At 64.2% G+C, this 179,435-nt stretch carries 156 protein-coding genes, 5 pseudogenes and 3 riboswitches; of the genes and pseudogenes, 76 read left to right on the top strand and 85 right to left on the bottom strand.

Translation table 11 applies throughout. The annotated features are described in order from the left end of the window. The 5 genes from gcvH (JYA52_RS09835) to JYA52_RS09855 form a co-directional block, all read right to left on the bottom strand. The coding region (gene gcvH / locus JYA52_RS09835; protein ID WP_205653005.1) for a glycine cleavage system protein GcvH at positions 1-355 on the bottom strand (355 nt) is incomplete at its 3' end. Between the two features lie 59 nt (positions 356-414). Then, the gene (gcvT, locus tag JYA52_RS09840) at positions 415-1,563 is read right to left on the bottom strand and encodes a glycine cleavage system aminomethyltransferase GcvT (RefSeq protein WP_205653006.1); all 1,149 of its coding nucleotides are present in this window, start codon (positions 1,561-1,563) and stop codon (positions 415-417) included. Between the two features lie 34 nt (positions 1,564-1,597). Next, a complete protein-coding gene (gcvP, locus tag JYA52_RS09845) occupies positions 1,598-4,474 on the bottom strand; it encodes an aminomethyl-transferring glycine dehydrogenase (RefSeq protein ID WP_205653007.1) in 2,877 nt (958 codons plus the stop codon). 51 nt (positions 4,475-4,525) lie between these two features. Continuing rightward, positions 4,526-4,633: riboswitch (glycine riboswitch) on the bottom strand. Position 4,634: 1 nt separating this feature from the next. Then, a riboswitch (glycine riboswitch) is annotated at positions 4,635-4,732 on the bottom strand. Positions 4,733-4,956: 224 nt separating this feature from the next. Next, positions 4,957-5,820 carry an SDR family oxidoreductase gene (locus JYA52_RS09850; protein ID WP_205653008.1) on the bottom strand — a complete coding sequence of 288 codons (864 nt, stop codon included), beginning with the start codon at positions 5,818-5,820 and terminating at the stop codon, positions 4,957-4,959. Further along, complete coding sequence (locus JYA52_RS09855; RefSeq protein WP_372433787.1) at positions 5,813-6,796, bottom strand: helix-turn-helix transcriptional regulator; 984 nt, start codon at positions 6,794-6,796, stop codon at positions 5,813-5,815. Before JYA52_RS09855 ends, JYA52_RS09850 begins: the two co-directional genes overlap by 8 nt. A 193-nt stretch (positions 6,797-6,989) precedes the next feature. Between JYA52_RS09855 and JYA52_RS09860 the strand changes: the two genes are divergently transcribed. After that, the gene (locus tag JYA52_RS09860) at positions 6,990-8,066 is read left to right on the top strand and encodes a TRAP transporter substrate-binding protein (RefSeq protein WP_205653009.1); all 1,077 of its coding nucleotides are present in this window, start codon (positions 6,990-6,992) and stop codon (positions 8,064-8,066) included. Positions 8,067-8,086: 20 nt separating this feature from the next. Here the strand turns inward: JYA52_RS09860 and JYA52_RS09865 are convergent, their stop codons facing one another. The 5 genes from JYA52_RS09865 to JYA52_RS09885 form a co-directional block, all read right to left on the bottom strand. Then, the gene (locus JYA52_RS09865) at positions 8,087-8,458 is read right to left on the bottom strand and encodes a VOC family protein (protein ID WP_205653010.1); all 372 of its coding nucleotides are present in this window, start codon (positions 8,456-8,458) and stop codon (positions 8,087-8,089) included. Positions 8,459-8,562: 104 nt separating this feature from the next. Further along, positions 8,563-9,138, bottom strand: a complete 576-nt coding sequence (locus JYA52_RS09870) for a DM13 domain-containing protein (RefSeq protein ID WP_205653011.1) — start codon at positions 9,136-9,138, stop codon at positions 8,563-8,565. An 81-nt stretch (positions 9,139-9,219) separates the two neighbouring features. Further along, a complete protein-coding gene (locus JYA52_RS09875) occupies positions 9,220-10,110 on the bottom strand; it encodes an ABC transporter permease (protein WP_205653012.1) in 891 nt (296 codons plus the stop codon). Continuing rightward, positions 10,107-11,036, bottom strand: coding sequence for an ABC transporter ATP-binding protein (locus JYA52_RS09880; RefSeq protein ID WP_205653013.1), 930 nt, complete (start codon positions 11,034-11,036; stop codon positions 10,107-10,109). The genes JYA52_RS09875 and JYA52_RS09880 overlap by 4 nt, the downstream gene beginning before the upstream one ends. 279 nt (positions 11,037-11,315) lie before the next feature. Next, entirely contained in the window at positions 11,316-11,708 is a 393-nt protein-coding gene (locus tag JYA52_RS09885; protein ID WP_205653014.1) for a VOC family protein, read from the bottom strand. A 275-nt stretch (positions 11,709-11,983) separates the two neighbouring features. Here JYA52_RS09885 and JYA52_RS09890 point away from each other — a divergent pair, with 275 nt between their 5' ends. Beyond that, a complete protein-coding gene (locus JYA52_RS09890) occupies positions 11,984-12,250 on the top strand; it encodes a hypothetical protein (RefSeq protein WP_205653015.1) in 267 nt (88 codons plus the stop codon). A 26-nt stretch (positions 12,251-12,276) separates the two neighbouring features. Here the strand turns inward: JYA52_RS09890 and JYA52_RS09895 are convergent, their stop codons facing one another. The 3 genes from JYA52_RS09895 to JYA52_RS09905 all read right to left on the bottom strand — a co-directional run bounded on the left by JYA52_RS09895 (position 12,277) and on the right by JYA52_RS09905 (position 15,311). After that, a complete protein-coding gene (locus JYA52_RS09895; protein WP_307869347.1) occupies positions 12,277-13,062 on the bottom strand; it encodes an alpha/beta fold hydrolase in 786 nt (261 codons plus the stop codon). A 106-nt stretch (positions 13,063-13,168) separates the two neighbouring features. Next, positions 13,169-14,089 carry an NAD(P)-dependent oxidoreductase gene (locus JYA52_RS09900; RefSeq protein WP_205653016.1) on the bottom strand — a complete coding sequence of 307 codons (921 nt, stop codon included), beginning with the start codon at positions 14,087-14,089 and terminating at the stop codon, positions 13,169-13,171. 193 nt (positions 14,090-14,282) lie between these two features. After that, positions 14,283-15,311 carry a substrate-binding domain-containing protein gene (locus JYA52_RS09905; protein ID WP_205653017.1) on the bottom strand — a complete coding sequence of 343 codons (1,029 nt, stop codon included), beginning with the start codon at positions 15,309-15,311 and terminating at the stop codon, positions 14,283-14,285. 213 nt (positions 15,312-15,524) lie between these two features. Between JYA52_RS09905 and JYA52_RS09910 the strand changes: the two genes are divergently transcribed. The 7 genes from JYA52_RS09910 (at position 15,525) to JYA52_RS09940 (ending at position 22,143) form a co-directional block, all read left to right on the top strand. Then, positions 15,525-16,877, top strand: a complete 1,353-nt coding sequence (locus JYA52_RS09910) for an NAD(P)H-dependent oxidoreductase (protein WP_205653018.1) — start codon at positions 15,525-15,527, stop codon at positions 16,875-16,877. After that, the gene (locus JYA52_RS09915) at positions 16,874-18,148 is read left to right on the top strand and encodes an ABC transporter substrate-binding protein (RefSeq protein WP_205653019.1); all 1,275 of its coding nucleotides are present in this window, start codon (positions 16,874-16,876) and stop codon (positions 18,146-18,148) included. The genes JYA52_RS09910 and JYA52_RS09915 overlap by 4 nt, the downstream gene beginning before the upstream one ends. A 26-nt stretch (positions 18,149-18,174) precedes the next feature. Continuing rightward, complete coding sequence (locus JYA52_RS09920; protein ID WP_205653020.1) at positions 18,175-19,122, top strand: carbohydrate ABC transporter permease; 948 nt, start codon at positions 18,175-18,177, stop codon at positions 19,120-19,122. Between the two features lie 4 nt (positions 19,123-19,126). Beyond that, positions 19,127-20,020, top strand: a complete 894-nt coding sequence (locus JYA52_RS09925; RefSeq protein ID WP_205653021.1) for a carbohydrate ABC transporter permease — start codon at positions 19,127-19,129, stop codon at positions 20,018-20,020. A 2-nt stretch (positions 20,021-20,022) separates the two neighbouring features. Next, positions 20,023-21,219, top strand: a complete 1,197-nt coding sequence (locus JYA52_RS09930; protein ID WP_205653022.1) for an ABC transporter ATP-binding protein — start codon at positions 20,023-20,025, stop codon at positions 21,217-21,219. Between the two features lie 82 nt (positions 21,220-21,301). After that, a complete protein-coding gene (locus JYA52_RS09935; protein ID WP_205653023.1) occupies positions 21,302-21,613 on the top strand; it encodes a putative quinol monooxygenase in 312 nt (103 codons plus the stop codon). Further along, on the top strand, positions 21,613-22,143 hold the full coding sequence (locus tag JYA52_RS09940; RefSeq protein ID WP_307869348.1) for a gluconokinase: 531 nt from the start codon (positions 21,613-21,615) through the stop codon (positions 22,141-22,143). Before JYA52_RS09935 ends, JYA52_RS09940 begins: the two co-directional genes overlap by 1 nt. Before the next feature lie 24 nt (positions 22,144-22,167). Here the strand turns inward: JYA52_RS09940 and JYA52_RS09945 are convergent, their stop codons facing one another. Further along, positions 22,168-22,923, bottom strand: a complete 756-nt coding sequence (locus tag JYA52_RS09945; RefSeq protein ID WP_205653024.1) for a lytic transglycosylase domain-containing protein — start codon at positions 22,921-22,923, stop codon at positions 22,168-22,170. A gap of 46 nt (positions 22,924-22,969) precedes the next feature. Further along, the gene (locus JYA52_RS09950; RefSeq protein WP_205653025.1) at positions 22,970-23,272 is read right to left on the bottom strand and encodes a DUF4193 domain-containing protein; all 303 of its coding nucleotides are present in this window, start codon (positions 23,270-23,272) and stop codon (positions 22,970-22,972) included. A gap of 195 nt (positions 23,273-23,467) precedes the next feature. Here JYA52_RS09950 and JYA52_RS09955 point away from each other — a divergent pair, with 195 nt between their 5' ends. Further along, the gene (locus tag JYA52_RS09955; RefSeq protein ID WP_205653026.1) at positions 23,468-23,935 is read left to right on the top strand and encodes a DapH/DapD/GlmU-related protein; all 468 of its coding nucleotides are present in this window, start codon (positions 23,468-23,470) and stop codon (positions 23,933-23,935) included. Between the two features lie 35 nt (positions 23,936-23,970). On the opposite strand, the gene JYA52_RS09960 is transcribed toward JYA52_RS09955, so the two are convergent. The 4 genes from JYA52_RS09960 to JYA52_RS09975 form a co-directional block, all read right to left on the bottom strand. Next, positions 23,971-24,552 carry a TetR/AcrR family transcriptional regulator gene (locus JYA52_RS09960; RefSeq protein WP_307869349.1) on the bottom strand — a complete coding sequence of 194 codons (582 nt, stop codon included), beginning with the start codon at positions 24,550-24,552 and terminating at the stop codon, positions 23,971-23,973. 154 nt (positions 24,553-24,706) lie between these two features. Then, positions 24,707-25,291 carry a histidine phosphatase family protein gene (locus JYA52_RS09965; protein ID WP_205653027.1) on the bottom strand — a complete coding sequence of 195 codons (585 nt, stop codon included), beginning with the start codon at positions 25,289-25,291 and terminating at the stop codon, positions 24,707-24,709. Positions 25,292-25,337: 46 nt separating this feature from the next. Further along, a complete protein-coding gene (locus JYA52_RS09970) occupies positions 25,338-26,642 on the bottom strand; it encodes an MFS transporter (protein WP_240460172.1) in 1,305 nt (434 codons plus the stop codon). A gap of 7 nt (positions 26,643-26,649) precedes the next feature. Then, positions 26,650-27,543 (bottom strand): dihydrodipicolinate synthase family protein, encoded by an 894-nt coding sequence (locus tag JYA52_RS09975; protein WP_240460173.1) that lies wholly within the window; start codon positions 27,541-27,543, stop codon positions 26,650-26,652. A gap of 126 nt (positions 27,544-27,669) precedes the next feature. Here JYA52_RS09975 and pdxR point away from each other — a divergent pair, with 126 nt between their 5' ends. Both pdxR and JYA52_RS09985 read left to right on the top strand, forming a co-directional pair. After that, the gene (gene pdxR, locus JYA52_RS09980; RefSeq protein WP_307869350.1) at positions 27,670-29,064 is read left to right on the top strand and encodes a MocR-like pyridoxine biosynthesis transcription factor PdxR; all 1,395 of its coding nucleotides are present in this window, start codon (positions 27,670-27,672) and stop codon (positions 29,062-29,064) included. Positions 29,065-29,130: 66 nt separating this feature from the next. Then, a pseudogene (locus JYA52_RS09985) lies at positions 29,131-29,544 on the top strand (5-formyltetrahydrofolate cyclo-ligase); the annotation flags it as partial. A 190-nt stretch (positions 29,545-29,734) separates the two neighbouring features. On the opposite strand, the gene JYA52_RS09990 reads toward JYA52_RS09985, so the two are convergent. From JYA52_RS09990 to JYA52_RS10000, 3 genes are all read right to left on the bottom strand, one after another. After that, positions 29,735-30,394 (bottom strand): cyclodeaminase/cyclohydrolase family protein, encoded by a 660-nt coding sequence (locus JYA52_RS09990; RefSeq protein WP_205653029.1) that lies wholly within the window; start codon positions 30,392-30,394, stop codon positions 29,735-29,737. 63 nt (positions 30,395-30,457) lie between these two features. Then, positions 30,458-30,688 (bottom strand): zinc-ribbon domain-containing protein, encoded by a 231-nt coding sequence (locus tag JYA52_RS09995; RefSeq protein ID WP_205653030.1) that lies wholly within the window; start codon positions 30,686-30,688, stop codon positions 30,458-30,460. A gap of 32 nt (positions 30,689-30,720) precedes the next feature. Further along, positions 30,721-31,434, bottom strand: a complete 714-nt coding sequence (locus JYA52_RS10000; RefSeq protein WP_205653031.1) for a TetR/AcrR family transcriptional regulator C-terminal domain-containing protein — start codon at positions 31,432-31,434, stop codon at positions 30,721-30,723. 323 nt (positions 31,435-31,757) lie between these two features. Between JYA52_RS10000 and JYA52_RS10005 the strand changes: the two genes are divergently transcribed. The 4 genes from JYA52_RS10005 (at position 31,758) to JYA52_RS10020 (ending at position 33,718) form a co-directional block, all read left to right on the top strand. After that, positions 31,758-32,012 (top strand): hypothetical protein, encoded by a 255-nt coding sequence (locus tag JYA52_RS10005; RefSeq protein WP_205653032.1) that lies wholly within the window; start codon positions 31,758-31,760, stop codon positions 32,010-32,012. Between the two features lie 3 nt (positions 32,013-32,015). Continuing rightward, complete coding sequence (locus JYA52_RS10010) at positions 32,016-32,255, top strand: hypothetical protein (RefSeq protein WP_205653033.1); 240 nt, start codon at positions 32,016-32,018, stop codon at positions 32,253-32,255. Between the two features lie 73 nt (positions 32,256-32,328). Beyond that, a complete protein-coding gene (locus tag JYA52_RS10015) occupies positions 32,329-33,384 on the top strand; it encodes an iron-containing redox enzyme family protein (protein ID WP_205653034.1) in 1,056 nt (351 codons plus the stop codon). A 55-nt stretch (positions 33,385-33,439) separates the two neighbouring features. Further along, on the top strand, positions 33,440-33,718 hold the full coding sequence (locus JYA52_RS10020; protein WP_205653035.1) for a CDGSH iron-sulfur domain-containing protein: 279 nt from the start codon (positions 33,440-33,442) through the stop codon (positions 33,716-33,718). Between the two features lie 15 nt (positions 33,719-33,733). On the opposite strand, the gene JYA52_RS10025 is transcribed toward JYA52_RS10020, so the two are convergent. Both JYA52_RS10025 and JYA52_RS10030 read right to left on the bottom strand, forming a co-directional pair. Next, positions 33,734-34,594 carry a GOLPH3/VPS74 family protein gene (locus JYA52_RS10025; protein ID WP_205653036.1) on the bottom strand — a complete coding sequence of 287 codons (861 nt, stop codon included), beginning with the start codon at positions 34,592-34,594 and terminating at the stop codon, positions 33,734-33,736. A 93-nt stretch (positions 34,595-34,687) separates the two neighbouring features. Next, positions 34,688-35,032 carry a CBU_0592 family membrane protein gene (locus tag JYA52_RS10030; protein ID WP_205653037.1) on the bottom strand — a complete coding sequence of 115 codons (345 nt, stop codon included), beginning with the start codon at positions 35,030-35,032 and terminating at the stop codon, positions 34,688-34,690. 219 nt (positions 35,033-35,251) lie between these two features. On the opposite strand from JYA52_RS10030, the gene JYA52_RS10035 reads away from it, so the two are divergent. From JYA52_RS10035 to JYA52_RS10055, 5 genes are all read left to right on the top strand, one after another. Next, positions 35,252-36,172 carry a LysR family transcriptional regulator gene (locus JYA52_RS10035; protein WP_205653038.1) on the top strand — a complete coding sequence of 307 codons (921 nt, stop codon included), beginning with the start codon at positions 35,252-35,254 and terminating at the stop codon, positions 36,170-36,172. 102 nt (positions 36,173-36,274) lie between these two features. Then, positions 36,275-36,424, top strand: a complete 150-nt coding sequence (locus JYA52_RS10040) for a lmo0937 family membrane protein (protein WP_205653039.1) — start codon at positions 36,275-36,277, stop codon at positions 36,422-36,424. Positions 36,425-36,555: 131 nt separating this feature from the next. Further along, complete coding sequence (locus JYA52_RS10045; RefSeq protein WP_205653040.1) at positions 36,556-37,113, top strand: hypothetical protein; 558 nt, start codon at positions 36,556-36,558, stop codon at positions 37,111-37,113. Next, positions 37,110-39,980: an ATP-binding cassette domain-containing protein gene (locus JYA52_RS10050; protein WP_205653041.1), complete on the top strand. Its 2,871-nt coding sequence runs from the start codon at positions 37,110-37,112 to the stop codon at positions 39,978-39,980. Before JYA52_RS10045 ends, JYA52_RS10050 begins: the two co-directional genes overlap by 4 nt. A gap of 133 nt (positions 39,981-40,113) precedes the next feature. Continuing rightward, positions 40,114-41,319: a serine hydrolase domain-containing protein gene (locus tag JYA52_RS10055; RefSeq protein WP_205653042.1), complete on the top strand. Its 1,206-nt coding sequence runs from the start codon at positions 40,114-40,116 to the stop codon at positions 41,317-41,319. Positions 41,320-41,364: 45 nt separating this feature from the next. On the opposite strand, the gene metH is transcribed toward JYA52_RS10055, so the two are convergent. Beyond that, the gene (metH, locus tag JYA52_RS10060) at positions 41,365-45,015 is read right to left on the bottom strand and encodes a methionine synthase (protein ID WP_205653043.1); all 3,651 of its coding nucleotides are present in this window, start codon (positions 45,013-45,015) and stop codon (positions 41,365-41,367) included. A gap of 923 nt (positions 45,016-45,938) precedes the next feature. Here metH and JYA52_RS10065 point away from each other — a divergent pair. Both JYA52_RS10065 and JYA52_RS10070 read left to right on the top strand, forming a co-directional pair. Then, entirely contained in the window at positions 45,939-46,124 is a 186-nt protein-coding gene (locus JYA52_RS10065; protein WP_205653044.1) for a hypothetical protein, read from the top strand. Continuing rightward, complete coding sequence (locus JYA52_RS10070) at positions 46,121-46,894, top strand: hypothetical protein (protein ID WP_205653045.1); 774 nt, start codon at positions 46,121-46,123, stop codon at positions 46,892-46,894. Before JYA52_RS10065 ends, JYA52_RS10070 begins: the two co-directional genes overlap by 4 nt. A 154-nt stretch (positions 46,895-47,048) precedes the next feature. Here JYA52_RS10070 and JYA52_RS10075 read toward each other — a convergent pair whose 3' ends face one another. Then, positions 47,049-47,867 (bottom strand): hypothetical protein, encoded by an 819-nt coding sequence (locus JYA52_RS10075; protein WP_205653046.1) that lies wholly within the window; start codon positions 47,865-47,867, stop codon positions 47,049-47,051. 394 nt (positions 47,868-48,261) lie between these two features. Between JYA52_RS10075 and JYA52_RS10080 the strand changes: the two genes are divergently transcribed. The 7 genes from JYA52_RS10080 (at position 48,262) to JYA52_RS10105 (ending at position 53,817) form a co-directional block, all read left to right on the top strand. Then, the gene (locus JYA52_RS10080) at positions 48,262-48,495 is read left to right on the top strand and encodes a hypothetical protein (protein ID WP_205653047.1); all 234 of its coding nucleotides are present in this window, start codon (positions 48,262-48,264) and stop codon (positions 48,493-48,495) included. Between the two features lie 191 nt (positions 48,496-48,686). After that, positions 48,687-49,016 carry a hypothetical protein gene (locus JYA52_RS22450; RefSeq protein ID WP_240460174.1) on the top strand — a complete coding sequence of 110 codons (330 nt, stop codon included), beginning with the start codon at positions 48,687-48,689 and terminating at the stop codon, positions 49,014-49,016. 70 nt (positions 49,017-49,086) lie between these two features. Then, positions 49,087-49,251, top strand: coding sequence for a BRCT domain-containing protein (locus JYA52_RS22455; RefSeq protein ID WP_307869358.1), 165 nt, complete (start codon positions 49,087-49,089; stop codon positions 49,249-49,251). Positions 49,252-49,368: 117 nt separating this feature from the next. Continuing rightward, entirely contained in the window at positions 49,369-49,824 is a 456-nt protein-coding gene (locus JYA52_RS10090) for a hypothetical protein (RefSeq protein WP_205653048.1), read from the top strand. Continuing rightward, positions 49,821-50,567, top strand: a complete 747-nt coding sequence (locus JYA52_RS10095) for an HNH endonuclease (RefSeq protein ID WP_205653049.1) — start codon at positions 49,821-49,823, stop codon at positions 50,565-50,567. Before JYA52_RS10090 ends, JYA52_RS10095 begins: the two co-directional genes overlap by 4 nt. A gap of 528 nt (positions 50,568-51,095) precedes the next feature. Next, entirely contained in the window at positions 51,096-52,409 is a 1,314-nt protein-coding gene (gene hisD, locus JYA52_RS10100; RefSeq protein ID WP_240460175.1) for a histidinol dehydrogenase, read from the top strand. A 4-nt stretch (positions 52,410-52,413) separates the two neighbouring features. Continuing rightward, the gene (locus JYA52_RS10105) at positions 52,414-53,817 is read left to right on the top strand and encodes an aspartate ammonia-lyase (RefSeq protein WP_307869351.1); all 1,404 of its coding nucleotides are present in this window, start codon (positions 52,414-52,416) and stop codon (positions 53,815-53,817) included. 460 nt (positions 53,818-54,277) lie between these two features. Here the strand turns inward: JYA52_RS10105 and JYA52_RS10110 are convergent, their stop codons facing one another. Then, the gene (locus JYA52_RS10110; protein WP_205653051.1) at positions 54,278-55,240 is read right to left on the bottom strand and encodes a LysR family transcriptional regulator; all 963 of its coding nucleotides are present in this window, start codon (positions 55,238-55,240) and stop codon (positions 54,278-54,280) included. A 236-nt stretch (positions 55,241-55,476) separates the two neighbouring features. Here JYA52_RS10110 and JYA52_RS10115 point away from each other — a divergent pair, with 236 nt between their 5' ends. The 6 genes and pseudogenes from JYA52_RS10115 (at position 55,477) to JYA52_RS22470 (ending at position 61,235) form a co-directional block, all read left to right on the top strand. Beyond that, positions 55,477-57,015: an APC family permease gene (locus JYA52_RS10115; protein ID WP_205653052.1), complete on the top strand. Its 1,539-nt coding sequence runs from the start codon at positions 55,477-55,479 to the stop codon at positions 57,013-57,015. A gap of 109 nt (positions 57,016-57,124) precedes the next feature. Beyond that, positions 57,125-58,225, top strand: coding sequence for a Zn-dependent alcohol dehydrogenase (locus JYA52_RS10120; protein WP_205653053.1), 1,101 nt, complete (start codon positions 57,125-57,127; stop codon positions 58,223-58,225). A 12-nt stretch (positions 58,226-58,237) separates the two neighbouring features. Next, positions 58,238-59,665 (top strand): aminobutyraldehyde dehydrogenase, encoded by a 1,428-nt coding sequence (locus tag JYA52_RS10125; protein WP_205653054.1) that lies wholly within the window; start codon positions 58,238-58,240, stop codon positions 59,663-59,665. Between the two features lie 206 nt (positions 59,666-59,871). After that, positions 59,872-60,216, top strand: coding sequence for a hypothetical protein (locus JYA52_RS22460; protein ID WP_240460176.1), 345 nt, complete (start codon positions 59,872-59,874; stop codon positions 60,214-60,216). Positions 60,217-60,465: 249 nt separating this feature from the next. Further along, a pseudogene (locus JYA52_RS22465) lies at positions 60,466-60,893 on the top strand (NAD(P)-binding domain-containing protein); the annotation flags it as partial. After that, a complete protein-coding gene (locus tag JYA52_RS22470; protein ID WP_240460190.1) occupies positions 60,873-61,235 on the top strand; it encodes an NAD-binding protein in 363 nt (120 codons plus the stop codon). The pseudogene JYA52_RS22465 and the gene JYA52_RS22470, both read left to right, overlap by 21 nt. A gap of 145 nt (positions 61,236-61,380) precedes the next feature. Here JYA52_RS22470 and JYA52_RS10145 read toward each other — a convergent pair whose 3' ends face one another. The 4 genes from JYA52_RS10145 to JYA52_RS10160 all read right to left on the bottom strand — a co-directional run bounded on the left by JYA52_RS10145 (position 61,381) and on the right by JYA52_RS10160 (position 67,500). After that, complete coding sequence (locus JYA52_RS10145; protein WP_205653057.1) at positions 61,381-62,232, bottom strand: pyruvate, water dikinase regulatory protein; 852 nt, start codon at positions 62,230-62,232, stop codon at positions 61,381-61,383. Beyond that, a complete protein-coding gene (gene ppsA / locus JYA52_RS10150) occupies positions 62,233-64,635 on the bottom strand; it encodes a phosphoenolpyruvate synthase (RefSeq protein WP_205653058.1) in 2,403 nt (800 codons plus the stop codon). Positions 64,636-64,976: 341 nt separating this feature from the next. Next, the gene (locus JYA52_RS10155) at positions 64,977-66,737 is read right to left on the bottom strand and encodes a dihydroxy-acid dehydratase (RefSeq protein WP_205653059.1); all 1,761 of its coding nucleotides are present in this window, start codon (positions 66,735-66,737) and stop codon (positions 64,977-64,979) included. Positions 66,738-66,744: 7 nt separating this feature from the next. After that, positions 66,745-67,500 (bottom strand): GntR family transcriptional regulator, encoded by a 756-nt coding sequence (locus tag JYA52_RS10160; protein WP_205653060.1) that lies wholly within the window; start codon positions 67,498-67,500, stop codon positions 66,745-66,747. A 542-nt stretch (positions 67,501-68,042) separates the two neighbouring features. Here JYA52_RS10160 and JYA52_RS10165 point away from each other — a divergent pair. Beyond that, positions 68,043-69,419: an NAD-dependent succinate-semialdehyde dehydrogenase gene (locus tag JYA52_RS10165; RefSeq protein ID WP_205653061.1), complete on the top strand. Its 1,377-nt coding sequence runs from the start codon at positions 68,043-68,045 to the stop codon at positions 69,417-69,419. An 815-nt stretch (positions 69,420-70,234) separates the two neighbouring features. Here the strand turns inward: JYA52_RS10165 and aroA are convergent. The 6 genes from aroA to JYA52_RS10195 form a co-directional block, all read right to left on the bottom strand. After that, positions 70,235-71,485 (bottom strand): 3-phosphoshikimate 1-carboxyvinyltransferase, encoded by a 1,251-nt coding sequence (gene aroA / locus JYA52_RS10170; protein ID WP_205653062.1) that lies wholly within the window; start codon positions 71,483-71,485, stop codon positions 70,235-70,237. Between the two features lie 422 nt (positions 71,486-71,907). Further along, on the bottom strand, positions 71,908-72,627 hold the full coding sequence (locus JYA52_RS10175; protein WP_205653063.1) for a GntR family transcriptional regulator: 720 nt from the start codon (positions 72,625-72,627) through the stop codon (positions 71,908-71,910). Between the two features lie 143 nt (positions 72,628-72,770). Beyond that, positions 72,771-73,673 (bottom strand): dihydrodipicolinate synthase family protein, encoded by a 903-nt coding sequence (locus JYA52_RS10180; RefSeq protein ID WP_205653064.1) that lies wholly within the window; start codon positions 73,671-73,673, stop codon positions 72,771-72,773. 74 nt (positions 73,674-73,747) lie between these two features. Beyond that, entirely contained in the window at positions 73,748-74,557 is an 810-nt protein-coding gene (locus JYA52_RS10185; RefSeq protein ID WP_205653065.1) for an amino acid ABC transporter ATP-binding protein, read from the bottom strand. Then, positions 74,557-75,291: an amino acid ABC transporter permease gene (locus tag JYA52_RS10190; RefSeq protein ID WP_205653066.1), complete on the bottom strand. Its 735-nt coding sequence runs from the start codon at positions 75,289-75,291 to the stop codon at positions 74,557-74,559. Before JYA52_RS10190 ends, JYA52_RS10185 begins: the two co-directional genes overlap by 1 nt. A 10-nt stretch (positions 75,292-75,301) precedes the next feature. After that, on the bottom strand, positions 75,302-76,141 hold the full coding sequence (locus JYA52_RS10195) for a substrate-binding periplasmic protein (RefSeq protein WP_205653067.1): 840 nt from the start codon (positions 76,139-76,141) through the stop codon (positions 75,302-75,304). A 404-nt stretch (positions 76,142-76,545) separates the two neighbouring features. Between JYA52_RS10195 and JYA52_RS10200 the strand changes: the two genes are divergently transcribed. Further along, positions 76,546-77,154 carry a short chain dehydrogenase gene (locus JYA52_RS10200; protein WP_205653068.1) on the top strand — a complete coding sequence of 203 codons (609 nt, stop codon included), beginning with the start codon at positions 76,546-76,548 and terminating at the stop codon, positions 77,152-77,154. Positions 77,155-77,319: 165 nt separating this feature from the next. Then, the gene (locus JYA52_RS10205; RefSeq protein WP_205653069.1) at positions 77,320-78,513 is read left to right on the top strand and encodes an MFS transporter; all 1,194 of its coding nucleotides are present in this window, start codon (positions 77,320-77,322) and stop codon (positions 78,511-78,513) included. Positions 78,514-78,791: 278 nt separating this feature from the next. On the opposite strand, the gene JYA52_RS10210 is transcribed toward JYA52_RS10205, so the two are convergent. The 4 genes from JYA52_RS10210 to JYA52_RS10225 all read right to left on the bottom strand — a co-directional run bounded on the left by JYA52_RS10210 (position 78,792) and on the right by JYA52_RS10225 (position 82,362). Continuing rightward, the gene (locus JYA52_RS10210; RefSeq protein ID WP_205653070.1) at positions 78,792-78,920 is read right to left on the bottom strand and encodes a proline racemase family protein; all 129 of its coding nucleotides are present in this window, start codon (positions 78,918-78,920) and stop codon (positions 78,792-78,794) included. Between the two features lie 265 nt (positions 78,921-79,185). Beyond that, positions 79,186-80,550: an aspartate aminotransferase family protein gene (locus JYA52_RS10215; RefSeq protein ID WP_240460177.1), complete on the bottom strand. Its 1,365-nt coding sequence runs from the start codon at positions 80,548-80,550 to the stop codon at positions 79,186-79,188. A 22-nt stretch (positions 80,551-80,572) separates the two neighbouring features. Continuing rightward, the gene (locus JYA52_RS10220) at positions 80,573-81,577 is read right to left on the bottom strand and encodes a phosphotransferase (RefSeq protein ID WP_205653071.1); all 1,005 of its coding nucleotides are present in this window, start codon (positions 81,575-81,577) and stop codon (positions 80,573-80,575) included. Positions 81,578-81,654: 77 nt separating this feature from the next. Continuing rightward, positions 81,655-82,362 carry a GntR family transcriptional regulator gene (locus JYA52_RS10225; protein ID WP_205653072.1) on the bottom strand — a complete coding sequence of 236 codons (708 nt, stop codon included), beginning with the start codon at positions 82,360-82,362 and terminating at the stop codon, positions 81,655-81,657. 123 nt (positions 82,363-82,485) lie between these two features. On the opposite strand from JYA52_RS10225, the gene JYA52_RS10230 reads away from it, so the two are divergent. Beyond that, positions 82,486-84,003, top strand: a complete 1,518-nt coding sequence (locus tag JYA52_RS10230; protein ID WP_205653073.1) for a CoA-acylating methylmalonate-semialdehyde dehydrogenase — start codon at positions 82,486-82,488, stop codon at positions 84,001-84,003. Positions 84,004-84,161: 158 nt separating this feature from the next. Further along, on the top strand, positions 84,162-85,298 hold the full coding sequence (locus tag JYA52_RS10235) for an MFS transporter (RefSeq protein WP_205653074.1): 1,137 nt from the start codon (positions 84,162-84,164) through the stop codon (positions 85,296-85,298). A 496-nt stretch (positions 85,299-85,794) separates the two neighbouring features. On the opposite strand, the gene JYA52_RS10240 is transcribed toward JYA52_RS10235, so the two are convergent. Beyond that, on the bottom strand, positions 85,795-87,246 hold the full coding sequence (locus JYA52_RS10240; RefSeq protein WP_205653075.1) for an MFS transporter: 1,452 nt from the start codon (positions 87,244-87,246) through the stop codon (positions 85,795-85,797). Between the two features lie 438 nt (positions 87,247-87,684). Between JYA52_RS10240 and JYA52_RS10245 the strand changes: the two genes are divergently transcribed. The 3 genes from JYA52_RS10245 to JYA52_RS10255 are packed head-to-tail and all read left to right on the top strand — an operon-like array spanning position 87,685 to position 90,931. Beyond that, positions 87,685-89,085, top strand: coding sequence for a DUF6421 family protein (locus JYA52_RS10245; RefSeq protein ID WP_205653076.1), 1,401 nt, complete (start codon positions 87,685-87,687; stop codon positions 89,083-89,085). Then, complete coding sequence (locus tag JYA52_RS10250; protein WP_205653077.1) at positions 89,082-89,843, top strand: SDR family NAD(P)-dependent oxidoreductase; 762 nt, start codon at positions 89,082-89,084, stop codon at positions 89,841-89,843. Before JYA52_RS10245 ends, JYA52_RS10250 begins: the two co-directional genes overlap by 4 nt. Then, positions 89,840-90,931: a threonine aldolase family protein gene (locus JYA52_RS10255; protein WP_205653078.1), complete on the top strand. Its 1,092-nt coding sequence runs from the start codon at positions 89,840-89,842 to the stop codon at positions 90,929-90,931. The genes JYA52_RS10250 and JYA52_RS10255 overlap by 4 nt, the downstream gene beginning before the upstream one ends. A 35-nt stretch (positions 90,932-90,966) precedes the next feature. Here JYA52_RS10255 and JYA52_RS22940 read toward each other — a convergent pair. The 8 genes and pseudogenes from JYA52_RS22940 to JYA52_RS23085 form a co-directional block, all read right to left on the bottom strand. Next, positions 90,967-91,212 (bottom strand): annotated as a pseudogene (locus JYA52_RS22940) (glycogen debranching N-terminal domain-containing protein); the annotation flags it as partial. Positions 91,213-91,453: 241 nt separating this feature from the next. After that, positions 91,454-92,434, bottom strand: a complete 981-nt coding sequence (locus tag JYA52_RS10265; RefSeq protein ID WP_205653079.1) for a LysR family transcriptional regulator — start codon at positions 92,432-92,434, stop codon at positions 91,454-91,456. A gap of 66 nt (positions 92,435-92,500) precedes the next feature. After that, positions 92,501-93,580: a succinyl-diaminopimelate desuccinylase gene (gene dapE, locus JYA52_RS10270; RefSeq protein WP_205653080.1), complete on the bottom strand. Its 1,080-nt coding sequence runs from the start codon at positions 93,578-93,580 to the stop codon at positions 92,501-92,503. Positions 93,581-93,590: 10 nt separating this feature from the next. Further along, the gene (locus JYA52_RS10275; protein WP_205653081.1) at positions 93,591-95,021 is read right to left on the bottom strand and encodes an aminobutyraldehyde dehydrogenase; all 1,431 of its coding nucleotides are present in this window, start codon (positions 95,019-95,021) and stop codon (positions 93,591-93,593) included. Positions 95,022-95,150: 129 nt separating this feature from the next. Continuing rightward, positions 95,151-96,380 (bottom strand): NAD(P)/FAD-dependent oxidoreductase, encoded by a 1,230-nt coding sequence (locus JYA52_RS10280; protein ID WP_205653082.1) that lies wholly within the window; start codon positions 96,378-96,380, stop codon positions 95,151-95,153. Continuing rightward, entirely contained in the window at positions 96,377-97,600 is a 1,224-nt protein-coding gene (locus tag JYA52_RS10285; protein ID WP_205653083.1) for an NAD(P)/FAD-dependent oxidoreductase, read from the bottom strand. Before JYA52_RS10285 ends, JYA52_RS10280 begins: the two co-directional genes overlap by 4 nt. Next, the gene (locus JYA52_RS10290; RefSeq protein ID WP_307869352.1) at positions 97,590-97,913 is read right to left on the bottom strand and encodes a (2Fe-2S)-binding protein; all 324 of its coding nucleotides are present in this window, start codon (positions 97,911-97,913) and stop codon (positions 97,590-97,592) included. Before JYA52_RS10290 ends, JYA52_RS10285 begins: the two co-directional genes overlap by 11 nt. After that, positions 97,894-98,220 carry a (2Fe-2S)-binding protein gene (locus JYA52_RS23085; protein ID WP_372433790.1) on the bottom strand — a complete coding sequence of 109 codons (327 nt, stop codon included), beginning with the start codon at positions 98,218-98,220 and terminating at the stop codon, positions 97,894-97,896. The genes JYA52_RS10290 and JYA52_RS23085 overlap by 20 nt, the downstream gene beginning before the upstream one ends. Positions 98,221-98,389: 169 nt before the next feature. Here JYA52_RS23085 and dapD point away from each other — a divergent pair, with 169 nt between their 5' ends. After that, positions 98,390-99,376, top strand: a complete 987-nt coding sequence (dapD, locus tag JYA52_RS10300; protein WP_205653086.1) for a 2,3,4,5-tetrahydropyridine-2,6-dicarboxylate N-succinyltransferase — start codon at positions 98,390-98,392, stop codon at positions 99,374-99,376. A gap of 332 nt (positions 99,377-99,708) precedes the next feature. On the opposite strand, the gene dapC is transcribed toward dapD, so the two are convergent. Genes dapC through lysA form a run of 3 tightly spaced genes read right to left on the bottom strand, consistent with a single transcriptional unit; the run spans position 99,709 to position 103,409 of the window. After that, positions 99,709-100,896, bottom strand: a complete 1,188-nt coding sequence (gene dapC, locus JYA52_RS10305; RefSeq protein ID WP_205653087.1) for a succinyldiaminopimelate transaminase — start codon at positions 100,894-100,896, stop codon at positions 99,709-99,711. Continuing rightward, a complete protein-coding gene (gene dapF / locus JYA52_RS10310) occupies positions 100,893-101,906 on the bottom strand; it encodes a diaminopimelate epimerase (protein WP_205653088.1) in 1,014 nt (337 codons plus the stop codon). Before dapF ends, dapC begins: the two co-directional genes overlap by 4 nt. Before the next feature lie 60 nt (positions 101,907-101,966). Beyond that, on the bottom strand, positions 101,967-103,409 hold the full coding sequence (gene lysA, locus JYA52_RS10315; RefSeq protein WP_205653089.1) for a diaminopimelate decarboxylase: 1,443 nt from the start codon (positions 103,407-103,409) through the stop codon (positions 101,967-101,969). A 239-nt stretch (positions 103,410-103,648) separates the two neighbouring features. After that, positions 103,649-103,748: riboswitch (glycine riboswitch) on the top strand. Between the two features lie 147 nt (positions 103,749-103,895). Between lysA and gcvP (JYA52_RS10320) the strand changes: the two genes are divergently transcribed. From gcvP (JYA52_RS10320) to JYA52_RS10360, 9 genes are all read left to right on the top strand, one after another. Next, positions 103,896-106,748 (top strand): aminomethyl-transferring glycine dehydrogenase, encoded by a 2,853-nt coding sequence (gene gcvP / locus JYA52_RS10320; protein ID WP_205653090.1) that lies wholly within the window; start codon positions 103,896-103,898, stop codon positions 106,746-106,748. 9 nt (positions 106,749-106,757) lie between these two features. After that, entirely contained in the window at positions 106,758-107,870 is a 1,113-nt protein-coding gene (gcvT, locus tag JYA52_RS10325; RefSeq protein ID WP_205653091.1) for a glycine cleavage system aminomethyltransferase GcvT, read from the top strand. A 45-nt stretch (positions 107,871-107,915) separates the two neighbouring features. Further along, on the top strand, positions 107,916-108,299 hold the full coding sequence (gene gcvH / locus JYA52_RS10330) for a glycine cleavage system protein GcvH (protein WP_205653092.1): 384 nt from the start codon (positions 107,916-107,918) through the stop codon (positions 108,297-108,299). Beyond that, positions 108,296-109,639 carry a serine hydroxymethyltransferase gene (glyA, locus tag JYA52_RS10335; protein WP_307869354.1) on the top strand — a complete coding sequence of 448 codons (1,344 nt, stop codon included), beginning with the start codon at positions 108,296-108,298 and terminating at the stop codon, positions 109,637-109,639. The genes gcvH (JYA52_RS10330) and glyA (JYA52_RS10335) overlap by 4 nt, the downstream gene beginning before the upstream one ends. 120 nt (positions 109,640-109,759) lie before the next feature. Beyond that, positions 109,760-110,551, top strand: a complete 792-nt coding sequence (locus JYA52_RS10340; RefSeq protein WP_205653093.1) for a methylenetetrahydrofolate reductase — start codon at positions 109,760-109,762, stop codon at positions 110,549-110,551. Beyond that, positions 110,548-111,450, top strand: a complete 903-nt coding sequence (pdxS, locus tag JYA52_RS10345; RefSeq protein ID WP_205653094.1) for a pyridoxal 5'-phosphate synthase lyase subunit PdxS — start codon at positions 110,548-110,550, stop codon at positions 111,448-111,450. The genes JYA52_RS10340 and pdxS overlap by 4 nt, the downstream gene beginning before the upstream one ends. Positions 111,451-111,484: 34 nt before the next feature. Then, positions 111,485-112,684, top strand: coding sequence for a pyridoxal phosphate-dependent aminotransferase (locus tag JYA52_RS10350; RefSeq protein WP_205653095.1), 1,200 nt, complete (start codon positions 111,485-111,487; stop codon positions 112,682-112,684). Then, on the top strand, positions 112,681-113,640 hold the full coding sequence (locus JYA52_RS10355) for a 2-hydroxyacid dehydrogenase (RefSeq protein ID WP_205653096.1): 960 nt from the start codon (positions 112,681-112,683) through the stop codon (positions 113,638-113,640). Before JYA52_RS10350 ends, JYA52_RS10355 begins: the two co-directional genes overlap by 4 nt. A 69-nt stretch (positions 113,641-113,709) precedes the next feature. Then, on the top strand, positions 113,710-115,215 hold the full coding sequence (locus JYA52_RS10360) for an NAD-dependent succinate-semialdehyde dehydrogenase (protein ID WP_205653097.1): 1,506 nt from the start codon (positions 113,710-113,712) through the stop codon (positions 115,213-115,215). 82 nt (positions 115,216-115,297) lie between these two features. On the opposite strand, the gene JYA52_RS10365 is transcribed toward JYA52_RS10360, so the two are convergent. From JYA52_RS10365 to JYA52_RS10405, 9 genes and pseudogenes are all read right to left on the bottom strand, one after another. After that, complete coding sequence (locus JYA52_RS10365; RefSeq protein WP_205653151.1) at positions 115,298-115,906, bottom strand: MarC family protein; 609 nt, start codon at positions 115,904-115,906, stop codon at positions 115,298-115,300. 96 nt (positions 115,907-116,002) lie between these two features. Beyond that, a complete protein-coding gene (locus JYA52_RS10370) occupies positions 116,003-116,779 on the bottom strand; it encodes an SDR family NAD(P)-dependent oxidoreductase (RefSeq protein WP_205653098.1) in 777 nt (258 codons plus the stop codon). Beyond that, positions 116,776-118,164, bottom strand: coding sequence for a DUF6421 family protein (locus JYA52_RS10375; protein ID WP_240460196.1), 1,389 nt, complete (start codon positions 118,162-118,164; stop codon positions 116,776-116,778). Before JYA52_RS10375 ends, JYA52_RS10370 begins: the two co-directional genes overlap by 4 nt. 390 nt (positions 118,165-118,554) lie before the next feature. Further along, a pseudogene (locus tag JYA52_RS10380) lies at positions 118,555-118,803 on the bottom strand (ATP-binding cassette domain-containing protein); the annotation flags it as partial. 432 nt (positions 118,804-119,235) lie between these two features. After that, a complete protein-coding gene (locus tag JYA52_RS10385) occupies positions 119,236-122,418 on the bottom strand; it encodes an RICIN domain-containing protein (RefSeq protein WP_205653100.1) in 3,183 nt (1,060 codons plus the stop codon). 50 nt (positions 122,419-122,468) lie between these two features. Further along, on the bottom strand, positions 122,469-124,496 hold the full coding sequence (locus tag JYA52_RS10390; protein ID WP_205653101.1) for a beta-galactosidase: 2,028 nt from the start codon (positions 124,494-124,496) through the stop codon (positions 122,469-122,471). Between the two features lie 92 nt (positions 124,497-124,588). Then, on the bottom strand, positions 124,589-125,935 hold the full coding sequence (locus JYA52_RS10395) for an ABC transporter substrate-binding protein (protein ID WP_205653102.1): 1,347 nt from the start codon (positions 125,933-125,935) through the stop codon (positions 124,589-124,591). 42 nt (positions 125,936-125,977) lie between these two features. Further along, positions 125,978-126,928 carry a carbohydrate ABC transporter permease gene (locus JYA52_RS10400; protein WP_205653103.1) on the bottom strand — a complete coding sequence of 317 codons (951 nt, stop codon included), beginning with the start codon at positions 126,926-126,928 and terminating at the stop codon, positions 125,978-125,980. A gap of 2 nt (positions 126,929-126,930) precedes the next feature. Further along, positions 126,931-127,863: a carbohydrate ABC transporter permease gene (locus JYA52_RS10405; protein ID WP_205653152.1), complete on the bottom strand. Its 933-nt coding sequence runs from the start codon at positions 127,861-127,863 to the stop codon at positions 126,931-126,933. 125 nt (positions 127,864-127,988) lie between these two features. Between JYA52_RS10405 and JYA52_RS10410 the strand changes: the two genes are divergently transcribed. After that, positions 127,989-129,068, top strand: a complete 1,080-nt coding sequence (locus JYA52_RS10410) for a LacI family DNA-binding transcriptional regulator (protein ID WP_307869355.1) — start codon at positions 127,989-127,991, stop codon at positions 129,066-129,068. A gap of 36 nt (positions 129,069-129,104) precedes the next feature. Here JYA52_RS10410 and JYA52_RS10415 read toward each other — a convergent pair whose 3' ends face one another. Both JYA52_RS10415 and JYA52_RS10420 read right to left on the bottom strand, forming a co-directional pair. Further along, positions 129,105-131,027 carry an ABC transporter ATP-binding protein gene (locus JYA52_RS10415; protein WP_205653154.1) on the bottom strand — a complete coding sequence of 641 codons (1,923 nt, stop codon included), beginning with the start codon at positions 131,025-131,027 and terminating at the stop codon, positions 129,105-129,107. An 80-nt stretch (positions 131,028-131,107) separates the two neighbouring features. Continuing rightward, the gene (locus JYA52_RS10420) at positions 131,108-132,850 is read right to left on the bottom strand and encodes an ABC transporter ATP-binding protein (RefSeq protein ID WP_205653104.1); all 1,743 of its coding nucleotides are present in this window, start codon (positions 132,848-132,850) and stop codon (positions 131,108-131,110) included. A gap of 239 nt (positions 132,851-133,089) precedes the next feature. Here JYA52_RS10420 and JYA52_RS10425 point away from each other — a divergent pair, with 239 nt between their 5' ends. Together JYA52_RS10425 and JYA52_RS10430 are read left to right on the top strand one after the other, a co-directional pair. Next, positions 133,090-133,467 carry a hypothetical protein gene (locus JYA52_RS10425; RefSeq protein WP_307869357.1) on the top strand — a complete coding sequence of 126 codons (378 nt, stop codon included), beginning with the start codon at positions 133,090-133,092 and terminating at the stop codon, positions 133,465-133,467. A 46-nt stretch (positions 133,468-133,513) separates the two neighbouring features. Further along, complete coding sequence (locus JYA52_RS10430) at positions 133,514-134,032, top strand: YbaK/EbsC family protein (protein WP_205653106.1); 519 nt, start codon at positions 133,514-133,516, stop codon at positions 134,030-134,032. 8 nt (positions 134,033-134,040) lie between these two features. Here the strand turns inward: JYA52_RS10430 and JYA52_RS10435 are convergent, their stop codons facing one another. After that, a complete protein-coding gene (locus tag JYA52_RS10435) occupies positions 134,041-134,961 on the bottom strand; it encodes a 2-hydroxyacid dehydrogenase (protein WP_205653107.1) in 921 nt (306 codons plus the stop codon). Positions 134,962-134,993: 32 nt separating this feature from the next. Beyond that, positions 134,994-136,504: pseudogene (locus JYA52_RS10440) on the bottom strand (cation:dicarboxylate symporter family transporter). A 498-nt stretch (positions 136,505-137,002) separates the two neighbouring features. Here JYA52_RS10440 and JYA52_RS10445 point away from each other — a divergent pair. The 4 genes from JYA52_RS10445 to JYA52_RS10460 all read left to right on the top strand — a co-directional run bounded on the left by JYA52_RS10445 (position 137,003) and on the right by JYA52_RS10460 (position 140,703). Next, positions 137,003-137,254: a hypothetical protein gene (locus JYA52_RS10445; protein ID WP_205653108.1), complete on the top strand. Its 252-nt coding sequence runs from the start codon at positions 137,003-137,005 to the stop codon at positions 137,252-137,254. A gap of 177 nt (positions 137,255-137,431) precedes the next feature. Further along, positions 137,432-138,034: an AAA family ATPase gene (locus JYA52_RS10450; RefSeq protein WP_205653109.1), complete on the top strand. Its 603-nt coding sequence runs from the start codon at positions 137,432-137,434 to the stop codon at positions 138,032-138,034. 299 nt (positions 138,035-138,333) lie between these two features. Further along, positions 138,334-139,284, top strand: coding sequence for an SRPBCC family protein (locus tag JYA52_RS10455; RefSeq protein ID WP_205653110.1), 951 nt, complete (start codon positions 138,334-138,336; stop codon positions 139,282-139,284). Positions 139,285-139,431: 147 nt separating this feature from the next. Beyond that, positions 139,432-140,703 carry a phosphotransferase family protein gene (locus JYA52_RS10460; RefSeq protein ID WP_205653111.1) on the top strand — a complete coding sequence of 424 codons (1,272 nt, stop codon included), beginning with the start codon at positions 139,432-139,434 and terminating at the stop codon, positions 140,701-140,703. Between the two features lie 145 nt (positions 140,704-140,848). Here the strand turns inward: JYA52_RS10460 and JYA52_RS10465 are convergent, their stop codons facing one another. Beyond that, positions 140,849-141,055: a hypothetical protein gene (locus JYA52_RS10465; RefSeq protein WP_205653112.1), complete on the bottom strand. Its 207-nt coding sequence runs from the start codon at positions 141,053-141,055 to the stop codon at positions 140,849-140,851. Between the two features lie 550 nt (positions 141,056-141,605). Here JYA52_RS10465 and JYA52_RS10470 point away from each other — a divergent pair. The 7 genes from JYA52_RS10470 (at position 141,606) to bcp (ending at position 149,165) form a co-directional block, all read left to right on the top strand. Continuing rightward, the gene (locus JYA52_RS10470; protein ID WP_205653113.1) at positions 141,606-142,406 is read left to right on the top strand and encodes a hydroxypyruvate isomerase family protein; all 801 of its coding nucleotides are present in this window, start codon (positions 141,606-141,608) and stop codon (positions 142,404-142,406) included. A 62-nt stretch (positions 142,407-142,468) separates the two neighbouring features. After that, on the top strand, positions 142,469-143,347 hold the full coding sequence (locus JYA52_RS10475; protein WP_205653114.1) for a 2-hydroxy-3-oxopropionate reductase: 879 nt from the start codon (positions 142,469-142,471) through the stop codon (positions 143,345-143,347). A 181-nt stretch (positions 143,348-143,528) separates the two neighbouring features. Next, a complete protein-coding gene (gcl, locus tag JYA52_RS10480; protein WP_205653115.1) occupies positions 143,529-145,307 on the top strand; it encodes a glyoxylate carboligase in 1,779 nt (592 codons plus the stop codon). Between the two features lie 30 nt (positions 145,308-145,337). Then, positions 145,338-146,519, top strand: a complete 1,182-nt coding sequence (locus JYA52_RS10485) for a glycerate kinase (RefSeq protein ID WP_205653116.1) — start codon at positions 145,338-145,340, stop codon at positions 146,517-146,519. After that, positions 146,512-147,855: an allantoinase AllB gene (gene allB, locus JYA52_RS10490; RefSeq protein ID WP_205653117.1), complete on the top strand. Its 1,344-nt coding sequence runs from the start codon at positions 146,512-146,514 to the stop codon at positions 147,853-147,855. The genes JYA52_RS10485 and allB overlap by 8 nt, the downstream gene beginning before the upstream one ends. Positions 147,856-147,866: 11 nt before the next feature. Next, positions 147,867-148,568 carry a winged helix-turn-helix domain-containing protein gene (locus JYA52_RS10495; protein WP_205653118.1) on the top strand — a complete coding sequence of 234 codons (702 nt, stop codon included), beginning with the start codon at positions 147,867-147,869 and terminating at the stop codon, positions 148,566-148,568. A gap of 117 nt (positions 148,569-148,685) precedes the next feature. After that, a complete protein-coding gene (gene bcp, locus JYA52_RS10500; protein ID WP_205653119.1) occupies positions 148,686-149,165 on the top strand; it encodes a thioredoxin-dependent thiol peroxidase in 480 nt (159 codons plus the stop codon). A gap of 172 nt (positions 149,166-149,337) precedes the next feature. Here the strand turns inward: bcp and JYA52_RS10505 are convergent, their stop codons facing one another. Beyond that, positions 149,338-150,318, bottom strand: coding sequence for a polysaccharide deacetylase family protein (locus JYA52_RS10505; RefSeq protein ID WP_205653120.1), 981 nt, complete (start codon positions 150,316-150,318; stop codon positions 149,338-149,340). Positions 150,319-150,333: 15 nt separating this feature from the next. Further along, the gene (locus JYA52_RS10510; RefSeq protein WP_240460179.1) at positions 150,334-151,851 is read right to left on the bottom strand and encodes a purine-cytosine permease family protein; all 1,518 of its coding nucleotides are present in this window, start codon (positions 151,849-151,851) and stop codon (positions 150,334-150,336) included. Between the two features lie 106 nt (positions 151,852-151,957). Here JYA52_RS10510 and JYA52_RS10515 point away from each other — a divergent pair, with 106 nt between their 5' ends. Then, on the top strand, positions 151,958-153,541 hold the full coding sequence (locus JYA52_RS10515; protein WP_205653121.1) for a PucR family transcriptional regulator: 1,584 nt from the start codon (positions 151,958-151,960) through the stop codon (positions 153,539-153,541). A 183-nt stretch (positions 153,542-153,724) separates the two neighbouring features. Here the strand turns inward: JYA52_RS10515 and purU are convergent, their stop codons facing one another. Genes purU through glyA (JYA52_RS10550) form a run of 7 tightly spaced genes read right to left on the bottom strand, consistent with a single transcriptional unit; the run spans position 153,725 to position 162,605 of the window. Continuing rightward, positions 153,725-154,621 (bottom strand): formyltetrahydrofolate deformylase, encoded by an 897-nt coding sequence (gene purU / locus JYA52_RS10520; protein WP_205653122.1) that lies wholly within the window; start codon positions 154,619-154,621, stop codon positions 153,725-153,727. A gap of 3 nt (positions 154,622-154,624) precedes the next feature. Further along, positions 154,625-155,998: an L-serine ammonia-lyase gene (locus JYA52_RS10525; protein ID WP_205653123.1), complete on the bottom strand. Its 1,374-nt coding sequence runs from the start codon at positions 155,996-155,998 to the stop codon at positions 154,625-154,627. After that, entirely contained in the window at positions 155,998-156,633 is a 636-nt protein-coding gene (locus JYA52_RS10530) for a sarcosine oxidase subunit gamma (protein WP_205653124.1), read from the bottom strand. The genes JYA52_RS10525 and JYA52_RS10530 overlap by 1 nt, the downstream gene beginning before the upstream one ends. Next, on the bottom strand, positions 156,626-159,598 hold the full coding sequence (locus JYA52_RS10535) for a 2Fe-2S iron-sulfur cluster-binding protein (RefSeq protein ID WP_205653125.1): 2,973 nt from the start codon (positions 159,596-159,598) through the stop codon (positions 156,626-156,628). Before JYA52_RS10535 ends, JYA52_RS10530 begins: the two co-directional genes overlap by 8 nt. After that, positions 159,595-159,996 (bottom strand): sarcosine oxidase subunit delta, encoded by a 402-nt coding sequence (locus tag JYA52_RS10540; protein ID WP_205653126.1) that lies wholly within the window; start codon positions 159,994-159,996, stop codon positions 159,595-159,597. The genes JYA52_RS10535 and JYA52_RS10540 overlap by 4 nt, the downstream gene beginning before the upstream one ends. 27 nt (positions 159,997-160,023) lie before the next feature. Then, a complete protein-coding gene (locus JYA52_RS10545; protein WP_205653127.1) occupies positions 160,024-161,244 on the bottom strand; it encodes a sarcosine oxidase subunit beta family protein in 1,221 nt (406 codons plus the stop codon). Continuing rightward, entirely contained in the window at positions 161,241-162,605 is a 1,365-nt protein-coding gene (gene glyA, locus JYA52_RS10550; protein ID WP_205653128.1) for a serine hydroxymethyltransferase, read from the bottom strand. The genes JYA52_RS10545 and glyA (JYA52_RS10550) overlap by 4 nt, the downstream gene beginning before the upstream one ends. A 142-nt stretch (positions 162,606-162,747) precedes the next feature. Between glyA (JYA52_RS10550) and JYA52_RS10555 the strand changes: the two genes are divergently transcribed. Continuing rightward, positions 162,748-163,419, top strand: coding sequence for a GntR family transcriptional regulator (locus JYA52_RS10555; RefSeq protein WP_205653129.1), 672 nt, complete (start codon positions 162,748-162,750; stop codon positions 163,417-163,419). 207 nt (positions 163,420-163,626) lie between these two features. Here JYA52_RS10555 and JYA52_RS10560 read toward each other — a convergent pair whose 3' ends face one another. The 6 genes from JYA52_RS10560 to JYA52_RS10585 form a co-directional block, all read right to left on the bottom strand. After that, positions 163,627-164,175 carry a hypothetical protein gene (locus JYA52_RS10560; protein ID WP_205653130.1) on the bottom strand — a complete coding sequence of 183 codons (549 nt, stop codon included), beginning with the start codon at positions 164,173-164,175 and terminating at the stop codon, positions 163,627-163,629. Between the two features lie 490 nt (positions 164,176-164,665). Beyond that, positions 164,666-166,204 carry an arabinosylfuranosidase ArfA gene (gene arfA / locus JYA52_RS10565; RefSeq protein WP_205653131.1) on the bottom strand — a complete coding sequence of 513 codons (1,539 nt, stop codon included), beginning with the start codon at positions 166,202-166,204 and terminating at the stop codon, positions 164,666-164,668. A 55-nt stretch (positions 166,205-166,259) separates the two neighbouring features. After that, positions 166,260-167,156 (bottom strand): carbohydrate ABC transporter permease, encoded by an 897-nt coding sequence (locus JYA52_RS10570; RefSeq protein WP_205653132.1) that lies wholly within the window; start codon positions 167,154-167,156, stop codon positions 166,260-166,262. Between the two features lie 2 nt (positions 167,157-167,158). Continuing rightward, on the bottom strand, positions 167,159-168,127 hold the full coding sequence (locus tag JYA52_RS10575) for a carbohydrate ABC transporter permease (protein WP_240460180.1): 969 nt from the start codon (positions 168,125-168,127) through the stop codon (positions 167,159-167,161). Between the two features lie 27 nt (positions 168,128-168,154). Continuing rightward, positions 168,155-169,486, bottom strand: coding sequence for an extracellular solute-binding protein (locus JYA52_RS10580; protein WP_205653133.1), 1,332 nt, complete (start codon positions 169,484-169,486; stop codon positions 168,155-168,157). Between the two features lie 182 nt (positions 169,487-169,668). Beyond that, positions 169,669-170,670: a LacI family DNA-binding transcriptional regulator gene (locus JYA52_RS10585; RefSeq protein WP_205653156.1), complete on the bottom strand. Its 1,002-nt coding sequence runs from the start codon at positions 170,668-170,670 to the stop codon at positions 169,669-169,671. 171 nt (positions 170,671-170,841) lie between these two features. Between JYA52_RS10585 and JYA52_RS10590 the strand changes: the two genes are divergently transcribed. Further along, positions 170,842-172,098, top strand: coding sequence for a D-arabinono-1,4-lactone oxidase (locus tag JYA52_RS10590; protein WP_205653134.1), 1,257 nt, complete (start codon positions 170,842-170,844; stop codon positions 172,096-172,098). 72 nt (positions 172,099-172,170) lie between these two features. On the opposite strand, the gene hxlA is transcribed toward JYA52_RS10590, so the two are convergent. Further along, on the bottom strand, positions 172,171-172,794 hold the full coding sequence (gene hxlA / locus JYA52_RS10595; protein WP_205653135.1) for a 3-hexulose-6-phosphate synthase: 624 nt from the start codon (positions 172,792-172,794) through the stop codon (positions 172,171-172,173). A gap of 65 nt (positions 172,795-172,859) precedes the next feature. After that, positions 172,860-173,462 (bottom strand): 6-phospho-3-hexuloisomerase, encoded by a 603-nt coding sequence (gene hxlB / locus JYA52_RS10600; protein ID WP_205653136.1) that lies wholly within the window; start codon positions 173,460-173,462, stop codon positions 172,860-172,862. 195 nt (positions 173,463-173,657) lie between these two features. On the opposite strand from hxlB, the gene JYA52_RS10605 reads away from it, so the two are divergent. The 3 genes from JYA52_RS10605 to JYA52_RS10615 all read left to right on the top strand — a co-directional run bounded on the left by JYA52_RS10605 (position 173,658) and on the right by JYA52_RS10615 (position 176,539). Next, positions 173,658-174,968, top strand: coding sequence for a helix-turn-helix transcriptional regulator (locus JYA52_RS10605; protein WP_372433794.1), 1,311 nt, complete (start codon positions 173,658-173,660; stop codon positions 174,966-174,968). A 37-nt stretch (positions 174,969-175,005) separates the two neighbouring features. After that, positions 175,006-175,578, top strand: a complete 573-nt coding sequence (locus tag JYA52_RS10610) for a GNAT family N-acetyltransferase (RefSeq protein ID WP_205653137.1) — start codon at positions 175,006-175,008, stop codon at positions 175,576-175,578. Between the two features lie 151 nt (positions 175,579-175,729). After that, positions 175,730-176,539, top strand: a complete 810-nt coding sequence (locus tag JYA52_RS10615) for an IclR family transcriptional regulator (protein WP_205653138.1) — start codon at positions 175,730-175,732, stop codon at positions 176,537-176,539. 35 nt (positions 176,540-176,574) lie between these two features. Here JYA52_RS10615 and JYA52_RS10620 read toward each other — a convergent pair whose 3' ends face one another. Next, a complete protein-coding gene (locus tag JYA52_RS10620) occupies positions 176,575-177,780 on the bottom strand; it encodes an NAD(P)/FAD-dependent oxidoreductase (RefSeq protein ID WP_205653139.1) in 1,206 nt (401 codons plus the stop codon). Between the two features lie 255 nt (positions 177,781-178,035). On the opposite strand from JYA52_RS10620, the gene JYA52_RS10625 reads away from it, so the two are divergent. Both JYA52_RS10625 and JYA52_RS10630 read left to right on the top strand, forming a co-directional pair. Then, complete coding sequence (locus tag JYA52_RS10625) at positions 178,036-178,386, top strand: bifunctional 3-phenylpropionate/cinnamic acid dioxygenase ferredoxin subunit (RefSeq protein WP_205653140.1); 351 nt, start codon at positions 178,036-178,038, stop codon at positions 178,384-178,386. A 38-nt stretch (positions 178,387-178,424) separates the two neighbouring features. Next, positions 178,425-179,435 (top strand): BCCT family transporter (locus JYA52_RS10630; protein WP_205653141.1); only part of this gene is annotated, 1,011 nt, incomplete at its 3' end.

The raw sequence follows: 179,435 nt of genomic DNA on the forward strand, positions 1-179,435 counted from the left end.
ACTCCTCGGCAGAGAGCAGCGGACCCTCTTCGGTCACGGCGACCTTGAACAGCCAGCCGGCACCGTACGGATCGCTGTTGATCAGCGCCGGATCGGACACGACGTCGCCATTGATCTCGACAACCTCGCCCGTCACCGGGGAGTACAGGTCAGAGACGGACTTGGTGGACTCCACCTCGCCGCAGGTCTCCCCGGCGGTCACAGCCGAACCGACCTCGGGCAGGTCCACGTAGACGATGTCACCCAAGGCATCGGCAGCCACGGCCGAAATTCCAATCCCCGCAGGGCCCGACCCGTCAGCAGCAACCCACTCGTGCTCTGCGGAGTACTTCAGTTCAGCAACTACTTTGCTCATGTTTTTCAATCCTTAAAGTTTGTTTTGGGTTTCGCCAGGCTCACCCAGCGGGACGGGACCTACTTTTGGCGCTTGTAGAAAGGCAGCGCGACGACTTCGAACGGCTCTGCCTTGCCGCGCAGGTCGATGTCGAGGGCGGTGCCCGGTGCGGCGTGTTCGACGTCTACGTACGCCATGGCGATCGGGTAACCCAGGGTGGGGCTCGGTTGGCCGGAGGTCACTTCGCCAGCAACGTTGCCGTCCTTGAGGACGGGGTAGAGGCCGCGGCCGGCACGGCGTCCCAGGCCCTTGAGGCCGACCAGCTTGCGGCCGGTTGTTGAGCCGGCGCCGGCTGCCTTGAGCTCGCTCAGGGCCGCCTTGCCGATGAAGTCCGATTCCTTGGCGAGCGAGACAACCGGGCCCAGGCCTGCGGCGTAGGGGTTGCCTTCGCGGGAGAGCTCATTGCCGTAGAGCGGCATGCCGGCTTCCAGGCGCAGCGAGTCGCGGCAGGCCAGGCCGGCGGGGATGAGCCCGTGGCCGGCACCGGTTTCCAGCAATGCCTCCCACATGCCCGCGGCGTCCTCATTGGGAATGTAGATCTCGAAGCCGTCCTCGCCGGTATACCCGGTGCGGGCCAGCAGCAGCTCCTGAGCAGTGCCGTTGACGGTTATAGCTACCTCGACGGCAGCGTAGTACTTCAGCTCCGTGACGAGCGAGTGCTGCTCGGCCGGGACCAGCGTCAGCAGGATGGCCTCGGCGTTCGGGCCCTGGATTGCGATCAGGGACGTCTCGGCGGACACGTCCTCGACGGTGACGTCGAAGCCGCCTTCTTTGCCGGACCTTGCCCTTTCGGCCAGTGCTGCGGCGACCACCACGGCGTTGCCGGCGTTGGGGACCACGAGGTACGTGTCGTCTGCCCGGCGGTAGGAAATCAGATCATCGATGATGCCACCGTCTTCCTGGCAGATCAGAGAGTACTTAGCCTTGCCCACGGCCACGGCTGACAGCTTGCCGGCCAGGGCGTAGTCCAGGAACGCTGCGGCGTCCGGGCCGGTGACCCAGACTTCGCCCATGTGGGAGAGGTCGAAGATGCCGGCGGCGTTGCGCACGGCGTGGTGTTCGGCCAGCTCGGAGGCGTATTTCAGGGGCATCTGCCATCCGCCGAAGTCGGTGAAGGAGGCGCCGGCCTTTTTGTGCTCTTCGTAAAGGGCGGTGTAATTCTCAGTCATGTGAAAACCTTCCGGTGATCGAGCTTGTCGAGATCTAGTTTTCAAACTCGGAAAGAGGCGGGCAGGAGCAGACCAGGTTGCGGTCTCCGGCGGCGCCGTCGATGCGGCCGACGGGCGGGAAGTACTTGTCCTGCCGCAGCGAGTGCACCGGGAAGGCGGCCTGCTCGCGCGGGTAGGCACGGTCCCAGTCGGAGGAGACGACGGCGGCGGCCGTGTGGGGTGCGTTGCGCAACGGGGACTTCTCCACGGTGAACTCGCCGTTGGCCACTTGGTCGATCTCCTGGCGGATGGTGATCATCGCGTCGATGAAACGGTCGATTTCGCCGAGGTCCTCGGATTCAGTGGGCTCCACCATCAGGGTGCCCGCCACCGGGAAGGACAGCGTGGGTGCGTGGAAGCCGAAGTCGATGAGGCGCTTGGCCACGTCCTCCGCCGTGACGCCGGTTTTGGCGGTCAGGTCGCGCAGGTCCAGGATGCATTCGTGCGCCACCAGCCCGCTCTCCCCCGTGTAGAGGACCGGGAAGTACTCGTCCAGCCGCGCGGCAACGTAGTTCGCCGCGAGCAAGGCCGATTTGGTGGCTTCGGTCAGGCCCTGCCCGCCCATCAGCTTCACGTAGGCCCAGGAAATCGGCAGCACGCCGGCAGAGCCGAAGCGCGAAGCACTGATCGCAACCCCTGTTGATCCGGCAGGGCCGGAATCATCCGCGGCCTTGTTGGCATCGCCCGGCATGAACGGCGCCAGGTGCGCTTTAGCAGCAACCGGACCGACGCCGGGTCCGCCGCCGCCGTGCGGGATGCAGAAGGTCTTGTGCAGGTTCAGGTGGGACACGTCCCCGCCGAACTTGCCCGGCTGCGCCAGGCCGACCAGGGCGTTGAGGTTGGCGCCGTCGACGTAGACCTGTCCGCCCGCGGCGTGGATCGCGTCGCAGACCTCGCGGACATCGGCGTCGTACACACCGTGCGTGGAGGGGTAGGTGATCATGATCGCCGAGAGGACGTCCTTGTGGGCTTCGATCTTGGCCTGCAGGTCCGCGTGGTCGATGGTGCCGTCAGCAGCGGTGGCCACGACAACGACTTTCATGCCCGCGAGGACGGCGGAGGCGGCATTGGTGCCGTGCGCCGAGGCCGGGATGAGGCAGACGGTCCGCTGCTCGTCGCCGCGGGACAGGTGGTAGCCCCGGATCGCCAGGAGGCCTGCGAGCTCGCCCTGGGAGCCGGCGTTCGGCTGGATGGACACCTGGTCATAGCCGGTGATTTCGGCGAGGTCAGCTTCCAGGCCGTCGATCAGTTCGCGCCAGCCCTCGGTCTGCGAGTCCGGGGCGAAGGGGTGGATGGAGGCGAATTCGGGCCAGGAGATGGCTTCCATCTCTGCGGTGGCGTTGAGCTTCATGGTGCAAGAGCCCAGCGGGATCATGGTGCGGTCCAGGGCGAGGTCGCGGTCTGAGAGCTTGCGGATGTAGCGCAGCAGCTGGGTCTCGGAGCGGTGGGTGTTGAACACCGGGTGCTGCAGGTAGGAGGAGGTGCGCAGCACCGACTCCGGCAACTCGAACCCGGCAGCCTGCACCACCGGACCGGCGCCAAAGGCGACGACCACCGCGGAGAGGACCTCCGCCGTCGTCGTCTCATCGACTGACACGCCAACCGTGTCCGCATCGATGAAACGCAGGTTGATGCCCCGGGCCTCGGCGGCGGTAATGACCTTCCGTGCCTTGCCGGGCACGCGGACTGTGACGGTGTCGAAGAAGGACTCGTTCACCAGCTCCCGGCCGGCGACCTTGAGCGTGGCGGCAAGGGCCCGGGCGTTGTTGTGGACGGTCTCGGCGATGGCCTTCAGTCCGTCGGGGCCGTGGTAGACGGCGTACATCGAGGAGACGATGGCCAGCAGGGCCTGCGCGGTGCAGATGTTGGAGGTGGCCTTTTCGCGGCGGATGTGCTGCTCGCGGGTCTGCAGGGCCAGGCGGTAGGCAGGGACGCCGGCGTTGTCCTTGGAGACGCCGACAATGCGGCCGGGCAGTGTGCGTTCCATGCCTTCGCGCACGGCCATGTAGGCCGCGTGCGGGCCGCCGAAGAACAGCGGCACGCCCAGGCGCTGCGTGGAGCCGACAGCGACGTCTGCGCCCTGCTCGCCCGGCGGGGTAATCAGCGTCAGGGCCAGGAGGTCCGCGGCCACGGTCACGAGCGCGCCCCGGTCTTTAGCCTCTGCGATCACGGCGGACTGGTCCCAGACCCGGCCGGAAACGCCCGGCTGCTGGAGGACGACGCCGTTGATGTCGCCGTCGGGCAGTCCCTTGGACAGGTCGGCAACCTCCACTTCGAAGCCGAGGGCTTCGGCGCGGCCCCGGACGATGGCGATGGTCTGCGGGAGGCAGTCGGCGTCGAGGACGGTCTTGCCGTCGCGGGCGCCTGCGTTCTGTCCTACGGACTTATTGGCACGGCGCATCAAGAGCACGGCCTCGGCGACGGCGCTGGCTTCGTCGAGGAGGGACGCATTGGCGACCGGAAGGGCCGTCAGGTCCTGGACCATGGTCTGGAAGTTCAGCAGCGCCTCGAGCCGGCCTTGGGAAATCTCGGGCTGGTAGGGAGTGTAGGCCGTGTACCAGGCGGGGGCTTCGAGGATGTTGCGGCGGATCACCGGCGGCGTGACGGTGTCGTAGTAGCCCTGGCCGATCATCTGCACGGCCGTGCGGTTCTTGGAGGCCAGCCTGCGCAGCTCGGCGAGCACCTCAACTTCGCTGAGAGCGCTGTCCAGGCTGAGCGGCTTTTCCTGGCGGATGGAAGCGGGGACCGCGTTGTCAACGAGGCCATCGACGCTGTCGTAGCCAACGGCCTTGAGCATGGTGTCGATGTCTGTTTGGCGGCGGGCACCGATGTGGCGGTCTGCAAATGTGGACGGGGACGACTGGATCGTCATTGAGGAACTCCATAATTCAGGTGGCACCGAGGTGCCACGATGATTCGGGTTCCTCCCCGCTCTGTATTGGACCTGAGAGTTTCCGCTTTGCCCGCTCTTTAGCAGGGCGCCACTTGCACCGTCGGTGAGCCCGGTTTCCCGGACTGCTTTCCAGAGTTGCCTTGCCGCGGCGGTACGTGGGCCTGAGAGATTCCTGGGGAGGGTTTGCTCCTACGGCGCCTGCTGAACGTACCGGCAGGACTCTCCCGCCGCAGATCATAAGCCGTGCCACTGGTGGGTGACACGGCTCACACTCTATAGGCTCGCAGGCCGGATGCAAAATATGCGTCACATGCGCCGTTGTTTCTTGCCGGCAGGCGAGGCGGCATTTCTCCGCTGGCGTGGCGGCAAACCGGTCAAATACGTGCGGAATGTTGACCTGGTGGTGGTAGGGATTAGCGGACGACGGCGGGACCTCCCGCCGTCGTCCGTTGCGTTTGGTGTTAGGCGTCCTCGTGGGCGAGGTTGCTGGAGAGTTCGCGGCGGGCGTCGGCCTGTTCCTGGAGTTCCTTGGCCCGGGCTTCGAATACCCCCACGGCATCCGCGCCGGCAGCGAAGCGCAGAGGCGGTTCGTTCAACTCGGCCAGTTGGAGCAGCGCTTTGGCGAGCTTGGCGGGGTCCCCGCCCTGCTGTCCGTTCATACCCTGCCACGCCGTGACCGTCTGCGCGGTCCTCTCGGCATAGTCCTCGATGGTGGATTCGGCGTACTGGGTGGATTCCGGAGTGAGCAGCTCGGTGCGGAAGAACCCCGGTTCCACGATCATGGTGCGGATGCCGAACGGGGCCACCTCGGGGGCCAGCGACTCAGCCCAACCCTCAACGCCGAACTTCGATGCGGCGTACGCGGTGAGGAATTCCCCGCCCGCGATGCCTGCCGTGGAGGAGATCGTGACGAGGAGGCCGGAGCGCTGCGCCCGCAGGACGGGCAGGGCCGCGCGGGTGACGTTCATGGGCCCGAACATGGTGGTTTCAATCTGCGTCCGGAAGTCCTCCGGGGTGATCTCCTCGAAGAAGCCGGCGTAAAAGTTGCCTGCGTTGTTCACGAGGACGTCGATCCGGCCGAACCGTTCAACGGCGGCCTGGATGGCGGCCGCCGCGTCGGCGGGGTCGGTGACGTCGAGCTTAAGGGCCAGCAGGTCCTCGCTCGCGCCTACGGCCTGGGTGACCTTTTCCGGATTGCGGCCGGTGGCGACGACGGCGTGGCCGGCTGCGAGGGCTGCCTTCGCGATGTCGGTGCCCATGCCGCGGCCGGCGCCGGTGATGAACCAGACCTTTTTCTCGGTCATGGTGTCTTTTTGTTCAGTCATGTGAGGGTTTCGTCTTTCCTGTGGTGTGTGTTCCGGGCTGCGCAAGGGTGCGCGTCTCCGGGCCAGCGGATCCATCGGCAGGACCAGCGGCGGTGGTTGTTTCGGGAGGTGATGCCGCCCAGCTGGCGAGGAATGCCAGCGCATTTTCGGACGCGGAGCCGGGCTCAGCGGTGAAGGTGAACAAGGTCTGGCCCTCATCACCGGGAAGGTGCAGCGTCTCGTACTGCAAAGACAAGTCCCCGGCGACCGGGTGATGGAAACGTTTGCTTCCCGTCGTGTGGATCCGCACATCGTGCCCGGCCCACAACTCAGCAAACAGCCCGCTGCGTGTGGTCAGCTCCCCGACGAGCTCGTTCAGCTCGCGGTCGTGCGGGTTTCTCCCTGCTTCCGAGCGCAGCATCGCAACCGTGGTGGCCGCGACCGCCCGCCAATCGGGGTAAAAGTCACCGGCGCGCGGATCGAGGAAGATGAAGCGCGCCTGGTTCGGCAGGCGGCCTTGAGTGTCCTGCCCCGGCTGGGCGGCCGAGTTGAACACTGGTCCGTACAGCGCCCGGCCCAGCAGGTTTGCGGCCAGCACGTCCGAACGGCCGTTCTGCACCATGGCGACCACTCCGGTCATCCCGTCCAGCAGGCGGAGCACCCCGGGACGGACCCTTTGCCGGGGTGGCCGGCTCGGCGCCCGGCGTGACGACGTGTTGGCCGTCCGTGCCAGATCCAACAGGTGCGCCCGCTCGGCCTCGTCCAGTTGAAGGGCAGAAGCCACAGCCTCGAGCACCGAGTCTGAGACGCCGCGTATGCTGCCGCGTTCCAGCCGTGTGTAGTAGTCCGTGCTCACCCCGGCGAGCTGCGCCACTTCCTCACGGCGCAGGCCCGGCACCCGGCGCAGCGCCCCGAAGCTGGGGATGCCAGCCCGCTCCGGGCTGATCTTCGCACGGCGCGAGATCAGGAACTCACGGATGTCATCTTTTCTGTCCACAACCATCACGCTACGCAGCCTGATCGGTCGGTGGCAGTGTCTATCAGACACCCCCAGCATGGGCCGACCCGCCCGCTATTGCCCGGCTGGCGGTCGGGGCGTAAGTTGCGGATACGCGCGCTTCTTCCTGGCGCTGCTTCACCTGTATCCCGACATCTGCGTTAGTGGTTCATCGTCCGGAAGGCGCGTGGCTATGAGGACTCCGTCCAAGCTTCTGACCTCGGCGGGCGTGGGCCTGCTGGCACTTCTGGCGGCGTCAGGATGCACTGCCCCGGCCGCCGGTCCTCCTGCCACCGAACAAGCCAAAACGCTGCAGATTGCCACCGATGACGAGCCAGGCCGTCCGGCCGCGGCCCAGGTTGAGGAATTCGCCCGCCAGGTCAAGGAAGCCTCCGGCGGCAAGATCCTGATCGAACCGCTGTGGAAGGCCGTGGGCCACGACAAGGACGACTGGGACCAGGCGGTGGCACGCGGAGTGGTGGCCGGCGATTTTGACATGGGGCTTGTTCCGGCTCGGGCCTGGGACACCGAGGGCGTGGGTTCGTTTGCAGCATTGCACGCGCCGTTTCTGGTGACATCGAATTCACTGCTGGCCAAGGTGACGGAGCCGGCCATCGCGGACGAAATGCTGGCCGGTCTGGACAAGGTCGGCGTGTCCGGGCTGGCTCTTTTTCCCGAAGGTACGCGGATGCTCTTTTCGTTCGGCAAACCGGCGCTGAAACCTGGTGACCTGGCCGGAAAGAAGGTGCGGGCTCCGCGTTCAGAGACCACCTACGCGTTGCTGAAAGCACTCGGTGCCACTCCGGACGATCTGGTGGGCGAGCTGTTTCCCGAAGGCCTTGCCGCCGGAACTGTGGTGGCGGCGGAATCGTCGTTCGCGTTCGCCGGGACATTGCCGGAACCCACGACCGTGACCGGCAACCTGGTCCTCTACCCCAAGGTGAACTCCCTTGTGGTCAATGCCAAGGCCCTTCAGACACTGAGCGACGCCGAACAGCAATTGCTCAGAACAGCTGCAGCAGCCACGCGCACGTGGGCTGCCGAAAACATGACGACGGCGACTGATGACGCGGCCAAATTCTGCAAGGACGGCGGGACCGTTGTCACGGCCACCGAGGCCGAGGCCGCCCTCTTCAAAGCGGCCGGCGCCCCTGTCTACGCGAAGATCGAGGCCGACCCGGAAGCGAAGGCCCGCATAGCCAAGATCAGGGATCTGGCCGCCGCCGAACCTGCCCCTGACGCCATCAAGCCCTGCAGCCCCGGCGGTTAGGCCGAGCTCGCCCCCTGCAGTCAGACGTGCTGGTCTACAAGAACAGGGTTGCCGTCCGGATCCACCACAATGAAGCTCGCCGGGCCCGTGGTTCCCTCATCTGCCTCCGAAACGAACTGCGTGCCCCGCGCTTTCAGTTCCCGCTGCAGCTCACGGACATCGGTGAATGAGTCGAGCGCCTCCGCGTCCTGGTTCCAGCCCGGGTTGAACGTCAGCATGTTTTTCTCAAACATCCCCTGGAAGAGGCCTATGACAGTGTCGCCGTTCCTCAGAATCAACCAGTTCTGGGCGATGTCGCCACCAAACCTTGTGAATCCAAGCTTCTCGTAGAAAGCAGCCGAGGCCGCGATGTCCTTGACAGTGAGACTGAGCGAGAAAGCGCCGAGTTGCATGTGTTACTCCACTCTCGAGAATGCCGGAATCCAACCGATGCTACTCTCGGCCCGCCTCCGCCCAGGGAACCGCCAGCGGCGGGTTGCCCCACCGACGTGCTGTTTCAGAACCTGAGTTGTGCCGCTCCGAATGACACCGCGAATTGAACGCACCAGAGATCAACGGACCTGTACTTCGAAAGATCAACGCCGTCGGGGATTCTGTACACCTGATTGCCCTGGTTTCCCTTGATCAGGCCGAGGTCAAGATGAGCAGCGGAGCCCGCCGTGAACCACCCGCCGGTGCCCTCCACCACGTCTGCGGCGCTCAGCCAGACGTGCACGTCCGGGCCGTTTGAGGTGTCGAGATTCTCCAGGGTCAGAACCCGCGTGCCGTCCGGCTGCTCAATAATCCGCACGGTTCCCGACGTCGCGTGTTCATGGCTGATCAGGGAACCTTCGGCGAGCTGGACCGCTCTGGCAGGCACATCCTCGGTACGTGCTCCGGACGGCGAAGGGACGGCTGGTGAGGCGGAAGGAGACGATGTTGCGTGCTCCGGTGAGGCAGCGACCGTCGGAATGGCTTCATCCACCCTGACGTCGACAAACAGAAGCCACGGCTTGAACAGCGCCAGTCCGATGGCCAGCACGACGGCGGCACCCGCCGCCGCGGCGATGACCCAGGCCCGCTTGCGTCCCATGAAACCATCGTCCGCGTGCCGGTCGCATCCGGCAATGGTTGAACACCGCATCACACACGTTCAGTCACCGCCGGAGGGTGGTCACGCGTCCCGTCGCTTCACAGTCACGATCGCGCCAGCCAGCGCCGCGGCCGCCCATGCGAGCATGGCAAGGCCGCCTTCCGTCTGCGTCAGGGCCTCCGGCTGAGTCCGGATTGCGACCATCTGGGTGCCTGCCGAGGAGGGCAGGTAGCGGCTGATGTCCATGAAGAGTTCGTTCTGGCCGGACAGGATCGCAAGCACTATCGGCGCGACGATCAGCAGGCCGAGGGTCGCCATGATGCCGCCGGCACTGTTGCGCAGGAGTGCACCGATGCCCAGGCCGAGGATCGCGACCAGTGCAAGGTAGGTGCCGGCGTTGAGGATGCTCGGGATGACGCCGTCGGCGGTGACCTCGTAATTCAGGCCCTGAGGTTCCAGCATCGGCTGGGCCACCACATAGGAGATGAGGGCGGCGACGGTGCCCACGACGAACGAGGTTCCGGCGATGACGAGCGTCTTCGCCAGGATTGCAGTGCCCCGGCGCGGCACGGCGGTGAGCGTCGTGGTGATCATGCGGGTGCCGTATTCGGAGCCGACCTGCATGACGGCGAGGGAAGCGATGAGGAACTGCGCGATGGCAATGCCGGAGGCCGGGATGTCGCGTGCCATCATGCCAAACTCCGCCACCATGCCTTGCTGTTCGGCGCCGCCCTCCACCGCGCCGCTATGCGCCGCAAAGCCGGACGCCATGTCGACCACGGCCAACGTGCTGAGCAGTCCCACCCCGATCATGCCCAGCAACGTGATGCTGAGGATGACATAGCTGGAGCGCAGTGAGGTCAGTTTGATCCATTCGGCGTGCACAGCCCGGAGAAAGGTCAGCCCGGTTTCCTGGTCGCGGCGGTTTGCGGCTGCGGCGCGGCGGCCGGTGGGCGCGGTGGTCGTGCTCATCGGGTTCCCTCTCCTGCGCCGGCCAGCACGGCGGAGCGGTATTCAACGTCATCTCGCGTCAGTTCCATGTACGCCTCCTCGAGCGTCGCCCTTACCGGGACCAGCTCGTGGATCAGGGCGTCCTGCTCCCGTGCGATCCAGGCGATGCGCCGCGGCTCGGCGCCAGTGACCTCCAGCTGGCCCGGCTCGACTTCCCGGAAGGCAATGCCTTCAGCTGCGAGTCCTGCCTGGATCAGGTCGGTCCGGTCGCTGCGGAGCAGGGTCCTGTCCTGCCCTTGGGCGAGGATCTCGGACACGGGCGCGTCGGCGATGATCCTGCCCCGGCCGATGACGATGAGGTGATCGGCGGTCTGCGACATCTCGCTCATCAGGTGCGAGGAGAGGAAGACCGCCCGTCCTTCGGACGCGAGGTGCCGGGCCAGGTTACGCACCCATTGGACGCCTTCAGGGTCCAGTCCGTTCACCGGCTCGTCGAAGATGAAGGTCTTCGGGTCGCCGAGCAGTGCGGCGGCGATGCTGAGGCGCTGGCCCATGCCAAGCGAGAAGCCTTTGACGCGCTTGCGGGCGACTTCCGTGATGCCGGTCATCGCCATGACTTCCTGCACCCGGCTGCGTCGGATGCCGTGGGTGGCGGCCAGGACGGACAGGTGCTTGGCAGCACTGCGGGCCGGGTGGACGGCCTTGGCATCCAGCAGGGCGCCGACTTCCCGCAGCGGTGCGCGGTGCTGGTCGTATGGACGGCCGTTGACCAGAACCTGGCCGGCGGTGGGCCGGTCCAGCCCGAGGATCATCCTCATGGTCGTGGATTTGCCGGCGCCGTTGGGTCCAAGGAAGCCAGTGACCTGGCCTGGCTGGACGGTGAAAGTAATTCCGTCGACGGCGGTACGTTTTCCATACCTCTTGGTCAGGCCGTGAGCCTCGATCATGGTCCAGCTTTCTTTCGGGAACGGGTGGACGTTCAGTCCATGCGTGCGGAGCCGGACACAGCACTCCCCGCCCCCACACCCAGTAAACATGCGTAGTCCCGTTCGGGGCGGGAATTGAGCCGCAGTTCATCGGCAATTCGTGATTGTGTCCGATATTTGAGCCGTCGCCGGCCACAGGCGGTCGTTTCGGCCTTGGGGCCGGCCAGTCCTACCTCACTGAGCACACGGAAGCACTTCGCGCGAGTGTGAAAAGCTACCTGTGAGCAAGCGTGGGGCGTGTTATTTGCGGGTGGACTGGAACAGCTCGACGACGTTGCCGGACGGATCTTCCAGCAAGATTTGCTGACCGCCGGGACCGGTGACAATGTCGTTCCGGAATGTGATGCCTGCGGCTCGCAGCCGGTCCACCTCGGCAGCGATGTCGTCCACTATGAGGTGGACGCGGTTCCACCCCCCGGGCGCCGGCACGGTGCCGTCCGGCATCGGCCGGCCTGCCGAGCTAGTTGGCCCGCTCAGTAGGAGGCGGAGCCGGCCGCGTACGACGTCGGCGAACGCCGGTGCGGCGCTCATCCTGAGGGTGAATCCGAGGTGCTTCGTGTAGAAGTCGATGGCCGCGTCGACGTCGTCGACCATGTACCGGACGCTGACCAGGTCCGCAAGGGCATCGGGCATTTTTGGATCCTCTCCGAATTCCTTCCGCCGGATGGTCCTGCCCTGCAGCCGGGCCCGGGCGGCTCATCTCATGGTCGCACAGGGCGCGCCCCCACGCACCGCGGAAGCAGGGTCAGGCGCAGCGGGAGAAGCATCGAAAAAGCCAATGAATAACCGTTAAAACTGATCGCTTTTCTTGGCTCATCTGCGAGCACATACTGGTGAAACACCCGATCTGGTCACGGACCCGGGACCGTAACCGACCAGTGGCCTGCCGGACCTCCGAAGGATTGACCATGAGAAAACGCATCCCCAAAACCAGGACCGCAGCGAACAAGTACAAGGCTTCGAAAACGGGTCCGCAGACAGGTGACCACTGCCCCTTCAACGGATGGTGGGCGCCCGCTACCCATCCCACCGACGGCCGCTTCATCAGTGAAGGAAGCCTCATGCCCTCCGACGGCGGCGCGTCCGTGAACTGGGTGCTGCTCCCCGGCCAGATGGCCGCCAGACAGGAGCCCAAGTACCACTATCCCAAGCCGGGACTCCTGGACGAGGACTAACCGTCCAGGCACCGGTAGCCCCCGGCCTACTCGCCCAGGAACCTCAGCAGGAACGGGACCGTGGCGTGCATTGTCCGCAGATCCCCGCCGCTGGCGGCCTGCTCGCCGAGGTAGTCGCCGTGGCCGCCGGGGACGATCAGCAGGCGGGCACCCGGGATGACGCCGGCCATCCGGGCGGCGTATTCGGCGGTGACGACGTCGCGGTCGGCACTCACCACCAGGGTGGCGGCGGTGATGGTGCCCAGCTGTTCGTCGGACCATCCAGGGAAGTCCAGGATCCGCCGGCGGTCCAGTTCGAAGAGCCGCTCCAGGTGGCCCGGCTCCGGGTTGAGACGGCGGTCGGCGTCCTTGTACGTGTCCGGCATGTCGGCCAGGGTGGCCTTCGCCATGCCGTCCCAGAACTCGTCCGGCACGGCATCACGGCTCACAAAGGTGGAGGCGGCGATGAGGCGCCGGACGACGGCGGGACTCCCGAGTGCGAGCGCGATGGCGGTGTGGCCGCCGGCGCTGAATCCCAGCACATCCACAGTTTTTACGTCGAGCCGGTGCAAAACCGCGCGGAGGTCGCCGGCGGAGGTCTCGGCCGTGAGCGGGCGGCTGGTGGGCTGGGTGCGGCCGTGGCCCTCCTCCTCAACGGCAATCACCTGGCGGCGTTCGGCCAGCAGCGGGATGAGCTCTGCGAAGTTGGTGCCGATCGTGGAGCCGCCGCCCGGGATGAGGAGCAGCGGCGGCTGGCCGGGCACCGCCGGGCCGTGGACCTCGTAGTACATGCGGATGCCGTCGTTGTCCGCGTAGCCGTGGGTGAACGTCACACGGCATCCTAACGCCGGGCGCTTCCGGCGCACAGGGCCCAGGTCCTGTATCCCCGCAAAGCAGACGACGGCGGGGCCTCCCTCCCGCCGCCGTCCGCGTTACCGGTCACACTATGGCAGGTCCGGCTGGGACCTGAGAGCGGCGGGCGAGGGTGCGCTGGATGCCCGTGTGGTCGAGGGCTCCGTCGCCTTGAGCGACCATCTCGTCGAACAGGCCCCTCACGGTGCTGCTCAGCGGCAGTTCAAGGCCTTCCGTGGCTGCCGCATCCAGGATGAACCCGAGGTCTTTGAGCTGGTTCTGGGCGCTGCCGCCTCCGGCGAAGTCGGTGTTGATCCACCGCTGGCCCTTTTGCCGGAGGACAGCGGAATCGGCCAGCCCGCCCTGCAGCAGCTCGAGCATCACGGCCAGGTCCAGGCCTCCGCCGCGGGCCAGGAGCATGGCTTCGGAGACTGCTGTCACGGTTGCAGCGACAACAATTTGGTTGCACGCCTTGGCGAGAGCCCCTGAGCCACTCGGGCCCATATACCGGACGGTGGTGCCCATGGCCCGGAGGGCGGGCTCAATGGACAGCGCCGCGTCCTCGTCACCGCCGACCATGATGCTGAGGGTTCCCTGCTCCGCACCGATGGTGCCGCCGCTGACCGGCGCGTCAAGGACCGTCACCCCGTGCGCGCGGAGCAAACGCTCTGCAAAGGCCGCGACGGCGATCGGTGACACCGTCCCGTGAACCACGAGGATGGGCCGGGTAATGCCCTTGGCCTCCCAGCCGGACAGCAGTCCGTCCTGTCCCGGCAGGAGCGATTCGACCTGCTTGAGATCGGGCAGCACTGTGAAAACGACGTCGGACGCGGCATCGGCCGGTGATGTCGCTGCGCGCGCACCCAGCGCAACCAGGGGTTCCGCTTTCGCGGACGTCCGATTCCAGACGACGAGGCCGCCGTCGAAGTCCAAAAGCCGGCGGGCCATGGGCCCGCCCATGGGGCCGAGCCCCAGAACGGCGAGCGAGCGTCGCGTGGTTTCCGTCATGATCAAGTCCTTAAGTTCGAGGCGGCCGGCGGCCGGGGAGGAGCCCGCACGCAACCAGACGGCCACCACTCTGTGCGAGTGGAAACAAAGTGGAACCGGTACACTTTTTGTACCACACGGGGTTGTCGGGTGTAAATCAGTCTGCTGCAAATGCACGCACGGGCCGAGGCAGTCGCGGGGACGACTGAGAAACCTACGGGCGCGGCTTCGGCCTGCTAACGCTGGACCGCTCGATGAGTTCGGCATCGACACGGACCACCGTCGGCTTTCCGGAGGTCTTGCCGCTCGGGTTGGACAGGGCCAGCCGCACGGAGTGCCGGGCCAGCAGATCAATGGGCTGCCGGACGATGGTCAGGGGCGGAGTCATGAGTTCCGTCCACGGGGAATCTTCGAACACGATGACCGACAGTTCCTCCGGAATCGAAATCCCGGCATGCGCAAGGCGCCGGAGCACGGCCGTCACCTGGGCGGTGTTGGCCACCACCAGGGCAGTGGGCGGGTCCTCCAGGCTGAGCAACGCCGTCGTGGCATCGCCGCCGGCGGCTCCCCGGAAGGCGGCGGAGCGGATGAGAAGTTCGTCCTGCTCCAGTCCGGCTGCATCCAGGGCTTCGCGATAGCCTGCGATCCTGTCCCGCCCGGTCGTCGAGGACGCCGGGCCCGAGATTATGGCGATGCGGCGGTGCCCATGCGCAGCCATCAGCGCCGTGGCCGACCGCGCCGACTCGGTGTTGTTGATAGTGACGACGTCGACCGCCGGCAGCGCCGGGATCGAGCGGTCCACAAAGACCACGTCGGTCCCCATGTCCTGGAGCTTTTTCCACGTATCCAGGTTGTTCCCGGTGGGAGTGGCGATGATCCCGCTGACCCGGCGCTCGATGAGCGTGGCGAGACGCTCCGATTCCAGCTGGTCGTCCTCCTGCGTCGTCATGAGCAGCACCTGGATGCCGCGCGAGTGCGCCTCCTGGACCACCTGGTCCGCCAGCCGCGCAAAGAAGGGGTTGGAGACGTCGGCCAGGAGCAGCCCCAGCGTGGTGGGCGGCCCGTGCTTCAGTTCCCTGGCTGCCGTGCGGGGGTGGTAACCGAGGGTTTCCATGACGTCGCTGACCCGCCCTCGGGTCGCCGCCGCTACCGGTCCGGAGCCCGGGTTGAGGACGCGGGAAACGACGGCGACGGACACCCCCGCAGCCGCGGCAACATCGCGAATGGTCGGCTGCTTCTGCACGTGTACTCCTCAATCGGCTACTGCGGCTCCCCGGAACCTCCGGCAGGAACTTTTTCAGACTAGGGTATTGACCTCGCCGAGCAGGTATGACATAAAAGTGTAACCGGTTCCATTATGTTTACTTCGGAGCCGGTTGTCTACCGCAACGCTGCGGCGGACCCCAAGTTTTCCGGCCGTCCACCCGGGATGGAGCCGCACCACTGAAAGGTAGTTATGAACCTGCACAAACTTCTGACCCAACGCGAGGCCGAGGGCCGCCCGATCCGCGTGGGGCTGATCGGTGCCGGACGGTTCGGCACGATGTACCTGGCACAGGCCCGCAACATCCCCGGCATCCACGTCGTCGCCATCGCCGATATCAACGCCGAACGCGCCAAGGGCGCCCTGAAGCTGGTCGACTGGCCCGAGGAAGCCTTCGTCGACGACATCGAGACGGCTGTCGCCACGCGGGCCACCACCGTCGTGACCGACGCGTCCGTTCTGTTCGACGCCGAACTGGACGTCATCGTTGAGGCCACCGGCAACCCGATCGTGGGCATCAACCACGCGCTCCGCGCCATCGAGACGGGCAAACACATCATCATGGTCACCGTCGAGGCGGACGCCCTCGCCGGCCCGGCCCTGGCCAAGCGGGCCAGGGAGGCCGGCGTCGTATATTCACTGGCCTACGGCGACCAGCCCGCGCTGATCTGGGAACTCGTCGACTGGGCGAGGACGTCCGGCTTTGACGTCGTCTGCGCAGGCAAGGGGGCCAAGTACCTGTCCCACTACCACCAGATGAACCCGGACAACGTGTGGGAGAACTGGGAATTCTCCAAGGAACTGACCGACTCCGGCCAGCTCAACCCCTACATGCACACCTCCTTCCGTGACGGCACCAAAGCCGCCATTGAAATGGCGGCCGTGGCCAACGCGGCGGGCCTGCGCCCGTCCGATGAAGGACTGACGTTCACTCCCGGAGACGTGGAAGAGATCGCCACGATCTGCCGTCCCGCGGCCGACGGCGGCGTGCTCGCCAACGCCGGAAGCGTCGACGTCATGTCCAGCGTGACCCGGGACGGGGACTGGATCCCCCACAACACCCAGGAAGGCGTCTTCGTCGTCGTCAAGGCCACCAACAAGTACGTCTCCGGCTGCTTCCAGGAATACCCCTGGCACCCGGACCCCACCGGCCAGTACGCCGCCCTCTACCGCCCGTACCACTACGTCGGGCTGGAGCTCAACGTCTCCATCGCCAACGCCGTGCTTCGCGGTGTCGCCACCGGCGCGCCGGAAGGCTTCCACGCCGACGTCGTCGCCTGCGCCAAGAAGGACCTGCACGCCGGGGAAATCCTGGACGGCGAGGGCGGCTTCACGGTCTGGGGCAAACTGATCTCCGCCGAAAAGTCGGTCCGGGACCGCGCCCTTCCCGTCGCCATGGCCCACCACGTCAAGCTCGTCAACGACGTACCCGAGGGCGGCATCGTCGGCTGGGACGACGTCGAAATCGACACCTCCCTGGAAGAGGCCCTGAAGTTGCGGCGTGAGACGGAGGCCCTCGCACTCGAAGTGGTGCCCGCGACATGATGGACCGGCGCAATTTTCTCGGGTTTGCCGGGGCTGCCGCCGCCAGCATGGCCCTGGCCGGCTGCGGCGCCGGCCCGGGAATCGACCCGAACCGTGCCGCATCGGCCGGAGGCACCCTGAAGTTTGGCAGCTGGCAGTGGCTCGAGCCGGGCCGCGGCGAGGCGATGTGGCAGGCCATCCAGGCCTACAAGCAAGCCAACCCCTCCGCGAGCCTGGCCCAGAGCACCACCCCCTTCCTTTCGTTCGCGGACAAGCTCAACACCGAGCTCGGCGGCAAGGGCGGTCCCGACGTCTTCGTCGTTCAGGACGTGAACTTCTACCCCCTGGCCGACGCCGGAATTCTGGCCCCGCTCACCTCCGTCATCTCCTCGCACAAGGGCAGGCCGTTCAACCACACGAACGAGTCCGGACTGGTCAACGGGGTGCAGTACGGCATCACCTGGGAACGGCTGAACTGGAACTTCTTCTGGAACCGCAACATCCTGGAGAAGGCCAAGGTAACCCCGCCCACCAACGTCCCGGAGCTGATCTCGGCCGCCACCCAGATCCGTTCCGCCACGGGACTGGACGGGTTCGGAGTCCGCCACCAGATGACGGAATTCGATTCCTGGTTCATGGACTTCGATGTATGGACCTACGGGCACGGCGGATCCTGGTCGGACGGGTCACGCCCGACCATCGACTCCGCTGAGAACATCGCCGGCGTTGAGGCGTTCGGCGAAATCTACCGCTCGGGTGCCATGCCGATCGGCGACGACGCGTCAACGATGCGCACGAAGTTCCGCGAGGGCCGCCTCGGTATGATGATCGACGTCTCGTCGACAGTGGCCGGCATCCTGCGGTCCTCGAAGACCCTCAAATCGGCCGACATCGGATTTGCCGACCGCATCCCCCTCCCCAAGCCGTCCGCACACCAGGAGATTGTGCTGGCGGTCAACGGTTACGGCAAGAACAAGAACCTGGCCGTCGACTTCGTCGGCTGGGTCGGCTCCGACGCCGGCCAGGCGGCACTCCGGAAGGCCATGGGCCCCTCCACGCTGGCCACCGACGTCCCGCTGGCGCCCGACTACGCCGCAGCCAACCCGTGGGCGAAATCGTTCATCGACCTGGCCGCGGAATCGAGGAGCCCGCTCATCAAGGGCTATGAGGCCCAGACCAAAGCCATCATGCGCGAAGTCATGACGCAGGTGGAACGCTACCTCGTAGACGGTGGTGACGCCGCGGCGGCGCTCGCCACTGCACAGAAACAAGTAACTCAGCTCCTTGGCTGAGTGAACCAATGCAAAGGACCCGGGCAATGACGCTCCGAACTTCGATCTCCCCGCCCGCCGTGGCACCGACCCAGATCCTGGATGCTCCCTCCAAACACCACATGTGGCAGAGGATCTCGCCGTACATCTACATCGGCCCGGCGGTCATCTACCTGATCATCTTCATGATCATCCCGGTGGTGCAGGGTATTCAGCTCAGTTTCACCAAGACCCCGCTCGTCAGGCCCGACGGCGGAACCGGGGTGGGACTGGAGAATTACTCCCGGCTGCTCAGCAGTCCCCAGTTCTACAATTCGCTCGGCGCCACCATCCTGTACACGGCCGCGACGGTCATCTTCGCGGTGGCCATCGGCGCAGGTTCGGCCCTGCTTCTGAACCAGGCCTTCAAGGGGCGCACCATCGTCCGGGCCATCATCACCCTGCCTTGGGCGGTCCCCACGGTGGCCACCGCCCTCATCTTCAGCTGGATCTTCAACCGCTCCGACGGTGTCCTGAACGAAGTGGTCGGAGTCCTTGGCGTCGGCCAGCAGGGCTGGCTCGTCGATCCAAAGTACGGCATGGCCGCCGTCGTCCTCACCTCCGTCTGGAAGGTGATGCCCCTCGTCATGCTCGTGGTGCTGGCCTCGCTCCAGTCAATCCCGAGCGAACTCTACGAAGCCACCCGCATGGATGGCGCCGGAGCGCTGGAAACCTTCAAGGCCGTCACCTGGCCGCACATCGCCCCCACCGTCAGGGTCGTCACGCTGCTCATGACGATCTGGTCCATCCGCCGCTTCGAGATCATCTACCTCCTGACCGGCGGCGGCCCCGTGGACAGCACCAACACCCTGGTGGTCAACGTATACCGGCAGGCCTTCAGCAACCAGGAGCTGGGACGCGCGGCAGCAATCGGGGCCCTCGGCCTGGTCCTGTCGCTGCTCGTCACGGTCGTCTACTTCATGATGGAACGGCGCAACGCCGCCAAGGAGGCATAGAACAATGACCACGAAAGAAGCACCCCCAGTCCTCCGCACGGCCGCTCACAAGCGGCGGCTGAAGGCACCGGGCACGCGGAATTTCAGCAAGCCCGTCCGCTACCTCATGCTGGCCGCCCTGGTCCTGTTCTCAGGCTTCCCGCTCTACTGGATGCTGAACACGGCGCTCAGCCAGGACTCCGAACTGTACGGCCAGGCCCAGGGCTGGTGGCCGCACTGGGAAAGGCTTGCGGATCTCGGCGACGTCATCGGCAGCGTCCCCATCTTCAAGTGGCTCACCAACTCCATGGTCATCGCCGGCGGTACCACGCTGCTCTCCCTCATCTTTGCGGTGCTGGCCGGCTATGCACTGTCCAGATTCAAGTTCCATGGCAAGGGCGCCGCAGGGTTCCTGCTCTTCGCCACCCAGATGCTGCCCGAGGCACTGCTGGTGGTCCCCATCTACGCCCTCTTCGCGTCGTTGGGCCTGCTCAACGGAATGGGCGGCCTGATCCTCGCCAACGTTGCCTTCACCATGCCTGTGAGCGTCTGGATCATCAAGGGAGCCATCGATGCGATCCCGTACGAAATCGAGGAGGCCGCCGCGGTCGACGGGTGCCCCCGCGTCACCATTCTGTCGCTGGTCCTCACTCCCCTGATTCTTCCCAGCATCGCCGCGGCCGCCGTCATCAACTTCTTCGACGGGTGGAACGAATTCCTCCTCGCCAAGACGTTCATCGCCGAACGCGACCTCTGGCCGGCGTCCGTGGGCCTGGCCTCCTTCATCGGCCAGTACCTGACCTCGCTGAACTCCGTCATGGCCGCAGCCCTGCTGTTCACCCTCCCGGCACTGGTCTTCTTCCTCCTCGTCCAACGTCGTATCGTCTCGGGCCTCACGGCCGGCTCAGTCAAAGGTTGATCATGGCAAAGCTCTCACTACGCAACATCAGCAAGCGCTTCGGGGACACCCAGGTCATCCACGACTTCAGCGCCGACGTCGACAACGGGGAGTTCCTCGTCCTGCTCGGCGCGTCGGGATCCGGAAAATCGACCCTGCTCCGCATCATCGCCGGGCTCACCGACGCCAGCGCCGGCGACGTCATCTTCGACAACCTCCGCGTGAACCGCCAAAGCCCGCGCGAACGCGACGTCGCCTTCGTCTTCCAGTCCTACGCGCTCTACCCGCACCTGACCGTCCGCGAAAATATTGCCTTCCCCCTGGCCCTGGACAAATTCAAGGCATGGCACCACATCCCGGGCGTCAGCGCGATCGCACGCCGCATCTTCGGCTCGTCCAAGGACATCGCCGAGCAGGTGGCCGGTGTCTCGTCAATGCTGGAATTGGACGATTACGCGAACCGCAAGCCCGGAGGACTCTCCGGTGGCCAGCGCCAGCGCGTGGCCCTGGCACGCGCCCTGATCCGCAACCCTTCAATGTTCCTGCTGGACGAACCACTGTCCAACCTCGACGCCAAGCTCCGCGCGGAGCTCCGCGGCGAAATCGTCCGGCTCCACAAGCTGACCGGGAAGACCTTCGTCTACGTCACCCACGACCAGGTCGAGGCCATGACCATGGCCACCCAAATCGTCATTCTCCACAACGGCATCGTGCAGCAGCACGCCACACCGCAGGAGATCTACACCCGCCCCGCCAACACGTACGTCGCCCGGTTCATCGGCAGCCCGCCCATGAACCTCATGACGGCGGCTGTGGCCGACGGGTACGCCACACTCGGCGGGCTGCGGCTCCCGGCGCCCGAAGGACTTGTACTCAGGACCGGCACCGTAACCCTGGGCCTGCGGCCGGAACACCTCACGGTCTCCGCCGACGTCGGCCGGCCCGGTCTCGCGGGAACGGTCCGGAGAATCGAAGACCTCGGCGCGGACACCCTGATCGGTGTCCAGCCGGACCCGGCGCTGGACCTGAAACTGTGGGAACTCAACCAGGACGACCTCATCTGGATCCGGCAGACGGGACAGACCCGCCTAATGGCGGGTGACCAGTGCACCGTATCCCTCGAGGCCAGAATGGCCAGCTACTTCGACAGCGATACCGGCGTGAACCTCGCCTCTTCCGACCAGATCTCAGATGCCGGAATGCTGCCCCTGCGTGGCTAACCTGCGACACCTCGGAAGCCAGCCGTACTCTGGCACTTCAACCCGCGCCTGATCCCATTTCACACACAAGGAAAAGACACCGATGACCATCATTGTCACCGCAGAATTCACGCCCAAAGACGGCAGCTACGACCAGGTCGTCGCCGCGCTCTCCCCCGCCATTGCCGAAGTACACGAAGAGCCCGGCTGCCAGCTGTACGCCATCCATGAATCGCCCGGCGGCCAGATCATGATGATTGAAAAATGGGAATCCACGGAACTGCTGGACGCCCACGGCGAGGGCGACGCCGTCAAGCGGCTCAACGCCTCGCTCGAGGGACTCCTGGAAAAGCCAGTGGAAGTCACCCGCCTGGTGCCGATCCCCGCCGGCACGTCGCACCAGGGCGCGCTGTAGTGAGCCACCACCCGATCGTGGTCATGGGCGTCTCGGGCGCCGGCAAGTCCGCCGTCGGGGAAGCGCTGGCCGCCCGCCTGGGTGCCACGTTCACGGACGCGGATTCCCTGCACCCGCCAGCCAACGTCGAAAAAATGACTGCAGGCATTCCACTGACTGACGAGGACCGGTGGCCCTGGCTCCATCTCGTTGGCGCCGAGCTCGCGGCCACGCGGCAAAATGGCGCCGTCGTTGCGTGCTCCGCCCTCAAGCGGGTGTACCGGGACGCCATCCGCGCGACGGAACCCTCAACCCGATTCATCCTCCTGATCGCGGACCCCGCCGTGCTGCGGGAACGACTGACCAAGCGCCCAGGACACTTCATGCCTGCGTCCCTCCTGGCCTCGCAACTCGAAACCCTCGAACCCCTGGAAAAAGACGAAGCCGGCCTGTGCCTCACCTCGGAAGGAGGCATCGGATCAATCGTCGACAGAATATGCGCCCACCTGGCAAGTGAGGGCACCGGTGCCCGGCACTACGCAGACCGGTAGCTCGTCAGGGCAAGCACTCTGAAGTTATCCGACCGGGCCTGACTGCGCGGCGTAGTGGTTGGCCTGCTCCCGCACTTGGTCCACGTAGGAATCAGACTGGTTGTAGGAGTAGACGGCCGCGGTCCAGCCCCGGGCGGTGGTGAGGTCACGGCCGCCGCCGCACAGGTACGAGGCGGCGCTCAGGGCGGCGTCGTCGATGTTGAGCGGGTCGGCTTGTCCGTCACCGTTCCCGTCCCGCCCGGCCAACTGCCAGGTGGAGGGAATGAACTGCATCGGTCCGACGGCATGGTCCCAGTGGGCGTCGCCGTCCAGGGCGCCGTCGTCTGTGTCAGGGATGGCGGCGAAACCGTCGCCGTTGAGGCTGGGGCCGATGATCGGCCGGCTCGCCTGCCCTGCGGCAGTCAGGCTTCCGCCACCGTGGGTTCCGTGGGCAGATTCGACGAAGCCAACGGCCGCCACCGTGTTCCAGCCGATCCGGCACGTGGGGGCCGCCGCGTTTGCCGCGCCGGCCGCGGCCGCGTAGGCCCGCAGGGCGCGGACCGGTATCTCGGTCCGCTCCGCAGTCCGGCCCAGCCACTGGGCGTCAAAGATGCCCCGGGTGATGTTCACGGCAGGGGTGCTGCCTGTTGAGAGCACCTCGAGTTTCGCCTCCGACCGGGGCGGTGGCGGTGTGGACCCGCCGGTCTCCGCGCCGGACAAGCGGAGTGCCCAGAACGTGAAACCGGTGACGACGCAGAACGCGAAAATGGCGAGGACCGCGAGGCGTTTCAGCCGGAGCACGGACTAGCCGAGCCAGCCCGCGGACATCCCGGTCCGCAGCAAGGCCTTAGCCTTCGCAGTCAACGCAGAATGCGTGACCGTTCTTTTCCTTGGCGATCTGGGAGCGGTGCCGGACCAGGAAGCAGGAGTAACAGGTGAATTCGTCCACTGCCTGGGGAATGACCTGAACCACCAGTTCCTCGGCGACGAACTCTCCGCCCGGGACGGCCCCGTCGTCCAGGCCATCGGCTTCATCAAGCTCACGGACAACACTGCGGGCGTCGGGGGCATTGGCGGAGTGCAGGGCCTGCAGGGAGTTATCCTGCGATTCCCGGACGTCGGATCGGACTTCGTCGTAATCGGTTGCCACGTAAGTGTTCTCATTTCAAGGTTTGTTGTCTGACAGGAATGCAACTTACACCATTGCACGGCATTCCCCGCCACCATGAACCGGAGTCCCGGTTGTCGCCGGAACAGAGAGCCCTACTAGAGCGTTAACTTCAACGACGTAGTTTCGTCGACGGCCCGGTCAGGAACGGCGGGCACGCTGAGGAACAGGAAGGGAATGCGCAACACCATAGAATCCGTGGAGGACGACGCCGGCAACGTCGTCACCTACCGCCGCCACACGAACGGCGGCGGCCTCGTTGGCCGGGGCGCCAGGGTGGGCACCACATCGGCCATCGGGTCCGCCACCTATGTAGAGGCCGGCGCCCGGATTGGCGCAGGATGCCGGATCGGCTCCGGCAGCTGGATCGACCGAAAGGCGCACATCGGCGACCATGCCGTTATCGGCGACGCCGTGTACGTGGGTCCCGGGGCGGTGCTCGGCAACCGGGTCCGCATCGGGAGCCACTCGCGCATCGGGGCCCGCGCCCAGATCGGGGACGGCGTCCGACTGCACGCCGACAGCACGGTCCCTGAAGACGGCAACATCTCGGCAGTAAACTCGCCGTCTCCACCCCCTTCGGCAAACGTCTCTTCGGCAAACGCACTGCCCGGCCACAAACGGCCGAAGCGCAGCGCGGCGTAAGCCGGGTCCAAAGCCACGTCGAGTGTGACCGAGGCCTACGAAACGGCCTCATGAACAATTTGGCGGGCGGCAGCCTGAGCCAGGCGCGGGGTATCGGGATCCAGGGTGTCGATGCCGAGTGCCAGCGCCCCTTCGAGAAGGAGGGTCAGCATTCTGGCAAGCGCGTCCGGGTCGGCGGCGCATGTCTGCCGGGATACGCGACGGATCCACTCCAGGACTCCGGCCCTGTGCTCAGAGACTCTGAGTTGCACGACGCTTCCGGTACCGGCCTCGGCAGAGGCCTTCAGGAACGCGGCACCCCGGTAATCCTCGGGATGCCCGTCCCAGAGCAACGCGTCAAACATGCCCACCAGGCGTTCGGCCGAGGGCATGGGATCCGGTCCCGCCGCCTGCCGCAGCGCCATGGTCCATAGTCTGTCCATCTCGTCGAGGTAGGCCAGGACGAGAAGCTCTTTCGTGGGGAAGTACTTGTAGAAGGTCGATTTGGCGACCTCAGCCTCCTCGATGATCCTGTTGACGCCGACGCCGCGCAGGCCGTCGACATAGAAGAGGTCCGAAGCCGTCTGAAGGATGCGGTCCCGTATGCCGCTGTTCCGGGCGTCACTCACGTTGCTCACTTTCACCCCTGCCGGGTGGTGCGCAGGTCCGACCGCCGCGTCCGCTGCGTTCTGATGGAATGCGATGCGTTGCGTTCGCGGTCACCGCATGAAACTAAGCCTGCTTATGGCTCTGCACTCCACCCTACGCTCATCGCCGCCGGAACGGTGCCGGTCAGCTCTGGACGGCAGCTACTACCCGCTGGCCGTTGAAGTACTCCAGCTGCCAGCCCTCGACGGCATGGTGGTGTGCCAGGTTGAGGACGGCGTTGTCGATGCTCTGCAGGGTGCGGCCGATGGCGCGGCTGAGGCTTACACGGATGAGTGTGCCGTGCGCGACGACCAGGACGCGGCGGCCGCGGAACTCCTCTGCCAGAGCTTCCAGCGAGGCCAGCCCGCGGCTGGCCGCCGCGTCCTCGCTTTCGGCTCCGCGGAAACCACCGGGGATGCGCAGTGCGTCCAGTTCGGGGCCGTCCTGCAGTCCCTCCGCCGGCCCGAAGCTACGCTCGGCGAGCTCGGGCACCCGCCGCGCCACGCCGACTCCGAGCCCGGCAGCAATCAGATCGGCGGTTTCCGCCGCACGGCTCAGCGGTGAGGACACGATCGCGTCCCACTCGTAGCCGGACAGGACGTTGACGGCGTCGCGCGCCTGGCCGCGGCCGACGTCGTTAAGCGGAATGTCGGTGGATCCCTGCAGTCGGCGCTGCGCATTCCAGTCGGTCTGGCCATGGCGGACAAGGGCGAACGTCGTAAGGGTCATGCTTTCCATTCTCCGCTACAGCCGCGGCCCGTTCGGCCAGCGCCACTCAGCGGGCAACTCCTGCGGCGTCGAGTCGGTGCTGCCCGGATGCCCCGGCTGGGCCTTGCTCATGCCCTTGCTCATGCAAGGCGCGCTCCCGGCCGCGATCCAGAACCGACGCTCCGACGGCGGCCATGATGGCGGCCACGGCCACGAACAGAGGCAGATGAGTGGCGAGCGAGACTGCAGCGCCGCCCAGGGCAGTTCCTGCTGAGCCGGCGGTGATCTTGAGGGCTCCAACCCAAACGAATACCTGGCCCCGGGCCTCCAGCGGTGCGTACTCGCTGCGTGCGGCCAGGGTCGCGGCGAAAAAGTACGAGTTCAGGATCCCGGCGATCGCATAGGTCACGACGGCGGCAGGGAAGCTTCCTGCCAAGGCCGCCCCGACCAGCGCGGCACCTACCCCCGCAGCAAGCCATGTCATCAGGCGGTCGGCGTCCGCACGTAGCGGCCGGATCATCACCCCCGCTGAACCGGCCAGGCCACCCAGTCCATAGGCCGCCGTGATGGCCCCGGCCGCAGCCGGTGCAATGCCAAGTTCGCCCGTGGAGGCAACGGCGGTGATGGGCAGCACCGCGACAGACAAGGCGACAATGACCGTCATGTAGAGCGTTCGGCGCAAGGGACCGGTCGAGAACATCATCCCCAGTGTCTGCGCGGGGCGCGGAACGTCCGACGCGACAGCCGCGGGCGGGGAAAACGGGAGGAGCCTGATGACGGCTGCCGCGGCAAAAGTAGCTCCGGCCAGGAGCAGGGCCGCTACCGCCGGACCCGCCCATGCCGAGGCCGCTGCAACGACGGAGGGTCCGATCGTGCCGCCAATGCCGTAGGTGGCCACATCCCAGCCCTGGGCCCGGCGCTGGCTGGATCGCTCCGGCCCCGCTATCGCCGGCAGCCTGCTGCTGATTCCGCCGGTCAGCAGCGGGCCGACCAGCCCGGAGGCCACCAGCAGTATCCCCGTGACGGCGGGCCAGGCCACCGGGTAGACGAGCACCGCCGCGGCGAGGGTCACGCCATGAGCCATGCACGCCAGAGAAATCACGGTTCGGCCGTCCCGGGCAGTATCCAGGCATCGGGCAACAAACGGGCCGAACAGGTGGGGAGCCGTGATGCAGGCGCCCAGAAGGCCTGCCATCCATCCTGGCGAACCGCTGGTGGTCACAAGCAGGATGATGGCAACAACCGCACCCCCGTCCGCGCTCCGGGCCAGGGTGGCTGCGACCACGTAACGGGCCAGTCCGCCACGTACCTGCGGGACTCCCGCTGCGCCCGCCGGGGCGGTTTGGGGAGAATCGATCCGTGGGGAGCGCATGGGGAGTTCATGCCTCCAATCCGCAGCGGCGAAGCGCCTCGGCCACTTTCAGGCGGCCTTCTCTGTCCAGGCCCTGAAGGGGCAACGGCAGGCTCGGCGATGAGATCAGTCCAAGGTCCTCAGCGATTGCCGCGGTGACGCGCAGGCTGGCGTAGGCGCGGTAGAGCGACCACACCGGCTCGAGGCTCGCTGATGCTTCCAGCGCCTGAGCCCCACGGCCCGCCAAGGCGTGGTCCAGAATCATCTTCGCTGCCTCGGGAAGCACTCCTGCAATCACCGAGTACCAAACGTCACAGCCGGCAAGCAGGGATTCAGCAGCGGACCAGTCGCCGCTGACGCCCACGGACGTTCCCTCCGGCAGCACCGAACGCAGCGCCCGGAGCCTTTCAAAAGCCTGGCCCGGCTGGGGAGGCTGGATCTTGATCGAAGCGATCGCCGGAATCTCGGCAATGCGTGCCTGCAGCTCGTCGGTGAAGGCAAATCCGGTGGTGGCAGGGTTGTCGTAGACAACGATGGGCACGGAGGATGCCTCTGCGATGTCCTTGTACAAGCCGAAGACCTCGTTCTCCGTCAATCGTTGGTAGGAGACCGGAGCCAGGAGCAGGGCCGAGGCCCCCGCTGTCTGCGCGTCGTCGACGTGCGCAAGCACATCCCTTGTGCGCACGGCGCCCACACCGGCGAGAATGGGAACACCGTCGGCGGCGTCAACAGATGCCTCAAGGACGCTGCGCCGCTCCTCCCGCGACAAATAGGCATAGTTCCCCGTGGAGCCGAGCACTCCAAGGGAGTCCACGCCTGCCCGCGCTGCACGCGATACCAGCAGGGCAACAGCCTTCAAATCGATGTGGTCCTCACGAATCGGTGTGAGGGGGAACGCGCAAAGCCCGCTGAACACGACCATCCTTCTTTCTTCTGGGGGCGCGCCAAACCTCGCGGGTGTGCGGCCTCTGCATTTGCTTACCCGTTCATCGTGCCAAGGCCTTTGGTCCTACAGTAGATCCAAGAAGAATCAATTCAGGAGGTCCAAGTGGGAGAAGCTGAAATTCCCCTCATGCTTGACCGGGACAGTCCGTCTCCCCTTGCTGCGCAACTGGCAGGCCAGCTGCGCAGCGCCATCCTCAATGGGGTTCTTCGGCCAGACCACACCCTTCCGGCGACACGCAGGTTGGCTTCCGAACTCGGGATTTCGCGGGGCGTCGTGGTCCGTGCCTTTGAGCAGTTGGCAGGGGAAGGCTTCCTCGAAAGCCAGGGGGCGGGGGGCACGCGGGTGGTGATCCGTCCCGACGTTCAAAGCGCCGCACCCAAGGAACGTCCTGCATCCGGCGGCCATGATGCCAGGCCCGTTATTGATCTCACGCCCGGACGGCCTTCCGGCACGCCTTTCAAGGACCGGGAGTGGCGGCACGCATGGCGCAGGGCGGTATCCGAACCGGGCACCACACACTTGCCGCCGCCGCTGGGAACAGCTGCCTTGCGGGAGGCCGTCGCCGGGCACCTGGCAGTGTCCAGGGGCCTTGCGGTCGACGCGGAGAACGTCATCATCACGGCCGGGACCAGCGATGCATTGCAGCTCGCTGTGGCCACGCTTCGGGGCGGGGGTGACCGCCCGCGGATCCTGGTTGAGGACCCCGGGTATCCAACCGCAAGGAGAGTCATGTCCGCTGCCGGCGCGGCGGTGGAAACCGTGCCGGTCGACGGCGACGGACTGCGGGCAGCGCAGCTGGCATCGCTTTCGCGGCTGCCGGACGCCGTGCTGATCACGCCCAGCCATCAGTATCCCCTTGGCGGCCGAATGCCTGTACAGGAACGGCTGGGGCTCCTGAAGTGGGCGGCTGATCACAACGTGCTCGTCCTCGAAGACGACTATGACAGCGAATTTCGTCACCGCAGAATGCCCCTGCCGGCCGTCGCCTCGCTTCCGTCGAGGGCGGACGTTGCCCTGCTGGGGAGTTTCTCCAAGACCCTCAGCCCGTGGCTGCGGTGCGGCTACCTCGTGGTCCGGGGCGAATCAGGGCGCAGGCTGAAGGCCATGCGCGAAGACCTGGGCACCCCGGTCCCCGGCATACTCCAGTCGGCGCTTGCCCACTACATCCGGGGCGGAGGGCTGTCGCGGCACATTACGCGGGCCCGCCGCGAGTACGCACACCGCAGGGCCCTGCTTATTGAGCGGCTCGGGAGCCGGGCAGACCTCGAACTTGGAGCTCTCGACGGCGGTCTTCACGCAGTCATCCGCTTTCAGGGCAAGGACGCCGCCACACTCTCGGCCGAGGCCCTTCAGCGGGGTGTCCGCGTTGTCCCCCTTGCTGACTACTATGCAGACCGCCCGCCCGTGAATGGACTCGTGATCGGATACGGCGCACCGACCGACCTGCAGCTCACCAAAGCCCTTGATGTCATCACCGGCCTGCTCGACGAGGCTTGAGAGGGATCCCGTCCAGCGGACCCTGACAACGGTGCACGCCGAGGGAACTAAAGCTAGTGTCGTGGAATGGAGTCGGACGCTTTAGTGAGGGATGCGAAAGGTACTTTGCGCGCCGAGGTTCGCCGCCGCCGTCGGACTCGCCCGGTGAGTGAACGGGAGACTGCGACCGCAGGCCTGACGGAGAATCTGTCCGCCCTGGTGCGTCACCGTGCCCCCGCCTTGGTGGCGTGCTACCTGTCGGGTGCGGACGAACCGAACACGCGGCCGTTCCTGAGCTGGGCCGCCGCCAACGGCGTCGAGGTTCTCGTTCCGCTGAGCAGGCCGGACGGGCTGCTGGACTGGGTGCATGCCCGCGGCGGGACCGAAGAGGTCGGCCTGTTCGGCATCTCCGAGATGGTCGGGGACGTTGTGGATCCCAGCGTGTTCCAGAGTGTTGACCTGCTGCTGATCCCCGCGGCCGCGGTCGACCGCTCGGGGATGAGGATGGGGTGGGGGCGCGGGTACTTTGACCGGGCCCTGGCGTCGCTGCAGGAACAGCCTCCGTGTTCGCGGTGGTCTTCGACGACGAGCTGCGAGAATCGGTCCCGGCTGAGAGCCACGACCGGCCCGTGGACGGGGTTGTCACTCCACGCCAGATCCTCGAATTCTGAGCAGCGGACACCGCCCCGCGCTAGTCGACGTCGGTTGGGGCGGCGCGGTGGTCTATCTCTGCCGTCAGTTCGTCGATCCGGTCAAGCGCGGCGCTGAGGTGCTCGACGGTCGTCCACAAGGCTGGATGCTCTTCCCGGATGCGTTCGAGGGTGGTGCCCGCTGAGGTAAGAGCCGCGAGATCGAAACTCACGTTGGTGCGCGCCCCTGTCACCGCTGCCCTGAGGGCACCGAACGCGACGACGACATCGGCAATGAGCGCCGGGTTGCCGTTGGACGCAAGCCACCCCAGGTCTCCAATGGCACCGATAGCCCGCTCGCCCAGCACCGCGGATGCCTTGGCAGCGTCGACGGATGCCTGGTGTATCGCGTCCTCGCGTTCCGGCCCGGGCTCCAGCCGGAACGCGGCGCCGAACGCCTTGGATGCTGACGCGTCGTCATCGGCGAGCCGAAGGGCCTCTTCCCGGAGCGCCCTCGCCCGCGCGTGAACATCGGCGAGTTCCCCGCGCTGGTGCTCCTCCGGTTCCGTGTATCCGGCGACCATTGATGTCAATGACGCGGCGACGGCGAGCATCAGCCCCGCCCCGGCCCCTCCGCCTGGCGAACCGATGGACTCAGCCAGGGCCCGCGTCCAATCCTCAACCGTCGAGCTCTGGGTTGTTACCGCCTCAGAATCAGCCATGACACCCAGTGTGCCTGTTAGTTGGCCCGCCCGCTGAACAGTTCGCCGATGAGTGGTTCATGTTCACCGGGCCAGCGCGTTTTTCTGACGGGAGCTGATCGTCGACATCTGCCCGCAGTTCGAGCAGGTGATGCGGTAGGACCGGGAGGTGGTGAAGACGGGAATGAAGAACAGCGTGAACTTGGTGGAACGCTCTTCGAGGTGGTGATGGAAGAACAGCCCGCAGGACTGGCATGTGGCCGACCGGCCCGGCAAGGGGCGCAGCACGGTCTTTAGACCAAAGAGCAGAATCATGGGTGGTGCCTTTCAAACGTAAGAGTGGCCGCTCACGCGGTGGTTGGGTGGCCCGGGGACGGGAGGCGCGCGGCCAGGCCGGAGAGCAGGATACTCAGGCCCTGGTCCAGTTCGGCCGCTCCGTCGTAGTCGGCGAGAACGGGAGCCAGGGCGCGGAGGCGCGGAAACTCCCTCGCCGACAGGCGGTGCAGGCCAAGACGGAGCAAAGCCTCGTTTTCTTCGGGATCGACAATGAATTCCTGCAGTTCGTTGAGGATGTGACCGTACAGGAACCCGTAATAGGCCCTGTACACGTGCAGCGCATCGCGGGCATTGAACCCGGCGTCGATCAGCAAGGACAGGATTTGCTCCAGCGGACGCAGTGTCCCCAGAGGGCGCAGGCCCAAGGGCGTGGATAGCGGCCGGGTGACCAGCAGCGGTACGACGTTCGGATGCCGCAAGGCCAGCAGGCGCAAATCGTGGGCAATCCGCCGCAGCTGCGCCTGCCAGTCCGGGTCATCGGGAATGATCGCCAGCTCGTTCAGGACGAGTTCCGAGACTCCGTCCAGCAGCGCGGCGCGGCTGGCCGCATAGCGGTACAGGCTCATCGGGTCCCGGCCGAGTTCCTGCCCCAGCCGGCGCATGGTCAGTGCATCGAGCCCTTCCGCATCCACCAGCTCCAACGCAGCAGAGAGCACCACGTCCCGGCTGAGGCGCTTCTTCTGGCCGGGCGCCGGGGTGGCCACCGGGTTCTCTACGGGCACCATGGGGTTCCCTCCTTAGGGCCGAGCGGGCCTGCCACTCGTCAAAATAAGCATGCTTGCTTACTCCGTAGTCTACGGGTAACGTCTACGTTGTAGAGAAACTCGTTATCACCGGTTTTAGCAGCGGGCACGAAGCTGCCGGACCTCGGAGGTCCCCAGCCGCCCGCCGCGGCAGCTGTGCCGGGACTGCCTTCACGATGCTCCATCCCCGGACCCGCAGACTTGCGGCAGTCCGGAACTGCTTTAGCGCCCAGTGCAGGCGTTGAAGCCTCAGCCGCTGCAGCCTCACGGCGGCACAGAACGCACCCCGCGGAAAAGAGCCACTCATGGCAACTTCGCAGTACGACCAATTTCTGAACGAAGCCACCGCCGACGACGGTACCGACTCGACGCTAGGACGGGACTGCCTCTACGGCCTCTATACAAGCTGGTGTTTCCTGCAGCAGCGGGCGCCCCGGCCGGAAGGCGCCTTCTGGGCGGCCATGAGGAAGAAGCACGTCGATCCCGGACACAACGGGCTCCGCATGAAGGGGCCGGCCGCCGCCGACTACATCCTGGCCAGCTACCCGGGCCTAGTCTGACCGGTGAGCACCTTCGCCAGCAGCTACGTCCCCCGGGACGCCCACCAGCCCAAGGGAAAGCAGCCCTGGTGCGCGACATGTGATACCGACTTGCACCTCGCCGTGGACTCCATCGCCGTCATGGACCGCCGACGGGAAATCCTCGCCGTGGCCTTCGATTGTGCGCAATGCGGCGGCGCCCGGGTGCTGTCCACCACCGTGGGCTTCGTCGCTGCCGTCCTGGCGCGAGTTGAGGCTACTTAGCAGTTAAATGCTAACCATGCTTACTATATTCACCGGTATACGATGCCGCCCCCGGTCACCGCCTAGGAGAAATATGAAGATCCCTGAACCGCGCGGATCCGTCAGCGCCGGGCTGCTGAGCTTCCTTTCCGGCCAGCCCGGGGCCGACCCGGCAGGACAGGAGCACCTGCACGAGCTGGTAACCGCGCAGCTGCGCCTCGTCGGCGACATCATCGACGATGACGACCTCCAGCTGGCACTGTTCTGCCTCTACGAGCTTCATTACGGCGGCCTCGACGGCGTGGATGACTGCTGGGAATGGAACCCGGACCTGATCCGGGTCCGGCAATTGCTGGAATCGCCGTTCGAAAAGGCGCTGCGCACGGCGGCCCACGAGTGCGCCCCGCTGGCAAGCCTGCCTCCGGCCGAAACCCTGAGCAGCGATGACGTGGCGGACATCCTGTTCGAGCTCGCCGCCCGGGACAGCGGCCCAAGCATGTCCCGCCACGTCGCCAGGAAGGCGACCCTTGAACAGCTCCATGAGTTCCTGATCCACAAGTCCGTGTATCAGCTCAAGGAAGCCGACCCGCACACCTGGGCGATACCGCGCCTGACTGGGCGGGCAAAGGCAGCACTCGTGGAGATCCAGGCTGACGAGTACGGCGGCGGCCGCCCGGACCGGATGCACAGTGCCCTCTTTGCACGGACCATGCGCGGCCTGGGCCTCGAGGACGACTTTGGCGCTTATGTGGATACCGTTCCCGCGATCTCCCTGGCCTCCGTGAACATGATGTCCCTGTTCGGCCTGAACCGGAGACTCCGCGGAGCCATCGCCGGGCACCTGGCGATTTACGAAATGACGTCTTCCCGGCCCAACCAGCTGTACGGCCAAGGGTTCCGTCGCCACGGATTCGGTGCAGAGGTGACCGGGTACTTCGACGAGCATGTGGAAGCGGACGCGGTCCACGAGCAAATCGCGGGACGGGATCTCGCCGGCGGCCTGGTGGAGGCGGAACCTGGCCTCCTCGGGGACGTTCTCTTCGGTGCCACGGCTTCCCTTGCGATCGACGCTCGGCTCTCCGCCCTGATTATGGACGCCTGGGACAACGGCAGGTCCTCCCTGCGGACCGCCGTTATGGCCGACCGGTGACGCCTCCCGGACCTGCCCCCGGCCTTCATTCCTCGCCGCACCAGATCGGAGCCCCATGAATCAGGACCAGCAGAAGCCACCCGGCAACGGCTCGATCGTCCTCTGTCCCGACGGCCCCATCCTGGTCCGCGGCGACTTCGACATCGTCACGCCGTCAGGAGAACCGGTGCCGCGGCAGCGGCAGACCGTAGCTCTGTGCCGCTGCGGGGCCTCCGCCATCAAGCCTTACTGCGACGGCACCCACAAAATGATCAAGTTCCGGACCGAATACCCGGCCGCTCCGGAGGATTCAGGGGTCCCGGAGTCCCCGCAGACCGACCATTCCCGCGCCTAGCGATGTCAGGCAGCATCACAAAGTTGCAGCTTCTTCCTCAGCCAGTCTGATCAGACGCAGTTCGTCCTCAACCGCGCGCGACGGCCAATAGCCCCTCGCCAACTCACTTGCCCGGCTCCGGTCAGCTTCCGGGAAGAGCTTGCCGAACAGCCCGGCCGCCTGAAGCAGGGCGATCAGCGCTGTAGTCCTGGCATCAGGCGTCTGAGCACCAGGCTTGGCGGGAGCTGGCGTCTCGGCAGCAGGCGTCGTGGCGTCGGGTGCCGCGGCCTCGGGTGTCGTGGCGTCAGCCGTCCCGGCATCAAACGCCCCGACATCAGCCCACCTCGCATCAGACACCCCTACATCAGCCGCCCCCGCTTCGGTCGCCACCGCCTCGGTCGCCTCGGCCGCCTTGGACGCAGCCGCCTCGGGATCGGACAGCGCACTGCCGAGTGCGGCCTGGATCCTTTTCAGGAGCGCTTCCTCCGAAGCGTGATCCTTCTTCGGGTACCGCACGGCCCGGAACCGGCCCAGGTGCTTTTCGCCGACATGTTCCACGATGCCCTGTGACGCCATCGCCTCGTAGACACGCCGCACTTCGGCACGGCCCTCCAAAATGGCGACCCACGCCTTGGGAGTGTGGGGCCGCGACTTGCCACGGATGAGTTCCAGCTCGTGCTGGAAGTCCGTTTGCGGGACGGTCCCGGTCGCCCTGACGTGCTTCCCCTGTAGCTCTATCGCACCGAGCATCGCCAGTTCGGCCAGTATTGCACCTGCCAGAGTGGTCCTGAGTGCGAACACCGGCACTTCAGGTTTGCCGTCTTTGTCGTTCGTTGCCAGAAGGAGGAAGGCCTGGGGAAGGCTCAGTTCCACCGCTTTAGGTGTTTCCGCATCCATAGGATCATGGTGGCCCTCTTGGGCGACCATCACAATGAGGATTTACTAGCGGGGGGTGAGCGGACGACGGCGGTACCTCCCGCCGTCGTCAGCTTAAGTAAAGCGAGCGGCTCGAGGCGCTTCAACGATGGCCATTTGGCCGGTTTCGGGGACACCAGGAAACTGCACCGGCGGGGCCTCAGCGGCGGGCGCCGGCGACTCCTGTGTGGACCGCATGCGAACGAGTGCGACAGCGGAAATCAGGAACCACGCGATGTTCGTGACCACGGACGGCCATGCTTCGTGGAAGGCGCCATTGACAATGAAGGCACAGGAACCGAGGAGGTTCGCGGTCTGGAAGCCCTTGCCGGCTTTCAGCCACCCCATGGAGACAGCCAGGTATGCAGTGAGGATCGCAGCCGCGCCTGCCCAGCCGGAAATTTCAAACAGCAGTTCCATGATGTCCTTTCAGGGGTGATGCCCAGCTCCCAGCCGCCGGTCGGAGTGGGGATGGCGGGCTATAGGTATGTGTTTTGGAAGAGGCCATTGTCGAAGGGATCAGTCATCGCGGGACCAGCGTTTTGCTCAGCTGGGTTTGGCTTTCAACTGCAATTATGAGGACGACACTCCTGTAGTGCAATTGCATTCCTCTGAAGATGTGGTTTAGAACTACTTAACATGGATATCGATCCGCGCCGCCTGCGAGTTCTCCTTGCCGTTGCCCGCACAGGCGGGGTGCTCGCGGCCGCTGATGAACTGGGGATTACGCCGTCGGCCGTGTCCCAGCAGCTCAACAAGCTGGAGGACGAAACGGGCCATGCGCTGGTGGTGCGCACGCCCAAGGGCTCGGTTTTGACACCCGCCGGCCTGGCCGTTGCGGAAGCCGGCGAGGAGATCGAACGCGCACTCAGCGTCGCCCGCGCCCGGATAGAGGGCGGGGCCACGGTCGCAGGGGTGGTGCGGGTGGGCGGATTCACCAGCTTTGTCCGCACGGTGGTGATCCCGCGTCTGCCCGAGTGGCGCATCCGGTACCCGCAACTGCAGATCCGGATAGTTGAAGACGACTTCCCTGCCTTGGTCCGGATGCTCCGGCAGCGCGCGCTCGACGCCGTTGTTGTCGAACTCGATTCCACGGCTGTCCAACATTCACTTTCCGCCGGAATGATCGAGGAGCCCCTGCTGGACGAGCCCTGGAAACTGGTGGTTCCCGCGGGTGCCCTGCTCTCCACGGAGAACATCGACCTTGGCCATCTGCCACTTCCGTGGATCGGCGTCGAATCCTCAGCCGCCAATGCTGCGGTCCTCGGCCGGCTCCGTCAGTCAACCGGTGCCCGCATAGAGACTGTGCATCAGTACCAGGAGACGCTGACCGCACTGGCACTCGTCGCGGCGGGCGAGGGTGTCGCCATCATCCCCACCTTGGCGTTGAGCGGCGTCAGCCACGACGGGGTGGATGTTCTGGACGTCCCCGGACTGGGCACGCGGCGCATCGTCCTGCGACGGTTCGACCGGCGGCGGGCAGCCAGCATGCCCGTGGACACAGTCGCGCGCCTTCTGCGGGAATCGGCGGCGGCGTTCGACACGCGGTCGGCAACCTGACTGGCTTCACCCAACGACGTCCCCCAATTGTCCAAAGTTCTCTGGACAATTAGGCCAGATGGGGCTATTTTCTGCTATCTGATCCTTACGAAGGAGACTCACATGTTGCTTTGGATAGCCGTCATCATCGCCGTTCTCTGGCTACTCGGCCTGCTCGGCAACATCGGCGGCGGGTTGATTCACCTGCTTTTGGTTATTGCAGTGGTCGTCCTGGTCTTCCACTTCATCCGTGGCAGGTCGTCCCGCGTGTAGTACGAAACCTTGTCCCGCGGCCGCAGACCGCCGAGTGGAATAGGCGGCCCTCTACGGACGCAGATGGCTGAATATCGTCACACAACGCGACGGCATCCGGATCCGGACAAGCCACGCCCTACCCTTGAAGCGTGACTTTGACTACGATCCGCACCGCCGCCGCGAGCTCCCTCGCCGCCGCAGGTCTCCTGTTTACCCTCGCCGCCTGTTCCACGCCGGCCGCCACCCAGCCAACCACCTCTGCCCCGGCGCCTACGGCAACGGCTTCATCCAGCGCCGCCTCCGAACCCTGCGCCGGCGTGAAGGTCATCGTCGATTCGGGCGCCTTGAAACAGGCTGCCGCTGACACGTCCGTTTGCGTGCCCGTGGACGCGCCGACGCCCGCGTCCAAGGTGCTCGACGAGGCAAAGGTGAAGACCGAGGGCACGGCCGAATATCCCAAGGAACTGGTGTGCCGTGTGAACGGTGTGCCTGCCGCTGACCTCGACATCGCCCACAAGGGCGGCACGTACCAGGAAAAATGCAGCAAGATGCCCGCCGCCTTTGCCTACTGGGCGCTCTGGGTGAAGCCGGCCTCCGGTGACTGGGCCTACGCGCAGGAAGGCCTCTCCACCCTGAAGGTGAGCCCGGGACAGAGCCTCGAACTGCTCTACACGGTCGACGGCGCACCGGCCGCACCCGCGGCATGACCTTTCGGCCCGCGCCGCTGCGCGCCGGGGCGGCTCTCGCCGTCGTCTTCATCGCGGCGCGGGTCATCTACCGCATCCTTTTCAACGGGGCGGGCATTGGCGGCCCCGTCCTGCTCAACCTGGCGGCGGTGCCGCTGCCTGCCCCGTATGCCCATGTGGTCCTCCTCGGTCCGGTAACGGCGCCTGGCCTGTGGGAGGCGGTCCTGTCCGCCCTGCCGATTGCCGGGATGATCCTCGGTTTCGGCCTGCTCAACGCGTTTGTGGACGTGGCGCGCGGCTTCGTTCACCTGGCCCGCGGCGGCCCCATGCAGGGCTTGGCCCGGACGCTTGTGGTCGCCTGGGCGGCGCTCCCGGCCCTCGCCGATGCCGTGACCTCCGTACGCCTGGCGTTCCGGCTGCGGGGCGAACGCTTCGGAGCCCGCGCCCTGGTGCCCGTGCTCGAGCGCACTCTTGAGCACGCGAGCCGGGTTGCCGCGGCCCTGGAGCTGCGCGGCTTCGGGAGCCGGGCAGCACACCAGCCCGGCCAACACAGCGAAGCACCGGTCCTCGTCCGGGACGCGCAGTTCCGCATTGGTGACGCCCGGGTGCGCGCCGCAGCGTTCGCGCCGTCGAGCGGGTCCATAACGGTCATTACCGGGCCGACGGGCTCCGGCAAGTCCACCATCCTGCGAGGCATCGCGGGCCTCCTCTCACACGTTGATGGCGGCGAGATTTCCGGCACCGTGCGCGTCGCCGGAACGGACCGTGCCACCACGCCGCCGCGCGATACCGCCCGCCTCATCGGCGTCGTCCTGCAGAATCCCCGCGCCGCATTCGCCTCTACCCGGGTCCGGGACGAAATCGCCCTCGCACTTGAGCTGCGCGGCATGGCATCCGCCACCGCCAAGGCCCGCGTGCTGGAGGTCGCGGAGCGGATCGGTGTGTCGGCACTGCTGGACCGGAATGTCAGCACCCTCTCGGCGGGTGAAGCAACGCTCGTGGCCATCGCCTCCGCAGTGGTGGACTATCCCGCCCTGCTCCTGGTAGATGAACCCCTGGCCGACCTCGATACCGCAGCCCGCGCACGCGTCATCGCCGTGCTCAACGCCCTCGCCCGCGATGACGGTGTCTGTGTCATCGTGGCGGAGCACCGGGCGCAGCCGCTCGTGCCGGTTGCCGATTCGTGGTGGACCATCGACGACGGCGCCCTGGTACCGGGCGCTGCGCCGACCGCCTCCCCGACGGTTGCGCATCCAGCCCCGGCACAGCCGGCGGAGCACGTGCCCGTCCTGACGGCGACAAAGCTTGCGGTGCACCGTAAGGGTACGCCGCTGGTGCACGACGCCTCCCTGACCCTGCACCGCGGTGAAGTGGTGGCCCTGGTGGGGCCGAACGGGGCCGGGAAGTCGTCCCTCCTCGTGGCGCTCGCCCTCGGTGAAGGAACGGTTGGTGAAAGAACGGTCGACGGCGGCCGCGTCGCCCTCGTCCCGGACGCCTCGGACGACCTCTTCACCAGGGATACCGTCGCGGCAGAACTCCGCGCGGCCGATCGGCGCCAGGCGCGCGCTGAGCGTCAGGCTCGCGCCGGGCGTCAGTCAGGCCGGAGCCGCCCGGGCAGTGACCGGCTTTCCGCAAGGCCCGCGGAGTCACACCTGGCCCGGTTGCGGGGAGACGTCCGGATTCCCATTGGACACGAGCATCCCCGGGACCTCTCTGCAGGGGAGCGCAGGATCCTTGCCATCGCGCTGCAGACCATGGACGACCCCCAGGTACTCCTGATCGATGAGCCCACCCGCGGACTCGATCCCGCGGCGCGCACAGCAGTCTCGGCGGCGCTGCGGGCCGCAGCGGACGCCGGTGCCGCCGTCCTGATCGCCACACACGACCTCGACTTTGCCCACGGCCTCGGCGCCCGGATCCTCCCGATGCTTGACGGCGTCGCTCCCTCCTCCGCACCGGCCAACGCGCCGGAACCGCCCCTTCCGCTTCCCCGGCAGGCGGGTGCCGGACCAAGTCCACGGGTCATCGAACCAACAGACAACCAGGGTGCGGCAAGAAAGCGCCGCATCCGGATGCCGCGGGGGGTCGAGCTTGCCGTTCTCGCAGCGGCAAACGTTCTGGCCCTCGGCGCCTTCTGCTGGCCGCTGCTCGCCGCGGCCTTCCCGGAGGACGCCGCCGCGGCCCTCCCCTACGCGGCGCTGGCCATTGCGCCGCTCGCGGCCGTCGCCATCGTCGTGTCCATGGACGGCTCGGTCCGTTCCGCACACACGGTGGCGCTGCTCGGCGTCCTGGCCGCCGTCGGTTCGGCGATCCGGGTGGCGAGCACCGGCGTCGGGGGCGTGGAGGCGGTCTTTATCCTGCTGATCCTGGCGGGCCGGGCCTTCGGCGCCCGTTTCGGCATGCTCCTCGGCGCCGCCACCATCGCCCTCTCAAGCGCCTTGTGGGGCGGCATCGGGCCCTGGACACCGTTCCAGATCTTCGCCTGCGCGTGGGTGGGCGCGGGGGCCGGCCTGCTCCCCCGCCGGGTGCGGGGCAAGGCCGAACTGTGGATGCTGGGCGGCTACGGCATTTTGGCGTCCTACGTGTTCGGCCTGCTGACCAACCTGTGGTTCTGGCCCTTCGCGGTGGGCGCCGGCACGGGCATCTCCTACGTTCCCGGCGCGCCGCTGGGCACCAACCTCAGCAGCTTCCTGCTCTACTCGCTCGTGACATCGACAGCGGGCTGGGACACCCTGCGTGGCATCACCACGGTCACCGGAATCGCTGTGGTGGGGCGGGCCATCCTCGCCGCACTCCGGCGGGTGAAGCCGGTCTCCAGCCTGGGTGGGAAGGCCGCGGAGGCTCGATCCGCCGCCCAGGCCAGGGACCGGCTTCAGCTCACACCTTGAAGTTACTTGGCCCTCCGGCCTGAGTTGGTTCACCTTAGCTTGACGCTAGCTGATGCTCCGAGGAACATCAGAAGGGCCGGCGCAGCTGGCCGTCTCTCAGAAGTCCAGATGGGGACCGGCCTGCCGAAGGGCCATGAAAATGCAGACAGCTTTCAACAGTCTGATCTCGATCCGCTTTGCGATCGTCGCCACTGTGGCGATCTTCTTGTCCGCAATCGGAGGTTGCACGGCCGCGCCGGATCCGCCTGACCGGCAGTCCCCCGCAGAACAAGCCCCGACAGCGCCGGCATTCGCCTCCATTCTGGAGAAGTACACGGACGATGTGGTTGCTCTCGGAGCCCCGTCGGTCCACATCCAGATGAATTCGCAGCTGGGGGAATGGTCCAAAGCGGTCGGCGTCCGAAGCCTTGAGAACCAGGAGCCGGCGCAGTTGACGGACCAGGTCCATATCGGCGACGTCACTATGTCCATGGTGGCAGTTTCGGTCCTTAAGCTGGTCGATGAGGGTAAGGTCCGGCTGGACGATCCGATTACTCAGTATCTGCCGGAACTAGGCGACCTCATCAACGCCCCCGGCGCAGTGAGCGTGCGCAGCCTGCTGAGCCATCGGTCTGGAATGCCCAGTTATTGGGAAGTCCTGCTGAAGTCAACACCGATGCGCGACGTTCTGGCCAAACGTATGTCCTATGAGGAGCGCTTGGCGGTCGCGGCGACCGTCCCTTGGGGAACACGGGCGGACACGCCCGCCGGAGAGCCAGTCAGCGAGTTCAGCTACTCAAATTCGAATTATGCTGTCTTGGGCCTCTTGGTAGAGCGGCTACGAGGCCGGGGTATCGGAGATATCCTCGCTCGCGACGTTGCAGAACCACTGGGGTTGCAGGCCACCCTCATGTCGCGCGAAGAGTCTGCTCCAGAGAAGATGGCCCACGGATACGTTCTCCTGGGTGGCGAACGTGTTGACACAACACTCCCCGCACACGACATCGGTAACGCTGACAGCGGCGTGATTTCTACCGTCGCAGACCTCAACACTTTTACGGCCGGACTTGTGCAGGGGAAATTACTGAAAGCGGAAACCGTTAAAGAAATGCACTCTTCGACGTACGAGGGTTATGGCTTAGGCCTGACGCTTTTCGATGATGCCTGCTCCGATAGCAACTATCTTGGCCATGTGGGGGATGTTCCGGGATACGGGACCGTTGCCCTGACCAGCGCCGACGGCTCCCGGCAAGTAGCGATTGCGGTGGCGCTACCGCCCGGATCGCCACGCGAGGAGTTCGACCCGCGTGTGAACCAGATGGTAAACGTAGCCCTCGAAGCGCTCAACATGGCTTGTTGACCGGCTAGCCAACGCAGAAATCTGAAGCCAAGGACCAGCACCAACTCACACCTTGAAGTACTTCGCCTCCGGGTGGTGGAACACGAACGCGTCGGTGGACTGTTCGGGGTGCAGCATCAGCTCATCGCTCAGGACCACGCCCATCCGCTCGGGATGCAGCAGTTCCACCACCTTGCGGCGGTCCTCCATGTCCGGGCACGCGGGGTATCCGAGCGAGAACCGCGCACCGCGGTAGTCGAGCTTGAACAGGCCAGCCTTGTCCTTCGGTTCCTCGGCCGCGAAACCGAGCTCCGAGCGGATGCGTGCATGCCAGAACTCCGCGAGCGCCTCGGTGAGCTGCATGACCAGGCCGTTGAGCTCGTAGTAGTCGCGGTAGTGGTCACCGGCGAAGAGCTTGGCAGTCACCTCATCGACATTGCCGCCGGCGGTGACCAGCTGCACCGGCAGGACGTCGATCTGCCCCGATTCGCGCGAGCGCACGAAGTCGGCGAGGCACAGGTGCCGGTCACGGCGCTGGCGCGGGAAGTCGAAGCGCAGCCGCTCGGTGCCGATCGGACCACCTGATCCGCCGTCGGGGGCGAGCAGGCCCGCGGTGCCGAGGACGCCGTCGCGATCCTCCCCGTGGTGCAAGACCACCACCTGTTCCCCCTCGGAGACCACCGGGAAATAGCCGTACGCGACGGACGCGTCGAGCATTCCCTCGCCCAGGATGCGGTCCATCCAGTAGCGCAGGCGCGGCCGGCCCTCGCGTTCCACCAGTTCCTCATAGGAGGCGCCGTCCTCGCCGCGGCCGGGCTTGAGCCCCCACTGCCCCATGAAGGTGGCGCGTTCGTCGAGGAAGGCACCGAAGTCGTGGAGGGAGACGCCGCGCACGATGCGCGTGCCCCAGAACGGCGGCGAAGGCACGTGATTGTCGGCGGCGACGTCGGACCGGCCGGGCATTGCCTCCGGCTCGGTCAGGGTGAGCTTGGCGCCCCTCTGGTGTTTCCGCTTCTTCAGCGCGGGAAGGCCGACCTCCGCCGGGTCAGCGCCACGGGCGACCTGCACCAGGGGCTCCATGAGGTCCAGGCCCTCGAAGGCGTCCTTCGCGTAGCGGACTTCGCCCCCAAACTGCCCAGCCAGGTCCTGCTCCACGTAGGCGCGGGTCAGCGCCGCACCGCCGAGGATGATCGGCCATCGCTTGGCGAGCCCGCGGGACTGCAGTTCCGCAAGGTTCTCCTTCATCACCACGGTGGACTTTACGAGCAGGCCGGACATGCCGATCACGTCGGCGTTGTGTTCCTCGGCCGCGGCGATGATGTCGGCGATCGGCTGCTTGATGCCGAGGTTGATCACCTTGTAGCCGTTGTTGGTGAGGATGATGTCCACCAGGTTCTTGCCGATGTCGTGCACATCGCCGCGCACGGTGGCGATCACCATGGTGCCCTTGCCCGACGCATCCGACTTCTCCATGTGCGGCTCGAGCAGGGCGACCGCGGTCTTCATCACCTCGGCGGACTGCAGCACGAACGGCAGCTGCATCTCGCCGGCGCCGAAGCGCTCGCCCACCACCTTCATGCCCTCGAGCAGGTAGTCGTTGATGATGCCGAGCGGGGTCATGCCCTCGGCGCGCGCCAGGTCGAGGTCCTCTTCAAGGCCCTTGCCTTCGCCGTCGATGATGCGACGCTCCAGGCGCGCGCCGGTGGGCAGCGCCGCAAGTTCCGCGGCGCGCTGGTCCTTCAGCGCTGCCGTGTCGACGCCGGCGAACAGGTCCAGCATGCTGGCGAGCGGGTCGTACGTGAGGTTGCCGTCGGCGTCGTATTCGCGGCGGTCCCAGACGAGGTCCAAGGCCACCTTGCGCTGTTCCTCCGGCAGTGAAGCGAGCGGCACGATTTTGGCCGCGTCGATGATGCCGCTGGTCAGGCCCGCCTGCACGGCCTCGTGCAGGAACACCGAGTTCAGGGCGATGCGCGCTGCCGGGTTCAGGCCGAAGGACACGTTCGAGACGCCGAGGGTGGTTTGGATGCCGGGGTACTTCGCGGTGATCTGCCGGATGGCCTCGATCGTTTCGATGGCATCCCGGCGGGTCTCTTCCTGGCCGGTGGCGATGGGGAAGGTGAGGCAGTCGACGATGATGTCTTCCACGCGCATCCCCCATTCGCCAACCAGGGCGTCGACGAGGCGCGAGGCGATGGCCACCTTGCCCTCGGTGGTGCGTGCCTGGCCGTGTTCGTCGATGGTCAGGGCGATGACGGCGGTGCCGTGTTCCTTCACGAGCGGCATGATGCGCGCGAAGCGGCTGTCCGGGCCGTCGCCGTCCTCATAGTTGACGGAGTTGATCACCGGGCGCCCGCCGATGTGTTCGAGTCCTGCCTGCAGCACCTGCGGTTCGGTGGAGTCGATGACGAGCGGGAGTGTGGAGGCCGAGGCGAACCGTGAGACGACCTCCTTGATGTCGGCCACGCCGTCGCGCCCCACATAGTCGATGCAGACGTCGAGCAGGTGCGCGCCATCACGGACCTGCTCGCGGGCGATGTCGACGCAGTCGTCCCAGCGCTCCTCCAGCATCGCCTGGCGGAACGCCTTCGAACCGTTCGCGTTGGTGCGTTCGCCAATGGCGAGGTACGCAGACTCCTGGTCGAAGTTCACATGGTGGTAGAGGGAAGCGATGCCTGCTTCACGCTCGGTGGGGAGGCGCTCGCCGTCGGCACCCCTCCCGCCGCTGGTGACGGCGGCGCTCGCGCGGAGGGGCGCAAGACGCTCGACGACGGCGGCCATGTGCTCCGGCGTCGTACCGCAACATCCGCCCACCAGGCCCAGGCCGAATTCCCGGATGAACTGCTCGTGCGCGGTGGCGAGTTCGGAGGGCGATAGCGGATAGTGCGCGCCGTCGGCGGTGAGGATCGGCAGGCCGGCGTTGGGCATGCAGGCGATCGCCACGGTGGACTGCTTGGAAAGGTGGCGCAGGTGCTCGCTCATCTCATCCGGGCCGGTGGCACAGTTCAGGCCGATGGCGTCGACGCCGAGCGGCTCGAGCGCGGTGAGCGCCGCGCCGATTTCGGAGCCCATCAGCATGGTTCCGGTGGTTTCGACGGTCACCTCGACGAAGATCGGCAGGCGGATACCGCGGGCCACGATGGCCTGCTTGCAGCCGTTGACCGCGGCTTTGGTCTGCAGGAGGTCCTGGCTGGTCTCGATGAGGAAGGCGTCCGCTCCCCCGTCGATGAGGCCCTCGGCCTGCAGGGCGAAGGTCTGCTTGAGGTAGTCGTAGCTGGTGTGTCCGAGGCTGGGGAGCTTGGTGCCCGGCCCCATCGAGCCCAGGACCCACCGCATCCGTCCGTCTGTTTTTTCTGCCGCTTCTGCGCGCTCGCGGGCGATCGCCGCACCCGCCCGGGCGAGCTCTTCGATACGGTCGTCGATGCCGTAGTCGGAGAGGTTTGACCAGTTCGCGCCGAAGGTGTTGGTTTCCACCGCGTCGATTCCCACCGCGAAGTACGCATCGTGAATGTCCGCGAGGACATCCGGACGCGTGACGTTGAGGATCTCGTTACAGCCTTCCAGGCCCAGGAAGTCGGCCTCGAGCGACAGCTCCCGCCCCTGCAGCATGGTGCCCATCGCCCCATCGGCAATGACGACCCGGTGGTTCACTGCGTCCAGCAGCTCCTGGGAGCGGACGGGGCGGGGGACGGACTCAATATCAAGAGCAAAACGAGGCATATGAACAGCCTACGGGCGAGGTCCGAACATTGGGCTGTGTTTCTGTGTACTACGACGGCGGGTGGTGGCACGGAGGGTGCTGCTGCCGTTCCCACGCATCTGCGTTCACGGCGTGATTTCGATACCCAAGCATGAGCACGCGCGACACGCCTGCACAGATCGGGGAGGAATCCCGCGAGGCGCCGATAACCGGCCTTTCGTCAAGTAACGCGAGATGGCGAACATCGTGGCCTCGCAGCCCTGTCGGCTCTGGAGATGGTGCTCGGGCGTTGACTGCACTGGCAAAACTCGTTCCGGCCTATCCTGGCTAGTCTTTTCTCACACCGGCGCGACGACGATCATTGAGTTGCGGGCGTTAGCCGGGGACTCCACAGATTGGAGAGGGACAATGCTTCAGGCTTTGTTATGCAAGCTGAACATCCGCCATGAATGGCATATCGAACACACCGAAGACGGCAGCCTATACAAGCGCTGTATCCGTTGTGGCAAAGACGACGACCGTGGTGGCGGCGGTACCGGCGCGCCGGGCGCGTGGGCTGGGCCGGCAGGTATGGGTTAGCAGCTTCTCGGCGTATCCAAAGCCGGTCAACTGCCGGGCAGCTAGGCCCTGCGCCACGACTCCCCGCCGTACTCTCGGACGCCATTCCAAAACGCCGATAACGGACGTTACGTAAAGTAGTACTCTGCGTATCTCATCAGATGAATCAATCTGGCCCCCTCCCGCGGTGTACCCGGATCGGCAACCTGGTCTGCGCCTGCGCCTGAACCTCCTCCCTCTGTGAACAGTTCTGAACTCATCCACGATGCATCACGACCGTGATCTAACTCGCGGGGATTCCAACGTGTGGTTGTTTCGTTTTGTCGTAGGGACGTGTAAAGATCGATGTCAAGGACGTGTCCCCAGGGACCGGAGGGAGAATGCGATGAGTGCGCCATTTATAGAATATGTAAGCCAGTCAGTCTTAGAGGCGCGCAAAGATGAGCTCCTCCGGCGTGGGGGACTCTCTCTGGCCGATCTGCGCAGCCGGGCTGAGACCTATGCCGTCACCCCTGAACAGCGCGACATTTTGGATGCTGTCGAAGACATCGATTATCTACTTGCAAGGTGAGCAGGGCGAGCGTTGACCAACTACCTGCAGAACTTCGTGCCACAGTAGATGAGAAGCTTCTGGATCAGGTCGTGGGGTTCGTCGCGCAGCTTGAAGACACACTCCAATCCAGCTTGAACGGGGTGGAGCGACCACTTAAGACTGTAATTGCGGACAATAGCAAGATTGTGGTCACGACCAGGGACGAAGCAGGCATACCCCTTTCGGTCAACGGCGAGCATGTCCTAAGCCTCAAGCTTGACTACCACTGTGTATGGGATTCAAATGGAGAATTTCTGGCCGTCGAGCGTTCCACTTTTTATCTTGTTATGCCTAGCATTACCGAACCGTTGCTTCATTACGACTATTTGAGATCCCCCCGTGGCGACATCCCATGTGCGCACTTCAATGTCCACGGACATAGGGATGAACTGATCTATTCGATGATGGCGGCCGAGTTCAAACACCAGGCCAAGAGCAGAGCGCGACGCGTTTTGAAGGGGAAAGCGCCTCGTCTGTCGCAACTGCACATACCGACCAGGGGGCACCGCTTCCGCCCATGTTTGGAAGACCTCGTGCAGATGGTGATTTTCGAGTTTGGTGTGGACACGCGGGAAAATTGGAGCGAAGCCATCGAATACGGGCGCATGTTATGGAAGGATAATCAGCTGGCCTCTGCCGTTCGTGATAATCCCGGAAAAGCCGCCGAGCAACTGCAGCGAATGGGTTTTTCGGTCACTCCCCCATCGGATTGGCCGGTTCTCAACGAGAAAAAACTCGCAGCATATTGACCCAACAAATGGACGGTCACCGTGGGAGACCCATGACACCCCATTACCGTCCCTCCTCAACATACGAAGCCCAGATACCGTCATACAACCCGGCGCTCATGGCTTCAGGTCTGCCGTTTGCTGGCCAGAGCTACGGACAGAAGCGGTTCTTTGCTTAGCCGGCGGTCTCCGTTGTTGCCCTAAGCTCTTCAAGGCGGTCCAAACCTCGGCCAAGTGTCACCAAGGAACGCTCGGCAATATCAACCATCATTGAAATGCCACCAGAGCGGTCCGTATCCGCTTTCCTGCGCGCCTCCGAGCCCCAGCCCTCTTTCGGCCTGAGCGTCAAGAGCCCGGACCAGGACTTTCCATGAGCCGCCCCTGACGCAATTTGCCAGTCGAGAAATACCTGAGGGGACTCGCCGGACTCTTGGGCGGCCTCCTTGATGATCGAGGTGATGGTGGGAGGCCGCTCTATCTCGGCACTGGACAATTCCAGCCTTTCGGCCGCAGCCATTACGGCAGCGCGTCTCCCTGCAACGAACTCATCAGGAGCATCAGGAGCGACCGAGTATCCCATGAACGTGCCGACTTCGTTTTGGCTCTGCATCATCTTGCGGGCTGCATTTACGTTGGCTACCTCTAAACGTAGGTGCCGCATCAAGCGGGTGCGCCTGTCATAAGGTGCCATCACCCACAACATTGTGCTGGCAGTCTCAATGGTCGATCGAGCCAGCGTGAAGGCACCGAAAACGGGGAAATTCCTTGTACCGCTGATCGAACTGGTTAGGTACCAGATGTGATCGATCGCTGAGGGGACCAGATGGTGGCCAATGTGTGAGGAAAGTTCAACTCCCGGGCAGACTCGGTCATCTGCCGCAATCAACGAGTCAGGAACGGGGTCTGGAAGTGTGCTTATACGCTTGACGGTTGCCATAACTGCTTCATTAAGAGTGATCACTCGAACGAGCACGTTGTCTGCGTCAACCCCCATGTCATGAGCATATCGTCGGGAGCGCACGTCGCTGGCGCGCTAGGAGTCACCATGAACCGCCGCAAAGAAGCAAGCGCCGTCAGCCCACTACCTTATTCTCGCCAGAACGGCATTATCGGTCACGGGTCCGCTCCTTGTCGACTACTCGGGGCGCCGCATGCAAAGCTGACGCTTCAGAATAGTTGACGGAATACCGGGTATCGGCGTTCGAGCATGAATCCAAGGATCATCAGGCCCCCACCGAGCTCATCGGGAACCAGATGAGCATTCGAGCAAGGAGACCGACCCTGGGCATTCCTCAGGACGTGCGGCGGTAACAGTAGGCATGACTTTGCTTTCCAAAATCATGGCAATCATGAGCGCAGGAAAGACTTGAGCCGGGTGGTTGTACTCGGTGCTGGAACAAGAGGAGCAGGAGTTCTGCGTTGCGGAAGAGGACGTTCCGCGGTATCGGCGGTTGCGCTTACTGGCACTTGAGAAGTGGCAAGAGGCCTACCAGTCATTCGAGGCGGACCACACGGACGAAGCTGAAGCTGCGTCCAGCTGGGTCGGCTTCTTCGCAGCATTGGCTCAGGACATGGGATACATGGACGAAGACATCTTTCTGGACCTCGTCAGGGACACCTGATTCTGCGGGCAGGATTGTCGGTGGGTCCGCATCCATTGTGGTCATGGAGACCACGACCGATTTCATCGTCACAAGCACCAGGACCTTCCGGCCGCACCGCATTCCGCCGCGTTGCCGGAAGCCCCGTCCGGTACAGGAAACGTTCAGACGAGTTCCGCATCCCCTCCGTCGCCTCCGAGGAAGCGCGGTTAGTGGCCCTGGCCCAGGATGACCGCGGATACTACGGAGCCCGGACCGGCGAAGACGCCCCTCTGCGCGCCTACGACGGCAAGCTCTACACAGGTGAGATGCGCGCGGACCTGGACATGGGCGAGTCCTCCACCGTCGGCACCCGCATTCAGGGCCAGAAGAACGCGGCCAAGATCATGGCCGCGATCGAGAAGGCCAAGACCCAGCCGCTGAACCGGGTCGTCGGCACTGTCGATGCGTCTCACCGGCCGCACCTTCGGTCGCCGGCTCGCCGCCCAGTTCGAGACAATGGAAGGCACCCAAGCTGGCCAAGGCCGACAGTAAGCCTTTGAACGTCGTGGTCACCGGACCAGTCAAGGGCAGCCCCCCGGCTCCCTGTCCCGCGGCGGAGCCCAGGAACTCATCGAGGCAAAGGGCGGCAATGCCTCCGGCTGGGTTTCGAAGACCACCGACCTGTTGGTCTGTGGCGAACCCGGGTCCTCGAATTTCCTCAAGACCCAGGAGCTCGGCATCCGCATCGTCACCCCAGAAGAGCCAACCCAGAGGATCGAGGACGGCGTGGCGTAGCACTGTCTCGTCACAATCCGGGTCTTTCCGTGTCAGCGGGAAGACCGATTGTTGTCTGCCCGACGCACTGTAGTCTCTGACAGACGCGCACCAGACGACAAAGAACCAGAGACTCACTTGATCAAAAAGCTCATCCCCGCCATCCTGGCCGTAGCCCTGCTGTGTGGCTGCTCCACCCCAACACGGTCGGCCACTGCATCCCCCTCGCCGACCGAGTCAGCGGAGGCCGAGACTGCAGCACCGGAAGCGATTGCAGCGCCGGAAACGACGGAAGCGTCCTCGGTAGACCTCCCGCCGGCAGCAACAACACTGGCCGAATCACTTGAGACAGCCAAGCAGGATCATGAGTCCAAGCTTCTGGCCCTTGCTGCAATGATCGATCTCCAGATTCAAGCGAAAAGTGAACTCAAACCTGCAATGCCTGAGGATAAGTGGATCGACCTTGAACTCCTGAGAATCAACACTATCCTCGGCGCCAAGAATGACAGCATGACTGAGCGCGAAGTCTTCCTAGCAGTCAGGCAGTACACAGCCGCAATCGAGCTGGAAGCCATCAGCCAGGGTAAAGCGTGACCCAGTCCTTCCGCTTCGAGCCGGACCGGTGCGCGAACTGCTTCCAACCCCTGCCAGACGACGAAAAGCACAAGCCCGCCCTGTTCTGCACCGAGCTATGCAACAGCATTGCCAAGGACGTCAGATACTGGCGCAAGGCGCTTCGGAACGGGAGCCTGCAAGACGATGCCGAGACCAGGCTCGTGCTGCACACCAGGATCGCCCACCTCCTCGGCGGCGGCTACAACGCCGTGGCCCGCACCATCCCGGCCGGGGTCAGGGCGTTCGTCTTCGGCCGTGATGAAGTCTGCGTACAGTGCGGCGCGCCCGGCCAGGAGATCGACCACATCGAAGGCGACTCGAACGATCCGGAGAACCTGCAGCTGCTGTGCACCGATTGCCACCGTGCCAAGACGGCGACCCATTTCGTCCCTGCCACCGAGGAGCAGAACGCCTTCGTTGACCGGCTGGAGCAGGAGAGGGTCATGCCGGACGAACCGTCCCAGCTGTGCGACGACGAAATGTTCTGGCAGCAGGTGGAGCGAATCCTGCGGCCGGAACGGATCAACCGCATCCGCTACGCCGCAACGGGCTTCAACCCGGACACTTCCGTCCAGCTCGTGGACCAAATCCGGGCCCTCAAGTACCGTCGTCCCGGCTTCGACGATTCCCTTGAAGACGACCATTCTGCCCGAGGTCTGGACGACGATTCGGGCTATGGTCCAGACAGCTACTTCGCCAAGGCCATGGCTAGAGACGACTGACCGCGGGGAGCAAGTGCGGACTTCCGCACACATACCACTCCCCCAGCTTTACGAAATCACGGTTATCGGCGTTTAGAAAATGGCCGGCGGCCGGCTTCAGAAGGGGCTATTTTTCCTCCTGGGCTCGGAGGCGGCGAGTGCTGGCCGGGGCGGCTTTGGAAGCGCCGGATGGCAAGGACGCCAGTGTTAGCTATCTCGGCTTGGAGAACTCACGCACTCTTGAAAGTCGGCCATGAGCTGGTTGGATCGGCAGGGCACGAGGCGGTTGCTGGACATCGAGCAAAAGCAAGGCTCCCCGCCGATCTCTCTCCCTCCCCAGGTTTATAGCCAGCGCGTGCGTCCCTTGTGCAAGAACGCCTGCAAAGCCCGACTCTGCGCCCGGATGATCTCCTAGCGCGGCGGACCGTAGCAAAAGTGAATGCTATGCCAATTACAAGAAATTTGGCCGTTGTCTTATGTTTCGGCTCCTTCTACGCTGATTTCAAACGTCTGCAAGGTGACGAAAGACTTTAGACAAGGAGCAACACTTTGGCCATCTACATCAAGCAAGCCGCGAAGCCGTCCATTGCGGGGCAGTCCAGCGCCTCGGTCCGGGAAACTGTGGAATCGGTTATTGCCGATATTCGAGATCGGGGTGACGAGGCGGTGCGGGAATATTCGGAGAAGTTTGACCGCTGGTCTCCTTCATCGTTCAGGCTCAACGCGCAGCAGATCCAAGAGGCAATCGCGAGGGTGCCTGCCCAAACCATCGCTGATATTCGGACTGCTCAGGAAAACGTGCGGCGGTTTGCCGAACTACAGCGTGATTCCCTTAAGGACTTTGAGGCAGAAGTTCAGCCCGGGGTTTTCCTCGGTCAGAAAAATATCCCAGTGAATGCGGTCGGTGCCTATATCCCTGGCGGCAGATATCCCCTGTTGGCGTCGGCGCACATGACAATCGTGACTGCCAAGGTTGCCGGCGTGAAGCGTGTCGCGGCCGCGACGCCTGCGCCTAACGGAGTGATTCCGGATGCTTCGATCGCCGCCATTCATCTTGCCGGTGCGGATGAAATCTATCTTCTTGGAGGAGTGCAGGCCATTGCTTCGCTGGCGGTTGGTACGGAGTCCGTTCCCGCCGTTGACGTCATTGTCGGCCCGGGAAATGCATATGTGGCTGAAGCCAAACGCCAACTCTTTGGCGAAGTAGGCATCGACCTCTTTGCTGGTCCAACAGAGGTTCTGATTCTTACAGATGAGACGGCTGATCCATTTCTCACTGTCGTGGACCTTCTTAGCCAGGCCGAGCACGGGCCTGACTCCCCGGCAGTTCTCGTGACTACATCGTCTGCTGTGGCCGAAGCGGTGATTGATGAGGTTGATCGTCAGCTGGTACACCTTCCCACCCGAGACGTTGCAGGTGTAGCGTGGCGCGACCACGGCGAGGTTATCCTCGCTGACTCCCTCGAAGAGGCCTACGAGATCTCTGACAAGTACGCCAGCGAACATGTCCAGGTGTTCACAAGGGACGTGCGGCACGCCCTGGAAAACCTGACAAACTACGGGGCTCTCTTCCTTGGCGAGAACACGTGCGTGTCATACGGGGACAAGATCATCGGCACGAACCACGTATTGCCGACACGTCTGGCATCGCGATACACAGGCGGACTCTGGGTGGGGAAATTCCTCAAAACGGTCACGTACCAAGAAGTCACTAACCCGGAGGCATCAGCTGAGCTCGGAGTCCTTCTGGGGCGCGCAGCACGGGCAGAGAACTTCGAAGGGCATGCCCGCTCCGGAGATGCCCGAGCTGCCCGCGTCAGCGGAGTATGGCCCGAGTGGGCGCTTTCCAACCAGACTGCTTAGCAAGGTGAGTACGGTAACGAGGCGGGAGCACGACCTGCTCGGGGGCCGCGATGTCCCCGGGCAGGTCCTATGGGGCATCCACACGCTCAGAGCCATTGAAAACTTTCCGCTCCCTGCAGAGCCGGTCGGTTCCTATAGGGATCTGGTCAGAGCATTAGGAATGGTCAAGAAGGCTGCTGCGATCAGCAATGCTGAACTCGGGCTACTGCCTCAGCGGCTGGCCGCTGCCATCGAATCTGCCTGCGACCTGGTGATCGCCGGTGCCCTGGACGACCAGTTCCCGGTCAGCATGATCCAGGGTGGGGCCGGCACTTCGACGAACATGAACGCCAACGAAGTGATTGCTAACGCCGCCCTCGAGATTCTGGGACACCCCCGCGGGGCCTACGATGTGCTTAACCCTAATGAGCACGTGAACCTGGGTCAGTCCACGAATGACGTCTACCCCACAGCGGTGAAACTGGCCGCCATCATGGCAAGCAGGTCACTATTGGCGGCATTGTTGGAACTGCAGGAGGAGTTTGCAGAGAAGGCGCGCGAGTTCGACCACATCATCAAAATTGGTCGAACCCAACTCCAGGACGCGGTTCCCATGACTCTTGGCCAGGAGTTCCGCTCGTACGAAGTCATGGTTGGAGAAGACATCGCACGTCTTCGCGAAGCATTGGTTCACCTTCACGAGATAAATCTTGGTGCAACGGCAATCGGAACCGGATTGAACGCACACCCTGCTTATGCCGCCTTGGCGCGGGAAAAGCTCGAAAAATTAACCGGTCTGCCCCTGACAACGGCTCCGAATCTGGTTGAGGCAACCCAGGATTGCGGCTCGTTTGTGCTGTTGTCAGGGACACTAAAGCGCACAGCAATCAAGCTCTCGAAAATTTGCAATGACTTGCGCCTGCTCTCCTCGGGCCCGCGGGCTGGCCTGGCTGAGATCTCTCTGCCACCCCGGCAAGCTGGCTCCAGCATCATGCCCGGCAAAGTCAACCCGGTCATACCGGAATTCGTCAACCAGGTCGCCTTCGAGATCATCGGCAATGACATGACCATCTCTATGGCTGCCGAAGCCGGGCAGTTGCAGCTGAACGCGTTCGAACCCATAATCGCGAGCAGCCTTTTCCGAGGGATAGCCCACCTAACGGTGGCTGTCGGTTCACTATCGGAGCACTGCATCGCAGGTATAACAGCACACGAGCAGCATCTGCGCTCGATGGCTGAGAGCAGCATAGGGCTCGTGACAGTCTTCAGCCCGATCATCGGATACACGGAAGCCTCACGGATTGCTGCTGAAGCAATGACGTCAGGTCGCTTCGTCACTGATCTCATTGTCAGTCATGGATTCTTATCCCTGGAAGAAACACACCGCATCCTCGCGAATTGCCTATTAAGGGAATCTGAGCATGCCTGACACAGCAGCGCCGGGACGCTTCAGGCGCCAACCCGCGCCCAGTTAATCGCCCGTTCGGGTGGGACGACTTACGCTCAATGTCTGAAGGAGTAGCCCCATGTCCTCGATTGAACACTCCGTACTGTTTCATGACCCACTGTCGGCTCCGCCGCCTCAGGAGCGGCCCGCCAGATCCTTCCCAAGAAGACATCGAAGCACGCCAGCAGCGGATGGGCCTGCGCCGTCGGGCGTGTCCAGGAGGCCGCAAGCTGTGGCCGAGGTGCTGAGAGACCTCAGGGCTCTGCAAAGCAGTTGTTTGATCCAGGGCCGGTCGGCTCCTCCCGAGGCCTCTGGAGAGTCCCCCGCTGCAGGACAGGTGCCCAGTTCAGGACGCGTGGCGCAGTCTGCTTCGATCAGGCGTTGATTTTCGGGTCTGAGATTGTGCGGTCAGTGTGCGTGGTCTGCCTGATCAGGGCTGAGGCTACCCCAGAAACCGCTGGAGATGGCCATCAATGGGAATCAGTTCGACGGTGCCCGCATTTGTTTTTGCGTGCGCAACCAGGGCTGAGAACGCCAGCTTGGCCATCTCCCTGGTTGCCGGTGACAGGCTCATTCCACGACGTTTCACGAGTGCCAGGGTGTCGTACATCGGTTCAGCCATAGAGACGACCTTCAGTCCTCGTGGTTCAACTTCAGAGGCAACTGCCGAACGACAGACGATGGTGTCCCCGAAACCTTCTGCCACAAGAGCCAAGGCCGTTGACAAGTATTCGACTTCTATTTTTGGCTCCAGAGTCAACCCGCCAAGTTGTGCCCGGTCATTGAGCTGACGGCGCGCGGGGTCCGTTTTGGCGTAATGGGCATCGTATAAAACCAGCGGCGCTGCCGCGATATCGGCAATCGAAGGTGTCTTTTGGGCGCGGAGCTCGTCGGCGGTTACATAGACGATCTCGTCTCGTGCCAAGGGTAAGACGTCCAGTTCCTCGTCATCTATGGGGAGGGTCACCAAGCCTGCGTCGAGCTGTCCGCTGGTAACGTCGCGGGCTGTCTCCCAGCTGTTTTGTCCGACGAGACGGATTCGAACTTTTGGGTGAGCCAGGTGAAAGTTCTTGGCCAGATCGGTACGAAGGTAGAACTCGGCATTGCGCAGCAAGCCGAACGTTGCAGTGCCTCCACCGAGTGATTGAACGGCGCGCACGGCACTTGCACCCATCTGCGAAGCCAAGACGGATTGGCGCGCGAAGGGAAGGAGCTCCTCCCCCTCGGCAGTAAGGACGAGTTTCCTGGCTCCCCGCTGAAAGAGCTTGGCATCGAGTTCTGCTTCCAGCCGCCTTATCAGATCTGAAATGGCCGGCTGGCTCATCTTGAGGTCCGCTGCCGCGCCGGTGAAGGTGCCGGTGGCAACTGCTGCCACGAATGCTTCCAGTTGATTAAGAGTGGCCATGAAGCTCTCCCGAAGTACTTGGCATAAGTAAAGCATATGGCAAGTACGAGATATCTGGTACTTGAGCTATGGAAGTGATGCTGACAACATTTCTAAAAGGCTGATGTTGCTGCTGTGCCGCTATCCCTTCGGCGGCGAGCCCGTATGAACACAAGAAGTCGGATTCGGAGCCAGCATCCAGTCGCATTGGGCGACAGGCGACAACGGCTCTGACTTTCGTCTCACAGGAGAAAAGTATGAAAAAGGAACTAACCCCCGACCAGGGACCGGCTGTCCTGCCGGCTCCGGATAGCGACGCAGATGAAAATCAGCGCCTCCGGGAATTTGGCTACACGCCCCAGCTCGATCGCTCAATCGGTCGGCTCTCATCGTTTGCTATTGGCTTCGCTTGCATCAGTGCGACGACTGCTGTGTTCTCGAGCTTCCAGGCCGGCTACTTCGCCGCGGGCGGCCCGTTCGTGTGGACCATGCTTCTGGCCTTGTTTGTCTTCGGCCTGTGGGCACTCATTGCCGCAGACCTGGCGGCCAAAATGCCCCTGGCCGGCTACGCATACCAGTGGACAAGCCGTATCAATGGATCGAATCTCGGCTGGTTTACCGGCTTCATTGCCATCATCGGATGGATCTCTGCTACGACAAGCGTTGCCTACACGTTTGCGGGATACATCGGATATGTCTTTGGATGGGAGCAGTCCCCAACTCAGCAGGTTCTAACCACTGTTGTCGTGATCACCGTCTGTACCCTGGTTGTGGCGTACGGCGTGCGTCTGACGACCTTCCTAAACAACATCGGCGTCAGTCTGGAAATCGTCGTCACAGTCGGTGCCACGCTGGTTGTGGCTGCCGTTGCCCTGCTGGTCCCGGAGAACCATCAGCCATTCAGCGTCCTCTTCACGGAACCCGGCACGGACGACCCGACTCCTTTCATCATCATCTGGTTGGTCGCGGCTCTAGGTCCCTTCTTCGGGATGATCGGCGTCGAGGCAAGCGCGGATGTGGCTGAAGAGACAAAGAACGCCCGGCGTGTGATTCCAAAGACCATGTTCTACGCCCTGCTGGCCTCCTTCGTCATTGAGCTGACGATGTATATCGTCTACGTCCTCGCCATCAAAGACCCCGAAGCAGTAGCAAACGCCACAGGCTTCCCTATCGGTGAAATCCTCTCGGGTCAACTCGGGCCCGTATTCGCGAAGATCATCATTGCCATTGCTCTGACCAACATCTTCGCGTGCCTTCTCACTGATGTGCTGCTGGCGACCCGCCTCATCTATTCGCTCTCCCGCGACAACATGCTGCCGTTCTCCCGCAGCCTCCGGCACGTGGCACCCCGCAGGAAATCCCCCACAGCTGCTGTTTTGACCGTGGGAGCGGTGGCGATTCTCCTGACAATGTCGGCCCTGCTCAGCACCCAGACCTTCTTCTACTTCCTGGGGGTCTGCAATTTGTCCTTCTTCGCCGTTTACATCCTCCAGACGGGCGGTCTGATCGTCGGCCTGAAACGCAACCGCATCCCTGCGCCCGAAAAGGGGACGTTCGATCTCGGCCGGTGGCGCTTGCCGCTCTACATCCTCGGGCTCATCTGCTTCCTGATCATCGAGGCGGGCCTCATCCTCCTCCCGCAATTCGCCGGCAACGGATGGGTATTCCTGGGCGTCGTCGCCGTAGCAGGGCTGTGGTGGCTGCTTGTCCTTCGCGGGCGGCTCGCTACGGGTGAGGCCGGACCAATGTACGCCGCAAACCACCCCGAGGAATTCGCCGAGAAAACCTTGGCATAACTCGAGCTTATGTAATCAACAAGAAAACCTTGTACTTACTTTTTCCCCGTGAGGCTTTATGCTCTACGTGCGCGGGAAAGAAGAACACCCAAATTGAATTGGAGAAGTAGTGCGCGCTGCAGTATGGCGGGACCCCTCGCAAGCGGTCACCGTCGAAGATGTCCAACTGGACGACATGCGAGAAAATGAGGTGCGGGTTCGAGTAGCGGCGGCAGGAGTTTGCCACTCGGATTTGCATATCGTCAAGGGTGACTGGGATGGCATTGCTACTCCCCTAGTCCTTGGTCACGAGGGAAGTGGCGTGGTTACAGCTGTTGGCAGCGACGTAACCAACTTGGAGGTTGGCGACCACGTCGTCCTCTCATGGATAGCACCTTGCGGCAAATGCCGCCCCTGTCTGGCGGGCAAGCCCGTTCAGTGTCTGCTGCATGCCGAGCATGTCTCGGCCGGCGGCGTGCTTCATGATGGGACCTCCCGCCTGAGCTTGAACGGTGAACCGATTTTTCACTACTCGGGTGTGTCGTCCTTCGCTGAAGAGGTCATCGTTCCAGCCGCCGGCGCCATCAAGGTCCGGAAGGACGCGCCCCTGGATGTCATCGCCTTGGTGGGTTGCGGCGTTGCGACCGGAGTCGGGGCCGTTTTGAACACGGCAAAGGTTGAACCCGGGGCGTCAGTGGTCGTTATCGGTTGCGGTGGCGTTGGGCTCTCGGTCGTCCAGGGAGCAAGAATCGCTGGCGCTTCGATCATTATCGCCGTTGATCTTCAGGATGAGAAGCTGGAGATCGCGTCGGTCGTTGGTGCCACGCACACCATCAATGCACGGGAAACTGATGCGTTGGAAATGATCCGCAGCATCGCTCCGGACGGAGTTGATTACGCGTTCGACGCCATCGGAGGAACCGTCACCGCCGGGCAGTGCATAGCGGCAATCGGGGTGGGTGGAACGGCCGTCATGGTTGGAATCCCGCGGCAGGGAACAGAAGCAACGTTTGAGCCCCAGAAGCTCGTGGACTTCGACCAGAGGATTCTCGGAGCCAACTACGGAGGGATTGTGCCCTCAGTTGACATTCCGCTGCTCGTGGACCGCTACATGAACGGTGAACTCCTCCTAGACCAGATGATCAGTGCCCGTCGTCCCCTTGAAGAGGCAGGTGCCGCTATCAAAGATCTTTCGAGCGGTTCCCCCCTGCGTCAGCTTCTCGTGCCCTAAAGGAACAAGACTATGAAAACGAATGCAAACTTCATCGATGGCTCTTGGATCGAGCCGCAGGCAGACGAAGAAATCAGCCTCGTTGATCCGGCCACCGAAAAAACATACGGGTCGATCCCCAACTCCACTGCTGCGGACGTGGACCGGGCTTTTGCGGCCGCCGAGCGGGGCTTCGAAACCTGGCAGAACACAACTCCCGGTGAGCGCCAGCTGGCGTTGCTCCGCATCGCCGACGCCATCGAGGCGCGAGCCGAGGAATTCGCAGACGCTGAAAGCCAGGACACGGGTAAGCCTCGGGCGAACCTCGCCGAAGAAGAGATCATGCTCTCAGTTGATCAAATCCGGTTCTTCGCCGGGGCGGCACGAAACCTTCAAGGCCTGTCTGCCGGTGAATACCTGCCGCACCATACCTCCATCATTCGACGCGAACCCATCGGCGTTGTCGCCCAGATCGCACCGTGGAACTTCCCCCTGAACATGGCGGTTTGGAAGATAGCGCCGGCTATCGCCGCGGGCAACTCAACAGTGCTGAAGCCGGCCGCAACAACCCCCTCCACCGCGATTCTTTTGGCGGAGGTTGCGGCGGAGTTCCTTCCTCCGGGTGTCTTCAACCTGCTCCTCGGAGATCGAGGAACCGGACGGGCCATGGTTAAGCACCCGACTCCCCAGCTCGTGTCAATCACAGGATCAACGAGGGCTGGAATGGAGGTTGCGCGTGATGCAGCGGACGATCTCAAGCGCGTACATCTTGAGCTGGGGGGCAATGCACCAGTCGTTGTCTTCAACGATGCCGACGTTCAGGCGGCCGCAAAGACGATAGTCATGGCCGGATACGTCAACGCCGGGCAAGATTGCACAGCGGCAACCCGTATCCTTGCGCAGGATGGGGTTTACAACGACCTCGTCGCGGCTGTCACCAAAGAAGCCAGGGACTCTGCCAGGACCGGAATCCCCAACGATCCCAACGCGACCTTCGGCCCGGTCAATAATCCCAACCAGCTGGCACACGTAACAAGGCTCGTCGATGAGCTCGCTCCATACGCCGAAGTTACAACCGGCGGCAAACGCTGGGGCAAACACGGGTACTTCTACGAGGCAACCGTCGTGGCCGGAGTCGAACAGGGCGACGCCATCGTTCAGGAAGAAATCTTCGGCCCGGTCGTAACCATCCAGCGATTCTCGGATGAGGCCGACGCAGTCAAGAAAGCCAATGGCGTTGCCTACGGGCTGTCCTCATCGGTATGGACAACTGACCACGGCACGGCGATGCGCATGTCGAAAGCACTCGACTTTGGCTGTGTCTGGATCAACACGCACATCCCGGTGGTAGCAGAAATGCCTCATGGAGGATTCAAACACTCCGGCTACGGCAAGGACCTGTCAATGTACGGCTTTGAGGACTACACGCGCATCAAGCACGTCATGTCCTTCACCGGATAACTTACAACAAATTCCAATCGATAAGTGCTGATGGGCTCCTGACACAACGGCACAGTCCACAGACACATCCGGGGCAAGTAGCGTCACGGCAATATGGCGACGAAAACGACTTATTGCCGTGACGACTAGTCGTGTGAAGCCCTTGGCGGAGACGACATCCCTTGCAGTCAGCCGGTCAGGTAATTGCTGTTTGATTCATTCAGTCGTTGGGCAAGCAGAAAGCCGGATTGCCGCCATGGACCATCCCGATGCCGCCAATCCAACCGCTCAACAAGACCCCAAGCTTCTGGTCTCCCAGAACCCAGCCCAATGCGGAGAAACGAGAAATGATTTCAGTCGTAGATCCCGGTCGCTACTTTCATGTGACCGTACAAAACGGCAAACACAAGGATGCAGAACTGACTGCCGCAGTAACAATGGCACAGGAAAGCGCTCAGCATCACGGATGGATGGGCGTGATGGTGACCCGCCACAGTCCCACTGTCTTCACAGTTGCCCTAAGCGAGCACGTGCCTTACGGCACAACTGCCGAGCGCGACGCAAGCCTATAAGCGAGAGACACCCCCTCGTAACCAGATACCGCAGTCTCCCTAACAAAGAGCTGAACTCAGCACCGCAGCGCCGATCCATATACGGATACTAGAACCCTTCGACCCCCGGCTTCGAAGCTGTTCGGCTCTGAGGCTGCAACTCAAGGCAAGACCCCGCTCAGCGATTCCTGCAAACGAGCCGTACCGAAGCAGGCACCATCCTCCCGTCATGCGACACATCTCTGCAATTGTTTATTTGGGAAAGAAGAAATGACTGAAGTTTTGGGCTTCGTAGGTCTGGGCCACATCGGCAGCCGGGTTATCCCCCACTTGCTTAAAGCCGGTCACGACGTCGCCGTCTTCGATTTAGATAAAGACGCCGTTGCCTGCCTTGCCGCGCAGGGAGCACGGGCAGTGCTATCGCCGCAGAAGCAGCCAAAGGAGCATCAATAATCTTTCTTTGCTTGCCAACGCCACAGCTCGTTCGCACGGCTTTCGCGGCAGAAGACGGCGTTCTTGAAGGGGCGCCTCCAGGTGCTGTCATCGTTGACCACAGTATTAGTGACCCACAAACGGCTCGCGATTTGGCGGCCGCAGCAAGGGCCGGCTGCTTCTCCTACCTTGACGCTCCAATCATCGGCGAACCGCAGCGATCAGTCGCTGAGCCCCTAACCGTCATGATCGGGGGCGAAGCCAGGATCTTCGCCAAGGTGCGTCCCGTGATCGGAGCTTTCGCTGACAACATTTTTCACCTAGGCCCCAACGGGTCCGGCCAGGCTCTCAAACTAGCTGACAATAATATCTCCGCACCTAAGATCATCGCCCTAAGGGAAGGCCTTCCGGCTACGGCCGGCGCCAGAGACGACCTGCATACAGCCGTGGACGTGCTTGCCAAACGTTCTGCCGCTGGAGTCATGTTGACCAGCTACTTAGGCCGCACGTTCTTCATCGAGGATCGGGCGACGGGCTTCACTCCGGATCTCATGCTCAAAGACATCGAACTTTTCCTTGAGTTTTCGCTAAAACACACTTCCCCCTAAGGTCAGCACGCTCTTCATGGGCGCCGCACATTAAATACGCCAACCTGTGATCCCCCTGAACTGTGAGTCACCTCTGCCGCTGTCTCACTCTCACAGAATGAAGATTGGTAATGACTGGGCGCGCAGTCTTGCTGTTGAGGGAACCTCAGTGGTGCAACTGCATGCGTTGAAGCACTGTGGCCGAGATTTCCTCAACGGACATGGACGCGGAGTTCACGAACGGTACGCGGTTAGCCCGGTACATGTCTTCGGCGTTGCGCAGCTCGTACGTGCATTGGGGCAATGATGCGTAGCTGCTGCCGGGGCGGCGTTCCTGTCGGATCTGGCTCAGCCGGACGGGCAGGGACGTCAGCCCGAAACACTTGTGCGCGAACGGCAGCAGGGGTTTGGGCAACGACAGGCTGTCGAAGTCTTCTTCCACCAAGGGGAAGTTGGCGGCGAGAATGCCGTGCTGCAGTGCCAGGTACATGGTGGTGGGGGTCTTGCCGCACCGGGACGGGGCGATCAGGATCAGTTCGGCGTGTTCCAGCGCGCGCAGCGACTGGCCGTCGTCATGCTCGATCGCGTACTCGACGGCCGCCATGCGCGACCGGTACCGCACGGCATCGCCCACCCCGTGAGCCTGGCCCGGCTGGCCGCTGGCGGAGGCGTGGAGGGCCCGCTCCAGCTGGCCGATATGTGCCCCGATCAGGTCGAAGAAGTGCCCGCGGCTCCGGGCCAGGATTGCGCGGATATCGAGACCGACTGTGGTGGAGAAGACGATCGGCCGGGGGCCCGTGGCGGCCACCTGGTCAATGACTGCCACCACCTCCTGCGCCTGCTCCACTGTGGTGATGAAGGGGATGGTCCGGCGTTCCGGGTGCTGGGCGGGAAACTGCGTGAGCAGGGTGTTGCCCAGCGTCTCGGCGGTAATGCCGGTGCTGTCGGAAAGGAAGAACACCGTGGGGGCGGACGTGCTGCCCGCCCCCACGGTGTCCCGCCATGGGGCGTCGGGCATTTAGACCGCTGTGCGGTCGCTGGTGGCGGCCAGTCGCAGCCAGGTTTCGGTCACGGCGTCAGGGTTCAGCGAAATGGAACTGATCCCCTGAGCCAGCAGCCACTCGGCAAAGTCCGGGTGGTCGCTGGGGCCTTGGCCGCAAATGCCCACGTACCGGCCTTTGGCGCGGCAAGCGGAGATGGCCATCTCCAGGAGCTTGGTAACCGCAGGGTTTCGCTCATCGAAGCCTTCCGCTACCAGTGCCGAGTCACGGTCCAAGCCCAGGGTGAGTTGGGTGAGATCGTTGGAACCGATGGAGAAGCCGTCAAAGTATTCCAGGAACTCATCGGCGAGCAGTGCGTTGGCGGGCAGCTCGCACATCATCACGATTTCCAGGCCGTTTTCGCCCCGGCTGAGACCTTTGGCGGCGAGTAGTTCGGTCACGCCGTAGGCCTCATCCAGGGTCCGCACGAACGGAACCATGATCTTGATGTTGGTCAGGCCCATTTCGTTCCGCACGAACTTCAGGGCTTCGCACTCGAGCTCGAAAGCCTGGCGGAACGACTCCGAGAGATACCGGGACGCGCCCCGGTAGCCGATCATCGGGTTTTCTTCGGACGGCTCGAAGGCCGGACCACCCAGCAGGTTGGCGTACTCGTTGGACTTAAAGTCCGAGAGCCGGATGATTACAGGCTCAGGGGCGAAGGCTGCAGCGATGGTGGAGATGCCCTCGGCCAGGCGCCGGACGTAGTAGTCCCGCGGACCGTCGTACGCGGCGGTCTTTTCACGGATCTCCCGCACCGTGTAGTCCGAGAGGCTGGCAGGGCGTTCCATCTCTCCCGCCACCGCCAGCAAGGCATTGGGGTGGATGCCGATCTGCCGGTTAATGATGAACTCCAAGCGGGCCAGGCCCACGCCGTGGTTCGGAAGCCGGGAGAAGCTGAAGGCCTGCTCGGGGGTGCCCACGTTCATCATGATTTTGACCGGTGCCGGCGGCATGGTGTCCAGACTGGTCTCCTGCAGCGTGTAGTCGAGGATTCCCTCGTACACAAAGCCTGCCTCGCCTTCGGCGCAGGAAACGGTGACAGGTGAGCCGTCGCCAAGGACGCGGGAGGCGTTTCCGGTACCTACGACGGCGGGGATGCCAAGTTCGCGGGCGATGATCGCTGCGTGGCAGGTGCGTCCGCCACGGTCCGTGACGATGGCGGCAGCCTTCTTCATGATCGGTTCCCAGTCCGGGTCCGTCATGTTGGCCACCAGGACGTCCCCGGCCTGGAACGAGGCCATCTGGTCGATCGAGGTGAGCACCCGCACTTGTCCTGCGCCGATTCGCTGGCCGATCGCCCGCCCCTCCACCAGGACATCCGAGCGCTCCACCAGCGTGTAGCGGGAGATGGTGCCCGAGGCCTTACGGGACTCGACCGTCTCGGGGCGGGCCTGCAGGATGTAGAGCTCCCCGTTCACACCGTCCTTGCCCCACTCGATGTCCATGGGCCGGCCGTAGTGCGCCTCGATGGCAAGCGCGTGGCGGGCGAGTTGCTCAACTTCTGCATCGGTGAGGCTGAAGCGGCGACGGAGGTCCTGGCTCACGGGGACGAAGTCCACGGTCTTTCCGACTTCGCGGGAGTCGGTGTAGACCATCTGGACGGCTTTTTCGCCGAGGCCGCGCTTAAGGACCGCCGGCCGTCCCGCAGTGAGGGTGGGCTTGTGGACGTAGAACTCGTCGGGGTTCACAGCGCCCTGGACCACTGCTTCGCCCAGGCCATACGACGAAGTGATGAAGACGGCGTCATCGAAGCCCGATTCGGTGTCCATTGTGAACATCACGCCGGACGCCCCAACGTCGGAGCGGACCATGCGCTGGACGCCCGCCGAAAGCGCTACATCTGAGTGCGTGAAGCCGTGGTGCACCCGGTAGGCGATGGCCCGGTCGTTGTACAGGGAGGCAAAAACGTCCTTGATGGCGAGCAGGACATTGTCCACGCCCCGAATGTTCAGGAAGGTCTCCTGCTGCCCCGCGAAGGAAGCATCCGGCAGGTCCTCGGCCGTGGCACTGGAGCGCACCGCCCAGGACACATCCCCCATGTGCTGTTCTGTCAGGCGGTCGTGGGCGGCACGGATCTGCTCCTCGAAACCGGCGGGGAACGGGGCGCTGCGGATCAGGTCACGGATCTGCTTTCCGGTCAGGGCCAGGGCGGCCACATCGCCGCTGTCCAGACCCTCAAGGATGTCCTCGATCCGGCTATCCAGGCCGGACTCGCCCAGGAAACGCCTGTAAGCGTCAGCTGTGGTGGCGAAACCGCCCGGAACCTTGACTCCGGCAGAATCGAGGTTCCGGACCATTTCTCCGAGCGATGCGTTCTTACCGCCGACCTGGTCGAGGTCGGTCAGGCCAAGGTCTGAAAACCAGAGAACGTCAGTCATGGGTGGTGCTCCTTCGGTGGGCACGCGCTGACAAGCGCTAAAAGTTGTGATGCAGGGTTTGTCGGGAGAGCACGGCAAAAGCAAGTAGATGAGACCGGCGCAACAGAATGGGAGGTAATGAAAAGTTCTAGCTCGGGGCGGGAGGCCCCGAACTATAAGAGAGGACTTATGGGCAGGAACGGGCTAAGCCGGCTCTCGACTGCTGTTGAAGAGGTATACCAGCACAGGCAAAGGGGGATTTTTGGGACTGTCGGTCCCTGCGGACCTTGGCATGGGCGCTGAGTTGGCGTTGGTGGGTGGACTGAGTCCGACTCACCAGGGGCCATGTCAAGGCCGACCGGTCAGTACGGGCGGCGAAGCATTGGAGGCGCACCGGATGAGCCGCGGAGGAAATCGAAGTCGAAGCCTTCGTCTGCCTGGAGCACGTGGTCGATGTAGAGCCGGCGGAAACCGCGCTGGGTTGTGTCCTTCGGCGGGCTCCATTCGCGGCGCCGTTGTTCTAGCTCGTCCTCACTTACTTCTACGTCGAGCCGGCGGTTCGCAACGTCGAGATGGATGACGTCCCCGTCGCGGATCAGCGCTAACGGGCCGCCTGCTGCTGCTTCAGGGGTAACTTGGAGCACTACCGTGCCGAACGCAGTACCGCTCATCCTCCCGTCTGAGATGCGGATGATGTCGGTAATGCCTTGTTCGAGCAGCTTTCGTGGGATCTTGATGTTGCCGAGCTCCGGTGCGCCCGGGTATGATGTTGGGCCGATGCCCCGCAGCACGAGGACGGAGTCAGCGTCGACTTCGAGGTCGTCGCTGTCCAATCGGGCATCCAGGTCTTCGATTGACTCGAAGACGACTGCCTTTCCTCGGTGGTCGAGCAGGCGGGGATCTGCTGCAGTCGCTTTGATGATCGCGCCTCGGGGCGCGAGGCTGCCGCGCAGGACTGCAAGTGCTGGCACGGTACTGAATGGCTTGTCCGGTGTTGTGATGATTTTGGGGTCCCAGATGCGTGCAGACGCGATTTCGTCGCCGATGGTCTTGCCGGATACCGTGAGGGCGCTCGTGTCGAGGAGTTCGGCCATTCCGTTCATCAGCGCGGCTTGTCCGCCGGCATTGTAGAAGTCTTCCATGAGGTACTCGCCCGATGGCTTGACGTTCGCGAGCAGAGGCACGTCCCTGCTGTACTTCTCCATGTCGTCGATGGTGAAAGGCACGCCCAGACGGCCGGCGATTGCGACCAGGTGGGCAGTTGTATTGGTGCCCCCGCCCATCGCGGCATTCGTCCGAGCGCCGTTGTAGAACGCGGCGGGCGTGAGTATGTCGGCAATGCCTATTTGGTCGCGGACGAGATCGACAATCCGTCGTCCCGTGCGCTGGGCAGCAGCCTTCTTGCGGGCATCCACAGCGGGAATATTGGCCGTTCCCATGAGTGAAAGGCCCATGGCTTCGAGCACGGCGCCCATTGTGCAGGCAGTGCCCATAGTGTTGCAGGTGCCGACGCTTCTGGAGATACCGTACTCAGCCTGATCAAGGTCCGACGCGTCGAGATCACCCATCCGCGCTTGATCGTTGAGGCGGTAGACATCCGTACCCGATGCAAGTGTCTGCGCACGCCAGTTGCCACTGAGCATCGGGCCGGCGTGGATCATCATGGTGGGCAGGCCGGTGCTGGCTGCTCCCATAACGTAGGCGGGAGCCGTGTTGTCGCATCCGGTCAGCAGGATCAGTCCGTCTATCGGGTTGCTCCGCGCGAGCTCCTCCAGTTCCATACTCATCAGGTTGCGGTACATCATGCCGCTGGGCCGCATGATGGAGTCGCCAATAGACATGGTGGGGAAGACTAGAGGGAAACCGCCTGCTTCCAAGACGCCGCGTACTGCCCACTCGGCCAGTTCAGTGAGCCCGGAGTTGCAGGGAACCAGGTCGGATGCTGAGTTGGCGATGCCTATGACAGGGCGTCCATCGAACATCTCCCCCAGGTGCCCACCGGCCTTGAGGTTCGCCCTGTGGTTGAAGCCGGCAGTCCCGTTGCCTGCGAACCACACGCGGCTGCGCAGTCCGCAATCGTCGCAGGCGTTCGTAACCTCTTGTGGGTTCGAATTCTCCTTCATAGCGAAATCATCCTATTCCCATGGTTTTCTTAGGCGTCGTTGCCGTGTTCTGTTTGTCGTGCACGAGCACGACTTCCTCTGCGCTCTCGATCACATGCCGGCGTATCTCTTCTACGATGCCGGCTTCGTCACCGTCTTCGATGACCTCCACCAATCGGGTATGAAGTTCTTTGTCCCGGTAAGGATCATGCCTGGCGGCATAGTCCGTCATGATGGCCATCTGAATCCGCGCTGCGATCAGCGGCCAGATGCGCGCAAGCAACGGGCTGTCCGACGCCTCGTACATAACGCGATGGAATTCGAGATGCGCCAGATCGGCCTCGACTTCGTCACCGGTTTCCAGGGCAACGATGTGATGCTGCAGGGCTTGGCGCAATGCCGCCAGTCCGTGCCCGTTGTCCTGCTTGGCGATGCGGATCGCGGCTCGGGATTCGAGTGCGAACCGGGTTTCGGCGACGTCGAGAATCTCCTCGTGACTGAATTCAGCCACGCTCACGCCTTTGTAAGGGATCTGAAGGAGGATGCCCTCGTGGATGAGCTTGCCCATCGCGTCACGCAGGGTTGGGCGGGTGACGTTCAGCGCGGCGCACAGTTCGACTTCCTTGAGTCGCTGTCCCGGCACGAGATCCCCTCGCAGGAACGCGCGCCTGAGCAGTTCCGTGGTCTCGTTGCATCGGGTGGTCGTCTGAACCGCAGGGAGGTTGAGCGTTCCGGTATCTGGATCCAGCGTCCCCGTTGGGCGGCCCGGACGAGCACTTGTCATCTTTCCCAACCTTTCTCGAGGACAACAGAACGCGATTGCATGTGATACCGGCGCTCCAGGCAACAGGACCGCCGAAAGCAGCACCGTCCAATCGCGGGATTGTATATTGACTGACAATCGCCAATAGCAGATTATGACAGTGCGAGCGATGGCGTCAACGGCTTGCGGACACTTTCTACCATTATTGCTGATTGACGACAATCAGCAATATCGCTAAGCTGATGCCAAGACGTGGACAGATAGGGGTATCCCTCATGAGCAGATGCTGACGGTGCAGCTCAAGAAGCGTTCAAAGGCGGAGGTCGAGTTATGCGGTTCAAGCCTCAATGCGTTTGCGCTTCTAGGCCCGAGGGCTGGCAGGCTCGAGGGGCATGCGGGAGGAAGGCGTCCTTGCCGGGTGCTGACCTCTATGAAGAAGCTGCACTGAAACTACATCCACACTGCCGACGTGCGACCCTCCAGGGGTCGTTTTCCAATCGCCATACACGCTGCTGTTGAAAAGCAGTGACCTCCTACATCACACCAATAGCAGAAGGAGCACCATGTCTGTGTACCACGTTCAGAACCCGGCAACGGGCGAAGTCGTCGAGACGTTCGAGACCGCCACCGATGGCCAGATCGAGCAGGCCCTCAAGAATGCCGACGCCGCTTACCGGGAGTGGCGCAACAGGAGCATCCAAGACCGTGCAGCCATCGTCCGTCGAGTCGCCGAAATTTTTGAAGAGCGTAAGGACGAGCTGGCGAAGATCGTCGCGCAGGAAATGGGCAAGCCTTTGTCGGAGGGAGTCGAGGAGATTGAGTTCGCGACTTCAATCATCAGCTACTACGGGGTTCACGGCCCGAGCCTTGCCGTCGATCAGGAAATTCCGAGCACGATTCCAGGCAAAGCAATCGTTGAAAACCGACCCGTAGGCGTGCTGCTGGGCGTAATGCCTTGGAACTTCCCCTATTACCAGGTTGCCCGCTTTGCTGCCCCTAACCTTGTGCTCGGTAACACCATTTTGCTCAAGCACGCGGAAATCTGCCCCCGCTCGGCCTTGGTAATGCAAGAAATCATGGAAGAGGCCGGGGTCCCTGTCGGCGCTTACACGAACCTCTTTGCATCACATGATCAGATTGCGGATATCATTGCTGATCCCCGCGTGCAGGGCGTCTCGCTTACCGGATCCGAACGCGCAGGTGCCATCATTGGCGAGCACGCAGGTCGACACCTCAAGAAGGCCGTACTTGAACTCGGTGGCACGGATCCGATGATTGTCCTTGACTCCGACGACGTGGCCGCGGTCGCCGCTGAAGCATGGAATTTCCGGGTCTACAACGCAGGCCAGGTGTGCAATGCCAACAAGCGCATCATCGTCATGGACGACATCTACGACGAGTTTGTCGCCGAACTCAAGAAGCTCGCGGACGGGCTTGTGCCGGGAGACCCGCTGAACATGCCGGAACAATCTTACGGCCCCCTCTCCAGCCGGGCTGCCGCCGAACAAGTGAATGAGCAAGTGCAGCGCGCAGTGGCCGACGGCGCAACTCTTGAGATCGGAGGCGAGCTCGTTGAAGGGCAGAGCGCCTACTTCTCCCCGGCAGTCCTTACAGGAGTGAAGCGTGAGTCGGCGTCCTTCCGTGAAGAAATTTTTGGTCCTGTCGCCACTGTCTTCAAGGTGTCCAGTGACGAAGAAGCGCTGGAGCTCGCGAACGACTGCGATTTCGGTCTCGGCGGTTCGGTATTCTCCCGTGACGACGCGCGTGCAGCCAAAATCGCGTCGCAGCTCGAGGTGGGAATGACGCACGTCAACATCATCGCCGCCGAGGCCGCGGAGCTCCCCTTCGGCGGAGTGAAGCGCTCCGGCTTTGGCCGTGAAATGGGCCCCCTGGGAATGGGCGAATTTGTTAATAAGCGCTTCTACTTCAAGGCCCAGTAAGGGGCATATTTCCCATCCGCGTTGGAAAAGTTCCTGAGGTTAGACGTTGTGACCCCCAAGCAGTCTCGGGGGTCACAACGTCTCGTCGTATCTGGCGGTTGAAGCTGGCCTCAACCGAGACGGCCGCAAGAAAACCCCGGATCTCCAGCCTTTACGCCGGGATCGCGTTCGTCCACATGCTTCCACCATGGTCCCATCGTTTGTAATGTTGTCGGGCAATCATGATCGACGAGACGGACGGTGGCACGTTGCAGGAAGCTAATCTTCTTCTCGGAGGCGCTCCGGGTCTCTTCCCCGCATCGGTCTCCAGACGGGACGCCATCATGAACGAAATTCGCCGCGGCATCGTTGCCGGGTCCATGCGGCCGGGCGACACGCTGACGGAGGCCAAGCTCTCCATAATGCTCAGTGTTAGGAGACCAGACCATTCCTAAGGCTCTGACGCAACTGGGTCAGGAGGGCTTGTTAATCCAGGAGCTGGCGGCCTGATGGTGGGCAAGGCAATGGTCAAGTGGGCTTTGATCGCCGGGCCTCAGCCCGCGATACGGCAGAGCCAATCCCGAGCGGGCCAACGACGCACATCTGTGTGTTGTCCTGGCCCTGAGGACCGGCGATAGAATCGCCATTGAAAGGGCATTGAGGGCCCATACTATCGATAGCGTTGAGCAGTTGATTTCTCTGCTTAGTGTCCCGAAAAAAGGGCATGACGTCTGACAACTAGAGCCTGATGCGGAAACTTGCCCGACAGCCCGAAACCTTTGATGTTTCGCCCAGCGCGCAGGATGGTTGCCGACATTACTTTGCCAGCATGGAAGCTACATGTTGACGTTGGGGAGCGTTGGCTTCTTTTCGGGGAAAAGGTTTCCGAGGTAGTCGAAGAACCCAGGAAATGTCTTCCCCACACATTGTGGGTCATCCAGGGTGATTCCCTCGGAACGAAGACCAAGGATCGAGAAAGCCATAGCGATTCTGTGGTCCCGGTGGCAGTTTATTCTTCCCTCACGTGGGTTAGAAGGATGGATCCGCATCCAGTCCTTCCCGCTCTCGGTTCGCACGCCAAGCATCTGCAGGTTGGTGTTCATAGCCTCGATACGGTCGGATTCCTTCAGCCGGGCATGCCCGATGTTCGTAATGGTGATGGGTCCGTCAGCCAGCGGTGCGATTGCAGCCAGTGTCATGAAGGTGTCCGAAATTTCGCCCATATCGACCTCAAGGTCCCCGCGCAGCTTGTCCGGCCCCGCGATCGTGACTGAGTTTGCTGTCCACTCGACCACTGCGCCCAGCCGCCCCAGCACGTTGAAGAACGACGTGTCACCCTGGAGGCTTTCAGTACCAAGCCCCAGGAACTCGAAACGCCGTCCTGAAACGGCTGAAGCAGCGGCAAAATAAGAAGCGGTTGATGCGTCCGGCTCTATGACGTAGCGGCGGGCCATGTAGCGTCCGGGCGCGACGGCAACAGTGTCCGAATCCGTCGCCGTTTCAACGCCAAAGTCCCGCATCATCTGGAAAGTCATTGCGAGATAGGGCTGGCTGACGGGATTGGGTATCCGGATCCGCAATCCCTGCTGCGCGTACGGCGCGGCCATGACCAAACCGGAAGCGAACTGGCTACTCTGATGAGCCTCGATTTCATATTCGCCGCCGGCAAGGCCGGTGGCCTCGATTGTGAGTGGCAACCGGTCTGAGGAAACGCGAGCTCCAAGATGCCGGATCCCGTCCACGACAGGTCCAAGCGGACGCCGGCGCAGCTGATCGGTTCCGTCAATGGTGAATGTACCGCGCCCCGCCGCCACGAAGGGTGGAACGAAGCGGGCAACGGTGCCGGCGTCTTCACACCATATGTTCGCATCAGTCTGCGGTGCCTGCCCCAGGCCATGAACGATCCAGTCGTCACCGTCCACGGAGATCCTGGCGCCGAGCGCCTCAACTGCCGCTCTAAAGGCCAATGTATCGGCGCTCTCCAGCGGCTTGACAAGGACTGAGGTTCCTTCGGCAGCAGCAGCCAGAAGCAGGGCCCGATTTGTGATGCTCTTAGAGCCCGGGATCACGAGTCGATCAGTTTCCAAAGCGATCCTTTCGAGCGAAGCTCCAAAAGAGTTTACGTGATTCGTCCGGCTCAACTTGCACCCGTGAAGGGGCTGCCGCAAAGGTGACACGTGGCAATTGCGGACTACTTATTAGTGCTTACCCTGGTCCAGTCTGGAAGGACGCCCGATGCCAGGATCATCCAGTGATCCCTTTCGTCGAGGCGGACGTCGTCGTCCAGGGACTTGTCGATTAGGACGCGACCGTATTCCGTGGTGCTTACCCAAGCGATCGTTGAGTCCTCAGTTGCCGCGTCCAAAACCCCCCATAGGGTCTCCCTGCCGGGGCGGCACACCATGACCTGGAGTCCCACTAGCCTGGACCACTCTATACAGCGGATGTTGTAGTCCTCGTATCGGCGGGAACCTTTCAATGAGTCCTCCGTCTCCTGGGAGTGATGAATTTACTTGGGTCGACCAGGCGTCTTCCGCTGGTTTATCGTTGGGGCAATCTCCCTGGCTGCATCCTGCACGTGGTACTTGACCTCCGCGCTGATTGCCCCCGGGTCGCCTGCAGCAATGGTGTCGTAAAGGCGCTGGTGTAGTTCACGGTCACGCTCGGGGTCCTGCCGGACGGACTGGTCCAGGGATATCGCCATCTGGATCCTGGCGGCCACCAGCGGCCAGATCTTGACCAGCAGCGGATTTCCTGCCGCCTCATACATGGTCCGGTGAAAATCCAGGTGGGTGAGGTCGGCGGTGACAACGTCGCCGCTGTCCAGCGCGGCCAGGTGCACCTCCAGAGCTTCCTTTAGCCTTTGCAGCCCTGACCTGTCGGTCTGAGCCGCAATACGCAGGGCGGCGAGGGTTTCAAGGTACAGGCGGATCTCAGATACATCCAGAACGTCCTGCGGCGTAATCTCGGCAACCCGTACGCCCTTGTAGGGCTCTCGCACGAGGGTGCCTTCGTGGATGAGCTCACCCATGGCCTCACGCGCTGTTTGCCGGCTTACGTTCAGGACTGCCGCCAGGTCGACTTCTTTGACCCTTTGCCCGGGCACAAGTTTGCCGGTCAGCAACGCGTGCCTGATGGTTCGAGTTGCTTCATCGCTTCTCGTTGACGTTGTTACCGGGATCAGGCCGCTAAGTTTCGTGCCTTCAGCTACCCGAAATGGCTCAGTCATGTCCTCAGTCCCCTTGCCTGCATCTGTCATCGGCATTCCCGCCGAGTATCCATATGTTTTTGAGCGATGCGGCGGTCCTGTGGGTCTATTCTCCCCCATCAGGACCGCCGCGCCGGGACTTTCCAGCCGCTCGGTTCGTCAGATTAGACGACCGACAAACCTGCCTGCTTGAGCAGTTCGGCAAGAGGCTTGAGGTCATTCTCGCCCAGCGGCTTGAACGGCGCCCGGACCGGTCCGGCCGGCCGGCCGACAAGGTTCATTCCGGCCTTGATTCCGGCCGCGTAGTTGAAGTTGTCGATGTAATCGACAATCGGCCACAGCTTGGCCCAGATTGCCCGGCCTTCATCCAGATCCTTGCGCACTGCAATGGCGTTCCACAGGTCCACAGCGAGTTCCGGGAAAATGTTGATGGCGCCCCAGACTGAGCCCTTGGCTCCACTCGCGATACCGACGAAGGTCAGCGTGTCCCAGCCATTGAAGGTAGTGATGCGGTCGGAATGCTTCACCAGGAGCTCGGTCAGGGCATCGGCATTGCCGGACGTGTCCTTGATGTACTCGACACCGGGGACCTCGGAAAGGTCCGCCAACTCCTGGGCGGTAAGGGTCAGTCCGCTTGCAGAAGGAATGTTGTAGTACATGATGGGCAGCCCGCTGACCTCGTGAACTTCCTTCAGAAGGCCACGAAGTTCGTCAACGTTCACGGAGTCGTAGAACGGGGGGACGATCATTACGCCGGCGGCGCCCACTTCGGCGGCGTGCTTGCTGTACTCAAGGGTTTCCTTGGTTGTGAGTGCCCCGGTTCCGGCGATTACCGGTACCCGGCCGTCGGCTGCCTTGACGCAGGCTTCAACGACGGCGAGGCGCTCGTCGAAGGTCAGGGCGGTGAATTCGCCGGTGCTTCCGTTGGGGACGAGGCCGTGGACGCCGGCGTCGATGAGGTTGTTGATGTGGGTCGTCAGTGCTGCGTAGTCGACTTCAGATGCGTCCGGGGTGAAGGGGGTGACGAGCGCAACGAGCATTCCTCGCAGTTTGGTCGTGGTGGTCATGTGTGTGTTCTCCCTTTTGTTGAACCGTGTTTGGGTTGGTTGGTTTGAATTGATGGCTTGTGGGTCTTGTCGGTCTATCCGAACCGCACGGCGTCCACGAAGGACTTGAGCTCGGCGTTGCCGCATTCTTCGAAGGCTTCATGGGGGCTGGCGTTGACCTTGATGACTCCTTCGGAAAAGAAGACGACGCGGTCCGCTGCCTTGGCGGCGAAGGCCATGTCGTGTGTGACGAGGCAGATGGCCAGGCCTTCTTCGTGCTTAAGCCGGGTGAGGACACCGAGAACTTCCGCGGCAACTGGTGGGTCGAGCGCCGAGGTGATTTCGTCACACAGGATCAGTCGGGGGCGCATCATGAGGGCGCGGGCGATTGCGACGCGCTGGCGCTGGCCGCCTGACAGTTGACTTACGTTGGCCTTGATGAATTCCTCCATGCCGACTTCTTTGAGTGCAATTGCGGCACGGTCCGAGGCTTCGGATTTGGACATATGGAGTACCTTGCGGGGTGCAAGGGTGAGGTTGTCGTAAACATTCATGTGCGGCCAGAGCGTGTAACTCTGGAAAACCATGCCAACCAGGGAAGCTCCGGCGTTCCATTCGTCGGTCCGCTGTCCCTTGCTGCGTACGAGCCGTCCGTCGAGGCAGACGTCGCCATCTTCGGGTTCAGTGAGGCCGGCAATGACTCGAAGCAGCGTGGATTTACCGGAACCGCTTCGGCCGATGATGGTCACCACTTCCCCGGAGTCCACATCGAAGTCGACGTTGTCGAGAACCTTGTTCTCGTGGAAGGTCTTACGCAGCCCCCTGGCCGAGACCAGGTGGTGCTGACCGGCGGCCTGGGCTTCGCAGATGTTGACCGTGGATTGTTGGCCTGCCGTGGCAGTCATCAGCGGACTCCTTCTGGGACGATCGGGTTAGCGGGCGAAGCATCGGCCCGCTTGAAGGGCTTTGGCTTCGGTGGTTGCAGGGACCGGCGCTCGATGTGGCTGGTGATCAAGGAAACTGGGAAGGCGATCACGAAGTAAATGACTGCTGCCGTCGTGAACACTTCAAGGGCCTTGTAGGACTGGGTCGCGATCACGTTGGAACGGAACATCAAGTCCGCCACTGCGATGGTGGAAACGAGAGCGGTGTCTTTGAACATTGAGATGTTCAGGGACAGGATCACCGGTGTCTGCTGGCGCAGGGCCTGCGGAACGATGATGTAGCGAAGTTGCTGCATGCGGCTCAGTCGGAGCATCTGGCCGGCCTCGACCTGTTCGACGGGAACCGATTGGAAACCGCTGCGGTAGGCCTCAGCCATAAAGGCTGTCAGGTTGGCGGTAAGTGCGATCAGAGCGGACCAGAATCCCGGGATCGTGATTCCGGTCAACGCCGGCAGCGCGTAGAAGATCCAAAAGAGCTGGACGAGCATCGGGGTACACCGGAAGATTTCGATATAGCCCTGGGCGGCCCATCTCACGATTTCGATCTTTGCCATGCGGGCCAGTGCGAGCGGGATGGCCAGGATCATCGCCAGGACGATCGTGAGGATCGCCAACTGAATCGTAGTTGCCAACCCTCCCATAAGGTCGGGCAACGACCCCCACACAAGCGCCCAGTCGAAGTTGTAGTTGTTCACGGCTGCTCCGTTACTTCTTGAGTTCCCCGAGTTTGTCGACGGTCACGTAGCCGACTTCCTCGTATGCCCGGTCCAGGTCGCCGCTGATTTGGGCGTTGTAGATAGCCAGATTGACCAGGTCCTTGGAGCGGGGGTCGATGTTAGCCGGGAGCCCGTAGGCTGCAGCACCCTGATAGATGGGATGTTCGGGAACGATGATCTTGAATGACTTGTCCTGCTGGGCCTGTACCTCTGCTGTGGCAAGGTCTGCGAAAATCGCGGCGACGCGTCCGGCCTGCAGCGACTGGAAGGCGTTGGTCCAGTCAGGAACCTCGAGTACTTCGGCGCCGGCTTTCTTCGCTGCTGCCCCTTCAGCGGTTCCTGCAGGGCTCGCCACAGGCTGCTTCGATGCAAGCACATCTTCAGCCGTCTTGAACGGTGAGCGGGCGGGTACCAGGAAAACCGCAGGGTAGTCATAGACCGTGTCACTGAACTGGATGGCGACTGCCCTCTGCAACGTCGAGTTCAGGTTGGCTGCTACGTCGTAACGATTCGCCTGGAGACCGGAAACGATGTTGCCCCATGAGGCGGGCACGGTCGTGAGTTTTACGCCGAGTTCGTCGGCGAGGCGCTGCAGCGGGATCAGGTTCGGGCCACCGAGCTGGCCGTCCTTTTCCACTGTCATCGGCGGCGACGTTGCAACACCGACGCGCAGCTCCCCGTTTTTCTTGATCGTGTCTATCCAGGCACCTTCAGCGGTGCCGTTGGCCGAGGCGCCCTGACCTCGAAGTCCGGCGCCGAAATAGCCGCCGAGCAGGGCGATAACTACCAAAGCAATGGCAGCTAGGGAATATTTGGTCGGTTTGGTCATTGCCATTCTTCCTCCAAAATCAGGTCGCTGCATGAGAACCATGAGCCGTGGAATCCCTGATTGCTGATTGTCGATTGTTTGACAAAAAGCGTCTGTGGATCTAAGTTAGGACTGAAGCCGGGGGTATGTCAAGGGTCACACCAAAAAACATTTGACGGCTTGCTTCGCCTCTCCCGGACGGGGAGAAAGTCTCATCCTGCGGGTTGCCAATGCGACCGCAGCACCGAAGAAAGGAGCCCATGCATGTCTCACGTCGATAATCGCGGCCAGCGTCTGGTCAAGGATTGCCTCAAGGGAGGGACTCCCCCGGCTGCATTGCTCAGCATGGACATTTCCTCGTTGAAACTGCCTGAGGTAGCGCCTCGCTGCAGCCGTGAGAGCTTTCCGGAAGCTGGAGGGCTCCGATGAGGGTTCTTCTTATTGGAGATAAGGGAACAATCGGATCGACTGTTAGGGCGACGCTTGAGGCTCGCGGTCACGAAGTGGTGGGCGCGAGCCGAAAGGATCACACACACCCGGTGGACATAACAGACGCAGAATCCGTAGAACGGCTGTTCCACAGTGTCGGCGCCGTGGATGCCGTGGCGTGCGCGGGAGGGCATGTCAAGTACGGAACCATCAGTTCCCTTTCCTACAGCGACTACCGCTCCAGCCTGGGTGACAAGGCTTTGGGGCAGATCGAGCTGGTCCGGAGGGGCTTGCAATATCTCAACGGGCGGGGGTCCTTCACGCTCATCACAGGCGTCCTCGCCACATATCCCGTGGTCACCGCGTCCGCGGCCGCAGCGGCAAACGGAGCGGTGGAGGCATTCGTACGCGCCGCCGCACTGGAGGTCCCTCCCTTGCGGATAAATGCTGTCAGTCCGACGTTGCTTGCGGAGTCTGTTGGCAAGGCCGGCCACATGTTTCCTGGAGTAGAGCCCGTAACGGCCAAGCAGGTAGCCAATGCTTACGTGCGGTCCATTGAAGGGGCCGAGACGGGCATGATTTATCGGCTCTTTGACGGGAGCTGAAAGCCTCCGCACAGTCCTCATCCCTTCGGCCCTTGTGGTGTCCCTGTAGTCGCATCAGGTTGCCATGAGCGGGGCCTGGCGCCAGGACTCTCTTCCCGCCACGGCCACAGGGGCGTGTGAAAGCAGTGAAATGACGAAACCTTCCCGATTCCTCTCTGTTGCCCTGTGAGTGGGCGGATATTACCTCGATTCCCCGCCAGCTGGATCCTGCTCGCCTGCATTGGCCTGCTGGCGCTGAATCTGCGCGGCCCCTTCGTTGCCGTGGCCCCGGTGGTGGGGCCGATGCAGGCGGAGTTGTCCTTCTCCCCGGTCCTGCTGGGCCTGCTCACGAGCATCCCGGTGTTGTGCTTTTCGCTGGCTGCGCCTTTGGCATCCCTGGCCGCCCGAAAATTCGGGGCTGAGTTCGCGGTGACCCTCACTATCCTTGGGGTGCTGGCAGGGGTTCTGCTGCGGTCCGCCGCCGGCCCGGCCCTGGTTGTGGTGGGCACCGTGATGATCGGGTTAGCCATCACGGTGGGAAACATCGCCGTGCCGCTGATCATCCGCCGGGACTTCTCCCCATGGCGGCAGGGAACAGCCATGGGGATCTACACCGCCGCGCTGAATATCGGGTCTTTCCTGACTTCGGTCACCATGGCGCCGCTGGCCGGTTGGGCGGGATGGCGGGCGGCCCTCGCTTCGGTTGCCGTCCTCGCCGTGGCTGCCATCGTGGCCTGGACTCTTGCCGTGGGGCCGCGCAACGCGTTCCTGGCTTGTGCCGGGGAAGCCGGCGGGGCCGAGCTCACGCCCGCGGAGGGTTCCCGATGGATCACCTTTGGGCTTACGGCGGGATTCGGCGGTCAGGCGTTCTCCTACTATGGCGTGACCGCGTGGCTGCCCACGTACCTGCATGATGAGCTCGGCATGTCCGCCGCGGAAGCGGGTGCGGCGTCGTCCATTTTCCAGATCCTGGCCATCGTGGGGGGCCTTGGAGTGCCGCTGGCAGCGAAATACAGAAGTACGACGACGGTCGCAGTCACCCTCGGCCTTCTGTGGACCGCCGTTCCGGTCGGGCTGCTGCTGCTGCCGCAGCTGTGGTGGCTATGGTCCGTGTGTGGAGGTATTGCCCAAGGCGGCGGCATCACGGTCATCTTCATCGCTGTCATCAAGCTCGCGCAGAACCAGGCCTCAGCCGGACGAATGTCGGCCACCGTGCAGGGGCTGGGATACTGCCTTGCGGCGGCTGCTCCGCCTCTTGTGGGGTTCGTCCACGACGTATCAGGATCATGGACGCCGGCGCTGCTGGTCATCCTCGCCTCGGTGTTAACCTTCTTCGTCAGCACGACCCTCTCGGTCCGCAAGGTATCGCGGAGTCGCTGAAGCAAGTGCCCCAGACAGGCCAGGCTACCCGGCTGCGGACGCTTCCCCAGATTGCGCGGTTGTGGGCACGCCTGAGCCAGGCAAAGGGCTTCTCCACTTGTGAAGATCGTCCCAAGCGGAGAAGCCCTAGAACCATGGGCTAACCGCCCAGCGGGTTCAGATGTCGGCTGCAGTTAGTACAGAAATCGTCTGCAAGGCCGAGCCAGGTGTCACCAGGGGGAATCCCTTGAGGGAAAGGGATTGGACGGGTCCATGCCCCTCTGCTAAGCCCCGGTGATTCAGGCAGCGCCGGCTACGGCCGGGATTACCGGCTCGTAGTCGCCTACCTTTGCCGTCTCGACAACAAAGCTACTGAACTTGCTGCCGATGATGGACTCATGGGTGAACTCCTCCCCTGGCTTGGTCACCCCCCTGGGGCTGCAGGACAGCCAGGCGGGCAGACGTTCCGGTACGACAGGGTGAGAAGACGACCCCCCTCAGGGAAGTGAGGGAGTTCCCGTTCCTTTCCAGTGGGGCCGGTGAACTGGGGTTGCGTGATACGGGGTAGGTCAGGGTTTCTGGATGTGCGACGGGAAGTTGCCCGGCGGCGACCCGCTTAGGTATTTATTCCGAGGGTGTAGCGGCGTGGCAATCAGCAACGGTGAGTGACTCGTGCCAGCGCATTTACCAGGCTCATCTGGTGCTGTGGCCGGAGGAGCTGTCGGCCAGGACATCTTCGAGCGTTGACAGCAGCCGGGCTGCATCGTCGCTGGAAAAGACCAGCGGGGGCCGGATTTTGAGCACATTGGCGTTCACGCCTGTCGCGGAAATGAGGACTTTGCGGGCCCTTAGACCGTTGACGATCGCGGTGGCAGTGGGACCATCGGGGGTTTTGGTGTCGCGGTTGCTGACAATTTCTGCTCCGAGATACAGGCCGGCTCCGCGCACATCGCCGATGCACTCGTAGCGTTCCGCCAGATCTTCCAGGCCTTCCCGGATGATGTCACCTATGCGGAGGCTGTTGCCGACGAGGCCTTCATCCTGAATAACGTCCAAGGTCGCTTGCGCTGCCGCCATCGCAACGTTGTTCCCACCAAACGTGTTGAAGTAGCGCATGTCGTAACCGAAGGTGCTGACCACGTTGTGATCCACCGCGATTCCGGCAACTGGGTAACCGTTTCCCATGGGCTTGCCGAGCGTGATGATGTCAGGCTCGAAGCCATGGCGCTGGTAGCCCCACATCGCCTCTCCCGTCCGCCCGAAGCCGCACTGAACTTCGTCTGCGATGAAAAGCCCTCCGGCTTCGCGCACGACCTCGGCGACCTTTGCCAGGAAGTTTGTGGGTTGCGAATAGATTCCGTCCGACGTGAAGAGGGAATCGACGACAAACGCTGCCAGGCCCTGACCATGCCGTTGCAGGTCCTTGATCTGTTCGCGGACGTGTTCAACGAATTCGTTCCCGAGTTCCTCCTGCGGGATGCGGTAGGAATCGGGAGTCGGCACGGTGCGGACCCATTGGCCGAGGGGCGAATACTCGCCCAGAGAAGGAGAAAATCCTGCTGTCAGGTGGGAGTTTCCGTGATAAGCCTCGGAGGTGACGATGATGCCGAGGTTTCCCGTGTGGTGCTGGGCGATCCGGAGAGCCAGGTCATTGGCCTCGGATCCGGTGCAGGTGAACATCATGTGGCGCCCATGACCGCCCATTGTTCCGAGGAGGTTCTCGGCGTAGTTGAGGACTCCCTCGGACAGGTAGCGGGTGTGAGTGCAAAGGGTTTCCATTTGTTCCGCTACAGCAGCGTTGACCCGCGGGTTGGCGTGGCCTACCGAGACTACGTTGTTGTACGCGTCCAGGTACTCCGCGCCGTCGGCATCCCACAGCCGCGCGCCCTTGCCCCTGCTGAAATGTACCGGCTCGTTGTAGAAAAGCCGGTACGCCGGGCCAAGCAGCCGTTCCCGGCGCTCAACCAGTTCACGTGAATCCTGCGGCAGACTCATGAGGCCTTCGGGACTGAACGAGTTGTTCATCTTGCCCCGTGGCCGGGTAGGTGACGTTGTCATGCTGGTCCTTACTGATTGTCGGTTAGACGTTTTGCATAAGTGTTTGCGAGACCTCTTCCTCGGATCTCGCCAGGAACCATTTGAGCTGATTCCAACCCTGCTCGGTGTTCCGGAGGATGTATGTGGAGTTTGAGGGGAAAAGCGCCGCACGGTGAATTGTGATCAAGGCCCTGGAAACGACGCGGCTCATAACAAGATGCGGGATGAGGCTTAGTTCCTCGTCGGTCAGGTCGGCGTATCGAAGATAGCCGCGAAGCAAGTCCCTGCCGGCGCCAAAAATGTCACCACCAGCATCGTCCCGAGTATTTCGGGGCAGTTGGTTGAGAAGGGCGGTGGATACATCCACCGCGATGGCCGTGTGCACGGCATCACCGAAGTCGATAATGGAGCGGACAAAGTCCGGGTGGCCGTGCTCGACGAAGATGTTTGATTTGCTGAAGTCGTTGTGCAGCACATGGCTCCGGAGGCCTTCCAACCGCCCTTTAATACCTTCGAACCGGCTAAGTCCTTCCTCCAGTAGGTCCCTTTGCCACAGCGTGGGGACCTCGTCCAGGAGTGGGTGAAGTGCGCTTAGATGCCGGACGTCCCAGACCAGGAGCCGGTGCTCGGCTGGGTGGCTGAAGGACGCCGTTGCCCCGCGGAGGCGGGCCAGGACTTCTCCGACTTTTTCCCGTTCTGCCGGGTTGGAGCCGGTGGAGTCGAGTGGGATCCCGGGAGCGAGGTTCATGATGCGCGCGCGGCGCAACTGGGCCGCCTCATCCACGAAGGTTACGAGAGTTTCTCCATCCCACGATGGCAGCAACGCCGGCACCGGGACCGATCCATCTGCAGCAACATGCTGGAGAAGACTGACTTCGAAATCTATCTCGTTTTCATCCTCGGACGGGTTTGAGACCTTTAGGACAAACGTCGCCCCCGCTTCGTCTTCGAGGGCGAAGGTGTCGTCTTTTTCAGTCGCGAGCCGCCTGGCCTTGGTGTGCAGGCCCCAGAACTTTCGGACGTGGCGCACAGCTTCGTGCTCGTCCATGCTGATGTAGTCCGCAGCCAGGCCGCCTGACTCCGTACTGAGCCCAAGCTGCTCCAACGTTACGTTTGCAGGGTGCATTAGGGTACCTTTCTGCCGTCGGTCGGCGCTTCTGCATTCTGACTCGCCATCCAGTCCAGAAGCCGCTGACCCTCGCTGGCGTTGTGCAGCCACGCCTGATGCGCCGCTTCGGCAGGACTTCCTGACATAAGCGACTCATAAATAGGGGCATGCTGATCCAGGATGTCCTGCGGACCTGTGGCCACGCTGGCGTTGCTGGTCCGGATATAAAGCCGCACCTGTTGAGCTACCAGAGCATAATGACGCTTCAGGCGGGAATGACCGGTCGCCTCGATGACTGTGACGTGAAACTTGAAGTCACTTTCACTCATCCGGTCCACGTCGCCGCTTTTGCACGCATCCACCAGGCCCTCGTAGGCCTGGGTAATGAGCTGTTTGGCTGCCGGATCACTCGTTTCGGCGACAAGTCGGGCCGCCACACTCTCGAGCCCGCCGCGAAGGGTCCAGAGCTCCCGCACATCATCAGATGTCAGTTCTGCCACATGCCATCCGCTGTAAGGGGTCTTGACCACCAATCCTTCATCCGCAAGTCGGGTCAACCCCGTCCGCAAGGTCGCCCTGGCGACGCCAATGCTTTCGGCCAGCGCCACTTCCGTGAGGCGGGTTCCCGGAGCCGCGGCCCCCGAAAGGATGTACTCGCGAAGGGTGTGGAGCGTTTGGCCTTCCAGCGATTGCTGGGCAACTGGCTGAATCAGCATCTTGCTCATTAGGGGGTAGCCCTTTCTGCTTGTCTACGCCTACACTAACGGTGTTGCTGATTGTCGTCAATCAGCAATCCAGTAGGAGGAACGTCAGTAAACCTCCCGAAATCCAACGAAAGAAGCGCAGAAATGGCAAAGCACCTCACCCACTGGATCGGCGGACGGCCCTGGTCAGGCGCCTCGGAGCGGCAGGGGGAAATTACGGACCCGTCTACCGGACAGGTCTCAGGAAAGGTTGATTTCGCGTCCGTCGCAGAAGTTGACCTTGCCGTGCAGACGGCTGTGACCGCCTTCGCGGGGTGGCGGGACGTTTCCATCTCCCGGCGGGTAAGGATACTTTTCGCCTTCCGGGAGCTCCTCGAAGCCCACCGTGACGAGTTGGCCGCCATGATCGTCTCCGAGCACGGAAAGGTTCACTCCGACGCACTCGGCGAGGTAGCACGTGGCATTGAAGTCGTGGAATATGCCTGCGGTATCCCCCAGGCCTTGAAGGGCGGCTACAGCAACCAGGTCTCCACGGGCATAGACGTCTACTCTCTTCGCCAGCCGCTTGGCCCTGTGGCGATCATTTCACCCTTTAACTTTCCCGCGATGGTTCCGCTGTGGTTCTTCCCTATAGCGATTGCAACCGGCAACACGGTGGTACTTAAGCCCAGCGAAAAGGACCCATCAGCTGCCATCTTCATGGCTGAGCTGTGGAAAAAGGCAGGGTTGCCGGATGGCGTTTTCAACGTCGTTCAGGGCGACAAAGTGGCTGTTGACAGGCTCCTGGAACACCCCGAGATAAAGTCAGTGTCCTTCGTAGGCTCCACCCCAATCGCCCAGTACGTCTACGAGACCGGGACAAAGCACGGTAAGCGGGTTCAAGCCCTTGGCGGTGCGAAAAACCACATGCTGGTCCTCCCGGATGCCGATCTTGATCTGGCCGCGGACGCGGCAATCAATGCCGGCTTCGGTTCGGCCGGTGAGCGGTGCATGGCAATCTCCGCCCTCGTGGCAGTAGAGCCTGTCGGTGATGAACTCAGCAAGAAAATTCAGCAGCGCATGGCGGACATTTCCGTAGGCCCCGGAAGCTCTCCGACTTCCGATATGGGCCCGCTGGTCACGGGCGCTCACCGCGACAAGGTCACGTCCTACATTCCCGCAGGAGTTGCCGCCGGCGCTGACCTGGCTGTCGACGGCCGTGAGCATCCGATTGCTCAGCAGACGCCGGACGGTGAGAGCACCGAAAACGGCTTCTGGCTCGGTCCCACCCTCTTTGACCGTGTCCTGCCTGGCATGCCCGTCTACGACGACGAGGTCTTTGGTCCCATCCTCTCGATCGTGCGTGTAGAAAGCTACGAGGAAGGCCTGGAACTGATCAACTCGAACCCCTACGGCAACGGAACCGCCATCTTCACCAATGATGGTGGTGCCGCCCGCCGATTCCAGCAGGAGGTGGAGGTCGGCATGGTCGGTATCAACGTGCCCATCCCGGTGCCGGTGGCTTATCACTCCTTCGGAGGGTGGAAGGCATCGCTGTTTGGTGACACCCACGCGTACGGCGAAGAAGGCGTTCGGTTCTTTACACGCGCCAAAGCCGTCACGCAGCGGTGGCTGGATCCTTCCCACGGCGGAATCAACCTGGGCTTCCCGACAAACCACTAAACGTGGCGGAGTCAGGAGAGGCAACCAAGGTTAAGGAGCCGGACGCAGCAACGGCACGTGGCCGCACCCGGGACCAAGTACCCACGGGAGTCGGAGCAGCAATTCTCGGGGCCGCCATTCTGGGAACTGCTTTCAATCTGAGACCAGGCGCCGTTGCCTTGGGCCCCGAACTGGGGGCGGTCAGGGCCGCACTGCACCTTCCAGACGTCGTCGCGAGCCTCCTGACAACCCTGCCATTACTTTGTTTTGCCCTCGTTGGCTTAGCGTCGCCGTGGGCGGCAAAAACGTTCGGGTTGCACAAAACGGTCGTTGCCAGTCTTTTCCTCATGGCAGTCGGTCAGGGCATGCGTGCCCTGACCGACTCCGGCATTGTTTTCGTGATTGCAAGTGTGGGAGCCCTGGGCGGTATCGCGGCGGCCAATGTTCTGCTCCCGACACTGGTGAAGTACCACTTCCCGCAACGGCTGGGGTTACTCAACGCGGCCTACGGAATATCCCTCACGCTGGGAGTCGCCGCCGCCGGTGTATTGACCGCGCCGGTTGGCGGCTTCTTCGGCAGCGAGGAAGGCTGGCGTTACGGGCTTGGCCTGTGGGGAGTCACAGCGGCCGTGGCAATCATTCCGTGGGTATTCGTCCCACGCGCCATATCGAACCATTCTGCCCCGGGAGACGCTCGATCACTGACCGGCAAAGGGGGCCAGTATGGAGTAAAGCAAGTAGTCCGGACGCGCCTCGGGTGGATCATGGCCGTGTTCCTGGGACTACAGTCCCTGCATGCCTACGCGATTTTTGGATGGCTGCCCAGTATTTTCACCGGGGCAGGTATATCTACAGTTAACAGCGGATTGTTGCTTGGCCTGACGACGGCCGTGGGCATCCCCTTGGCCTTCATCTTCCCAGCGCTTGCCGCACGCAGCCAACGACCCATCGGAATCATGGTCGTCACCGGCGCTGGCATGCTGGCCGGCTATCTCGGGCTATTGCTGGTTCCAGAGACACTCCCCTGGCTCTGGGCAATACTTCTCTCCCTTAGCACCGTAAATTTCCCTCTGATCATGACTCTAATTTCATACAGGTGCCGAACGGCAGCCGGGGTGTCGGTCCTTTCCGGCTTCGCCCAAGGCGCCGGGTACCTGCTGGCCATACCCGGACCCTTCTTTGTTGGGGCTTTGCATGACATCTCGGGGAGCTGGGATGCGGCGCTGCTATTCCTTATCCTCTTAGTTCCGCCCATGACCGTCATGGCAATTATCTCGACAGGCCCCCACGCGATTGAAGATGAGTTGGGTGTATAGGTCCATCCGATCTGGCTACACCCCAACCTGACACCGGGGCGATGTTGGCCCAGATATAGGGGACTTTCATCCGGGTCCAATGAAAGGCTTGGGTCCCACCGCCGCGTCCACAGCCAGGGACAATTCTCATGGGTTATGGAACAGAGCCACCAGGCGCAGCTTGTCCGAGCCTCGCCAGGTTGACGGAAGGTTCGTTATCGGCGCTTGAGTGGGACGAGTAGAAGTAGATGAGAGGACTCGTCTCGATCTGCTTTTCGGAAGTTTCCGCAGGTTAAACTAATCCTTCGATGACCTGATACCGATCATCCATAGCGGACGATTGGGCGTCACGGTGCGGCGTAGCGACGTAATCTCTCATTAAAGTGATAGCGCTTCCTGCTGCTGCACAAACAAATAAGCAGGTGCTCCAGCCAGCCCAGCGGCGATGCTGTGCAGGCTGGAGCACCCTTGTGTCTTCGGTTGTGGTTAGTCCGACTCTTTGCGTGGAACCGCTTGCTCAGACAGCGGTAGTTGTCTGAACAACTCCGTCCTTGGCTTCACGCGCTGGCGGCTCCTCCACCAAGGAGCGGCCGCCGGTTTCGGGTGCCACCTTCCAGGAAACGAATGCCCCGAGTGCCAGCAGGACTACGGTGCCGATCATTAGGGTTTGTGCGCCGTAGGTAGCGACAATGATGGGCAGCACGAAGGTGCCGATTGCGGCACCAATCCGGCTCAGTGCCGCCGCCATGCCGACCCCGGCGGCACGCATCGAGGTGGGGAACAGTTCGGCGGGATAGATGAACTGCAGGTTGCCGGCGATGGCTTCGATGAATGCGTAAATGCAAAGGCAAATGATGACCAGCATGGCGTCGGGCTTCGGGAGGATGGCCAGTGCCAACACGGATACGGCCATCATCCAGAAGGTGGTAATCAGCATTCCCCGACGGGTGAACTTGTTCACAATCAGCATGCCGATGACTCCGCCGGCGGCGAAGAAGGCGTTCTGAATCAGCGTGGGTGTGAATCCGTTCGCGACGCCAAGGGCTACGAACAGTGTCGGGAGGAAGGTGAAGATTGCAGTCTGCGGCGTTGCCTGGGCGATCCAGAAGAAGCCTGCAAAAAGCGTCCGCGAACGCCACTTGCGGCTAAACAGCAGCCTGAAGGTTTCGCCGGCAGATCGACGCTTTTCATTAGCGTGGGCGAGTGCTTCGACGAGGTCTTCCACGCCCGTGTTGGGGTTGATGTGCTTTTTGACGACTGCGTCTGCCTCAGCGACGCGGCCCTGTGCCACCAGCCACCGCGGCGACTCGGGGGAACCCAGCCGCAGAAGCATCACGATTGCCGACGGAACGGCGCTGGTGACCAGGATCCACTTCCAGGCGTCGGCGCCGAGATTGAGGCTGTTCAACAAGACGCCGACCCCGATGGAGGCAAGGAAGCCGAACCGCCACACTGCGGCCAGGCTGCCCAGCAGCGGTCCCCGAAGTTTCAGAGGCATCATCTCGGAAAGATAGGTCGGGCCGACCGCGTAGTCGATACCGATCGCAATGCCCAGTACCAGTCTCACGAGGAAGAGTTGCGTCGGGTCTGTCACGAAGAACTGCGCGATCGAGGCGACCAGGAAGATCATCAGGTCGATTTGATAGAGCTTTCGCCGCCCGATCCGGTCTGCGACCTGACCGAAGCAGATGCTGCCCAGGAAGAGGCCGATCAGTGCTGCCGATCCGACAAGTCCGGATAACAGCGGTGTCATTCCGAAATTGGCTGGGAGGACAGCGAGAGCGATCGACAGCACACCCAGGGTGTAGCCGTCGACGAACTTTCCGCCGCCCGTGAAGATTGCAAGACGGTAGTGAAAACCCACCGCCGGGGAGTTATCAATGGTGAACTGTGGCGTAGAAGCCATCGCAGTGTCCTTTCTGGGGCCGTAGACGGCCGCGCTTAAGGGGGGATGAATCGCGGATTGCAACTAAACGAGATCCGCAAGAACATCTGCTGCCTGTGATAGTACTCACGGTCACAACCAGGAAAGAACAGGTCCACCTTAAGGATGAGTGGACGAAGTAGAAGAGGAACTGTAGCTCACTTCAATCCTCTGATTCGGAACGGTGTGGACTGGGCCCAGGCCGTCCCAATACAGGCTTTTAGCCTTGATTATGGTGTTGTCCAGCTTACTCGGACCTCTGTAAGCGGGGGACTTTTCTTGAGAGACTTTCGGGTCGGCTCGTGCCGTATGACATAGGGCCGGCCGATTTTGACGGCGAAGACTGTTTCCCCGCTGAACGGGAACCAGGGCAGTGAAAACTTTGCTAAATGAAGTATCAGAAACGCCACTGCTCTTACCCTGTCGCTGACATCGGAGGCCTTTGTAGTCTCGTGGCACCCACCCACTGGAAGGACATACCTAATGTCAGTTAAAGCGCAAGAGGAAGTGCAGCTTCTGGCTGCAGACATCAGGTCGCTGCCTGCATGGAAGAACCTGAAAGAGTCAGTCATTGATCTGCAGCAGGTTCAGGTCAAGGACGGCTCTGTCCCCGACAGCGCGAACCATGCCCGCGCCAACGCGGACATCGACAGCATCATTGCCTCGATCCAGCAGATTCAGCCTCACCTGCCGCACGACCACGAATACCTTGAACGTGTAGTGCAGGATTTCCAGAAGTGGCAGGCTGCCGGCCTGGTCGAGCCGGACTTCCTGGATTCTCTGCTTGCCTTCCAGCCGCAGCAGTGGCGTATCAACGGTCTGCCCCACCTGGTGGTCTTCCCCATGTACACCCAGAACGGCAGTACCAACCGGTTCGTTGAGGCCGTGCTGCTCGATGTCATCTGGCCTGAGTTCATTGATGAGCTGGAGGTCACCAGGTACTCGAACAAACTCTTCGTGCCCGTGCACTTCTGGGACTTTACCCCCGGCTACGACACCAACTCGGCAGTCCTGTTCCCGGAGAGCGTGGCCGTCCGTTCCACACCGACATTCACCTGGGGAGCCATCTTTGCCGATCGCGAGGCAGCCCGCTTCCGGCGCGTTCTGAAGGCTGCAGCGGAAATCACGTCCCTGGACCTTCCTGCCGATGCTGCTGCGCTCATTGATGACCAGAAGCTGTGCCAGGAAACGTTCGTGATGTGGGACCTGATCCACGACCGCACCCACATGCGCGGCGACCTGCCGTTCGATCCCTTCATGATCAAACAGCGCATGCCGTACTTCCTGTACTCGCTGGAAGAGCTGCGCTGCGACCTCACTGCGTTCAAGGAATCCGTCCGTATCGAAAAGGACGAAACGTCGTCTGAGCAGGCACGCAAGCACGCGAAACTCGTACAGTACTCCGTTATTTTCGACCGCATCTTCCGCTTCGCCATCACAGGCAGCCGAGTGCGCAACTACGACGCTGTAGGCGGCCAATTGCTGTTCGCCTGGATGCATCAGCACCGGGTCCTGCACTGGACCGATGGAAAGCTGAGCATCGACTGGAAAGATGCAGCCAAAGTTGTCGTCGAGCTGGCGCTGAGGGTTGAAGAACTCTACTGGCGGTCCATCGACCGGCCGAAGATGGCCCATTGGCTGGCGGCCTACACGATGATTTCCGAGACTTTGACCCCCCACCCTGCTTCCGTGTGGGCAAAGGGGCCGGAGGCCCTCCCCCTCGACGGACCCCCTCGTGGACTCACCGATCAGGTCCTCGACGACGAATTTCCGCTCTCAATGTTCTACGAGGCGCTCGAGAAGAAGATGCGGCCGGTCATTGAATCGACCGCCGGCATCACCGGGGACGCATCGGCACAATTCCAGGAAGAGGCATCAGAATGACCGAGAACCTGTCCGGTCGAACCGTAGTCGTGGCCGGGTCCACGAGTGCCGCAGGAGCGGCAGTGGTCAGCGCACTCTCGAAGGCTGGTGCGAAGGTGGCGGCAGTCGACATTCTTGAGGACCGGGTCCGCGAGCTGGCCGCCGCCCACAGCAATGTCACCGGCTACACCTGCAACCTTGCGGACATGGACTCGGTGAACGAACTGGCCGCCGCCGTCCGGAGCGAACTCGGTCCTGTCGACGGACTTATCCACCTCGTCGGAGGCTGGCGAGGTGGCAAGGGCGTTAAGGACCAGGCGGATGACGACTGGGATTTCCTCCAGACCGGCATCATGACGACCCTGCGGAATACCAGCCGCGCGTTTTTCGATGATTTGATCCAGTCGCCGGCAGGACGGCTTGCGATTGTGTCGGCGGAGTCGGTGGCCAGCCCCACGGCCGACAATGCCGCCTACGCTGCCGTGAAGTCCGCGGCGGAAGCCTGGACGCTGGCAGTTGCAGACGGTTTCGAAAAGAACTCGGAAGGGCCGCTCTCGTCGGCAAGCCTGGTGTTTGTCGTCAAGGCACTGCTCGACGAACGCATGCGTGCAGCCCAGCCGGAGCGAAAGTTCCCTGGCTTCACGCATGTTGATGTACTCGCCGAGGCTGTCGTCGACGTTTTTGACGCGGACGCCGGTGAACTGAACGGCAAGCGGATCCGTCTGGGTACATCATCGAAGGCCACCGCTGACGCTGCTCTCAGCGGAGCACAGCGATGACTGGCCCCCTCCACAACCCTGCGGTGAGGGGATTTGCCTCGGATAACTACGCCGGTGCACATCCGGAGGTTATCGAGGCAATCAGCGTGGCGAATCTTGGTCACGTGGTGGCCTACGGCGAAGACGAGTACACAGAACGGCTGCAGGACGTCATTAAGGCGCACTTCGGGCCTGGGGCAGACGCCTACCCTGTTTTCAATGGCACCGGCGCCAACGTGCTGTCGCTGCAGACACTGCTCCCCCGCTGGGGAGCAGTGATCTGCGCCGACACCGCCCACATCAATACCGACGAGAATGCGGCGCCGGAACGGGTTGCCGGCATCAAGCTTCTTCCGGTCGCCACTACGGACGGCAAACTGACTCCGGAGCTAATCGACAAAGAAGCCTGGGGCTGGGGTGATGAGCACAGGGCTCAGCCGCTGGCTGTGTCGATCACCCAGACAACTGAGGTAGGAACCTGCTACACACCCGAAGAAGTGCAGCGCATAGCTGAGCATGTGCACTCCCGGGGAATGAAACTGCATATGGACGGCGCCCGTCTCGCCAATGCCGCGGCCCATCTTGGAGTCCCGTTCAAGGCCTTCACTGCGGATGCCGGCGTGGACATTGTCTCCTTTGGAGGCACGAAGAACGGACTTCTCTATGGAGAAGCCGTCATCGTCCTGGATCCTGAGACAGGCACAGGCATGAAGCACCTCCGCAAGATGGACATGCAGCTCGCCTCAAAGATGCGCTTTGTCTCTGCCCAATTGATCGCGCTCCTCGAGTCCGACCTCTGGCTGCGTTCAGCTTCACACGCAAACGAGATGGCTTCGCGTCTCCGCAGGGGCATCGAGACCATCGACGGTGTCCAGGTCACCCGGGAAACGCAGTCAAATGGCGTCTTTGCGGCGCTGCCGCCGGAGGCGGCGGATAGCGTGCGGCGTTCCTTCCGGTTCTACGACTGGGACAGGGCCATCGGCGAGGTGCGGTGGATGTGTTCGTTCGACACCACTGACGAAGACGTTGACGGCCTGGTTTCCGCAGTCAGGGACGCTGTGGCAGGCGTCAGGACCTCTCTCCCCCTGGAGACCGCCGGACGGCTGTAGTTAGTCAAGGGGGTTCGCCGACGCCAGGCGGTGAACCCCCTCTCAGCATGTCCTGGACGTATCAACCTCTTTGGTGAAGAAGAATTGAATGCCCCTGCCGACCCATTCACGGTAAGAAACCAGCCGGACAGGACACGGCTGTCCTGGACGAACAGTCCGTGCGGATATTCCGCGTGCATGTCTCCGTTCTGCAAAGAAATGCAGAACGACGTTCCTTCCACCAGAGTGACTGTACCGGCACCTACAGGGCCAGCAGCAGTGTCAGCATTCCATCCAGCCATCGTTCTGGTCCCCTCAAAACCGGCGCCGGCCTTTTTTGATGAGGAATCGTATGCCGCCGCCTACTGCTTTTTCGCTGACGCTACGCTCGCTGGACTTGGAATTCCAGACTTCAGAAGCACGAAGCATGACCGACACAAACCAGTTTGTTGCGGGTTCCGGGCAGGCGCATGTCACCGGAACTCGGGCACGATTGCAGGCTCAATGCCCATGTGGCATGAGACGCCAACAGGAATGTACGGGTCAGTCACGAACAATGGACGCCACGGGGCTATCCAAGTGAACCTCGAAAGCATCGGTCGTCCAATCGATGAAGTCCTCGGCCGCTTCGCACAGTGCAGCCATGGTTACCGCGAGGAGAGGGTTCATATCTGAAGCGCGGTGCGCGACATGGACCATCCGCCGCGGCGGGTCCATCAGCCGATGAAACGCGATGCCCCGGTCGATACCCAACGCCAACGCCGGCACGAGGGCCACACCAATGGTTTCTTTGACCAGGCCCCTGATGACGTCAAAATCGTTGCTGTGGAACCCGATGTTCGGCTCGAAGCCGGCCAATTGGCACATCTCCCAAAAATTTTCCGCGCCTGCAGACCCAACCTCGTTCGTGATCCAATTCTCGTTCGCGAAATCCTCAAGCGGGACCTTGTCACCCGTTTTTCCTGCGGTATGTGCAGCGCTGATGACCACCAACTCTTCATCGAGAATTGGTTGAATGACCAAGCCTTCCGGGCGTGGTATCGGCACCCTGGCGTACTCATAAATGATTCCCAGGTCCGTCAGGCCCTCCAGGACGGAGTTGGCCAGGCCCTTTTGGAGGCTGATGTCTTCCAAGGATATGTCGGCAGATGCGTAGCGCATTGAAAGCCGTGACAAGGTCCGGGGCACCAGCTGCGCAGCCGCTGTTCCGGAAGCGCCAATACGGAGACTGCCTTGGGAACCCGAGGCGTAGGCCTGCATTTCATCCTCGGCCCTGGCCACCTGCCGGAGGACTATGTCGGCGTGCGCGCTCATTGCAAGGCCGGCAGGCGTTGGCCAGAGGCTTCTGGGCCCCCGTTCGAAGAGGTCAACGCCAAGGGCTTTTTCCAAGGCAGCTATTTGCTGTGATACTGCAGAAGTGGTGTAGCCCAGCTTCTTCGCCGCTGCCGTGTGAGATCCGGTTTCTATCACCATCTGCAGGGTTCGCAGATTGATGATGTTCAGGTTTCCCTTGACCAACCGCATGTCTTCTCCTTGCGCTAATCCGGCATAGCCAGCGGGGCCTGCTCATTCTATTCGGGCAGAAGCCCCTTACGTCAGCCAATCCAGCAACGCTCCCAGGCATTTCCTGACGTCTGATGCGAGGACATGCTCGTCGTCGGTGTGTGCAAGGAGCGCGTCCCCCGGCCCAAAATTGACAGCAGGGATCCCCAGTTCGGCGAACCTGGCGACGTCGGTCCAGCCGTACTTCGGTTGGGGGGTGCCCCCGACAGCACTGACCAGGCTCTGGACGGCAGTATTTCCCAACCCCGGCCGGGCGCCGCCGGCAGCGTCAGTGCGAACCAGCTGGTAACCGTTCAGGAGATGTCGAACGTGCTCTTCGGCCTGATCCACCGACTTGTCGGGTGCAAATCTGTAGTTGATGTCAACGTAGGCGGCATCGGGGATGACGTTACCGGCGATTCCTCCGCCAATACCCACGGCGTTCAGCCCCTCACGGTATTCCAGGCCGTCCACGTATACGGAGGCCGGCTGGTAGTCACGCAGGGTTGAAAGCAGGTCAGCGAGCTTGTGGACGGCGTTGTCACCCATCCATGCCCGAGCTGAGTGTGCGGCTGTTCCTTCCGTTGCGGCACGTAGACGCAGTGTTCCGTTGCAGCCGGCTTCTACCAGGCCGTTTGTCGGTTCCAGAAGTACCGCCAGATCTGCATTCAGCAGTGCTCTCGCCTGTGTTGCCACCCGGAGGAGGCCGCTCTTGGCCGCCTCCACTTCTTCATGGTCATAGAAGACGAATGTAAGGTCCTTCTCGGGACGGGCGAGGTGATGGGCCAGGGCAAGCTGAACAGCTACTCCCCCCTTCATGTCCGTTGCTCCGCGGCCGTAAAGGGTCTCCCCTAGCCATCGGCTCGGAACTGATCCGCGCGCTTCTGCTGCGCTTGGAAGCGGAACAGTATCAAGATGCCCTGCCAGGAGGACCCGTTCAGCTCGTCCAAGTTCAGTTCGGGCCACGACGGTATCTCCGAAACGGGTGACGTTCAGATGCGGCTGCCGCTTCAACGACTCTTCAACGACATCTGCGATGGTCTTTTCGTAGCCGGAAACACTGGGGATATCGATGAGGTCAGCGGTTAACTCTGCGACGTCCTTGCTCAGGTCCAGAAATTTACTCATGGGCTTACTTTCAGGCGTCGAGTGCACTCATGACGTGCTTGATGCGGGTGTAGTCCTCCACGCCGTACATGGAGAGGTCTTTGCCGTAGCCGGACTGCTTGAAGCCGCCGTGGGGCATTTCGGCGGTGAGGAGGATGTGCGTGTTAATCCAGACGGCGCCGAAGTCCAGGTCGCGGCTGAGGCGCATAGCGGTGCCGTGGTTGGACGTCCAGACGCTCGAGGCCAAGGCGTATTCCACGCCGTTGGCCAGTTCAACGGCTTCTTCCTCGGTGCTGAACTTCTGCACCGTGATCACGGGGCCGAAGGTCTCCTTCTGGACCACGTCGTCGGTCTGCTTGGCGCCGGTGATGATGGTGGGCTCGAAGAAGTAGCCCTTCTCCCCCGCCTGACGGCCACCCGTTTCGATTTTGCAGTGGAGGGGCAGATGATCGACCACCGACCTGACCGCGTTGAAGTGGTTGACGTTGTTCAGCGGGCCGAAATAGTTGTCTTCGTCGTTCTGCGAACCGGTGTGCAGGGTCCGGGTGTGCTCCACCATTGCTGTGACCAGATCCTCGTGCACCGAATCCTCCACCAGCACGCGGGTGATAGCAGTGCAGTCCTGGCCGGCATTGAAGAACGCGAACTCGGCGATTGCCGCGGCGCTCTTCTTGATATCGGCGTCCTTGAAGACGATGGCCGGAGCCTTGCCGCCGAGCTCCAAGTGGGCGCGCTTGAGGCCCCTTGCGGCACCGGACGCCACGGCGATACCGGCCCGGACGGAACCGGTAATGGACACCAGGCCGGGGACCTCGTGGTCCACCATCATCGCGCCGGTTTCGCCCGTGCCCAGCACAACGTTCAGGACGCCCGCCGGCAGGATCTCACCGGCTAGCCGGGCAAGCACCAGGGTGGACTCCGGGGTGGTGTCGGAGGGCTTGAGGACAACTGTGTTGCCCGCGGCCAGCGCGGGCCCGATCTTCCAGATGGCCATCAGGAACGGGTAGTTCCACGGTGCCACCTGTGCTACCACGCCGATGGGTTCGCGGCGGACGTAGGAGGTGTGCCCCTCGAAGTACTCCCCGGCGGACTTGCCCTCCAGGATGCGGGCGGCCCCGGCGAAGAAGCGCAGCTGGTCGGCGCCGGCGGCCACTTCCTCGGAGGCGATCAGGGAGCGCACCTGGCCGGTGTTGCGGTGCTGGGCTTCAACCAGTTCATCGCTGTTGGCCTCCACGGCGTCGGCGAGCTTGAGCAGCATGAGCTGGCGCTGGCCCGGGGTGACGTGCTTCCAGGTCTTGAAGGCGTCCTGCGCCGCGGCCATGGCGGCATCCACATCCGCCTGAACCGAAATGGGCGACTGGGCCACCACGTCCCCATTGGTGGGGTTGATGATGTCCAGCCGGCCGGTGCCGGCCGGGGTGACGAACTCCCCGTTGATGAAGTTCTGGAGGGTCTGATGCATGTTGAAGTCGTCCAATCTGCGCGCCGGAATTGCGACGCTGGGCCGTGCTGCTGTACGAGCGTTTTTTCTACTGGGATTTAGTGGAGCCTAACGCGAAAGCCTTTTCTCCAGTGGTGCCGAGCCAGCTGCCTATGCGGGGACATGTACCTCGGTCGCGGGGTTGGCGGTAGTTCCCGGTGTAGCAGCCGGTGCGTCCTGCTTCGAGCCCGCGAACCTGTCGACCCGCAAACCCGACAGGAAATGATGCGTTGGTCCAGAGCCTTTGATGAGGTCAACCACGAGCTGACCAGTCAGGGGAGCAAGGGCCAGGCCGTCTCCTTCGTGCCCAGCGGCGATGATGTAGCCATCCACCTCAGCTGCCCGGTCAATGATGGGAAGTCCGTCCCCCGTGTACGGCCGGAAACCGGTCATGGTGCGGATGATCCGCGTCTTTGCCAGTTCCGGAGCGATTCGGGCGGCATGCGCAGCGATGGTGGCGATGACGTCCTGGTTGGGCCGCTTGTCGAAGCCGGCGAATTCGCGGCTCCCGCCGATAAGAAGGTTGCCGGACACGGTTTGGCCGAGCGAAAGTCCGACACCATAGGGCGGCGCGTCATCGTTATCTGAGCGCAGGTGCTTCGATGCGATGTATTGGGCGTCGAGTAGGCATCCGGTCACCTTCTTGGGGATGGACTCGGAGATGAGTATGGTTCCGCGGCGGGGCTGCACCGGGATGTCGATGTTGGACAATGCCCCCACACTCTTTGCATAGGGACCCGCAGCGTTGATGACGAGTCCGGTAGAAATGCTTCCGCGGGTCGTCTCGACCGACGTCACCTTACCTCGCTCGGTATTCACTGCGATTACTTCGCTGTGAGTTAGGTGCACGGCTCCATGACGTTTGGCGGCCCGGAAGAAGGCGGCGTTCAGGGCAAGCGGGTTCACGTCCGCGTCGTCGGGGCTGAAAGAGGCACCCAAAATGTGGGGGGCCAGGAACGGTTGGGCTGCGCGGGCCGCGTCCCCGTCAATCAAGGAAACGGAGATGCCCGCCTTGCGCTGTTTTTCGATGAAGTCCTTCATGAACTCCATGTGGCGTGGGGTTTCGATGACGACCATGCCGCCATCACTCTCAAACTCCACGCTCTGTTCCAGTTCGGCCTCAAGCGTGTCATACATTCGCCGGCTGGCCATGGCCAGTTCCATATGTAGACCAGGCCGTTTGGACTGCATGAAGATGGCCTTGTCACAGGAGCCTGATGCTCCGGATCCCGGGCCGTTCTTGTCCACGATGACTACCTTGAGGCCTTGCTGTGCAAGGCGGAAGGCGATGGAACTGCCGGATACTCCTGCGCCGATAACGACGGCATCTGCCGTTTTCATGCGTAACTCTCATCCTTTTGAGCCAGTGAATTTTCCCTCACGCGTTCAAGCCATAGATCGTCAGCGATCCGCCGGCCCTCCTCGATATCGGGCATGAAGGTGATGGCGCTTGATTTCCGGGCGAACCGTACCGCTGCTGCCGCCCGGTCTATGGCTTCCTTGCCCTCGAGCAGACCCAGTCGGGACGCGATAACGGTACCGGCCAGGTTGCCTTGGGCCATGGCAATTTTTGCTCCCTCGATTCCGGTGACGTTCCCGGCAACGAAGAGGTTGTCTTGGGTGGTTTCCATTTCCGGGCTGTAGAGGGGAATGGTCCCGCCGAGTTGGTCGATCCGCACCAGACCGCAGTCGCGGGTGAGTTCCTGGACAGGATAAAGCCCGCCGGAGATGCAGACACAGTCCACCTTGACCGTCCGGGTCTTTCCGGGGTTTCCCTGACTATCGATCGTTGCTACTTCAACATGCTCTACGCGTTCATTCCCGCCTATTGAAACAAGGCTTTTCCTCAGGTTTAGACGGGTCCCCATCAACGGGAGGCCACTCTTGGGGAAAAACGTCAGTGCGAGTTTTCTGAGGGTCTTGTTCGCTGCCAGCTTCCCGCCCCATCGAAGAAACGCGTTCGGGGCGAGGTCGGACATTCCGGCCAGATACTCCAGGTTGGTGTCAGGATCGGCTTGAGTGCCGGCAAAAATGCTCTTACCGGGCAGGTAGATTCCCACGACATCCGCACCGGCCATGCTCAGTTCATGTGCGACTGTGAGGGAAAGGGGGTCCACCCCTACGATCGCAATCCGGTCCCCGGGCCTCACCCGGTAGTAGTTGGTCAGCGTCTGGGCAGCTCCGATGGCCATGACACCAGGCAGGGACCATCCAGGAACAGGCAGCGGGCGTTCGGCAGCGCCAGTGGCAACAACCGCGTAGTCGGCCTTCACGCATTCGCCGGTGTCCAGTGCAACCTCCCATTTTTGAGAGATGTTCCAGACCTGCCGGTTGGTCAGGATACGCACACCTGCGTTTACAGCCCGCTCAGCCAGCTTCTTTGAGATCTCGGCCCCTATCCACCAGCCTGTGCCGGGTTCTTCATGGAGCTGGCCAAGTAGCTTTCCGCCGGCCCTGGGATTCTCGTCAATCACGACAACGTCCGCACCGGCTTCGGCGGCGGTTACTGCTGCGCTCAGGCCGGCCGGTCCGGCGCCGATTACGACTACATCAGAAATCATCATGACGCTCCCCGCGGTTTTCACCCTGGGATTCAAGAACGTCTCCATCGCAGGCCTGCGTGATGCAGGCCCTGACGCTCTGGACACCGTTCACGGTCATCCTGCATTCGAAGCAGTGGCCGATACCGCAGTAGATCCCCCGGGGTTCTCCGTCACGGTTCGAGAACCTGAGTGTCCTGACACCATTTGCCAGCAGGGCAGAAGCGATGGAATCGCCTTTGATGCCTTGATAGGACTTGCCATCAAATTCGAACTCAATTTCTTCTTGGCTCAATGGCCCTAGGACCGGATGGTCACTTATTCGCTTCAACACACTCACTCCTTGCTTCCGCGTCACTGCGGGATGCGGCAAGATCCAAAAGGGTCATCGGACGGGCCGGTGCATTGCTGCCTGGCCCAAGCTGGGCATCCGCGAGCAGTTCCGAATGCCCCCGCAGCAACGAGCGGATCAGCGGGCCGCACGTGCGACCCTGGCAGACTCCCATGCCCGCCCTGGTCTGCAGCTTCAGCTCGTGCGCAGATATGGGCCCGTCGGAGTCGGCGAGGGAAGTTTCGACATCGTCGAGGTACACGTCCTCGCATCTACAAACAATTACTCTTTCCATCTTTCCTTCGCCCATAGTTGGTTGACCCCGGCGTGGTGATCTGAGACACCCTTGACCCAATCAATCAACCGCAGTAACGACTGACGTACAACCCTTGCAGAGCCAGAAGGTGAGCAACCCGGTTCCAGAAATTCTTTACCTCGATCAGGGACGGCCTCACCCCCGCGCACCTAGAGTCTTTCCCATGACACAGACCCTCCCTCAAGACACCCCCACTGGGGCAGCCTCCAGGCTGGCCCACGCCTGGGGAATAGCGACGGTGTCCAGCAACGGAACCGTGTTGGACACCTGGTATCCAAGCCCTCAGCTCGGGCAGCCTGAGCCCTCGGCTGCCCCTCCGAGCGAACTGCCACGGCTGGCCGCGACCGGAGACGACACCGACGGACGCGTGCACCTGAAAGTCGTCCTGACAGAGCTAGATCTCGATGAGCCGCCGCGGGACACTGCAGATGCCTACCTGCGTCTTCACTTGCTTTCCCATCGTCTCGTCCGCCCTAATGAGTTGAACCTGGACGGTATTTTTGCCGTCCTGCCCAACGTGGTCTGGACGAATTTCGGCCCGTGTGAAGTCTCGAACTTCGAGGAGACAAGGGCCCGCCTTAGGACCCGCGGCACCGTCACTGTGTATGGGGTGGACAAGTTCCCCCGCATGGTGGACTACGTGGTTCCCGCGGGCGTCCGGATCGCCGACGCTGACCGGGTCCGTCTCGGGGCTCACCTGGCCGAAGGCACTACCGTCATGCACGAGGGGTTCGTAAACTTCAACGCCGGAACCCTGGGAGTTTCAATGGTCGAAGGCCGCGTCTCGGCTGGCGTAGTCGTCGGAAACGGCTCGGACGTTGGTGGCGGCGCCTCCGTGATGGGTACGCTCTCGGGCGGCGGAAAGGAACGTGTATCGCTGGGTGAGCGCGTCCTCCTGGGAGCCAATTCGGGCGTAGGGATTTCCATCGGCGACGACAGCATTGTTGAGGCCGGGCTTTACGTCACAGCCGGCACGAAGGTACGTATCGTCAGCCGGGAGAACGGCGGACAGGACAAGCACGTGAAAGCCGTCGAGCTTTCCGGTAAGCCGAACCTGTTGTTCCGCCGGAACTCCACCTCGGGCGAGGTCGAGGTTCTCCATCGCGGCGGACGTACTGTAGAGCTGAACGATTCGCTGCACGCCAACTGATAAAGCCAGCCATACAAAAACAACGCCTCCAAGGCCATTCACGGGCCGTCAGTATCCTTCAGCAACGCAAAGCGGGCCGGAGTCCCCTCGGGAAGGGGACTCCGGTCCGCTTTGCTTTCGGAAGCGATATCCGGGCGCAGGCTATCCCGCTTCCACCTGGTGCACGCTGGAGACGCTTGTCGGAGTAGGTGGGAAGCCCTTAGGACGAGGATTTGCCTCCAGCGTCTTGCATTTCTGTTACAGATCCTTGCCGAAACACAAAAACGGACTGGAGAACGCAGCTATGGTGCGTTCTCCAGTCCGTTTACTTGGTCCTAAGCGGCCAGCCTCGCCTAGCTAGGGGCTTTTCGGGGCAGTTCGGCTGCCGTCAGTCTCTCTGCGGCGGCGGCGATGCGTTCGTCGGACCCGGTGATTGAGAACCGAACATACCCCTCACCGGCGCGGCCGTAGAAGCTTCCCGGCCCGACGATGATGCCCTGTTCAGCCAAAAACTGCACCGTGTGCCAAGTGTCTTGTCCAGCGGTCGCCCAAAGATACAGACCTGCCTCCGAGTGCTCGACGTTGAAGCCGATACTCTGTAGGGCCGGCAGCAGGATCTCCCGCCGCCGCCGGTAGGCCGCCTTCTGGATGCGCACATGCTCCTCGTCGTTCAGTGCCGCCTCCATCGCCGCCATTATCGGCGACGGGACGATCATGCCGGCGTGTTTTCGGGTATTAACCAGACTGGCCATGATCTTTTCATCGCCGGCCACAAACGCAGCACGGTAGCCGGCGAGATTCGATTGTTTGCTGAGCGAATACAGGGAGAGCAGCCCTTTAGTGGAACCGCCGGAGACTTCGGACTCCAGGACGCAGGGAATGCGCTCCCCACCGGTTCCCATGTCCCAGGAATCCCAGCCCAGCTCGGCGTAGCACTCGTCTGAGGCAACAACGGCCCCTATCTCACGCGCCTGCGAGACGAGGGTCTTCATGGATTGTGCGTCACGGACCTGGCCTGTGGGGTTCCCCGGGGAGTTGATCCATACCATGCGGACCCTTCGCAGCGTCGCCGGGTCCAGTTCCTCCAGGGAGTCGCAGGCCACTGATGTAGCCCCGCATAGCTTCGCGCCGATGTCGTAAGTGGGGTAGGCGATTTTTGGTCGGACGACCACGTCCATTGGCCCCAGGCCGAGCATGAACGGCAGCCATGCAATGAGCTCTTTGGATCCGACTGTGGGCATGATGCTTTGTGGATCGAGGTTGTCGATGCCGCGGCGACGGGTGAACCACTGCGCAATCGCCTCCCGCAGGGAAGCGGTACCGTGCGCACCAGGATATCCCGGAGCGTTGGCTGATCGGATCAATGCTTCGCGGACGACATCCGGGGTCGAGTCCACAGGAGTGCCCAACGAGAGGTCTACCGGCCCGTCCCCGTGCCTGGCTGCTATGGCTTTGTACGGTGCCATCGCGTCCCAGGGGTAGTCGGGAAGACTCAGGCCGAACGGACTGGCCGGAGCCAGCGAATCAGGTTGCGCGCTCATCGTGCCACCTCAAGAAGTTTGGAAGCGTCTGAGGTTTCCCGTGGAAAGTCCCACATCTCAGGATCGATGGCGCCCTTTGAGACCATCCGGGCAGGTCCGCGCAGAAAGACGTGCTCGCGCACAGCTGCTCCCATCCCTCGTTCCTTTTGAAAGCGCACCAGGACTGGGCCGCCTGGCATCTGCACTGTCCATTCGGCATCGTGAAGCCCTGATTGCAGACGGACGGCGACCGCTGTGGCGCAGGCTCCTGTTCCGCATGCCTGGGTCTCTCCAACCGAACGCTCGTAAACCCGCATAGTGATGACGCGGGGCAGTTGGGGGTTTTCCGGCTCTTTGAGCGAAGCGAATTCGACGTTGGTACCCCGCCGGGGACGGGGGCTGACGTGAGGTGCGGTGAACAGGTTGAGAGGTGACAAGGGCGTGCCAGGGGGCAGGATCACGACTGTGTGCGGGTTGCCCATGTCAATGGAAACACCGCGCTGTACCTCAACACCCGGCACCGAAACAACAGCGTCGGTGCCATCCTCGGCGCTGCGTTCCGGAAAGGCTTTCCGCCAGGGACCCATGTCGATCTCATAATCGCTGCCGATCAGGGTGACCTTCTTCGCTCCTGCCCGGGTTCCGATGGTCAGCGTAGAACCGGCAGGAAGGTCAGCCAGTCCGGTTGAGACCAGGAAGTGAACAAACACGCGGACGCCGTTACCGCACATCTCGGCGATTGTGCCGTCGGCATTGCGGTAGTCCATGAACCATTCGGCCTGCGGCGCGAAGGTCAGGACCTCCCGCCCTTCGGGAAGGCGCTCCGAACGGACTGCGCGGATCAGGCCGTCTGCTCCGATGCCCTTGTGCCGGTCACAGATCTGGGAGGTCATGGTCGAGCTGATCTCCAGATTGCCGTCCGGGTCTGCTATCAGGACGAAGTCGTTGCCGGTGCCGTGACCTTTCCAGTAGGGCACCCCCTGGAGAGGAGTGGATGTCAGAGCTTCAGATTCGGTCAAAGAGTCTGTCATATCAGGATTCGCCCTTTCGGACCAGCTGGGTAATGGGGACGACAACGGCGTGGTGTGGGATCAGCATGAGACATCACGGAGAAAAAGGTCCTCCTCGGTTTCACCGCGGACGATGAGACGCGCCTCGCCCCGGGAAACAGCGACGACAGGCGGCCGCGGCGTGTAGTTGTAGTTACTTCCCAGGACCCAGCAGTACGCGCCGGTTGCCGGCACTGCAAGGAGGTCCCCAGGCTCAACGTCGGAGGGCAGATAGGTGTCTTTGACGACGATGTCGCCGCTCTCACAATGCCTGCCCACGACCCGTGACAGGGCCAATGGCGCCTCTGAACTGCGGGAGGCAAGGGCCGCCGAGTAGTCCGCACCGTACAGTACGGGCCGCGGGTTATCACTCATGCCGCCGTCCACGGATACGTAGCGGCGCTCGAACACATCCGTGCCGTGCTCCACATGGATAGTCTTCAGGGTGCCGACCTTGTAAAGAGTGAAAGTTGAACTGCCCACAATGGCCCGACCCGGCTCGATCGAGATGCGCGGCACATCAATGCCGAGCCGCTGACAGGCTTCACCTACGACCGCCGCCATCGCCTTTGCCAAATGCTTCGGCTCCTGGGGATGGTCAACTTCTGTATAGGCGATGCCGTACCCGCCGCCAAGGTCCAGTTCTTTTAGGGACACCCCATGACGGTCACGGATCGAAGCAATGAAGCCGAGGAGCTTCTCCGCGGCCAAGGCAAAGCCGTCAGGCGAAAAGATCTGTGAACCGATGTGGCAGTGGAGACCGAGGAGTTCGAGACTGGGGTGTGCCAACGCTGCATCAACTGCTTGTTCAGCAGCGGATGGATTGCCGTTGACGGAGGCCATGGAGAGACCGAACTTCTGGTCCTCGTGGGCGGTAGCAATGAATTCGTGCGTTTCGGCATGAACGCCTGGGGTAAGCCGCAACAGAATCGGAGCCGTGAGACCACGGCCACGCGCAATTTCTGCCACGCGTTCCAGCTCTTGAAGGCTGTCCACAACGATCCTGCCAATGCCCATATCGAGCGCGCGGTTGATCTCATTGTCCGACTTATTGTTGCCGTGAAGACCCAGCTTCACGCCATCGATACCAGCCCGTGCTGCCAACGCGAGTTCCCCTCCGGAACACGTATCCAGGCGCAGTCCTTCCTCCGCTACCCACCTGGCTACCTCGGTGCACAGGAAAGACTTGCCCGCATAGTAGACATCCACTCCGCCACACAGGGGTGCAAAGGCTTCATTAAAGGCATCACGGAAGGCCCGTGCGCGGCTGCGGAAGTGGTCCTCGGAGATGATATATGCGGGTGTCCCGAACCGTTGAGCCAGCTCAGAGACAGGCAGTCCGGCGATAGTGATTTCACCCGCCTCGGATCGAGACACTCCCTCGGCCCAGATCACCGGATTGAGCTCGTTCGGCTCAGTGGGGAGCGTAAGCCACTCAGGGGCGATTGGAGACTTTAACTGTTGGGTTTTCTCTGTCGTCGACATAACTCGATTGAGGCCTCGTTCTGGTTTTTACCGCTGGACGTCTTTGGAAGCGGCCAGGGGACCTTGGGGATTCGTGTGAGTGTCAGTACAACAGGGCAGGCGAACGCGATCAATGAGCATAGGTTAAAGGGATTATGTACAAGGTACAGAAGAGCTTAAGGTGACTCTCTTTCAGGTTGCAGACCAACATCTGACTCATCTACGGTGTGAAGCGAATCACCTACATCTCAATAGCCTTTCGAGCCGTGGCGGGAGAGTTCTCCCCGTCATCACCGGGCAGGCGCCGTAGGAGCAAATCCTCCCCAGGAATCTCTCAGGCCCAAGCACCGCCGCGGCGAGGCAACTCTGGAAAGCAGCCGGGCAAGCCTGGCTCACCGACGGTGCAAGCGGACTACCACTTCCGCGGAATCTCTCAGGTCCAATACAGAGCGGGGAGGAACCCAACCATGCCGCGCCACCCGTGGCCGGCCAGACCTGGAGTTCCTCATGACGATCGCATCCCATTCATCATCCTTTGCTGACCGCCATATCGGCGCGCGTCGCCAGGCCGATGTGAACAGCATGCTCAAAGCCATTGGCTACGACAGCGTTGATGGCCTGGTGGACGTTGCTGTTCCTGATGCGATCCGCCAGTCCAAGCCGCTTGCGCTCAGAGATGCACTGAGCGAGGTTGAGGTGCTTGCAGAACTGCGCCGCCTTGCAGCCAAGAACAAGACCGCCGTTCAGATGATCGGGCAGGGCTACTACGACACCGTTACGCCGCCGGTGATCCGCCGCAACATCCTGGAGGCCCCGGCCTGGTACACCGCCTACACGCCGTATCAGCCGGAGATTTCCCAGGGTCGGCTGGAGGCGTTGCTGAACTTCCAGACCATGGTCCAGGACCTGACCGCGCTGCCTATCGCCAACGCCTCACTGCTCGATGAAGCAACGGCTGTCGCTGAAGCCGTCCTCATGATGCGCCGCGCCAACAAGAACAAGGACGCTCGCGACGGCAAAACTGTCCTGGACGCCGATGTCCTTCCCCAGACCATCGCCGTCGTCAAGGGCCGCGCCGAGGCGCTCGGCTTCGAGGTTGAGGTCGCCGACCTGTCCAAGGGCCTGCCTGACGGCACCATCAACGGCATCGTGCTCCAGCAGCCCGGCGTCTCCGGCCGCGTTTTCAATCAGGCCGGAGTCATTGCCCAAGCCAAGGAACGCGGCGCGCTGGTGACGGTGGCCGCCGACCTGCTGGCATTGACCCTGATCACCCCTCCGGGTGAGCAGGGTGCCGATATCGCCGTCGGCTCCACGCAGCGTTTCGGTGTCCCGCTGTTCTTCGGCGGCCCGCACGCCGCGTACATGGCAGTGGCCAAGGGCCTAGAGCGTTCCATGCCCGGCCGACTGGTAGGCGTATCCAAGGACGACGCCGGCCTCCCGGCTTACCGCCTGGCGCTGCAGACCCGCGAGCAGCACATCCGCCGCGAGAAGGCCACGTCCAACATTTGCACCGCGCAGGCCCTGCTGGCGATCGTCTCCTCGTTCTACGCCGTCTACCACGGACCCGACGGACTGAAGGCCATCGCCGAGCGCGTCCACAACAACGCCCGCGCCCTCGCCACCACGCTCAAGGCCGCAGGCCGGGAACTGTCCAAAGAGACCTTCTTCGACACGGTTACGGTCTCCGTTCCCGGCAACGCCGCCAAGGTCATCACCGCTGCCGAAGCTCGCGGCATCAACCTGCGCCACATCGACGCCGACACCATCGGGGTGTCCGTGGATGAAACCACGACGCCGGAAATCCTCTCCGCGATTGCAGTTGCCTTCGGGGCCGGACCCGTTGCGGACGCCAAGGATTTCGAACTACCTTCGGAGGTGCTCCGCACCTCTGAGTTCATGCAGCACCCGGTATTCAACACCCACCGGTCCGAAACACAGCTCCTGCGCTACATCCGCCGGCTCTCCGACCGTGACCTGGCCCTGGACCGCACCATGATCCCGCTGGGTTCGTGCACCATGAAGCTGAACGCCACCGCCGAGATGGAAGCCATCTCCTGGCCGGAGTTCGCCTCCATCCACCCCTTCGCCCCCGAGTCCCAGACCAAGGGCTGGCGTGAACTCATAGCCGGACTGGAATCAGACCTGGCAGAAATCACCGGCTACGACCAGGTGTCGCTGCAGCCGAACGCCGGATCCCAGGGCGAGCTCGCCGGCCTGCTGGCCATCCGCGGCTACCACCGTGCCAACGGCGACACCCAGCGCAACGTATGCCTGATTCCGGCATCGGCCCACGGCACCAACGCCGCTTCAGCGGTACTGGCCGGCATGAAGGTTGTCGTGGTGGCCACGGCCGCGGACGGCACAATCGACCACGAGGACCTGTACGCAAAGATCGAGGCGAACAAGGACGCCCTGTCAGCGATCATGATCACCTACCCGTCCACCCACGGGGTCTATGACGCGGACGTGACTGAGATCTGCGAGGCTGTCCACGCTGCCGGCGGACAAGTCTACGTTGACGGTGCCAACCTCAACGCCCTGGTGGGCCTGGCCCAGCCCGGCAAGTTCGGCGGCGACGTGTCCCACCTGAACCTGCACAAGACCTTCTGCATCCCGCACGGCGGCGGCGGCCCCGGCGTCGGACCGGTTGCCGCCAAGGCCCACCTGGCACCTTTCATGCCGGGCGACGCCAACAAGGCAGCGCATGAGGAAGGCCACGGCGTGGCCATCAGTGCCTCGAACTTCGGTTCCGCCGGTGTCCTGCCGATTTCCTGGGCCTACGTGAAACTCATGGGCGGCGAGGGCCTGACCGCGGCCACAAAGGCAGCCCTGCTCGCAGCGAACTATGTTGCCGTGCGCCTGAACGAGTACTTCCCCGTCCTCTACACGGGGGAGGGAGGTCTCGTGGCGCACGAATGCATCCTGGACCTGCGAGAGCTCACAGCCAAGACGGGCGTCACCGCGGAGGATGTGGCCAAGCGCCTCATGGACTTCGGCTTCCACGCACCGACCCTGGCCTTCCCGGTGGCCGGCACCCTGATGGTGGAGCCCACCGAATCCGAGGACCTCGCCGAAATCGATCGCTTCATCGACGCCATGATCACCATCCATGGCGAGATCCAGCAGGTGGCCAACGGGGACTTCACCCTCGAGGAATCGCCGGTGCGGAACGCACCCCACACCGCGGCCGCTGTCGTGAATTCCGATTGGACCCGCCAGTACAGCCGCGAGCAGGCTGTCTTCCCGGTCCACCATCTCAAGCAGGATAAGTACTTCCCGCCGGTGGGCCGGATCGACGGCGCCGGTGGAGACCGGAACCTGATCTGCTCCTGCCCGCCGCTGTCCGAGTTCGAAAACTAAGGATCCCCCATGACTGAGAACTACACGGCCCTCTACGAAGAGCACAAGAAGCTTGGCGCCTCCTTCACCGACTTCGGTGGCTGGCAGATGCCGCTCAAATACAGCTCCGAACTGGCCGAACACCACGCCGTCCGGAACGCAGCCGGCCTGTTCGACCTCTCCCACATGGGCGAAGTCTGGGTCACCGGGCCCGAGGCCGGTGCTTTCCTGGACTACGCCCTGGTGGGCAAGTTGTCAGCCATCGCGGACGGCAAAGCCAAGTACTCGCTGATCTGCAATGAGAACGGCGGCATCATCGACGACCTCATCACCTACCGTTTCGGCGACGAGAAGTACCTGGTGGTCCCCAACGCCGGCAACGCCCCCACCGTGGCCGCCGCCCTTGCCGAACGCGCCGCCAGCTTCAATGTGACGGTGGAGGATGCCTCGGCAGAAACCTCGCTCGTCGCAGCCCAGGGACCCAAGGCCGAGGCCATCCTGCTCAAGCTCACGGATGAGTCCCAGCACGCCCTGGTCACCGGCCTGAAGTACTACGCGTTCAACGAAGTCACCGTGGCCGGCCACGAAGTCATCCTTGCCCGTACCGGCTACACCGGTGAAGACGGCTTTGAGCTCTTCCTCCCGAATGAGGGTGCAGCTTCCCTGTGGGAGTCCGTGGCCCAGGCCGGAGAAGAGTTCGGTATTGTCCCCTGCGGCCTCGCATCCCGCGACTCGCTCCGCCTTGAGGCAGGCATGCCCCTGTACGGGAACGAGCTTTCGCTCGAGCGTTCACCGTTCGATGCTGGCCTGGGCCCTGTGGTGGCGCTTAAGTCCAAGGAGGGCGACTTCGTCGGCCGGGCAGCGCTGGAGGCAGCAAAAGATGCCCTCCCCAAGCGCAAGCTGGTGGGCCTCAAGGGCCACGGCCGCCGGGCCGGCCGTGGGGGCTACCCCGTCCTCAAAGACGGAAACGTGGTGGGCGAGGTGACCTCGGGCCAGCCGAGCCCCACCCTTGGCTACCCGGTGGCGCTGGCCTACGTGGACATCGAGCACGCCGAACTGGGCACCGCGCTGGACGTGGACCTGCGTGGCAAGGCTGAGCCCTTCGAAGTCGTCGCACTGCCCTTTTACAAGCGCCAAAAATAACCCGGGCCCTCACACTCTCGAACTCCAAACTTAAGGAAAGACGTTATGGCTAAAGTTGCCGCTGAACTGAAGTACTCCGCCGAGCACGAGTGGATCGCTGCTGACGGCTCGGGCCCCTCTGTAGTGGGCGTGTCCGCTGTTGCCGCAGAGGCGCTGGGCGACATTGTGTACGTTGACCTGCCCGAGGTTGGTTCCACGGTGACCGCAGGCGAGTCCTGTGGCGAGATCGAATCCACCAAGTCCGTCTCCGACCTGTACTCCCCCGTGACGGGCGAGGTCACCGAAGTCAATGATGAAGTTGTCAGCGATCCTGCCGTGATCAACACCGATCCCTATGGCGCAGGCTGGCTCTTCAAGGTCACCGTCACCGAAGAAGGCCCGTTGATGTCCGCCCAGGAATACGCCGAAGCAAATGGCGGCGAACTGTGAGCGGCGCTTCGTCCGCGGCGGGCACCGTGGCCTTTGAGCAAGTGGTCTCCCCCAGCCTGAACGCCGACCTGTCCGTCCTGGACCCCGAGGTCGCGGCGAAGATCGACGACGAACTGGGCCGCCAGCGCGACGGCCTGGAGATGATCGCCTCGGAGAACCACACCGCGGCGGCTGTGATGCAGGCCCAGGGTTCGGTGCTGACCAACAAGTACGCCGAAGGCTACCCCGGCAAGCGTTACTACGGCGGCTGCGAGCACGTGGACGTCATCGAACAGCTCGCCATCGACCGGATCAAGGCCCTGTTCGGCGCGGACTTCGCCAACGTACAGCCGCACTCCGGCGCCCAGGCCAACGCCTCGGTGATGCACGCGCTGATCAAGCCCGGCGACACCATCATGGGCCTGAACCTGGCCCACGGCGGGCACCTGACCCACGGCATGAAGATCAACTTCTCCGGCAAGCTCTATAACGTGGTCCCGTACCAGGTCCGCGAAGACACTCACACCATAGACATGGCCGAGGTGGAGCGCCTGGCGCAGGAGCACAAGCCGCAGCTCATCGTGGCCGGCTGGTCGGCTTACGCCCGGCAGCTCGACTTCGCCGAGTTCCGCCGGATCGCCGACTCCGTGGGCGCCTACCTGATGGTGGATATGGCCCACTTCGCCGGGCTGGTCGCTGCCGGACTGCACCCCTCCCCCGTTCCGCACGCGCACGTCACCACGTCCACCACGCACAAGACCATGGCCGGTCCGCGCGGCGGGATCATCCTCAGCAATGACGCCGAAATTGCCAAGAAGATCAACTCCGCCGTGTTCCCGGGCCAGCAGGGCGGGCCGCTGGAGCACGTCATCGCCGGCAAGGCCGTGGCCTTCAAGATTGCCGCCTCAGAGGAGTTCAAGGAGCGCCAGGAACGAGTCCTCGCCGGCGCCCGGATCCTGGCTGAACGCCTGGTCCAGCCCGACGTCACCGCCAAGGGCATCAACGTGATCTCAGGCGGCACTGACGTGCACCTGGTCCTGGTTGACCTGCGGAACTGCAACCTCGACGGACAACAGGCCGAAGACCGGCTCGCGGCAATCGACATCACCGTCAACCGCAACGCCGTCCCCTTCGATCCCCGCCCGCCGATGGTCACTTCAGGCCTGCGCATCGGCACCCCCGCGCTGGCCACCCGCGGCTTCGGCGAGGACGCCTTCCGCGAGGTCGCGGACATCATCGCCGAAGCACTAACGGCCGACGCCGGCTCGGACCTGTCTGGCCTCCGTCACCGCGTCGAGGTCCTGGCTTCGGCGCATCCGCTCTACCCGTCCCTGACCGCGGTTGGCACTGACGCCAGGTGACGGGTAGCGAGGCCCGGACCGGGCCTCAAATCTGGGGCCGGTGCATGTTCCCTGCAGGCACCGGCCCCACCCATTTTTTCGCTCCGTCACTTCAGTCGGGTGCTATACGAGAGGACTCTCTTGGAGAACCTGCGTTTCAAGATCACGCCCTCACCCGAGGTCGAAGATATGGTGAGACGTTTTCTGCCCCCACACGCAGAAGTCGCAATTTCCTGCCTGCCTGCCACCGGCGGAATCAGCGCGACGCTGGCGACCGCGACGAGATTGTCCGAGCAAGGGTACCGGGTCATCCCTCATCTCCCCGCCCGAATGATTCCCAGCACGAGTTTTCTCCGGAAGAGGTTGACCGACCTGACGCGCTCCGGCATCGGGCGCATCATCGTTATGGCCGGTGACGGGCCGCAGGAAGGACCGTACGGACAGAGCCTCCAGATAATGGAGGACATCACGGAGTTCAGCAGCAGATCATTCAAGCTCGGAATCGTCGGCCACCCAGAAAACCACCCCTCTGTCGCGGACTCAACCCTGTATGACGCACTGTTGGCCAAACAATATCTGGCTGCCGATCTCACTACTCAGCTCTGCTTCGACCCCAAAATACTTCGGCGCTATCTTCAGCGCCTCCGCAACGACGGCGTACAAATCCCGGTTTGGGCGAGTGCTCCCTGTCCGCTTGGGCGGGACGAACTGATCCAGGCTGCATCCCGTCCAGGAGTGGGCGTCTCCCTCCACAAGATCAGTCGTCCGGGCCCACTCAGCAGGCGGTCCTTCACAAACGGCAAATTCAATCTGACGCGGTTCAGCGTCGAAATCGGACCGGGCATCGCAGGATTACATGTCAATACCTTCAACAGACTCAACGACCTCCAGCCATCTCTCGCGGCTTTCAACCTGACAGGAGCAACCCCATGACTCAAACTTTAGAATCTCCAACTACAGGCAGCAGCCGCGTAAAGCGCGGCATGGCTGAGATGCTCAAGGGCGGCGTCATCATGGACGTCGTCAACGTCGAACAGGCCCGCATCGCCGAAGACGCCGGTGCCGTTGCTGTGATGGCGCTGGAACGCGTTCCGGCCGACATCCGTGCCCAGGGCGGCGTGTCCCGCATGTCCGATCCGGACATGATCGACCAGATCATCGATGCCGTGTCCATCCCGGTGATGGCCAAGGCCCGGATCGGCCACTTCGTCGAGGCCCAGGTCCTGCAGTCCCTCGGCGTGGACTACATCGACGAGTCCGAGGTCCTCACCCCGGCCGACTACGTGAACCATATCGACAAGTGGAACTTCATGGTTCCCTTCGTCTGCGGCGCTACCAACCTCGGTGAGGCGCTTCGCCGCATCAACGAGGGCGCTGCGATGATCCGGTCCAAGGGTGAAGCCGGTACCGGTGATGTTTCCAACGCAACCGGGCACATGCGCCAGATCCGCTCGGAGATCGCCAAGCTTGCCGCACTGCCTGAGGACGAGCTGTACGTTGCGGCCAAGGAACTGCAGGCCCCGTACGAACTGGTCAAGGAAGTCGCCGCTGCCGGCAAGCTTCCCGTGGTGCTGTTCACCGCCGGCGGCATCGCCACCCCGGCCGACGCGGCAATGATGATGCAGCTCGGTGCCGACGGCGTGTTCGTCGGCTCGGGCATCTTCAAGTCCGGCAACCCCGCCCAGCGCGCGGCCGCCGTCGTGAAGGCAACCGCGTACTTCGATGACCCCGACGTCATCACCAAGGCCTCCCGCGGCCTGGGTGAAGCCATGGTGGGCATCAACGTCGACGAGATCCCCCAGCCGCACCGCCTGGCCGAGCGCGGCTGGTAACGGTTGCATCTACGTAAATCAGAAAAGGAATAGCATGCAGACACTTGCACACCGGCTCGAACGTCTGGGCACCGAAACCGCCTTTAGCGTCGCGCAAGCCGCCGCCGCCTGGAAGGCGAAGGGGAACCTGGTGTACCCCTTCCATCTCGGCGATATCAACATCCCCACCGCCCCAAACATCGTGGAGGCGATGAACCGGGCGATCGCAGACGGTTACACGGGCTACTGCCCCGGCCCGGGCATCCCGGCGCTGCGTGAAGCCCTCGCCGAGGACATCGGTTCGCGCCGCGGCATCCAGTTCTCGCCGGACAACGTGGTGGTCATGACCGGCGGCAAGCCCGTCATCACCAAGTTCCTCCAGGCGGTCATGAACCCCGGCCAGGAAGTGCTCTACCCCAACCCCGGCTTCCCGATCTATGAATCGCAGATCGAATACCTCGGCGGCACGTCCGTTGCCTACCGCTACGTGCCCACCTCCACGGGCTTCGCGATCGACCTGGACCAGATCCGTGCATCGATCACCCCCAACACGGTGGCCATCATTTACAACGACCTGCAGAACCCGATCTCCGCGGAGTCCACCGCGGCAGAGCGGGAGGCCATCGCACAGCTCGCGATCGAACACGACCTCTGGGTCCTCTCCGACGAGGCCTATTTTGAAACCCGCTATGAAGGAATCTCGAGCTCGATCACGTCGATTCCGGGCATGGCCGAGCGTACTGTCATCCTCTACACGTTCAGCAAGAAGTTCGCGATGACCGGCTCGCGCCTCGGCTGCGCCGTCGCCCCGGTCGAGATCGCCAAGGTGCTCAGCACGCTCAACACCAACGATGAATCCTGCACCACGCACTACGTGCAGTGGGCCGGCATCGAAGCACTCCGCGGCCCCCAGGAGCCGGTACAGCAGATGCTGGACGTCCTCAAGACACGACGGGACGCGGCCTGCGAGCTCCTGAATGGAATCCCCGGCATGCACGTCGCCGTCCCGCAGTCGACCTTCTACCTGTTCCCCGACGTCACCGAGGCCATGGATCGCCTGGGCTACACGGCAGTCGGCGACTTCGCCTCTGACGCCCTGTACAAGACCGGCGTTTCCTTCTGCACGCGGGAGCACTTCGGCCGGCGGCTGCCCGGTGAGGACCGGCGGTACATCCGGCTCGCCTACTCGGGTATCGAAGCGGAATCCATCCACGAGGGCCTCGGACGCCTGCGCGAATGGATCGTGACCGCATGAGCCGGGTAGTCGTTACGGGCAGGGTTCCCGAGGCAGCGCTCGAAAAGCTTCGTGCTGAGCACGAGGTCGATGCATGGACCGGGCCGGAGTCGATTGGCCGCGAGGAGCTGCTGCGCCGCGTGGCCGGTGCCGATGCGATCCTGAGCCTGCTCACCGAACGCGTCGACGGCGAGTTGCTCGACGCCGCCGGCCCGCAGCTCAAAGTGGTCTCCAACGTCGCCGTCGGCTACGACAACATCGATGTACGGGCCTGCACCGCGCGGGGCATCGTGGCCACCAACACGCCCGGTGTGCTCACCGAGGCTACGGCCGACATCGCGTTCGGGCTCATCCTCATGGCAACCCGCCGGCTCGGTGAGGGCGAACGGCTCATCCGTGCCGGCCAGCCGTGGAAGTGGGGCATGTTCTTCCTGCTCGGGTCCAGCCTGCAGGGCAAGACCCTCGGCGTCGTCGGCATGGGCGGCATCGGCCAGGCCACAGCACGTCGGGCCAAGGCCTTCGGCATGGACATCGTTTACCAGTCCCGCAGCGAGATCGATTCCGCGATCGCCGCGGAACTGGGCGCCCGCCGCGTCGACCTCGACGAGCTGCTGACGGTTTCCGACGTCATTTCGCTGCACTGCCCGTACGGACCCAACACCCACCACCTGATCGGCGCGGAGCAGCTCTCAGCGATGAAGAGCTCCACCTACCTCGTCAACACCGCGCGCGGGCCGATCGTCAACGAAGCGGCCCTCGCCGCTGCGCTACGCGAGGGCGTCATCGCCGGTGCCGGGCTGGACGTCTTCGAAAAAGAGCCCACGGTCCACCCCGACCTGCTGGACCTGGAGAATGTGACACTCGTACCGCACCTCGGCTCGGCCACCATCGAGACGCGCACGGCCATGGCAGTACTCGCCGCCGACAATACACTCGCAGTGCTCCGCGGCGAACAGCCGCCCACGCCCATCGGCTAAGGCACTCAGGCGCCATCACAGGACCCGGTTGTATGACCATGAAATCCGAATTTCCTCTTTAGGAGCAGCATGACTATCGCCCCTGCATTTACCCCTGCTATTTCGCCTGCGAGTGAAGCGTCCCTGCTCGCATCCGTCCCGACCGGCCTGCTGATCGCCGGGCAGTGGCGGGACGCGTCAGACGGTGGCACGTTCAGCGTCCATGATCCCGCCACCGGGGAGGTGCTCGCCACCCTCGCATCCGCGACCAGCGAGGACGCTATTGCTGCTTTGGATGCAGCCGACGCTGCGCAGGCCTCTTGGGCGCGCACCGCACCCCGTACCCGGGCCGAGATCCTGCGCCGGGCATTCGACCTGGTCACCGAACGCGCTGAGAACTTCGCGCTGCTGATGACCTTGGAGATGGGCAAGCCCCTGGCCGAGGCCCGCGGCGAGGTCACCTACGGGGCGGAGTTCCTGCGCTGGTTCTCCGAGGAAACCGTCCGGAACTACGGCCGCTACCTCACCACCCCCGAGGGCAAGAACAAGATCCTGGTCCAGCACAAACCCGTCGGTCCCTGTCTTTTGATCACGCCATGGAATTTTCCGCTCGCGATGGCCACCCGCAAGGTCGCTCCCGCGGTCGCCGCCGGCTGCACCATGGTCCTCAAACCCGCCAAGCTCACCCCGCTCACAGCGCAGTACTTCGCGCAGACCATGCTCGACGCCGGCCTCCCGCCCGGGGTCCTGAACGTGGTGTCCTCCTCCTCGGCCTCCGGGATCTCCGGGCCGCTGCTGCAGGACTCCCGCCTGCGGAAGGTCTCGTTCACCGGATCCACCCCGGTCGGCAAGCGCCTCATGGCAGACGCTGCGCAGAACGTGCTGCGCACGTCCATGGAGCTCGGCGGGAACGCACCGTTCATCGTGTTCGAGGACGCTGACGTGGACGCTGCTGTCGAAGGGGCCATGGCTGCGAAGATGCGGAACATGGGCGAGGCCTGCACCGCCGCCAACCGGTTCCTCGTCCACGATGCCGTCGCCCAGGAATTCACCCGGAAGTTCGCCGCCGCGATGGGCGCCCTGACCGCCGGCCGCGGCACCGACCCGGACACCAAAGTCGGCCCGCTCATTGATGGCGGGGCCCGCGACGACGTCCACGCCCTGGTGACCGCTGCGGTCGATGCCGGAGCCGTTGCTGTTACCGGCGGTGCGCCGGTGGACGGTCCCGGGTACTTCTACCAGCCCACCGTTCTGGCCGACGTGCCAAACGACGCCGCGATCCTGGGCCAGGAAATCTTCGGCCCGGTCGCCCCGGTCACCACCTTCACCACCGAGGACGAAGCCATCGAACTGGCCAACGCCAGCGAGTACGGGCTCGCGTCCTACCTATATAGCAAGGATTTCAACCGACTTCTGCGGGTTGCGGAGCAGATCGAGTTCGGCATGGTCGGGTTCAACGCCGGCGTCATCTCCAACGCCGCAGCTCCCTTCGGTGGCGTGAAGCAATCAGGACTCGGCCGCGAAGGCGGGTCGGAAGGCATCGCCGAATACACAACCACCCAATACATCGGCATCGCCGACCCCTACGCTGACTAACAACACGAGAAGCGCCTGCCGCCCCCCATGGAGAGGACGGCAGGCGCTTTGCTGTTTGGAAGAATTGTTGATGTTGGCTGCATCAGCTCCAGGTGCCAACAAAATCCTGTACCGAGTCAGCGATCATCTGAACGGCGATGGCCGAGAGCAGCAGGCCCGCTATGCGTGTCACCAGTTCGACGCCGTCCTCCCCCAAAATCTTCTGGATCAAAGACGCGAAGCGCATTGCCAGATACAGAGATATGAAGGTCAGGAGCACACCCGCGATGACTGCGGCAACACGAGCCGGACTGTCCGCCTGCTGAGCGAAGACCATGACAGCGACAATGGCACCCGGCCCGGCCATGAGCGGCGTGCCCAAGGGAACGAACGCCACGTTCTTGTATCTGTTTGCGTTCTCAGTTCCATTATTTGTCCCGGTTAGCAGCTGCAGCGCGATGAGAATGAGAAGAAGGCCGCCAGCCCCTTGGAGGGCCGCAAGACTTATGTGCATGTAGGAAAGGATGTTCTGGCCAAAAACGGCGAACGCCGTGATGACACCTGCGGCAACCGCCAAAGCCTGCAAGGCAGAGCGGTTTCGAAGCTTTGAGGTCATGTCTGCTGTTAGGGACAGGAACAGCGGCACCGTTCCAGGCGGGTCCATGATGACGAAGAGCGTGACCAGAACAGAAATAAAAAGCTGAGTATCAATCCACTCCATGTGACTCCTCTCGTGGCCCCATTCAAGAACCAATGCGTCGGCCGTGGCCAACCGTCGTCACGGCCTGGAATTTCCAGTCCATAGGCCTCACCCGACGGATAAGACTCCTGCTGGCACGCCTAGAAGCCGCCCTGAGGTGAGCGACAGTCGTTGGCCGCTGATGTCGGCAGCGTCCATACCAAAGATCCGCTCCACGGCTTCCGCGAGAACAGTGACGTCCGTAAAACCCGTGAACTTGCGCTCGGGCTGCGCTGCACGCATCCGATCATCCACCAGCGCCTTGACCACGAAGACCACGGCCGCCGGGCTCTGCTTATTGGGTAGGCTGCAGCCCGCCTCTTGATGGAGCCGGAATCCGTCGGCAACAGCGAGGGTCCATGCCTCTGCAGCTGACTTTGCTGCAGCGTATGCGGCGCCATCTGCCGTGGGAGAGGACGCCGCCTGTGCGGAGACAATGGCCAGACGGCCAGCTGGGGATGTAGCGAGGTCCTCATAGAATGCACGGGTGGTGTTCCTGAGCGTCGTGAAGACACTGGTGTGCAGGAATTCCCAGTCTTCGTCTGTCTGCTCCTGGATTCCTCCGCCGCCGCGCCACCCTCCTACGAGGTGAATGAGGCCATCCGCCGGTCCAAGGTCGAATCGGATGGCCGTTGCTAACCGTTGAACGGCCTCAGGGTCGGCAAGATCGCAGACGTAGCCCACGACATTCTCATGGGCTCTGGTAAGCTCCTGGACGCCATCTTCGCTTATGTCCACTGCAGCAACTCTTGCCCCTGCTTGAGTGAGCATGCGGATCACCGCGGCGCCGGCGGCGCTGGTTGAGCCGGCGACGACGACGGTGCGTCCTGCAAGAGGCTGATTCACTGACCGGTGTCCGCGTTGGCCTTCACGGGACTCGGGCCCGTAATGCCGACGGTCGATTCAATGACCGGCCGCATTTTCTTCTCGAACGCTTCGTAGAACATGAACAGCGGGAACTCATCATCCAGCACCTGGTCGGTCAGACCCCGCGGCGGCCCATCCAAGGGAAGAGCCTCCGGCCCCTTTGCCCATACCGATGCGGGGTGCGGTGCTACGGTTCCGGAAATCAGTTCGTAGGCCGCCAGCCAGTGTGCCGTCTTGGGACGGTCAATGGAACGCCAGTAGAGCTCCTCAATGCGGGCCCCCAGTTGCACAACAACGTCGGCGGCGTGCCTCCAGTCAATGTTTAGCTTTCCGTCGGTCCAATCAAGAACCTGGTGCTGGTGCATCCAGGCGAAGAGCAGCTGACCACCGAGCCCGTCGTAGTTGCGCACTCGGCTGCCTGTGATGGCGAAGCGGAAGATGCGGTCGAAGATAACGGCGTACTGGACCAACTTGGCGTGCCTGCGTGCATCTTCAGAGGCCTTTTCGTCCTGCTCAATTAGGACGGATTCCTTGAAGGCTGTGAGGTCGCAGCGCAGCTCTTCCAGCGAGTACAGGAAGTACGGCATGCGCTGCTTGATCATGAACGGATCGAACGGCAGGTCCCCACGCATGTGTGTCCGGTCATGAATCAGGTCCCACATCACAAAGGTCTTCTCCGTCAGGTGCTGGTCCTCGAGCAAGGCCGCAGCATCGGCCGGCAGGTCCAGCGAGGTGGTGTCGGCAGCAGCCTTTAGGACCCTCCGGAAACGGGCCGCCTCACGGTCCGCGAAAATGCCGCCCCAGGTGAACGATGGCGTGCTCCTGACCGCCACGCTTTCGGGGAACAGTACTGCCGAGTTCGTGTCATAGCCGGGCGTGAAGTCTACGAAGCTGATCGGCACAAAAAGTTTGTTGGAATAGGAGCCGGCCTCGAGGTCCGCGACGAACTCCGGCCAGATGACCTCAATCAGCACCGCTTCAACGTAGCGGTTGGTGCTGCCGTTCTGGGTATACATCGGGAAGACCACCAGGTGCGGCAGTCCATTAATACGGGGCTGCTCAGGATGGAAAGCCATCAACGAGTCCAGGAAGTCCGGCACACCCAGACCCTCAGATGCCCACTTCTGGAAGTCGGTCACCAATGCCTCAAGGTATTCCGCATCATGGGGCAGATACGCGGACAGCTCTTCAACGGCGGCAACGATTACGCCAATGCTGTCACGAGCCTGCTGATGGTCTCCGCCATCAGGGACGGAGCCGTCCTGCGCCTGCACCTTTTGCAGATCTATGACTGCAGCCTTTAACGCGGTCCAGGCAGGCAGGAGTCTGAGGTCTTGGGCGCGGGTGGCGACTTCTTCCTTCATGAGGACAGACATGGAAGTTCCCTTCGTTAATGAGGAGGTTCTGGAGCTGAGTCGAACCTAACAAAGGGCAAATGATGCTAACAGGAAAACACAAAATGGATAAGCAATACTTGGTCTCCGGGGGTGTCTCAGTATTCATGCCCACGCATCGATTACCGAAGCGGCGTAACAGTAGTACTCACTGCCATTTCAGTAAGTGTGGAAGCGTCTCCCGCTTTCCCAAACGACGAAGACCATGGTCGGGCTGCACTACACCCCAACCTGACGTCAGGTAAGAAGCCGGAGGGGCGTCAGCATAGGGTCTGTCTCCCCCTATTTCTGACAAAGCTCAAGAGGCTCTTAGATCTCAACCTGACAATACTGATACTGGCCAGTACCGATGGGCGTTTGTCCCTGCTCCACGATCTGTCCGGCCTCCATTACCAGGATGAGGTCAGCACCGCGGATCGGGGATAGCCTGTGCGCGATCACGAAGCTCGTCCGGTCGGACCGCAGCGCACTCATCGCCTTCTGCACCAGCACCTCGGTCCGGGTATCCACCGAGCTCGTCGTCTCATCCAAAATCAGCACCGACGGCCTCGCCAGGAATGCCCGGGCGATCGTCAGCAGCTGCTTCTCGCCCGCAGAAACCTTGAAACCGCGGGTTGCGCCGCGGTGGCGGGCGCGGTGGCGGTGGCGGTGACCTGCATCCGCGGGCCGAGGCGCTCGGCCGCGAGCTGGGATCCCCAGTTGACCACGATGTTGGTGATGGTGGGACCGGGGCCACGGCGTTGAAGCGCAGCCCCTTGGGCGCGTACATCACGACCGAGTATTTGGTGATGCCGACGACGGCGTGCTTGGACGCGGTATCGACGGCGCGGGTGAGGCGCATGAGGGCGGTGACGTTGATCCGGAAGGCGCGGTCCCAGACGTCTTCGTCAACCTCGTAGATGGGGGGCGAAGTTGCCCATGATGCCGGCGAAGACGCGGTATGAGATGGCCAAAAGGGCGCCGGGTGCGTCCCTCGGGGACGCACCCGGCGCCCTTTTGCCGTCCTTCCGCCAGTGCCGCTGCGCTCCGGGCGGCTAGCGACTAGCGGCCGAACACGACCTCGTAGGTCCGGGTCTGGCTTCCGTCCTCGCTCCGGATTGTCACCACGGCCGTACCCGTCGGCTGGTCCGCCTGCTGCACCGTGACCGTTGCGTAGGGGTCCGTCGCGATGGCCGTGACCTCCAGGCGTGACCCTTGGGCTTCGGCCCGGTACGAGGTTACGTTCGGGTCGAAGCCTGCCACCGGCTGGCCGTTGATGGAGATCCCGGCGGCCGTGGCGTCAGCGGACTTGCCCGGAGCCAGCGCCAGCACCTGCACTTCGCTGACCGTCATGTGGGTGTTCGGCCGGGCGGTGAGCACCACGCGGACGTCGCTGGTGTCCACATTGGCTACCGGGACCGTGACCACGGGTGCGGGGCTGCCGCCGGGGACCTGGACCGGCGCGCCAGCGTTCCGCCAAATGCCGTCGGCAGCTTTGGTCTGCGCCTGGAGGCTTTGGGCGTAGCTGTCGGTGGATCCGTCGCGGTAGAAGTGGACCTTCACTCCGGTCACTGTTTTCTGGCCCGCAAGCGCCACGGACAGGGTGTCGGTGGTGTTCTTGGTGCCCCACTTCCAGTTGGACCAGGCCTTGTCCGTCAGGTTGCCGTTGCCCAGCCCTGCCGTGCCGTAGCCCGGCTCGGTGAAGGTGGCGCTGAACGTGGTGCCGGGGTCATCGGCCACGTTGTCGGCTGTTCCCGCTGTGACCTGGACGCGCACGGTGGCGGGCAGCGTCCGCCCGTCGGCGGCGTCGGCGGTGCCCGCCACCGTGGCAACGCCAGTTGCGGTGAACGGTCCGGCGGCATCCCAGACAACCGGCCGCTCCACTTTGCTGCCGCCGGCAGTCACCGCTGTCACGGTGGCGGGCAGCGCGGGCGTTCCGCCGGCATAGGTTTTGGCCCGGGTCGGAAGCGTCGAGACGAGCTTGTCCACCGTGACTTTGGCCGTCACCGGATGCGCAGCACCCAGGACGTCGGTCGCCGTTCCGCGCACGTCAACGGTTCCGGGTGCGCCCCACCGGTTCTCCGGCGGCATCGTCCAGGTCACCGGAAGTTCGCCCCGGGCGCGGTCGCGATAGACGGGGACCACTGTGGCGGGCAGCTGCGGAGCGGTCCCGGGCACGGTGAAAGCCGTGACGTTCTGGAATCCCTGGACAGTTTCATCGATGACCCGCCAGCGCTGGTTCTCGCCGGAGTTGGCAGTCCACAGGGTCACTGCAGATCCGTCCGCGGTGGCGTGCCCGTCCACCTCGAGGAGCCTGCCGGTTGCCGCGTTGACGAACGTGTAGGTGCCGTCGCCGGTGGTGGACATGGTCCACTGGGAGGCTTCGGATGGCTCTGCTTCCGCGTTCGCCAGCTGGGGTGTTCCGTCGACGACGGCGAGCTGCCGCCCGCCGTCGGGCGTTTCAATCGCGTAGCGGGCACGGTTGCTGTTCTCACCGCTGAGGCGGCGGATGTGCCATTGCTGGTCGGCGCCGGCGCCGGAACGGATGACGGCGGTGCTGCCGGTTCCCTGCGTAAGGGACTTGCCGCTTTCGACGCCCTGCAGGCTGTAGACGTGGTCCGCCTGCACCAGTGCGGCGTCCTTGGCCACGCCGTGCACACCATTGACGAGGAAGGTTGTGACGGATTCGGCGGCTACCGTGAGGACCGCGCTGCGGTCCTTTCCGACGGCGACCGGCTCGCCCTGCACCAGCGCTCCGGAGGCGTCGCTGGTCACCGGCGTCACGGTGGCGTTCCCCTGGATCGCACCGAACCCGGAGAGGTCCAGGGCAACCTGGCGCTGCTGTTTGCTGTCGTTCACGTGCACCACGGTGGCTCCGGAGTCGGAGACGGCGGCCGCGCTGTTCGTGTCGTCCACCTTGACCAGGCGGTCCCCGGGCTTGATGTAGTGCGTGAAGTTCCGCGCGGTGTTGTATTTAGTGTTCGTGTAGATCGGGCAGCTTTTGAGGTTGTCTCCGGCATCGCAGTCGAAAGGCAACTGGATCTCTCCCCAGTTGGAGCCGATGGCGCTTTCGCCGCCGGGCTTCATGTTGTTGTAGTCCTCAACGGGCTGCCAGAACACCCAGGCCTCGGGCTCGAGCTCGCGGAGGTCGTTGACCATGTGCTGGGCGAGGCCGAGGCCGGGCTGCATGCTGGTGAAGTTCTGCCCGTCCATCCACGAACCGCCAGTTTCGCTCATCCAGAGGGGCTTGCCCTCGCCCTTGGCGATATCCCGGACGGCGGTCCGCTGCCCGGTGCCGTAGGTGTGGACGTTGAGCTGCCCGACGTTTGCCTTGGCGTCGGCGGAATAGCTGTTCCAGTTGTTGGCGAAGGTCGAGGGGTTGGTCTCGTCCATGGCGCTTATAACAGCGTCGGTGTCCGCACTGGCCAGCGCCTTGGCCAGGGACTGGATCACCTTCTGCTGCAGTTCGGGACCCATGTGGGCGCCTTCCTGCCGGCCGCCGACGGGCTGGCCAGCCGAATTCAGGCTGGTTCCCCAGTACGGGGTGTTCGGTTCGTTCATGGGATCGAGCGTGTCAACCTTGATGCCGTGGGTCTTCTCGAGCTGCTCGACGACCCGGACCAGATACGAGGAGAAGTCGTCCACGCTCTCCGTCCGCAGCTGGTCCTGGGAGGAGTTGAAGCCTCCCGACACGTACCCGCTGACCGTCTGGAACCAAGGCGGGGAGTTGCTGAAGGCCTCCCAGTGTGTGATGTCGTTCTTGATCCGGTCCACCCACCAGCGCTGCGTCTGGTCGGCGTCGAGGTTCCAGTGATCCGGATTCTCCGGATCCCACCAGTCCTTATCCTCCCGGGTGGTGCCCTCGGGGGCCTTCCACCAGCCCTCCACGGCACCGCCTGCCCGGAGGTAGTCCTTCACGTCGGGCGCGTTCCCGCCGCCAATGTTGTACCGGGCGATATTGAGGTTCAGCCCTTCGTCACCGAAAACCATCTCAGCCAGCTTCTCGCGGACCTCATCCGGATAATCGCCGGTGGCGTTGGCGAACCACACCAGGCTGGTGCCCCATCCTTCGAAGGCGTCGCCCTGGTAGGAGGGGTCGGGCCGCACGGTCACGGCGCCGGCCGGCACAGGTTCGTCGGCTGCCGGGGCGGCGAGCGCGGGTCCGGCCACGATCCCTGCGGAGAAGACCGCCGCGGTGACGCCGGCGGCGGTCGCGGCCCAGGGCCATCTGGATCTGTTCGTCATTGAATTCCCTTCGGTGCGGTGATGCTGCTGATCTTGTGGGGACTGCTGGTCTATTTGGGGCCTTTGAGAACGGCCACGCCGCGGGCGGCGAGCTTGGCTTGCCCGGTGCCCGCGAGGACGGCGCCGGGGACCGCCGAGATGTCGACGGCCTGGTCCGTTCGGTTGATCAGGAAAAGGAAGCGTCCGTCCTCCCCTGTGCGGACGGCGAGTTCGACGGCGCCACACAGTTCCGCGGGCAGTTCAGACCCGACGCCGGCCAGGCCGGCGAATTCCCGCAGGACAGGGACCAGACCGGCGGGTCCGAGCCGCGTCGCCACGTAGCCGGCGGATCCGCTGCCCACGCTGCGCCGGGTTACGGCCGGTTCGCCGGCGTTGTCACCGGAGGTGAACCGGCGCAGGACCTTCGTGCCGCCGGAGGTGGTGGCCACCGAGTCCGCCCACAGCGTGCCGGCTGACCCGTCGTCGAGCGTGGCTTCCTCCCCGGGGGCCAGCGGCCCGAACTCTTCCACCCGGATCCCCAGCAGATCGCTGAGTGCGCCCGGATATCCGCCGAGCCACACGTGGTCGTTCTGGTCCACGACGCCCGAGAAGTAGGTGGTCACCAGGTGCCCGCCCGCTTCGACGAACGCGGTCAGGCGTGAGCGCAGCTCCGCCGGCACCACGTGCAGGACCGGTGCGATGACCAGCTGGTAGCCCTCAAGGGAGCCTGCCGCCGGGAGGACATCGGCGCGGATGCCGGTGGCCAGGAACGCCGAGTACCAGTCGAGTGCCTCCTGCCGGTAGCGGAGCCGGTCGGTGGGATGGGAGTCCAGCTCGCTGGCCCACCAGGAATCCCAGTCGAAGAGGATCGCGGCCCGTGCCGGCTCGCGCCGGCTGCCGGTGATCGGTGCGAGTTCGCCCAGCGTGCGTCCCAGCGCGGTGACGTCGCGGAAGAGCCTGCTGTTGCTGCCGGCGTGCGAAACCATCGCGGAATGGTATTTCTCTGCCCCCGCGCGCGACTGCCGCCACTGGAAGAAGCAGACCGCGTCTGCGCCGTGGGCCACGTGGGTGAGCGAGTCCCGGGCGAGGGCGCCGGGCTTCTTGGGCGTGTTCACCGGCTGCCAGTTGACGGCGCTGGTGGAGTGCTCCATCAGGAACCAGGGGTTGCCGCCGGCGATGTTGCCGGTCAGGTTCGCGGAGAAGGACAGTTCGTCATGGTCCTGCGGCCCGGGGGCCACGTAGTGGTCGTTGGAGACGAAGTCGACGTCGGCGGCCCAGGCGGCGTAATCCATCCCCTTTGTCTCCCCCATCACCATGAAATTGGTGGTGACGGGGATATCCGGGGTGACGCTGTTCAGGATGTCGCGTTCGGCACGGAGGTAGTCCCGCAGCGAGTCCGAGGAGAAGCGCTTGAAGTCCAGCTGCTGCGTGGGGTTCGGGTAGGAGGCAGCCTTGCGCGGCGGGAGGATGTGGTTCCAGTCCGCGTAGCGCTGGGACCAGAAGTCGGTCCCCCAGGCGGTGTTCAGCTCCTCAAGTGTGCCGTAGCGGTCCTGGAGCCAGCGGCGGAAGGCGGCCGCGGCGTCGTCGGAATAGTCATAGATGTTGTGGCAGCCGAGCTCATTGGAAACGTGCCAGGCGCAAACGGCGGGGTGGTCCTTGTAGCGTTCGGCCATGGCGCGCACGAGCGTCAGCGCGTGCTCGCGGAACACCGGCGACGTGGGCCGCCAGTGCTGCCGGCCGCCCGGCCAAAGGGTTTCGCCGTTCTGGGTGACCGGCAGGATCTCCGGGTGTTCGGCCGCGAGCCACGGCGGCGGGGACGCGGTGGCGGTGGCGAGGTCCACGGCAATGCCGTTGGCGTGGAGCAGGCCGATGATGTCGTCGAGCCAGGCAAAGTCCCAGCTATCCCGCGTGGGCTGGATGCGTGCCCACGAGAAGATGGCCAGGGAGACGATGTTGACCCCGGCCTCCCGCATGAGCCGCACGTCCTCTGCCCAAACCTCGCGGGGCCACTGCTCGGGGTTGTAGTCGGCACCGTAGGCCAGCCTCTTGGTGTCCGGAGACGGCCAGCGCAGCCAGCGGTGTTGGGTGGTGTACGTCATGGAGTTCCTCTTTTTGGGCGCGTTTGGGTGGCCGCGGACGCGCCGGGCTGGCGGGCGCGTCCGCGGAGATGGGTGGGGTTGCCTGCGGGCTGTTATTCCTTGACCGTGAACCCCTGCTCGGTGCCGTACTTGACCGAGGCTTTCTGCCACGCGGTCAGGCCGTCCTTGAGCTTGGCGCCGGAGACGTAGGCCTGGCCGGCGGTGTCGTTGAAGATGCTGTTGGCGTAGACCTGGAACGGCAGGTAGGACCAGCCGGCGGGAACATTCTTCGCTGATTCGGCGAAGATCTGGTTGGCCTTTTGGCCGCCGAAGTACTTGAACTCGGTGTTCTGGAATTTCTCGGACGCGAGGTCCTTTGAGGTGGCGGGGAACGCGCCGCCGTCGATCCTCGCCTGGACGCCTTCCTCATCAACGTTGGAGTACTTCAGGAAGCCGTAGGCCAGCGCTGCCTGGCTGCTGGCCGCCGGAATGGCCAGCGAGCTGCCGCCGTTTTCGGCGCTGCTGTTGGCGCCCTTCTCCCACTGCGGCAAGGGTGCGACCCGCCATTTGCCGGCCCCGTCGGCAACGCCGGAGACCAGGTTCCCGGGCATCCAGGCGCCGGTGGAAAGGGTGGCGATGGTGCCGTTGCCCAGGCCCTTGTACCACTCGTCGCTCCAGGAGCTGATGGGGGCCAGAAGGTCCTCGTCAATGAGCTTTTGCCAGGTCTCGGCGAACTTGGTGGACCCTTCGTCGGAGAAGTTCACGCCGACGTTGGTGCCGTCCACCTGGTAGGGCTTGCCGCCGGCCTGCCAGATCAGGCTGGTGGTGAACCCAGCGTCGCCGGTGTCGTTGGCGATGTATGCCTTGGGGTCAGCCTTCTTCAGCGCACGTCCGGCCTCGAGGAACTCATCCCAGGTGGTGGGCACTGCGATGCCGTGCTTGTCGAAGAGCTGCTTGTTGTAGAACAGGGCCATGGGGCCGGAGTCCATGGGAAGGCCGTAGACGCCGCCCTGCGCCTGCACCGAGGACCACGGACCGGCCGTGAAGGTACCGTCGAGGTCTGCAGCTCCGAACTGGCCGAGGTCCGCCAGTGACTTGCTGAGCGCAAACTGCGGAAGGGCGTAGTACTCGATCTGCGCCACATCGGGCACGCCGGAGCCGGCGGATATTGCGTTCTGCAGGGCGGTGTATTGGTCGTTGCCGGTGCCTGCGTTGACCAGGTTGACGTCCACGTTGGGGTACTTGGCCTCGAAGCCCTCGGCGACTTTCTTCAGCGACTGGTCCCAGGCCCACACCGTCAGCTTGCCTCCTTTTTGGAGGGCGGCTTCGACGGCGTCGCTGTTGACCGTTTGCTGCGGCGCCGCGTTGCCGCCGCCTCCGCAAGCAGTGAGCCCCAGGGCGAGTGCGGCGGCGACGGCGGAAGTCTGCAGCAGGCCGCGGCGGGTCAGGGTCTTGATCATGTCTTCCTTCTAACTGCGTTGTTGGTGAGGGTGGGACGGGCGTTATTCTTTGACGCTTCCGGCGGAAAGGCCGGACTGCCAGTAGCGCTGGAGCAGCAGGAACGCTGCGATCAGCGGAAGGATTGTGAGCAGGGAACCTGTGATGACCAGGTTGAAGATGGCTTCCCCGCCTGCGGTGCCGGCCTGCGCGTTCCAGGCGTTCAGGCCCAGGGTGAGCGGGTACCAGTCCGGGTTCTTCAGCATGATCAGCGGCAGGAAGTAGTTGTTCCAGGTGGCCACCATGGTGAAGAGCAGCACGGTGACAATGCCCGGGGTCAGCAGCGGAAGGCAGACCTGGAAGAAGGTGCGTGCCTCGCTGGCGCCGTCGATCCGGGCGGACTCCATGATTTCGGTGGGGATGGCCTCGGTGGCGAAGGTCCACATGAGGTATAGGCCGAAGGGCGAGATGAGCGAGGGGATGATTACGGCCCAGGGGGTGTTGGTGAGGCCCATCTGGCTGAACATAAGGAACGTGGGGACCGCGAGTGCCGTGCCCGGAATGGCCACCGCTCCGATGACGACGGCGAACACGGCCTTCCGGCCGGGGAAATCGAACTTGGCCAGCGCGTAGCCACCGAGGACGGCGAGGAAAGTGGCACCGCCGGCGCCGAGCACGACGTAGAGGACTGTGTTGGCGAACCAGCGAAGGAAGATCCCGCCGTCGTAAGTTGCTGTCCGGGCGATGTTGTCCCAGAGGGCAAAATCGCCGTCGAACCACAGGCCGAAGGAGTTGAGCAGGCCGTCCTGCGTTTTGGTGGCGTTGACCAGCAGCCAGAACAGCGGGGCCAGGCTGTAGAGCAGGACAAGGCCCATCAGGAGAGTCAATGCCAGGCTGCGGCGGGAGCGCCGGGAGCCGGCTGTGCGCGGGGTCCGCAGGCGCGGGGTGCGGAGTTTCAGCGGCGCCGACGTTCCTGCGCCGGCACTGCCGGGGCGGGCGGCTGTCTGAACGCTCATGGTCAGCGCTCCTTTCGCATGCCGCGGACCTGGACGGCGTAGGCAATGGCCATGGTGATCAGCCCCATGATGATCGCCACCGTGGCGGAGTAGTTGTACTGCTGCCCCGAGAACGACAGGGAGAAGGCGTACAGGTTGGGCGTGAAGTAGGTCGAGATGGTGTTGGGTGAGAGGCTCTTGAGGATGCTGGGCTCGTTGAAGAGCTGGAAACTGCCGATCACCGAGAAGATGGTGGCCACCACGATGGCGCCGCGGATGGCCGGCAGCTTGATCGCGGCGATGACCCTCAGCTGGCCGGCGCCGTCGATCTCGGCGGCCTCATACAGGGACTTGGGGATAACGGTCAGCGCGGAGTAGAAGATCAGCATGTTGTAGCCGATGAACTCCCACGTGACGATGTTTCCGATTGAGGCGAGCACCAGTTCGGAGGAGAGCGGGCTGGGCAGGTTCAGACCGAAGGCCTGGTTGATGTTTCCCACCAGCCCGAAGCGGGTGCCGTACATGAAGCCCCACATGAGCGTTGCGACGACGGCGGGCACGGCATAGGGCAGGAAGATCGAGATCCGGAAGAACGACTTCCCGTAGAGCCTGCCGCTGTCCAGGGCGAGGGCCACAACTAGGGCGATCGTCAGCATGACCGGCACCTGGACTGCCAGGAACAGCGAAACCCGTCCCAGCGCGGACCAGAACTGCTGGTCCCCCAACGCCCGTGCGTAGTTGTCCAGGCCCACGAAGGCGGTGCCGCCGATGAGCTGGTTGCGGAAGACGCTCAGGTAGATGGAATACGCGATCGGGGCGAGGAAAACCAAGGCGAAAACGGCCATGAAGGGGCCGATGAACCACCAGCCGGCCCACGAACGGCGGCTGGCGCGGCGGCTCGTGCGGGCCTGCGGGGCAGCCGCTCCTGCTCGCGCTGCGACTTGCGGGGACGTCATTGTCATGAAAGGTCCTCTTCAGGGCTGTGTCACCTGGCTGGTGACAGAAAACGTGGCCTGTTTGCGTAAACATCAATGTGGGGTTTTGTGTATGTTTGCGCAAACATGATTGGTACGATGGTGACATGGAGCACGAACCCGGTCAACCCCCGGTCCGCAATTTGCCCCCCGCGAAGGAGGCGGCCGGCGCCGCGCCGCGGCGCAAGCAGCAGGTGTCCATGGCCGACGTCGCCAAGCTCGCCGGAGTCTCATCCCAAACGGTTTCCCGCGTGTCCAACGGGAGCCCGGACGTCATCGAAAGCACGCGGCGCCAGGTCATTGCGGCCATGAACGAACTCGGATACCGGCCGAACAGTGCCGCCCGGGCGCTCAAGCGGGGCAGCTTCCGGACCATTGGGGTGATCACGTTCTCGCTGTCCTCGCTGGGAAACATGCGCACGCTTGAGGCCATTGCACTGCACGCAGCCCGGCAGGACTTCGCCATCACGCTGATCCCGGTGACGGCACCAACGCAGGCCGGGATCCAGGGTGCTTTCTCGAGGATGGGCGAACTCGCCGTTGACGCGGTGATAGCGATCATGGAGGTCCACCTCCTGGATGCGGCGACCGTGACACTGCCTCCTGGAGTTAAGGTGGTCGTCGTCGATTCCGACGCCGGCGAGCAGTACAGCGTGGTGGACACAGACCAGGCCGACGGCGCCCGCAAGGCCGTCAGACACCTCCTGGACCTCGGCCACGAGACCGTCTGGCACGTCGCCGGCCCCGAAGAATCCTTCGCCAGCGAACGCCGTGCCGCCGCCTGGCGCACCACCCTTACCGACGCCGGAAAGGCCGTCCCGCCGGTGCTCCGCGGCGACTGGTCGGCGGACTCCGGCTACGAGGCCGGACTCCGGCTCGCTGACGAACCCGGCTGCACGGCCGTGTTCGCCGCGAACGACCACATGGCCCTCGGCCTGCTCCGGGCCTTCCGCGAAAAGGGGAAAGCAGTCCCCGAAGACGTCAGCCTGGTCGGCTTCGACGACGTCCCCGAAGCCTCCTCCTACGCTCCCCCGCTGACCACGGTCCACCAGAACTTCGCCGACGTCGGCAACCAGTGCGTCGACAACGTCCTCCAACAGATCCGCACCAACACCACCGAACCCGGCATCACTCTCGTCCCCACCCAACTGGTTGTACGCAACAGCACCGCCCCGCCAAAGCACTGAACATCTCGCAATCCTCGGCTTGCGGGACTCGCCCCGCTAAACCTCCGCCACCGGGGCCGCGAACTGCGCCTCATACAGTCGCGCGTAAGCCCCACCCGCGGCCAACAACGACGTATGCGTCCCCTGCTCCACGATCTGGCCGGACTCCATCACCAGGATGAGGTCGGCGTCCCGGATCGTGGACAGGCGGTGCGCAATGACGAAGCTCGTCCGGTCGGACCGCAGCGCGCTCATCGCCTGCTGCACCAACACCTCGGTCCGCGTATCCACCGAGCTCGTCGCCTCATCGAGAATCAAAACAGAAGGCCGGGCCAGGAACGCCCGCGCAATCGTCAGCAGCTGCTTCTCACCCGCCGAAACGTTCCCACCCTCGTCCTCCAGCACGGTGTCGTACCCCTCGGGCAGCGAGTGCACGAACCGGTCCACGTACGTCGCCTGCGCCGCCTCCAGGATCTCGTCTTCAGTTGCAGTAGGCCGGCCGTACGCGATGTTGTCCCTGATGGTCCCGCCGAAAAGCCACGTATCCTGCAGCACCATGCCCATCCGCGAGCGCAGCTCGCGCCGGGAAACAGCGGTGACGTCCACGCCGTCGAGCGTTATCCGCCCGGCATCCAGCTCGTAGAACCGCATCATCAGGTTCACCAGCGTCGTCTTGCCGGCGCCGGTGGGGCCGACGATCGCCACCGTCTGCCCCGGCTCCGCCACCAACGAAAGGGAAGAGATCAGCGGCTTGTCCGGCGAATAGGAGAACGAGACATTCTCGAACACCAGCCGCCCCCGCCCGCCGGCAGGAACAGAACCAACAGCTTCCGGCGACTCCTCCGGCTCATCCAGCAACGAGAACACCCGCTCCGCCGACGCCACCCCGGACTGCAGCAGGTTCGCCATCGATCCCAGCTGGGCCAGCGGCATGGTGAACTGCCGCGAGTACTGGATGAACGCCTGCACGTCGCCCAGCTGCATCGCCCCGGAGGCCACCTGCAGCCCGCCCACCACGGCGATCCCCACGTACACCAGGTTCCCGATGAACGTCATGGCCGGCATGATCAGCCCGGAAATGAACTGCGCGCCGAAGCTCGCCTGGTACAGCTCCCCGTTCTTCTGCCGGAACCGCTCCCCCACCTCCTGCTGCCGGCCGAACACCTTCACCAGCGCATGCCCTGTGTACGTCTCCTCGATCTGCCCGTTCAGCTCCCCGGTGTGCTTCCACTGCGCCACGAACAGCTTCTGCGAGCGCTTGGCGATCACCGCCGTCGTCACCAGCGTCAGCGGAACGGTCACCAGCGCAATCACCGCCAGCGTGGGCGAGAGCAGGAACATCATCAGCAGCACGCCGAAAACGGTGAGCAGCGACGTGACCGCCTGGGAGATCGACTGCTGCAGGCTCTGCGAAATGTTGTCGACGTCGTTGGTCACCCGGCTGAGCAGCTCGCCGCGCTGGATCGAATCGAAGTACCGCAGCGGCAGCCGGTTGATCTTCGCCTCGATCCGCTCGCGCAGCCGGTACACCGTCCGCTGCACGACGCCGTTGAGCACATACGCCTGCACCCACATGAACGCCGAGGCCAGCACATACAGCGCCAGCGCCCACAGCAGCACGCTGGCCAGCGCCGTGAAGTCGATGCCCGTCCCCGGCGTCAGCGTCATGGCCCCGAGCATGTCCGCCTGCGAATCCTGGCCGGCGGCCCGCAGCCCCGCGATCACCTCGTCCTTGCTCGCCCCGGCCGGCAGGTCCCGGGACACCACGCCGGCGAAAATGATGTTGGTGCCCTCGCCCAGCAGCCGCGGGCCGATCACGGACAGCGCCACCGCAGCCACGCTCAGCACAATCACCAGCACCAGCCACGCCCGCTCCGGCCGCAGCGTGCCCAGCAGCCGCCTGGCGGAGGGCCAGAAGTTCAGCGCCTTCTCCGCGGGGACGTTCATCCCCGCGAACGGCCCGCCGCGGCCGGGCCCCATCGGCGGGCGCGGCGGGCGTCCGACGGCGGTGGTCCCGGTTTCCGCGGGCGGTCCCGTCCGGCTGGGGGTGCTACGCCCGCTCACGCCGCCTCCTCCGCTGCCAGCTGTGAGGACACGATCTCGCGGTACGTCTCGGAGGTCTCCAGCAGCCCATCGTGCGTTCCGCGCCCCACGATCCTGCCGTCGTCGAGCACCAGGATCTGGTCCGCGTCGGCGATGCTGGAGACCCGCTGGGCGATGATCACCAGGGTGGCCCCGGCGGTGTCGTGCTTGAGCGCCTGCCGGAGCCGCGCGTCGGTGGCGGTGTCCAGCGACGAGAACGAATCGTCGAAGATGTAGAGCTCGGGCCGTTTCACCAGCGCCCGGGCGATCGCGATCCGCTGCCGCTGCCCGCCGGAGACGTTGGTGCCGCCCTGCGAAATGGGCGCATCCAGCCCGCCCTCCATCTCCCGGACGAAGTCCTGCGCCTGCGCCGTGGCCAGCGCCCGCCACAGCTCATCCTCCGTGGCGTCCGGCTTGCCGTAGAGCAGATTGCTGCGCACCGTGCCGGAGAACAGGTACGGCCGCTGCGGCACCAGCCCGATGTGACCCCACAGCTGGTCCGGGTGCAGCTCGCGGACGTCCACGCCGTCGAACTTCACCGAGCCGCTGGTCGCGTCGAAAAGCCGCGGCAGCAGGTTCACGAGCGTGGTCTTGCCGGACCCGGTGCTGCCGATGATCGCCGTCGTCCGCCCCGACCGGGCGGTGAAACTGATGCCGGACAGCACCGGCTGCTCGGCACCCGGGTAGGAGAACCCGACGTCGTGCATCTCCAGCTCGCCGCGCCCCAGCTGGCCTGCGGCGACCGCCACCGGTGCCAGCGGCGGCCGCACGCTCGACTCCGTCCCCAGCACCTCGCCGATCCGGTCCGCAGAGACCGCGGCGCGCGGGATCATCACCGCCATGAACGTGGCCATCATGACGGACATCAGGATCTGCAGCAGGTAGCTGAGGAACGCGATGAGCGTGCCCACCTGCATGGAACCGTCCTCGATCCGGAACGAGCCGAACCAGATCACCGCCACGCTGGAGACGTTCAGCACCAGCATCACCACGGGAAACGCGAGCGCCATGAGCCGGCCGGCCCGCAGGGCCGTGTCCGTGACGTCCTCGTTGGCCCGCGCGAACCGGGCGGTTTCGATGTCCTCGCGCACGAACGCCCGCACCACCCGGACGCCGGTGAGCTGCTCGCGGAGCACCCGGTTGACCGTGTCGATCCGCACCTGCATCTTGCGGAACAGCGGCACCATCCGGCTGATGATCACGCCCACCCCGGCCAGCAGCACCGGCACGCTGACCGCGATGAGCCAGGACAGCTGGGCATCCTGCCGCACCGCCATCACCACGCCGCCGATGCTGAGCATGGGCGCGGCCACCATCATCGTGGCGGACATCAGCACCAGCTGCTGGACCTGCTGGACGTCGTTGGTGGAGCGGGTGATGAGGCTCGGCGCCCCGAACCGGGTGACCTCCTGCTCGGAGAACTCCCCCACCCGGGTGAAGATGGCCCCACGCAGGTCCCGGCCCAGGCCCATGGCCGCCTTCGCCCCGAAGTACACGGCCACCACCGCGCACGCGATCTGCAGCAAGGTGATGACCAGCATGAGGCTGCCCAGGCTGAGAATGACGCCAGTGTCCCCCTTGGCCACGCCCTCATCGATGATGTCGGCGTTCAGCGTGGGCAGGTAGAGCGAGGCGATGGACTGCGCCAGCTGGAAAACGACGACGGCGATCAGCAGCCGCCGCTGCGGCCGCAGGTATTCAACGAGCAGCTTCCAGAGCATCCGGACTCCACTTCACGCCGCGAGGGTTCCTCCGGAGCCCGCGCAATCAGATTCGAAGGCCAGTTTACGACCGGAGCCTTGGAACGGACCGGACCTCGTTCCCTACCCTTGGCCGGTCCCGGAACGCGGGCCGGTCCCGGATCGCGGGCCTGTAGGCTGAGAACCACCGCCGGATAACCGCGGTGAGAGCATGTTGAAGATTGGGGACTTCATTGGGGGAACAGAGCTTGGATTCCGGCGTGCCGGAAAACATACCGGTAACCGTACGAGCAGCGACAGCATTCTGGCTTGTCAGTGCGGCGGCCGGCATCCTGCCGGTCATTCTGGAGGCGGCCGGGATCAACTACGGCCAGTCCACGCCCGCCTGGGCGGTGCCCTACCTGGTGGTGTCCGCCGTGCCAGTGGCTGCACTGCAGGTCTGGGCCGCACTCGAACTGCTGCGCGGCGCACGCTGGTCCCGCATTTTGCTGACCGTCGTGGCCGCCCTGTCTGCCATCGTGACGCCGCTGCACCTGTCCGGCCTCATCCTGGCCGGGCTGTCACTGACGCTGGCCGGGGCAATACTCATGTGGCTGCCTGCGACCAGCCCGTTCTTCCGGCAGGACAGCCCAGGGTAACGTCCCCGCCGGTGGCGGTATTTTTGAACTGACGAGAGGAACGCCCGTGACCGACACGATCCTGATGGCCGAGGTGGCCGACGCCCTGGAACTCCACGGCGTCCGCCACGACGTACTCGAGTGCTCCCCGGAGCTCGCCGACACCGCGGCGTTCTGCGAGCACTATGGCTTCACCCTCGAGGAGGCGGCCAACACGATCGTCGTGACGTCAAAGAAGGTTGACCCGCCCAGGTACGCGGTGTGCGTGGTGCTCGGCACCACCCGCCTCGACGTGAACCGCGCCGTCCGCGGGCTGCTCGGCGTCAAGCGCGCCTCCTTTGCCGACGCCGACACCACCACCGCCCTGACCGGCATGCTGGTGGGCGGCGTCACCGCGCCCGGCATTCAGGGGCTCCCGATCTACGTGGACCGGGCCGTGATGGACGCGGACCGGGTGGTCATGGGCGGCGGCAACAGGTCCAACAAGATCGTCCTGGCCCCGGCCGAACTCCGCAAGCTGCCCGGCATCGAGGTGGTGGACGGCCTGGCCACACCGCGTGAGCCCGCCGACGTGCTGCGGGACTGACGCCGCTTTCAGCCGCCCAGCACCACGTTGGCCGGCGGCTGCCCTGCCAGCATGAGGTCGATCTGCCGCTGCAGCAGCCGTCCCATCCGCGGGCGCATCGCGGAGCTGGCGCCGCCCACGTGCGGGGTGATGATGACGCCCGGCGTCGACCACAGCGGGTGGTCCCGCGGCAGCGGCTCCGGGTCGGTGACGTCCAGGGCGGCACGGATCCGGCCGGAGGACGTGTGGCGGACCAGAGCGTCGGTGTCCGCCACCGGCCCGCGCGCCACGTTGACCAGCAGCGCGCCGTCGGGCATGGCCGCGAGGAAGGCGTCGTCGACGAGGTGCCGCGTGGCGTCGCTCAGCGGGACGCCCACCACCACGATGTCGTGCTCCGGCAGCAGCGCGGGCAGTTCGCCGATGCCGTGGACTTCGCCGCTTTCATCGGTCCGGGCCCGGCTGGCCACCCTGGTGACACTGGTTTCGAACGGGATAAGCCGCTGCTCGATCGCCTTGCCCACTCCGCCGTAGCCCACGATCAGGACCCGCCGGTCGGCCAGGCTGGCGGTCGGCTTGGTCTCCCAGAAGCCCTCCTGCTGGTTGCGCAGGAGGCGCGGGAACTCCCGCTGGCTCGCCAGGACCATGGCCAGGACAAGTTCCGCGGTGGAGGTCTCGTGGACGCCGGCCGCATTGGCGAAAACGCGGCCCGCGGGCAGCGCCTCCGCCACGCCGTCGTACCCGATCGACTGGCTCTGCACCAGGGCCGTTTCCACGCCTTCGAGCCTGCGCAGCACCTGTGCCCCGCCCATGTAGGGCGGCACCACGATGTCGATGCGCGGCTGCGGCGGCTCGCCGGCGAAGTCCCATTCGAGCACCGTGACGTCCGCATGCGGGTTCAGGTACTCGCGCAGTGCCGCATCCGGCAGGCTCACACTTATCTTCCGGGTCATGGGTCCCAGCCTAATGGAGCGACCGGCTGCAGCTAGCGGGCACCTGCCGGCTGCACGCCGTCCGGGACGGGTGCGCCAGCTGCGCCCGGGCCGCTGCTGCCCGCCGCACCATCGTCAGCGGCACCATCGTCCGCTGCACCGGAACGTCCGACGGCGGCAGGAGACTCCGGCGGGCCGCCCGCCGTCGGGCTTTCCCCGCGGAAAGCGGCCAGCATGGCCTCGCGGTCGAACTGGCCCTCCCATTTCGCCACCACGAAAGTGGCCACGCAGTTGCCCAGCAGGTTCACCGCGACCCGCATGGAATCCATGACACGGTCGGCTCCGAGCAGCAGGGCGACGCCGGCCACCGGGAAGATGCCCAGCGCCCCGGCGGTGGCCGAGAGCGCCAGGAACGCGGAGCCCGGGACGCCGGCCATTCCCTTGGAGGTCAGCATCAGGATGCCCAGGGCGGCGAGCTGCTGCCCGAGGTCCAGGTTGTGGCCGAAGGCCTGGGCGAGGAACAGCAGGGAGATCGAGAGGTAGAGGGCAGCGCCGTCCAGGTTGAACGAATACCCGGTGGGCACCACCAGCCCCGTAGTGGCGCGCGAGCAGCCGGCGTTGGTCAGCTTGGTCATGATGCGCGGCAGCACGGACTCGGTGGAGGCGGTGCCCAGCGCCAGCAGGAATTCCTCCCGCGAGTACCGGACGAACTGCCACAGCGGGACCCGCGGATAGACCCAGGCCACGGCGAACAGCAGGGCGATGAACACGATCGCCGCGCCGTAGCAGGCGGCGATCAGCACCGCATAGGTGCCCAGCGAACCCAGGCCGTACTGGCCGATGATGAAAGCCATCGCCCCGAACGCGCCGATGGGTGCCACGCGCATCACCCACCCCATGATTTTGAAGAAGAGCTCCAGCACGGTCTCCAGCAGGTTCACCACCGGCAGGCACCGTTCGCGGCCCACCACCACGATCGCGGCTCCGAAGAAGACCGAGAAGCACAGCACCTGAAGCAGGCTGTTGGACGCGAAGGCGCCCACCACGCTGGTGGGGATGACGCCGAGCAGGAACTGGCCGGCGTCCTTCGGCGGCGCCGTGCCGGTCTTGGCGTCCAGCGCGTCCTGCGAGAGCGTCGCCGGATCGATGTTCAGGCCCGCCCCGGGCTGGACCACGTTGCCCACGATGAGCCCGAAGACCAGGGCAAACAGGGTGGCGCCCGTGAAGTACAGCAGGGCCTTCACGCCCACCCGGCCCACCGCTTTGACGTCGCCCACTGCCGAGATGCCGTGACGATGACCAGGAAGATCAGCGGCGCGATGATCATCTTGATCAGCTGGATGAAGCCGTCCCCCAGCGGCCGCAGGCCGGAGCCTAGGCCCGGCCAGAAGTGCCCGACCAGAATGCCCAGGCACACCGCCACGAGGATCTGGAAGAACAGCTGGCGGTAGAAGGGCTTGCTGGCGGGTTTCTCGGCCGGGTTCTTGGCTGGGTTCTTGGCTGGGGGGTTCGCGCCGGAGGGCGTCTGGTCCGGCGGAGGAGCCGCTGCGTGGGAGAGATTCATCGTGGAAGCCTGTCGGTCAGGGGCGGCACGCGTTATGCCGTTGAGGTCACAGGCAACGCTAGGGAGCGGATGTTTCCGGAAGGCTAAATCCACACTGCGGAATTGTTTAACCGCTCAATGGAACGGAACGGCATCGCGGACGGCGACTGCGCGGTGCAGGGAACCGGCCCTCCCCCGTGAGATCGCCCACCTTATTTTGAACCAATCAAAATAGCCGCTAGCGTTAATGGCAGGCCACCGAAGCCCTTTGAGTGCCGCACGGGAGCAGAACCCCCACAGTGCAGGCAAGGCGGTGGCCGACGGGACGCCGCATTGCCGCAGAACCCAGCCCCGCCCGAACCCACCGACGGCGTGAACGCACCGTTCCGAGATGCCGTTCATGTACCACCGCCCAGGGGACCACCATCAGAGGTCCACCACCCAGGATCTGCGCAGCCCGCCGCCCCGGCACCGAAACGGCACGGCCGCACCCATCCCGCGACCCACCAGGAGAACTCCATGACTTTGCAGACCGAACGATTCACGGCCCACAACGCCGCCACAACCGCTACGCCCAGCCGCACCGCACCCCGGGGCGGCAGCTACGTGACCCTGCCCGCCAGCCGCCACGAACTCCCCCACACTGAGGGAACCTACATCACGACGCCGGGCGGCCATCCCGGCAACGGCGAGAAGGTCCAGGGCCGCTACGTCACGCTGCACACCGCACACCCGGACGAAACCGAAGGCAGCTACACCCGCCGCGGCTAGTCCTGCGGTCCTGCCCGCAGGATCGACGGAGGGCGGCAGCGGCGCCTGGAGCGCCGCCGTCGTCCTCTTCTTTTTTGGCCGGCAGAGCATAGGCTCGAGTGACGTCCGCCTCAACCCCGGGACGATCCAAAGGCGCCTGTCGTTGGAACTGGTAACGAAAAACGGAAGGAGGACTACTTGCTGATTGTACTGACGGGCATCGACGGCTCCGGAAAGACGACGGCCGCCCGCGCCCTGGTATCTGCCGCGCTGGCCGAAGGCAGGGATGCCCTGCTTCTGAGCAACTACGCCGGCCGGCGCAGGATGTCGCTGCTCTCCGCCCGGTTCGGGGTGCAGCTTCCCCCGCGGCTGGCCGACGCCGTGGAATCCACCATCCGCGTGGCCAACGTGCTGATCTCGCACGCCCGGGCCCGCCGGTTCCGGGGACTGGTGGTGATGGACCGGCACCTTCACTGCCAGCTGGCACTCCGCGAGGCCAAAGGACTGCCGCGGGGACGCGTCCTCCCCTGGCTGCTGCGAAAACTGCCGACTCCCGACCTTGTCGTCCACCTCGACGTCGACCCCCAGCTTGCCCACGACAGAATCATGGCGCGCGGCACGGACGAGGAATCCCTGGCGGACCTCACCGCACTCCACGACGCCTACCGCGCCCTTCCGGAATTCGCCGGCTTCACGGTTCTCGACGCCGGCGCGACGGAACAGCAGGTCCTCGCCGAGCTGAGGCACACCCTCGCTGAAGCGGAAAATGCCCGCGCCAGCGCGGCAAGACTCAAGGTTTAATCAAGAACTTCCGAAGAGCGCCGATTCAGCTATTCGCGGCTGTACATTGATTCCAAGCTCTCCGATTTCCCCCCAGAACGGAGAGCCTAGGGAGCCCCCGCGCTGGAGCCAACAGACTCGCGCTGGGGTTCCCGCCCATCCTCCCCGCCCTCCCCTGCACCTTCTTCTGCACCCTGGCAGTCGGCGTCCGGGCGCTGCCCCGACACTGGCCATCCTGTGGCACAACCCGATATGGTAAGCATGCTGACGAATTAGGTTTTGTTCGTCATGGCCTGTTCCAAGTCGACAAAGGAGACACTGTGAGCACGAGGGTAGAAAAACGAATTCTGGTCAACGTACCGGTAAGCACGGCCTACAACCAGTGGACGCAGTTCGAGGAATTTCCGCACTTCATGGGCGGAGTGAAGAGCGTGACGCAGCTCAGTGACGACCGCCTTGAATGGGTCGCCGAGATCGCCGGCGTCAAGAGGAAGTGGGAAGCCAGAATCCTGGAGCAAATCCCCGACCGCAAGGTTGCCTGGGCCGCCACCGAGGGCGCCACAAACGCCGGATCGGTCGAATTCGAAGACGTGGGCGGCGGGCAGACCTCCGTCCGGCTCTTTATCGACTACGAGCCCGAGGGCCTGGTGGAGAAGATCGGCGACAAGCTCAACGTGGTGGAACGCCAGGCCGAGTCCGACCTGCAGAAGTTCAAGGAATTCATCGAGGACGAACGGTATGCCAGCGGAGCCTGGCGCGGTTCCGTCAACGAGGGCGCCGCGGTAGGCACACCAGGCGTCGATCAGGCGGCCGAGTCGCGCGGAGACAGCGGCAAGGCCGGCGTATCCGGCAAGCTCGCCGCCGGCGTCGGGGTAGCCGCCGCAGCAGCGGCCGGAGCCGTCGCCGCCAGCCGCAGCGGGGCGGACACCGACACCACAGTGCCGGTGGCCGGGGACACCGCCACACCGGCGGTGACACCGGCCTATGCGGACCCGGCATACCCGACAGACACCACCGGGACAACGGGTACTGCAGGGGCAGCCGGCACTCTTGGGGCAACAGGGGCAGCCGGTGCCGCTGCCAGCGGCTCGGCCCTGTCAGACGAGACCATCGCCCATCCCTTTGACCAGACCAATGGCCTCATTGACGACGAAGGCGACTCGGACGAAACCGCAGCCAGCGACACGCTGAGCGACGCCGATCGCGACGAGGCCGCAGACCGCGGCCCCGGCACCCTCCCGCCCGCTGGCGGGACGCTGGGACAGCACTAGCAGCCCCACCTGACAGAAGAGGACGACGGCGGAACCTCCGCCGTCGTCCTCTTGCTTTCCGCCCCGCCGGGCTCCTTAATGGTTGTCACCCAACGGTCTCCGTTGAACGCTGGCCCCCATCAGTACGTCCCGGAAGGCTTGAAGCCCATGACAGCGGAGTCCCGGATTAAGCACCCCGACCGGTCCCTTGCCATCCGTGACGCCGCCCTCCCGGGCCTGCCGTACCTGCTGGACAACCAGCGACTCTCCGAACTGCTCGGTGAATCCGTGCACATCACGCGGGTCCGCTACAGTCCGCGAACGTCGCTGCAGGTGGCTTACCGCCGGACGAGGAACGGAAGCTTCGACTACGGCTGGGCGCTGACCCGGGCCGCCAAGGCGAACGGCAAGCTCCTCAGGCGCGAAGAGACATCCAGGGCGCGCGGCGGGGACGTCCGCATCCTGCATCCGGACCCGCGGCTTCCGGACACGCTGGTGGCCGTGGGCGGCGTCGAGGACGACTGGGCGCTGCGGGAAAACCTCGCCTGGCTCCGCGAGCACGGCCCGGAACGGCTGGGCCTCCGCCGCGCGCCCGGAAGCAGCCTGCTCGGCGGGTCAACCACCACCCTGCGCTACAAGCCCGGGCGGTGCCTCGTCCTGCTGCTTCAGAACGCCGGGGCGCCCTTGGTGGTCAAGGCTGCCGCCAAGCCGCTCGGCACCAGGCACCGGCACTTCCACGAAACCCTGCACCTGAACGGCGTGCCGGTCCTGCCCCAGCTGGGCGACGCCGAATGCGCGGAGCACGGAATCAGCGCCTGCGCAGCCTGGGGCGGGGGTGATCTGGCCGGACTCAACGAGAGCGAAGGAGCACGGCGCGCGGGTGAAGCCCTGGCCCGGGTCCACGGCCTGCCCCCGGTGGATTCCGGCGCCGGCGGACCGTGCCGGCCATCGGGTCTTGCCGACCGGCTGGCCGAAACGCGGTCCCTGGTGGCCTCACTGGTCCCGGCGCTGGAGGAGCCGGCACGGCGCCTGGAGGCCGCGCTGCGGACGTTGCCCGCGGCGCGCCGATCCGGCGAGCACGTCCTGATCCACGGGGATTTCTCCCCCGAACAGGTGCTCGTCAACGGGGCCGAGGTCCGCATCCTCGACTTCGGCCAGGCCCACGCCGGCGCACCCGAAGCCGATCTGGGGTCATTCGCAGCAGCGGAAGAAGCGGGCCAGCCGCTCGCCGCCGGACGGTCCGCAGGCGGCCCCACCACCGCCAGCCTGGCCGAAGGTTATGCCGGGGCCGGCGGCAGGTTCAGCCAGGGCGGCGTAAATGCCTGGGCGGCCTTTCGGCTGTTTACGGGCTGCCTGGAGCCCTTCAACGACCGCGCACCGGACTGGGCAGCGGACATGGCTTGGCACCTGCGGAGGGCGCAGGATCTGATCGTTTCCTGAAGGTCGCTTTTTGAAGGTCGGCTTCTGAAAGGCCGATTCCCTGAAGGCGGGTTCCAGAAGGCCGCTTTTTGACCGAAACAGCGGCCACCCAGGCTCCTCGTTGCGCCTGGATGACCGCTGTTCCGGTGGCCTGCTGTGTTGATCTTTAGAGAACGGGGTCTGGAGATTCGGTGTGCTTGTTGTGGGTTTGCATCAGGTGCAGCTGCAGTTTCGCCTCTGCTTCCCGCCGCCTCCGAGCCTGTTCGCGCATCTGCCGCGTGGCTTCGGAGCCTTCGGGATGGAATATTCCGGCCGTTCGATTTCGGGGAGTGCCACCGCCGGAGGGTGGAGCCGCCATCATCTCTTCGCTCATGCGGGTATCCTCACACGCCCGTGACGCGGCGGGAAGGGCTGCAGCTGTAGTGTGACCGGATCGGAATGTGGCGTCTGCGCTGAATCTTGCGCTGGCGCTGCAGAGAATAAGGGCCGGCGGCGCTTGGGAAGGCACCCCGGCTCCCGGGGCTCTGCCGTCGGCCCCACACCAATTCTACGGAGGATGCGGCCCCGCGGACAGGGCAGTTTTCCGGCAATTCCCGGGGCCGGCCCGGGGCCGCAGGGTTGTCCCCCCGCCACCCAGGGTTGTCCCCCCGCCGCCCCGGCAAATCTGCACCTCTTTGGCCCGTTGCCTGCCGTGCCTTCCTCTGAAAACCGCGGCCTCGGGAGCCCGGGTTCCGCGAAAGTGGTGCAGAAATGCGCGCCGGACCGCCTCGCGGCCTCCTCTTCGCCTTCAGCCCCTTGACTCGCGGACCACCCCTTCTCTACACTTTTCATAAAGCAGAATCTAAATTCCACAAAGCGGAAACGGTAAAGATGCCGGGATGCACGGGAAGATAGATCAAAGCCCCTCCTCGGAAGGACCTACGATGACGTACACAGTGAACTGCTCCATCCTGCTGACGGAACTGCCGCTCCTCGAGCGGCCCGCCGCAGCGAAGGCTGCCGGCTTTGACGCCGTCGAATTCTGGTGGCCGTTCGAAACCTCCGTCCCCGCCGACGCCCAGATCACCGAGTTCGAGAACGCCATCACCGACGCCGGCGTCCAGCTCACGGGCCTGAACTTCAATGCCGGCAACATGCCCGGCGGCGACCGCGGCCTCACCTCCTGGCCGGCACGCTCCACCGAATTCCAGGACAACATCGACGTTGTCGCCGGCATCGGCGAGCGCCTCGGCTGCAAGGCCTTCAACGCCCTCTACGGCAACCGCATCGACGGCGAATCGGCCGAGAAGCAGGACGCCATCGGCGCCGAGAACCTGGCCGCCGCAGCCAAGGGCGTCGCCCGCATCGGCGGCACCGTCCTCCTCGAACCCGTCAGCGGCGCACCCAAGTACCCGCTCCTCACGGCTGAAGACGCACTCAAGGTGATCGCCCGCGTCAAGGCGGAGTCCGGCGTCGACAACATCAAGCTCCTCGCGGACTTCTACCACCTGGCCGTCAACGGCGACGACGTCGAATCCGTCATCGAGAACCACGCCAAGGACTTCGGCCACATCCAGATCGCCGACAACCCCGGCCGCGGGGCTCCCGGAACCGGCACACTCCCCCTCGGCGAGTGGATCGCCCGCAGCCGCGAACTCGGCTACCAGGGCTACATCGGCCTCGAATACAAGGAACCGCAGGAAACGGCCTTCAGCTGGGCCATCCGGGAACACGCCTCCCGGTAACCGGGTTTCGACAGGCTCAACCACCGGGCACAACCACCACAGACTTCAGTAAAGGAACCATCATGAGCAACGTTGCAGTCATCGGACTCGGAATCATGGGCCTGCCCATGGCCATCAACCTGGTCAAGGCCGGCCACACCGTCACCGGCTTCAACCGCAGCCAGGACAAGATCGACAAGCTCGTCTCCGAGGGCGGCAAAGGCGCCACGAGCATCGCGGACGCCGTCAAGGACGCCGACGTCGTCATCACCATGGTCCCGGACTCCCCCGATGTTGAGGGTGTCGTCAGCGGCCCCGACGGCGTCTTCGCCCACGCCAAGCAGGGCACCCTGTGGATCGACGCTTCCAGCATCCGCCCGGACGTCGCCAAGCGCCTCTCCGATGACGCCCGCGCAGCAGGCATCCGCCCCCTCGACGCCCCCGTCTCAGGCGGCGAGCAGGGCGCCATCGACGCCGTCCTCTCCATCATGGTCGGCGGCGACGCGGCCGACTTCGAGGCAGCGCAGGACGTCCTGAACGCCGTCGGCAAGACCATCGTCCACGTCGGCCCCTCCGGCTCCGGCCAGACCGTCAAGGCCGCCAACCAGCTGATCGTCGCGGTCAACATTGAGGTCCTCGGCGAGGCCATCGCCTTCCTCGAGGCCTACGGCGTGGACACCGACGCAGCCCTCAAGGTCCTCGGCGGCGGCCTCGCCGGCTCCAAGGTCCTGGACCAGAAGGGCCAGAAGATGCTCGACCGCAACTTCGACCCCGGCTTCCGCCTGGCCCTCCACCACAAGGACCTCGGCATCGTCACCTCGGCAGCCCGCGAAGCCAACGTCGCCGTCCCGCTCGGCGCCGTCGTCGCACAGCTTGTCGCCGCCACCGTCAACCAGGGCGACGGCGGACTCGACCACTCCGGACTCTTCAAGCAGGTCCTCCAGCTCAGCGGCCGCAAGTAACCGGTGATTGAGCTTGTCGAAATCCAGGTTTCGACACGCTCAACCACCGGCTCGGTTTCGACAAGCTCAACCAACACACTTTCAGGACCCCGACCACGGGGCCTTCCTTCAGCACACCCTGTTTCAGGGTTTCGACAAGCTCAACCACCGAGCACAACCACAGACTTTCAAGGAGCACACCATGACGAAGATGCGCACTGTTGACGCAGCCGTCGCCATCCTGGAAAAGGAGGGCGCCACCGAGGCGTTCGGCCTGCCAGGCGCGGCAATCAACCCCTTCTATTCCGCAATGCGGGCCCACGGCGGCATCCGCCACACGCTGGCCCGCCACGTTGAAGGCGCCAGCCACATGGCGGACGGCTACTCCCGTGCCGCCGACGGCAACATCGGCATCTGCATCGGCACGTCCGGTCCTGCCGGCACCGACATGATCACCGGCCTATACGCCGCGTGGGCCGATTCCATCCCGATGCTCTGCATCACCGGCCAGGCCCCCGTGGCCAAGCTGCACAAGGAAGACTTCCAGGCCGTGGACATCGAGTCCATCGCCAAGCCGGTCACCAAGATGGCCATGACTATCCTGGAGCCCGGCCAGGTTCCGGGCGCCTTCCAGAAGGCGTTCCAGCTGATGCGCTCCGGCCGCCCGGGCCCCGTGCTGCTGGACCTGCCCATCGACGTGCAGATGGCCGAGATCGAATTCGACATCGACACCTACGAGCCCCTGCCCATCGAGAAGCCCAAGGCCAGCCGCAAGCAGCTGGAAAAGGCCCTGGACATGCTGACCGCCGCCCAGCACCCGCTGATCGTGGCCGGCGGCGGCATCATCAACGCCGGAGCCTCCGCGCAGCTGGTGGAACTGGCCGAACTGCTGAACGTTCCCGTCATCCCCACCCTGATGGGCTGGGGCGCGATCGCGGACGACCACCCGCTGATGGCCGGCATGGTGGGCCTGCAGACCTCGCACCGCTACGGCAACGAGAACTACCTGCAGAGCGACTTCGTGATCGGCATCGGCAACCGCTGGGCCAACCGCCACACCGGCGGCCTGGACACCTACACCGCGGGCCGCAAATTCGTGCACATCGACATCGAGCCCACCCAGATCGGCCGCGTGTTCTCCCCGGACTTCGGCATCGCTTCCGACGCCGGTGCCGCCTTGGACGGTCTGCTGGAACTGGCCCGCGAACGCCGCGACGCCGGGACCCTGCCGGACTACTCCGCGTGGGTTGCCGAGTGCGCCGGGCGCAAGGCCACGCTGCACCGCAAGACGCACTTCGACAACATCCCCATCAAGCCGCAGCGCGTGTACGAGGAGATGAACAAGTCCTTCGGCAGGGACACCACCTACGTGTCCACCATCGGCCTGTCCCAGATCGCCGGCGCCCAGATGCTGCACGTCTTCGGTCCGCGCAAATGGATCAACGCCGGCCAGGCCGGCCCGCTGGGCTGGACCGCACCGGCAGCGCTGGGCGTGGTGCGCGGCAAGCCGGACGAGACCGTGGTTGCCCTGTCCGGCGACTATGACTTCCAGTTCATGATCGAGGAGCTGGCCGTGGGCGCGCAGTTCAACCTGCCGTACATCCACGTGGTGGTGAACAACTCCTACCTGGGCCTGATCCGCCAGTCGCAGCGCGGGTTCAAGATGGAGCAGAACGTTTCCCTGGCGTTCGAGAACATCAACTCCCCGGAAACAAACGGCTACGGCGTGGACCACATCAAGGTGGCCGAAGGCCTGGGCTGCAAGGCCATCCGTGTCCAGGACCCCAACGACATGGGCGCTGCCTTCGACAAGGCCAAGGCCTTGGCCGGCGAGTTCCAGGTTCCCGTGGTGGTTGAAGTGATCCTGGAGAAGATCACCAACATCTCCATGGGCACCGAGATCAACGCCGTCAACGAATTCGAGGAGCTGGCCGAGACCGCGGCCGACGCCCCGACCGCAATCCTCGCCCTGCAGCCCTAAGCCGCAGCGCCAGAAAGAACAGGCACCGCCATGCGCATAGTGATCGCGCCGGACAAGTTCAAGGGCTCGCTCTCCGCCCCGGACGTCGCCCGGCACCTGGAGACGGGGCTGCAGTCGGCTGCCGGCCACAACCTGGAAGTCCTCCGGATTCCGGTGGCCGACGGCGGCGAAGGCACCCTCGATGCCGCCGTCGGCTCCGGCTTCACCCGCCGGAGCGCCGTTGTCAGCGGCCCCACCGGGCAGCCGCTCACGGCGGAGTTCGCGGTCCGCGGGCGGGAGGCCGTCATCGAGATGGCGGCTGCTTCCGGCCTGGCCGTTCTGCCCGGCGGCCCCGACTCGGCCACTGCCAAGGCAGCCACGAGCCTGGGCACCGGCGAACTCATCCGGGCAGCGCTCGACGCTGGGTGCCGGCACATCATTCTGGGCGTCGGCGGCAGTGCCAACACCGACGGCGGCGCCGGGATCCTGCAGGGACTGGGCGCCAGGCTCCTCGACGCCGACGGCGGGGACCTGCCTCCCGGCGGCGCCGCCCTGGCGGACCTGGCGGGCATCGACTTCTCCGGCTTCGATTCCCGCCTGGACGATGCCCGCTTCATCCTCGCCAGCGACGTAGACAACCCGCTGCTCGGCCCGGACGGAGCACCCGCGATCTTCGGCCCGCAGAAGGGCGCCACGCCCGCGGACGTCCGGAAGCTCGACGGCGCCCTGTCCAACTTCGTGCAGGTCCTGGCCAGCGAAATCGGCCCCCGCGCGCTGAAAGCCGCCGGCGCACCTGGCGCCGGGGCGGCCGGCGGCGTCGGCTACGCGGCCATCGCGGTCCTGGCCGCGACGCGCAGGCCGGGCATCGACGTCGTCCTTGAATTCACCCGACTGGCCGACCGCCTGGAAGGCGCCGACCTCGTCATCACGGGCGAAGGCAGCCTGGACGAGCAGAGCCTGCTGGGCAAGACGCCCGTGGGCGTGGCCCGCGCCGCCGCCGCGGCCGGCGTCCCGGTGGTGGCCGTCTGCGGCCGCACCACCCTCACCCCGCAGCAGCAGCGGGAATCCGGCTTCCGGCAGGTCTACCCCCTGACCTCGCTGGAGTCCAAGGTAGAAGTATGTATAGCCGAGGCAGGACCTCTGCTTGAAGAATTGGGAAAGCAGATTTGCCGTGAGCTGGCGGACCCCACGCCCGCCGCCCATGCCAGCACAAAGGAGCCCCTGAATGTCTGAAGAACAATTTGACCTGGTCATCCGGGGCCAGCGCATCCTCACCACTGCCGGCATCGCCGCGCGTGAAGTGGGTGTGCGCGCCGGCAAGATCGTCGCGATCGAGCCGCTCGGCAACGGACTGTCCGGCGCCGAAGTGATCGAACTCGGCGACGACGAGACCCTCATTCCCGGCCTGGTGGACACCCACGTCCACGTCAACGAGCCCGGCCGCACCGAGTGGGAGGGCTTCGCGTCCGCCACCCGCGCCGCCGCGGCCGGCGGCGTCACCACCATCATCGACATGCCGCTGAACTCCATCCCGCCCACCACCAACGTGGACGGCCTGAAGCTCAAGCGTGAAGTGGCCGAGGACCAGGCGTTCGTTGACGTCGGGTTCTGGGGCGGCGCCATCCCCGGCAACAAGGCCGACCTGCGCCCGCTGCACGACGAGGGCGTGTTCGGCTTCAAGTGCTTCCTGCTGCACTCCGGCGTTGACGAGTTCCCGCACCTGGACGCGGATGAGATGGAGGAGGACATGGCCGAGCTCAAGTCCTTCGACTCGCTCATGATCGTCCACGCCGAGGACTCCCACGCGATCGACCACGCCCCGCACCCGGGCGGCGACCACTACTCCACGTTCCTGGCCTCCCGCCCCCGCGGCGCCGAAAACAAGGCCATCGCCGAGGTCATCGAACGTGCCCGCTGGACCGGCGCCCGCGCCCACATCCTGCACCTGTCCTCCTCCGACGCGCTGCCGATGATCGCCTCCGCCAAGCGCGACGGCGTCCACCTCACCGTGGAGACGTGCCCGCACTACCTCACGCTGATGGCCGAGGAAATCCCCAACGGCGCCACCGCGTACAAATGCTGCCCGCCCATCCGCGAAGCGTCCAACCGCGAGCTGCTCTGGAAGGGACTGCAGGACGGCACCATCGACTGCATCGTCTCGGACCACTCCCCCTCGACGCTTGACCTGAAGGACCTGGAAAACGGCGACTTTGCCGTGGCCTGGGGCGGCGTCTCCTCGCTGCAGCTGGGCCTGTCACTGATCTGGACCGAGGCCCGGCACCGCGGCATCCCGCTGGAGCAGGTGGTGTCCTGGATGGCCGAGAAGCCCGCCGGCCTGGCACGCCTTTCCAACAAGGGCCAGCTGGCTCTCGGGTACGACGCCGACTTCTCCGTCTTCGCGCCGGACGAGGCCTTCGTGGTGGACGTCTCCAAGCTCAAGCACAAGAACCCGATTACCCCCTACGACGGCAAGGCGCTTTCCGGAGTGGTCCGGAAGACCTTCCTGCGCGGCAGCGTGGTGGACGGACAGACTCCCGGCGGCAAACTGCTCCGCCGCGGCGGCGTCTGAGGCATCCTGCCATGGCTGTTCATGCCCACACGCCCGCTCCGCGGGGACGGTGTGCGCCGTCCCTGAAGGCGCCGTCCCTTAAGGCGCGGGGCCTGGCCGTTTGGGTGACCGTCGGGGCAGGGCAGGAAATAGATCAGGCCGTGCTGGCGCGCGCCGCCGAACTCGTGCTGGCGCGCGCCTTAAAAATTGCTCCGCAGGCGGAAGTCCACTGGCCCGCCACCGGGGCTGCAACGTCCGACGTCGGGGGCTCCCCCGCCGGGACGCCCCCTGGGGAGGGGGCACCGGCCGGGCCCGACGGCGGCACTCCCGCGCCGTCGTCGTCCTCTCCGGAGGACTCCCCGCACATGGACGACGACGGCGCCTCCCCTCTGCCGCCGACGCCCGGCCCCGTCAGCCGGGTCGCCGTGGACCTCGCCAAGGGCGAGGTGCTGCTGGACGGTAAAGCTGTGTCACTTACCGGCGTCGAATTCACGCTCTTGCGCTACCTCGTGGAGAATTGTTCCCGAACGATCAGCCGTGAGGAACTGCAGCATTTCCTGGAGCGGTTCGACAACCCCGGCGCTGCGCCCCGCTCGATCGACGTATATGTCGGGCGGGTGCGGCGGAAGCTGCGTGGCGGCCGTCACGCGATCGCCACCGTCCGCGGAGGCGGCTACCGGTTCGTTCCCGGCCCGGCCGCAACCGTGCGCGGACCGGCGGAATACAGCATCTAGCGGGGCTGTTATCCACTTCAGCATTGTTGTCCGACCAGCTTTGTACCGCACAGCCTTGTATTGCACAGCTTTGTACTACGCAGCTTTGTACTGCACGATCCATCCGAAGGAAAAGCCATGAGCACCTACCTGACCACGAAGCTCCAGCCCGGAACCCAGGCGCCTGACTTCACCCTGCCGGACGCCGAAGGCAAGCACACCAGGCTGGCCGACTACCGCGGCAAGAACGTCATCGTCTACTTCTACCCCGAGGCGGCCACCCCCGGCTGCACCACCGAAGCCTGCGACTTCCGCGACAACCTGGCATCCCTGCAGGGCTCCGGCTACGAAGTCCTCGGCGTCTCCCCTGACGCCCCGGAGAAGCTGGCGAACTTCACCGGCGACTTCTCGCTGACCTTCCCCCTGCTGGCCGACGAGGACCACTCCGTGGCCCTCTCCTACGGCGCCTGGGGCGAAAAGCTCGTCGACGGCGAGGTCCGCGAGGGCATCGTCCGCTCCACCGTTGTCCTGGACCCCGAAGGCAAGGTCAAGCTCGCCCAGTACCAGGTCAAGGCCCAGGGCCACGTCCAGGCGCTGAAGGAAGCCCTCGGCGTCTAAACCCGACGCTCCCTCACCTCTCGCAAGTTTGGACCCGACGCTCCCTCACTTCTCGCAAGTTTGGACCCGACGCTCCCTCACCTCTCGCAACCAAAAGCGAGACGCTCCCTCACTTCATCAAGTGAGGGAGCGTCTCGCCTTAAGCGGTAGAAAAGTGAGGGGGCGTCGGGCGTTAGGGGACCGTCGTCGTCGATTGAAGTGGGTCGGCGGGCAGTTGCGGTTGGCGGACCTGCGCCGGGGTGAAGCGGGCGCCGGCGTCGGGGAAACCGGGAACCTCAATGCGGGCATGGGTGTGGACCTCCGTGACCGTGTCCCGCGTGTGCTCCGCGATCTTGGCAAGGGTTGTGACCCACATGCCGTCCATGTTCTTGACCCGGCTGATCAGCTGCTCAAGGGCCACGGCCTTCGAGGGCCGGCCGGAGATGAATGGGTGGTTGGTCAGCACGAAGCAGCTCCCGGCGGCATGGTGCGCTTCGGCTTCAAGTGTCCACATCTCCAGCACCTTGGCGGGGCTTTCGATCACGCCGCTGCCGGTAACCCCGGGGTAGAAAGCGTACTGCTCCCAGTCGTCCAGTGCCCAGTCGACCGGGATCTCCACGAGATCCCTGGAGTCACCCTCGGCGACGCTGAAGCGGTACGGCGCATCGCCGTCGAGCAGGCTCGAATCATAGAGGAAGCCGCGGTCCGCCAGCAACGCGGGCGAGTGCCAGTTCAGCTCCCACCAGGGCGCACGGTAGCCGACCGGCCTCACGCCCGCGACCTTGGCCAGCGCTTCCAGCCCCCGGTCGATGTATCGCGCCTCGGTGGCGGCATCGATGCCCTGCATCGGTTCATGGAGGTAGCCGTGGTGGGCGATTTCATGGCCGGCGTCCACGATCCGGCGCACGACGTCGGGGTAGCTTTCCGCGGTGAATCCGGGGATGAAGAAGGTGGCCTGGATGTCCTGGCGCTGCAGGATCTGCAGCAGCCGCGGCACCGCGACCTTGGGCCCATACGACTGGTGGGTCATGAGGGACATGCGGCGCGTGCTGGTGGGGTCGTGGGCGATGGTGCAGGATTCGGCATCGACGTCGAAGGTGAAGGACGCGGCTGCCCTGTAGCCTTCGGGCCACGTGATGGGGTGGGCGGAGTCCGGGAATGCGGGGAATTCCATGGGCCGGGTTCCTTTCTAGAGGGAGACTGCGGGTGTTGTCGGACGGTCCGCCGTCACCGGGACAGCTGCCGGCTGTGATCCGGCGCCGGCCAGAAATTTGCGGTGCATCCGGGGGCCAAGAACCGCGTAGCTCGCGGCGCTGCTGAGGCCGCCGGCGAGCCAGGACAGGTCCCAGCCGCCCAGGGCCACGGCGATGGGGCCCTGCATTGCCGGGACCAGCCCGTACATGAACAGCCAGGTGGCGAAAATGCCGACCAGCAGGGACACGATGCCGGCCCAGTTGATGCCGGGGAGCCGCTTGGTGCCCACAGCGTCGAACAGCCGTGATGCGTCACCGGGCCAGCGCTTCTCGATCCAGAAGTAGTGCACCAGCATGACGCCGCCCCACGCAGCCACCCAGGCCACGAGGCCGATCAGCCAGGCGTCGAGTACTGCGGCGAAGTCCTCCTGGAAGATGAAGAAGACGACGGCGGCGAGCGAGAATACGCCGACGAACAGGTTCAGCTTGTGGCGGCTGATGGAAATGTCGAGGGCCTGCGTGGCGACCGAGAAGGTGTAAATGTTCAGGATGTTGGTGGCGATGGGGCCATGCAGGACCATCAGCAGCACGGGAAGGGCGAGGACGCCGAAGTTCTGGACGATGAGTTTTCCGGGGTCGATTTCGCCGCTGTTCGTGGCGAGGCTGGCGCCCAGGATTCCCAGCCAGACGACGGGAATGAACTGGCCCAGGACCGATGCCAGGTAGACCCTGCGCTTCGGGACCTCGGTGCTGACGAAACGCGAGTAGTCGGCGGCGTAGGTGAACCACGTGATGCCCCAGCCGATGCCGATGGCGGTCATGACGGCGCTCATCGCGGCGATCCGCTCCGAGCCTTCGAGGATGTTGCCGGCAGGTCCGGCGTAGGACCAGTTGATCTTCATGCCGAACCAGGCGACGGCGGACATCACCGCGAGGATGATGATGGTGGGCGGCACGGTCCACTTCTCAAAGGCTGCAATGGCCTTGTACCCGAACCAGGCGATGGCCACCTGTGCGGCCATGATGGCGGTGGCGACGCCGATCTTCGCGCCGTAGTTGTGGGCCGCCGGATCCACCCATCCGAGGGTTCCGAAGAGCGCCATCACCAGATCCAGGATGATCCAGGTGTTGACGGCGCACCAGCCGATCACGAGCAATGCCTGGATGGCGGCCGGCAGGTAGTTGCCGCGCCGTCCGAATGCCGCGCGGGCCAGGACCATGCCCGTAGCCCCGGTCTTCTGGCCAAGCAGGACAAAACATCCGAACAGCAGCATTCCGATGAGGTTCCCCAAGACCAGCACGGTGACGGTGTCCGCAAAGCCGAGTCCGAGGTGGATGCCGAGGGCTCCGAGAACCCAGTTGATAGGCGCCAGGTTGGCTCCGGCCCAGATCCAGAACTGGCCCGAGACCTTTCGTGTTCGCTGTGATTCGGGGATGGGCTGCAGCCAGGCTTCGACGTCTTTGTCGGCAACTGGCCCCGGTCCGGCCGGGACTGCAGTGGGGTTGTTGTGCATGTGGGCCTCCGTGGTGGAATGGAACACTTTCAGGTTATGTGCGCCAGACCACACCCAACAAGATACGATATGTACATCAAAACTCTTCTCTGCATTACGGAGCGTCATGCCAATCTTGCTTAGCGAGGTGCTGAAACACCCCACTCTCACCGCGGCTGATCCCGTGATCCGTGCCGGCGCCGCGGCAGCCGCAGGGACGCAGCTGCGGTGGGTCCACTCGAGCGAGGTTCTGGACATTGCGCCGTTGCTCAGCGGTGGCGAACTCCTTCTTACCGGCGGCGATGCGTTGGTTGCGGCATCGGACGCGCGCCGCGTGGACTACGTCCGCCAGCTGGCCGGCCGTGGCGTTGGCGCCCTCGCCGTCGAAAGCGGGCAGACCCTGCCCTCAATTCCGTCCTCGATGGTCCGGGCCGCGGAAGAAGCGGGGCTGCCCCTCATCGAATTCCGCAAAGTGGTGCCGTTCGTGGGCATCATGCAGGCCATCAATTCGATGCTGGTCAGCGAATCGGTGGCACACCTGCGCCGCGCCGACGAGGCCAGCCACACCATGGCGGTGGAGCTGGCCCATGGAAGCAACCTTGACCGGATTCTTGCCGTCCTGGCCGGCATCATTGAAGCGGCCCTTGAGCTCTCCACGGTGTCCGGCGTGACGCTGGGCAGTGCGGTGCCCGCTGGTGGAACCTTAATTCCGGCAGACGGGGCCGGCACCGACGAACCGCGCGGGAACACGGCCGGGCCAGGGGGCGGTGCGGAAAGCGACGGGTCGCTGATTAATATTGACGTGCCCGTCCGGGGAGTGCCCTCGGCGAGACTGGCCATCACCGTCCCTGCCCATGGCGACGTGAACCTGGCGCGCGTTGCGGGAGGCCGCTGCGTTGACATCCTGTCGCTGGCGCTGCTGCAGCGGATGCCGCCCGGGCTGAAGGAAGTGGCCGGCACGGCCCTGCTGCGGGCGGTCAGCTCCGGCAGCCAGCCATGGCGCCTTCAACAGCTCGCGCCTGCCGCCGGGATCCCGACCGCGGCAACGGTCGTGGCGGTGGTGGTCCGGACGTCCACCTCGCAGCAATTGCGGGCCGCCATGGACAAGATCCTGAAGAAGTCGGCCCAGCAGAGCGCCAGCTACGTGGACAACTCTGAGCTCCTCGCCCTGGCAGCCCTTCCTGCCGACCGGGAAGTCTCCGCCCGCGCCGGCCTCGTGGCTGCCTTGCGCGAGCTGCCCGTTGAGCCAGGAACCATGACGGCGGTGGGCCCGCTCGCGGCCGGGATCGGGAAGGCGCCCTGGTCACTGACGGAGGCCAAATGCGCTTTGGACCTCGCAGCCGGCGGATCACTGCGCGCGGCGGAACGGCCGACGTCGGACATGGCAGGGCTGGTGGTCGACGTCGAAGAACTCGCCGTGGAGCGGCTGGCGGCGCAGCACCTGGACCAGGCGGCACGGCAGGATTATGTGCGCCAGCAACTGGGCCCCGTGCTGGAGCACGACGAGCGCCGGAACTCCCAACTGCTGGTTACTCTGGCAGTCTGGCTCGACTCCGGCTGCAACACTGCCCAGGCTGCCAGGGAACTGCACGTGGAGCGGCAGTCGATGCATCACCGCCTGCAGCGGATCTTCGAACTGTGCGGCGGGGATCCACGGGGAACGGGCAGGCTCGCGGCACTGCATCTGGCAACACGCCTTGCCGCCTTATAGCTATTTCGGGAAAGTTAGGACGCTCCCTCACTTCCCGCAGGAAAAACCGGAACGCTCCCTCACCAAGTGAGGGAGCGTTCCGGCCAAAGCGGCACCAAGTGAGGGAGCGTCCCGGCCAAAGCGGCAGCAAGTGAGGGAGCGTCCCGGCCAAAGCGGCAGCAAGTGAGGGAGCGTCGGTAGGGGCTACCGCAGCACCACTGTCCTGTTGCCGTGTAGGATCACCCGGCCCTCGCAGTGCCAGCGGACGGCGTTGCTGAGGGCCTTGCACTCGGTGTCGCGGCCGGCGGCCACCAGGTCCTCGGGACCGTAGGTGTGGTCCACGTCCACCACCTGCTGCGAGATGATGGGCCCCTCGTCGAGCTCGGCATTGACGTAGTGCGCGGTGGCGCCCACGGTCTTCACGCCGCGGGCGTAGGCCTGGTGGTACGGCTTGGCACCCTTGAAGCTCGGCAGGAACGAGTGGTGGATGTTGATGGCCCGCCCCTCCAGCTTTCGGGTGAGGCCGTCGCTGAGGACCTGCATGTAGCGCGCCAGCACCACGAGCTCCACGTCGAGCTCGTCCACGAGTTCCAGCAGCCGCGCCTCCGCCTCGGGCTTGGTGTCCGCCGTGACGGGCACGTGGAAGAACGGGATGCCGTGCCACTCCACGAGCGTCTGGTGGTCGGTGTGGTTGGAGACCACGGCCACCACGTCCACGGGGAGTTCGCCGATCCTGGCGCGGAACAGCAGGTCGTTGAGGCAGTGCCCGAACTTGGAGACCATGATCAGGACGCGGCGTTTGGCGCCGTGCGGCTCCAGCCGCCAGCGCATCCCGAAGCGTTCGGCCACCGGGGCAAAAGCGGCACGCAGGGTGTCCGCGGTGGAGGCATCGCCGTCGGACGCAAAGTGCACCCGCATGAAGAAGTGCCCTTCGGAGCGTTCGCCGAACTGCTGGTTGTCGATGATGTCGCAGCCGTGTTCCAGCAGGAAGCCGGAGACGGCGTGGACGATGCCCGGCGACTCCCGGCAGTCGAGTGTGAGGACGTGCTCCACGGTGGTCGCGGGCACGGCAGGGACAGTTTCAGGCGCAGTGGCAGTCATGGCTCAGCACTCGATCACATTCACGGCGAGGCCCCCGCGGGACGTCTCCTTGTATTTGGTTTTCATGTCAGCTCCTGTCTCGCGCATGGTTTTGATGGCTTTGTCCAGCGACACCTTGTGGCTGCCGTCACCGTGCAGCGCCAACCGCGCGGCGTTGATGGCCTTCACACTGGCGATGGCGTTCCGCTCGATGCACGGGATCTGCACCAGGCCGCCCACGGGGTCGCAGGTGAGCCCGAGGTTGTGTTCGATCCCCACTTCGGCGGCGTTTTCCACCTGTTCAGGGGTGCCGCCCAGCACCTCGCACAGCCCGGCGGCCGCCATGGAGCAGGCCGAGCCCACCTCGCCCTGGCAGCCCACTTCCGCGCCGGAGATGGAGGCATTGATTTTGAAGAGAATCCCGACGGCGGCCGCCGCCAGCAGGAAGCGCACCACACCGTCGTCGTCGGCTCCCGGAACAAACTTCGCGTAGTAGTGCAGCACCGCCGGGACGATTCCGGCCGCGCCGTTGGTGGGGGCGGTGACGATGCGGCCGCCGGCCGCATTTTCCTCGTTGACGGCCAGCGCGTAGAGGTTCACCCACTCCATGGCCCGCAGGGGATCGGTCACGCCGGTGTCCGCGGTCAGCGTGCGGAAGAGCGACGGCGCCCGCCGCCTCACCTTCAGCCCGCCCGGCAGGATGCCTTCCGCGGCGCAGCCGTTGTCCACGCATTCGCGCATGACGGCCCACAGCTTCAGCAGCTCCTCGCGGAGTTCCGCTTCGCTGCGCCACACCAGTTCGTTGGCGAGCATCACGTCGGAGATGGACATGCCTTCGCGGCGGCAGATCTCCAGGAGTTCGTCGGCCGTGGTGAAGGGGTACGGCAGCGGGGTCTCGTCGGCCACCACCTGGGCGTCGGGGCCGGCGTCGCCGTCAACGACGAAGCCGCCGCCGATCGAGTAGAAGCTTCGTTCGCTGAGGACAGCCCCGGAGTGGTCCAGGGCCCGGAAGGTCATGCCGTTCGGGTGTGCCGGCAACGATTTGCGGCGGTGCAGCACCACGTCCTCGTCCCAGTTGAAGTCCACCCGGTGGTCACCGCTGATCCGGAGTTCGGCGTCCAGTGCGGCGGCCGCCACCTGGTCGTCGGCGGTGGATGTGTCCACGGTTTCCGGCTCCAGGCCCTGGAGACCGAGCACCACGGCCTTGTCCGAGCCGTGGCCGCGGCCGGTGGCGCCGAGTGATCCGAACAGTTCAGCCTGGACGCGGGTGGTGGAGCTCAGGAGTCCGCTGCCCTTCAGCCCGTCCGCGAACAGCTTCGCCGCCCGCATCGGGCCGACCGTGTGTGACGACGACGGCCCGATGCCAACGGAAAACAGGTCAAGCGCGCTGAGCGCCATCAGGGCACCTCGGGCGAAGCGAACTCCCTCATGGCGTCCAGGAGCCACCGGCCCAGGTAGTCCGCGAACGAGGCGCGGGGGAACAGCCGGAAGCTGTCATCCCCTGTCTTCAGCAGCACGACGGGGATGTTGCCCACTTCGGTGTTGAGGGCGGTTCCCGGTGTGAAGCTGCGCGGGTGCAGGTCCAGGGAGCAGCCCTTTTCCAGCACCGCCCGTGCCCGCGGGCCGGACAGCTCGAACGTGGTGCGGTTGGCGGAGAGGTCCACCACCTGGCCGGGGGCATCGCCCAAGGCTGCCGTGAGCGAGCCGATGAGGTCCCCGCCCAGGGAGTCGTGCGCCTCTTCCGGAGCCACGACGAGGAACTCCTGCGGTCCCAGCCAGAGGACGGTGACGCGGTCCGTGCCGGCCACTTCACCGCAGCGTGCCGGCAGTCCCCCGGCGACGGACGCGATGCGTGCCCCTTCCTCGGAGCGGGGGTCCACGCGGACCCCGGCCATGGTCTGGAACGGGCCCTCGCTCAGGGTGACCGTTCCCTCGATGGAGCCGGCCTCCATGGCCCCGGCCAGGTGGGAGGCGGGGCTGCGGCGGATGTCCCGGAGTCCATTGATGCCTGTGAGTGCTGCGGTGTTAGCCATCTTTGCGGGTCCCTTCGGGGTCAAAAAGTACGGTTTCTGCGACAACAACGTCGACCAGCTGGTCGCCGGCGGCGGCCACGAGGGTCTCCCCGATGCGGTTGCGGCCGTTCTTGATCAGCGCCAGCCCGAACGACCTGCCGAGGGCGGCGCTGTGGTAGCTCGAGGTCACGAAGCCCTGCATGGGCACGGGGCCGTACGCCGTTTTCACCGGGATGCCCTTTTCCACCAGCTGGGTGCCCTCCGGCAACCGGAGCGAACCGTCCACGGGCAGCACGCTGACCAGGTGCTTGCGGTCTTCGCGCTGCGCGTCCACGCGGGAGTACGAGCGCTTGCCGATGAAGTCCTTGGCCTTGGAGATGATCCATTCCATGCCGGCGTCCTGCGGGGTGACGGTGCCGTCGGTGTCCTGGCCGACGATCGGGTAGCCCTTCTCGGCGCGGAGCACGTGCATGGTCTCGGTGCCGTAGGGGGTGATGTTGAATTCGGCGCCTGCGGCGGCAACCGCTTCCCAGGTGTTCAGCCCGTACCAGGACGGCACGTTGATCTCGTAGGCCAGTTCGCCGGAGAACGAGATGCGGCAGATCCGCGCCGTCACGCCGGACGCGAGGGTGGTTTCGCGGAAGGTCATGAACGGGAACGCCTCGGCGTCCAGGCCGCCGTCGGCTGCGAGTTCGGGTGCTACCTTGGCGATCACCGCGCGGGATTTGGGCCCGACGACGGCGATGGTGCTCCACTGTTCGGTCACCGAGGTGCAGTGCACGTCCAGTTCAGGCCATTCCGTCTGCAGCCATTCCTCCAGCCAGTCGAGCACCTTCGCGGCGCCGCCTGTGGTGGTGGTCATGAAGTAGCGGTCCTCGTCGAGGCGCAGGGTCACGCCGTCGTCGAAGATCATGCCGTCGGACAGGCACATGACACCGTAGCGGGCAGATCCCGGAGCGAGCTTCTTGAACGCGTTGGTGTAGATCCGGTTGAGGAACTCACCGGCGTCCTTGCCACGGATTTCGATCTTGCCGAGGGTGGTGGCGTCCATGAATCCCACGGATTCCCGGACGGCGGCGCACTCGCGGAGCACCGCTTCTTCCATGTCCTCCCCGCCCTGCGGGTAGTACCAGGGACGCTTCCACTGCCCCACGTCTTCGAACAGCGCGCCCTGCGCAACGTGCCACGGGTGGATCGACGTGACGCGGGCGGGGTCGAACAGTTCGCCGCGCTGGCGTCCGGCCAGTGCCGCGAAGGCCACGGGGGTGAACGGCGCCCGGTACGTGGTGGTGCCGATGTCCCCGATGCCGCGGGACGCTTCGCCGGCCTGCCGGAGTGCCGCCGCGATGACGCCGATCGCGTTGACGCCCGAGGTCTTGCCCTGGTCGTTCGCGGTGCTGATGGAGGTGTAGCGCTTGATGTGCTCCACGGACCGCATGCCGGCACCGGTGGAACGCAGGACGTCGGCCACGGACTGGTCGCGCTGGAAGTCGACGAAGTGGTGGTGCCAGTCATCCGGTGTTCCGGTCTGCCCGGGGACCAGCCACAGCTGGCGGGTGGGACCGGACGCTTTCGGCTCAGAAAGGACCAGAGGGACGACGCCTGCGTCAGATTTTTCAGGTTCGAAGCCGGCCGCGATGGCCGCCGCCGCTCCGGCGGAGATGCCCTCGGCGAGGCAGTCCTCGAGTTCGAAGCTGCCGCGGCCGGAGCCAATGGTCTGCTGGTTCGGGACCACGGTGCTCGGCACGAAGGCCGCCAGGTCCTCGTCCCAGCGCAGCTTGCCCTGCCGCTGCGAGTGCAGGTGCACCAGCGGGCTCCAGCCGCCGGAAACCGCCAGCAGGTCGCAGGCGATCTCTTCGATGCCGGAGGTGAGTTCGCCGTCGTCGTTGATGCTGCGGACAGTCACGCTGGCCAGCCGGCCGTCGGTGTCTGTTCCTGCGGCGCCGGACGCGGTGTCGGCCACCGCGCTGCCGATCAGCACGCGGGTGCCGGCTTCGACGGCGGCGGCAGCCACCGGAGTGAGGCTGGAACGGGCGTCGACGACGGCCGCCACCTTGACGCCCGCGGCCCGCAGGTCCGAGGCCAGGGCGTAGGCGCTGTCGTTGGTGGTGCCGATGACCACGCGCGATCCGGCAGCCACGGCGTAGCGGTTCAGGTAGCTGCGGACGGCGGAGGCGAGCATGATGCCGGGGCGGTCGTTGTTCTCGAACACCAGGGGCCGCTCGTGGGCGCCGGGGGCCAGGATGACCTGATTGGCACGGATGTGCCAAATACGCTGCCGGGACACGCCGGGGGCGGCGGGGCTGGACAGGTGGTCGGTGCGGTTCTGGACGGCGATGACGTAGTTGGCGTCGTAGGCGCCGAAGGCGGTGGTGCGGTTCAGCACGGTGCTTTCGGGGCCGGAGACGAGCTCGGCCTCGACGTCGGCAACCCATTCCAGGGCGGGCTTGCCCTCGATGGTCTCGGCGGCGTCGGGGGCAGTGGATCCGGACAGGAGGGACCCGCCGAGTTCGGGCTGGTCGTCCATCAGGATGACGCGGGCGCCACTGCGGACGGCTTCGCGGGCCGCGGCCAGGCCTGCGGGACCGCCACCGATCACCAGGATGTCGGTGTGGACGTACTTCTTGTCGTACTCGGCGCGGTCATCCGCCGGATCCAGCTTGCCCAGGCCGTTCAGGAAGCCGGCCTTGAGGCCGTCCACCAGGGTGACGGTAGTGGCGGGGAGCATGGACTCGGCCACGTGGCCGGGGAAGCGCGGTTCGATGCGGACCAGCGCGTTGGGCTCTTCCACCCCGGCGGCCAGGATGCCGCGGGGACGGTCCTCGTAGAGCGAGTTGCCGACGGCGACCCGGCCGTTCGCGAGCAGGGCCGAGGCGAGCGTGTCACCGGGGTGCCCGGTGAATTCCTCGCCGTCCACGGTAAAGCGCCAGGAGATGCTGCGGTCGATGCGTCCGCCGGTGCTGAGGCGCGCTTTCTGGGAGGTCACTTGGTCGCTCCTTTCGGGGCGGTGGTGGAGGCGGAGCTGGTTGCAGAGACGCTGGGGCCGGCGGTGCCGGTGGTGGTGCTGTCCGGGGCGAGGCTGGCGGTGCCGGACTCAGGTGCCGGGGCGGCCGACGCTGGCCGGGGCGTGCCCATCGGGTAGACGGCCTGGATGTCGTACGTGACCGTGTCGCGGAGCATGTTGAACCACTGGCGGCAGCCGGTGCTGTGCACCCACCGCTCGGCGAACGTGCCCTTGGTGTTTGCGCGGTAGAACAGGTACTCGGCCCATTCCCGGTCGTTGAGGTCGTTCGGGTTTTCCGGGTAGGGAACGTGGGCCTGGCCGCCGTAGTGGAATTCGGTCTCGTCGCGCGAGCCGCAGTTGGGGCAGGAGATGAGCAGCATGTGCTTCTTCTTTCTAGTGGTCGGCGGCTAGTGGGCGACGGCGGCGGCGCCGTGTTCGTCGATCAGGGCTCCGGTTTCGAAGCGCTCCAGGGCAAACGGCTTGTTGAGCTTGTGCGGAGTGCCGGTGGCAATGGTGTGCGCGAAGGTCAGGCCGGCAGCCGGGGTGCCCTTGAAGCCGCCCGTTCCCCAACCGCAGTTGACGAACATGTTCTCCACGGGGCTGAGGCCCACAATGGGCGAGGCGTCCAGCGTGGTGTCCACGATGCCGCCCCAGGTCCGGAGCACATGCGCCCGGGCAAAGATGGGGAACAGTTCGACGGCGGCGGCCATCTGGTGCTCGATCACGTGGAAGGAACCGCGCTGGCCGTAGCCGTTGTAGGAGTCAACGCCGGCACCCATGACCAGCTCGCCCTTGTGCGCCTGGGAGACGTATACGTGCACGTGGTTGGACATCACGACGGTGGGGTGGACGGGCTCGTGCAGTTCCGACACCAGTGCCTGCAGCGGGTGGGACTGGATGGGGAGCCGGAACCCTGCCATCTCGGCCAGGACCGAGCTGTGCCCGGCAGCGCACAGGCCCACCTTCTCCGTGTTGATGGTGCCGCGGTTGGTCTTGACGCCCACCACGCGGTTGCCGTCCTTGAGGAAGCCGGTGACTTCGCAGTTCTGGATGATGTCCACGCCGAGTTCGTCGCACTTGCGGGCGAAGGCCCAGGCCACGTGGTCGTGCTTGGCGATGCCTGCGCGCGGCTGGTAGGTGGCGCCCATGACGGGGTAGCGGATGTTGTCGCTGATGTTCAGGATGGGGCAGAGTTCCTTGACCTGGTCCGGCTCCAGCCATTCGGCGTCCACGCCGTTGAGCTTGTTCGCTCCGACCCGGCGGATGCTTTCGCGGACGTCGCCGAGGGTGTGGGCGAGGTTCATGACCCCGCGCTGGCTGAACAGGAAGTCGTATTCGAGCTCCTCCGGCAGGATTTCCCAGAGCTTCAGGGCGTGCTCGTAGATGGCGGCGCTCTCGTCCCAGAGGTAGTTGGAACGGATGATGGTGGTGTTGCGGGCCATGTTGCCGCCGGCCAGCCAGCCCTTTTCCAGGACGGCGATGTTGGTCATGCCGTGGTTCTTGGCCAGGAAGTAGGCCGTGGCCAGGCCGTGCCCGCCGCCGCCCACGATCACCGCGTCGTAGGAGGACTTGGGCTCGGGGTTGTGCCAGAGGAAGTCCGGGTGCTCCGGGAGCTGGTGAGTGCTCACTTGGCTGCTCCAATCATTGCTGCATCGAATTCGCTGAACGCGGCAGTCTCGGCTTCGCCGTTCAAGTGGGGGTAGAGGGGGAACTGTTCGGCGAGCGCGGTCACACGTGCACGGAGTTCGACGGCGGTCGCGTCATCAAGGGTGCCGCTGCCGTTGGTGCCGCCGCCCGCGGCGGCGATGAGCGCCGTCGCGATGATGTCCGCTACTTCGGTGAACTCCGCGGCGCCGAAGCCGCGGGTGGCCAGGGCGGGGGTGCCGACCCGGAGGCCCGAAGAGACCATCGGCGGGCGGGGGTCGAAGGGTACGGCGTTGCGGTTCACGGTGATGCCGATCCGGTGCAGCGCATCCTCGGCCTGCTGGCCGTCCAGTTCGGAGTTGCGCAGGTCCACGAGGACCAGGTGCACATCGGTGCCGCCGTTGACCACGGTGATGCCGGCTGATTCGACGTCGGGCTGAAGGAAGCGCTCGGCCAGCAGCTTGGCGCCCTGCAGGACGCGTTCCTGGCGTTCCTTGAATTCGGGGCCTGCTGCCAGCTTGAAGGCCACGGCCTTGGCGGCGATGACGTGCTCCAGCGGGCCGCCCTGCTGGCCCGGGAAAACGGCGCTGTTGATCTTCTTGGCGTACTGCTCCTTGGCGAGGATGACTCCGCCGCGCGGTCCGCCCAGGGTCTTGTGGGTGGTGGTGGTGACGACGTCGGCGTACGGCACCGGGTTGGGGTGCAGCCCGGCCGCGACCAGGCCGGCGAAGTGTGCCATGTCCACCATGAGGTAGGCGCCCACGAGGTCCGCGATCCGGCGGAACTCGGCGAAGTCGAGCTGGCGGGAGTAGGCTGACCAGCCCGCGACGATGAGCTTCGGCTTGTGCTCCAGGGCCAGTGCCTCGACTTCGGCCATATCCACGCGGAAGTCGGATTCACGGACGCGGTAGGGAACCACGTTGTAGAGCTTGCCGGAGAAGTTGATGCGCATGCCGTGGGTGAGGTGGCCGCCGTGGGCCAGGTCCAGGCCCATGATGGTGTCGCCGGGGTTCAGCAGTGCGAACATTGCCGCCGCATTGGCCTGGGCGCCGGAGTGCGGCTGGACGTTGGCGAATTCGGCGCCGAACAGGGCCTTTACGCGGTCAATGGCGAGCTGCTCGACCACATCAACGTGTTCGCAGCCGCCGTAGTAGCGCTTGCCGGGGTATCCCTCGGCGTACTTGTTGGTGAGGACCGAACCCTGGGCCTCCATGACGGCCGACGGAGCGAAGTTCTCCGAAGCGATCATTTCCAGGGTGGACTGCTGGCGCACCAGCTCGCGGTCAATTGCCTGCTGGATCTCGGGATCGACTGCGGAAAGTCGCTCGTTCAACTGCTCAACCACGGATGCTCCTTTGAAATACCTTTTTGTCTGTACTGATATATCAGTGTTGATGACAATGGTATGATTGGAATCACAAGCGAGTCAATAGCCGGAAGCAAAGTGGGTCCCCGCTTCCGATTGATCCAGGATTGGAGCCGCCCCCGTGAATGCCCTCAGTGCTCTTCTTCCCGCAGAGGAGGAAGCACCGTCCCAAGCGGAGGCCGCCTACCGGCAGCTGCGCGACAAGCTGATCATGCTGGACATCCGGCCGGGCGAACCCATCAACGACGGCCAGCTGGCCGCCGAGCTCGGCTTCAGCCGGACGCCTGTGCGCGAGGCGATCAAGCGGCTGGAGGTGGACCACCTGGTGGTTTCCTATCCCCGCCGGGGAACCTTTGCCACCACGGTGGACTTCACGGAACTCGCCGACGTCTCGGAAATCCGGGAGCTGCTGGAACCCCTGGCGGCGCGCCGTGCTGCATCGCGGGCAAGTGCCGCCATGCGCCGCGAGTTACTGGACGTCGCCGAGACCATCGCGGAACTCGCCCCCAACCCCGCAGAGTCCCGCGAACTGATGCGCTACGACCTGATGGTGCACCGCCTGATCTACCGGGCGGCCGCCAACCCGCACCTGGAAGACACCCTGATCCGGTACGACAACCTGGCAACCCGCATCTGGTGCGTGGTCCTGGACAAGGTTCCGTCGGTCAGCGGCCACATCACCGAGCACGTGGACCTGCTGAAGGCCGTGGCGGACGGGGACGCCGACAAGGCAGGTGAGCTCGCCCTGCACCACGTCACGAGCTTCGAAGAAACGATCCGCAAGGTCCTGTAACCCCAGCCCTCCCTCACTTCCCGCCCCCAAAACCCCAACGCTCCCTCACGTGTGAGGGAGCGTACCGCACCACACGGCAAGAAGTGAGGGAGCGTGCCGCGCCACACGGCAGGAAGTGAGGGAGCGTCGGGCAAGCAAACATAGGATCCCCCGGGAGCTCCCGGGGGATCCTTCGCTTACCGAATGCAGCGGGGTAACAGGAGGGGCTTAGCGTCCGCCGCCGCCGATCACGCCCTTCTCCACGGCCTTCGTGACCGAGTCGGCCTCGGTCTGGGTCAGCGTGCCGTCACTGACGGCAGTGTCCAGCCTGGTCTTCAGGGCGGCCGCGCGCTCTGCCTGGGCAGCGGTGCGGATTTCCTCCAGAGCCGCCGTGACCTTCGATTCCTCGACGCCAAGCTTCTCGGCCAGGGATTTGGCCATCGCCGCGTCCAAGGCTGAACGGTCAGGCTTGGTGCCCTCGGCGGGCGGCGTCGTGGGCTTGTTGGCCTCCCGGAACGCCTGAAGCGCCTCGGTCACCTTGGCCTCCTCAACCCCAAGCTTGGAGGCAAGGTCCGCCGCGAGCTGGCCGCGATCCCCCTTGTGTCCTCCGCGCTTGCCGAAGCCGTCGGCGGGCGCGGCAGTGTCTGCCGACGCACTGGCGCTCGGGGTGGGGGTCGGGGTCTCGGCAGCCGACGCCATTCCCGTGACTCCCATTCCGGCACCAAGGGCTAACGCCCCGGCCGCGATGCCCAGCGTGATTCTCTTGCTACGTGACATGTGATGTCTCCTCGATCCGCCGTATGAAACGGCTCTTTGCGGAAGAACGGCTGGTTTGCACCGCCCTTCATACAAAGATGCAGGCCCGAGGTAAGGCACTGCTGTTCGGAACCTGTCGGCCTGCTGTGAATGCGGGCCGGGAGATCATGTCACTGCGCCGAGGCGCCTCAGCGGCGCTTCTTCCAGCGCTTCGGCCACGTCACGTTCAACAGCAGCAATCCCAGCAGGAACGAGTCAACTGTCATGATTGCCGCCATGAGGTAGGCCCAACCGACCATCATGGGTTGTTCACCGCCAGACAAAGGCCCGGGGTGCCGGGGTGCATCAGAATGCACATACTGATCTCCTGACTTGGATCCCCCAGCCACTCGATAGTTCAACAAGTGTGCCACGCCATCGTCCGGGAAGGAACGGCTTTTAGCGACCAATGGTGAGAGAACGACGGCGGGAGGCTCCCGCCGTCGTTCTCTCACCTTTTGCCTGTGAATGGTCAGTTTTTGACCACGTCCAGTTCGATCACGGCCCAGGACAGCGCCGGCAGGGTTGCCCGTAGTTCGGAACCGCTCGCCTTCGCCCCTTCCAGCGGCCGGAGCCCGACGCGGTCCGGGCTGCCCTGCGTGTTGACGGTGAAGCGGTCCCCGCCTTCGGGGATTTCCAGGACCTCGGCACGGAGCACCTGGCGGGCATCAAAACCGCGCAGGGTGACGTCGATGTCCGCGGCTTCCTCGAGGCCGCGGTTTGCGAAGAAGAGCGCCACACGGCCGGTCTCCTCGTTCCACGTTGCGCTGACGTCCACCAGGTCGGTGCCGCCGAAGCGGGCATTGTCGTACTTGTCGGAGTCGACGGAGAGGCGCAGGATCTGGCCCTTCGCCAGTTCGGCCATGCGTGCGAAGGGGTGGAAGATGGTCTGCCGCCAGGCCGGGCCGTTTTCCTCGCTGAAGATCGGGGCGATGACGTTGACCAGCTGCGCCTGGTTGGCGATCTTGACCCGGTCGCCGTGGCGGAGCAGCGAGTTGAGCAGGGTACCCACGACGACGGCGTCGGTCACGTTGTACTTGTCCTCGATGACCCGGGGATGCTCGCGCCAGCCGGCCTTGGCCACCCGGTGCGGCTGGTCTTCGGTATCGAGGCCGCGCTGGTACCAGACGTTCCACTCGTCGAAAGACAGGTTGATGTGCTTCTTGTGCTTTCCCTTGGCGCGGACGGCATCAGCGGTGGCGATGACTGATTCGATGAAATAGTCGGTGTCGACGGCGCTGGCGAGGAAGCTGCCGACGTCGCCGTCATGCTCCTGGTAGTAGGCGTGCATCGAGACGTAATCCACTTCCTCGTACGCGTGGGTCAGCACCGTCTGCTCCCACGCCCCGAACGTCGGCATGCCGGAGTTGGAGCTGCCGCAGGCCACGAGTTCGATGTCCGGGTCCACGAACCGCATGGCTTTGGCGGCCTCCTGGGCCAGCCGGCCGTACTCGTCCGCGGTTTTGTGGCCGATCTGCCAGGGGCCGTCCATTTCATTGCCGAGGCACCACAGCTTGATGTTGAACGGGTCCTTGTGTCCGTTCTTGGCGCGCAGGTCCGACAGATGCGTTCCGCCCGGATGGTTGGCGTACTCCACAATCTCCCGTGCCGCGTCCACTCCCCGGGTGCCCAGGTTGATGGCTTCCATGATTTCGGTCCCCGCCTGCCGGGACCAGTCCACGAACTCGTGCAGTCCGAAGGCGTTGGTTTCCAGGGTGTGCCAGGCGCCGTCGAGCCGCCGGGGCCGGTTTTCCCGGGGACCGACTCCGTCTTCCCAGTTGTAGCCGGAGACGAAGTTCCCGCCGGGGTAGCGGATGACTGTGGCCCCGAGTTCTTTGACGAGCTTGAGCACGTCCTGCCGGAAGCCGTTGTCGTCGGCCTCGGGATGGCCCGGTTCGTAGATTCCGGTGTAGACGCACCGGCCCATGTGCTCAACAAAGGAGCCAAAAAGGCGGCGGGGCACCTCCCCGATGGTGAAGTCTCGGTCCAGGGTGATTCTTGCGCGGGACATGTGGGGTATCTCCTTTTGGTTGGACAGGTTCGTTGAAAGTAATCAAAGGGCCGGTTCAGGTGCCGGCGAGTCCGGTCGTCGCAACGCCCTTGATGATCTGGCGCTGGAAGAACAGGAAAACCAGGATGAGCGGCAAGGCTGCGAGCAGCGCGGATGCCATGTTCTGTGCGTATTGGATGCCGTAGGCGCTTTTGATGGTCTGCAGTCCCACCGGAAGGGTCAGGATGGATCCGTCGTTGGTGGAGATGAAGGGCCAGAGGAAGTTGTTCCATGCGCTGATGAAAACGAAAATGGCGACGGCGGCGAGGATCGGCCGGGAGAGCGGCAGGATGATCTGCATGAAGATCCGCATCCGGCTGGCGCCGTCCATCACCGCAGCCTCCTCGAGTTCACGCGGGATCTGGTCAAAGAACTTCTTGAGCACAAACACCATGGCGGGATGGATGACCTGCGGCAGGATGACCGCCCAGGACGTGTCGATCATGTGCAGCGCCACCATTTGATAGAACAGCGGAATCATCAGCACAGGCGGCGGGATGATGATGGAGGCGATGATCACCGTCATCAGGACTTTCTTGCCCCGGAAGTCGATGCGGGAGAGGGCATAGGCGACCAGCGCGGAGATGGCCAGGGTGATCACGGTGATGGCAGCAGAGGTGTAGAAGGAATTCCACGTCCACAGCGGGATGTTGCCGTCCTGGAACACTTTGACGAAGGCATCCGCGGTAAAGCCCGACGGCGGGAACCAGCTGACCTCCGGCGCTGCGGCGTCGGGCTCGCTCTTGAAGGCCGTGGCCGTGGCCCAGGCGAAGGGAACAAGCCACAGGACCGCAAGGACCGCGGCGACCGCGGTCACTGCGGCCTTGCCGGCCGTGATCTTCCTGCGCGGTTTTCGGAGCGCCGGTCCGGCGGCGGCGTGCGGAGCGGGGCGGGTGAGGGTCTGGGTTGCCATGGTTATGCACTCCTGCGGCGTGTGACGAAGAACTGCATGACCGAGACGATCACGATCAGCCCGAAGAAGATGTAGGACACGGCTGCGGAGTAGCCCAGCCGGTAGCCGGTAAACCCGGTTTCGAAGATGTACTGGACCACCGGCCGGGTTGAGCCGCTGGGGCCGCCGGCCGTCATCTGGTACACCTGATCGAAGATTTTCAGTGATGCAAGGATCTGGAGGAGGACGATCATCACGGTGGTCGGCGCCAGTTGAGGCAAGGTGATGGAGAAGAACTGCCTCCAGGCTCCGGCCCCGTCCAGGGATGCCGCCTCGTAGTGCTGGTGGGGGATGTTCTGCATGGCCGCAAGGTACAGCAGAAAGTTGAACCCGACGGTCCACCACAGCGTGGCGATGACGATGGCCCACATCGCCACATTCGGATCGTTCAGCCATGCCACTTTGGGCAGCCCGATTTTGGACAGGGAATCGTTGATCAGCCCCAGCTGCGGGTTGTACATCCAGGTGAAGAAGAGCGAGACCACCGTCGAGGCGAGCAGGTACGGAGCAAAATACGAGAGCCGCCACAGCCACTGCGCGGGGAGCCCGACGTTCAGCAGGGCCGCCATCACCAGGGCAACGAGCACTAAGGGAACGGTGCTGATCACCGTGAAGTAGAGCGTGTTGCCCAGGGAACGCCACATGTCCGCATCGGCCAGGGCCTCAGCGTAGTTGGCCAAACCGATCAGGCTGTCGTTGGCACCGGTGAGGGACTTGCCGGTCAGGCTCATGAACAGCCCGTACAGAATGGGCCAGACGAGGAAGACCAGGAAGAACGCCAGGAACGGGGCGGCGAAGCCCCAGCCGGTCAGGTTGTCCCTGGTTCGGCGCGGACTGGACGGGGCCGCACCGGACGTTGTCAGTCGGCGCCCGGCGGGACTCGAGGGCGCCGTACGCCCAGCGCCGCGGCGGGATGTTGTTAAGGAACTCATCAGGGACTCCTTTGTCACTCGGGTGGCTCAAACCGGATTGGGCCGGAAGAGAAGCGTGTTGGTGCGGCGCACGAAGGCGTCCCAGCCGTCGGCAGCCTTGTCGCGGCCGAGGAGCACGTTCTGCACGTTCTCCGCGAAGTACGTTTGCCAGTCCGAACCGGAGCCGCTGAACCACGACTCGGGGTCGTAGGTGATGATGTCCGCCGCGTTGGCGTAGTGAATCTGCGGGGTGAGTTCCCGGTACGCCTGCGACTTCACAATCGGCTGATATGCCGGGATGTGTCCGGCCTCGGCCCACGACAGCGACCCCTTGAGGACATCGCTCACGAACTTGTACACGCTGCGCCGCTTCTCGTCGTCGTCGTTCAACTGGCGGGGCAGGACGAAGGAATGCGAGTCGGCATAGGACGCCGGGGTCCCGTAGAGCGTGGGGATGGTCGCCGCGTCGACGGGCAACCCGGCCTTCTTCAGGGTGGGAAGTTCCCAGACGCCGCTGAAGAGCATGCCGGAACTGCCGCGGGCAAATTCGGCGATGCCCGTGCTGATGTCCCCGCTCTTGGCAGCGACGGTGTCGTCGAACAGGGACGCCATGAACTCCAGGGACTCAACCGCCGCATCCCTGTCGGCCTGCATCGGCTGCCCGGGGGTGAGTTCCATGTCCACACCGTGCTGCTTGTAGAGGGTGTAGAAAAGACGCCACATCTGGGACCCGCTGCCGAGGTAGCCGAAGGACAGGCCGTGCGCCTTGGTCACCTTCTGCATCTCGCGGGCCATCCCGAGGAACTCCCGCGGCGAGCTCACGTCCTGCAGCTGCCCGTTCGCGGAAAGGACTCCGGCTTTTGCCGCAACGTCGGTGTTGTAGAACATGACGAAAGGATGGGAGTCCAGGGCGATGGAAAAAACCCGGCCGTTCTGTTGGCTCTTGTCCCAGATCCTCGGTGCGAAGCTCTCCGGCGTCACGCCGTGTTCGGCCAGCAAGGACATGTCCCAGGGGTCGATGAGCCCGCCCGGCGCGTAGCCGGGCACCCGGCTGGCGTGCATGATGGCCAGTTCCGGAGGACGGCCGCCGGCAGACGCCATGGCCAGCTTTGTGTAGTAGGGAGGCCCCCACGCCAGCACGGTTGGATGAACGGTGAAACCGGGATTGCCCTGGTTCGCCTTGCTGATCATTGCCTGCATCTTGATGCCGTCACCGCCGGACAGCAGGTGCCAGAACGCGATGTCCTGCACTGCGGCATTGGCACTTCCGCCGCAGCCGGTGAGGCCGGCCGCCGCGAGCATGCCGCCGAGGACGGCCGAACCTGCCAGTAACTGCCGCCGGTTCAGTTGTTTCCCGGCAAGAGAATCAAATTGCTTCACCCGTCACTCCTTTGGATGGGTCCGCTGAAAAGTAGTCCTTGTGGCACACCAACCTCGCTGATCCTGCTCTTTCCGCACGGGACGAGCCGGGCCCGGTGTGACGCAGGCCCCACTTTACATCGATGTAATAACGGCCACAAGGAAAAATTGTTAGCGCCAACAATCTGATAGCGCTGGCTCGATTAGAGGCGAGTGCTGTCCCGTTCCACAATCCTGTAGTCAACAGTCGCCACCCGTTGCCCGCCCGCACGGTCCGCCATCCGCTCGGTGAGCAGACGCAGCGCTTCGCTGGCTATTTGCCGCTTGTCGAAGGAGACAGTCGTCAGTGACGGCACGGCATACTGCCCGTCCGCGATGTCGTCGAACCCCGCTACGGCTACATCAGCCGGAACGCTGATTCCCCGCTTCCACAGCACGCTGAGCGCACCGATGGCCATGGAGTCGGTGAAACAGAACAGCGCGTCGGGGACCGGATGGGAGTCCAGGTACGAGGTGAGCGCGGCCGCGGCCGTCTGCGGCGTCCACTTTTCGCAGGGAATCAGCAGCGAGTCGTCCCGGTCAATGCCCAGCTCGTCGAGTGCCGCCTGATAACCGCGGGTGCGCAGGATCGCTGCGGCCGAGCTTCGGCCCTCGGCAGTTCCGAGCACTGCGATGCGACGCCGCCCGGTCCTGGCAAGTGCCAGCGTCATGTCGCGGGCAGCAGCAACGCTGTCCACCCACACGCGGTCAGCCAGCTTTTGGGATACCTCCCCCAGCAGGACCACCGGGGGCAGCGAGACGCCCACCTTGACGGCGCTCTCGTCCAGCACCACCGGATTGAGGATGAGGCCATCAACCAGATTGGACCGGGCGCGGGACATGAGTTCGTATTCGCGCTGCGGATCGGATCCGGTTTCCTCGATCTGGACGCTCCAGCCCTGCTCGTGCGCAACTTCCACCACGTTGTGCGCAATTTCCGCGGAGTAGGGGGTGGCCAGGTCCGGCAGCGCCAAGGCAATGACGCCCGACCTGCCGTTGCGCAGGCCGCGGGCGGAGAGGTTGGGCACATAGTCGAGTTCGACCATGGCCTGCTCCACCCTGAGTCTGGTGGATCCACTGACCGGAACGACGCCGTTCATCACGTTCGAGACAGTCTTGGGGGAAACGCCGGCACGACGCGCGACGTCCTTGACGGTTGCGCGCACTGCTCCCCTTTCGTGGTTCCCGGGCCGAGGCCAGCCGCCGACGGCTGCTGGCGCACTGTTGCTGATGATGTTACCGTCCGCCCCGCCGGCCCAGCGGCGGAAGCGTCTTGACACGGAGAATTGTTAGCGTTCACAGTTGGGTGACAGCCATGCCGACCGGAAAGCCGACGAATGAAGAACTGGGCAGGAAACCTGAACTACGCATCAACGGACGTCAGGCGGCCAGAGTCGGTGGCCGAACTCGCCGAACTGATAGCGGGCGCCCGACGGGTCAAGGCCCTGGGATCGCGGCACTCCTTCAACCGCGTGGGGGACACCGACGGCGTCCACGTGCTGCTGGACGCCCTGCCGCAGCACATCGAACTGGACCGGGAACGGCAGACGGTGCGCGTCACCGGCGGAGTGAGTTACGGTGCGCTGTGCCGCACCTTGGAACAATCGGGCGCCGCCATCCATAATCTGGCGTCGCTGCCCCACATTTCCGTCGCAGGAGCAGTTCAAACCGGCACCCACGGCTCTGGCGTGAACAACCCTTCCCTGGCCGGAGCGGTAGTGGGCATTGACTTGATCAGGCCCTCCGGTGAGCAGGTTTCGCTCTCGCACGGGGACGGGGATGAGTTCCTGGGAAGCGTAGTGGGCCTGGGTGCCCTTGGCATCGTCACCGGCCTCGAGCTCGCCGTCAGGCCTAGCTTCCGGATGCGCCAGCGCGTTCTGGAGAACCTGCCGTGGGAACGGGCCCTGGCCGACTTCACACCGCTGGTATCCAGCGCCTACAGCGTGAGCCTGTTTACCGACTACGCGGGCGATGCCATCAGCCAGGTCTGGCTCAAGGCCCTGGATTCCGAGCCTCCCAATCGGGACCGGTTTGGAGCCGCGCCCGCCACACGCCCGCGGCACCCGCTGCCTGGCATGTCGGGCGAGAACTGCACCGTCCAGATGGATGAGCCCGGACCCTGGCTGGACCGGCTGCCGCACTTCCGCCACGAGTTCACGCCCAGCAAAGGCGAGGAACTGCAGAGCGAATTCATACTGCCGCTGGAGCACGCGCCTGCCGCCCTCGAGGCGGTGCGGAGCCTGGCGGACAAACTTGCGCCGCTGCTGTTCGTCTCAGAAATCCGGACGGGCGCCGCAGACGAGTTCTGGCTCAGCCCCTTCTACCGGCAGCAGAGTGTGGCCCTGCATTTCACCTGGAAGCCGCTGCAGCAGGAGGTGGAAGCGGTTCTTCCTCGGCTCGAAGACCTGCTGCGGCCGTTCGGGGCAAGACCGCACTGGGGCAAGCTTTTCACGCCCGGCGGCCACGACTGGGAATCGCTCTACCCGCGCTTTGCCGATTTCCGGCTGCTGGCAGCGGCACACGATCCGGCGGGCAAGTTCCGCAACGGGCTGCTGGACAGCCTCCTCGGCGTCCCGGCGGTGAGCGCACCTTAAACCAGCGAATCCGCCGTCACCGTAAGGCGACGGCGGATTCGCATCCGGCCTGTCGGTTGAAACCGCCCGAAACTAGATAATGGCGGCGCGCAGTTCCTTGGCGGCAAGTGCGGGGTCCGCTGCGCTGTAGATGGAACCGCCGACGACGGCGACGTCCGCGCCGGCGCGCTGCACGGCGTTGATGGTGGAGATGTTCACGCCACCGGCCACGGAGAACGGCACCCGGGCTTCCTCGCCGGCGCTGAGCAGCACATCCAGGTCATAGCCCGGCTTGGCCTGCTCATCCAGGCCCGCGTGCATCTCCACGAACTTCGCACCCAGCGCGCGGGCTTCCTTGGCGCGGGTCACCTTGTCCTCAACGCCGATCAGGTCAACGACGACGCCCTTGTTGTGCGCCTTGGCTGCCTTGACTGCACCGGCGATGGTGGAGTCGTCGGCACCGCCGAGGACCGAGACGAGGTCTGCGCCGGCGCTGAAGGCGATGTCGGCTTCGAGTTCGCCGGCGTCCATGGTCTTCAGGTCGGCGAAGACGATCTTGTCCGGGTGGGCGGTCTTCACGGCGGTCACGGCGGACAGCCCGGCGTTCTTCACCAGCGGGGTGCCGAGCTCAATGATGTCCACGTATTCGGCGACCTTGCCGGCGAGCTCCAGGGCGGCTTCGACGGTCAGGACATCCATGGCGACTTGCAGTTTCATAGGTGATTCTCTTTTCTCTTTGGATTGAGGCTGGTTCTTGGTGGTGGTCAGGGACGAAGGGACGGCTATTCGAGGTTCGCGTGCCGCTGCCAGAGTTCCTCCGGGGATGCCGCGTCCTCGTCCCACAGGCTTTGGAACACCGCTTCGGTGGTGGCAAACAGCACCTGCTCGAACAGGCTTCCCGAGTACTGCCGCGACAAAGCGGAGCCGTGGTCCGTCTTTTGAGCGGCGGGGATGAGTACGACGGCGGAGGCTGCCTTGGCGAGCGGGGAACCGGCGTTTGTGGTGTAGACGGCGATCCGCGCGCCCTGCGCGGCGGCGGTCTCCGCCGCCTTGACGACGCCGGCGGTGGTGCCCGAACCCGACGCCGCGAGGAGCAGGTCTCCGGAGCGGATGGCGGGTGCGGTGATCTCCCCCACGACATGCACGTTCAGCCCGAGGTGCATCAGCCGCATGGCGGCCATCTTCAGGACGAGGCCGCTCCGCCCCGCGCCGGTCACGAAGATCCTGTCGGCCAGCCTCAGTTCGGTGACCAGGGCCGCGACCTGCGCCGGATCGACGCGCTGGAACACTGCGCTGATTTCGTCCTGGACAAGGGTCCGGTTGCGGTCAAAGGACCGGGATACATCGGCCAGGGCGGCCGGACCGGATTCTGAGACGACGCTCATTGGCAGGTTCCTCCTTCAAGAAAGTTGTTACCTATTCATCCTCGCCTGCCTGTTGGGTGGGTCCAACGCTTTGATCGGACGGTTATAACCACCCAAAGGGGTAGGCAAATCCGCAAGACACCGTAAACTGGGCAGGTGGTAACCTCCGTCGAAGCCTCCGAAGCCCCTCCCCCACCCCTGCTGCCCGATGCAGGGCTGCTAAATTTGAGCACGTTCGTCCTCAACGCGCAGCCGCTGCTGGACGCCATCGCCGCGCTGTCCACTGCGCCGCTGGCCACCATCGCGGCACGGCTGCGGGACGCCACACTCCCCTATGTGCGCAGCAGTGCCCTGGTCATCTTCACCGAGGACTGCACCGGCCGGCCGCAGAAGAAGGCAGGCGACGAAGCCATCATCAGCCGCGTGTCCATTGCCGAACTTGACCACATCCGGGCATCGGTGTCCGGCGAAGGCCTGCCAGGTGAAGGCAGCTCCGGCCCCCCATGGCTCGGCGAAGCCGTGCTCGGCGGCGTGAAACGCCCGGTCCTGGCCCTTTCCTCACCGAGCAACGCGCTGCTGGTCCTCGCCGATCCGCAGCCCCTGCCGGATCCCGCCGACCGGGCCCCTGCTGAGCGCCTGCTCCGTTACCTTTGGACGCTGGCCGCCGAGCGGATCCGGGAGAAGGTGGCGGATGCACCGCCGTCGTACCTCATTGAGTCCCGCGCGGCCTCGGCCGAGCGGGTGAGGGTGACAGCCGAACTCGTGGACAGGCACTCCACCACCCTCGAAACCCTGCTCGCCGCGCTGCGTTCCCCGGCCCTTGCCGATGACGCTGCGCGCAAGGCGGCCACGGAATCCGCGGCCAAGGCCCTGGTGGGACTTCGGACGCTGAGCGACCGCACCAACGAACTGGTGGAGGAACCCGTCTCTTCGGCGTTCCAGCGCCTCCGCGAGGATCTGAAACCGCTGATGCACTTCAGCGGCATTGACGTCCAGTTCATCGAACCTCCCGTCAACGGCCGCGCCCTGCCCGGCGAGGTGGCCCACGCCGCCCGGGCGATCGTCCGCGGTCTGGTGCTCGCCATGGTGGACCAAGGCGGGGTGCGCCGGATCCGGACGCAGTGGGATTGCGACGGAGAGAACCTGCTGGTCAACGTGCGCGACGACGGTCCGGGCGAACTGTCCGGAGAGGCACCGAACATGGCCCGCCTCGGTCACCGGGTGGAAGCCCTGAACGGCCGCATGTCGGTCGATGTGATGCCGGGCTGGGGCGCCGACGTCGCCGTTGCCATCCCGCTCGACCCGCCGGCGCGCCAGATCGCCGACGTTTCCGAATGGAAGCTCGGCGACCGCGAACTGGAGGTGCTCCAGCTGCTGGCCGCCGGGCAGCGGAACCGGGCCATCGCCGGGAAACTGCACATCAGCGAGAACACGGTGAAGTTCCACCTGCGGAACATCTTCCGGAAGGTGGGAGCGTCCTCCCGCACGGAAGCCATCGCGATGGCCCACAGCAAGGGCCTCCGGTAGGCGGAAGCCGGAGCTTCGAGCGGAAGGACGGGACTCCATGGCGATCGATGTCCGCCCGGCAGGCCGGTTCGAGGACGTTAAGGCAATGGTCGGACCGAAGCGGCCGGATGCCAACGTGTGCTGGTGCCTGAGCTACCGCATCCCCTCCAAGCAGCACCTCGAACTGCACGGAACCGAGCGCGGCGAAATGATGAAGCAACTGGTGGCGCAGGATCCGCCGCCCGGCGTCCTCGCCTACGACGGTGACGAAGTGGTGGGCTGGGCAGCCGTCCATCCGCGTGCCGACACCAGCTTTGCCCGCAACCGCAAGATTCCGCACGTGGACGACCTCGATGTGTGGTCTGTGTGGTGCATCCGGGTGCGGCCCGGGCACCGCGGCAGTGGCATCTCGCATCATCTGCTGCAGGGCGCCGTCGACTTTGCCAGGAGCTACGGCGCGCCCGCCATCGAGGGCTACCCCGTGGACAACCTAGGCCACAAGGTGGATCTCACGATGGCCTACGTCGGCACACGGGCGCTCTTCGAGGGCGCCGGGTTCACCAAAGCTGCGGACACGGACTCCGTCATCAACGGCTTCCCGCGCGTGCTGATGCGTCTTAGCCTGCGCTGACATCCCGCCCGGCCCCGTCAAGCCGCTTACCGCAATGTCGGCCGAGTCACACTTGCCGGACTAGGATCGAACTGTGCAAAGAGACCAGAGGACGCTGCGGCGGCCTTGTGGCAGGTAAGCGGGCCGCAGAAATTACTTGAGAGTATGGAGCATGGCTTCGAAGACTGACCCTGAATCTGAGATCGACAGCGAGGCAGCCCAACACGGCGGCGTCCAGTCGGTAGACCGCGCCCTCGCAGTCCTGGAGATCCTGGCCCGGGACGGCCACGCCGGCGTGAGCGACATAGCCGAGGAGATGGGCATCCACAAGTCCACCGTGTCCCGGCTGCTCGGGTCCCTGGTCAGCAGGGACATCGTCCACCAGAACAGTGAACGCGGAAAGTACCAGCTCGGCTTCGGCATCCTGCGCCTGGCCAGCTCCATCCCCGGCCGGCTGAGCCTGGTCCGCGAAGCCCGGCCCGTGCTGGAAGGCCTGGCGGACCAGTTCAAGGAAACCGTGAACCTGGCCGTGCTGCGCTCGAACTACGCAGTGAACGTTGACCAGGCCATGGGCCCCTCCACGCTGGCCACGTACGACTGGGTGGGCAGCCTGACGCCGCTGCACGCCACGTCCAGCGGCAAGATCCTGTTGGCAGCACTGTCCGCGGACGACCGCGACAGGATCCTGAAAGAGACAGGGCTCCCTGCCCGCACGCCGCGGACCATCACCAGCCGGGACAAACTCGACGAACAGCTCCTCGACGTCGTCGGGAACGGCTATGCGGTGACCCTGGAGGAATTCGAGATCGGGCTGAAATCCATGGCGGTGCCGGTGTACAACCATGTTGGATCGGTGATCGGAGCCATCAGCATCTCCGGCCCCGCCTTCCGCTTCGATCCCGAAAAGACACCGGGACTCCTCGAGGCGCTGAAGGAGGCCGGGCTGCAGATCAGCGCGAACATGGGGTACACCCGGCGCTAGACGAACGCTGGTTGAGCCTGTGGGGCACCTGCTGCTTAATGCGCCGCCGTGGCAACCAGGCCGGGCTGGCCCTCCGGCTTGGGCGCCGGAGCTGCCAGGTTGCGCCGCCACCTGGCGAACAGCCGTGGCTGGTTCATTCCCAGCACCGCAACGGCGTCGTCGCCGCGGTAATACACGGCAAGGAAGCTGTGCTCCTGGGGATCACCCTCTTCTACTTCCACACGGTCGTAGCCGGAGGAATGACCGGCGAACTGGATCTTGACGCCGTGCTGGTCAGACCAGAAATACGGCGGCTTCGACGGCTGCTCCGGAGCATTGCTGTCCAAGAGGGCCTGAACGGCCAGCGCCGCGCGCTCCAGGGCGCCCGTCCAATGCTCCACCCGCCGGTGGCCTCCACGGGCCTTATCGAACCAGGCAGCGCAGTCACCGACGGCGACGATGCCCGGAACGTTGGTGCGGCCCATGGCATCGCACAGCACGCCCGAGCCGAGCTCGACTCCGGATCCTTCCAGCCACTCCGTGTTCGGTTCCGCGCCAATACCCACCACGACGACGTCCGTTTCCAGGTGCCGGCCGTCAGCCAGTGTGAGCCCGGAGATGACGCCCTCGCCAGTATGGAATTCTTCGATGACGGCACCGCAAATGAGATTGACGCCGTTGGCCCGGTGCAGCTTGGCGACCACGTCCCCCATGTCCTGCCCGAGTTGCGCCGTAAACGGAACGGGGGCGTTGTTGATCATGGTCACCTCCATTCCCCGTGACGCAGCGGCGGAGGCTACTTCCGCGCCGATAAAGCCGGCGCCGATAACCGTCATGCGGGCGCCCGGCACCAGCCGCGGCGTCAATCCTTGGGCATCGGCGATGGTCCGAAGGTAAAAAACATTCTCAAGCCCTTCCAGGGCCGGCAGCTTCCGGGCGCGCGCGCCGGTCGCTATCACGATGCCGTCGGCACTGACGGAGCTGCCGTCGTGCAGCCGAACGGTCCGTGGAGCTACATCCAAGCCAATCGCTCCGCCTCCGAGGAGCCACTCCGCCTGCAACCCGTCATCGTCCGTCTCCAGGAAGAGGTCTTCGGACGTGATGGTACCGAGCAGAAAATCCTTGGATAGCGGGGGCCTGTCATAAGGACGGTGGTGCTCATCGCCAATGATGAGCAACCTTCCCGTGAAGCCTTGGGCGCGGGCGGCCCTGGCGGCGGAGAGGCCGGCCAGCGAGGCTCCGACGATCGCAAGCGTCTGCATAATCTCCCACTTCTAATTGCTGTATACGCAACATGAATCGCTATATGCAACAGCGTGAGGGATGCCACACTGGCCTGTCAACCTTCGCCGACACAGAGTAAAAGGGTAGGTAACGGCTAAAAAAAGCTTGACATCGCGTGTGGCCGAGCGCACTCTGTTGCATAACGCGAAGTCTGTTGATTCTTCCGGAACAAAAAGACGCGGCGCCGTTCACAGCCCGCACAATCTCATCCTCTATCAAAAAAGAGGTGCTCCATGCACAAGGCCTGCCCCCTCAGCGAACTCGCTCCTGGAGAGGCGCTGCGCCTGGATACCGCCCCGCCCATCGCTGTCTTCCACACGGAAGAAGGCGAGCTTTTCGCCATCGACGACACGTGCACGCACCAGGATGCTTCCCTGGCCGACGGATATGTTGAGGATTGCTGGGTCGAATGCCCGCTGCACGCCTCCAAGTTCAACCTCCGTACTGGTTCAGTAGACGCGCCCCCGGCCAAACTGCCGGTCCGCCACCACGAGGTCAAGGTTGTTGACGGCGACATTATGGTCATCGAATCCGACGAGGCGCCCAACCTGCCTCCGGGACTGACAGCCGAAGGCCATATCTAAGCCCGACCCATGACACTCGCCGAGCAAAGGACCCGCTCATGGCAACAAATAGTGACGTCAAACCAACACCTGAACAGTTGCCCGCCGGCGACAAGCCGGAAGAGGTAGCCCTCCAGCCGGAAACAGCAGCAACGAGCCTGCCCGACTCCGAAGAGTACGAACAGATTCTCCAGGAGCTGCGACAGACCGAAGCTGAACAGGCGGCCGGTCTGGGCAGGCGCCGCTCCCTCCCCCTTGATAAGACAACGTTCGGCATCACGGGCGTGCTGGCTCTCGCCTTCGTCATCTGGGGCTTTTCCGGGAGGGAGAGCCTGGCAACAACATCCCAGAACGCCCTCAATTGGGTGATGCAGTACACCGGCTGGCTGTTTATGGGCCTGGCCTCCCTCTTTGTCGTTTTCGTGCTGTGGCTTGCCCTTGGCAAGTTCGGCAACATCCCACTGGGCAAGGACGGCGAGAAACCCGAATTCCGCACCGTGTCCTGGGTCGCCATGATGTTTGCCGCCGGCATGGGCATCGGGCTCATGTTCTATGGCGTGGCCGAGCCGCTGTACCACTATGTTTCGCCCCCGCCCGGAACAGTGGACGGCCGCACGCCCGATGCCATCCAGACCGCCATGGCTACGTCCATCTTCCACTGGACCCTGCACCCCTGGGCGATGTACGCCGTGGTGGGCATCGCCATGGCCTACGGCACCTACCGCCTCGGCCGCAGGCAGCTGATCTCAGCCGCCTTCACCTCGCTCTTCGGCGTCCGGACGGTCGAAGGTCCGGTCGGGAAATTCATCAACATCCTGGCCATCTTCGCCACGCTCTTCGGCACCGCCGCATCCCTGGGCCTGGGCGCGCTGCAGATCGGCAGCGGCATGACCTCCAACGGCTGGGTAGGAGAGGCCGGCACGCCGTTCCTCGTGGGGATCGTCGCCATCCTGACAACCTGCTTCGTCGCCTCCGCCGTTTCCGGCATCAGCCGCGGCATCCAGTGGCTCTCCAACATCAACATGGTGCTGGCCGTCATCCTGGCCCTCACCGTCTTCGTCGCAGGACCC

This window comes from Arthrobacter pascens, from assembly GCF_017052465.1.
Classification (GTDB): Bacteria; Actinomycetota; Actinomycetes; order Actinomycetales; family Micrococcaceae; genus Arthrobacter; species Arthrobacter pascens.

Excerpts from the sequence above, each read along its gene's own strand:
- gcvT (WP_205653006.1), bottom strand. The coding sequence starts at position 1,563 with ATGACTGAGAATTACACCGCCCTTTACGAAGAGCACAAAAAGGCCGGC.
- gcvP (WP_205653007.1), bottom strand. The coding sequence starts at position 4,474 with ATGACGATCCAGTCGTCCCCGTCCACATTTGCAGACCGCCACATCGGT.
- JYA52_RS09850 (WP_205653008.1), bottom strand. The coding sequence starts at position 5,820 with ATGACTGAACAAAAAGACACCATGACCGAGAAAAAGGTCTGGTTCATC.
- JYA52_RS09860 (WP_205653009.1), top strand. The coding sequence starts at position 6,990 with ATGAGGACTCCGTCCAAGCTTCTGACCTCGGCGGGCGTGGGCCTGCTG.
- JYA52_RS09865 (WP_205653010.1), bottom strand. The coding sequence starts at position 8,458 with ATGCAACTCGGCGCTTTCTCGCTCAGTCTCACTGTCAAGGACATCGCG.
- JYA52_RS09870 (WP_205653011.1), bottom strand. The coding sequence starts at position 9,138 with ATGGGACGCAAGCGGGCCTGGGTCATCGCCGCGGCGGCGGGTGCCGCC.
- JYA52_RS09875 (WP_205653012.1), bottom strand. The coding sequence starts at position 10,110 with ATGAGCACGACCACCGCGCCCACCGGCCGCCGCGCCGCAGCCGCAAAC.
- JYA52_RS09880 (WP_205653013.1), bottom strand. The coding sequence starts at position 11,036 with ATGATCGAGGCTCACGGCCTGACCAAGAGGTATGGAAAACGTACCGCC.
- JYA52_RS09885 (WP_205653014.1), bottom strand. The coding sequence starts at position 11,708 with ATGCCCGATGCCCTTGCGGACCTGGTCAGCGTCCGGTACATGGTCGAC.
- JYA52_RS09890 (WP_205653015.1), top strand. The coding sequence starts at position 11,984 with ATGAGAAAACGCATCCCCAAAACCAGGACCGCAGCGAACAAGTACAAG.
- JYA52_RS09900 (WP_205653016.1), bottom strand. The coding sequence starts at position 14,089 with ATGACGGAAACCACGCGACGCTCGCTCGCCGTTCTGGGGCTCGGCCCC.
- JYA52_RS09910 (WP_205653018.1), top strand. The coding sequence starts at position 15,525 with ATGAACCTGCACAAACTTCTGACCCAACGCGAGGCCGAGGGCCGCCCG.
- JYA52_RS09915 (WP_205653019.1), top strand. The coding sequence starts at position 16,874 with ATGATGGACCGGCGCAATTTTCTCGGGTTTGCCGGGGCTGCCGCCGCC.
- JYA52_RS09920 (WP_205653020.1), top strand. The coding sequence starts at position 18,175 with ATGACGCTCCGAACTTCGATCTCCCCGCCCGCCGTGGCACCGACCCAG.
- JYA52_RS09925 (WP_205653021.1), top strand. The coding sequence starts at position 19,127 with ATGACCACGAAAGAAGCACCCCCAGTCCTCCGCACGGCCGCTCACAAG.
- JYA52_RS09930 (WP_205653022.1), top strand. The coding sequence starts at position 20,023 with ATGGCAAAGCTCTCACTACGCAACATCAGCAAGCGCTTCGGGGACACC.
- JYA52_RS09935 (WP_205653023.1), top strand. The coding sequence starts at position 21,302 with ATGACCATCATTGTCACCGCAGAATTCACGCCCAAAGACGGCAGCTAC.
- JYA52_RS09955 (WP_205653026.1), top strand. The coding sequence starts at position 23,468 with ATGCGCAACACCATAGAATCCGTGGAGGACGACGCCGGCAACGTCGTC.
- JYA52_RS09965 (WP_205653027.1), bottom strand. The coding sequence starts at position 25,291 with ATGACCCTTACGACGTTCGCCCTTGTCCGCCATGGCCAGACCGACTGG.
- JYA52_RS09970 (WP_240460172.1), bottom strand. The coding sequence starts at position 26,642 with ATGCGCTCCCCACGGATCGATTCTCCCCAAACCGCCCCGGCGGGCGCA.
- JYA52_RS09975 (WP_240460173.1), bottom strand. The coding sequence starts at position 27,543 with ATGGTCGTGTTCAGCGGGCTTTGCGCGTTCCCCCTCACACCGATTCGT.
- JYA52_RS09990 (WP_205653029.1), bottom strand. The coding sequence starts at position 30,394 with ATGGCTGATTCTGAGGCGGTAACAACCCAGAGCTCGACGGTTGAGGAT.
- JYA52_RS09995 (WP_205653030.1), bottom strand. The coding sequence starts at position 30,688 with ATGATTCTGCTCTTTGGTCTAAAGACCGTGCTGCGCCCCTTGCCGGGC.
- JYA52_RS10000 (WP_205653031.1), bottom strand. The coding sequence starts at position 31,434 with ATGGTGCCCGTAGAGAACCCGGTGGCCACCCCGGCGCCCGGCCAGAAG.
- JYA52_RS10005 (WP_205653032.1), top strand. The coding sequence starts at position 31,758 with ATGGCAACTTCGCAGTACGACCAATTTCTGAACGAAGCCACCGCCGAC.
- JYA52_RS10015 (WP_205653034.1), top strand. The coding sequence starts at position 32,329 with ATGAAGATCCCTGAACCGCGCGGATCCGTCAGCGCCGGGCTGCTGAGC.
- JYA52_RS10020 (WP_205653035.1), top strand. The coding sequence starts at position 33,440 with ATGAATCAGGACCAGCAGAAGCCACCCGGCAACGGCTCGATCGTCCTC.
- JYA52_RS10025 (WP_205653036.1), bottom strand. The coding sequence starts at position 34,594 with ATGGATGCGGAAACACCTAAAGCGGTGGAACTGAGCCTTCCCCAGGCC.
- JYA52_RS10030 (WP_205653037.1), bottom strand. The coding sequence starts at position 35,032 with ATGGAACTGCTGTTTGAAATTTCCGGCTGGGCAGGCGCGGCTGCGATC.
- JYA52_RS10035 (WP_205653038.1), top strand. The coding sequence starts at position 35,252 with ATGGATATCGATCCGCGCCGCCTGCGAGTTCTCCTTGCCGTTGCCCGC.
- JYA52_RS10040 (WP_205653039.1), top strand. The coding sequence starts at position 36,275 with ATGTTGCTTTGGATAGCCGTCATCATCGCCGTTCTCTGGCTACTCGGC.
- JYA52_RS10050 (WP_205653041.1), top strand. The coding sequence starts at position 37,110 with ATGACCTTTCGGCCCGCGCCGCTGCGCGCCGGGGCGGCTCTCGCCGTC.
- JYA52_RS10055 (WP_205653042.1), top strand. The coding sequence starts at position 40,114 with ATGAAAATGCAGACAGCTTTCAACAGTCTGATCTCGATCCGCTTTGCG.
- metH (WP_205653043.1), bottom strand. The coding sequence starts at position 45,015 with ATGCCTCGTTTTGCTCTTGATATTGAGTCCGTCCCCCGCCCCGTCCGC.
- JYA52_RS10065 (WP_205653044.1), top strand. The coding sequence starts at position 45,939 with ATGAGTGCGCCATTTATAGAATATGTAAGCCAGTCAGTCTTAGAGGCG.
- JYA52_RS10075 (WP_205653046.1), bottom strand. The coding sequence starts at position 47,867 with ATGGGGGTTGACGCAGACAACGTGCTCGTTCGAGTGATCACTCTTAAT.
- JYA52_RS10110 (WP_205653051.1), bottom strand. The coding sequence starts at position 55,240 with ATGGCCACTCTTAATCAACTGGAAGCATTCGTGGCAGCAGTTGCCACC.
- JYA52_RS10115 (WP_205653052.1), top strand. The coding sequence starts at position 55,477 with ATGAAAAAGGAACTAACCCCCGACCAGGGACCGGCTGTCCTGCCGGCT.
- JYA52_RS10125 (WP_205653054.1), top strand. The coding sequence starts at position 58,238 with ATGAAAACGAATGCAAACTTCATCGATGGCTCTTGGATCGAGCCGCAG.
- JYA52_RS22470 (WP_240460190.1), top strand. The coding sequence starts at position 60,873 with ATGATCGGGGGCGAAGCCAGGATCTTCGCCAAGGTGCGTCCCGTGATC.
- JYA52_RS10145 (WP_205653057.1), bottom strand. The coding sequence starts at position 62,232 with ATGCCCGACGCCCCATGGCGGGACACCGTGGGGGCGGGCAGCACGTCC.
- ppsA (WP_205653058.1), bottom strand. The coding sequence starts at position 64,635 with ATGACTGACGTTCTCTGGTTTTCAGACCTTGGCCTGACCGACCTCGAC.
- JYA52_RS10155 (WP_205653059.1), bottom strand. The coding sequence starts at position 66,737 with ATGAAGGAGAATTCGAACCCACAAGAGGTTACGAACGCCTGCGACGAT.
- JYA52_RS10160 (WP_205653060.1), bottom strand. The coding sequence starts at position 67,500 with ATGACAAGTGCTCGTCCGGGCCGCCCAACGGGGACGCTGGATCCAGAT.
- JYA52_RS10165 (WP_205653061.1), top strand. The coding sequence starts at position 68,043 with ATGTCTGTGTACCACGTTCAGAACCCGGCAACGGGCGAAGTCGTCGAG.
- JYA52_RS10175 (WP_205653063.1), bottom strand. The coding sequence starts at position 72,627 with ATGACTGAGCCATTTCGGGTAGCTGAAGGCACGAAACTTAGCGGCCTG.
- JYA52_RS10180 (WP_205653064.1), bottom strand. The coding sequence starts at position 73,673 with ATGACCACCACGACCAAACTGCGAGGAATGCTCGTTGCGCTCGTCACC.
- JYA52_RS10185 (WP_205653065.1), bottom strand. The coding sequence starts at position 74,557 with ATGACTGCCACGGCAGGCCAACAATCCACGGTCAACATCTGCGAAGCC.
- JYA52_RS10195 (WP_205653067.1), bottom strand. The coding sequence starts at position 76,141 with ATGACCAAACCGACCAAATATTCCCTAGCTGCCATTGCTTTGGTAGTT.
- JYA52_RS10200 (WP_205653068.1), top strand. The coding sequence starts at position 76,546 with ATGAGGGTTCTTCTTATTGGAGATAAGGGAACAATCGGATCGACTGTT.
- JYA52_RS10215 (WP_240460177.1), bottom strand. The coding sequence starts at position 80,550 with ATGACAACGTCACCTACCCGGCCACGGGGCAAGATGAACAACTCGTTC.
- JYA52_RS10220 (WP_205653071.1), bottom strand. The coding sequence starts at position 81,577 with ATGGACGAGCACGAAGCTGTGCGCCACGTCCGAAAGTTCTGGGGCCTG.
- JYA52_RS10225 (WP_205653072.1), bottom strand. The coding sequence starts at position 82,362 with ATGAGCAAGATGCTGATTCAGCCAGTTGCCCAGCAATCGCTGGAAGGC.
- JYA52_RS10230 (WP_205653073.1), top strand. The coding sequence starts at position 82,486 with ATGGCAAAGCACCTCACCCACTGGATCGGCGGACGGCCCTGGTCAGGC.
- JYA52_RS10245 (WP_205653076.1), top strand. The coding sequence starts at position 87,685 with ATGTCAGTTAAAGCGCAAGAGGAAGTGCAGCTTCTGGCTGCAGACATC.
- JYA52_RS10250 (WP_205653077.1), top strand. The coding sequence starts at position 89,082 with ATGACCGAGAACCTGTCCGGTCGAACCGTAGTCGTGGCCGGGTCCACG.
- JYA52_RS10255 (WP_205653078.1), top strand. The coding sequence starts at position 89,840 with ATGACTGGCCCCCTCCACAACCCTGCGGTGAGGGGATTTGCCTCGGAT.
- JYA52_RS10265 (WP_205653079.1), bottom strand. The coding sequence starts at position 92,434 with ATGCGGTTGGTCAAGGGAAACCTGAACATCATCAATCTGCGAACCCTG.
- dapE (WP_205653080.1), bottom strand. The coding sequence starts at position 93,580 with ATGAGTAAATTTCTGGACCTGAGCAAGGACGTCGCAGAGTTAACCGCT.
- JYA52_RS10275 (WP_205653081.1), bottom strand. The coding sequence starts at position 95,021 with ATGCATCAGACCCTCCAGAACTTCATCAACGGGGAGTTCGTCACCCCG.
- JYA52_RS10280 (WP_205653082.1), bottom strand. The coding sequence starts at position 96,380 with ATGAAAACGGCAGATGCCGTCGTTATCGGCGCAGGAGTATCCGGCAGT.
- JYA52_RS10285 (WP_205653083.1), bottom strand. The coding sequence starts at position 97,600 with ATGATTTCTGATGTAGTCGTAATCGGCGCCGGACCGGCCGGCCTGAGC.
- JYA52_RS23085 (WP_372433790.1), bottom strand. The coding sequence starts at position 98,220 with ATGGGCGAAGGAAAGATGGAAAGAGTAATTGTTTGTAGATGCGAGGAC.
- dapD (WP_205653086.1), top strand. The coding sequence starts at position 98,390 with ATGACACAGACCCTCCCTCAAGACACCCCCACTGGGGCAGCCTCCAGG.
- dapC (WP_205653087.1), bottom strand. The coding sequence starts at position 100,896 with ATGAGCGCGCAACCTGATTCGCTGGCTCCGGCCAGTCCGTTCGGCCTG.
- dapF (WP_205653088.1), bottom strand. The coding sequence starts at position 101,906 with ATGACAGACTCTTTGACCGAATCTGAAGCTCTGACATCCACTCCTCTC.
- lysA (WP_205653089.1), bottom strand. The coding sequence starts at position 103,409 with ATGTCGACGACAGAGAAAACCCAACAGTTAAAGTCTCCAATCGCCCCT.
- gcvP (WP_205653090.1), top strand. The coding sequence starts at position 103,896 with ATGACGATCGCATCCCATTCATCATCCTTTGCTGACCGCCATATCGGC.
- gcvT (WP_205653091.1), top strand. The coding sequence starts at position 106,758 with ATGACTGAGAACTACACGGCCCTCTACGAAGAGCACAAGAAGCTTGGC.
- gcvH (WP_205653092.1), top strand. The coding sequence starts at position 107,916 with ATGGCTAAAGTTGCCGCTGAACTGAAGTACTCCGCCGAGCACGAGTGG.
- pdxS (WP_205653094.1), top strand. The coding sequence starts at position 110,548 with ATGACTCAAACTTTAGAATCTCCAACTACAGGCAGCAGCCGCGTAAAG.
- JYA52_RS10350 (WP_205653095.1), top strand. The coding sequence starts at position 111,485 with ATGCAGACACTTGCACACCGGCTCGAACGTCTGGGCACCGAAACCGCC.
- JYA52_RS10355 (WP_205653096.1), top strand. The coding sequence starts at position 112,681 with ATGAGCCGGGTAGTCGTTACGGGCAGGGTTCCCGAGGCAGCGCTCGAA.
- JYA52_RS10360 (WP_205653097.1), top strand. The coding sequence starts at position 113,710 with ATGACTATCGCCCCTGCATTTACCCCTGCTATTTCGCCTGCGAGTGAA.
- JYA52_RS10375 (WP_240460196.1), bottom strand. The coding sequence starts at position 118,164 with ATGAAGGAAGAAGTCGCCACCCGCGCCCAAGACCTCAGACTCCTGCCT.
- JYA52_RS10385 (WP_205653100.1), bottom strand. The coding sequence starts at position 122,418 with ATGACGAACAGATCCAGATGGCCCTGGGCCGCGACCGCCGCCGGCGTC.
- JYA52_RS10390 (WP_205653101.1), bottom strand. The coding sequence starts at position 124,496 with ATGACGTACACCACCCAACACCGCTGGCTGCGCTGGCCGTCTCCGGAC.
- JYA52_RS10395 (WP_205653102.1), bottom strand. The coding sequence starts at position 125,935 with ATGATCAAGACCCTGACCCGCCGCGGCCTGCTGCAGACTTCCGCCGTC.
- JYA52_RS10400 (WP_205653103.1), bottom strand. The coding sequence starts at position 126,928 with ATGAGCGTTCAGACAGCCGCCCGCCCCGGCAGTGCCGGCGCAGGAACG.
- JYA52_RS10405 (WP_205653152.1), bottom strand. The coding sequence starts at position 127,863 with ATGACGTCCCCGCAAGTCGCAGCGCGAGCAGGAGCGGCTGCCCCGCAG.
- JYA52_RS10410 (WP_307869355.1), top strand. The coding sequence starts at position 127,989 with ATGGAGCACGAACCCGGTCAACCCCCGGTCCGCAATTTGCCCCCCGCG.
- JYA52_RS10415 (WP_205653154.1), bottom strand. The coding sequence starts at position 131,027 with ATGGGGCCCGGCCGCGGCGGGCCGTTCGCGGGGATGAACGTCCCCGCG.
- JYA52_RS10420 (WP_205653104.1), bottom strand. The coding sequence starts at position 132,850 with ATGCTCTGGAAGCTGCTCGTTGAATACCTGCGGCCGCAGCGGCGGCTG.
- JYA52_RS10435 (WP_205653107.1), bottom strand. The coding sequence starts at position 134,961 with ATGACCCGGAAGATAAGTGTGAGCCTGCCGGATGCGGCACTGCGCGAG.
- JYA52_RS10445 (WP_205653108.1), top strand. The coding sequence starts at position 137,003 with ATGACTTTGCAGACCGAACGATTCACGGCCCACAACGCCGCCACAACC.
- JYA52_RS10460 (WP_205653111.1), top strand. The coding sequence starts at position 139,432 with ATGACAGCGGAGTCCCGGATTAAGCACCCCGACCGGTCCCTTGCCATC.
- JYA52_RS10465 (WP_205653112.1), bottom strand. The coding sequence starts at position 141,055 with ATGAGCGAAGAGATGATGGCGGCTCCACCCTCCGGCGGTGGCACTCCC.
- JYA52_RS10470 (WP_205653113.1), top strand. The coding sequence starts at position 141,606 with ATGACGTACACAGTGAACTGCTCCATCCTGCTGACGGAACTGCCGCTC.
- JYA52_RS10475 (WP_205653114.1), top strand. The coding sequence starts at position 142,469 with ATGAGCAACGTTGCAGTCATCGGACTCGGAATCATGGGCCTGCCCATG.
- gcl (WP_205653115.1), top strand. The coding sequence starts at position 143,529 with ATGACGAAGATGCGCACTGTTGACGCAGCCGTCGCCATCCTGGAAAAG.
- JYA52_RS10485 (WP_205653116.1), top strand. The coding sequence starts at position 145,338 with ATGCGCATAGTGATCGCGCCGGACAAGTTCAAGGGCTCGCTCTCCGCC.
- allB (WP_205653117.1), top strand. The coding sequence starts at position 146,512 with ATGTCTGAAGAACAATTTGACCTGGTCATCCGGGGCCAGCGCATCCTC.
- JYA52_RS10495 (WP_205653118.1), top strand. The coding sequence starts at position 147,867 with ATGGCTGTTCATGCCCACACGCCCGCTCCGCGGGGACGGTGTGCGCCG.
- bcp (WP_205653119.1), top strand. The coding sequence starts at position 148,686 with ATGAGCACCTACCTGACCACGAAGCTCCAGCCCGGAACCCAGGCGCCT.
- JYA52_RS10505 (WP_205653120.1), bottom strand. The coding sequence starts at position 150,318 with ATGGAATTCCCCGCATTCCCGGACTCCGCCCACCCCATCACGTGGCCC.
- JYA52_RS10510 (WP_240460179.1), bottom strand. The coding sequence starts at position 151,851 with ATGCACAACAACCCCACTGCAGTCCCGGCCGGACCGGGGCCAGTTGCC.
- JYA52_RS10515 (WP_205653121.1), top strand. The coding sequence starts at position 151,958 with ATGCCAATCTTGCTTAGCGAGGTGCTGAAACACCCCACTCTCACCGCG.
- purU (WP_205653122.1), bottom strand. The coding sequence starts at position 154,621 with ATGACTGCCACTGCGCCTGAAACTGTCCCTGCCGTGCCCGCGACCACC.
- JYA52_RS10525 (WP_205653123.1), bottom strand. The coding sequence starts at position 155,998 with ATGGCGCTCAGCGCGCTTGACCTGTTTTCCGTTGGCATCGGGCCGTCG.
- JYA52_RS10530 (WP_205653124.1), bottom strand. The coding sequence starts at position 156,633 with ATGGCTAACACCGCAGCACTCACAGGCATCAATGGACTCCGGGACATC.
- JYA52_RS10540 (WP_205653126.1), bottom strand. The coding sequence starts at position 159,996 with ATGCTGCTCATCTCCTGCCCCAACTGCGGCTCGCGCGACGAGACCGAA.
- JYA52_RS10560 (WP_205653130.1), bottom strand. The coding sequence starts at position 164,175 with ATGTCACGTAGCAAGAGAATCACGCTGGGCATCGCGGCCGGGGCGTTA.
- arfA (WP_205653131.1), bottom strand. The coding sequence starts at position 166,204 with ATGTCCCGCGCAAGAATCACCCTGGACCGAGACTTCACCATCGGGGAG.
- JYA52_RS10570 (WP_205653132.1), bottom strand. The coding sequence starts at position 167,156 with ATGGCAACCCAGACCCTCACCCGCCCCGCTCCGCACGCCGCCGCCGGA.
- JYA52_RS10575 (WP_240460180.1), bottom strand. The coding sequence starts at position 168,127 with ATGAGTTCCTTAACAACATCCCGCCGCGGCGCTGGGCGTACGGCGCCC.
- JYA52_RS10590 (WP_205653134.1), top strand. The coding sequence starts at position 170,842 with ATGAAGAACTGGGCAGGAAACCTGAACTACGCATCAACGGACGTCAGG.
- hxlA (WP_205653135.1), bottom strand. The coding sequence starts at position 172,794 with ATGAAACTGCAAGTCGCCATGGATGTCCTGACCGTCGAAGCCGCCCTG.
- hxlB (WP_205653136.1), bottom strand. The coding sequence starts at position 173,462 with ATGAGCGTCGTCTCAGAATCCGGTCCGGCCGCCCTGGCCGATGTATCC.
- JYA52_RS10610 (WP_205653137.1), top strand. The coding sequence starts at position 175,006 with ATGGCGATCGATGTCCGCCCGGCAGGCCGGTTCGAGGACGTTAAGGCA.
- JYA52_RS10615 (WP_205653138.1), top strand. The coding sequence starts at position 175,730 with ATGGCTTCGAAGACTGACCCTGAATCTGAGATCGACAGCGAGGCAGCC.
- JYA52_RS10620 (WP_205653139.1), bottom strand. The coding sequence starts at position 177,780 with ATGCAGACGCTTGCGATCGTCGGAGCCTCGCTGGCCGGCCTCTCCGCC.
- JYA52_RS10625 (WP_205653140.1), top strand. The coding sequence starts at position 178,036 with ATGCACAAGGCCTGCCCCCTCAGCGAACTCGCTCCTGGAGAGGCGCTG.